Here is a 221,764-nt window from a genome sequence, read left to right on the forward strand (position 1 = left end):
ACCTGCCCGGCAAGCCGCTGCCCGACGGCACGCCGGGGCCGAGCCTGTATTGCTGCGTCATCATCAAGCGCGTGGACGAAAAGACCCGCGCCAAGACCGCGATCAACGACCTGCTGCGCGACTGATCGCGCGCGCGCCTTCCCCCCTCTCCGGTCTCGGGGAGGGGGTTTTGATCGTTGACCAGCCCCGATTTCGGACCATCCCGGACCCATCATGACCATCGACGCCGTCGCGCTTGCCCAAGACCTGATCCGCTGCCCCAGCGTCACGCCGCGCGACGATGGCGCGTTGGGGGTGCTGGAAGCCGCCTTGACGCCGCTGGGCTTCGTTTGCCATCGCCTGCGTTTCGAGCAGGAGGGAACGGCGCCGGTCGAGAATCTGTACGCCCGCCTGGGGACCGAAGGGCCGAATTTCTGCTTCGCCGGTCACACCGACGTGGTGCCGCCGGGCGAGTTGAAGGGCTGGTCCATCGACCCCTTCGCCGGGACCATCCACAACGACCGGCTCTATGGCCGGGGCGCGGTGGACATGAAGGGGGCTATCGCCGCCTTCGTCGCCGCCGTGTCGCGCCGTCTGGCGGCGGACGGCCCGCCCGCTGGCTCCATCAGCCTGCTCATCACCGGCGACGAGGAAGGCGTGGCGATCAACGGCACCAAGAAGGTTCTGGATTGGCTGGCCGCGCGCGGCGAGACGCTGGACGCCTGCCTGGTGGGGGAGCCGACCAACCCCAAGGCGCTGGGCGACATGATCAAGATCGGGCGGCGCGGCAGCCTGACCGGCCATCTGACCGTCTTTGGCGCGCAGGGCCACACCGCTTACCCGCATCTGGCCGACAACCCGCTGCCCCGTCTGGTCCGCATGCTGGCCGCCATCACCGAAAAGCCGATGGACGAGGGGACGGCGCATTTCCAGCCCTCCACCCTGGCCTTGACCACCATCGACGTCGGCAACCCGGCCACCAACGTCATTCCCGCCCAAGGCAAGGCGACCTTCAACATCCGCTTCAACGACGCCCACACCCCGGCCAGCATCGAATCCTGGCTGCGCGGCTGTTTCGACGCCGTCGGCGGCGCCTATGAGCTGGACATCCATTGCTCGGGCGAATCCTTCCTCACCGCCCCCGGCCCGCTGACCGAACTGGTCGCCGAGGCGGTGGAGACGGCGACCGGACGCCGCCCGGAATACTCGACGACCGGCGGCACGTCGGACGCGCGTTTCATCAAGAATTTCTGCCCGGTGGTGGAATTCGGGCTGGTCGGCCAGACCATGCACAAGCTGGACGAGCACACGCTGGTCAGCGATCTGACCGGCCTGTCGGCGATCTATGAGGTGATTTTGCAGCGCGTCTTCACCAACCTGCCCGTCCTGACCAGCCCCACCGCGTCCATCGCCGGATCCAACGGCTGAGCGGGGCAAGGCCGATGCCGCCCAACCCCACCGCGATCCTGACGGCGCTGACCGGCGCCTACCGGCTGGCCCGTTTCGATCCCAGCGGCTTTTCCTGCTTCGACCGCACGCCAGACGGGGCCTTGGCCTCTTTCTTCGCCGCCGTGCTGGTGCTGCCCGCCTACGCCCTGCTGCTGGCGATCCGGCTGTGGGGGCAGGTGGATGATTCGCCCGTCTTGCAGGTGCTGACCGTCGAATCCATCGCCTATGTCGTCAGTTGGACGGCCTTTCCGCTGGCCCTGCACCGCATCCTGACCCTGTTGGGCAAGGCGGAGCGGTTCCCCGGCGCCGTCACCGCGTACAACTGGTCGGCGGTCATCCAGATGGCGGTCTATTTGCCGGTGATGATCCTGTCGGCCAGCGACCTGCTTCCCGGCTTTCTGTCGGAAGGGCTGGTGTTGGGCGTGATGATGGCGATGCTGACCTACCAGTGGTTCGTCCTGCGGACGGCGCTGGATCTGTCGGGTCTGGCCGCCGCCGCGCTGGTCATGGTCGATCTGTTCCTGTCGGCGATGATCACCGATCTGGCCGACGGGCTGCTGTAACGCTGGGCCGCAGAGGCTCAACCACGCTTGCCCCCTCCCCGCCCCTCCCCCGCTTGTCAGCGGGAGAGGGAGTCTTGCGCCTTGTCAGCGTTCAGCGGAGTTCCCTCTCCCGCGTGAGCGGGGGAGGGTTAGGGAGGGGGCCAAGCGCGCCCGCCTTTTAGTCCTCGCGGGTGCTGACGCCCGCGTCGGCGAAGGTCGCCATGCCGGTGTGACAAGCGACCGCCGACTTGACGATGTTGATCGCCAGCGTCGCGCCCGAGCCTTCGCCCAACCGCATGCCGAGATCCAACAGCGGCTCCTTGCCGATGGCCTGCAACAGACGGGTGTGGCCCGGCTCGACCGAGCGGTGGGCGACGACGCAATGGTCGAGCGCCCGGCGGTCGGCCTTGAACAAAACCGCCGCCGCCGCCGTGCAGGCGAAACCGTCGAGCAGCACCGGAACCCGCGCCACCCGCGCCGCCAGGATCGCCCCGGCGATCGCCGCCAGCTCGTAACCGCCCAGGCAGCGCAGCGCCTCGAACGGGTCGTCCTTGGCCTGCGGGTTGGCGGCGACGCCCGCCTCGACCGCCGCGATCTTGCGCGCCAGCCCCTCGTCGTCCACCCCGGTGCCGCGCCCGGTCCAATCGGCGGCCTCGCCGCCGAACAGCGCCAGACAGAGCGCCGCCGCCGAGGTCGAGTTGCCGATCCCCATCTCGCCCAGCGCGATCAGTTGGATGCCCATCTCCACCGCCATCATGCCGTAGGCCATGGTGCGGCAGCATTCCTCTTCGCCCATCGCCGGACCCTGGGTGAAGTCGGCGGTCGGGTTTTCCAGATCGAGTTCATAAACGCGCAGGTCGGCGTCCGCCGCCTCGCACAATTGGTTTACGGCGGCGCCGCCGTTCTGGAAATTGGCGACCATCTGCGCCGTCACGTCCGACGGGTAGGCCGACACGCCGCGCGCGGCCACGCCGTGGTTTCCGGCGAAAACGGCGACGCGCGGGCGGCGGATGTCCGGCGGGTGCTGGCCCTGCCAGGTGGCGACCCACTGGGCCAGCTCTTCCAGCCGCCCCAGCGCGCCCGCCGGTTTGGTGAGCTGCCGTTCGCGCTGCAAGGCGGCGGTTCCGGCGTCGAGATCCGGTCCCGGCAAATTGCGGACGAGCGCGCGGATTTCCTCGAAAGTGACGGCGGGTTGCGGGTTGCTCATGGGGCGGATCCTGACGAAAAGCGCGGAAAAACGGCGCGACCTTGCACCGATCCGCCCCCCAAGTCAAAGCGCCTTCGTAGGGCAATCCGGCGATGGCCTGCCGAATCAGCGCGCCGACTGGCGGCAATCGGCCAGAATGTTGCCGACGGTGACGCGCTCGCGCTCATCCATGCTCAGCGACCAGCGGGCCTTCACGGCGATCCAGTCGGCGACGTAGAGGCAAATCCCGTCGCGTTTGGGCGGCAGCCACTCCTCCGGCCCCTTCGCCCCCTTGGCCCGGTTGGACGCTTGGCCGACCGCCAGCAGGGTCAGCGGGTCGGTCAGGTCGTTGGCGTAGGCAGCGCGGCGGTCGCGGCTCCAGGCGTGGCCGCCGCTGCCATAGGCTTCTTCCAGCGGCACGCGGTGGTCAATGTCGATCAAGCCGGGATCGGTGACGCGGTCGCCGGTGTAGGGGTCGATCCACTCGCCCGACACCACCGCGCAGCCGTTGGCCGACAAGCGCGCCGGGCGCTGCGAATCGCGGATCAGCACCTGTTCGCGGGCGTTCAGGCAACTGCGGTCGGTGGACAGCCAATGCGGCCAGTCGTCCCGCGCATAGCCGCGCCGCTTTTCCGGCTCCACCCGAATGCCGTCGAGGAGCTTTTGCGTGTGGACGAAGTCGATGCGGTCGGACGCCCGCGCCACAGCGGGGGGCGCGACCGCTACCGCCGTATTGGCGGGACGGGTGGAGCGGTGGCGCTTGGTTTCCTGCCCGAAAAGCCGTTCCAACGTGCCAACGGGAAGAACCCCGACCCGCTCGGCCAAGGCCGCCAGCGCCAGCATGGCCAGCACCAGCAGCAAGCCGCGCAGCAGGACGGAGCGTCGAGGCCGTGGCGCCCCCGTGGCCTTGCCCCACCCTCTCATCATGCCCATCCCCAGCGCGTCATCGGTTGCCCCGTCTTATGGCCGAAGCGTTGGAAAAGCTCAATCGCCCCCCCCCGCGAATCCGGTTCGCCGGGGTTTGTGACGGTTCTGGACAGGCGGCGCCGCAGGTTCAACAGGGTTACGCACACAATTATCCACAGGAATGTGGATAAGTCTGGTCAAGCGCTGGAATCTCCCCATCGCGATTCCGCCCGACCACGTGGTCCCGACGCCGCGCCGCGCTCTTTCCCCGTCAGGTTCCAGTTGCCCCCGCCCCCGGTTGGGCGTAGGTCCGTCCTGATGCTCCAAATCGACACAGCCCCCCCCGCGCCGCCGCCGCGTCATATCCAGGACGCCGCGCTCGCCCTTGTCTTCCTCACCCGCCTGCCCCTGCCCATCGCCGGGCCGCTGGCCGAGGGGGCGGCGGCGCGCGCCATGGGGTGGTTTCCCCTGGTCGGCGGGTTGGTCGGGCTGGTTGGCGGGCTGGTGACGGCGCTGGCCAGCCTCGCCCATCTGCCGCCGCTCGCCTGCGCTTTGCTGGGGCTGGCGGCGATGGTGTGGCTGACCGGCGGGCTGCACGAGGACGGCGGGGCCGACGTCGCCGACGGTTTCGGCGGCGGACGCGACGTGGCGCGCAAGCTGGAGATCATGCGCGACAGCCGGGTCGGCAGCTACGGCGTGCTGGCGCTGATCTTCTCGGTCGGGCTGCGGGCTGCGGCCATCGCCGCGCTGCTGGTGGCTGGCCCTGGCGCCGTCATCGCCGGGCTGGTCGCGGCGGGGGCGTTGTCGCGGGCCGGGTTGGCGGCTCTGGCCGACCGGCTGCCCCCTGCCCGCCGCGACGGGCTGGCCGCCGCGCAGGGCAAGCCGACCAAGACCACGGTGTGGCTGGCGGGCGCGTTGGGCGGCGGAATCGCCCTGCTGGCGCTGGCCTCGCTGGCGTTGGGATGGTTGGCCCTGCCCGCCGCGCTGGCCGCCGCCGGGGCCACGGGACTGATGGCGGCGTTGGCCCGGCGGCAGATCGGCGGCCACACCGGCGACGTGTTCGGCGCGGCGCAGCAGGTGGCGGAAATCGCCGCCCTGCTGACCCTGACGGCTTGGATGGCCGGATCATGAGCGTGACCCGCTGGTGGTTGATCCGCCACGCCCCCGTCCCCAACCCGACTGGAGCGATTTTCGGAGCCAGCGACCCCGTCGCCGACACCAGCGATTGGGCCGCCGCCTCGGCGCTCGCCGCGACGCTGCCCGACCCGGCGGTGTGGTTGACCAGCCCGCTGCGCCGCAGCCGCCAAACCGCCCGCGCCCTGCATCCGGGGGCCGATCCGCTGGTCGAGGCGGCGTTGGCCGAACAGAATTTCGGCGCGTGGGAAGGGCTGTCGCACGACATCGTCGCCGCCCGCCACCCCGACGCCGCCGCCCGCTTCTGGGAGGATCCGGCGGCGAACGCCCCGCCCGAGGGGGAAAGCTTCGCCGCCGTGATGGCGCGAACCGCCGAGGCGCTGATACGGCTGACCGCCACCCACGCCGAACAAAATCTGATCGCGGTGATCCATGGCGGCTCGATCCGCGCGGCGGCAGCGCTGGCGCTGGATTTGACGCCCACCGCCGCCCTGCGCCTGCGCGTCGATCACTGGTCTCTGACCCGGCTGGACCATCACGCGACGGCAGACGGTTCCGGCTCCTGGTCAGTCGGTTGCGTCAACCGCCTGCCGGGACGGGACGCGGCGGGACGTTGATCCAACGGAACCCTGGTGATTTGGCAAGGCTTTGCCCCCTCCCTAACCCTCCCCCGCTCGCGCGGGAGAGGGAACTCCGCCGCGCGCCGACAAGGATCACGGCTCCCTCTCCCGCATAAGCGGGGGAGGGCTGGGGAGGGGGCACGGGCGTTTGAACCTCGCCAAAGCGCCCAACCATCACACCGGCGCGGCGGCGCTCTTCATCAGGGTGAAGACGTAGCTGTCCACCAGCGCTTCCATCGACGCTTCGATGATGTTGGTGGAGACGCCGAGCGTGGACATCTCGTCGCCCCCGACCCCCGCCGAGCGGATCAGCACGCGCGGCATCGCCCCGGTGCCTTCCTTGGCGGCCAGGATGCGGACGCGGTAGTCGGACAGGCTGACGCCCTTCAGGGCCGGGTACACCGGCTCCAGCGCCTTGCGCATGGCGACGTCCAGCGCATGGACCGGGCCGTTGCCGTCGGCGACCTCCAAACGGACCTCGTTGCCGACGCGGACGCGGACCACCGCCTCGGACTCGACGACCAGCTTGCCCACCGCGTTGTAACGGCGCTCGTCGGTGACGTGGAAGCGCAGCAGCTCGAAGAAGCGCGGCACGCCGCCCAACTCGCGGCGGACCAGCAGCTCAAAACTCGCTTCGGCGGTGTCATAGGCGTAGCCGTCACTGTCGCGCTGCTTGACCAGATCCAGCAGACGGGCCAACCGCTCGTCCTTCGGGTCGATGTCCAGGCCGATGTCGCGCAGGCGGGCGATGATGTTGGACCGCCCGGCCTGATCGGACATGACGATCTGCCGCCGGTTGCCCACCGCCTCGGGTGGAACATGCTCGTAGGAGGCCGGATCCTTTTCCACCGCCGAGACGTGCAGCCCGCCTTTGTGGGCGAAGGCGCTGGCCCCGACATAGGCGGCGTGGCGGTTCGGCGCGCGGTTCAGCCGCTCGTCGAACGACCGGCTGAGCTGGGTCAGCAGCGGCAGATCCTCTCGCCGGACGCCGGTTTCAAAGCCCATCTTCAGCATCAGCGAGGGAATCAGCGAGACGAGGTTGGCGTTGCCGCAACGCTCGCCCAAACCGTTGATGGTCCCCTGCACCATGCGCGCCCCGGCCCGGACGGCGGCCAGCGAGTTCGCCACGGCGTTTTCGGTGTCGTTGTGGCAATGGATGCCCAGACGGTCGCCGGGAATCCCGTGTTCGGCGATCACGGCGCGGACGATGGCGTCGATCTCGTGCGGCAGCGTGCCGCCGTTGGTGTCGCACAGCACGATCCAGCGCGCGCCCGCCTCAAAGGCCGCCTTGACGCAGCTCGCGGCGTAGGCCGGGTTGCGCTTGTACCCGTCAAAGAAATGCTCGGCGTCGAACAGCGCCTCGCCCTTGGCGGCGTGCAGCGCGGCGATGCTGTCGCGGATCAGGTCGAGATTTTCCTCGCGCGGGATGCCCAACGCGACGTCGACGTGAAAGTCCCAGGTCTTGCCGACCATGCAGACGGCCTTCGAGCGCGATTGCGCCAGCGCCGTCAGTTGCGGATCGTTGGCGGCGCTGCGGCCCGGACGCCGGGTCATGCCGAACGCGGTGAAAATGGCGCGCTTCAACTCCGGCGCTTCGGCGAAAAACTGGTCGTCGGTCGGGTTGGCGCCGGGCCAACCGCCTTCGACGTAATCGACGCCGAGCCGGTCAAGCTCCAGGGCGATCGCGATCTTGTCCGCGACCGAGAAATCGACGTCCTGAGTCTGCGCCCCGTCGCGCAGGGTGGTGTCGTACAGATAGATGCGTTCGCCCGTCATCGCCGCCTGACCTGACCAAAAGATAGCCGGAGCCGCCGACGGCCCCCTGGAAAGGCCGGAGAATGGACGATGCGGCCCGGCGGCTCAACGATTTTGACAAGAAACTTGCGAAAAGCCAGCGGTCGCCGCAACGGAGCGCCGACGGCGCCGATCATTCGCGGCGCAAATCCTGCTTACGTCGATGGTGGATGAAGCCGTGTGTCGAGCGCAAAGCGTTCCTGCCCACACAACGCATAGCCGCCCGCCACGACGGAGGCGACGAAGATCAGGTTCCAACTGTGCGTCGACACCACGCTGGGAATGACGACGAAGCCGTGCCGTTTCAGCAACTCATCGCCATAAGCCTGTTGCCCGGCGCTGGGAATGCCGGGCCGCAGCCAGTTCGGGTTGGGAAGGGTCGCCGGATCAACCACATGAACCCGATCAAGCGCGGTGACGCGCAGCGAGGTCAGCCAATGCGGCGCGATGTCCAACGCCGTGAAGCCTTTGTGCACCGCAACCTCCAAAATGGCGGTCGCGGGATCGAGCGCGCAATAGACCGCGCGGACGCCCCGGCTGTTCCAACGCCCCCCGACAAGATACGCGCCCTCGCCGCTGTCCCAACCGGCGCGGAAACGCTCTTGATCCAGACGCCAACCCACCAGAGCGCCATCGCCGAACGGGGGCGGCAGCGGCGTCACGCATACACCCCGTACTCCAACCGGGTGAGGAAATCTTCGACCATCTCGACCCCGGCGGGGGTGGTCAACAGCTCGATCGGGCGGCGCTGGTCCAACCCCATGGCCGGACGGTCGAGCCAACGCTCCGCCTCGTCCTGCGAGCCGAAGACCTCGGTGGCCTTGGCGAGGATTTCGGCGAACTTCCAGGCCCGCCCGCCCTGCTCCTGGCTCAAGGGTTTGGTCGGCGTGTCCTTGCGCCGTTGGAAGGTGCGCAGGCTCATGCCCACCGCCTTTTCCAGCGACGGCGACCGCTGAAGAATCCCAAGATTGCCAAACAGACGGACCAGCGCGGCGCTGGGCATGCCGTCGGACAGCATGTCATGGGCGTCCAACGGGGTTTTGGGCGGGCGCCGAAACACCTGCGCGCCCCCCAACAGGGCCGTCACCCGCTCCACCCCCTCCGCTCCGCTGGCGACCATCGCGCCGCTCGTCCGGTTTGGCATGGCGTCCTCCGTCATCTGTCGCTTTTAAAATGACATGTGTCGTCAAGAGCCGCAAGGCGCGCCGCCGTCCCCTCACCCCTCCAACCGCGCCCGCTCGCGCTCGAACAGGCTGGTCAGATGGTCGATGACGGCGCGGACGCGCGGGACGTCCTTGCGGTCGCGGTGGACCAGCAGCCACGCCTCGCGGGTCAGCGGCGGGCCGGGCAGCGGCAGGCGGAGCAAGCCCGGCTCCCCCTCGGCCAGCATGCAGGGCAAGAGGGCGGCGCCGAATCCGGCGACCGCCGCCGCCATCTGCCCCAACACGCTGTTGGCGCGAAAGGCCACGCGCCGCCCGCCGCCATGCTGGGCCAACCACGCCGCCTCGGGCAGATCGGCCAGCGTCTCGTCATAGCCGACCAGGGCGTCGGGCGCGTCCGGGGCGGCGTAGAGGCCATAGCCGAGCGTGGCGAGACGCCGCCCGATCAGGTCGCCGTGCTGGGGGCGGGCCAGCCGGATCGCCAGATCGGCTTCGCGCCGGGCCAGACTGAGCGCGCGGTTGTCGGTGATGATTTCCAAATCCAGGTCGGGATGGGCCGCCCGCAACGGCCCCAGCCTGGGTATCAGGAAGCGGTCGGCCAACGCCTGCGTCATCGTCAGCCGCACCGTGCCGGACAGGCCGCCGCCGCTCCCCTCCCGCCGCCGGATCGCCTGGGCGCGGTCGTCCATCGCCTCGGCCAGCGCGCGCACCGCCTCCCCCTCGTCGGTCAGGCGGTAGCCGTCGGGGCGGCGCTCCACCAGCGTCCGGCCCAGCGCCGCCTCCAGCGCCGTCAGCCGCCGCCCGACCGTGGCGTGGCTGAGCCGCAAGGCGCGCGCCGCCGCCGATAGGCTGCCACGCCGCGCCAACTCCAAAAACACCCGCAGATCGTCCCAATCCACAGCCTGCTCCGCTCCGCTTTGTTCTGTTCATTTTTGAACAGACGCCGCGCAAGGATAGCGGCTGTGCGCGCAAAGATGAACCGATCAAGATCGCGGCATCCCACACGCCACAGCCTTGAAGGACGACGACGATGACCGCTCCCCAGACGCGTTTGCCCCAGACGATTTTGACGATGGCGGGCGCGCCGCTGACCCCCAGCGCGCTGGATTCCGCCGCCCTGGTGCTGATCGATCTTCAGCGCGAATACACCGACGGCGCGCTGCCGCTGGTCGGGGTCGAGGCGGCGACAGCGGAGGCCGCCGCCCTGCTGACGCTGGCGCGCGAGCATGGCGTGCCGGTCATCCATGTGGTCCATCACGGCAAGCCCGGCGGCCCGATCTTCAACCCCGATGGCCCGTTCGTGGCGATCCTCCCCGCCGTCGCCCCGCTGGACGGCGAAGCGATCATCGTCAAAGCCAAGGCCAACAGCTTCACCGGCACCACTCTGGAGGAGGTCGCGCGGGCGACCGGGCGGACGGACCTCATCATCGCCGGATTCATGACGCACAATTGCGTCAGCAGCACGGTGCGCGGGGCCAACGACCGGGGGTGGCGCGTCACCGTGGTTTCGGCGGCGACCGCGACCCGCGACCTGCCCGACGGCCAGGGCGGAATCGTTACGGCGGCGGAGCTTCAGCGCGGCGTGCTGACCGGCTTGAGCGACACGCTGGCCATTGTGGTGAAGGACGCCGGGGCCTGGGGATAAGGCGACCGCCCCACCCCCGCCCCCCGGCCTCCCCGGGCGGCGCTTACTTCTTCACGGCCTTCCAATAGACGTTGCTGTCGAAGCTCGGCCCCCAGACCATGCCGGTCAGGTTGGCGCGTTCGGCGACGACCTCGATCTGCTGGAACATGATGACGAAGGGCGAGTCGGCGAGGACCGAGCGCTGGAGATCCTGATAGATCGCCGCGCGCTTGGCCCCGTCGCTTTCCACGACGGCGGCGTTGGTCTTCTTGGTCAGCTCCGGGATGTCCCAAGCGTTGCGCCAGGTCAGCGGCTTGGATTTGGCCCCGTCGCTGTTGTCCGGGTTGGCGGCGAAGGTTTCGGCGTTGGTGTGCGGGTCCTGGTAATCCGCGCCCCACTGGTAAATAATCATGTCGTGGCTGCGGGCGCGGTACTTGGTCAGCACCTGCTTGCCGTCGCCGGGGATGATCTCGATCTTCACCCCACCGGCGGCGGCGCTGGCCTGGATGGCTTGGGCCATGTCCTGCGTCGGCGTGGTGTTGCGCATGTCCAGCGTCACCGTGAAGCCGTTGGGGTAGCCCGCCTTGGCCAACAACTCCTTCGCCTTGGCCGGGTCATAGCGGTAGGGGGTGTCGTTCAGCGCGCCCAGAAAGCCGTCCGGCAAGAAGGTCTGATGGATGGTGGCCTGACCGTTCATGATGGTCTTGGCCATGCCCTCGTAATCGACGAGGTGTTTCATCGCCTCCCGCACCTCCGGCTTGGCCAGGGCCGGGTTCTTCTGGTTGAGGCCGACGTACCACAGCGTGCCCTTGGGGGCCTGGACCAGCCGCACGGCGCTGTTGGCCTTCAACGGCTCGAACTGCTCCGGCTTCAGGTTGCGGGCGACGTCCACGTCCCCCTTTTCCAGCAACAGCCGTTGGGTGGCCGGTTCGGCGATGTGGCGGATCAACACCCGCTTCAGCCCCGGCGCGCCGCGCCAATAGTTGGGGTTGGCGTCGAGCGTCAGCAGCTCGCTCGCCTTCCACTGCTTCAACTGGAAGGGGCCGGACCCGGCGGAGTTCAGGCGCAGCCAAGCCGACCCGAAATCGCCGTCCTTCTCCTTGCTCTGCACCAGCTTGGAATCGACGACCGACGCCACACCGGCGGTCAGGCAGTTCAGCACGAAGGTGGGGGCGTAGACCTGCTCGGTGGTGAAAACCAGCGTGCGCGGGTCGGTGGCCTTGACCATCTGATCGACGTTTTCGGCCGTCAGACCGAACTGGCCGAGGATGAAGGCCGGCCCCTTGTTCAGCTTCACCGCACGGCGCAGCGAATAGGCGGCGTCCTCGGCGGTCAGCGGGTTGCCGGAATGGAATTTAATGCCGTCGCGGATTTTGAAGGTGAAGACCTTGCCATCGGGCGAAACGGTCCAGCTTTCGGCGACCTCGCCCCCGATCTTGCTGACGTCCTTGGGATCGATGTTGATGAGACGGTCATAGACCTGCGCGCCGTATTCAGCGCCGGAAAACTCGAAGATCTCAGCGGGGTCAAGGCCGACGATGTCGTCGAACTGCCACGCCATCACCAACGAATCCTTGGGCGTGTCGGCCAGAGCCGCGCCGGTCAGGATGGCGGGGGAGAGGGCGATGGCGGAAAGGGCGATGGCGGCGGCGCCGAACAGGCCGCTTTTGAAGCTGGTCATCCCTGTTGTCTCCCGAACGGGTCTTTGTTGGGCGCTCGATGTTTGCGCCATCGAAGCATCCCGCGCGTCTTCGCGCTTTGTCAAGCCGACCAGTGGGGATTTCTCAGGCCCTGTCGTCTCCCTCTTCCCAGGGGGGAAGAGGGAAACAAGAGGGGTCAAACCAGTTCGGCGTCCTTTTCGGCGATGACCTTGTCGATGGCCGCGCGCTCGGCGGCGGACAGGCGCAGGCTGTCGCTGCGCAACTGGCCGCAGGCGGCCATGATGTCCTCGCCGCGCGGGGTGCGCACCGGGCTGGCGTAACCGGCGTTGTTGACCAGATCGCCGAAGATCTGGATCGCCCGGTCGGTGGAGCGCTCATAGGGCGCGCCCGGCCAGGGGTTGAAGGGAATGAGGTTGATCTTGGCCGGAACCCCTTCCAACAGCTTGACCAGCGCGCGGGCGTCGGCGGGGCTGTCGTTGATCCCCTTCAGCATCACATACTCGAACGTGATGCGCCGGGCGTTGGACAGGCCGGGGTAATCCCGGCAGGCCGCGATCAAATCCCGCAGCGGGTATTTGCGGTTGATCGGCATGATGATGTCGCGCAGCTCGTCCGTCACCGCGTGCAGGCTGACCGCCAGATTGACGTTCAGCTCCTCGCCACAGCGCCGCATGGCGGGAACCACGCCGGAGGTGGACAGGGTGATGCGCCGCTTGGAGATCGAAATTCCGTCACCGTCCATCACGATCTTCAACGCCTTGGCGACGTTCTCGTAATTGAACAGCGGTTCGCCCATGCCCATCATGACGACGTTGGACAGCATCCGCCCATCCGGCGGGGCGGGCCATTCGTCCAGCATGTCGCGGGCCAGCATGACCTGGGCCACAATCTCCGACGAATCGAGGTTGCGCACCAGACGCTGAGTCCCGGTGTGGCAAAAGCGGCAGGTCAGCGTGCAGCCGACCTGCGAGGAGACGCACAGCGTGCCGCGATCCTCTTCGGGGATGTGGACGCTCTCCACTTCCTGCCCGTCGGGCATGCGCAGCAGCCATTTGCGGGTGCCGTCCGCCGATTTCAGATCCTTGACCACCGTCGGGCGGGCGATGAGATGGCTGTCGGCCAGCTTTTCGCGCACTGGCTTGGCCAGCGTGGTCATCACCGAAAAATCGGTGGCGCCGCGATGGTAAATCCAGTGCCAAAGCTGGCGCGCCCGGAATTTCTCCAGGCCAATGGACAGCATTTCGGCTTCCAGCTCGTCGCGGGACAGGCCGACAAGGTTTTTGCGCCCGTCCGCGTCAACGGCGGGCAGGGCAAAGGCGTTTGCGTGATTGGAGGCGCTCATGACCCCTTAAATAAGGCCATGAGCGCGAAGAGTCAAAAGACCAAGCGTCAACCTGCGTTTTCCAAGAACGGAAAAGCGCTCAGCGCTTCACGCCGCAGGCCTGGTTGATCGCGTCGTAAGCCTGGGTGACGCCGTCCAGGCTGTAGGTGTCGGTGGTCTTGGTGCCGCGCCCCGAGACGCCCTTGACGACCATCGGCTTGGCCTTGGTGTCGCGCAGGGCGGCGGTCACGGCCTTGTCTGTTTCCGCATCGCGCGCCCAGGCGGTTTCCCCGTCGGTGAACAGCTTGAACGGCTTGCCGCCGATCTCGACGGTCGTCTCGCTGTCCTTCTTGAAGGGGTAGCCCGCGATGAAGCTGACGACGTCCAGCGATTTTTCCGCCGGGCGGTGCGTGACCAGGACATAGACGTCGCCACGCTTGGCGGCCGTCGGTTCCTTTTTCTTGGGCTGGCTGGAGATGTAGCAGACCTTCTTGCCGTTCTCCTCGAAGGCGAAGGCGCTCCAATCCTTGAAGGTGCCGAGAAGACGCGGATCGGCGGCGCTGGCCGAGGTCACGGCAACCGCCGACAGCGACGCGGCGAGAACCAGGACGGCCCCAAGGGGGCGGCGGATGGCGCGGATGGGCAACATCGTGTGCGACTGCTCGTTGGTGTTCGGTGGGTCGGGCGGACACTACCGCAAATCATCCCGCTTTTCCAAGGGGAGTGGGCGCCGCAAAACGCGCCGACGCGCGATTCCGCCGCGCTGGCGATTTTTTGCGTCCGTCCCATTTGAAATGTGATCCACACGAGCGTACGCCGCGTACCAACGGTCAGACGGCGGAGACAGGGCGAGGGGCGAGGCTGAATCGAGAAAAGATCCGGTAAATTCCGCGCGAGGCGGCGGAGGATGGCGATCCCGATCTTGTGCGGGCGTTGTTGTTCGCCTTGAATGGGGGGATGCAAGACACGCGCACCCCCATGGCCGACGCGCCCCCCAGCCTGGAAGATCTGCTCGTCGCCGTTGGCCGCGATCAGGATCGTCTGGCGTTCGGGGCGCTGTTCGGTCACTTTGCCCCGCGTCTGAAGACCTATCTGCGCCGGTTGGGTTGCGACTCCGGCGCGGCGGAAGAGATTGTGCAGGAGGTCATGCTGTTGGTCTGGCGCCGCGCCGAAACCTATGACCCGGTTCAGGCGTCGGCCAGCACCTGGATGTTCACCATCGCCCGCAACAAGCGGGTCGATTCCCTGCGCCGCGAACAGCGGCCAGAGATCGACCCGAACGATCCGGCCCTGACCCCCGACCCGGTCGAGGCCGCCGATCACCGGGTGGAGGTGCGCGAAAGCAACGCCCGCCTGCGCGCCGCCTTGAAGGAGTTGCCGCCCGAACAGGCGGAGTTGCTGCGGATGGCCTATTTCGAGGACAAACCGCACAGCCTGATTTCCGCCGAGCATGGCATCCCGCTTGGCACGGTGAAATCGCGCCTGCGATTGGCGATGGATCGCCTGCGCCGGGCGCTGCACGAGGATGTTTGAGGGGACGCGTGAGGGGATGTTGCGTGAGGATCGTCGCATGAGGATTGTTGCATGAGTCTGCCCAGCCATCATCCGGGCGACACCCTGCTGATCGACTATTCCGGCGGCGCCCTGTGCGAAGGGGCGTCGCTGGTCGTCGCCACCCACCTCGCCTTCTGCCCCTGCTGCCGCCGTCTGGTTACGGAGATGGACGCGGTCGGCGGCGCCCTACTGGAGGATCTGGAGCCGGAACCGCTCGATCCCGGTTGCCTGGACGCTTTGCTCGCCCGCATCGACCGCGAAGAAAACACCCTTCCCCCTGCCGCCCCGCCGCCCGCCCGGCGCCGAAACCCACCGAAGCCACCGCGCGCGCCGCGTGTTTGCCCGAACCCTTGCGCGGCTATGTGCGCGGCCCGCTCGACCGGCAGCCCTGGCGTTTCCTGCAACCGGGCATGGCTTATGTCGATCTCGACGCCGGACGGTCGGCCACCACCCGGCTGATCCGCATGAAGGGCGGCGTCAGCGTGCCGCGCCACACCCACGGCGGCATCGAATTGACCGTGGTGCTGGACGGCGGCTTTTCCGACGAGTTCGGCGCGTTCCAGCCCGGCGACATCGCCGTGGGCGACCCGTCCATCGAACACAGCCCGGTGTCCGACCCGGAAGGCTGCCTGTGCGTGACCGCCACCATCGGCGGCCTGACCTTGACCGGCCCGTTTGGCCGCTTCCTCAACCGTTTCATCCGCTTCTGACCGTCGGACACAGCCGACCCGTCAGAATCGGAACCGGGTTGGAGAAAGGTCGGCGGCGTTGACGCCCGCCGCCGCCGCGTCAGCGGGAACGTTCCCGCCGGTGGCCAGCGCCGCCGCGATGCGAGCGAGCGTCGGCGCCATCATGATGCCGTAGCCGCCCTGTCCAATCAGCCAGAAGAATCCGGTCAGTTCGGGATCGAAACCAACGACCGGGTTGGCGTCGGCGACGAAGCTGCGAAGGCCCGCCCAGGTGCGCGGAGCCTTGCGAACGCTGGTCTTGGTGTGGGTCTCCAGCCACTCGACGAGCGTGGCGACGTCCAGATCGTCAGGCTGAATGTCCTGTGGCTCAACCGGGGTCTCGTCGGCGAGCGAGGCCATGACGCGACCGCCGTCGGGCTTCAGATAGGGGGCGTCGCCCGCGAATTCGACGAGCGGCATCCCGTGAAGATCAAGGTCGGCGGGGCCGTCGATGACGAGCGCGGTGCGGCGCTTGGGCACGAGGCCGACCGGGCGGGCGCCAGCCAGGCGGGCGACGGCGTCGCCCCAGGCCCCGGCGGCGTTCACCACGGTCGCCACCGAAATCTCCTCGCCGCCCGCCGTCACCCGCCAAGTCGCGCCGTCGCGCCGCAGCGCCGTGACGGGCTGGGCGCGCCGGATGTCGCCGCCGCGCCGCCGAAAGCCGCGCAGGAAGCCCTGGTGGATGGCCGCCACGTCCATATCGGTCACACCCGGCTCGAAGGCGGCGGCGGCGACCATCTCGGGACGGATCAGCGGGGCGAGGCGCAACGCCTCGGCCACGGGGATCGGGTGGATGGGGTCGCGCTCGGTCCCGTTGGTCAGGAAGGCGGCAAGCTCCCCCTCATTCCCGCTCTTGAACAGCGTGAGCGCGCCACGAGGCGACAGCAGCGGCGCCTCGGCAAAGCCGTCCGGCGGCGCCTCGAAGAACGCGCGGCCAACGGCGTTGACCCGCCGGACGATGGGCGGGCCGAAATTCGGCGTGTAAAGCGCCGCCGAACGGCCCGTCGAATGGTATCCGGGCTGGCTCTCGGCCTCGATCAGCACCACGCGCGCTTCGGCTTGAAGCTCAAAGGCCACCGAAGCCCCGGAAATGCCCGCGCCGATCACCGCAAAATCATATGTCGACATGCCGTCCCACCCGGATTGACGTCCCACGCGTCCGCGCTCCACCGGAGGCGGACGGCGCGGCTTCTCTGGGCAATTAAAACACCGCGTCGCTCAATTTTTGCAAGTTAATAAAAATCGTTTGACGATCTGAAAGAAAACTATCAGCCTTTCATCCGAAAGGAGGGCCGCTGATGGAAGGAACCTTACGGGACAGGCTGCGCGCCTGCCTGCCGACGGGATCGAAAGCCGATCAGGCCTTGGCGAGCTACATCCTTGCCCGGACCGGCAGCGTTCCCTTCGAGACGGCCGCGACGCTGGCCGCCAAGGTGGGGGTGAGCGAACCGACGGTCGGCCGCTTCTGCCGCTCGCTCGGCTACGCCAGCTTCAAGGACCTGAAAAGCCAACTGGAACAGGACATCGGCGACCGGCCCTGGTTGATCTCCGACCGGCTGAAGGCGTTCCAGGCGCGCTCGCTCGCCGGGGGGGACGCCCTGGCGCAATCGCTCCAGTTGGAGATGGCCGGTCTGGTGGCGGTCTATGAATTGGCCCAATCGGACCAGTGGCGGCAGGTGGTCAAGCGGCTGGCCACGGCGCGGCGGGTGTTCGCCGCAGGCTTCCAGACCGAACGCGGCATGGCGCACATGTTCACCCATCAGTTGCAGTATTTGCGCGACGGCGCGCAACTGCTGGACCTCGACGGCGGGCATTTCGCAGAGTTGCTGGAGACGGACACGCAGGACGTCGCCCTCGTTATTTTCGAGGCCCGACGCTATTCGCGGCTGGCGAAGCTGCTGGCCCGCACGGCGAGCGAGCGGGGCATTCCCGTCACCCTCGTCACAGACGCCTTCTGCGACTGGGGCGCGGCGCTGACGAGCGAGATGTTCGTCGTGCCGACCGAGTTCAACCTTTTCTGGGATTCCACCGCTCAGATGGCGAGCCTCATCAATCTGATGATGAACGCGATTTCCATCGAGATCGGTCCCGACGTGGAAGCCCGCATGACCCGGGTTTCTCAGCTTTACGCCCGCTTCACCGGCCATGTGGGCGATCCCCACGGAACCGAGACGTGATCCATCGTAGAAACCACGCGGCACATTGATTGGGGAAAGCTCCATGCAGACGCTTGCCAGAATCGCCTTGCTCACCGTTTCCGCGCTTGCCTGCTCCTGTTCGGCGCTGCTCGCGCAGGAGGCCACCTTCGCCGTCACGGCGCGCGAAGTTGGCGCCCCCTCTTACAACCCCATCACCGGCACCCGGCTCAACAGCGCCAATTCGCTGATTTACGACCGGCTCCTCTTGCAGGACGCCGACCAGAGCTTTCACGGCTCTCTGGCGACCGCCTGGGAACAGACGCCCGACGGCATGCAGTGGACCTTCACACTGAAAGCGGGCGTGAAATTCCACAACGGCGAACCCTTCAACGCCAAAACCATCGAATGGTGGATCCCCAAATTCGCCGGAACCGAAAACGCCTACATGGTCGCCAACATCGACAAGGTCGAGGTGGTCGATGACCTGACGGTGCGTTTTCTGATGAAAACGCCGGACCCGAATCTGCTGTTCAACCTCGCCTCCTCCTTCATGGGCGTTCCCGCGCCCAAGGCCTATGACCAACTCGGCGACAAGTTCGGCGTGACCGCCGCCGTCGGCACCGGCCCTTACAAGATGGAGACCTTCACCGTCGGCCAGAACACCGTTCTGACGCGCAACGATGATTTCACCTGGGGATCGGACCTGTCCGTCAATCGCGGTCCGGCCAAGATCAAAAAGATCACGGTGCGCGAGATCGCCGAGGATTCCACGGCGTTCCTCGAACTCCAGACCGGCGGCGTGGATCTCCTGTACACGGTGCCGACCGACTTCCTGCCCCGCCTGAAGGCCGAAAAGTCGGTCAAGGTGATGATGATTCCCGGAACCGAGATCGTCTACATGCCGATCAACGTCACGGTGGAGCCATTCACCGACATCAAGGTCCGGGCGGCGGCGGCCTACGCCATCAACCAGAAGGCCATTTGGCAGACGCTTTATGGCGGCGTCGGCGCCCCGGCGAACAGCTTCCTCATTTCGTCCCTTCAGGAATCCAAGGTTGATCCGAAACTCGCGATCTCCTACGCCCCGGACCGCTCGAAGACGCTCCTTGACGAGGCTGGATGGATTGTTGGACCGGACGGCGTCCGGGCGAAGAACGGCCAGACATTGCGGGTGAAGCTGTGGACCTCCAACGGCACCGAGTTCAAGCGCATCACCGAAGCCGTTCAGGCTCAGCTCAAAGACGTTGGCATCCAGGCGGACATCACCATTTTCGATCCCTCCTCGATCAACGCCCAGTACAAGAAAAAGACTGAGCATCAACTGGCGGTGCGTTCCTATTCCTGGACGAACGCCGACATCATCGACTGGTTCTTCTCAGGCAAGCGCCTTGCTATCCGAACGTGTCCATGCTGAACAGAGTCCCGAAGGCGGAAGAGCTGAAACATCTGCCCATGACCAAGGCAAAGACCTGGACGAGCCTTCGCGAATTTCAACGCGTATCACGCGTATATCCTTCAGCATATCGCCTTTTCCGCCGAGTCTACGAGCCAGCCAACATCTTCGCCTACTCCACCGGAAGCTGAAGTTGCCGGAGCGATCCGGGCACCGCCTGACCCAGCCAGACCATTTTGGACGCCGATCGTGCACCAAGATAAACGCCGCAAGGATAAACCAGGATGTTCGGCTATCTTTCATGAAGCGTCTTCTGCTCCTCTCCCGTCTTCCTCATCATGATCGGCGGTTGTCTTCGCCATCCAGAATGCATCTGGTGCCGGTCGACACCCGACGACAACATGCGTGTCAGATCGGCTCATCGCCCGCGCGAGTCGGGCCGAACTGACGGCGAAATTCGGTATGGATCAGCCAACTCGTCGTCAATACGGCGTTGGCTGAGCTCGGGTGTTCCCGCGATCTCGGGCGACGCCATCATCCCTCAACCAGCCGGTCCTCACCCTTCTCCTCGCCAATACTGCCCTACGTTGGCGCTGGGCGTCTGGCGCTGGCCTTCTCCACTCACCGTCGGCATCTCTCGATCGGCCCGACCATCCCGCCTTTCTTCCGCGAACAGTTGGTTGACCCACGGTTTTCCATGACCCTCATTCTGATGGGGGCCACATTCCCAATTCTGGCCTCGGCCTTCTCATGATCTCTGGTCTTCCGCGGTAGGAGCTTGGGTGGTTCCGGTGTCGGGGCGCGCAGCGGCCGACGCGCTCGTCCTGCCGGCTACCATCGGGCTGGGGGCGTCGCCCTCATCGCCCGCGTCACCGCGACGCCCATGCTAGGAGACCGCGCGGCAGGATTTTTCGTTTCTGCGCACGCCAAGGGGTGAGCAAGCGCCAGAGTCCATCTCTTGGCCATGTCGCTGCGTCATGCGCTCCTGACGGTTCGTCACCATCATCGGCCTTGAAATCGCTGGGTTTCGGCGGCGCGTTGACCAATCGAATCTGTCTTCGCCCGCCCGGCTCGGCTCCTCCTCATTTTCAGCCCTCAACCAGCGTGACTATCCGATCATCCAGGGCTGCCTTTTGATGCTGGGCATCGCCGTCATGCTCGGCACCCTGGTCGGCGATTTGGCTCAAGCGGCGCTTGACCCCCGCATGCGCGACGGGATGCGCTGACATGGCCGTCCTCACCGCCCTCCGCGCCGCCATCGCCAGCCCGCGCGGCGCGCCGTCCGCCGCGATCCTGGCGCTGGCCGTGACCGCCGCGATCGCCGCGCCTTGGCTGGCGCCCTACCCCTACGCAGAACAGAATCTCGCCGGCGCCATGATGGAGCCATCAGCCGCCCATCTCCTTGGCACCGACGAATTCGGCCGCGACCTGCTCTCGCGCATCATCTATGGCGCCCGTGTGTCGCTGGGCGTCGCCGTCACCGCCATTTCCCTGTCGGTCATGATCGGCCTCGTGCTCGGGGCGGTCGCCGGTTATCTCGGCGGCTGGGTCGACCGGGTGTTGATGGCCATCGCCGACGTGACCTGGTCCTTTCCGGAAATCCTCATCGCGCTCGTGCTCATCGCCATTCTCGGCCCCGGTCTTTCCAGCGCGGGCATCGCCATCACCATCGGCTATCTCGCCCAGTTCGCCCGGCTCACCCGCAGCCAGATCATCGCGCTGAAGCGGGAGACCTATGTCGAGGCGGCGATCAGCATCGGCTCCGGCCATGTCCATGTGCTCGCCCGCCATCTCATTCCCAACGCGCTGACGCCGGTCATCGTGGCCGGGATGCTGGCGGTCGGCGACGCCATCATTCTGGAAGCGACGCTCGGCTTCTTCGGCCTTGGCGCGCAACCGCCGCTGCCCAGTTGGGGCGCGCTGATGAGTTCCGGGGTCGCCCAGATCTATCTGGCGCCCTGGGTCATCCTCTTTCCGGGCCTCGTCATCGCCGTGACCGTCATCGCCATCAACCTGTTCGGCGACGCGCTCATCGACGCGCTCGCCATCCGCAACCGGCTGAAGGACCGCTGAGATGAGCCTTCTTACGGTCCAAGACCTGTCCGTCGCCATCGGCCTGCTGCCGCTCCTCGACCGCGTGAGCTTTTCGCTGGAGCGGGGCGAGGTGCTGGGGCTGGTGGGTGAATCGGGATCGGGCAAGTCGTTGACGGCCATGGCGCTGATGGGGCTGCTGCCGTTGATCGGTGGGCGGATCACCTCGGGGCGGGTGAGCTTCGACGGCATCGACCTCACCCGCCTGCCGGAGGCCGAGTATCGGACGCTGCGCGGCCAACGGATCGCGCTCATTTCCCAGAATCCCATGACGTCGCTCGATCCGATCCTGACGGTCGGCGCGCAGATCGATCAGGCCTCGCGCATCCACGCCGGGCTGTCGCCGAAGGCGGCGCGCGCCCGCAGCCTCGACCTCATGCGTCAATTGCGCATCCCGGAGGCCGCCGCCGTTCACGGCCATTACCCGCACCAGCTTTCCGGCGGCATGAAGCAGCGCATCGTCATCGCCATGGCGTTGGCGGGCGACCCCGACCTCATCATCGCCGACGAGCCGACCACCGCGCTCGACGTCACCATCCAGGCGCAAATCATCCAGATCCTGTGTGATCTCGTGGCGGAGCGCGGCCTCGCCCTCCTCCTCATCACCCACGACATGGGCGTGGTGGCGCAGGCCTGCCACCGGGTCAGCGTGCTCTACGCCGGACGGGGCGCGGAAACGGGTCCCGTCCGCGACATCTTCGCGCGACCGCGCCACCCCTACACGAAGGCGTTGATCGGCTGCATCCCGCAGGAGGGGCAGGCGCCCGGCTCCCTGGTTGGCATTCCCGGCATGGTGCCAGCCGCTTTGGCCTACCCGAAGGGCTGCCGTTACCATCCGCGCTGCGCCATCGCCGCGCCGGATTGCCGGACGGACGTGCCGACGGGGTCGATTGTGGACGCGAGCGGGGCCGTCGCCTTTTGTCATCATCCGCTGGAGGCTGGCCATGTCTGACACGATCCTGCGCTTTGACGGGGTCAGCCGCGACTTCAGTTCGCAAAAGGGCTTCTTTGGCGGAAAGCGAACCATGCGCGCCGTCGATTCCCTGACCCTCGACGTGCCGCGCGGCAAAGTCACCGGCGTGGTCGGGGAATCGGGCTGCGGCAAGTCCACGCTCGCCCGCCTCGCCCTGCATTTGCTGAAACCAACCGCTGGCCATGTGTGTTTCGAAGGCAATGACCTTGCCGGGCTGACGCCAGCGGCGCTGCGTCGCCAGCGGCGGCACATGCAGATGGTCTTCCAGGATCCCTATTCCTCGATCAACCCGCGCTTCACCATCCGCGACGCGGTGATGGAACCCTTCCAGGTCCACGGCGTCCGCCACACCCGCGCCGAAGCCAAGGACAAGGCCGCGCGTTTTCTGGAGATGGCCGGGCTGGACCCGCAGCTTGCCGAACGCTACCCGCAACAACTGTCCGGCGGCCAGAAGCAGCGCGTCGGCATCGCTCGGGCGCTCGCCCTTGAGCCTGATCTCATCGTGCTGGACGAGCCGACCGCCTCCCTCGACGTGTCGATTCAGGCGCAGATCATCGCGCTGCTGGCCGATCTCAAGACCCGGCTTGGCCTCACCTACCTCTTCATTTCCCATGATCTCGGTCTGGTGCGCTACTTCTGCGACCGGATCGTCGTCATGTATCTGGGGGCGGCGGTGGAGATCCTGCCATCCACCGACGCGCCGCATCGTCATCCCTACACGCGCACGCTGATGGACAGCGCCTTCCTGCCGGACCCGGAGCGGCGCAAGACCGTGACCGCGATGACCGGAGAGATTCCAAGCGCGTTCGAGCGTCCGCCGGGCTGCGCCTTCGCCCCCCGCTGTTCGCTCGCCAGCAGCCGCTGCTACGCGGAAAAGCCGGTCCTTCTGACCACAGAGCGGCATCCGGTCGCCTGCCACCATCCGCTCGACTGACCCATTCCCGGAGAGATCGCGATGCCCTTCACCGTGCTCACAGCCGAGTTCCAGCACGAAAGCAACACCTTCTCTTGCCGCAAGACCAACCTGAAGGCGTTTCGCGACCGCTATTATTACGACGCCAAGGAGGCCTTCGCCGAGCGTGGCGACGCCAACACCCCGCTTGGCGGTTTTCTTGACGTCGCCCGGCGACAGGGTTGGACCGTGATCCACCCCATCAGCACGGGGGCGACGCCCGCCGGTCCGGTCACGGTGGAGGCTTACGAGCATATTGCGGGCGTCATCCTCGCCGCCGTGGCGGAAAACCGGGACCGGATCGACGGCATCCTCCTGGGGTTGCACGGGGCCATGGTCGCCGAACATCTGGAGGATGGCGAGGGGGAGTTGCTCACGCGCATCCGTTCCATCGTTGGGCCGGACATCCCCATCGGCGTCACGCTGGACCCACACGCCAACGTCACCGAGGCGATGGTCGCCCAGGCGCAGATCGTCATCGGCTACAAGACCTATCCGCATGTGGACATGCGCGAACGCGGAGTCCAGGCGGCGTCCATCCTCGCCCGCGCCATGACGGGCGAAATCCGCCCGATCACGCTGCGCGAGCATCGCCCCATGCTGGAGGAGGCGACCGGCGGGCGCACCGACACAGGCCCCATGGTGGCGCGGCTCACCCGGGCCGTCGCCTATGAACAGGAACCCGACGTCTTCGCCGTATCGGTCAATGGCGGATTCGGCAACGCGGACATCGCGGAGGTCGGGCCGACGGCGCTCGTCACCTGCCAGGGCGACGTCGCCAAGCACCGCGCCGTCATCCAGGAGATCGCCGACGACATTTGGAACCGGCGCAACGAGGTGGTGAACCATTATCTCTCCGTGGACGAGGCCGCCGCGCGGGCGCGGAATTATCAGGCGACGAAGGGTCCGCTCGTCATCGCCGATTACGCGGACAATCCGGGCGGTGGAGCCTATGGCGATTCCACCCGCCTGCTGGCCGCGCTGATCGCGGCGGAGGTTGAGGACGCCTGCCTTGGCGGGCTGGTGGACCCCGAGGCCGTGGCGGAGCTTTCCAGCCATGAACCGGGCGAGACGGTCCGGCTCCGGCTTGGCGGCAAGACCGATCCACGCTTTGGCGGCGGCCCCCTTGACGTCACGGCGACGCTCCTCGGTCGCTTCACCGGCGATTATGTCGGGGAGGGACCGATGATGGCGGGCATGAAGGGCAGCTTCGGCCCCTCGGCGGTCATCCGCATCGGCGGCATCGACGTGCTCGTCATTTCAAACCCCGCGCAGATGCTTGATCTCGGCCAGTTCCACGCCTTCGGCATCACGCCGGAGCGCTGCCGGTCGGTTGTGGTCAAGTCCATGCAGCATTTCCGCGCGTCCTTCGAACCCATCGCGGGCGAGGTCATCGTCGCGGACAGCGGCGCGCTCTGCACGCCCGACCTGACCAAACTCCCCTTCCGCCGCGCCCGCCGCCCCATCTTCCCGCTCGACCAGGACATGGAGAACACAAGCCGGGACAATGCACATGGGTTGGCGGATGCGCCGGAGTCCAATGGGAGGCCATAGGAATTGGGCGCTTAAGCCAATCCCAGCCGTTTCCAGAACGCCGCCCCGCCTTGGCGCTTGGCGCTCGACAGAAGCGGCATCCTGAACGCGCTCGCCGACTTTGAACCACGCATCGCAGGAACTGAGCTGGTCCCCATCTGGCGGACAGTTGGCTAAGCTTGGTTCGCCCATGAGGAAGGACGAACCCGATGACAGGGAAACGGAAGCGGTATTCGGCGGATTTCAAGGCGAAGGTTGCGCTGGAGGCGATCCGGGGTGAACTGACGATTTCGCAGCTTGTCGCCAAGCACGGCGTGCACCAGACGGTGATCAACGCTTGGAAGAAGCAGGCGATGGACGGCTTGGCGAGCGTGTTCTCCGGCAAGGCGGAGGCGGTGGAAACCGGGCACGCGGGTGAGGTCGAGAAACTGCACGCGATGATCGGTCAACTGGTCGTGGAGCGGGATTTTTTGCGCAAGGCCTCCGGTCGATGAGCGTCGAACGGAGGCGGGAACTGATCGAGCCGGAGCATCCTCGGTTGTCGATCGTGCGGCAATGCGCGTTGGTGTCGATCAGCCGGTCCCGCTATTACGGTCCGAGGACAGGCGAGACGGCTGAAAACCTCGCTCGGATGCGGGTGATCGACGAGCAATTCCTGGAAACACCCTGGTACGGCAGCCGACAGATGATGCGCCATCTTCGTCGGCTGGGTTATGCGGTCAATCGCAAGCGGGTTCGCCGCTTGATGGGGCGGATGGGGCTGCAAGCCGTCTATCAGAAACCGAAGACGACGGCGCCGCATCCCGAGCACAAGATCTGGCCCTACCTGTTGCGTGACATGGTCATCGACCGCCCCAATCAGGTGTGGTGTACCGATATCACCTATATTCCGATGCGCCGGGGGTTCCTGTATTTGGTTGCCGTCATGGACTGGGCATCGCGCCGGGTGTTGGCTTGGCAGCTATCGAACACGATGGACGTCGAATTCTGCATCGAGGCGCTGGAGGAAGCCATGGCGCTTCATGGGCGCCCCGAGATCTTCAACACCGATCAGGGCAGCCAATTCACCAGCCCGCGCTTCACAACAGTCTTGACCGAGGCCGACATTCGGGTGTCGATGGACGGGCGCGGGCGGTGGATGGACAATCTTCGTCGGGCTTACGCCGCGCCACTGGCGCGACGGTCCCTCCGAAGTCATCGAACGGCTCTGGCGATCAATCAAATACGAGTGCGTCTACCTCAACGCCTTCGAGACCGGCAGCGAGGCCAGGGCCGGGATCGGCCGCTGGATCGACTATTACAACACCGACCGACCGCACTCGGCGTTCGGCGGCAGAACCCCCGCCGAGGTCCACCAGGGCCTCCCAGCCAGAACCCGTGTGGCGGCGTGAGACAGACATGAACCAAGCTTAGCGCCACTGAAAAACTGTCCGCCAGATGGGGACCAGCTCAAACCTCGGGCGGGGCGGGAGCCTTTCCCATATAGCCGCGCTTGTGCGCGTGGATGAGGATTTGCCGCAGGGTGGGGTATTCGCGGTTCAGGGTGTTGGCGTCGGGTTCGGCGTAGCTTTCCACCTGTTTGAGGCTGATCCGCGATGCCCGTTTCTGATCTCCGGGCGACATGCCCCTCAAACGCTCGGCCAGCACCAGCCAGTAGGAGCGACGCCACAGCCGGTAGTCGGCGATCATCAGGTCGGCGATCATCGCCATGCTGGTCACGGCGCGCTCGTCCTGGAAGTAGGGGACGAGGAACTTATCGATGACGTCACGCTTGTAGTCCTGGCCGACCTCCTGACGGGCCAGCCACTCCTCGGCCACGTCCTTGAAACTCATGTTGTTCTTGCGCACACCCTGATTGCCCAACCAATCGCCGGTCGGGTCCTCCTTGTAGGCCGACAGGGCGTCGAGCGCGCGTTTGAGCGCCTCCATCTTGTCCGTGGTGCGCAAGGATCTCTGAGGATGATGATCCCCGACCTTCAGAAGATAGCACGTTGGTTTCTTCTGCGAGCTGCGAATTCCGATGGAGATGTCAGGAAAGCTGCGGTCGATGTTGGTGTAGGAGGGAACATCGCTTCCCGATGGTCTTTGACGAGTCTTCATGGCGCTCCAATGAAATCAATGTATGCATCCACTGCATTTTACGGGAGCGCGCTTGTGGGCGTAAATATTTCAATGACGGATGGTTCAGATGCCGGGACGTTGTATGTTGGACGGTCCCGCACCGGGAATATGCAAAGTGAAATGCAAAACGGCGTCGTCTTGGCGTCGTCACCAATCCATTGATTTTATTTAATAAAATCAAGACGCTCTACGCTTTGGGGCAGCCGGACTGTAGGCAAACCAAAAGGGCCTAGCTGATTTGTCAACTAGTCCCTTGATATTCTTGCGGAATTTTGGTGGAGCCAATCAGGATCGAACCGATGACCTCTACAATGCCATGGTAAGGGTTTCCAGGCTAATACGTTGAAATTTCTCGATTTCATATGACGGGACGTGACGGAACCTAACATGAACTGACGGGGGTTTCGTTGAAGCTCGTTGAAGGACGTTGAAGCTTCCGAGCCTGGAAACACCCCCCTATCGAGACGTACTGCCCGGCGCTTGGCGGCATTCCATCGCTCCTCGAGGAGAAGCCTTCTTCCCTGCTTCACCAATGCGCATTACCATACACACGACACGGCGGAGGACGACATGAGTCACATCCAGCGGACTGCGGCGGGCTACGATGTCGGGGCTTCGAAGAGGCGTGTCAACGTCACGCTCAACGAAGACCTCGTTCGCGTCGCCCAGGCCTACACCGACAACCTCTCCGGGACCATCGAGACGCTTCTCGCCACCTGGGCGCAGACGGAACGGCGGAAACGTGAGGACGATCAGGAGCACCGCCGGAAGGTCGCCGCAGCGTGGAACGCCTTCGACGAGCGGCATGGCCGCTTCGCCGACGAGTGGAACCGGGACTTCATGCCGGACGACGAGACCCGCTGATGCCGCAGTTTGACGTCCACCGCAACCCGGGCCGCACCAGGGCCGCGATCCCGTTCGTACTGGTCGTGCAGGGCGACCGCTGGAAGGACCGTGCCGATCGCGTCGTCGCGCCGCTGGTCCTGGCGAGCGAGATTGCGTATCGCGACCCGACCCTGAACCCGGACTTCACGATCGACGGCACGACGGTCATCCTGAACCCGCTTCAGATGGCGACCATTCCCACCCGCGTGCTCGGTCCTGCGGTGGGGAATCTCGACGGCGAGCACATCCGGGTCATCGCCGCGTTCGATGCCATGATTGCCCAAGGGCAGTAACGCCCTCTAGTGAACTGAACCAGACGGATCGTGTCGTTTGTACGCCGGCAAACACGAGGCATTCTTCCGTTACCACCAATCTGCACGCGTAACGGCGCGTCTGATGTAAGCCACCAGTGGTGGGCGATTGATGGAATCACCCGCCGCACCGCTTAATAAAGGCCTCCGTAAAAGCAATTTTCGGCGCCTTTCCCTCGCGACCGACTAAATAGCGATGCACTTCAATCTGTGCTTTCGCCAGAGCAGCCGCCATTGACGGTCGGAGGTCTGGCTTGGCAGGCACGAGAATGATCTTTCGAAGATCATTTGGCAGGGTTATCAAAGAAGGATAAAGCATGAGCTGACCAACAGCTTCATATATGTTGTGTGCGGCCACGCCCGTCTTTATTTCAATTAGGAGTTTTGCGTCGAGGAGCACGGCATCAGCCTCGTATCCGGATTTCCCTGGTTTGATTAGCGCCGGCCCAAGTATCTTCTTCAACGCCTCCCAAACATAACCCTGCAACGCCTCGACCTCTTTGGTTACACCCTTCGTCGTGACCTTCTTGATCAGACCTTTCTCATCGAGACCAAGGCTATATGGCTCGTCATCACTCGGCTTCTTGTTCTGCCCACCGCCAGCCTTGGTACGAGCCTGGGTGCATCCAACTGCAAAGGCAACAGTCTGCTTGACAAGCGTTGCCGAGTCAGCGTCGATGTAAGCAACCACATACCATTGCCGCTTGGATACCTTACCCCCAGCTAATACCGGCACCGGCGTCAGGCCGCTCAACGCTTGGAATTCTTCGCGCACCTCTTCTGAGAGCGAATTGGGCTTAAGCCAACCTTCGCGAAGCAGGACGTAGCGTCCTGCGTCATCACGGCCAATCACCGTGAGTTTTCCTTTATCCTGCTTGGCGGTATCGGGCTTTACAAGCTTGACTACGCCGTTGTTGAGACTGGCATCGACCCCGAGCATGACTTGATCTTCAATGGTGTCAGGTTCCCCGTGGCCATAATTTGAGAAAACAACGCCGGTCCCTTCTATGACCCATCCGCTCTCGGCTTTTGTGCTTTCCTTGAGAAGAGCATTCACCCAGCGCCGGAACGCGTGGTCGCTTTGGTGCTGGTCGTTAAGAAGCTCAATCATGGGGCCTCGGAGTCCCTGTAAGGGTGGGCAGGATGGCAAGCCGACCGCAAGTGGGTCGAACCGGACGGATCATATCGTTTATGCGTCAGCAAGCACCAGGCGCTGTACGGACTGTGCCAAGCTACATACGTAATGGCCCGTCTGGCGCACACCACTAGTTGGCCAGCGCTGTGGTTTCTCGCTTCCCCAAAACTGGCCACTGGACCAAGCGCCGCGCCTGTCGCATCCTGCGCGTGCTATCGGGAGAGGTACTTCATGGTAATGGGTGCGCAGCGCTGGTTGACGATCACGGAGTCTCCGTTCCCCTGGGAGCGCGAGGCTCTGGAGTTTCTGCGCGATCGGCTGCCTGACCAGGACCCCTGGTACGCTTGGTCGAACGTCGAGTTCATCGACGATGACGGCAAGGTCAACGAGGTCGATGCGCTCATTCTGTCGCCCCACGGCCTGTTCCTGGTGGAGATCAAGAGCCGCCCCGGCCAACTCGACGGCGATCCGCACAGCTGGACCTGGAACACCGACGGCCGCCGCCGCACCGACGACAACCCGCTGATCCTCGCCAACCGCAAGGCCAAGCGCCTCTCCGGATTGCTCAAGCGTCAGAACGCGGTCACCCGGGCCAAATCGCGCCTGCCCTACGTGACGGCGGTGCTCTTTCTGTCCGCCCCGGAGCTGGTGTGGCGGGTCGATCCGGCCACGGCGCTGTCCACCTTCGGGCGCCGTCCGTCGAAGTGGGGTGGCGGCATCGTCAACACGCTGACCGCCGGCATGCCGGCGGCCCCACCCCGTCCGCCGGTGACCGCCGAGCAGGCGCGCATGGTTTGCCGCGCGATCTCGGAGGCCGGCATCCGGCCGGCCCTGCGCGACCGCCGCATCGCCGACTACGAGCTGACGCGCGTTCTCGCCGAAGGCGACGGCTGGCAGGATTGGGAGGGGCGTCACGTGTCGCTGGGCGTTCCCCGGCGCATCCGCGTCTACCCGTACGCGGCAGCGGCTGGCACCGAGGAACGCCGGTCGCTCGGCCGGCTGGCGGCGCGGGAGTTCCAGGTGCTGGAAGGCATCGACCATCCGGGCGTGCTTCGGGTGCGGGAGTACAAGGACACCGACCGTGGCCCGGCGCTGATCTTCGACCACGATCCCAAGTCGATCCGGCTCGATTTCCTGATGCGCGAGCATCTGGAGCGGATGGGGGCGGACCTCAGGCTGCACATCCTCCGCCAACTGGCCGAGACGCTGAAATACGCCCACGGCAAGCGGCTCTACCACCGTGCCTTGGCGCCTCAAAGCGTCCTCGTGCGCGATGTCGACCAGCCCCTCCCGCGTCTGCAGGTCATGAACTGGCAGACGGCGGCGCGCGAGGCCACCACCACCGGCACGGCTCATGTTGTGTCCGCCACCATCCATCTCGGCAGCTACGTCGAGGATCCGGCCAAGGTCTACATTGCCCCGGAAGCGTTGAGCGGCGGTCCCCAGTCTGGCCCGCATCACGATGTCTTCTCGCTGGCGGCGATCGCCTACCATCTGTTCACCGGGCAACCGCCGGCGGCCACGCCGCTCGAATTGGCGGCACGGCTGCGCGCCGGCGGCGGCCTGCGCGTGTCCGATGTGGTGGACGGCGCGATGCAGAGCCTCGTCGATCTGATCCGCACCGGCACCCACCCGGAGGTGCCGGCCCGCATCGCCTCGATGGACGAGTTCCTCGAGCGCTTGGCTGAGGTCGAGCGCGACCTGCAACGGGGCGCTCCGGAAGCCACCGTCGATCCGGCGGTGGCGAAACCGGGCGACCGGCTCGAGGGCGGCTTCACCGTGGTCCGGCGGCTCGGTCGGGGAGCCTCGGCCGACGCCCTGCTGGTGCGGAGCGACGGCGAGGAGGCGGAGGAACTGGTGCTGAAGGTGGCGCTGGACCCGGCCCACAGTGATCGCCTGGAGGCCGAGGCGGCGGCGCTCGCCAGGCTTCGCCATACCAACATCGTCTCGGCTCGGCACAGCCTGACCGTTTCCGGTCGTGCGGCCATCCTGATGGAGAGCGCTGGCGCCCAGACCCTGGCACAGGTTCTGCGCAGCCCCGACGGCCTGTCGCTGGACCTCAAGCGCCGTTTCGGCGAGGAGCTGCTGAACGCCGTCGATTATCTCGAGCAGAAGGGCGTTGCCCACCGCGACATAAAGCCCGACAACATCGGCATCACCGAGGGGCGGGAGCGCCGCCGTCTGGTGCTGTTCGACTTTTCCCTGGCCCGCACGTCGCCGGACAACATCCAGGCGGGAACCCGCCCCTACCTGGACCCCTTCCTGCCCCTGCGCCGCCCGCCGCGCTGGGATCTCAGCGCCGAGCGTTTCGCGGCGGCGGTGACTCTGCACGAGATGATGACCGGCGTCCTGCCCGTCTGGGGCGATGGGCAGAGCGATCCGGCCCTGCTCGACGACGAAGCCACCATCGAATCCGGTCGCTTCGACCCGAACCTGCGCGAAGGGCTGCTGGCCTTTTTCGACAAGGCCCTGCGGCGCGACCCGCGGGAACGCTTCGACAACGCCGAGGACATGCTGCGGGCGTGGCGCCGGGTGTTCGATGAGGCGGTTGCGAACCAGGGCGAGGGCGGCAGCTTCGACGCCGTTGCCCGCCGTCTGGCTGCCACCGCTCCGATCGCCGAGCTGGGCTATGGCGTCGAGGCCCAGGACGTGCTCGACCGCATGGGGGTCCTCACGGTCCGCGACCTGCTGGCCGTGCGGCGCGGCACGATCCGCTACCTGACCGGCGTCGGTGACCGCATCCGCAAGGAGATCCGGCTGAAGGCCAAGCGGCTGGCCCAGCTTCGCCCCGATCTGGTGCCGGGCGCCCCATCCCCCACCGATTCCGGCACCGAGGACACCGGCCGCGCCAGCATCGACCGTCTGGCCGACCTGCTGGTTCCGCGCCGCCCGCTGGGCGAGGAGACGGTGGAGGATCGCGCGCTCGCCGTCTTCCTCGGGCTTGAGGACACCGGCACGCCGTTGGCGTGGCCCACCGCCGGCGTCGTCGCCAGCCATTGCGGGGTCTCCCGCTCGGCCGTCGCCACGGCGCTGGCCAAGGCGCGGGAGCGATGGCTCAAGCAACCGGCGCTGACGGACGTGCGGAATGACGTGCGCACCCTGTTGCGGGCCAGCGGCGGCGTGATGACCGTGTCCGAACTGGTGCCGCAAATCCTGGCGATGCGCGGTTCTCTGCTGGACGACGATGGCCGCCGCCGCTTCGCCGGGGCGGTCCTGCGCGCCGCCACCGAGACGGAACTCGATCTGGCCAGCCCCCGTTTTCGGATGTTCGAGGGTGAGGCCGCCCCCCTGATCGCGGAGCGCGAGGATCTGGCGGAGCACGCCCGGACCCTTGCCCGCGCCGCCGACGCGCTGGCGGCGCTGGACACGCTGGCCCCGCCGCAGCGGGTGTTCGAGGAGCTGGACGCGTTGGGCTGGCCAGTCCTGGAGGAGGAGGACGCACCCCCCCGCCCGGCGCCGGTCCGGGTCCGCGCGCTGGCGGTGGCGGCCGCGCGCACCGCCGCCCTGTCGAGCAAGGGCGAGATCTACCCGCGCGGCATGCCGGCCGAGCGCACGTTGCGTCTGGCGGCCGGTTCCCTGCTCGGCCCGCGCGCGCTGACCGAGGCGCAGGTGCGCGAACGCGTCGAGGGCCGCTACGCCGAGGCCACCCCGCTGCCCGCCCGCCCGACGCTCGACACTCTGCTGGAGCAGGCCGGAACCAGCCGCGTCTGGCGTGAGGATGGCGAGGACGGGCCGGGCTACTACGCCGATCACGCCGGCTTCGGGAGGTCGTCGGGCCTCACCTCGCTTCATCGGTCGCTGACCGACGGGCCGCCGGTGGACCAGACGCCGGAGGTGGAGGCCGCCCGCCATCTGGAGGAAAGGATGGCCTACGCGCTGCGCAGCGGCGGCTTCCTGGCGCTGACGGTCGATCCGCGCCGCTACTTGGACGCCGAACAGGCGCTGCTCGACCGCTTCCCCCTGCGCCGGGTCAGCATCGACCGCCTGTTGCTCGACGCCATGCGGCGCGAGGCCGCCGGGCGCAAGGTGGATTGGTCGCTGGTGCTGCGCGCCGATTCGGCGGAGCGGGACAGCCGCGACGCGGCCAACCTGCGCCGCCTGATCGGCTTCGCCCTGCCGTCGGTCGAGCAGGCTCTGCGCGCGTCCGACAAGCCGCAATTGCTGGTGGATTGCGGGCTGTTCGCCCGGTACGAGCTGATGGACCGCGTCGCCGCCCTGCGCGACCTGTCCGGCACGGCGGGGGGGCCGCCCGGCCTCTGGCTGCTGCTGCCCCAGCCCGACGAGGGGCTGCCCACCATCGCCGGCAAGGCCGTTCCCGTCATCGGCACCGGCCAGTGGGCGCGCATCCCCCCCTCCTGGATCGCCAACCGGCACCGGGCCGGCGCGCGGGCGGCGGGGTGAGTCGGCCATGATGCTGGACACCGGGCAGCTCAACGCCATCGTGGTCGAGGATCTGCACGCCTTCGAGAGCGACTTCGACCTTCAGCCCGTCCCACGCCATCAGGAGATGCGGGCCGGAGCGATCGCCTGGATCGCGCGCTTCATCCCGGAAGCGATCCCCACGGACACCGGCATGGTCATCGCCGCCACGACCGGACGGCTGCACCGCTACCCCGACCATCGCACCCACGGCTGGTTCCGCACCCTGTACCTCGACGCCGCGCTGTTCGCGCTCTCCGGGGAGGAGCGTTACCTGACCGTTGTCCTGTCCAACATCGACCATGGGTCGAGCAGCCTGCGCGAGGCGGTGCTCGGCCCGCTGGGGTTGGTGGCCGACCGGCTGCCCTCCGACCATCCCGAATTGAACCGCCGCATCGCCAGCAGCCTGACCCGTGGCCACATGCACAACGACTCCTTGCTGGCCGTCTTTCTCGCCACCGGGGGAAGCGCTGGCTTCAAGACGCGACAGCTCGAGGCGTGGCGCCGCCTTCCCTCGCTGGTGCCGCAGGATCGCGACGTGATCGACCGGCTTCTGTCGAGGGCGTCTCTGCCCCTCAGCTTCTTCGGCGAAGAATATGCCCTGATTCAGCGTCACCTGCTGTTCCGGCTGGGCGCTCCCGACCCGGCGCGTCGAAAGCCGTCGCCGTCCTGGCCGGCCGCCCCGGTTCCGGTCGCGGACATCGAGGACCGGGTGGAGCGCCATCCGTTGATGGCGCCGCTGATCGTCCTGCCCTCAGCCGCAAACTGACCAGACCCTCATCGGACTCCCCCGACCTCCTGTGCGTGTGCTACTCCCTTCGGCCTCGCCACTTCCGCACCGGGTTGCCATGATCGACGCCAAAGCCCTGCTGACCGACCTGAAGCGCCTGCTGCGCACGCTGGAAACCGACATCCGCGAGCGGGTGGAGGGGTCGCCCCTGGAGGACGGCTTGCGGGCGGACTGGCAGGCGGCGCGCGACGCCAGGCGGACGGCGCAGACCTTCGCCTCGTGGCTGGACGAGGAGGTGACGCAGGCCGCCGTGCATTGGGTGCTGGCTTGCGTCTTCCTGCGCTTCGTCGAGGACAATGGGCTGGTCGAGCGTCCCTGGCTGTCGGGTCCGGGGGAGCGGCTGGAGCTGGCGCGCGACCGTCACGACTCCTGGATCCGCGCCAACCCGACGGGGGAGGAGCGCGACTTCCTGCTGGACGCCTTCGCCGAGGCGGCGGAACTGCCCGGCCTGGGCGCGCTGTTCGACCGGCGGCACAACCCGCTGTGGCGGCTGCCGGTGTCGGGCGACGGCGCCATCGCGCTGCGCGGCTTCTGGCAGAAGCGCGACCCCGACAGCGGCGCCCTGCTGCACGACTTCACCGACCCGGCGTTCGGCACCCGCTTCCTCGGCGATCTCTATCAGGATCTGTCGGAGGCGGCGCGCAAGCGCTTCGCCCTGCTCCAGACGCCGGACTTCGTCGAGGAGTTCATCCTCGACCGTACGCTGGACCCGGCGATCCGCGAGTTCGGCTTTCGCGCGGTGCGGCTGATCGACCCCACCTGCGGTTCCGGCCACTTCCTGCTGGGCGCCTTCCGCCGCCTGTTCGACCTGTGGACCCGCCAGGAGCCGGGCCGCAACGTGCGCGACTGCGCGCAACAGGCGCTGGACGCGGTGAGCGGGGTGGACGTCAACCCCTTCGCCGCCGCCATCGCCCGTTTCCGCCTGCTGGTGGCGGCGCTGACCGCCTGCGGCATCGCCAGCCTGCGCGGCGCGCCGGACTTCCACATCTCCGTGGCGGTCGGCGACAGCCTGCTGCACGGCAAGCGTTTCATGAAGGTCGAGGGCTGGCAGATGTCCTTCGGTCCAGACGGCGGCTTGGCCCATGTCACCTTCGAGGAGGACCGCGAGGCGCTGAACCACCTCCTGGGGCGGCAGTACCACGCCGTGGTGGGGAACCCGCCGTATATTACGGTGAAGGATAAGGCGCTGAACCAAGCCTATCGGGAGCGCTTTTCCACCTGCCACATGAAATATTCGCTCGGCGTGCCCTTCACCGAACGCTTCTTCGATCTGGCCCTGCCAAGTGGCGATGGGGCGTCGGCGGGCTTCGTTGGCATGATCACCGCCAACTCCTTTATGAAACGGGAATTCGGCAAGAAGCTGATTGAGGTGTTCCTGCCGCAGGTCGATCTGACCCATGTGATCGACACCGCTGGAGCGTACATTCCCGGCCACGGCACGCCGACCGTCATCCTGTTCGGGCGCAATCAACGGCCGGTAGGAACCGAGGTGCGTGCCGCCATGGGCATCAAGGGTGAACCGGGCGCGCCGGATGACCCCAGCCGTGGCCTTGTCTGGTCGTCTATCGTGAATGGGATCGACCGGCCGGGAAGCGAGAATATCTTTATGAGCTTCGCGGATCTTCCTCGTGCTGGACTTGCTAAACACCCATGGAGCATGGGAGGTGGAGGGCAATCTGATCTAAAAGAAGTAATTGAGTCAAAGGAGAAGGCGCTTGGAGTATTCGTTGATTCCATTGGATTTATGGCAATCACTGGAGAAGATGAAGCTTTTATATTGACGAAAAGCTCTGCGCGGAGGATGGATTCTCCGTGTCGGACGTTTGGCGCAGGTGATTCTGTTAGAGACTGGGAGATTTCTGATGAAGAGAAAATAATATTTCCCTATAGTGTTGGGTCAAGCTGCAATGTAATCCCGCTCTCATGCTTGGGCTTGTACAAAATTCGTTCTTGGATATTGCGAACAAATCTAAAAAATAGATTGATGTTTGGGAAGAAGCCTGAGGAATCTGGGATGGCGTGGTGGGAGTATAGATTCTTCTCGGCAGGAAGATCTGCATCAAAATTTTTGATTGCATTTGGTGAAGTTTCTACTCACAATCATTTCCTGCTTGACAAAAGCGGAAGTGTGTTCAAGCAAACAGCGCCTGTGATTAAACTTCCAGCTACGGCAACGGAAAATGATCATTTTGCCTTGTTGGGGTTGCTGAACAGTTCAACCGCTTGTTTTTGGCTAAAGCAAGTTTGCCATAACAAAGGAAGCACTGTGGATCAAATGGGCGCTCGCCAGCGCAGCGATCCTTTTGAGGATTTTTATCAGTATAACGGCACCAAGCTCCAATCCTTCCCCCTCGCCGAACCCTATCCCACCGACCTCGCCACGGCGCTGGACGGCCTCGCCCGCGACCTGACCGACACTCTGCCCAAGGCGGTTCTCGCCCGTGGTGTCCCCACCCGCGCCGACCTCGACGCGGCGAAGGCGCACGCCCTCTCGATCCGCCGCCGCATGATCGCCATGCAGGAGGAGTTGGATTTCCGCTGCTACCGGCTCTACGGCTTGCTGGACGAGGAGGCCGAGCATCCGGCCCCGCCCGAGGTCGATCTGGGTGAGCGCGCCTTCGAGATCGTCATGGCCCGCAAGATGGCGGACGGCGAGCTTGAGACGACGTGGTTCGCCCGCCACGGCTCCACCCCCGTCACCGACATCCCCGCCCGCTGGCCGGCGGACTACCGCGCGCTGGTGGAGCGGCGCATCGCCCTGATCGCGGAGAATCGCTGGATCGAGCTGGTCGAGCGGCCGGAATACAAGCGGCGCTGGCAGTGGGACGACCAGGGCTTCGACGCCGGATGGACCAAGCGGGAACAGGCGGCGCTGAAGGAGTGGCTGCTCGACCGGCTGGAGGATCCGCGCCACTGGCCCGGCGACCCGGCCCTGACCTCGGTGTCGCGGCTGGCCGACCGGGCGCGCGGCGACGCCGATTTCATGGCGGTGGCGGAGCTATACAGTGGCCGGCCCGACTTCGACGCGGTGGCGCTGGTGGCCGATCTGGTGGCGGCGGAATCCGTCCCCTTCCTGCCGGTGCTGCGCTACACCGACGAGGGCCTGCGCAAGCGCCGCGACTGGGAGGCGACCTGGGATCTCCAGCGCCGCGAGGACGTCCTCGACGCCCGCACCGCACTGCCCGACGGCCACCCCGACCGCCTGTCCGCCGAGGACGCCAAGGCGCTGAAACCCGAAATCCCGGTCCCGCCGAAATACAAGCGCACCGACTTCCGCGCCAACGATTTCTGGCGCCTGCGCGGCGGGCTGGACATGCCCAAGGAACGCTTCGTCAGCTACCCCGGCGCCGAGCGCGATTCCGACGGCAGCCTCGTCGTCGCCTGGGCCGGCTACGACCATCTGCAACAGGCCACCGCGCTCGCCTCCCACTACTACGACATGAAAGAGAACGAGGGGTGGGGGACGGAGCGGCTGATACCCCTGCTGGCTGGCGTGCGGGAGCTTGTGCCCTGGCTCGTGCAATGGCACAACGAGTACAACCCCGATTTCGGCGTCGGGCTGGGGGATTACTACCGCAGTTTCGTGGAGGACGAGGCCCGCGCCCTGGGCCTGACCGCCGACGAGTTGCGCGCCTGGACTCCCCCCGCCAAGCCCGGCGCCCGCCGGGGCCGACGGGCGTCCTGACGACGGCCGCAGGACGTGACAGCGCCGGGGCGCCCCCCTTAGGGTGCCCCCTCACCAGGACCAGAGCGGACCACGCATGACGACCCCGACCCCGACCCTGATCAAGGACCTGATCCACATCCCGGAGCGGGTGCACCAGGGCGACTTCGTGCTGAAGCTGGCCGACGGGCTGGAGCATGCCAAGGCGACGGTGCGCGACTATATCGTGACGCCGCAGCTCAAGACCTGCTTCGACGACGCGCTGGGCTTCATCGAGGGGGCGGTCACCGGACGGACCAGCAAGGCGGCCTACCTGCACGGCTCCTTCGGGTCGGGCAAGAGCCATTTCATGGCGGTGCTCAACCTGCTGCTGGCCGGCAACCTCGACGCCCGCTCCATCCCGGAGCTGGCCGACGTGGTGGACCGGCACAATGCCTGGATCCAGGGGCGGCGCTTCCTGATGGTGCCCTACCACATGACCGGGGCGCATGATCTGGAATCGGGGGTTCTGGGCCAGTACGCCGACCATGTGCGCGGGCTGCACCCCGAAGCGCCGCTGCCGGGCTTCTACCTGTCCGAATCGCTGTTCCGCGACGCCGAGGGGCTGCGCGCCCAATTGGGGGACGAGGTCTTCTTTCGCGGCCTGAAATCCAAGGTTCCCGCCGACAGCGGCTGGGGCGAGATGGACGGCGACAACGCCTGGAACGCCGCCAGTTTCGACGCCGCGATGCTGGAGCCGCCGACCAGCGACGAACGGGCGCGGCTGATCGCCGATCTGGTGCATTCCTATTTCGGCTCCTACGCCCGCGTGTCGTCCGGCAAGGGCCAGTCCTTCGTTCCGCTGGACGAAGGGTTGGCGATCATGAGCCGCCACGCCCAGGCGCTGGGCTATGACGCGGTCATCCTGTTCCTCGACGAGCTGATCCTGTGGCTGGCCACCCAGGCCGCCAACGTGGATTTCGTGTCGCGCGAGGGGTCCAAGCTGTCCAAGCTGGTCGAGGCGCTGCACGCCCGGCCGATTCCGCTGGTCAGCTTCATCGCCCGCCAGCGCGACCTGCGCGAGCTGGTCGGCCAGAATCTCGCCGGCGCCCTGCAACTCCAGTTCGCCGACGTGCTGAAGCACTGGGAGGCCCGCTTCCACCGCATCACGCTGGAGGACCGGAATTTGCCGGTCATCGCCCAGCGCCGGGTGCTGCGCCCGGTGTCGCCCTCGGCCGAGGTGACGCTGGGGGCCGCCTTCGAGGAGTTCCTGAAGGTCCGGCGCGAGGTGCTGGACACGCTGCTGGGATCCACCGGCGAACAGGCGATGTTCCGGCTGGTCTACCCCTTCAGCCCGGCCCTGGTGCAGACGCTGATCGCCGTGTCCTCGGTGCTCCAGCGCGAGCGCACCGCGCTGAAGCTGATGCTGCAACTTCTGGTCGATCGACGCAAGGAGCTGACGCTGGGGCAGATCATCCCGGTCGGCGACCTCTTTGACGCGATCGCCGACGGCGACGAGCCGTTCTCCGACGCCATGCGCATCCATTTCGAGAACGCCAAGAAGCTCTACCGCACCAAGCTGCTGCCGCTGCTGGAGCGCCAGCATGGCGTGGCGTGGGCGACAATCGGCGACGGCAATCGCGTCGTAGAGGTCGCCGATCCGGCCAAGGAACTGGCCCTGCGCAACGACGCCCGGCTGCTGAAGACGCTGCTGCTGGCAGCCCTGGTGCCGGAGGTGGAGGCGCTGAAGGCGCTGACCGCGCCCCGGCTGGCGGCGCTGAACCACGGCAGCGTGCGCGCGCCCATTCCGGGCCGCGAGAACGCCATGGTGCTGGCGAAGCTGCGCACCTGGGCCGGCGAGGTCGGCGAGATCAAGATCACCGAGGATTCCAACCCGGTCGTCTCGATCCAGATCACCGGCGTCGACACCGATCCCATCCTGGCGAGCGTGGCGAGCGAGGACAACCCCGGGAACCGCCGCCGGCTGGTCCGTGCCATGCTGTTCGAGATGCTGGGGCTGTCGCCGGAAGGCGACGGGCTGTTCCTGGAATACATACTGAACTGGCGCGGCACCCGTCGTCAGGTCAACATCGTGTACGACAACGTACGCGAGATGACCGATGCCAAGCTGCGCAACCAAGACGGGGCGTGGTCGATCATCTTCGACTTTCCCTTCGACGAGCCGGGTCAATACCCGTCGAATGACATCGCCCGGCTACAGGAGTTCAAAGCCTCCACCGACGGGCGTTCCGACACCCTGGTCTGGCTGCCCTCCTTCCTCAGCGAAAAGGCGATGCGCGACCTGGGCACCCTGGTCCGGCTGAACTTCCTGCTGACCGGGGAACGCTTCGCCGATCACGCCCGCCACCTGTCGGCGGTGGACCGCGACCAGGCGCGCGCGCTGCTCGCCAACCAGCGCAGCGTGCTCCAGCAACGCCTGCGCGCCTGCCTGGAAGTGACCTATGGGATCGCGTCGGAACCATCCGACGCGGTGGCGGTGGCGCTCGACCCCGCCGACCATCTTCACTCCCTGGCCGGTTTCCGCCCGTCGCTGCCGGTGGCCGCGACCTTCAAGGCGGCGCTGGAGAAGCTGCTCGACCAGCTCTTCGCCTATCTCTACCCGGCCCATCCGGCCTTCGACACCGAGCTGCGCCCGCGCGCCCTGCGCGTCGTGCAAGGTGAAATCACCCGCGCCCTGGCCGAGCCGGACGGTCGCGTCCACATCACAGACAAGCCAGTGCGCGAGGTCGTGAAGGCCATCGCCGTTCCGCTGAAGCTGGGGGACGCGAGCGAAACCCATTTCATTCTCGGCCACCACTGGAGCACCCACTTCACCAAGCGCCACGCCCAGCACGGCGGTGCGATGACCGTGCGGGCGCTGCGCGGCTGGATCGACGAACCGCAGCCCATGGGCCTGCCCAAGGAGGCGCAGAACCTCGTCATCCTGACCTTCGCCGAGCAGACCAACCGCAGCTTCTTCAAGGGTTCCGCCCTCCTGCGTCCGACGTTGGAGAGCCTCGACGACGATCTGGAACTGCGCGAACAGTCCCTGCCGCCGGAGAGCGACTGGAAGGAAGCGGTGCGCCGCGCCGGCCTGCTGTTCGGCTTGACGCCGCCGGAGGTGCGCAACGCCGGCAACGCCGCCCGGCTGGTCGCGCAGGTGACGGAGAAGGCCGCTCTCCTGCGCCCGGCCGCCGATGCGCTCGCCGTCGATCTGGAACGTCGCCTCGCCGCCTTCGGCATCGAGCTGGAGTCCAGCAACCGCCTGACCACCGCCAGGGCGGCGCGGGCGCTGCTGGCCGCCGTCGCCGGTGCGACGGCGGATCGGGTGGTCGCGTCCTTCGCCGGCGCTGCGCTGCGGACCTCCGACACCGCCATGGCGCGGGCGATGGCGACGGCGGCGGACACCGGCGCCGCCCTGCGTGACTCCTCGTGGGAGGTGTTCGAGACGTTGCGCCGCTTGACGGATCACCGCTCCACCGCCGCGCAGGCTCTTCTCGTCCGGGTCGGCGAGGCGCTCGCCGCGGACGAGCATGTGCTGCCGTTGCGGCCGGCGCTGGCCGACCTGCACCGCTCTGCGCTGACGCTGCTGACCGACGTGGCCCCGCCGCGGGATTCCGTGCCGCCGGATTTGCGGCCGCCGCCTTCGGTCGAACCTCCGCCGGTGGAGCCGGCACCCATCGAGCCTGACGACGTCATCATCAGCGTCGAAGACCGGCGCAATCTGTCCTCCGCCGAAGCTGGGGCGGTGCTCGACGGGTTGAAGCGGACGATGGCCGACCATCCCGACGACCGCATCAGCCTGTCCTGGAAGATCGTGCGGAAGGGCAAGCGCGCGTGACGCTCCTGGCACCGACAACGGCGCAGATCCGCGCTCAGGTCGAGGCGATCCTGCGGCATGACCCGCGCGCGTGCGCGCTGGGCATCCGGTCGCCGACGCGACAGCCCTGGCCAGAGCGCCTGGAATGCGCCGGCCGTGCCTTCGATGTGGTGTGGTGCGAATCCCCGCTGGCGGCGCGCGAGGCGCTTTGCGGTCGCGACGGCGAGGCCGGCTTGGTGCTGCTGACCGGCCTATCGCCCGACGCGCTGGGCGACGACGTCGTCGCCCGCCTGGCCAAGGCGCGGCTGCTGACGGTCGAATCCTGGGAAATGGTGCGCGAGGCCTTCCAGGCCCGCAACGTCGATCCCCGGATCGCCGGCAAGCCGTGGCTGGCCGAACTGCTGCTGGAGCATGCGCACCGCGGCCCCTATCCGCCGGTTCCCGGCGGGCTGCTCGACGCCGACACCGCCTGGGCGAATCTCCTCGACCGCGCCCTCGGCCTGACGGTCGCCCGGCCCGACGCCGAAACCCTGCTGCGCTGGTGCATCGGCGAGGGCGCGCTTGCCCGCTTCGCCGCCTTGTCTTCGGTGGCGCGGGGCGGTGTCGCTGCTTGGCTGTCGGACGTCGCCGGCCCCGCCGGCGGGTTGGTCACCGCCTGCCTTGAGAGCGGCCTCGGAGCCGACGCCCTGCCGCTGGGATTGGTCGCCGACGTCGTCTTCGGCACCGGCTGGCTCACCAGCGAGCTGACGGCCGCGTCCGTCCGGCTGGAACCCTTCGTCGGCGGCCGGCGCATCCCCGCCGAGCATGGCCGGGCCTGGGCCGCCGCCGCCGCCCGCGCCCTGCGTGCGCTCGACGAATCAACCCGACGCCGGCTGCTGGAGCGGGCCGATACCCTGCTGGGCCAGATCCACGCGGCTGCCTTCGCCGCCTCCAGCACGGTGCTGCTGGCCGGCTTCGAGGCCCGCCTCGCCAGCTTCGCCGAGGCGCTGGCGGCGGTGCTGGGGGCCAAGCCGCCGGCCGACCTGCGCGCCCTCGAGGCCGCGGCGGAGCGGGTCGCCGCCCACGATCAGGCTTCGGTTCAGAAGGGCCGGGCCGAGCGGGTGGCGATGGCGCTGCGTCTCGTGCGCTGGCTCTCGATGCCACCGGGGGGGCCACAGGGAGAGCCCGAATCCTTCGCCGCCGCCGTAGCCGCTTACGCCCGCGACGGTGCCTTCGTCGATCGGGCCCGCCTGTCTCTGGTGGGTGGCGACGACATGGCCGCGCTGTCGTCCGCCTACGCAAGGCTTGCCGCCGCTGTGCGGGAGCGCCGGGACGTGCAGAACGAACGCTTCGCCTCGCTGCTCCGCGGTTGGAACGCCGCTCCGGCGGCGGCGTGGCCGCTGGTGCCGGTGGAACGGATCCTGGAAGAGGTGGTGGCACCGCTGGCCGCCTCGGCGCCTGTGCTCCTCCTGGTGATGGACGGGCTGAGCCACGCCGTGTACCGCGAGCTGCTGCCGGACCTCGACGCTTCGGGTTGGCGGGAACTGTGGCCTTCGGTCGAGGCCGGGCCAGCCTCGGGCGTCGCCATGCTGCCCACCATGACCGTGGTGTCCCGCGCCAGCCTGCTGTGCGGGCGGCCGCTGCGAGGGGGGCAATCGACGGAGAAGACCGGCTTTGCCGAGCATCCGGCCCTGCGCGCGGTGAGCAAGGTCGGGCATCCGCCGGTGCTCTACCACAAGGGCGAACTCAGCGAGGGTGGCGCCCTGGCAGCGGCCGTCCGCGAGGCGGTGGGGACGCCGACGCGGCGTGTCGTCGCCATCGTCCACAACGCCATCGACGACCACCTCGACGGTCCGGAGCAGATCCGCCAGCGCTGGAGCCTCGACGATCTTCACCTCTTGCGCCCGATTCTCCACGAGGCACGCAACGCCGGGCGGATCGTGGTGCTGACGGCCGACCACGGCCACCTGATCGAGGACGAAACGCGCCAGATCGGGAAGAACGAGACTCACCGCTGGCGTCCGGCCGATGGAAACGCCGGCCCCGGTGAGCTGACCTTCGCCAAGGGACGCGTTCTCACCCCCGATGGTGACGCCATCGCCGTGCTGCCGTGGAGCGAGTCTATCCGCTACGCCGGTCGCAAGAATGGCTATCACGGCGGCGCCACCCCCCAGGAGGTGCTGGTTCCGCTGGACGTGTTGTGGTCGTCCGGTGACGATCCTCCAGCGTGGACGCTGGCGCCGCCGGTACAGCCGGACTGGTGGGAAGCGCTGCCTCCGGCTGCGATGGTTGCCGCTCCCCAACCGCGTCCGGCACCATCGGCAACGGCGGCGCGCAAGCCGTCCAGCGCACAACCCTCGCTGTTCGACGCTCCGGTACAGGCCCCCCCACAGCCATGGATTCCGACTGGATCGGGCGACTGCTGGCATCGCCGGTCTATGCCGCGCAGAAGCAACTCGCCGGGCGCGGCGCGGCCAAGGACGAGGACGTCCGTGCTATCCTGGACGCGTTGGCGCAGCGCGGTGGCAAGTTGAGCCGCACGGCGCTGGCCCAACGCATGGGCATCGCCCAGGTCCGTCTCGGGTCGGTGATCATGGCGGCACGCCGCGTGCTCAATGTCGATCAGGTGCAGGTGCTGGAGATCGAAGAGGCATCGGGGACCGTGGTCTTGAACCGCGCCCGGCTCGACACCCAGTTCGAGCTGAAAGGGTAAGGGGGGACGCGATGCTGAGTCCGCACCGGCGATCGGAAATCATCGACGCGCTGCGACGGGGCACCGTGCCCCGCTCCGGCCTCGACGTTCTGGCGGTCGGCATTGAGCGCTTCGCACCGGCGATCGACGAGGAGTTGAGCGGGGTGGTGTCCGGCCGCGGCGGCTTCAAGGCGGTGCGGGGCGAGTACGGCAGCGGCAAGACCTTCTTCGGGCGCTGGCTCCAGGAACGGGCGCGCAGCCGCGGCTTCGCCACCAGCGAGGTGCAGATCTCGGAAACCGAGACGCCGCTGCACCGGATGGAGACGGTGTACCGCCGTCTGACCGAGCGTCTGGCCACCCAGGAGGCCAGCGAGGGCGCGTTGCGCAACGTCGTCGATGGCTGGTTCTACACGCTTGAGGAGGATGTGCTGGCCGAGGGCGGCATCGACCCGGCCGACGCCGAGGCGCTGGTGGCGCGCACCGATGCGTTGCTGGAGCAGCGGTTGACGGCGGTAACCCGGCAGGCTCCGGCTTTCTCGGCCGTGCTGCGGGCCTACCGCCGCGCCCTGGTGCAGGAGGACCAAGCGCTCGCGGACGGGCTGCTCGGGTGGCTCGGCGGGCAGCCCAACATCGCCGCGTCGGTGAAGCGGGCGGCCGGTATCAAAGGAGAGATCGACCATTTCGGCGCCACCAATTTCCTGGCTGGCCTGCTGACGATCCTGCGCGATTCCGGCTACGCCGGCCTGCTGCTGGTGCTTGATGAAGTCGAGACGCTCCAGCGCATGCGTGCCGACACGCGCGAGAAGGGGCTGAACGCGCTGCGCCAGTTGATCGATGAAATCGACGCCGGCCGCTTCCCCGGCCTGTTCGTGGTGACCACCGGCACACCAGCCTTCTTCGATGGGCCGCAGGGCGTGCAGCGGCTGCCGCCCCTCGCCCAGCGCCTCCACGTCGACTTCGCCACCGACGCGCGCTTTGACAACCCGCGGGCGGTCCAGATTCGCCTGCCCGGCTTCGACCTCGACCTGCTGGGCCGTCTCGGCATCAAGGTGCGCGACATCTATGCCGAGGGTGCCGGTTCCGGGGAGCGGCTGCGCCACCTCGCCGACGATGCCTACGTCGCGGACTTGGCGCGGGCGGTGACCGGCCAGCTCGGCGGTCGGGTCGGCATCGCGCCGCGTCTGTTCCTGAAGAAGCTGGTTGGCGATGTGCTGGACCGCATCGATCAATTCACCGATTTCGATCCGCGTCGGCATTACGCGCTGACCGTGGCGCCCACGGAGATGACCGCGGCCGAACGGGCCGGCGCGGCGGCGGCTTCGGTCGATGACGTCGAGCTGGAATTGTGACGCCCTTCGACCGCCTGCACCCGGCCCTTCAGCATCACATCGTCAATTCGCTCGGCTGGGCCAGCCTGCGGCCAACGCAGCTCGCGGCGATCGATCCCATCCTGAACGGCCACCATGCTCTGCTGCTGGCGCCCACGGCCGGCGGCAAGACGGAAGCGGCGGCGTTTCCCGTGCTGTCGCGGATGCTGAGCGAGCGGTGGAATGGGCTGTCGGTGCTCTATGTGTGCCCATTGCGGGCATTGCTCAACAACCTGGAACCGCGGCTGCGCCACTACGCCGGGCTGGTGGGGCGGACGGTCGGGCTGTGGCACGGCGATGTGGCCGCCGGCGAGCGTCGCCGCATGCTGCGCCATCCGCCGGACCTCCTGCTTACCACCCCGGAGTCCTTGGAAGCGATCCTGATCTCGCGGCGGGTGAACCATCGTGTGCTGTTCGCGGGGCTGCGGACGCTGGTGGTGGACGAGTTGCACGCCTTCGCCGGGGACGATCGCGGTTGGCACCTTCTGGCGGTGGCCGAACGGCTCTCCCGCATCGCCGGGTGCCCGATCCAGCGCATCGGCCTGTCGGCCACCGTCGGCAACCCGGATGACCTTCTGGCGTGGTTGTCGTGCGGCGAGGGCGGCGACGTGGTCGGCCAGCCGGGACCGCCGGCCGGCGGCGACGTGATGCTCGACCATGTCGGCTCCCTGGAGAACGCGGCGACCGTGCTGTCGCGGGTCCATCGTGGGGAAAAGCGGCTCGTCTTCTGCGACAGCCGCAGCAAGGTCGAGCGGCTGGGGGCTCTGCTCCGAACCGCAGGCGTGCGGACCTTCGTCTCGCACAGCTCGCTCGGCATCGACGAGCGCCGCCGCTCCGAGGAGGCCTTCGCCACCGGCGAAGATTGCGTCATCGTCGCCACCAGCACGCTGGAACTGGGGATCGACGTCGGCGACCTCGATCGCGTCATCCAGATCGACGCGCCGTCGAGCGTGTCGTCGTTCCTGCAACGCATGGGGCGGACGGGGCGCCGCTCGGGTTCCGCGCGCAATTGCCTGTTCCTGGCGACGTCCGAAAGCGCGTTCCTTCAGGCCGCTGCTGTCATCCGCCTGTGGGGCGACGGCTGGGTCGAGCCGGTGGAGCCGCCGCCGGACCCGTTGCATCTCCTTGCCCAACAGGTGATGGCCCTGATTCTCCAGGAGCGGGGATTGGCGAGAGGAGATTGGCAGGGCTGGCTCGGCCTCGTGTTCGCCGGCATCGATGATCAGCGTGCCCGCTCCGTCGTCGATCATATGTTGGACACCGGCATCATCGCGGATGACGGTGGCATCCTTGGCATGGGACCGCGCGGTGAGCGCGAGATCGGCCGACGGAACTTCATGGACCTGATGGCCGCTTTCACCACGCCGCTGCTGCTGTCCGTGCGTTTCGGTGCCGCGGAGATCGGTCAGGTCGATCCCACCAGCCTGCAGCGGGGCGAGGGCGAAGCAGCCACGCTGCTGCTGGCCGGGCGAAGCTGGCGCGTCGTTGCGGTGGACTGGACGCGCCGCGTCGTGTCGGTTGAGCCGTCGGGCGAGGCTGGGCGATCGCGCTGGATGGGCGGCGCCCGCAGCCTGGATTTCGCCCTCTGTCAGGCCATGGAGCGGGTCGCGGTGGGCGACGCGATTCCGGCCAAGCTGTCCAAGCGGGGCGATTCTTGTCTGGAGTCGCTGCGCGAGGGATACGCGTTCTGCGACGGCGTCTCCCTGCCATTGGTGACCGGCAGCAACGGACGGATGCGGTGGTGGACGTTCGCCGGAGGGCGGGCCAACGCCATGCTGTCACAGGCGCTCAACGCCGCCGGTATGGTTCTCCGTGGCCACGACGACCTCTCGCTTCAAACCGATGCTGCCGATGCACCGATCGTCCGTAACGCGCTGTCCACCGTCAACATCGTGGGGTTCGAGGCTGCGGTCGAGACGAACCTCCTGCACGACCTGAAATTCGCCCAATGCCTGCCCGCCAATCTAGCGCTCGCGGTGCTTTCCCGACGGCTGTCCGACCAGGCCGGAGTTGCGGCCACGGTTGCGCGGCCACTGCGCTTCATCAGCGATGCGACAGCGCCGACCTCCTCCCCCTGGGAGCGCAGGGTCTCATAGAACAGGCCTGGGCTGAGCAGGATGCCCTTCAGGTCATGTCCCGTCAGCCGCCGAGCGATGGCGCACATAGCGCCGTGGAGTCGATCATCAGTTGATTCGGTGGGCCGCTGGCTGAGACCAAGGCATGGAGGATGTCTCCCCCAGGCGCCTTTGGCCGCCCAACGGACAATGAGGCTGCGCATCGTTTAATGGGGTCGTAGTGAGCATGTCGAAGGTTTTGCGCGCGGTGGGAGAAGGGAAAAATTCCATTGTGTTTCGCCCCTTGTCCCGAGCAGGCCCAAGTGATTGGAAAATCAGCGACAATCGACGACAATCCGCGACGGCGCGTCAGCGCGGCCGGCGCGGCGTGGTCCGGGGGCGGACGGGCTTTCCTTTCGCGTCTCCGCCAGTGCTCCCGGAGGTGTCCGCATCGTCGGGCGCGAGCGGGGACGGCAGCGTCACCGTCCGGTTCGCCTGCTCGAACGCCAGAAGCGACGCGGCGCTGATGCGGCGGGTGGTGCCGGCCAGCGTGGTGACGACAATGCGTCCGTCCTCCGCCCAGCGTTCCACCGTCCGCCGCGTCACGCCGTAGCGGTCGGCGGCCTCGTTGAGGCTGTACCAGGGCTGATCAAGCGACATCGCATCCTCCTCCTTCGTTGCGCCGGCCATATGGGGCCGTGGACGGAGGAGGCGGGCGCAGGACGCCGATTTCTTCGGCGTCCTGCGGTCACGTGACGACGGGGATGTCCGGCGTCAGCGAAGGACCGCCACCCGTGCCTTGCGCGGGCGGTCATGCACCGTGATGGTGATCTCGAGGTGCTGGTGGGGGGCAACGAGGCGGCCACTGACGACGGCATCCTCGGTCATCGCCTGAAGAAGGTCGAGAACCTGGGCCTCGACGGCGCGCTGTTCGGCCTGCCGGCGCAGGGCGGCGTCGAAGGCCGCTTCGTAGCGATCGTCGGGGTCGTCACCCTCGTCGTCGACGGTCCGGTCCTGCACCCGGTCGCAGAGGCCCGCCAGTTCCATGATCCGGGACCGGAGCGCCTCGGAGGGCGCCAGGCCGTCGAGCAGCGGATGGATCGCGCGCCCCAGGGCGGCGCTGCGGGTGATGAGCCGGGCGAGGGCCTCGAGCGAATGGGCGGTCGTCATGTTGCTCCTCCACGATGGCCGCCGTGCGGTACGGCGGGTCAAGCGAAGGGCGGACCGGCGGAGTGCATCGCGTCGCCGCCGGTCATATGGGGCCGTTCCGACGCAGCGGTTCAGAAAAAGTGAAGCCGCACCTTCTGACCGCGGTCGCCGGAATCATCGATGACTCTTCGATGATTGGTCTGCTTCTGCTGAATCAAGGGGTTGCGGACCGCTTTCGTCCGCCTTTGCCGGATTCTGTCCGCCGATGGCGACCCTGCTCAGGGATGCCCCCGAATGGATGCCGGGATGGCCCCGAACGAATGCCGGGATGGCCCCGAACGAATGCCGGAACCCTCCCGAACAGATGCCGGGATCCCTCCGAACGAATGCCGGGAACCCCCCGAACAGACGCCGGAATGGCGTTGACAACCGATTGATCGGGCGTGGCTTTTCGCTCTCCGAATCATTGAATCCGTCGAATTGGCAGAACAAGGGAGGAAAGGCGACGCCCCTCGGCGAGGGGCATCGCGAGGCCCGCCGCCCGCTCTGGGGTGAGGAAATGGAGGGACGGCGAGGGATGCCGGAAGCGGCCGAACCCATATTCCCGGCGCACCGATGAGCGGATGGGGAGGATGGCGATGGCGGCGAGTGCGGCGGACTGGAGCACGGCGGAGACGCTTTCCGAAAAAGGCGGACAACGCCGGTCCGCCGGCTGTCCAGCCCCGTCCGCCGGCGGACGGGAACCGCCCGCCTCAAGCCCGGCGACCGGAGGACCGCGATGATCCGCGAGCGGAGGGGCAAGCGTGGGGCCGGCTGCCTCCAGGTGATCAGCGTCCGCTACGACCCAGCGACCAACCGCAACCGACAGCGGGTCGTCGCCGCGCTGCCTCTGGACGCCGAGGGTCTGCCGCCCCGGGTGGCCGCCGAGCTGACTGAGACCGAACGGCGCAACGCAGAGGCCTTCTTCGTCGCCCGCAACCACCGCCTGCGCGAGAGGCGAATTTTCGAGAGCGTCGCCGCCCTGGTGGTGCAGGGCCATAGGGTCTGCACGGCGCTGGCCGATCCTGACGACCGCCCGGTGGTGATGCGGGCGGCGGAGTTGTACGGCCTCGGCACCAGCCTGGCGGAGCTGGTCAGTGCCGCTGCGACCGCCGGCCTGCGCGGGCGGATCAGGGTGCCGGCCCGGCGCCGGTAGAGCGTCCGATCAAAAAAATCGGCGATCCGAGGGACGCCAAAAAATGACGGACCGAAATTCCCGCTGGTGCCGTCCGGCGCCCTGGATGGGAACGGCGAGAGGGATCGATGAACAGGCTTTTTACCGAGCGCGAGGCCGCGGAGCAGCTCGGCATCCATCAGACGATGCTGGCCCGTACCCGCAAGGACAAGCTCATCGACTACGTCAGCGTCGGCAGGACCGGCCGATCCATCCGCTACACCCACGAACAGCTTCTGGCCTACATCGAGAGGAGCACCGTCGCCGCATGTCCCGCCAACCCGAACAGCGCTACGCCGAAATCGGTGACTTCTGGCTCGTCAAAGTCCCCGGCTCGAACCGCTTCCACATCGCCTGGTACGACGCCGAGCGGCAGCAGCGCCGCACTCGTAGCACTGGCACGGACGACCTTCGCGCCGCAGAGCTCATCCTCGCCGAGCACGCCCTGAAGCACAGCGCGCCGCCGACGAAGGCGGACCCCGCGGATGAGGCGCTCGCGGGTGTTCTGCTGCGCTTCTACCACGGTCGGGCTGAGCAGCAGGCGCAGGCGGAGCAGGTGCGTCGTGCCTTCGCCCTGTGGATGGCGTTCTGGGGAGACGCCACCGTCGCCGATCTCACCATCCAGCGGCAAGACGCGTTCGTCAGGTGGCTGCGTGTCGAGAAGGGCTGTAGCGACTCCTACATCGACCGAATCATGTCCAGCGGCAGGGCAGCCCTGGGCCGCACCAAGGATCTGCACGAACTCCGTGAGGTTCCCTCGATCCGAAACGCCCTGGGCATCGACCAGAAATGGATGTGCCGTCCCGACGCCAATCCGAAAGGACGCCAACTGACCCTCAAGGAGATCGGCGATCTCATCTCGCACATCCCCGAGGAGTCGCCCCATCTGCTCTCCTTCATGATGGTCATGCTGACCTGTGTCTGTCGTCCCGATGCCGCGGTGGACCTGACGGCGGACCGCATCGACCACAGGCATCGGCTGATCACACTGAATCCCGAAGGGAGAACGCAGACCAAGAAGTACCGTCCGATCGTGAAGCTGACGGAGACGCTCGAGCACCATGTTGGCGGCGTGACCGGTCCCGTGGTCGCGTTCGAGGGACGGCAGGTCAAGTCGATCCGAACCGCATGGCGGGCTCTGCGCGCCCGCGTCTGGCCGGCCACCGAGGAACAACTCGCCGCGTTGCCGGATGCGGCCGCGCTGGCGGCCATGACGCCGGCTGATCGCAAGATCGCGCTGCGCGAGCGCTTTCTGCTGTGTGGGCCTGACGGGCGGGATGTTCAGCCCTATTCGTTGCGCCATACGATGGGGCGGGAATTGCGGTTCCGTGGCGTGCCCAACGACCAGATCGAGCTCACCATGGGGCACAAGCGGCCGGAAGGACACTCCGCGACGACACAGGTTTACGCACCCTACCATCCCTCGTATTGCAGCGAGGCCGCCCTCGCGATCGACCAAATCCTGTGCGACATCCAGAAGCACACCCGGCGTCGGATCGTCCCGGAGCACATGGTTGCCGAGCCCGGTCGGGACGTGAAGGTTGAGGAGGGGACGCGGCCTCCCCGACGTCGCTGCGAGAAAGTCTAGGCCTCAGAGGTGATAGAGACCGGCGGGGTGGCCAGACCGGATGTGCCGCCTCGTCCATCTCCGATCGACGCTGGGAGTGATCGTCCTGCTGGTCACATGGCGAAAGATGTTCTGCGGCTGAAGGACGCCATTGCCGGGACGACCCAGCATGCCCGTCCGAGGCGGCGCAATCCCGTCTCCGTCCCCTCCATGCTTGGCTCCGGAACGCCGCCGTCGGCGGCGGTCGGCCACCAACCATGGAGAACAGCATGCCCGACACCGTGATGTTTCCGCCCGCCGTCATCGCCGACAAGGTCGAGGACCGCGTCCTCGCCGCCGCGCTGGTGCGGGAGGTTGCCGCCGGTCGCCATCCCCACGTCACGCTCGCCCAACCTCTGCCTCCAGCAGCGCGCTCCGCGGCGGAAACCCTCGCCGACAGTCTCGACGAGTTGGACCGCGACCTCGCGCGTCTGCGCCGCCGTCACAGCGCTCCGACCAGCGCGGGCGGCCGAATCCGGCTCGCCATCGCCGAGGCCGAACTGCTCGGTGGCTACGTCCGCGATGTGCTCCAGACACTGACTTCGCTGCGCCTCGTCGGCGCCGAGGTGGAGAAGGCCGGGGAGCGGAGCCAGCCGTCATGCGTGGACGGCGATCGCATCATCCTGCGCCTGCAGTGGTAGGCAACGGGCGGAGACGACAGATTCCGCGTCCTCGAGGCGACGGCATCCCATCCGGCCGGGCGCCTCTCCCCTCCGACATGAGAAACCGGAGGGCCAGAGGATGCCCAGGAATAGCCTCGATCAGCCTCCCCGCAGCCCCGTCCCTCGGAAGTGCTCGTTGAAGCCTCGTTGAAGTCGGCTGGAAACGGGAAAGATCAGGGCAAGAAAAAAGCCAGCAACCCGTTGGGATTGCTGGCTTTTATTTGGTGGAGCCAATCGGGATCGAACCGATGACCTCTACAATGCCATTGTAGCGCTCTCCCAGCTGAGCTATGGCCCCTTTAACTCTGGGCGCTGGTCGTTTTTGACCGGCGTTGGTGGAGCGGGATATTAGCCAGGAAGCGGGGCGATGCAAGCGAAAAATTCGGAGCATCGCGTTTTTTTCCTGACCACCCCCGCCGCCACCGGGGAAGCGGGGTTAGCGCTCCTCCTCGTCCTCGCCCTCGACGACGACTTCGTCCATGTCGTCTTCGCCCAGCTCGGACGTGTCTTCGATCAGGACGTCGTCCTCGTCCTCGACCGGGTCGGCGGCCTCTTCGATGTCGTCGACCGACACGTCGTCCTCGACGCCCTCAAGCTCGGCGGCCTCGGGATCCTCGACCTCGACCTCTTCGTCCTCGACGACGGCGACCTTCTTGGTGTCGTCAACCGGGGCCGGACGGGCCTTGCGGGACTTCAGCAAAGCCTCGGGGTCGAACTGCACGCCGCAGCTTGGGCAGACCGGCGGGTCCTTGCGCATGTCGTAATAGCGAGCGCCGCAGCTCGGGCAGATGCGCTTGACGCCCCATTCGGGTTTGGCCACGCCACGTCCTCCGTCACAAATCTTAGGGAATCTCAAGTTGCGCCCTTTGCCACGCCTGGGGGCGCTTGTCAAAAAAAACCTGCGATGGTCGCTTCGCCCGGCCCTTTTCCGCCCGGCCCAATGGAAAAGCGCCGCTCTCGCGTCGCGCGCGACGCTGTGCTAGGTACTGCGGCCAAACACTCACCCCATGCCCTGAGGGTTCCCCCATGTCGCAGGCAAAACCGCTGCGTTCCTCGTTCTCCGGCCCGCTGGTCGGCGCCATCCGGGCGCCCGGAGACAAGTCGATCTCGCATCGGTCGCTGATGCTGGGCGCCATCGCCGTCGGCGAAACCGTCATCCACGGCCTGCTGGAAGGCGAAGACGTGCTGCACACGGCGGCGGCCATGCGGCTGCTGGGCGCGCAGGCCGACCGCGACTCCGACGGGGTGTGGCGGGTGCGCGGCGTCGGGCTGGGCGCGTTGCAGGAACCGGCCCAGGTGCTGGACATGGGCAACAGCGGCACCGCCGCGCGGCTGCTGATGGGGCTGGTCGCCGCCCACCCGATCACCTGCGTCTTCACCGGCGACGCCTCGTTGAACAAGCGCCCGATGGCGCGCGTCACCACGCCACTGGAGCAGATGGGCGCGCGCTTCGTCGGGCGTTCCGGCGGACGGCTGCCGCTGACCGTCGTCGGCAGCGACCACCTGACCCCGATCACCTACCGCCTGCCGGTCGCCTCGGCGCAGGTGAAGTCGGCGATCATCCTGGCCGGTCTCAACACCCCCGGCGCCACCACGGTGATCGAGGCGGAGCCGACGCGCGACCACACCGAAACCATGCTGCGCCATTTCGGCGCGACCGTGACCACCGAACGGCAAGAGGATGGGGCGCTGGCCGTCACCGTCATCGGCCAGCCGGAGCTGACCGGGCGCGAGATCCATGTGCCGTCCGATCCCAGCTCCGCCGCCTTCCCGGTGGTGGCGGCCCTGCTGCGGCCCGGCTCCGACGTGGTGTTGAAGGACGTCGGGATGAACCCGCGCCGCACCGGCCTGTACGACACGCTGATCGAGATGGGCGCCGACATCACGTTCGAGAACCAGCGCGATCAAGCGGGGGAGCCGGTGGCCGATCTGCGGGTCAAGCACAGCCGCCTGCGCGGCGTGGTGGTGCCTGCCGACCGCGCGCCCAGCATGATCGACGAATACCCGGTGCTCGCCGCCGCCGCCGCCTGCGCCGATGGCGACACGGTGATGCTGGGGCTGAAAGAGCTGCGGGTGAAGGAAAGCGACCGGCTGGCCATGGTCGCCGACGGCCTGACCGCCTGCGGCGTCGCGCTGGAGGTTGGGGCCGACGACAGCCTGACCGTTCATGGAACGGGGGAGCCGCCCAAGGGCGGCGCGCTGATCGCCACGGCGATGGACCACCGCATCGCCATGAGCTTCCTGGTGTTGGGCGCGGCGACCGCCGAACCGATCAAAATCGATGACGGCGCCTTCATCGAAACCAGCTTCCCCGGCTTCGTGACTCTGATGAACGGGTTGGGCGCGAAGATCACAGAGGTCTGAACAGCATGACCGCCGCAAACCCCATCGTCATCGCCATCGACGGTCCCGCCGCCAGCGGCAAAGGGACGCTGTCCCAGCGCATCGCCGACGCCTTCGGCTTCGCCCATCTCGACACCGGCGTGCTGTACCGCGCCGTCGGCCTGTCGGTGCTGCGCGCGGGCGGCGATCCCGCCGACAACGCCGCCGCCGCGCGGGCCGCGCGGGCGCTCGACCCCGATCACCCGATCCTGCGCGAAGTGGCGCTGCGCACCGACGAGGCGGCGCAGGCGGCCAGCAAGGTCGCGGCGGTGCCGGAGGTGCGGGCGGCCCTGTTGGATTTCCAGCGCCGTTTCACCCAGCATCCGCCGGGCGGCGCGCCGGGGTCGGTGCTGGACGGGCGCGACATCGGCACCGTGGTCTGCCCCGACGCCAGCGCCAAGCTGTTCGTCACCGCGTCGCTGGAGGTCCGGGCCGAGCGCCGACTCAAGGAGTTGCGGAGCCGGGGGATTCCGGCTATACCGTCCGACGTCCTGGAGGACATGAAGACTCGTGATGCGCGTGACAGCCAGCGAGCGGTGGCCCCGCTCCGTCCGGCTGTTGACGCTTTTGTGCTTGATACTTCCGCTCTCGACGCCGACGAGGTGTTCGCGCGGGCGGTCGATCACATCGGCTCGAAAACCGGACTGCGGCCTTCGGCGTAACGCTGCGGGCGGGCGGATCGCGGGGCGGGCGGGTCGAACGCTCTCCATGGAAAACCATCAACCAAGTCGCCGGGCGTGGTGCCCGGCGCGGCGGTTTTGTCGAGACCACACCCATTTTGCCGTGGGCATGGTCGAAACGGGATCGCTTTTGCGCCACCTTTAGGAGTTTCAATGGCACAAGCACTGGCCCGGACGGTCGAAAAGGAAAGCTTCGCGGCTCTGTTGGAAGAGTCGCTCGGCTCCGCCGACTCGCTGGAAGGCACCGTCGTCAAGGGACGCGTCGTCGCCGTCGAGAACGACATGGTCACGATCGACGTCGGCCTGAAGTCGGAAGGCCGCGTCGCGCTGAAGGAATTCGCCGTCGCCGGGCAGGCTCCCGAGCTGAAGGCGGGTGACACGGTCGAGGTCTACCTCGAGCGCATGGAAGACAAAAACGGCGAAGCGATGCTGAGCCGTGAGAAGGCCAAGCGCGAAGAAGCCTGGGCGCTGTTGGAGAAGTCCTTCACCGACCAGAGCCGCGTCACCGGCGTCATCTTCGGGCGCGTCAAGGGCGGCTTCACGGTCGACCTGTCGGGCGCCGTCGCCTTCCTGCCGGGCAGCCAGGTCGACATCCGTCCGGTGCGCGACATTTCGCCGCTGCTGGGCACGCCGCAGCCCTTCCAGATCCTCAAGATGGACCGCTCGCGCGGCAACATCGTCGTGTCGCGTCGCGCCGTTCTCGAAGAGAGCCGCGCCGAGGCCCGTTCGGAGCTGGTGGCCAACCTCAAGGAAGGCCAGATTCTCCAGGGTGTGGTCAAGAACATCACCGACTACGGCGCGTTCGTGGATCTGGGTGGCGTCGATGGCCTGCTGCACGTCACCGACATCGCGTGGCGCCGCATCAACCACCCGTCGGAAGCCTTGCAGATCGGCCAGACCGTCACGGTCCAGGTCATCCGCTTCAACCCGGAAACCCAGCGCATCAGCCTCGGCATGAAGCAGCTGGAAGCCGATCCGTGGGAAGGCGTCGAAGCCAAGTACCCGGTCAGCGCCAAGTTCAAGGGCCGCGTCACCAACATCACCGACTACGGCGCCTTCGTGGAGCTGGAGCCGGGCATCGAGGGTCTGGTGCACGTCTCGGAAATGTCGTGGACCAAGAAGAACGTCCATCCGGGCAAGATCGTTTCGACCTCGCAAGAAGTCGAAGTCATGGTCCTGGACGTCGATCCGCAGAAGCGCCGCATCAGCCTCGGCCTCAAGCAGTGCCTGGACAACCCGTGGGAAACCTTCACGGACAAGTTCGGCCAGGGCACCGAGCTGGAAGGCGAAGTCAAGAACATCACCGAATTCGGTCTGTTCGTTGGCCTGCCGGGCGACATCGACGGCATGGTCCACATGTCGGATCTCGACTGGAACAAGTCGGGTGAAGAGGCGATCGCCGAGTACAAGAAGGGCGACCGCGTCAAGGTCAAGGTTCTCGACGTCGACGTCGAGAAGGAGCGCATCAGCCTCGGCATCAAGCAGCTCGCGAACGACCCGTTCGAAGCCGCCACCGCCGGTCTGAAGAAGAACGAAGTCGTCACCTGCACCGTGACCCAGGTCACGGACGGCGGCATCGAAGTGTCCGTGGGCGAGGGTTACACCGGCTTCATTCGCAAGTCGGACCTGTCCCGCGAGCGTTCGGAGCAGCGTCCGGAGCGTTTCGCCGTCGGCGAAAAGATCGACGCCAAGGTCACGCAGATCGACCGCAGCTCGCGCCGCATCTCGCTGTCCATCAAGGCGCGCGAGATGGAAGAAGAGAAGGCCGCGATGGCCGAATATGGTTCGTCGGACTCGGGCGCCTCGCTGGGCGACATCCTGGGCGCCGCGCTGAAGCGCAAGCAGCAGCACGACGAGTGATCGAACGGCTTTGACCGCTTCCCACCCCCGCTTCGGCGGGGTTGGGACAGCGCCAAAGCGTTGATGACCCGGTGATTTCATCGGAAAGGCCGCTTCCTCAATCGGGGAAGCGGCCTTTTTGTTGGGGATTCGGCGGCTGGAGAAATGTTTTATGGCCAAACCGATGATGGTTGAAGGTCCAACATTGCGCGGGTATTTTTTGACAAGCGGGTGACGCTGACGCGCAACCACCGGGATCGCCATGCCCAACGCCTCTGTTCCGCCAGACCAGACCGGCCCTGCCACGCCGCCCTTTTCCATTCTGGTGGTGGACGGGACGCCAGCGCTCCCGGATTTGGCGCGCGAGGCTTTGACCAACCTCTCGGTGGACGGCGTCGGCGTCCGCCTGATCGACGCGGCGTCCGCCGCCGAAGCCCGGCAAGCGCTGTACGATCACCCCGAAATCGCCGTCATCCTGCTGGAACTGGTTCTGGAGCATGACCGGGCCGGGCTTGATCTGATTTCCCACATCCGCAACGATCTGGGCAACCAGCGCACCCGGATTGTCGTCTGCACCGCCCACCCCGACGCCATCAGCGAGGAGGAGGTGATCGGCGGCGCCGACGTCAGCGACTATCGCGCCAAGGCGGAGTTGTCGCCGCGCGCCCTGCGCACCGCCGTGACCGGCCAATTGCGCGCCTTCGCCAGCCTTCAGGCGCTGGCGGCGGGACGCAAGGGCTTGGCGCGGATGCTGGTCGCGACCACCGGCCTGTTGGAACTGCGCACGCCTGAGACCTTGTTTCCCAACATCCTGCCGCGAGTCGTCGGTCTGCTGGGCATTGGGCGCCACGCCTTGCTGTGCGTCCAGGGCGACACCCAGCCGCGCGACCGCAAGATCCGCGTGCGCGCCTCCATCGGACGCTTCGCCCCCTGGAAGGACGTCGAGCTGTCCTCCTTGGGCGAGGCGCGGATCGAAGCCGCGCTGGAGCGTCTCTCCCCCAGCAGCGAAACCATCGTCGAGCCGGATTTCTGCGCGCTGCGCCTGCGCGCCAACGGCGGCGTGACCGGCATGATTTATGTCGAGGGCCGCAACGACGGCAGCGCCCGCGAATGGCAATTGCTGGAGCTGTTCCGCAACAAATGCGCCATCGCCTTTGAAAACGCCCTGCTGTTCGAGGAATTGACCATCGCGCAGAAGGCCACCGTTCTGGCGATGGGGTCGCTGGCCGAATACAAGGACAACGCCGCGCCCGGCCATCTGCAACGGATCGAACGGCTGGTCGGCGACATGGCCCGCGAATTGTTGGCGCGCGGCCAATTCAGCGACGAGTTGGACGCCGATTGCGTCGAAAAAATCGGTCTGGCCGCTCTGCTGCACGATGTCGGCATGTTGAGCGTGTCGGACGAAACCCTGGGCATGCCCGGCGAATTGGCCAGCAACGATTTGGTGGCGATCCGCCGTCACACGGAAATCGGCCATCGCATTCTCAGCGCGGTGGCCGCGCCGCTGCGCGAACGCTCGCTGCTGTCCATCGCGGCGGACATCGCGCGCTACCACCACGAACGCTACGACGGCTCCGGCTATGTCGAGGGCTTGGCGGGCGACGCCATTCCCATCACCGCCCGCATCACCGCCGTGGCCGACGTGTTCGACGCGTTGACAACCTCCCGGCCCTATCGTGGCGCTTGGCCGGTTGAACAGGCGATTGACTGGATCACCGAACGGTCAGGCCGGGATTTCGACCCGCGCGTGGTCGATGTCTTTCTCGTCGTGGTGCGCCGCCTGCAAAGCACGGAACCCGACTGGTTCCCCAAAAGCAACGCGGGGCACGGCGTGTTGGGCGGTTTGCTGGGCCGCAAGCTGCGCGACCTGTTCGGGCGGCGGGCCACCGCGCCGTAAGATCGCGCGCTTTTCATCCCTCAGCCGCCGCAGTTCCCCTTCAACCGGCAAAACGAATCTGCTAGGACAAGCGGCTTCGGGGCGCTCGCATTCACGCGGGTTTGCTCCGGTCATCCGCGCCCGTATTGCCACGGCTCGCCTCTTCCAAGGATCTTGGACATGATCTGGCTTTCCGCCTACATCGGCAGCATTCTCGCCATCAATTACGCGTTCAGCCTGTTCCCGCATCTGGACCTGGTCTGGTCCTGCTGGGTCGGCTTGGTGTTTGTCCTGCGCGACATGGTGCAGGTCCGTTTCGGTCATTGGGCGCTGGCCGCCATGCTCACCGGAACGGTGTTGTCCTATCTGCTGGCCGATCCCTTCGTCGCCACCGCCAGCGTCGCCGCCTTCGCCGTGTCGGAAATGATCGACTGGCTGGTCTTCACCATCACCAAGCGCCCGCTGCGCGATCGGCTGTGGCTGAGCGCCGCCCTGTCGGTGCCGGTCGACACCGCGCTGTTCTTTGGCATGCTGGGCGTGTGGGAACCCAACGTGTGGGCCGCCAGCCTCGCGTCGAAGCTGCTGGGCGTGTCGGTGGTCTGGGCGCTGATGCGCGCCCGCGATGGCCGGATGCCAGTGACGGCCTGACCCGTCGGGTTTTCCCCGTTCCACAGGAGCGGGGAGACGCCGTTTCTCGCTTACAGAACGCCCCTCCCCCGTAAGGGAGGGGGCTTTTCCGGTCGGGCTTGGCCCGCCGCCGATCAGCGATGCATGGGCGTCGGCTTCGTGGCGTACCACCAGTCGCCGATCAGCGCGCCCGCCGCCGCGCCGATGAGGGTGGAGAACGGCCCGTGCGCCAGCGCGCCGACGCCAACGCCGCCCGCCGCCATGCCGACGCCAATCGCCAACGCCTGCCCCGGCGGCAGACCAAACACCGTTGGGGCGGCAACCGGAGCCGGAGCCATCGCCGGGGCGGGCGCCGGAGCGGGCGCCAGAGTCGGAGCGGGAGTCGGCGCTGGGGCCGGAGCCGCCACGGGCGCGGCAGGAGCGGGGGCGACCGGCGCCGTCTGCGCCTGAACGCTCAAGGGGGCGATGGCCAGAACCGTGACCATCGCCAGCAGGCCGATTGTGCGCATGAGATGTCTCCACACGGGGATGATGAGGCGCGCATCATGACACCGGCGCGCCGCCGCCGCCAGACGCCTCAAACCGCCCCTCTCCTCAAGCCCCCGCCTCAACCGATGACGTGCGCCGCCAAAACCTCCGAGGCGAGAAGCGCCGGGTTGATCGGCTTGGCGATCACACGCGTCACGCCCAGCCGTTCAAACACGGCGGCGGTCATGTGCGCGGGAACCTTTTCATCCACCGCCGACAAAACAATGATCCGCGCGTCCGGGCGCAGGTTGCGGGCGGCCTGAATCAACTCGAACCCATCATGTTCGGGCATCATGATGTCAGTGACGACCACGTCGAAATCACGGAAAGACAGCGCCTCAATCGCCTGCAAGGCCCCCTCGCAAACGGTGATGTCATGCCCATCCTTCGCCAGAATCGCGCGAACGAGATTGCGCGACACCGGATCGTCATCGACCACCAGAACCTTCGCCATCCACCCTTACCCCTGCGACACAGCCAAACCGGGTGAGCTTAATATTAGGAACGGAAACAACCAATCCGGAATGACCGCATACCAGTTCGTTCCAAAAGATTCAGCGTTCGGCAAAGGCGAGCTTGACGCCCAACGCGGCGAAGGCTCCGGCGAAGGTCCGCCGCATCCAGGTCAACACCTGCGGACGCGCGACGACATGGGCGCGGACGGCGGCGGCGAACAGCCCATAACCGGCGAAGACGACAAAGGTCATCAGCATGAACACGCCGCTCAGCTCCAGCATCTGCGCCAGCGGGCTGGCCGCGTCGTCACGAACGAACTGCGGCAAAAAGGCCAGGAAGAAGATCGACAGTTTGGGGTTCAGGATGTTGATGAGAATCGCCGAGACGATCACCTGCGCCGCCGAACGCGGGCTGTGGTCCGGTTCGACCGTCAGCGCGCTGTGATCCTTCAGCGTCGTCCATGCCATATAGAGCAAATAGAGGACGCCCAGATATTTCAGAAGCTGGAAGGCCAGCGCGCTGGTGTGCAGCAGCGCCGCCAGCCCCAAAATCGCCGCCGCCATGTGCGGAACAATCCCAATGGCGCAGCCGAACGCGGCGATGAGGCTGGCCCGCGATCCGCGCGACAGGCCCGCCGCCAGGGTGAACAGAACCCCGGTGCCGGGCGACGCGGCGACGATCAGGGAGGTCAGCAGGAATTCAAGGCTCATGGGGCGCCCCTTTCACAACAGCGTCGCCAAAGACTGGATTGGAACCCGGCTCCCTGTCCAGTCCCAACCGAGGCCAGTCCCAACCGGCGATTGTCGGTCTTGACAGCGCTGTGGTCACAGCGTTTTGTGCGCTCATCATCGCCCTGCCCCGTCACCCCTGGATCATCCGCCATGACGAACGCCGCCGTGACCGCCGACACCAGCCTTGCCGCGCTCGACCGGCTGGATCCGTCCGCCCGCCACCGTTTGGCGATGCTGCATCCGGTGTTCAGCCCCGCCCAGGCCCTGCCGGGCGAAGCCAGCCTGGGCGCGGTGGCCGACGCCGTTGGTTTGCCGCTGGCCGCCGTGCTGGCGACGGCGGGCGGCGCCATCCGGGTGGAAGCCCCGGCGGGTGGTTGCGGTTGCTCCTGCGGAACCGGCCAGACGACGCACTGACCGGCCCACACGCTGACCGGCCCGCAAGCCTTCAGCGCGCGAAGCCCATCCCGCGCAGCGCTTCGACCACCTCCGCCGACTCGATCAGGGCGATGAAGCGCTGGACCGCCGGGCGATCACGCCGGGCGGCGGGTATCACGAAGTCGTAATGCTCCTCCCGCAGCGGCAGGAAGCCCAAACCATACAGCGTGGCCGCGCTGGAAATCGCCACGCCCCAATCCGCCCGGCTCTGCCCCACCGCCACGGCCACCGCGTTGTGGGATTTGGCTTGCGTCCAATAGCCGGTCGGGCGCAACCCACCCAGCAGGCGGTCGGTCAAAATGCGGGTGCCGCTGCCCGCGTTGCGGTTGATGAGAATGCAGTCGGCCAGCCCGGCCACATCGACCAACGCCGCTTCCGCCGTTTTCCCCTCAAAACGCGGATCGCCGGGGCGAAAGACGATTCCCTGCATGCGGCGGTAGCCGGTGACAAGCTCCAATCCCGGCGTCAGGAACGGCGTGTTGTAGGTCTCGGTCGCCGGATCCATCAAATGGATCGGCGCCACGTCGCACTCGCCACGCCGCGCCGCCGCCAGCCCGCCCATCGAACCGACGTTCAGCGCCTTCACCGTCAGCCCTTCGGCGATCAGGCGACCCAGCACAGCGTTCAGCCCAAGGCATTGGCTGCCGACGACGATCAATTCCGATGGCGCCACCGCGCGGCCCAGCAGTTGGACCGACACCGGGGTTCCGGCCTCCACCGCTTCGGCCTGGGCGTCGATGGCGAGGAAGCCGTCGGCGTGGCTGAAGGCCGTCACCGCCCCCGATCCCTTGGACAGCGGATAGGCGGCCAAATCGCCCTTCCCCGCCGGTCCCGCGCCATGCACCAGCGAGACCATGACATATTCGGTGCGCCCGCGCTCCGACCCCAGCCGGACGGGCAAGGTGGCGGACACCGCCTCCGCCGTGGCGGGCGGCAGACCGGCCAGCGCGCGCAAAACCGGCGCGACAAAGCTGTGAAAGGTGAACATGGCCGAGGTTGGGAAGCCCGGCAACACCACCACCGGCTTGCCCGCCGTCACCGCCAGACACAGCGGCTTGCCCGGTTTCAGCGCCACGCCATGGGCGACGATGCCGGGATCCTTGAGCTGCGCCACCACCTTGTGCGAACGGTCGCCCGCCCCTTTCGAGGTGCCGCCCGACAGCAGCAGCGCGTCGCAGGTCAACCCCTGCGCCACCCGTTGGTCGAGCGTGTCGTCGTCGTCCGCCGCAATGCCCAGCGGCACCGGCTCGCACCCCAATTCGGCGACGGCGGCGGCGAGGATGGCGGCGTTGGAATCATACACGGCGCCGGGCCGGATCGGCTGGCCGGGCGGCGTCAGCTCGTCGCCGGTGGACAGGATGGCGACGCGCGGGCGGCGGAACACCGCCACCTCAGCCAAGCCAATCGCCGCCAACACGCCAATCTCGCGCGAGGTCAGCGCCTGCCCACGCCGCAACACCACCTCGCCCCGCCCGATGTCGGATCCGGCGGCGGCGACGAAGGCGCCGGGCGTCGCCGGTTTCGACAGCGCGACCAACAGGCCGGTTTCACCCGCCGCTGATTCGCCGTCCACCGATTCGCCATCCACCGGCTCGCCCTGCACCGGCTCGGTATGCTCGACCATCACCACGGCGTCGGCCCCGCGCGGCATCATCCCGCCGGTCGCGATCACCGTGGCGGTTCCCGGCTCCACCGTCAGCGTCGGCGCGTGCCCGGCGGCGAGCACCTCGCCGTTCAACCGCAGCAAGACGGGCGCGTCCTCGGTCGCGCCGCCGGTGTCGGCGGCCCGCAACGCAAAGCCGTCCACCACCGAACGGTCAAAGCCTGGCACATCGACCCCAGCCGTCACATCCCCCGCCAGCACCCGGCCCAGCGCGTCGGCCAGCGACACCCGTTCCTCACCGCGCGGGGAAAGGTCCAGGTGGCGGTGGAAACGCGCGCGCGCCTCCTCGCCGCTGACCACGTCGAGAAACTGCTCCTGACGGGCGGCTTGGGCCACGAAACGGCGGATGTCCTCGGTCAGCACGCGCAAACCCTCGTCACTCGGATCTCAATCAACGGACGCGCATGGTAGCACAGCCGCTCCGCCGCGCAGCGGTCAGCCCGGCGACTCAACGCCATTCAGGGCGCAAAGCGGCGCATGGTCACGGTCGCGCCTTCTGGAACGCCCTCGCTGTCGGCGGCGATCACGACATATCCATCGGCGCGCGCCAGCGCCGCCAGACCGGGAATCGCCGGGGAGGCCACCGGCTCGATCCGGCCATCGGCGGTGACGCGGACACGGTAAAGATCGACGCAGCCAATCTCCGACACCAGCTTGCGCGCGGTGACAACCGTCACGGCGGCCAGCGGCGTCTCTTCCGTTCGACCCGCCATCCGGCGCACCGCCCGCCCGCCCAACATCTCATAGACGGTCCAGCAGGCCATGGGTTCGCCGGGCAACAAAATCACAGGAACGCCCTCCGCCTCTCCCATCCCGGCGCTGTCGCCCGGTCTCAGGGCCACGCCATGCGACGCCAGGGTTCCCGCCTGGGCCAACGCCAGCGGCGCGACGTCGTCGGCGCCGACTCCGGTGCGCCCGGCGGGCAGAATCAGATCGGCCCCCGCCCCGCACAACGCCGCCGCCACCAAAGCCGGATCGGCGGGCAGCGGCCCGACGACCTCCGGCGCTCCGCCATCGCGCTGGACCAGAGCCGCCAGCATCGCCCCCAAACATTCCGCCCCGCTGCGGGGGCCGCCAACCAACAGAACGCGCACGCGCGGGGGCGGCGACGCCATCACGCTCGCGACGCCAAAGGCGGCCAACAGCCCGATGTCCGACGGGCGCAACAACCGTCCGGTCGCCAGCAGCGGCGACGCCCCGGCCTGCGCCGCCGCGCCGCGCCGCTCAACGCCGGCGCCGGGGGCCACGGCCTCCACCGCTTCGACCCAACCCGGCTGGCGGAACGCCGCCTCGAACGGCAGGACGGCGTCGGCGCCAGGGGGGAGCGGATCGCCCGCCGACACAGCGCGCGCCAACGGCACGGGGATCGGGTTGTAGGATCCCGCCCCCAAACTGTCGGCGGCGGCCAACGCAAAGCCATCGCGCGCCGCCCGGTCGCAATCGGGCCAGTCATGGGGGGCAAAAAACGGCGCGGCCAACCGCAACCCGATGGCGTCAGCCAGCGGCGTCGCGACGGTCGGGCGCGGCGCGCAACGCTGATCGACCCAGTCTTGAGCGGTGGACAAGGACGTGCGGCGTCTGAAGCCGCGCCCGCGCACATCGAAAAAGGAACCGCTCATCGGCCAGCCCGTCCCTGTGGATCGCGCCCAGTCGGGACGCGGCGTCAAAGCGCCGGAATCAGAGCGCCTTGCACCCGGTTCCGACCGCCGCGCTTGGCCTGATACAGCAGTTGATCGGCCATCTGCGCCAGTTGATCCGATGATTGATCGGCGGACGGAATCATCGTGGCGACGCCCAGGCTTACGGTGACGTGCGACGCGACCGGCGAATAATCATGGGGAATCGCGCAATCCACCACAGCGCTGCGCAGCCGTTCCGCCACCTGAAGCGCGCCGTCGCTTTCGGTTTCCGGCAGCAGGCAGACGAACTCCTCCCCACCATAGCGGGCGACCAGATCGCCGGTGCGCTTCACCCGGTCGGCCAGCACCGCCGCCACCATGCGCAGGCATTCGTCGCCCGCTTGATGACCGTAATGGTCGTTGTAGGATTTGAAGTGATCGACGTCGAGAATGACCAGCGACAAGGGCTGATGCGACCGCGCGCAGCGCCGCCATTCCCGCGCCATGGTGTCGTCGAAACGGCGGCGGTTGGCGATGCCGGTCAAGCCGTCCAAGAAGGACAGGCTGCGCAGCAGATCCGCCTGCCGCTTCAACAGCAGGTGGTTGCGCACCCGCGCCTTGACGATGGGCGGACTGATCGGCTTGGTGATGAAGTCGATGGCCCCGACCTCCAACCCCCGCGTCTCATCCTCCACCTCGCTCTTGGCCGAGATGAAGATGACCGGAATGTCGTGGGTGGCCGGGTCGGCCTTGATGCGCGTGCACACCTCGTACCCGTCCATGCCCGGCATCATGATGTCGAGCAGGACAAGATCGGGCAGCCGGGCCTGCACCAGATCCAACGCCTTTTCGCCGTCGGTGGCGAAATAGATGTCGTAATCGTCTTTCAGAATCCGGCTGAGCACATGGACATTCGACGGAATGTCATCCACCACAAGAATCTTTGGGCGCGTGTCGGCCATGGGCGATGTCAGACCGTCGGTAGAGGGACGCTCAACTCCCGCGCAATCCGCTGCACGATGCCAAGCGCCTTTGGAAAGTCCAAGCTGTCGATGGCGGCGGTCAGCCCCTTCATTGCGGAAGAGTCGATCGCATGCAACAACAGCGGAGACACTATAGCGAACTCTTCAGCCGCTGCGAAGTTACTGTCTTGCAACAATCTAGCGAATCGCGGCAAGGCTGTTTCCAAAACAACACGGTCGACGGCCAAAGCCCCCGGTGTTTGCGGCAGGACGACAGCCGCAGGTTTTGCGGCCTCCAAGAGCTTCGCCGACTCAAGAACAGCGGCCAATTCACTGCGCAAAAGCGGGATCTGCGCCGCGATTCCCTCGGCGTCGTTCATATAGGCGGCGACCTGCACCGCGTCGGCGGCGGTGGACAAGCGGCGGGCGCCAATGTTGCCCGCCACGCTTTTCAACTCATGCCCCAGCGCCTTGGCGCGCGGCAGGTCGCCCACGTCCAACGCCGCCGCGACGCCATCCGCCACGCCGCTGTAATTCTGGGCGAAGCTCGCCACGAACCGGCGCAGCAAGCCAACGTCGCCGTCCAGGCGGGTGAGCGCGTCGTCCCGGTCAATCCCCGGCAAAGAGTCCGGCAAATCCGTCGCCGCGACGGCGGTCGAAGAGGCGGGAGAAAGCTCGGGGCCATCCCGATCCCCACCCGCCGCAGACACCAGCGGCGGGCCGATCCAGCGGGTCAGAACGTCGAACAGTTGATCGATGTCGAACGGCTTGGGCACATGATCGTTCATCCCCTGATCCAAGCATCGTTGCCGGTCGGCGGGCAACGCGCTGGCGGTCATGGCGATGATCGGCAAGGTCTTGGCCCCAGGCAGGGCGCGGATGGCCGCCGTCGCCTCAAACCCATCCATGTCCGGCATCTGCACGTCCATCAACACCGCGTCAAAACTCTGCGGGTTGCTCCGGATCGCCGCCAACGCTTGCCGTCCGTTTTCGGCGATGTCCACGCGGGCGCCCGCCCGTTCCAAAATCTCGCGCGCCACGTCCCGGCTGATGGCGTTGTCCTCAGCCAGCAACAGCCGCCGACCGCGCAGCGCCCGACGGGCGCTCCATCCCGGCCCGCACAGCGCCGATTGCGGCTTGGACTCGGAAACAGGCTCCGGCAAGGCCGCGCCGCCGCCGCTGTGGGCGTAGGCCACCGTCACCGCGTCCAGCAGGGTCGAGGCCGTGACCGGCTTGACCAGGAAGCCGGAGACGCCGATGTCCTCGAACTGCGAACCGACGCGCTCGCGCCCATAGCCGCTGATGACGATGATGATCGGCGCGCCTGCGGCGGCGCCCGCGCGGATGCGGCGGGCGACCTCCAGCCCATCCATCTCCGGCATCTTCCAATCCATCAGCACCACGTCATACGGATGTCCCTCGCGAACCGCCCGCTCCAGTTCGGTCAGCGCGGCGAGGCCGGTGGCGCACAGCGTCGCCGACCAGCCGAAGGTTTGGGCGATTTCGGCCAGCACCTCGCGCGCGGTGGGGTGATCGTCCACCACCAACACCGACAGATCGCGCGGGGCCAACCGACCGACCGACGATGACGGCGCCTCGCTGCGACACCCGAAGCCCGCCTCAAAATGGAAATCGCTGCCGACGCCGACCACGCTGTCGACATCCATCGTTCCACCCATCAGCCCAATCAACCGGGTGCAGATGGCCAGACCAAGGCCGGTGCCGCCAAACCGCCGGGTGGTGGAACTGTCGCCTTGGCTGAAGGCCTGAAACAGCCGCCCTTTCTGCTCCGGCGTGATGCCGATCCCCGTGTCGCGCACCGAAAAACCCAGAACCACCCGGTCGCTGGCGCGGGAACTGAGCTTGACCGACACCACCACTTCGCCCTTGTCGGTGAATTTTATGGCGTTGCCCGCGAGATTGATGAGCACCTGCTGAAGCCGCAACGGATCGCCGACAAGGTTGAGCGGCACGTCGTGCCCCACCGAAAACAGAACTTCGATGTCCTTTTCCTGGGCGGCCCCGCCGATGATGATCGACAAATTTTGCAGCAGGTCGTCCAGACGGAAATCGACCTGTTCCAACTCGATCCGCCCCGCCTCAACCTTCGAAAAATCCAGAATATCGTTGAGAATGCCCAACAGCGACTGCGCCGACACCCGCAACTTGCGCAGATAATCGGTTTGTCGCTCCGACAGCTCGGTCTGCTGCAACAGATGAACCAAACCAAGGATGGCGTTCATCGGCGTGCGGATTTCATGGCTCATGTTGGCCAGAAATTCGGTTTTGGCCCGGCTCGCCGTTTCAGCGGCCAGCCGGGCGTTGTTCATCACCTGCTCGGCCCGTTTGCGTTCGGCGATCTCGTGGAACACCACGACCGCCCCCTCGACCCGACCATCCTCCATCATCGGCGAGGCGGTGAACTCGACCAACACCGCGTTGCCGCCCTTGGTCCAATAGGTGTCTTCCAACCCCCGGCGGGTTTCGCCGCTGTGCAAAACCGCCGTCACCGGGCATTCGATCGACGGATAGGGCGTCCCATCGGATCGCGTGTGATGAATCAGGGTGTGCAGGTTTCGGCCCAACAGCTCGTCGTTGGAAAAACCCGTCAGCGCGGTGGCCGCCGGATTGGCGAAGGTGATCTGGCCGTTTCGGTTCACGCCGCAAATGCTGTCAGACGCCGAATGCAGAATCAGATTCATCCGCCGATTCGCCCCGGCAAAGGCCCGGTTGGCTTCCTCCAGACGGCGGGCGGCGACGTCGAGATGGGCGTTGGTTTCCGCCAGCCGCCGCTGTCCGGCGCTTTCCCGTTGCAGGCTGCGGGCGGCGGCGGCCACCAATCCAGCGCAACACAGCACGGCCAAAGCGACGAACAGCCCGCCGCGAATCGCTCGCCCCTCCCACTCGGCCAGTTCGGTGGCCTTGGACAGACCAACGATGGCGATCAGCGGAAGATTCGGGACACGCTGATAGGACACGATCCGCAAGCCGCCCGGCCCCGACGCCTCGAACGTCTCGGTCGCGGAGTAAACGGACCGGCGCAGCGCCTCGCGCGCGTCCTCCCCCTCCATCGATTCCTTTTCTGGAAAACGCAGCACCGCCCGGCCATCCGTGCGGTACAGCGCGATGGTGGAGCCAACCCCCAGATTGAGGCTTTCAAACAACTGTAGGTAATAATCAAGATCGACGTTGGCATGGACCACGCCCTGAAAGCGATCCTTCTCCATCATTCGCCGACTGATCGTGAACGAACGCTGGCCGGTCAGCCGACCGACGATGCGTTCGCCAACATGGAAATCCGCCCCCTCCGCGTGAACCTGAAAATAAGGACGGTCGAACACGTCGATTGGCGGGGTCGGGTATTGCCGACTGCTCAGCAAACTCTGGCCATCGGCGTCGTGAATCCAGACCGCCGAAATTTCCGGCAAACTCTCCACCATCTGGTGCATCGACTGCCACAGGGTCCGATTCGTCGACAGGCCGTCCATGCCAGAATGGCGGACTTGGTCGATGACGCGCGCCAACGCCAGATCGCCGGTCGCCACCGTCCGCCGCACATGCTCCTGAACGATCCGAACCGCGCCTTGCGCCCGCTCTTGGGAATGGCGCAGCGTTTCGTCTCGATCCGCCCATGTGTAGTGGGCGCGCAAGCTGACGCCAATCACAGCGACCAAGGCGAATGTGATGAGCAAAAGACGGCGCGATCGAGACGGCGAATGATCCGTCGGCTTTGTCTGTGTCACGCTGTCGTTCATGATCGCCGCAGTCCATCGGGCTTTGCGCCCCGAAATTCAGGCGAATTATGGGCGTTGGCGCTCGACAACCGCAAGCGGCTTGATCGCAAGGGCGCCGTGGCGAACAAACGCGCCCGCAAAACGCGTGACGGACAGGGGAGCGGGGACCGTCAGGCGATCAACAGCACTCATCCTCCAACCGGCTCAGCATCGCCAAACCATCCTCGTCGCCATGCTCCTCGAACAGATCGGCGATGTAATAGATGTTGGAGCAGAGCAGGCACAGCCCGTCCGCTTGGCGGGCCAGCGGGTCGTCGGCCACCGCAAGCTTTTCCCGGAACCGTTCCCAGAAGGCGTTTGTCTTGGCCGGGTCGTCGATGTGGGTGTAAAGCCGGGCGATGATCTGGCGGGCGTTGCCGTCGCAATCAATCCCCTTGAAGGAGACGTAACGGTCAGGAGGGGTGGGACGATCCATGAAGGCGGCCTCCGAGCGAGGGGTTGCGGGGCGGACGCGGCACTGTGGCGTCCGGGCCAACGTCCGCTCAACCCCGCTTGCGCCAACCGCCGCGCGCCCGCGTGAACGGCGGTGGGGACGCGTGAACGGTTGGGACGGTTGCCCGACCTGAGGACAGCCGCCTACAGAGCCAACCGCTTTTTCAACGCGTCGGCGCGGGCGCGGCTGACCGGAACGCGCGGCGCGCCGGGGGCCGCCATGACGAAGCAGGACCGCCCGTCCCGCCGCTCCACCGCTTGGGCGTGGCGCAAATTGACGATGTAGCCGCGATGGGTGCGCACGAAGTGGCGGGGGTCGAGGCGCTCTTCCAACGCCGACAGGGGCAAGCCGCAGAAAAACGCGCCCTCGGCGGTGTGGACCGTGGTGTAATGGCCGTCGGCCTGAAGATAAACCGCGTCGCTGGGATCGAGCAGCACCACCCCCTGCCCCTTTTCCACCGGCAGCTTGACCAGCGGCTCGACCGGAGCCGCCGGAGTCGGGACAGGAGCGGCGGCGACGGCGGCAGGTTTGGCCGCGTCCATCAAGATCAACGCGGTGACGGCCCCCCCGTCGCCCGGCCCGTCGCCCGGCGTCAGGGTTGACGCCTTCAGCACCAGCACCCGACCCGGCAAGGCCACCATCATCGAACAGGCGGACGCCGACGAGGTTGGATCCTGCGCGGCGGCCAGCAGCAACTCCACCTTGGCGCGGTGCGAAGGAGGATGCAGATCGTGCAGAGACGCGCCGACCAGCCCGACGGCGCGCGGACCCAGCAGACGCGCCGCCGCCGGATTCAACGCCAGCACCCGCCGCCCGGCGTCGAGCAACACCAACCCGACATCCATGTTTTGCAACGCGTATTCCATGGCCGCCGAGTATAGCCGGTGCGGCGGGGTTAGGGCGCGCCTTTCCGCTTGCCGGTCAGCGCGGCGATCACGCCATGGAAGGTGCGGACCTCCTGCTCCGTCATCTCCATCCGCTCCAGCGCGTTGCGCAGGGTGCGGATCATCGACGGGCGCTTGGCCGGGCTGGTGAAGAAGCCGGTGCGGTCGAGCGCGCCTTCCAGATGCTCGAAATAATTGACCAGCTCCGCCTTGGTCGCCGGACGGGTCGCGCCGTAATGCAGGAAGCGTTCGGGCGGCAGCTCTCCGGTCTGAAACCATTCATAACCAATCAGCAGAACCGCCTGCGCCAGATTGAGCGAGGCGAAGGACGGGTTCAGCGGCACGGTAATCAGAGTCTGGGCCAGGGTCAGATCGTCGTTGACCAGCCCGGTGCGCTCCGGCCCGAACAGCACGCCGACGCGATGACCGGCGGCGTAACGCGCCCGCATCTCCTCCGCCGCGCCGCGCGGGGTGACGAAGCGTTGGATCATGTCGCGGGTGCGCACGGTGGTGGCGAACACCACCTCAAGATCGGCGACCGCTTCGGCCGTGGTCTCGAACAGGCGGACATTGTCGATGACGAGATCGGCGCCGGACGCGTTGGCCGTGGCCTTCTCGTTCGGCCAGCCGTCGCGCGGTTTGACCAGACGCAGATCGGTCAGACCGCAATTCAGCATGGCCCGCGCGCAGGCGCCGATGTTCTCGCCCATCTGCGGCTGAACCAGGATGATGGACGGGCCGCCCAAAACGGACGGAAGGGTGGGATTCTGGCCGGAGGTCATCGGATCGGACGGTGAGGGTTGCGGGAAAGAACGCTGGCCCCCTCCCTAACCCTCCCCCGCTTCGCAGGAGAGGGAATCAGCCCCTCTCCTGCGAAGCGGGGGAGGGAGGGACCCACGCGCCAGCGTGGGAGGGTGGGGGCGACGGGACGGTGAAACTCAATCCTGCTCAGGCTCGGACGACGCGACGGGCGGCGCGGCCCCCACCCCGTCGACCGCGTGCAAGCGGGCCTTCAAGTCGGCGACCTCGGCGAACAGGCGTTTCAGCCGGGCCAGCCCCTTATACTGCTCGAACGCGCGGGCGCGGGGGACGGCGGGATAGCCCATATAGACGGATTTGGCTGGAATGTCAGTGCCGACGCCGGAATTGCCGGCGACCACCGCGTCGCTGCCGATCTTCACATGATCGGCGACCCCGACCTTGCCCGCCAGCACCACCCGGTCGCCGATGATCGCGCTGCCCGCGACGCCGACATGACCGCACAGCATGCAGTTCGTGCCGATCTGCACGTTGTGGCCAATCTGCACAAGGTTGTCGATCTTGGTGCCGTTGCCGATGCGGGTCGCGGTGACGGTGCCCCGGTCGATCGCCGACCCCGCGCCGATTTCCACATCGTCGCCCAGAATGACCGTGCCGATGGAATTGACCCGACGAATCAACACATTGGTGCCGACGACGCGGCCTGTGGTCTTGGCCGATTCGACACTGCCCGGCTCGGGCGTGACGAAGCTGAAGCCGTCGTTGCCGACCGCCGCGTTGGGATGGATGATGCAGCGCGCGCCCAGCACCACCCGCTCGCCGATGCGCGCGCCGGGATGCAGCAGGCTGCCCGCGCCGATCACCGCGTCGGCCCCGACGGTGACGTGCGGCAGAATGACGACCCCGGCCTCGATCCGGGCGCGCGGCCCGACATAGGCGAAGGGCGCGATGGACGCGTCGTCCGCCACCACCGCGTCGGGGGCGACAAAGGCCATCGGGTGGATCCCCGGTTCGGCGTGGACTGGCTTTTCAAACACGTCCAGCAGCCCGGCCATGGCGTAGCGCGGGCGCTTCACCACGATGCGGGCCTGGATGCCGTCGGGAACCTCCGCCCCTTCCGCGACCACGGCGGCCACCGCCTTGCTGCCCGGCAGCAGCGCCAGCAGATCCTTGTCCATGGCCAGCGCCAGATCCTCCGGCCCCTCGGCCTCGGACGGATGGACGGCGCGCCGGATCACAAGGGTCGAATCGCCCTCGACATGGGCGTCCAGAGCGGCGGCGATCTCGGCGAGAATCATGATGGAACCAAGCTCCACGGAAAATGGGCGAGCAAGCGCGGAAAAAGCGGCGCGGACCCTAGCACGGGCGCGCCACGCTGGCGAGGCGTTCAGGCGCGTTATTCGCCGGTCTGCAACAACGCGCCGCGCACCCGCGCCCGGTGGAAGCCATAGAGGAACACCCCGACCGCCAGCGCCATATAGACAATGTTCAGCCCAACCGCCCAAGCCAGATGGTCCCAGCGCATCGCCCCGTCATAGAGCACGCCGCGCATCCCCTCGAACACATGGGTCGAGGGCAGCGACCACGCGACCAGTTGCAGCCAGCCAGGCAGAACGGAGACCGGGTAATAGACGGCGCTGACCGGGGCCAGCATGAAGACGACGATCCAGGCCAACCCTTCCGCCCCCATGCCATAGCGCAGAATCAACGCGATGATGACCAGCCCCAGCGCCCAACCCAGAACAATGAGATTGAGGAAGAAGCCGAGCAGCGGCAGGCCAAGGCCGAACACCGAATAGCCGAAGAACGGAATCGCCAGCAGCACGGCGGGCAGAACCCCCATCAGGGTGCGCAACAGGCTCATCGTCATCAGCGCCGTGATCCATTCGGTCGGGCGCAGCGGGCTGACGAACAGATGTCCCAGATTGCGCGACCACATTTCCTCAAGAAACGAGATCGAGACGCCAAGCTGCCCCCGGAACAGCACGTCCCACAGCAGCACCGCGCTGACCAGCACGCCCGCCCCTTGCGCCACCCACCCGCTCGACGTCGCCATGAATTGGTTGATGTAGCCCCACAGGATCATCTGCATGGTCGGCCAATAGGCCAGCTCCAGCAGACGCGGCCAGGATCCGCGCAGCAAATACCAATAGCGCAACACCATCGCGCCGACCCGGCGGAAGGAAAAATCTGGGGCGGGAATGACCGCAACCTCACTCCGCCGCATCGACCGTCTCCCCCTGCGCCATTTCATTCTTGTCCGCCCCGCCGCCGTCCACCCGCGCGCGGGCGATGTCGAGGAAGACCTCCTCCAGCGTCGCGCGGCCATAGCGGGCCAGCAAGTCCAACGGCGCGCCGTGATCGACGATGCGGCCCTGGCGCATCACCAGCACGTCGTCGCACAGCCGTTCGACCTCCAGCATGTTGTGCGAGGCCAGCAGGATGGTCGCGCCGGTGCGGGCGCGGTACTCCTCCAGATAGCGGCGAATCCAATCCGCCGTGTCGGGATCCAGCGAGGCGGTGGGTTCGTCGAGCAACAAGACCTCCGGCTCGTTCAGCAACGCCTTGGCCAGGGCCACCCGCGTCTTCTGCCCAGCGGACAGCCCGCCCGACGGACGATTGAGAAACCGAGCCAGGTCAAGCTGCTCGGCCAGCTCTTGGACGCGCTTTTTGACGCAGGTCAAACCATAGAGGTGGCCATAGACGGTAAGGTTCTCTTGCACCGTCAAGCGATGGGGCAATTCGACGTAGGGAGAGGAGAAGTTCATGCGCGCAAGCACGGCATGCCGATGGCGCGCCATGTCGACGCCGAGAATCTCCACCCGGCCCGACGTCGGCAGCAGCACCCCCAACAGCATGGAGATGGTCGTCGTTTTCCCCGCCCCGTTGCCGCCCAACAGCCCGGTCACGCCGCCGCGCGCCACGCGGAAGGACACGGCGTCCACCGCCGTCACCGCGCCGCCGCCGGGCGTGGGAAAGCGTTTGGTCAGCGCGTCAACGCGGATGGCGTCGCTGTGCGGATCGGTCGGCGGAACCGGCTGGGCGATGGGGGGGCGATGGGTCATGGCGACAGAATATGGGCGCGCGCGGAAAAACCGCCAGAGCCGCGCGCGCAACCGAACAATGCCGAAACCGCGACTCACGCGGTCGATTGAGGAAACGCCCCTGTGACGACACTCGCCTCCACCTTGCCGGTCCCGCTGTCGGCGGCGCCGCACTGGTCCCACCCGGACGGGCGCATCACCCTGCGCACGCTGATCCTGATCCGCTGGGTCGCGATCCTCGGGCAGTTCGCCGCCGTGGGCTTTGTCCATGGCGTGCTGACCTTCCCGCTGCCGCTGGGTCCGGTGCTGGCGACCATCAGCGCGTCGGTTCTGTTGAATCTGGTCGCGATGGCCCAGCGCGGCGGGCGGCTGCGGCTGGCCGACCGCGACGCGGCGCTCTATCTCAGCTACGACATGCTGCAACTGTCGCTGCTGCTTTATCTGACCGGCGGCCTCAGCAACCCGTTCTGCATCCTGCTGCTGGCCCCGATGACGGTCGGCGCGGCGATCCTGTCGCGCTACAGCACGGTGCTGTTGACCGGGCTGAACCTGAATTGCCTGACCGCGCTGGCGCTGTGGCATTTCCCGCTGCCGTGGGAGGAGCCGATCCGTTCGATGGCCCCGCTCTACGCCTTTGGCGTGTGGCTGTCGCTGTCGGTGTCCGCCGTCTTCATCGCCGGTTACGTCTTCCGCGTCGCCGCCGAGGCGCGGCGCTTCGCCGACGCGCTGGCCGCCTCGCAAGTGGCGCTGGCGCGCGAACAGCGGCTGTCGTCGCTGGGCGCGCTGGCCGCCGCCGCCGCGCATGAGTTGGGTTCGCCGCTCGGCACCATCGCCGTGGTGGCGAAGGAGCTGGCGCGCGATCTGCCGCCTGACGGCCCCTATGGCGAGGACATCGACCTGCTGCAAAGCCAGGTGATGCGCTGCCGCGAAATCCTCGCCGATCTGGCCCGCAAGCCCGAGGCCGACGGCGGCGACCCGTTCGAGCGGCTGCCGCTGACCACGCTGATCGAGGCCGCCGCCGCGCCGCACCGGCTGGGCCATGTCGCCTTCACGGTCGAACCCCACCCGGTGGGCGAGGCCGAGGAGCCGGTGTTGCGCCGCAGCCCGGAGATCATCCACGGCATCGGCAACTTCATTCAGAACGCCCACCAATTCGCCCGCCGTCAAGTGACGGTGGCCGCCGCCTGGGACGGCAAGACCGTCACCGTCACCGTGATGGACGACGGCCCCGGCTTTCCCGCCCATCTGCTGGGCCGGATCGGCGAGCCGTATCTGTCGGTGCGCGGCGAACGGTCGGGGCAGTCCAGCCACATGGGGTTGGGCATCTTCATCGCCCAAACGCTGCTGGAAAAAACCGGCGCGACGGTGCGTTACGAAAACAACAAGGGCGGCGGCGCCCGAATTTCCGTAAGATGGAAAAAAACCAACATCAAGAAAGAGGACTAGCGGTGGACAACGCCAAGACAACCGACGACCTGCTGTCGGGGGAAACCGTCAAACTCACCTTCACCGGCGACGTGACCCGCAGCCTTTTGATCGTTGACGACGACGCGCCGTTTCGCTTGCGACTGGCGCGCGCCATGGAAAAGCGCGGCTTCAACGTGGTGGCCGTGGACAGCGTGCAGTTGGGGATCGAGGTGGCGCAGGAATCCGCCCCCGCCTTCGCCGTGGTCGATCTGCGGTTGGGCGACGGCAGCGGGTTGGACGTGGTCGCCGCCCTGCGCGACGCCCGGCCCGACGCCCGCATCGTCATGCTGACCGGCTATGGCAACATCGCCACGGCGGTGGCGGCGGTGAAGGCCGGGGCGGTCGATTACCTGCCCAAGCCCGCCGACGCCGACGCGGTGGAATCGGCGCTGCTGGCCGATGGCCGCACCCTGCCCCAGCCGCCCGACAACCCGATGTCGGCCGACCGCGTGCGGTGGGAGCACATCCAACGGGTGTTCGAGCAGTGCGAGCGCAACGTGTCGGAAACGGCCCGCCGCCTGAAGATGCACCGCCGCACCCTCCAGCGCATCCTGAACAAACACGCCCCGCGCGGCTGAGCGGGGTCGGAAACGCGACAGGCCCGCCCGATGACCGGGCGGGCCTGTTTGCGTGTCCGCACGCGAAACGGTCAGGCCGCGCGGTCTTCGACGCGGCAGGTCTTCACGCCCAAGATCGTGTAGGCGGGGCAGAATCCCAGAAAGGCCGTCAGCAACGGCACGATGCCGACCAGCCCCCACAGGGTTTGCGGACCGACGACGGTCAGCGAAATCAGCACAAGTCCAACGATGGCGCGCAACGCCCGGTCAACCGGGCCGATATTCCGGCAAAACATGATGGCACCTCTCTGGTGAAAAAAATCGCGGCGTCGCCCCCTGAACTACGCCGATCCTTATCCGCCGTCTGTGACGGAGTCACAGGCGGGGCTGGCCCAACGATCCAGACTTGTTTACCCCAGGTTGCCCATCTATCGTCTGCCGAGCGAAACGACTGGAACAAGACCGATCATGGCAACCCCACAGGGCAACGCGGTCGCCCGAAATCCCTCGCCTCAGATCGATGGAATCATCCAGGGCGGACGCTGGAGCGGCAACACGCTGACCTATTCCTTTTGGAACACGAACGGCGTTGTCTGGACCACCTTTGGCAAGAACGCGGTCCGTTCGGCCCTGTCGACCATTTCCGAGTCGGTCAACCTCCGCTTTCAGGAGGTCGCGCCCGGCGGAAGCGCGTACAACAACAGCTCCGACATGTCCTTCGGCATGATGGGATCCGGCGCGCGCTACAGCAACATCGCCGCGCTGGGTATGTTCCCCGATCCGGCTGCGATGGACCGCATGCTGGCCGAATCCACCTCCAACCGCGCCGAATACCCGACGGTGGAGGGCGACGTCTGGCTGAATCCGTATTCCAGCGTCTTCTCGACCGTCAACGCGCGTGAAGGGGGATCTGGGTACGAAATTTTGCTGCACGAGATTGGCCACGCTCTGGGATTGAAGCATCCGCACGATGACGGCGCCAATGGACGCCCGACCTACAACGCGCTGGGCGTTTCCGCCTACGACAACTCCCGTTACACGGTGATGAGCTACAACAGCGTCTCCACGTCCAAAAGTTGGGGCCATGCCGACACCCCATCTTATTACGACATTGCCGCCCTGCAATCGATCTACGGGGCCAACCCGACAGCCGCCGCCGGAAACAACGTCTATTCGATCGCCTTTTCCTCCGCTTCGCCGCAGGACACCATCTGGGACGTTGGTGGCGTTGATCGAATTGACGCGCAATCCCTGTCGGTCGGGGTCAACATCGACCTGCGCGATGGCGCGAAATCCTCCACCATCGTCAACCCCACCTTTTACGACAGCGTCGTCGTTGGGCCGGGCGTGGTGGTCGAAAACGCGACCGGCGGTTCCGGCAACGACCGCATCACCGGCAACGCCGTCGCCAACCAATTGGTCGGCGGCGCGGGCAACGACACGCTGACCGGGGACGCTGGCGACGACACGCTCGACGGCGGCGGCGGAACCGACCGGGCGGTGTTCGGGCAGGCCGCTTCGGCCTATCGCCTGTTGTCAACCGCCCAAGGAAGCGTCTTGGCCGGGCCGGACGGATCGGATTTGCTGATCGGAATCGAGACCCTGCAATTCGCCGACGGTTCCTCCGTCGCCCTGTCGTCGTGGAGCGCCGCAGCCTTCGACCCTTTACGCTATCTGGCCAGCAATCCCGATCTGATCGCCGCCTTCGGCGCGGACCTCAGCGCCGCCGAAAACCACTACACCCAACTCGGACGGATGGAGGGCCGCAGCGTCGCCGCCTTCGACGCGGCCAGCTATCTGGCGGCGAACCGCGACCTTCTGGCGGCGTTTCACGCCGACACGACGGCGGCCACCGTGCATTACGTGCAATCGGGGTGGGCGGAAAACCGTTCCCTCACCTTCGACTCGGCGGCCTATCTGGCGGCGAATCCCGACGTCGCCCGGGCGACTGGCGGCAACGCCGCGCAGGCCGTCGCCCATTACATAAATTATGGCTGGACCGAAGGGCGCCTGACCGCGCCCCGCACAGCCAGCAATGGCGCGCTCGGCCTTCCCGGTGGTGGCGCCAACAGCGCCTCGACCATGGAAACGCCCGCAGCCGACACGCTCCTGCCGTTCCAGGACGCTTTGGCAACCGAATGGGACGCTGCTTCGCCATCCGCGTTGTCGCCCGATCTTTTGAACGACGCGGACAGCAGCGGTCATTCGACTGCTTGCCTGTGCGCCCTGTGCCAGGGATTGCCGATTTCGTTGACCGACTGGACAACAGGCGATGTGACGACCAGCGGTCTGACCGGGTGGGTGATGGCGAGCGACCCTGCCCAAGCGCTGCTCAGCCCCGACGGTTCCGGCGATGTTCTGACCGCCGGTTTCTTTTCAGCCGGATAGGCCCATCGCCCCCTGATCGGCCAAACCGGCCAGCGCGGCGGCGTCCCGCAACTCGATCCGCCCGCGCGCCAAGGCGACCAGCCCGCGCCGCTCGAACTCCTTCAATTGGCGGCTGACCACCTCGCGCGCGGTGCCAAGCTCCACCGCCAAGACCTGATGGGTGGTCGTCAGGCCGCCGTCGGCGTCGCGGTGATCCAGCAGGAAGCGGGCGAGCCGCAAATCGATGCGGCCAAAGGCGACCTCCTCCACCAGCATCATCATGCCGGTCAGCCGCGTCCCGAAGGACGCGAAGACGAAATTGCGGAACACCGCCGACCGCGCGACCAGATCGTGAAACGGCCCGGCGGCCAGCGCCACCCCGTCCAGATCGCTTTCGGCCACCGCCTCGGCGCTGTAATCGGTCTGGCTCAGCAGGCAAGCGGTGGTGACGATGCAGGTTTCGCCGCGCGCCACCCGGTACAGCACGATCTCCCGCCCGGTTTCCGAGGTCATCTGCACCCGAACCGAGCCGTCCAACACCATCAGAAAGGTGTGGCAGCGGTCCCCCGCGCGAAACAGCACGGTGCCGCGCGGCACCGCCATCCGTTGACCCGACGCCGCCAACAGCGCCCGCCCGTCGGGTTCCAGCCCGCTCAGCGCCGGAAACACGCTCAGCCAGTCCGTCCGGTCGAGCATGCGGCTCCCCCCTTCGCCAAAACCATGTTTTCGTAAGGGAGACTATCGCCCGACCAACAGGCGACGTCCAGCCCGCCCCGTCACCCCAGGGCGTGGAACACGGCCCAGCCCAGCACGGTCAGGGTGGTGGACAGCGTCATCGCCATGCCGGGCGCGCGCCAGAAGGGGTGAACCAAATAGCCGCCCCAGAACAGCAGGCGGCCCAGCGCGAACAGGCCGACCGCCCGCGCCGCGCCCAAATCGGCGGACGGCGACAGCGCGACCAGCGCGGCCAAAGCGGGCAGGAAAATCAAGGTTTGCTCGACGCTGTTGCTCAACACGCGCTGGCTGACGCGCTGGAAGGGCGATTCGGCGTCGGTCAGCGGGTTGAAGGCCCGGCACAGGCCGCGCGCCAGGATGACCGCGCCGACCATGCCGAACAGAATCAGACTCGGCCACAGGGCCAAACCGGCCCACAGGACGAAACGGTCGGCGGACGTGGCGCTGTCCGGCGGCGGAACCCGCCCGGCCAGAACGACAAGGACGGCGAAGGTCAGCGCCGCCGACCCGCCATTCACCATGGCCGCCCGTTTCAACAAGATCGTGGAACGGTCGGCCATGATGGGAACCCTCTCGGTCAGCCCCTCTCGCTCAGCCCAGGCCCTTTTGGCCCATCTCCAGGAATTTTTCGCGGCGCTTGGCCCGCAGCGTCGCCGAATCCAGCCCGTCCATCTCGCGCAGGGACTGCTCGATGGCGTCGCCCAGCGCCTTGACCGTCCCGGCGGGGTCGCGTTGCGCGCCGCCGATGGGTTCCTGGATGATGCGGTCGATGACGCCCAATTCCTTCAGGTCATGGCTGATGAGACGCAGCGCGATCGCCGCCTCCCCCGCCATGTCGGGGCTGCGCCACAGGATCGACGCGCAGCCTTCCGGCGTAATCACCGAATAGATGGCGTGTTCCAGCATCAGCACGCGGTCGGCGGCGGCGATGGCGATGGCCCCGCCCGAACCGCCCTCGCCAATCACCGAGGCGACCATTGGCACGTTCAGCCGCAGGCAGCGGGCGATGCTCGACGCGATGGCCTCGGCCTGCCCGCGCTCTTCCGCCTGGACGCCGGGGAAGGCGCCCGCCGTGTCCACCAGCGAGAGGACCGGCAGCTTGAAGCGGTCGGCCAGATCCATCAGGCGCTGGGCCTTGCGGTAGCCTTCGGGCTTGGCCATGCCGAAATTGTGGCGGACCCGCGACTCGGTGTCGTGGCCCTTTTCCTGGCCGATGACGACGACCGACCGGCCCCGGAAACGCCCCAGCCCGCCGATGACCGCGCGGTCTTCGGCGAAAAAGCGGTCGCCCGCCAGCGGCGTGAAATCCTCGATCAGCCCCTGGACGTAATCCAGGCAATGCGGACGGTTGGGGTGGCGGGCCACCTGAACCTTTTGTCCGGGCGTGAGCTTGGCGTAGGTCTGCCGCAGGAGCTTGTCAACCTTGGTTTGCAGCTTGGCGACTTCGTCGGCGATGTTGATGTCGCCGGCGTTGGTCAGATGCCGCAATTCCTCGATCTTGCCTTCAAGCTCGGCGATCGGCTTTTCAAATTCCAGAAAGGTCTGCATGCCGGACACTGTGTTTTGGCGGGGCCAGGGTTTCGCACGGCGCGGTTTCGCAAGGCGCGGGCTTGGTTAGCACGCCACGAGCGCGCAAGCCACCGCATAACGACGCGGGCGCCGAAGAGGGTTCCGCGACGACCGCCCTTCCTTTATCGTGAACGCCCATGGGATTCCAGGATCATTTCTCGGCCCACGCGGTCGATTACCGGGCCTTCCGCCCAACCTACCCCGCCGCGTTGCCGGACTTTCTGGCCGCCGCCGCGCCCGCGCGCGGGCTGGCCTGGGACGTCGGCTGCGGCAACGGACAGCTCTCCACCGCGCTGGCCGACCGATTCGCGCGGGTTGTCGCCACCGACGCCAGCGCCGATCAAATCGCCAACGCCGCCCCCCGGCCCAACCTGCGCTACGCCGTCGCGCCCGCCGAAAAGAGCGGGCTGGCTGACGGATCCTGCGACCTCATCGTCGCCGCGCAGGCCGCCCACTGGTTCGATCTGGAGCGTTTTTACGCCGAGGTCCGGCGGGTCGCCAAACCCGGCGCCGCCGTGGCCCTGGTCAGCTATGGGCTGATGCTGGTCGATCCCATTCTCGATCCGGTGATTGAGCGTTTCCACAACGGGACGCTGGCCCCCTATTGGCCCGCCGACCGTTGGAAGGTGATCCGAGCCTACCGCGACCTGCCCTTTCCCTTCGCCGAACAGCCGGTCCCGCCGATGGCGATGCAAGCCGATTGGCCGCTGCCCCGCCTGCTGGACTACATGACCACCTGGAGCGGGGTGAAGGAAGCCACCAAAGCGTTGGGCGCTGCCCCGCTGGACGCCTTCGCCGCCGACATCGCCCCGCTGTGGGGCGATGGAACGCGGACAATCCGCTGGCCGTTGGGGCTGCGATTCGGGTTTGTGGTCTGAAAGGACCGCCCCCCGACGTTACGCCTCCGCCGCCATCAGCCGGTCATAGGCGGGCAAGGTCAGGAACTCGACGAAATCCGGGCGGGCGACCAGATCGCGGAACAGCGTGGCGGCGGCGGCGTATTGCCCGGCGTCGAAGGTGGCGGCGCCGACGCGCGTCTTCCAGGCCGCCAGTTCCTCGGCGATCACCAAATCCACCAGCTCCACCGTGACGGCCCGGCCATCGTCCAGCGCCGCGCCGTGATGGATCCATTGCCAAACCTGGCTTCGGCTGATTTCGGCGGTCGCCGCGTCTTCCATCAGGTTGAACAGCGGCACGCAGCCCGAGCCGCGCAACCACGCCTCGATGTAGCCGATACCGACGGCGACGTTGTTGCGCAGGCCCGCTTCGGTCTTCGCCCCTTGCGGCACGGTCAGCAGATCGGCGGCGGCGACGGTGAGATCCGCGCGTTTGCGGGCGATCTGGTTGGGAGTCGGCATGTAGGCGTCGAAGACCGCCATCGCCACCGGCACCAGACCCGGATGCGCCACCCAGGTTCCGTCATGGCCGTTCGACGCCTCGCGCTCCTTGTCGGCGCGGACGCGGGAGAAGGCGGTTTCGTTGGCGGCGGGGTCGTCCTTCACCGGGATGAAGGCGGCCATGCCGCCAATCGCGGGCGCGTTGCGGCGGTGGCAGGTCTTGACCGCCAATTGGCTGTAGGAGGACAGGAAATGCGTCGCCATCGTCACCTCCGCCCGGTCGGGCAGGACGGCGGCGGGGTCGTTGCGGAACTTCTTGATGAAGCTGAAGATGTAATCCCAACGCCCGCAATTCAGCCCGGCGGAATGGTCGCGCAGCTCATAAAGGATCTCGTCCATCTCGAAGGCGGCGAGGATGGTTTCGATCAGCACCGTGGCCTTGATGGTCCCGTGGGCGAGGCCGAGGAACTCCTCCGCCACCGTGAAGACCTCGCGCCACAGCCGCGCCTCGAAATGGCTTTCCAGCTTGGGCAGGTAGAGATACGGGCCGCTGCCGCGCGCCAGCAGTTCCTTGGCGTTGTGGAAGACGAACAGGCCAAAGTCGAACAGCGCGGCGGAGATCGGCTCGCCGTCCATCCACACATGGCGCTCGTCCAGGTGCCAGCCACGCGGGCGGATCTTCAGCACGGCGGGGCGGTCGGTCAGGCGGTATTTCTTGCCCGTGGCGGGATCGTCGTAGGAAATCACCCGCCGCACGGCGTCGCGGACGTTGATCTGCCCCTCGATCTGGTTGGCCCAAGTCGGACAGTTCGAGTCCTCGAAATCGGCCATGAACAGCTTCGCGCCGGAGTTCAGCGCGTTGATGACCATCTTGCGGTCCACCGGCCCGGTGATCTCCACCCGGCGGTCGAGCAGATCGGCGGGCAGCGGCGCGATGGTCCAATCCGCCTCGCGAATCGCGCGGGTTTCCGGCAGAAAATCCGGTTTCTGCCCCTGGTCGAGCAGCGCCTGACGCTTGACCCGGATGTCGAGCAGCCGCAGCCGTTCCGGCCCGAACCGCCCCTCCAGCTCCGCCAGGAAAGCCAACGCCTCGGGCGTCAAAACCGTCTCGTATCCGGGTTCCATCGGACCACGGATTTCAAGACCCGAGATGATGCTGGCCATGACGCTGCTCCCCATTCCTTATCGCGACGGACCGCTCTGCGACGGTTGAACACCTCCTATACCACGACGCGCGCCCAGGTTGGGGACGGCCTAACGTCGCAGTGCGGCGGGGTGGTTGAGGGCCGGATGGATGCGGTTCTGGGTAGGGGATGTTTTTTTGACACCGATGAACACAGATGGACACAGATGAATAAAATAAGATCGAGCGCAAACCTGCTCGACAGAAACAGCGCGTTGAAAAACTTAGATTAACGCTTGCATAAACATAATCTGGATCTTTATAGGCGGGCTCACTTCAATCAATTTGAGATTTTGCCAATAAATTAGGTTCATCCCCAAAATTCATCTGTGTTTATCTGTGTTCATCGGTGTCAAAAAAACCCTCACTCCGACGGCTCCACCATTTTCCGCCGGGCCAGCGGATGATGCTCCCGCATCACCGCCCGCAACCGTTCCGTCACGACATGCGTGTAAATCTGCGTCGTCGCGATGTCCGCGTGGCCCAGCATCTTCTGCACCGACCGCAGATCGGCGCCATGGTCCAGCAGATGGGTGGCGAAGGCGTGGCGCAGGACGTGCGGGCTGACCTTTTCCGGGTCGATGTTCGATTCGACCGCCAGTTCCTTCAGCAGTTGGGCGAAGCGCTGCCGGGTCAGATGGCCGTCGGTGGAGCTGCGCGACGGGAACAGGAAGGGGGTTTGCGCCGCCTCGCGCCCCGGCACGACGAAATGGCCGCGCAGAGGGAGGTAATCGGCCAGCGCCGCCACCGCCGGATCGGACAGCGGCACCATGCGCTCCTTGCCGCCCTTGCCGCGCACGACCAACCCGCGCCCGTCGCGCAGAATCGCCGTCATCGGCAGGCCGACCAGCTCCGACACGCGCAGCCCGGTGGCGTAGAGCACCTCCAGCAGCGCCACCAACCGCAGCCCCTCCGGCCCGCCGCGTGCTTCGGCGGTGGCGATCATGGCGTTGACCTCGGCCTCGGTCAGGATCTTGGGCAGCGAACGCCCCTGTTTGGGGCTGTCGAGGGCGGAGGCCGGATCGTCGGCCCGCAGCCCTTCCGACACCAGAAAGCGGTAAAACTGCCGCATCGCCGACAAACGCCGGGCGATGGTGCGGGGGGCGGGCGGTTCGGGCGCGTCGTCGCGGGTCTGAAAAGCCAGATAGCCGCGCAAATCCTCGGTGCCCGCCCGGTCCAACGGCGTGCCGATCTGGGCCAGCCAGCGACCCAGATCGGCCAGATCACGTTCGTAAGCCATCCGGGTGTTGGCCGCCGCGCCGCGTTCGGCGGTCAGCATGTCGAGAAAGGCGTCAATGTGGGGGGAAGCCGCCAGCGGACGGGGTTTGCACGGGCGTCCGCGACGTTTGGGCTGCGTCATCTCATGATCCTGTCGGGGTGGCCAAGGCCGCCATGGCTTCGCGGGCCAGGGCGCGGGCGTCCGGCTCCAGCCCCACCGCCCGCAGATTGGCGGCGACCCGCGCCACCAGCAGGGGCGACGCCCCGGCGGGACCGGCCTCGCCCAACAGCAGCAGCCCCACCGCCACCGTTTCGCCGATCCGTCCGCCGGTCGCCGCGTCGCCCAGCCGTTGCCACAGCGCCGGATCGGCGCCGCCCGCCACCCCGCCCGGCGGCCCGGCCCCGTCGGTCGCCGCCAGCCACGCCGAATCGGGAACCGCCACGCCAACGGCCTGGAGCAGCACCAGTTGACCGACCAGCCGCGTCCGCGCGGCGGCGTCCGCCCCGCGCAACGCCTCGTCCAGCCACGCCGCCACCCCCGCCGATTCAGCCCCGCGCGGCAGAATCCCGGAAACCGCCGCCAAGGGCCACAGCCACGCCACATCCGCCGTCCGCCCGCGCAGCGCCAAATCCAGCCAGCGCTTGGCCGCGTCCAACCGTCCAGCCGCGCAATAGAGCCGCACCGCCGCCGGGGCCAAGCCCGCCGCGTCGGCGGTCGGCAACACGGTGTCGAGCAGGCTCGCCGCCGCCCCGCCGACCGGCCCGGCGCGCCACAGCGGATCGACCAGATCGACGGCCAGCGCCGCCAGCCCAACCCTGCGCGTTCCCTCCATCGTTCCGGCCATCGCCTGTTGGACCAACGCGCGGCTGCGGGCGGAGCGGTCGCGGCTGGCGATCTCCTTCGCCCGCGACAGCTCGTCGCCGCGCACAGGAACCTGGGCGTACAGGTCGAGCAGTTGGCGGGAATCGAGGAACAGCGACGCCGCCGCCCGTTCCCCCGCCGACACCCGCGTCATCGGGTCGCTCGCCGGGTTGGTGGCGACCGCCGCCAGCAGGGCCGGATCGGTCAGCGACAACGCGTCCGGCGGAACCGGCAGGCGGGCGGCGCGCATCGAGGCCAACGCGATGGGGGTGGCGTCGAGCAGGCCGCGCGCGGGCGGCGGCCCACCGGCCAACGCCTCGGCCACCGGCAGGAAGGGATCGGCCCGCCCGGCGCGCTCGCGCAGCATCGCCAGCGCCAGATCGGCCCCGCCCCGGTCGCCCAAGCGCGCCCGGCAATAGAGATCCAGCTTGCGCCAATAGAGATCGTCGAAGCCCTGGCCGCGCGCCTGCGCCTTGGCGCATTCCATCGGGCCGACCAGAAGTTCGGCGTCGGTCAGGGCGCGGGCGGCGGCCTCGTCGGCGGCCAGCAGGCCGGGCAGCCGGTCGGCCAACTCCGACGCGGCGCGCGGATCGCCCAGCCGGGCCAGCGCCTCGACCCGCAAGGCGCCGAAACGGCGGGCGGCGGGCGCGGAAAGGGAAGATTCAGGCTGCGGTCCCGCTGGTTGAAGCCCGGCGGGGGCCAGCGCGGGCGACCCGGCGCTCAGCAACAGACGGCGTTGCAGGGCCTTGGCCGCTGGCGAGGGGGTGTTGACCGGCAGCGCGGCGATCAGCGGCAGCAGATCGGCTTGGGAAATCCCACGCCAGGGATCGCCGCCCAGCCCATCCGCGCCGCTCAACAGACCGGCGCCATCGGGATCGGGCGGCCCCAGCGCCTGAGTCGTCACCGGCGCGGGACGGGGAACCACCGGCACGACCGCCATCGAAGGCGGGTTGGGGGCAGAATTGGGAGGAGGCGCGGCCAGGACCGGCGCGGATGGAACGGGCGCGGCGACGCTGGGCGCGGGATTCGACTCGGACAGGGACGCGGGCGGCGTCAGACGAATCGGCGGGCCGACGACCTGCGCCGCAGCCCCGGACGCGACGCCGGACAGCGCGAGGGCAAGCGCCAGCGCCCGCCGGGCGACGCCCGACCGGGACGGCTCAGCGCGGGAACCGCACATCCGGCAAGACCTTCTCCACCGCCTTCGACGGAGCCGGCATGTCCCAGGACGCCAGGAAAATCATGCCGCCGCAGAAAATCAGCAGCAGCAAAACGACAAGAACGGAGACGAACCGGCTCATGGCACCAAGGGACGTGTTGTGGCGGGGATCCGACAGGGCGAACGACGCTATCACGCCTGCGACCGCGTGGCTTGGGACAAGAAACGGTCGTTCTGCCAAGCAGGCCGCGCCCCGTCCGGCCAGCGTCGGCCCGAAGGCCACCGTTCGCACAGCGCGCGCAGTGTAGCCGCAGGACGCGCCGCCGCGCAACAGACGGAACCGTGAAGAATGCGCGCGCCAAGCGTCGCGCCCCGCGTTCCGGGATGGCGCCCGGGGGGTTATGCTTGGTATGACGGTGGATCGTCACGGTTTGGTGATATGGGTAAGGCAAAATGGGACTGCGCAAGGCGATGACCGATCCGCTTCCGACACTGACGGAGGCCATGACGCCGCGTCTTCCCCGCACGGTGGTGCTGGTCGGGTTGATGGGCGCTGGGAAAAGCGCCATCGGTCGCCGATTGGCCGCGCGCCTGAACCTGCCCTTCCGCGACGCCGACATCGAAATCGAAGCGGCGGCGGGCTGCACCATCGCCGAAATCTTCGCCCGCGACGGCGAGCCGGTGTTCCGCGCGGTGGAGCGCAAAATCATCACCCGCCTGCTGACCGAAGAGCCGCCGCACATTCTGGCGACCGGCGGCGGCGCCTTCATGGACGCCGACACCCGCGCCACCGTCCACAGCCACGGCGTTTCGGTGTGGCTGCGCGCCGAGTTGGACGTTCTGATCGCCCGCACCGCCAAGCGCACCAACCGCCCGCTGCTCAACCAGGGCAACCCGCGCGATGTGCTGAGCCGCCTGATGGCGCTGCGTTACCCGACCTACGCCGAAGCCGACCTGACCGTCGTCAGCGACGAGCGCCCGCCCGACACCACGGTGGAGCTGGTGATCGAGGCGCTGGAGCGGCATTTCGGCATTCCCCTGCCCCACCGCGCCGGGCACGCCGCCCACCCCGCCACCAGCAAACCCGCCGGGACACCCTAAGACCATGACCGCTTCGCTCGACACCGTCCGCCTCGACCTCGGCGCCCGCAGCTATGACATTCTGGTTGGCGACGGCGTGCTGTCCGACGCGGGCGAGCGCATCGCCGCCGTCACCAAGGGCCGCGCGCCCATCGTCGTCACCGACGCCAACGTCGCGCCGCTGCATCTGGACAGCCTGAACGCCGCGATGATCGAGGCCGGAATCGCCCCCTCCCCCGCCATCATCCTGCCCGCTGGGGAGAAGACGAAGGATTTCGGCCATTTCCAGACGTTGCTGGACGACATTCTCGGGCGCGGGATCGAACGCTCCACCGTCCTGCTGGCGCTGGGCGGCGGGGTGATCGGCGACATCACCGGCTTCGCCGCCGCGTCGGCCCTGCGCGGCATCGACTTCATCCAGGTTCCGACCACCCTGCTGTCGCAGGTGGACAGCTCGGTCGGCGGCAAGACCGGCATCAACAGCCGCCACGGCAAAAATCTGATCGGCGCCTTCCACCAGCCCCGGCTGGTCATCGCCGACACCGCCACGCTCGACACCCTGCCCAAGCGCGAGGTGCTGGCCGGTTACGCCGAGGTGGTCAAATACGGCCTGATCCGCCTGCCCGATTTCTTCACCTGGCTGGAAGGCAACGGTCAGCGCGTGGTGGACGGCGACAGCGCCGCCCGCCGCCACGCCGTCACCACCAGTTGCCGGGCCAAGGCCGACATCGTCGGCGTGGACGAACGGGAAAGCGGCGACCGCGCCCTGCTCAACCTTGGCCACACCTTCGGCCACGCGCTGGAGGCGGCGACCGGCTTCGGCCAAACCCTGCTGCACGGCGAAGGGGTGTCCATCGGCATGGCGCTGGCCTTCGACCTGTCGGTTGCGCTCGGCCTGTGCCCGGCTGAGGACGCGCGGCGCGCCCGCGCCCATCTGGCCTCGGTCGGGCTGCCGGTGCGCCCGACCGACATTCCCGGCGTCGCCTGGAACGTCGATGAGTTGATCCGGTCGATGGCCAAGGACAAGAAGGTGTCGGATGGCCGCATCACCTTCATCCTCGCCAACGGCATCGGCCAAGCCTTCACCCGCCGCGACGTTGACGCCGACGCCGTGCGCGCCGTGCTGAGCGAATCGGTGACGGCGGCGTAAAGCCCGCCACCGGAATCCCTCACACCCACGGATCATCCGCCTATCGTCTCATTGCGCGGCGGGCGAACGCCTTCCCATACTCCCCCCGACGACGCGCGCGACACGGCGCGCGGTCGCGCACCGCATCGGGGGAGAACACGCGCATGAAGACCTATCTGGCCGCCGCCGCTCTGGCTCTGCTCGCGCAACCGGCCTTGGCCCTGGACGTGAAGGAATCCACGCGGATCGCCGCGCCCATCGACCAGGTTTGGGCGCAGATCGGCGATTTTTGCGGCATCGCCGCCTGGCACCCGGCGGTCGAAGGCTGCACGCTGCGCCAGCGCGACGGCGCGCAAGAGCGTGACATCGCCCTGAAGGGCGGCGGCTCCATCGTCGAACGCCGCCAAGCCGTCTCCGCCGCCAAGCATTGGCTGCGTTACAGCATCGTCAGCGGGCCGTTGCCGGTGGAAAACTACGTCTCCACCCTGCGCCTGACCGCCGTGGACGCCAAAACCACCCGAATCGTCTGGTCGTCCCGCTTCAAGGCCAAAGGCGCGCCCGATGCCGAGGCGAAAACCGTCATCGCCGGAATCTACACCGCCGGGTTTGATGGATTGCGCAAGACCCTGAGCGGAAAATGATCCCGCGCGCCGAAAGAATCTGAATCCTTGGCGAGCGGTCCTGAGAACTCGGCGGAATGGAATAGCCTATGAACAATTCGATTGATTGACTGCGACGGCGACAAACTGTCAAGCTCAACGCTTCGCAACGCATGAGTCGCGTTGAAGAGCATCGTTTGTCCACAAAATCCACCGCCGAGGGAGAGGGACACATGCCGACCCGCAAGTTGATGCCGGACGTCATCAAAAATCAGGAATTGTCGTGCCTGCCGCCGACCGCGACCGCGCGCGAAGCCGCCCTGCTGATGGCCGAACGCCGCATCGCCGCCGTTTTGGTGACGGAGGGGCGAACCCTGAAGGGGATCGTCACCGAACGCGACATGACCGTGCGGGTGGTGGCCGCCGGTCTGGATCCGGCGACGACGCCCCTGTCCACCGTGATGACCGCCGATCCCGACACCCTGCCGCCCTCCTCCCCGGCGATCGCCGCGATGGAGCTGATGGAACGGCACAATTACCGCCATCTGCCCGTCGCGGTCGATGGCGAGGCCGTTGGCATGGTGTCGATTCGCGACCTGTTCGCCGTGGTCCGCGCCCATCTGGAGGAGGAAATCCGCGACCGCGAGGCCTTCATGTTCGGGTCGGGCTATTCGGCGGAGGGATCCGCGTAAACGTCCTGCCATTGACGCAAAGGTAACGCTGCATTGCGGCGGGGTTGGCTTGACCAATGGGCCAACCCCGCCGATAGTTCGTAATGTCACAGGACATTCCGTCGCCAGACATGACGAACCGAGAGCACCGATGCCCCTCTCCACCCCCGCCGCGCGCGCGCCGATCCACACCCGCAAGGTGACGTGCGAGGGCTTCCGCCGAACGGACGGGATGTGGGACATCGAAGGCCACATCACCGACGTCAAAAGCTACCCTTTCCACACCGAAGAGCGCGGTCCCATGGAGCCGGGCGACCCGATCCACCAGATGTGGATGCGCTTGACCGTGGACGACCAGTTGACCGTTCACGCGGTGGAAGCGGTGACGGAACACAGCCCCTACCGCGCCTGCCCGTCGATCACCCCGCGCTTTCAGGCGCTGGTCGGTTTGCGCATCGGTCCGGGCTGGACCCGCGCGGTCAAGGATCGGCTGGGCGGCGCGCAGGGCTGCACCCATCTGGTCGAGCTTCTGGGGCCGATGGCGACCACCGCCTTTCAAACCGTCTTCCCCATCCTGACCCGCGAAAAGGCCGACAAGGCGAAGGCCGAAGGGCGCAACGTCCAGGACCGCAAGGAACGCCCGGTTCTGCTCAACATGTGCCACATCTTTTCCAGCGATGGCGAGGTCGTGCGCAAGCATTGGCCCGACCATTACACCGGCGACCGCGCGGCGGACGAAGCGGCGGAGTAAACCTCATCTTTGCGCGCCCCAAAAAAGAAACCCCCGTCCGAAGCGGACAGGGGTTTGGGGAGTTCAAAACACCACCAGCGCGACAAACGCCCTTACGGGCCGTCGTAGCGGACGACCTCCTGGTCGATGGCGCCGAAGACGCTGGCGCCGGATTCGTCGAACAGCTCGATGCGCACGCGGTCGCCAAAGCGCAGGAACGGGGTTTTCGGCGCGCCCGACGCGATGGTTTCGATGGTGCGCAGTTCAGCCAGACAGGAATAACCGACGCCGCCCTCCGACACCGGCTTGCCGGGGCCGCCGTCCAGCTTGTTGGACACGGTGCCGGAGCCGACGACGCTGCCCGCCGCCAGATGGCGGGTTTTGGCGGCGTGGGCCACCAGGGTCGGGAAGTCGAAGGTCATGTCCACGCCCGCGTCGGGCGTGCCGAACAGATCGCCGTTCAGCCGCGACACCAGCGGGCGGTGCAGCTTGGCCCCATCCCAGGCCGCGCCCAGCTCGTCCGGCGTCACCGCGACGGGGGAGAAGCTCGACGCCGGTTTGGACTGGAAAAAGCCGAAGCCCTTGCCCAGCTCCGCCGGGATCAGGTTGCGCAACGACACGTCGTTGACCAGCATCAGCAGCTTGATATGGCCGCGCGCGGCGTCCGCCGACACGCCCATCGGCACGTCGTCGGTGACGACGGCGATTTCCGCCTCGAAATCGACGCCCCAGGCTTCCGTCGCCGCCGGGATCGGGTCGGTCGGGGCGAGGAAGCCGTCCGAACAGCCCTGATACATCAGCGGGTCGGTCCAGAAGCTGGGCGGCATCTCCGCCCCGCGCGCCTTGCGGACCAACTCCACATGGTTGACGTAGGCCGAACCGTCGGCCCACTGATAGGCGCGCGGCAGCGGCGAGGCCGCCTGCGCCGGGTCGAAGGGAACCCCCGCCGCCGGATCGGCGTTCAGCGCGGCGTAGACCGCCTCCAGCTTCGGGGCCAGCGCCGCCCAATCGTCCAGCGCCGCTTGCAGCGTCCGGGCGATGGCGGGAACCTCCTGCGCGCGGGACAGGTCGCGCGCCACCACCACCAGGGTTCCGTCGCGCCCGCCCGCCTTCAAACTCGCCAGCTTCATCGTTGTCTCTTCCCTCGTGATCTTTGCGACCGCAACGCCTGTGCGGCCCTTATTTCGTCTTCCAACTGTCGGCGTAGCCGGACCATTCGGTGTCTTCCATCGCGGCGTAGACGTCCAGCGGGTCGCGGGTGTCGATCATCACGGCGACCTCGTCGGTTTCCTTGCGGTCGTATTTCTGCGCCGTCTCGTAGGCCTTCGGGTGCGGCCCGTGCGGGAAGCCCGAGGGGTGGTACGTCACCATGCCGGGGTGGATGTTGTCGCGCGAGAAGAACTGACCCTGGTGGTAGAACAGGACCTCGTCGTAATCCTCGTTGGAATGGTAATAGGGCAGCTTCAGCGCCTCCGGGTCCGATTCGATGGGGCGCGGCACGAAGGTGCAGACAATGAAACGGTTGGCCACCCAGGTGCTGTGCGCCGAGGGCGGCAGGTGGTAGCGGTGGCTCATCAACGGGCGGATGTCGCGCCAGTTCAGCCGCACCGGGGCCAGATCGCCGTGCCAGCCCACCGCGTCCAGCGGGTTGAACGGGTAGGTCATCGAACAGACCTGCCCGCGCTTGCGCACGCGGATCAGGGTTTCGCGCTCGTTCTTCTGGCTTTGGAACGCGTCGTCGAGCAGCGGAACGTCCAGCATGGCCGGGTCGAAGATGGCATGGGCGCCAACGATGCCCTTGGCGGGCAGCCGGTAGGCGTCGTTCGTCGCCTCCACCATCAGCACGGTCGCCCCGCCCTCGCTCTCCAGCCGCCAGGCCGTGTTGCGCGGCAGGACCACGTAATCGCCCTCCACCGCCTCCAAATGGCCGTAGTCGCAAAAGATGTGGCCGCCGCCCTGGTGGAAGAACAGCAGATCGTCGCCGTCGGCGTTGCGGACCAGATGCTCCATCTTGCCCTTGAACCGCCACAGCCGGACCTGCGTCGCGGCGTTGCCCATCAGGCTGGGGGCCGACAGCGGGCAATCCAGCGGCTGGTCGGCCTTGTTCAGATCAAAGGCGCGCGGGCGCAGCGGCCCATCGAAGCTGGTCCAGCCGGTGGGCGGGTGGGCGTGGTGGAATTGGGTGGCGGGACCAAAGAACCCCTCGCGCCCCACCTCCCGCTCATAGGTTCCGGCGGGAAGCCGGACATGAGCCTGACGGGTCGCGGTGCCTTCGACCTTCGGGAACGAGATCCAGTTCTTCAATGCGTCCTCCCACGGGGATCGGTGGCGGGCTTTTCCGCCCGGTTGTCGTAGGTTCTCAAGATAGTTTCGTTTGAAACTGTTGCAAGCACAAAATTCCGGGTCAGGATGGATTTTCAGCGCTGCAACGTTCCGGCAGCCGGTTCGCCTCTCCTCTTTGCTCAAGAAGCCCGCCCATGCCGCCCGTCCGTCGCCCCCGCTCCGCCAAAGCCGCCCCGGCCTCGTTGCACCTGACGCGCTTCCTGCCCTATCGGCTGTCGGTGCTGGCCAACACGGTCAGCCACACGGTGGCCAAGCTCTATGAAACGCGGTTCGGCATCACCATCCCGGAATGGCGGATCATCGCCGTGCTGGGTGGCGGCGAAACGCTGAGCGCCGGGGAAATCGCCCAGCGCACGGCGATGGACAAGGTCCAGGTCAGCCGCGCCATCAGCCGGATGCTGGACTCCGCCCTGATCCTGCGCGAATCGGGCGACGCCGACCGCCGCAAGGCCCTGCTGACCCTGACGCCCAAGGCGCTGACCATCTACGCGGAAATCGTGCCGATGGCGCTGGCCTATGAAGCCGATCTGACCACAGCCCTGTCGGACGAAGAACGCGCGACGCTCGACCAACTGCTGACCCGCTTGCAGGCCCGCGCCGACGGGTTGGCGGCGGCCCCCGCCCGCGACGACGCTGGGGACGAGGACGGCGGCGCCTGATTCAGCCGCCCTTGGTCCGGTGCAGCGGCTGCACCGTTCCGGCGTCCACGCGGGGACGGTTCGGCTCTTCGGCGGTCAGCGCCTCGCAGGCGACCATGGTGGCGAGCGAGCGTTCCGACAGCCGCTGATACTCGCGGGTCCCTTCCGCCTTCCAGGCGATTTCCTGCGCGCTCAGCTCCCGCATCACTTTGGCGGGCAGACCGGCGGCCAGCGCGCGCGGCGGCACGATGAAGCCCGCCTTGACGAAGGCCATGGCGGCGACGATGGCCTGTTCGCCGATCACCGCGCCGTCCATCACCACCACATTCATGCCGACCAGCGCGCCGCGCTTGACCACGCAGCCGTGCAGCACCGCGCCATGTCCGACATGGCCGTCCACCTCGATGATCGCGTCGTGGCCGGGAAAGGCGTGCATGGTGCAATTGTCCTGCACGTTGCTGCCCGCCTCCAGAATGATGCGCCCGAAATCGCCGCGCAGGCTGGCGCAAGGGCCGACGTAGCAGTTCGGCCCGATCACCACGTCGCCGATCAGCACCGCCGAGGGGTGGACGAAGGCGGTCGGGTCGATCACGGGAACGACGCCGTCAATCGCGTAAACGGCAGGGCGCGGCAGGCTCATCGGAACATCCTCGTCGGTCGCACGGGGCGTGGGCCGGGCCACGCTACACCGCCGCCGTGCTGTACGCGATACTGATTTTTCGTCATCATGAGAATGTCTGTATCGCGTGACGATCACGAGAACATCGACGCTTGATTGGTATCAAATGAAACTGTATCGTTCGCAACAATAACAATCCGCCCAAAGCCATCCCCAGGGGGAAACATCCATGCATGCGGCCTACAGCTATCCGAAATTTCCCTTCCAGCCGTCGGTGGAGCAGCGCACCGGCGCGCGGCCCCGTCATCCGGTGGTCGTCATCGGGGCCGGGCCGGTCGGTCTGACCGCCGCCATCGATCTGGCGCAAAAGGGCGTGCCGGTGGTGGTGATCGACGCCGAGGACACGGTCAGCGTCGGCAGCCGCGCCGTCTGCTACGCCAAGCGCGCGTTGGAGGTGTGGGACCGGCTGGGGGCCGGGCAACGGATGATCGACAAGGGCGTGGTGTGGAAGATCGGCAAGGTCTTCAACGGCGACGGTCTGGTCTATCAATTCGACCTGCTGCCGGAGCCGGACCACAAGATCCCGGCCTTCATCAACCTTCAGCAATATTACCTGGAGGATTATCTGGTCGCCGAGGCTCAGAAACAGGATCTCATCGACCTGCGTTGGCTGTCGCGCGTCCTGTCGGTGAAGCAAGAGGACGACCACGCCGTCTTGCAGGTGGAAACCCCCGACGGCGTCTACGCGCTGGAAGCCGATTGGGTGATCGCCTGCGACGGGGCGAAATCCTCGGTGCGCAAGATGTTGGGGCTGGAGTTCCAGGGGGAAGTGTTCAAGGACCGCTTCCTGATCGCCGACGTCGTCATGACGGCCGATTTCCCCGCCGAACGCTGGTTCTGGTTCGACCCGCCGTTTCACCGCAAGCAATCGGCCCTGCTGCACATGCAGCCCGACAATGTTTGGCGCATCGACTTCCAACTGGGGTGGGACGCCGACCCGGAGGAGGAAAAGAAGCCCGAGCGCGTCATCCCCCGCCTGAAGGCGATGCTGGGCGACGACACCCAGTTCGAGCTGGAATGGGTGTCGGTCTACACCTTCCAATGCCGCCGCCTGGACAATTTCCGGGCGGGCCGGGTGTTCTTCGCCGGCGATTCGGCGCACCAGGTGTCGCCGTTCGGCGCGCGCGGGGCCAACAGCGGCGTGCCCGACGCCGACAATCTGGCCTGGAAGCTGTCGCTGGTCATTGACGAGCTGGCCCCGGAAAGCCTGCTCGACAGCTATTCCGACGAGCGGGTGGCGGCGGCGAAGGAGAACATCCTCAACTCCACCCGCTCCACCGACTTCATCACCCCAAAAAGCGCGATGAGCCGCATGTTCCGCGACGCCGTGCTGGAATTGGCCGAGGAGTTCCCCTTCGCCCGCTCCCTGGTCAATTCCGGGCGTCTGTCCACCCCGACCACCTACCTCGACAGCCCGCTCAACACGCCCGACCGTGACGTTTTCGGCGGCAAGATGGTTCCGGGCGCCCCCGCCACCGACGCGCCGGTGGAACGCGACGGCCAAGCCGGTTGGCTGATGGACGCGCTGGATGGGCGCTTCGTCGTCCTCTACGCCGCCGGGGCGGAGCCGGTTCCGGCGGCGGTCGCCGCCGCGCTGGACGATCTGGCCCGTGGGCCGCTGCCGCTGGTCTGGCGCGCCGTCACCGACCGCCGCAGCGGACACGCCAACGATCTGGTGGACAGCGCCGGACGGATTCGCGAGCGCTACGACCTGACGCCCGGCTGCGTCTATCTGATCCGCCCGGACCAGCACGTCGCCGCCCGCTGGCGCGCCTTCGACGCCGCCGCCCTGTCCGCCGCGCTGAACCGCGCCGTCGGCCGCTGAAGCCCCCTTGTCTGTTTTCAGGAGTTCCGCCCCCATGGCCTCGCTTGTCACCGACACCCGATTCGCCGCCCCCGACGACGTCTATCAGGCCCTGATCGACAGCCACCGCGACCTGACGCCCGACCAAAGCGCCATGCTGAACGCCAAGCTGATCCTGCTGTTGGCCAACCACATCGGCGACGCCGAGGTGGTGGCGCAAGCCCTGGCCATCGCCCGCAAAGGCGTCATGTAAAAGCGCCGCAAGGGGCTTGTTCCCCGCCGGGAAAGGGTTCTACAACAAGGGGGAGGCTGATTGTCGCGGAAGCCCGGCGCCCCAAGCGCGCCTGACGCCCGCCGCGACATCGGCCACCCCCATCGGCCCTGTGCGCCGGTCCTGTCCGATGGGGCGACGAACAACGACCGGAGATAAGGACGCCCCCGCGATGTCGACCCAACACAAGCAAGCCATGGAGGCGGTTCTCCAAGCCGCCGCGCACGACATCGTCGCCACCCTGCAAGAGCGGGAGGTCACGGATCGCCACAGCGAAGAGGCCGACCTCGCCGTTCTTGACGTCGCGATTCTGCACGCCTACCGCGTCTTCATGCGCATCTGCGAAGAAAACGGCATGGAGGTGGACGCGGGCTATTTCGCCGACCTCGCCGCCGACCTCGCCGACGAGGTGGCGCAAGACGAAGAGGAATGATCGGGGCGGACGCTTGATCGCCCGCTCGCGCCTGCCCCCTCCCTCCCACGCTGACGCGCGGGTCCCTCCCTCCCCCGCTGCGCGGGAGAGGGCGTTTGCCACTTCGCCGCCTGTCCCCTCTCCCGCGACAGCGGGGGAGGGTTAGGGAGGGGGCAAAGCCGCCGCGCACGCTCACCCGAAAGCCCGCCATGCCCTCCCCCGACCCATCCCCCGACCTCGCGGTGATCGGCGCCGGTCCCGCCGGGCTGATGGCGGCGGAGATCGCGGCCAGCGCCGGGTTGCGCGTCGTTATTTACGACCAAACGCCCAGCCCGGCGCGCAAGCTGCTGCTGGCCGGGCGCGGCGGCCTGAACCTCACCCATTCCGAACCGCTCGACCGTTTTCTGCCGCGCTATGGCGCCGCCGAACCGCTGTTCCGCCGCCTGCTGACTAATTTTCCGCCCGACGCCTTGCGCGATTGGGCGGCGGGTCTGGGCGTCGAGACCTTCGTCGGCAGCAGCGGGCGGGTTTTTCCGGTGGGCATGAAGGCGTCCACCCTGGTGCGGGCGTGGCTGCGCCGGTTGGACGGGCTGGGCGTCGCCCTGCGCCGCCGCCACCGCTGGACCGGCTGGGACGCCGACGGGCGGCTGACGCTGGAAAACGCCGAGGGCGAAACCGTGACGCTCGCCCCGCGCGCCACCCTGCTGGCGCTGGGCGGGGCAAGCTGGCCGCGCACCGGCTCCGACGGGCGATGGAGCGGGATTTTGGCCGCGCGCGGGGTGGAGATCGCCCCGTTCCGCCCGTCCAACATGGGGTTTGAGGTTCCCTGGTCCGACCATCTGCGCGCCCGCTTCGCCGGGCAGCCGGTGAAAAGCGTCGGCCTGTCCGCCGCCGGGCGGCGGATCAAGGGCGAGTTCGTCATCACCGACAGCGGCATCGAAGGCGGCGCCGTCTACGCGCTGAGCGCCCCGCTGCGCGACGCCATCGCGGCGGGCGGCCACGCCATCCTGACGCTCGACCTGCTGCCCGATCTGACGGAAGCGGTGGTTCTCAAGCGGCTGCGCCAGCGCGGGGCCGAATCGCTGGCGACCTTCCTGAAAAAGGCGCTGGGTCTGACCGGCGTCCGCGCCGCCCTGCTGCGCGAATTCACCCCCGCCGCCGCCCTGTCCGACCCGGCGGCGCTGGCCCGCAGCCTGAAGGCGCTGCCCATGCCGCTGACCGGCGTCCGCCCGCTCGACCGCGCCATCTCCAGCGCGGGCGGCGTGCTCCTGTCGGAGCTGGACAACCAGTTCATGCTGAAACGCGCGCCCGGCGTCTTTCTGGCCGGTGAAATGCTGGATTGGGAGGCCCCGACCGGCGGCTATCTCCTGCAAGGCTGCTTCGCCATGGGCGTCGCCGTGGGCCGGGGAATCGTCGCGCGTCTGGAAACGCCCTATCGCTGAGTGTTTCCGTAATCATACTGAACCTTCGGCGCGCCGCCGCCGCCGGTCAATTTGCTGATGAGCGAACCGATGCCGCCGCTCTCCTCGCGCGGCGCCGCCGCCGGGGCTTGCGGCGGCGGGGCGACGGGGCCAGCGCCGGGCAAGCCGCCCGCCGAGGCCATCGGCGTGTTCCAGGCGGGCGCGCCGTCCAGGCCGGGCAGCGGGCGCGGCGGTTTGCCCGCGTGGGCGTCCATCATGAAGCCCTGCCACAGCTTGGCGGGCAGCGTGCCGCCGGTGACTTTCTTCATCGCTTCGTTGTTGTCGTTGCCCAGCCACACACCGGCGACCAGATCGGCGGTGAAGCCGACGAACCAGGCGTCGCGGTATTCCTGCGTCGTGCCGGATTTCGCCGCAGCCGGGCGGTCGAGCCTGGCGCTTTTGCCGGTGCCGAACTCGATCACCCCGCTCATCATCCGCCCCAGTTGCACGGCCAGCGCCGGATCGACGACGGCGGCGGACCCGCCCCCCTGGCGGCGGTAGAGCACCGCGCCGTCACGGCTCTTGATCTCGCTGATGGCGTAGGCCCAGACCGGCGCGCCCCGGTTGGCGATGCCCGCGTAGGCGCGGACCAGATCGAACAGCGTCACCTCGCTGGTGCCCAGCGCCAGCGACAGATCCTTAATCATCGGCGTGCCGATGCCCAGCGCGGCGGCGATGCGGCGCACCCGGTCGGCGCCGACCCTCTCGATCAACCGGACGGTGGCGGTGTTGGACGAATGGGCCAGCGCGCTCGCCAGCGTGATCGGACCCCGGAATTTGCCGTCGTAATTGCCGGGACTCCAGTTGCCGATCTGGATCGGCGCGTCGTCGATCAGGGTTTCCGGCGTCCATCCCGCCTCCAGCCCGGCCAGATAGACAAAGGGCTTGAAGGCCGATCCCGGTTGGCGCATCGCCTGGGTGGCGCGGTTGAACTCGCTGCCGTCATAATCGCGCCCGCCGACCAGGGCGCGCACCGCGCCGTCGGGGGCCATGGCGACCAAGGCCCCCTGCCGCACATTCGCGGCGGGGCCGGAGGAGGACAACAGCGTTTCCAGCCGCTGTTCGGCGGCCCGCTGCATCTTCAAATCCAGCGTGGTCCGCACGACGACGTCGCCATGGTCGGCCCCGACGAAGCTCGACACCAGATCCGTCACCCAATCGGCGAAGTAACGGCCATCGCCGCCCGGCTTGCGGCGCGGCGCCGGTGGGGTGGTGCGGGCGGTTTCCGCCTCTTGCGCGGTGATGTACCCGGCGTCGGCCATCGCCAGCAGAACGATGCGGGCGCGTTCGGCGGATTCATCCGGGTTGGCGGTGGGGGCGTAGCGCGAGGGGGCCTTCAACAACGCCGCCAGCACGGCGGATTCGCGCATGTCCACCTGGGTCGCCGGTTTGCCGAAATAGGTGCGCGAGGCCGCGTCCACCCCAAAGGTTCCCGCCCCCAGATAGACCCGGTTCAGATAGGCGGTGAGGATCTGGTCCTTGGTGAAGCGGCGCTCCAGCCACAGGGCGAGCATCGCCTCCTGTATCTTGCGCTTCAGCGACTTTTCCGCCGTCAGGAACAGATTCTTGGCGAGCTGCTGGGTGATGGTGGAGCCGCCCTGCGTCGCCCGGCCGGAGCGCCAATTGACGTAAACCGCGCGCGCCAGACCGATCGGATCGATGCCGAAATGAGAATAGAACCGCCGATCCTCGATCGCCAGAACGGCTTGAATCAGATGCGGCGGCAGATCCTTGACGCCCAGCGTCGTGCCGTGCAGATCGCCAAAGCGCGCGAACTCGGTCCCATCGGCGGCCAGCACGGTGACGGAGGCCCGCCGCTCAAACTGCGCCACCTTGGAGATGTCCGGCAAATCCATCGCGAAATAGGCCAACACCGCGCCCAGCCCAACGCCGCACCAGATGGCGACCACCAGCCCCCAGTGAATCAGAACGCCGACCCACAGCCCGGCCCGCTCGCTGCGGTTGGACGGCGCACGGTTGGGCGGTTGCGGCGGTTTGACGGCCTTGCGCGGCGGCTTGGGAGGGGGAGAAGGCGGAGGATAAGAGGGCGGCGGCGGCGCTTTCCCCGACCCGCGCTTGCCAAAAATCGGCAGCGTCGCCAGAGAGAAGCGCGCGGCCTTCCCGCCGCCGGGCCGCTTGGATCCGGCGGTCTTGCCCCCGGTCTTCGCGGTTTTGGCGGCGTGGCCGGGGCGCGGTCCCGCGAAAAGCTGATCCGGTCGGTCGGCGGTCACGGCGCGCTTCCAGCCCCCTGCGTTGGCACATTCGGCGCCGCGCGCCGCGTCCCCGCCATATAACCCCCGCCGCCACGCGGCGGAAAGGGCCGCTGCGGGCCGCCGATCATTTGCCCGGCGACCGTGGCGAAAGAATGACGCTTCGCACGCTCAAACCCCGTGAAACGGCTCAACCGATCAAGCCGTGTTTCTTCAGCATCCCGCGAAGCTGGTGATAGCCCAACCCCAGCGCGTCGGCGGTCTGGCGCTGGTTGAAGCGGTTGCGCTCCAGCGCCGCGCGCAGCTTCCCAGCCTCGAACGCCCGCAACTCCTCCAGCAAGCCGCCGGGCGCGTCGTCGTGACGGGGGTGAGGCGGTTCCGGCGGCGGCTCCACCGGCAACCGCGTCGGCTGCGGACGCCAGGGGGACGCGAAAGGATCCAGAATGATGGCGGCGACCGGCGCGTCCGGTTCGGCGGCGGCGACGGAGCGTTCCACCGCGTTGCGCAGTTCGCGCACGTTGCCCGGCCAGTCATGGCCCTGCAAAGCCGCAAGCGCCGCGTCGGTGAAGCCGGGAAACAGCGGTCGCCCCAACTCGCGCGCCATGCTCACCGCGAAGTGACCGGCCAGCAGAGCGACATCCTCGGGCCGGGCGCGCAGGGGCGGCAGCGTCACCACGTCGAAAGCCAGCCGGTCCAGCAGATCGGCGCGGAACTTCCCGGCCTCGGCCAGCGCCGGAAGGTCGCCGTTGGTCGCGCCGACCACCCGGACGTCGACCATCGCCGTGCGCCCGCCCACCCGCTCGATCTCGCCATACTCGACGGCGCGCAGCAGCTTTTCCTGCACGGCGGGCGAGGCGGTGGCGATTTCGTCGAGGAACAGGGTGCCGCCGTCGGCCTGCTCGATCCGCCCGATCTGGCGGCGGGTGGCCCCGGTGAAGGCCCCGGCCTCATGCCCGAACAGTTCGGAATCCAGCAGGCTTTCCGGCAAGGCCGCGCAATTGACCTTCACGAAGGGCCGGTCCCAGCGCCGCGACAGGTAATGCAGCCGGGCGGCGATCAGCTCCTTGCCGGTGCCACGCTCGCCGATCACCAGCACCGGGCGCTCCAACGGAGCCACCCGCGAGACATGGGCCAACGCCGCGTGAAAGGCGGGGGATTCCCCCAACAGGGGCGGCGGCGCGGCCATCATCGCGGATTTCACCACTTTATCGTCTGTTTAATAAAACTATCGTGAAACAGCCAACTCGGCAAGCCGCCCCATGCCCAGCCCGACCGGCGGAAAACCCAGCTTTTGCAAGGCGTCGCCCCCGCCGCGCGGCGTTGGCACGGTGGTTGCGATAGGAGACGCATGGAAGGAGATCACCCATGACCGACTTCAACGATCATCGCCGCCGTTACAGGGACGTCGGCCCGCTGCTTCAGCGCGCCCGCCTGTTTCTGGCCTCCCGCCCAGCGGAAAGCTGGCTGTTTTTCCTCGCCGGCATCGTCGTCGGCGCCATCCTCGGCTGAGCGACAGGACACCGATCATGAGCATTTTTTCCCGCCTGACCGACATCGTGCAATCGAACCTGAACTCCCTGCTGGACCGCGCCGAAGAGCCGGAAAAGCTGATCCGCCTGATCGTCCAGGAGATGGAGGACACGCTGGTCGAGGTCCGCACCTCCACCGTCAAGATCATCGCGGAGAAGAAGGAGATCGAACGCCGCGTCGCCGATCTGCGCCGTGAACGCGACGAGTGGGACCGCAAGGCCGAACTGGCCCTGACCCACGACCGCGAGGATCTGGCCAAGGGCTGCCTGCTCGCCAAATCCAAAATCGCCGAAGAGGCCGACGCCTTGACCGAGCAATTGATCCATGTCGAAACGGCCCTGTCCAAGGCGAACGAGGACATTGGGCGGCTTCAGGCCAAGCTGACCGACGCCAAGAACCGCGAAAAGGCGCTGACCGCCCGCGCACAGACCGCCGCCAACCGGGTGAAGCTGCGCAGCAGCCTGCACGACGACCGCATCAACGAGGCGCTGTCCCGTTTCGAGCAGGTCGAACGCAATCTGGACGAGATGGAAGGCCGCGTGGAATCCTACGACCTCGGTCGGACCAAGAGCCTGGTCGAGGAAATGGCCGAGCTTGAGGCGACCCAGAAGGTGGAAGGCGAGTTGGCCGCGCTGAAGGCCCGCATCGCCGCCCGCCGCGCCACCTGATCCTGACTCTCCGGCTGGAAAGGCCCATCGACCATGGGGTTCTTCGCGTTCGTCATCGGCGTTCTGTTCATGGTGGTGGTGGCGCCGGTTTGGATCGTCTTCCACTACATCACGCAATGGCGCGCCCAGCGCGGCTTGAGCGCGCAGGACGAGCAACTGCTCGCCGAATTGTGGGAGATCGCCAACCGGCTGGAAGGCCGCATCCACGCGCTGGAGCGGGTGCTCGACAGCGAAGCCCCCACTTGGCGCAACAAAACCTGACAGAAGGGCACGACCATCATGGACCGCTCGTCGCCTCCCCACGGCTCCCCCCACGGCTCCCCGTTCGAATCGCCCAACCCGCACCGGCTTTACCGCAACCCGCAACAGGGTGTGTTGGGCGGGGTGTGCGCCGGGATCGCCGATTATTTCGGGGTCAAGCCGCTCGCCATCCGCTTCGCGGTGGGGGTGGGGCTGTGTTTCTTCGCCTTCCCGCTGATGATCGGCTATGGAATCGCCATGATGGCCCTGCCGGTGCGCCCGCAACAGCTCTACCGCAACCCGGAAGAGGAAGCCTTCTGGCGCACCGTGTCCACCAAGCCCGACCGCAGCTTGGCCGGGTTGACCCAGCGCTTCCGCGATTTTGAAAAGCGCATCGCCGGGTGCGAGGCCTTCGTCGCCTCCAAAGAGTTCGAGTTGAACCGCGCGATCCGCAACCTGGATCGCTGACCCCCTCTTTCGTGTCTGGAGAAACCGCGTGATGGGATCAACCACCCCTTCCCGATGGCTCCCGCTTGCCTTGTTGGCGGCCATCCAGGCCGGTTCCGCCTGGGCCGCCGACGCTCCTGCGGTCGGCTTCCGCAAGATGGCCGTGCCGGAAACGGCGCAGAATCGCGCCCTGGAGGTCGCCGTCTGGTATCCGACCGACGATTCGAGCCGCAACGCCACGCTGATCGGCGACAATCCCGCCTTTGTCGGCGTGTCGGCGCGGGTGGACGCCGCCCCGCAGCCGGGCCGTCACCCGCTGGTCGTGCTGTCGCACGGCTATGGCGGCAACTGGACCAACGAGCAATGGTTGGCGGTGGATCTGGCGGCGCATGGCTACATCGTCGCCGCCGCCAACCATCCCGGCACGACCAGCCGCGACATGGCCCCGCCGGGCGCGGTCAAGCTGTGGCGGCGCCCGGGCGACGTCAGCCGCGTCATCGACGCGCTGAACGGCGATCCACAACTCAGCCCCAGCCTCGCGCCGCAACGCGCGGCGGTGATCGGCCATTCACTGGGCGGCTGGACCGCCGTGGCGCTGGCGGGTGGACGGTTCGACCCGGAACGCTTCGCCGCGTCTTGCAAGGCCCATCCCGAGATGGCCGCTTGCGGGCGCGAGATCGGCGCCGAGCAGCCCGGCCCCGAAGATGTGGCCGCGCTGTCGCGATCCTTGGCGGACGCGCGTGTGAAGGCCATCGTCACGTTGGATCTGGGCTTGTCACAGGGATTCGATCCGGCCAGCCTCGCCGCCGTGACCACACCGGCGTTGGTGATCGCCGCCGGTCCGGGCGACGCGCGGATGCCGGTGGAGCTGGAATCACGCGCGCTGGCCGACCGGCTGCCCGCCGCGACGACGCGCTATCTGGCCATCGACGACGCCAGCCATTTCAGTTTCCTGAACGTCTGCAAAGCCGACGCCATCCCGCTGCTGGAGGCCGACCGGCCCGGAGACGGGATGATCTGCCGCGACGGAAACGGACGGAACCGCGCGACCATCCACCGGCAGGTCGCCGATGTGGTCTTGCGCTTCCTCAACGAGGTCACGCCAACGCCCTAAGGCGTTGGGGGAAAATCTTACCGGCGCGACCGACGGTCGCGGCTGCGAACCGGAACCGGAACCGGCTTGAGCACCGGAAGAGTGGCGATCACCCCGGCCAGAACCACGGCCATCGCACCACCGAGCAGAATGACGTCCATCATTGGCCCTCCACCATCAACCCTGCCTACCGGACTATGGTGCGACAAGATGGTTTCAACATGGTAGCGAAAAAAGCGGCTGACAACCGCCCGTCCCATCGGGAGCAACCCGTATGCGACGTTTCAATGTCACACCGCCAGCCGCCGCCCGGTCCTTGATCCATGTCAGATGTGTCAAACGGGATTGCAAGGGCGCGCCGATCATTGCCGCTGCGGCCCGATCTCCATGATCGCGAAACCCTTTTGTTCGGGGTACTTGGAGTTGGCCTTTTCCCGCGCCTTTTTCTCGTCCTGCGCCCAGACCAGGAACCGCCGTCCGCGCTTCCAACTGTCCAACGCGACCGGGTCCAGGTCGGGATTGACCCGCTTGCTGTATTCGAGGTTGACGATTCGCAGGATCCAAGTCCCGTCCGTGTTGGTCCGGCGGTCATCCAACACATAGACCCGGCGGTCCGCCGCGCCCGCCGCCTTCAAGCGCTGCTCCAACTCCTCGCACCCCAGTTCCGCCATGCCTTTGCGACGGCGGGCGTCGCGCAGATCGCGGGCCTGCTGCAAGGTGACGCGGGCAACCCTCTTGATGCGGTCGACCTGCGTCTGCTTGCGGCTGACCGCGTTGGCGATGCGCTCCTCCGACGTCTTCAGGCGGCGCAACGCCAACAGCAGCGACACCGCCAGGGAGGCGAACCCAACCAGACCCGCGAACAGAAATGCCATGATGCGTCGTCCTCAGCCAGCCTTGGCGGTCGGGACGTCGGCGGCCCCGACATCCTGCATGCGCGTGATGGCGTAGCCGAAGGCGGGGGGAAAGCGCCGCTCGACCTCCGCCCGCGCGTCGGCCATGGATTTGGCCCACACCTCGACCATCTGCGGCTGGGACCAATGCGGGTCGATGTAGGCGTGCGGCTTTTGCTGGAAATTGGCGGTCCCGACATATTTGTTGACCACCATGGCGATGTAGCAGGGCATGCCCTTGACCTCTTCGCCAATCAAACGGACCAGCCGCTCGCCCGCCATCTGGGAATCTTTCATCTGCCGTTCCAGAATCTTGCGGCGACGCAGGATGTCCTCGACCGCGCCATCGGCCTCCCTCAACTCGGCCACACGGTCGCTGCGCCGGGCCTCAAGCTTGGTTTCCAGCTTGGCGCGCCGCACGATGGCGTCGCGCACCCCAGACGTGCCATGCCGTTTCTCGATGGCCCGTTCGCCGAACACCACCACGAGTTTGGCGATGGCGAAGCCAAGCCCGGCCAGCCCGAACGCGGTGATGAGTGCCTGCGTGTAATCATGCCACATGAATGTGCGCCCAAGCCGACCTGATTGCCAAAGCCATCACTAGCCTGCCCGGTCGATTTGTTCAACGGCGGCAACGCAACAATTTGCGGCAAATTTATGATTTTTTGCGACTGAATCGTCCCTCAGCCGCGCTCCACACGATCACGGCCCGCCTGCTTTGCGGCGTAAAGCGCGCTGTCGGCGCGGCGCAGGGTCTGCTCGATGGACGCCTCATCCGGCAGCCAGTTGGCGACGCCGATGCTTCCGGTGATCGGCACGGCCCGCCCTTCCGCCAGAACCGGAGTCTGGGCCAGCGACGCGCGCACCCGTTCGGCGACGATGGAGGTTCCCTCCTCGTCGGTTTCCGGCAGCAGAACGACGAACTCCTCGCCGCCAAAGCGCGCGATGTGGTCCGACGCCCGCAAGGCTTCGCGCGTGCGCTTGACCACCGTGCGCAACACCTCGTCCCCCGCCGCATGGCCGTAGGTGTCGTTGACCAGCTTGAAGCGGTCCAGGTCGAGCAGAAAGATCCCCAGATGGCGGCCATAGCGGCGCGCGCGGCCCAATTCCGCCCCAGCCAGCTCCAGAAAACGGCGGCGGTTCCACACCCCGGTCAGCGGATCGAGCGTCGCCAGCCGGTTCAGCCGGGCGTTCGCCTCCTCCAGCGCGCGGGTGCGTTCGGCAACCCGAAGCTCCAGCGTTTCGTTCGCCTCACGCAACCGCTCATACAGGCTGACGTTGGAAAAGCTGATGGCGATCTTGGACGCGAACACCTCGACCAGCGCCCGGTCCACCCCATCCAGCGGGCGGTCGGTGTGGATCCAGGCCGCCACCTCATGCCCGTCCGGCACGCGGATGTAAAGGGTGGAGCCATCAGGGCCATAAACCCCGCGCTTGCTGCGAAACGCCTCGCTGATCCCGGCGACGACGGTGGGGTTGAGCGCGGCGTCGGGGTTGTCCACCGCGTCGGCGTAGCGCCCGGCCCCGGCCAGCACGGTCAGCGCGCCGCTCTCCGGCTCACGCTGGGCGCACAGGATGGCGTCGGGCTTGACCCGCAGCACGCCGGACAGTTGCGTCAACACCCCCGCCGCGAATTGCTGCATGCTGCGCAGCTCGAACAGGCGGTCGGTGGATTGAATGATCTGTTGCAGGCCGCGCCGGTTGGTTTCCAGCGCCACGATGTCGGTGTAGGCGCGCAGGGCCGCGACCACGCTGGTGAACAGCTTTTGCGAGGTCAGCTCCGACTTGCCTTTGTAATCATTGATGTCATAGGCCAGGACCACATCCTCTTCCGGGGCCTGCCCCGGTTGGCCGGTGCGCAGGATGATGCGGATCGCCTGGTTGCCGATCTCCTCACGGATGGTGCGGACCAGCCGCAACCCGGCGTCCTCCGTCTCCATCACGACGTCGAGCAGGATGATGGCGATGTCCGGCGTCTCGCGCAAAACCCGTTCCGCGTCCGCCGCCGACAAACAATTCAGCAGCTTCAGCGGGCGCCCGCGATAGCGCAGCCGGGTCAAGACCAAACGGGTGACGGCGTGGACCTCCGGCTCGTCATCGACGACCAGCACGAGCCAAGGGTCGGCTTCGCTGGCCGCCATGACAGGTCGAGCGACGTCGTCTTGGACAAACAGATCTTCGTTGGACATGGCCCCCCGGCTCGGGAAACATCTTGGCACACGTTGGGATGGAAGCATTTAGCCAATGGCGATGCAACGGTTCCGAACCCTAATTGCGCCGGGAGCCACCCCAGCGCCCGATTGCGGGAAAGTCCTGGAAAGACGCTCAGGATTTGATTGTCGAATTCGGGAGCCATTCCACCAGACTCCGCGTTTCTCATTCGGCTCTTGCCTTGCGGCGCGTCGCCGCATTAGGGATCGAAGGCGCGATGCAAGGCCGCCCCCACAAACACCCCCCAAGGGGCGACAAGCGACAGGAACGCCGATGGAAGCCAGCATGACCGACCGCGAGCACACGACCAAGCTGCGCGCCATGACGCTGGGGGCGCTGGGCGTCGTCTATGGCGACATCGGCACCAGCCCGCTCTACACCCTGCGCGAATGCCTGACCCAGGGGGGCGGCTTCGATCTGTCGCCCGGCATCATTCTGGGCGTGCTGTCGCTGATTTTCTGGGCGCTCATCATCACGGTCACGGTCAAATACGTCGTCTTCGTCATGCGCGCCGACAACCAGGGCGAAGGCGGCATTCTGGCGCTGACCGCGCTGGCTCTGCGCGGCATGCGGCCCGGTCATCGGAAAACCCGCGCGGTGATGGCCATCGGCATCGTCGGAGCGGCGCTGTTCTACGGCGACAGCGTCATCACCCCCGCCATTTCGGTGTTGAGCGCGGTGGAAGGGTTGAAGGTGGTCGAGCCGGTGTTTGACGAATACGTCATCCCAATCACCGTCACCATCCTGATCGGCCTGTTCGTCCTGCAAAGCTTCGGGACGGAGCGGGTTGGCAAACTGTTCGGTCCGGTGATGCTGCTGTGGTTCGCCGTGCTGGCCGTTATGGGGGGCAGCCAGATCGTTCAATACCCGGCGGTTCTCGGCGCGGTGTGGCCGGGCCACGCGGTGGAGATGCTGCTCACCCATGGCTGGAAAGGCTTCCTGCTGCTGGGCGCGGTGGTTCTCGCGGTGACGGGCGGCGAGGCGCTCTACGCCGACATGGGGCATTTCGGGCGCAAGCCGATCCGGCTGGCGTGGTTCGCGCTGGTCCTGCCCTCCCTGCTGCTGTGTTACTTCGGCCAGGGGGCCTTGCTGCTGCGCGAGCCGGAAGCCATCGAAAACCCCTTCTTCCATCTGGCCCCGGATTGGGCGCAATTGCCGCTGGTGCTGCTGGCCACCGCCGCCACGGTGATCGCCGGTCAGGCGGTCATCACCGGGGCCTATTCGGTGACGTTGCAGGCGATGCATCTGCGCTATCTGCCGCGCATGGAGGTCCGCCACACGTCGGAGCATGAGAAGGGCCAGATCTACATGCCTCAGATCAACTGGGTGCTGCTGATCGGCGTGCTGGCCCTGGTGCTGACCTTCAAGACGTCGAGCAATCTGGCCGCCGCCTACGGCATCGCCGTGACCGGCACCATGGTCGCCACCACCCTGCTGGCCTACAAGGTCGCCCGCAGCCTGGGCCGCTGGCCACTGTGGCAGGCGATTTTGGCCGCCCTGGTCTTCCTGACGGTCGACGCCGCCTTTTTCCTGTCGAACCTCATCAAGGTGGAAGACGGCGGTTGGTTCCCGCTGGTCATCGGCGCGCTGGTCTTCCTGCTGATGGCGACGTGGCGGGCCGGGCGCGAGGTGGTGCGGCAACGGCTGGCTGAAGACGCGCTGCCGCTCGATTCCCTGCTGGAACGTCTGCGCGGCGGCTCGATCCAACGGGTTCCGGGAACGGCGGTGTTTCTGACCGGCAACCCGCGCGGCCTGCCGCCCGGACTGCTGCACAGCCTGAAGCATTACAAGGTGCTGCACCAGCGCGTCGTCCTGCTGACTGTGGACATCGAGGACGTGCCGCATGTGCCCGACGCCCAGCGGTTCGAGTTGAAACCCTATTCGGCGGGCTTCTACCGGCTCATCATCCATTTCGGCTTCAAGGACGAGCCGGACCTTCCCAACGCGCTGGAAAAGAAGAAGATCCCCGGCCTGCCCTTCGAGTCGATGGAGACCACCTATTTCGTCAGCCGCGAAACGCTGATCCGCTCGCGGCTGGCCATCGGTCTGCCGAAATGGCAGGAGCCAATCTTCGTCTTCCTGTCCAAGCTGTCGGCCAGCCCGTCGGAATATTTCTGCATTCCGCCCAACCGGGTGGTCGAATTGGGCATGCAGGTGGAAATCTGATCCACCCTGTCCAAAGGCGCGGGCCGGAGGGGGGCGGAACGCCGCATGGGTTCCGCCGCCTCAGGTGGAAACGCTGGCCTTACTTGGTTAAAACTGCCGGTCAAAACTGCCGATCAAGGCCGGATGGCGGCAGGAACTGCCGATCCGCTGAAAAACGACCGCCGCCGTTCCCGCTCACCAGACGATGGAAACGGGCGGCTTGTAGGGCGACGCCGCGAACATGTTGCGGATGGCGAACTCAATCTTGATCTGCGCCTCGGATTTTTTGACGAAGGACAGATCAATATCGCCCAAAGACTTCACCACGCAGCCAGACCGGCTGAGATTGCGCAGAGCCGCTTCGGACTGCTTTTGCTTTCCTTCGGATATGGCGGTGATGGTCGCCAACCCTTCCGGCGGTCGCACGACATAGAGGTCGAATTTCGGCATGAGCCTCTCCATTGGCGAAATGTCGCACCACTCCACGCAAAGGCCGGGCCAATTGTCGGCCTCGCCAACGCCGGATGGATGTCTTCACCGGGGCTTGCCTGCTATACCTCTGCTCGAGAGAGGTGGCCTGTGAACGGAAAGACCGGAGAGCATGGGTTTGGATGACCGTTTCGCCAACGGCGGGCCGTGGCTTGAATCCCGCCGGGACGGCGCGACGCCGGACGGAACGCGGCGGGAGCCGCGCGTCGCCCAACGACCCATGCCGAATTTTCTGACCGCCCGCCAATCCGATCCCGACGCGCCGCCGCCCGCGCCTTTGCCAGCACGGCTTGGCCCCCCGCCGCTTGAACCGCTCTCGGCCCCGCCGACGACGCCACCCGCCCCCGCCGCCTTTCTGCCCGAACCCCGGCTGCGCGACGCCTTGAACCCGCTGCTGAGCGCCGCCGCCCCGGTGTTGGCGCTGGCCGCCTCCCTGCGCGACCGCGCCACCCACGAGAATCCCGACGGCGTGCGCGACTTGGCTCTGGCCGCCCTGCGCCGCTTCGAGTCCGACGGCGCCGCCGCCGGATTGGTCCATGAGGAGTTGCGGGTCGCCCGCTTCGCGCTCTGCGCCACCTTGGACGATGTGGTCCGCGCCACGCCCTGGGGCGCCCGCTGCGCCTGGGCGCAGGAGGGGTTGACGGCGCAGGTCGATCCCGACGCGGGCGGCCCCGACCGGCTGTTCGAGCTGCTCGACACCATGCTGGGCGACCCCCGGCTGCACCGCCGCGAGCTGGAGCTGTTTTACGCCTGCCTGTCGCTGGGCTTTGAGGGCAAATACCGCGACAAGCCGCGCGGCGCCCATGATCTGGCCCATCTGCGCGACGAGCTGTACCGCATCCTGCGCCGGGCGCGCGGGGAGCGGGATCCCGCCCTCTCCCCCTCCTGGCGCGGCATGGTTGAACGTTTCCGCCCGCTGAGGGTGACGGTTCCATCCTGGATCGCTTGGGCGGCCATGGCGCTGGCGCTGGCCGTTCTTTATGGGCAATTGTCGGCCTCGCTGGCCCGGCGGGCGGAGCCGGTGGCGGCCCGCATCGCCGCCCTGCTGCCCGACGGCCCCATCGAAATCGCCCGCCTCGCCCCGCCGCCGCCGCCAACCGCCGGCCCGGCCCTGATCGCCCGCGTCACCGGCCTGCTGGCCCCGGAAATCCGCAGCAACGCGGTGGAGGTTCTGGCCGGGGAGGATGGCGCCCTGGTCATCCGCATTCCCGCCGCCGCCATGTTCGCCACCGGCAGCGAGGTGGTGAAGGCCCGCCACCGCGCCATCGTCGACCGCGTCGGCCAAGCGCTGGGGCCGGAATACGGCCATGTCATGGTGGTCGGCCACACCGACGACCAGACGCCGCGCACGGGCCGCTTCCCCAGCGCGCAAAGCCTGACCGACGCGCGGGCCGACGCGGTGCGCAAGCTGCTGGAGCGCAGCCTTGGCCCCAACCGCCTGTCGGCGGAGGGGCGGGCCGACAGCGAACCCATCGCGCTGAACAGCACGCCCGCCGGGCGCGACTCCAACCGGCGGATCGACATCCGCCTCTACCCGCAGTAAGGCGGTTGCGATGCGTCTGCCGACCCTGCCCCTTCCCGAACCGCTGCGCCGCCTCGCCAACCCGGCGGGCGGCTCCGCCTTCCCCATCGCCGGTATGCCCGCCGCGCTGCCGACCCGCGTGCGCTGGGGCGTGTCGCTGGGCGGGGCGGCGCTGCTTGGCCTGATCGGCTGGCTGGTGGTGCCGCATCTGGCCGACACCGATTGGACGGTGCGGCTTTTGCCCCTGCTGGCCGCCCTGGTCGGTTGGGTCGCCGCCAACCGTCACATCGACGCCCACGAGCGCGCCGCCAACGCCAAGCTGGTGGAGGCGTTGGCCGCCGCCCACGACCCCGAACTGCGCGCCTCGCTGGACGAAATCGGCGCCGTGCGCCAGCGGTTCGACGCGGTTCTCGCCCGGCTGAAGACGCAGCGCTTCGGCGCCGGGTGGACCGGGCGTTACCTCTATCAACTGCCCTGGTATCTGGTGATCGGCGCGCCCGGTTCGGGAAAATCCACCGCGCTCGCCAACGCCCGGTTGGGAACCCCGCTGGCCAGCGGCGACATCGCCGAGCCGATTTCCAATCTGGGCGGCACCCGCAATTGCGACTGGTGGTTCACCGACCAAGCCGTTCTGATCGACACCGCCGGGCGCTACACCACCCAGGACAGCCGCCGCGCCGTCGATGGCCGGGTGTGGTCCGGCCTGCTCGACCTGTTGAAGGAGCACCGCCCCCGCCAGCCCGCCAACGGCGTGCTGGTGACGCTCAGCCTGCCTGATCTGGCGCATTGGAGCACGACCGAGCGGCGCGGCCACGCCATCACCATCCGCCAGCGCTTGACGGAACTGCGGGCGCAGTTTGGTCTGCGCGCGCCGGTCTATGTCCTGCTGACCAAGGCCGATCTGGTCGAGGGCTTCGCCACCTTCTTCGACCCGCTCGACCGCGCGGGCCGCACCCAAATCTGGGGCATGACCTTCCCCGCCGAGGAATCGCTGGCCGGGCCGCTGCCCGCCTTTCACGGCCTGTTCGCCGGGCTGGTCCAGCGGCTGGACGAGCGGCTGCTCGAACGGTTGCATCAGGAGCCGGACATCCAGAGGCGTTCCGCCGCCTTCGCCTTTCCTCTGCGCGTCGCCGAACTGGAACCGGCCTTGGCCGATTTGATCGGCACCGCCTTTTCATCCGACGCGGCGGAGGGCGCGGCGCTGCTGCGCGGCGTCTATCTGACCAGCGCCACCCAGACGGTGCGCGGCCAGCCCGGCCCCGTGGTCGCGGCGGACGAGGACAGCGAAACCTATTTCCTCGACCGGCTGCTGCCCGAGGTGATTTTCCCGGAGGCGAATCTCGCCGGAGTCGACAGCGCGCTGGAGCAGGCCCGCCGCCGCGCCGCCACCCTGTCAGTGGGCGGGGCGCTGGCCGTCGGGCTGCTGCTGGGGGCCTTCTGGCTGTACAGCTACGGCGGCAACGCCGCGCTGCTGGCCCAGGCCGACGACGCCGCCGCCGGGGTGGAAGAGACGTTGCGCCCACTGAACACGCCGCCGCGTTCGCTGACGCGGGTGGACGACACCGACGCCGCCGCCATCCTGCCCGCGCTGGACGCGCTGCGCGCCCTGCCGCTGGGCTATGCGGAGCGCGACCGTTGGGCGGCGCCCGGTTTGGCCGGTGGGCTGTATCAGGGCGCCCACATCGCCCCGCCCGCCGATCACGCCTATCAACGCGCCCTGCGCACCCTGTTCCTCGCCCGGTTGGTCCTACGATTGGAAGAGCAGTTGCGCACCAACTGGGCGCGGCCCGACATTCTGCGGCTGGCCCTGCGCGCTTATCGGATGGTCGGGGGGGAGGAGCCGATGGACTCCGCCTATTTCGCCGAATGGCTGGCCATCGACTGGCAACGCACCCTGGCGGGACCGGCCAACGAGACCCGCCGCCGGGCGCTGGGCGACCATCTGGCCGCGCTGTTCGAGATCGGCTTCGCGCCGATCCCCATCGACGACGCGCTGGTCTCCCGCGTCAACGAGGTGCTGGCGCAAAACCAGCCGCCACGGTCGGCAGGCCCCTGATGGCCGCCGATCTGGCCCTGCGCACGTCCAGTAGTCGCCCAGCGGCGCCCGCCGCATGGCGTGGGGGCAGGGCCGGGGGCGGCTACGCGCGGGACCATTACCCGCGCGGCGGCTTCTACGGCGTTGGCTTCCACGGCAAGCTGCCCGCGCGGGGCGATTTCGTCGGCCATGGCCTGCCGCGCGAGGTGTTGGAGCCGTGGGACGATTGGCTGTCGCGCGCGCTGGGCGAGGCCGGGCGGCGGTTGGGCGGCGGCTGGGAGCGGGCCTTCGCCGCCGCGCCCGTCTGGCGCTTCGCTTTGTCGGCGGGACTGTGCGGCGACACCCCGTTGGTCGGGCTGCTGACGCCCAGCGCCGACCGGGTCGGGCGGCTCTACCCCTTCACGCTGGCCGCCACCCTGCCCGACACGGTCGATCTCGCCGCCGCCCCCGCCGCCTGCGCCGCCTGGTTCACCCGCGCTGAAGCGGTCGCCGACGACGCCTGCCGCGCCGGGGCCGACGTGGAAGGGCTGCCCGCACGCCTCGCCATCCTCGGACGCCCGGAACCGGAGCGCGTCCATCCCGCCTCCATCGCCATGGTCGAACGTCTGGCCGGGCCGCTGTCGGCGGGATCGAGCCTGTGGTGGACGCGCGGCGGCGGACGGGTCGCGCCGTCGTTGCTGTCCTGCCACGGCCTGCCCGGCGGCGCCCGCCTGACCGCCTTCCTGGACGGCGCATGGGAACGCTGGGGCTGGGAGGACGCGGGGGAGTGAGGGGGGCGTTGTGGTTGGGAACGGCTTGGCAAGGCGCGATTTGTGGGGTTTTTATTTTGACACCGATGGACACAGATAAACACAGATTAGAGCATCGAGCGCTTAATCTGGCGCATATCCAGCGTGCTTGAGGTAGTTCCAGCATTCCTCATGCGTATAGAGGTCACAGATGGAGCCGACGGCATTCCAGAGTTCCTCAATGGTGCGTGCGCCGATGCGTCGGAGATGTGCCTTGAGCTTGGCGAAGGCCATCTCGATGGGGTTGAGGTCGGGGCTGTAGGGGGGCAGAAAAAGGAACCAGGCTCCTTTTTCTTTGAGGATGGCTTTGGCCTTTTCGCTTTTGTGGCTGGACAGGTTGTCGAGGATGACGACGTCGCCCGGTCGCAGGGTGGGGGCAAGCTGGGTCTCGACATAGGTTTCGAAGAGAACCTTGTTCATCGCGCCCTTGATGATCCAGGGGGCGGTAAGGCCATCGCAACGCAAGGCGGCGATGAAGGTCTGGGCGCCCCAATGGCCGAATGGCGCTTTGGCCTTGAACCGCTGGCCGCGCTTGGCTCGCCCGCGCAGCCGGGTCATCTTGGTGGTGGTGGCGGTTTCGTCGAGGAACACCAACCGATCCGGTTCCTCGCGCATCCGGGGCTGGCGGTGGCTTCGCCACGTCCGACGGTCATCAGCGACATCAGCGCGACCGGCTTCGGTCGCCAGCACTGTTTTTTTTGACGGTGAAGCCGCTGGCGATCAGGAAGCGCGACAGCGAGGCGGGGTGAGCCGTGACCCCGCGCTCGGCTTTCAGCTTGGCCGCCAGTTCCGGCATGGTGATGTCGCCCTGCGCCTCCACCCAACCGATCAGAAGCGCGGCGTGGGGAGCCAGTTTGCCGCCTCCCGGCGGACGTCCTTGCCGCGCTGGTTCCAGCGATCCCGTCGTCGCCATCCGCTGGGCAAGGCGGATGCTCATGCTGGCGCTCACGTCAAACCGACGCGCCGCTGCCCGGCGTGACCCGCCTTGCTCGATCTCACCGTAAATCCGAACACGAAGATCCGACGAATAGCTCTGACCCATGTTTCACCTCCAACTACCGTGAATCATGGCGAAAAAACAAACGCAAGCCTTCGATTCAGATTTCACGCGCGATGCTCTAATATACGCAGATTTTATAGTGAGATAATATTCGCTTACCATCAATACAATTAAACAATGCAGCGGGTGAATTTATTTCTGATATTTATATTGATCTTCTGGGCAATCATCCAAAAGACAACCCACTCCAACATCCTATTTAATCTGTGTTTATCTGTGTTCATCGGTGTCAAAAAAATCCCCGCCCCTCACTCCCCCAGATTGACAATCTCCACCCGCCGATTCGCCGCCGCCGTTGGCTGATCGGGCAACAGCAATTCCCGCATTCCGCGCCCAGAGGCTTCCAGGCGGTTGGCGGCGATGTGGTGATGGCCGGTCAGATAGGCGACCACCGCCAAGGCCCGCCGTTCCGACAGAGCGAGATTCGCCGCGTCGCCGCCCACCGCGTCGGTGTGGCCGACGACGCGGAAGCGCGTCGATCCGGCGGCGGGCGCGGTCATGACCGCCGCAACCCGGTCCAGAATCACCCGCGATTCCGACCGGATGGCCGTCGCGTTGAAATCGAACTCCACCCGGAACGCCGCCTTCAGCTCCGGCGGAGCCGCCACGGGCGCGGCGGCTTGCGCGGGAATCGCGCCCGGCTTGGCGGCGGCCAGCGGCGGAACAACGGCGGGCGGAAGCACGGCGGGCGGCGGAGCGGCGGGGCGCTGCATCCGCAGGGGCGGGCAACCGGGACCGGCGACGCCCAACAGCGCCGCCTGAATCTCGCACTCGCTGGGGTTCGGCCCCAAGGGAACGGCGGTCATCGGGGACGCGTTCAGGGGCGACGTCTGCGCCAGGGCGGGAAGCGCCGCAGCGATCAACAGCCCGGCAAGGCCAGCAAGAGGGATCACGCGCATGGCCGCATTGTCGGGCCTGCCGACGCGCGCGTCAAATTCCGCGTGGAAGACTTGTGCGCGCCTCTGTACCATCCCGGTCCGTATCTTTCGCGCCAGGCGCTTGGGAGGAAATAAGAATGACATCGTTGAAGGCTTTGCTCACCGGCTTCGCGTTGGCCGCGCTGACCATTCCGGCGCTGCTGCCGGGCGTCGCCGCCGCCGCCGACTACAAGGCGGAGTACAAGCTCTCCACCGTTCTGGGCAAGCCCTTCCCCTGGGGCGTCGGCGGCGACCGCTGGGCCGAGCTGGTCAAGGAGAAGACCAACGGGCGCATCACCGTCAAGATGTACCCCGGCACCTCGCTGGTGAACGGCGACCAGACCAAGGAATTCACCGCGCTCCGCCAGGGCACCATCGACATGGCGGTCGGCTCGACCATCAACTGGTCGCCGCAGGTGAAGGAGCTGAACCTCTTCTCCCTGCCCTTCCTGATGCCCGACCACAAGGCCATCGACGCGCTGACCCAGGGTCCGGTCGGCAAGCAATTGTTCGACCTGCTGGCCACCAAGGATGTGGTTCCGGTGGCATGGGGCGAGAACGGCTTCCGCGAGATCTCCAACTCCAAGCGTTCGATCAAGACGCCGGAGGATCTGAAGGGTCTGAAGATCCGCGTCGTCGGCTCGCCGCTCTACCTCGACACCTTCACCGCGTTGGGGGCCAACCCGACGCAAATGAGCTGGGCCGACGCGCAGCCCGCCCTGTCCACCGGCGCCGTCGATGGTCAGGAAAACCCGCTGACCATCTTCACCGCCGCCAAGCTGCCGACGCTGGGGCAAAAGCATCTGACCCTGTGGGGCTACGTCGCCGATCCCTTGATCTTCGTCGTCAACAAAGAGGTTTGGGCGAGCTGGTCGAAGGAGGATCAAGACGCCGTGCGCGCCGCCGCCGTCCAGGCCGCGACCGAGGAAATCGCCCTGTCCCGCAAGGGCATTTCGGCGGGCGACGACAGCCTGTTGAAAGAGATCGCCGCCCAGGGCGTGGACGTCGTCCAGCTCACCGCCGATCAACAAAAGGCGTTCCAGAAGGCCACCCAGGCCGTCTACGACAAATGGGCCAAGCAGATCGGCGCCGATCTGGTGAAGGCGGCGGAAAGCTCCATCGCCGCCCGCAAGTGACGCAACCAACGGCGGCGCCCGGCCATCCGCCGGGCGGCGCCGTTTCTTTTGAACGCGACCATCCATGACCAACTCCGCCCCCGATCCGAACGCCGAAGCCCTGCCGCGCGCCGCGCGGCTGCCGCTGATCGGCGGGGCGCTGGCCTTTGATTTCGCCAACACCGCCTCGGGCCGGGGCGGGCCGGAGGCGCGCGATCATCTGACCGCGCCGGACCATGTCTTGCTGTGGGCCGAGCATGCCGGAATTCTCGACGCCAGCGCGGCGGCGGCCCTGCGCGCCCGCGCCATCGGGCCAACGCCGGAGATTCCCGACCTGCTCGACCGCGCGCTGGAGCTGCGGGAGTGCGTGCACGCCATCGCCAGCGCGGTGGCGGCCCACACGCCGCCCGACGCCGACGCTCTCACCCGGTTGAGCACCCTGACCGCCACCGCGCTGGCGGCGGCGACGCTGGCGGCGACGACGCTGGCGCCGCAGGATGGCGGGTTCCGCTGGTCCTGGCCAACCGATCCGCCGGGGCTGTGGACGGTTCTGGGGCCAATCGCCCTGTCCGCCGTCGGCCTGCTGCGCGACGGCGACCTGCACCGGCTGAAGCAATGCCACGGCGAGCATTGCGGCTGGATCTTCTTCGACACCAGCAAAAACAACTCCCGCCGCTGGTGCGAGATGAGCGTGTGCGGCAACCGGGCCAAGCAGAAGACATTCGCCAAAACGGCCAAGCGCCGCGCGTCGGACTGACCGCGCGGCGCTGGACCGTCGCGAGGGCCGTTACGGCTTGTCGGCGATCTGCGTGTAAGCGCCCTCATGCCAGCGATAGACGACATAGTCGGTGGATTTGCGGTCGCCCTTGGCGTTGAAGCCCAGCTCGCCGATCACGGTTTTGAAACTGCCCGCGCGCAGGGCGCCGGCCACCTTCGGCGCGCTGACCGACCCCGCCGTCTTGACCGCGTCGGCCCAGGCCTGGATCGCCGCGTAGGTGTACAGGGTGTAGCCCTCCGGGTCATAGCCGGTCTTGCGGAACGCCTCGACGACCGTCTGGGCTTCGGGCTTCAAACGCGGATCGGGGCCGAAGGTGAAGAGATAGCCCTCTCCCGCCGCGCCGGTGATGCTCCAAAACTCGTTGGAGTTCAGCGCGTCGCCCGACATCATCGGAATGGTCAGGCCCTGCTCGCGCATCTGGCGGACGATCAGCGCCGCTTCGGTGTGGTAGCCGCCATAATACAGCACATCGACGTTGAGGGATTTCAGCTTCGTCACCACCGAGGTGTAATCCCGCTCGCCCGGCGTGATGGTCTCATACAGGCTTTCCTGGACGCCCGCCTTGTTCAGGCTGGCCTTGACCGAATCCGCCAGCCCTTTGGAATAGGATTGCTTGTCGTGAATGATGGCGACGCGCGTTCCGGCGAAGCTCTTCATCAGGAAATCGGCGGCGTAGGGGCCTTGCTGGTCGTCGCGCCCGCAAACGCGGAACACGGTGGCGTATCCCCGGTCGGTCAGCGTCGGGTTGGTCGAGGCCGGTGAAATCTGAAGGATGTTTTCCTCGACATAGACCTGCGAGGCGGGGATGGAGGAGCCGGAGCAGAAATGCCCGGCGACCAGCACCACCTTTTTCCGCGCCAGATTGTTGGCCACCGCCACCGCCTGTTTGGGGTCGCACGCGTCGTCGCCAACCTCCAGAACCACCGTTTGACCGACCACGCCGCCAGCGGCGTTCAAATGCTTGACCGCCATCTCCGCGCCCTGCCGCATCTGGTCGCCGAACGCGGCGTATTGGCCGCTCATCGGCCCCGCCACCGCGATCACCACGTCGGCGCTCGCCGATCCGCCCGCCAGCAGGACGCTCGCAAACACGCCCCCGGCGATGGTCCACGTCTTAGCCATGCTTTTTTCTCCCTGTTTCGCGCGTTGTGGGTGTGTCGCGCCGTGACCGCCGGACACCGTGGCGGATCCGGAGATCACGGCGCTCGTCGGGCCATCCACCGTCCCCCCGCAGCGATGGCCTGATGAATGGCCCGGTCAAAGGTCAGCCCATCGCTGGCCCCACCGGGCAACGGCGCCGGATCGGCGGCGTCGTTGGAAAACGCGTCAAAAGACCAGCGGCTGCGCCACAGACCGGCGTCGGTCAGCTCCAGACGGCCCAGCAACAGCCGATCAACGCCGTAGCGCCGACAAAGCGCCGTGACGGCGGCGGGGCCAATCCCCCCATCGCCAGCGCGGATCACCGCCGCATCCTCGGGATCCATGATCGGCAGCGCGAGAGGCAGCGCCCGCCACGCCGCCGCCGCCATCAGCGCCTCGCGCTGGCCGATCCCCCGCGTTCCGGCGCGGGACAGCGTGAAAGTTCCGCCCGAGTCGCGAATCGTCAGTAAAACCAGAACGGTCGGACGTTCGCCCTGCCAAAGACGGAGTCCCGCGTCGGTCAAGGCGGCGTCGACCCGCGCCGCGTCGAAGGCGACGCGCAGGCGAAAGCTGCGCTCCCGCGTGCCTTGCTCGTCCATCACCTTTTTCCGGGCCAGACGGTCTTCGTAGGTCAGCGTCGTCACGAAATCGGCGGGGTGATCGCGCAGAAAGGCGGTTCGCGCGTCGTCCAGCAGCGCGTCATCGCCGGTCAGCCGAACGATCACCTGCGCCATCGCCTCGGCAAGGCCGCGCCGCCGCTCCGCCCCGTCGTCCTGCCCGGTGACGACAGCCTCACCCTCATGCAGCGGCCCAACCTCCGCCGCCTGGGCGAGAAGGGAGGCGGTCGACAGAACAAGGGCGGCGGTCAGAACATGGCGCAGGCGCATGGGTCGGCCCCGGATCGGGTGCGTGGCGGAATTGAACAACGCCCCGACCCTAGCACAGTCGGAAAACCATCAAAACACATTTAGATGGTTATTTTTTGACGGCACCGCTCCCACCCACCACCTGGGAACCGCGCGATGACGCGACGCAAACGCAGCGCAGATTGCTATTATTACATTTCGTCACAATATTCAGAATTTTGTTTCAACTGAGACATCTCAGTTCCAAAGCACAAGGCCGTCATCGCGGCAATCATCCCTGAAGAAGTCGCTGACAAACGCCGCCCAATCCTGCGCCCTTGATGACGCAACCATCATTTTTTACGAGCAAGGATGGACTTCCCGAACGATTCGGCGGTAAATTCTTGACCGATTACGATGTCTTCGCGGAACGACGATAAGGACGGAAGGGGCATGACCAACCGCAAGGTCAGCGCGGGCGTCCGATGACCTCCTCGTCGGCGCAGGGCTTGGGCGGCGACGATTACGTCGTCCTGCTGTCCTTGCTGTGCATGGCTGGAACCCTGCTGTTCCTGGTGATTCGCCGCGCCCTCATCACGCTGAAGGAGCGCGCGGTCAAACAGGTTGGCGCCAGATTGATGGCCGAGCGCGACGCGCTGGAGGTCCGGGCCAACGAATTGGAAGCGATGCAAACGGAGATCGAGGCGCAAAAGGCCGTCCTGGTCGATCTGGCGGCGGAAAAGCTGATTCTGACCCGGCGCGGCAAGAAACGCGCCTCCGGCTCCCGCCGTTTCATCCACGAGATTGGCCGGGAGGAGCCGGGGCGGCATCGGTTCCGCTTCACCCTGTCGATGAGTCCCGGCGCCATGCAGCGCCCCGACGCCAAGGCGGTGATCCATCCGGCGATCTGGCCCTTCCAGAACGAGGCGCAGGTCTGGGCCAGCGATTTGCTCGCCGCGCAAATGCTGACCCGCAGCATCTTCAACGAGGCCGTCGGCGTGGTGGTCGGCGTTGTTGGCGACGTTGTAGGCGGCGCCGACGACGCGCCCGCCCCATCCCCGGTGGAACAGGGAGCGACGGCGCCATGACCATGCTGTGGCTGTTGGCGACGATGCTGACCTTGGGGTTCGGCGCGATGGGGGAACGTTATCTCCGCGTCCGGGCCGACCGCCAAACCGCCAAACTGAAGGCGTTGATGGAGCGTCTGGACGTCTACGACAATTACAACAAGCTCGCCGCCGTCCGCCGGGCAGAGGTCGAAGAGGCGCTGTCCACCCTGAATCAAGAGGTGGCCGCCGCGCAAGCCGAGGTGCGCGGCCACCAATCCGCCCTGGAGGCGGCAGAGAGCCAAGCCCCGCTGGAGTTCCATTGCTTTGACCGGGTGGCGCGCGCCGACGGCCAACTCTGGTACGTCGCGGTGGAGGCGTTGGACGACAAGGCGCCCTGGACCGGCGTGAAGCATTACGCCCTGGTCGCCGAAAACGCCGAAGACGCCCGCCGCCGCATCCAGGAACGCCACCCAACCCCCAACAGCGTCGCCATCGGCCCACCAACCCCGCTGACGCTGCCGGAGCGTTGAGCAGGCGCTGCGCCCAGCATACAACCAAAGGACTTTGTTTTTGGTCTCTATGTGCCGAAAAATACTTATAAAAGCCGTTTTCTCATCTCCTTTCTTTTCCCCGATAAAAAACATCCTATAATGGAGGTCCTGTGACCAATAGGAGTCGCATGATGACAAAATTCACGTCCCCTCCTGCGACCAAGTTCGGCCCATCACCCGCCCAGCGCCAACAAGCCCCGGCGGCTCGACCAGCGCACGCTCCTCCGCCAACTCGCTTTGGGACGCCCCCCATCGTTCAGCCAAAGCCAGCGCACAATCAACCAGCGCCGGGGCCAAAACCAATTCAGGCAAAGATGTTTGAGCGCCCCGGCCAAACGCCTCCTCAGCCCCGACGTCAGCCAGGCGGGCAAGTCGTGCAACCTTTCAGCGCCGTCAGCAACGCTGTGGGCCGCATGTGGAATCGATTCTTAGGATTCGACGGACTCGACACAGCCATGTCGGAAGCCTTTGCCGAAGGGCTGGAATCGATCGATCATTTTCTGTACAGCCGGGATGGCTTCGCACTGAACTCGCACCGGGGTGAGCAGTTCCAGAGCGAATGGCAGCGCTTTCAAAATGCGCCGGGCGCAGGAGCTGGCATTTTCTGCCATCAGGACAATCCGGCGGGCTTCCGGCAGCGTGTGTTGTCTGGCGAAGGATTTATCTGGGCGCTCACGGAAGAAGAGCGATTGGTCGTCGGCACGTCGTCCGGCGTCGTCAACCATTCGATTCTGGCGCGCGGAAGCGCGGTCATCGGTGCAGGCGAGGGAACTCTCCGCCACACGCCTCAAGAGCGCCTGTGGCTTGAATGGAAGCATGAAGAGCGCTTGCAAAGCATAGGCGCCTACGACGGCTTTGGCGATGATATGAAGGAGCGTTACAACGAACTTCGCGACATGAATCTGACGCAACCCCCACAACGTCAGTCGGGAACCGTGGTGTTGGATTTTGGCAGCGGCCATTATCGGCCCAAAAGCGGCTGGCGGCGAGTTCTCACGGCTTGGCAGAACGCTGGATTCTTCGCCGTGGTCGATGAAACCTCACGCTTCAAGTAGGCCACAGCTTCAATCAACAGCGCGAGTTTGAAACAGGCTTTCCAAAAGCACATCACTTACGCGGTTTTTCGCCGCCAATCCGGTCTCAAGGGGATATTTGATGAATTCGATCCGATGAGCAAGTCGGAGGGAATCACCCTCGATCTCGATTGGGACACCATGACAGCCTGGGTAAATCGGGCTGGCGATCTCTACGGTGTACCGGGATTCGAGGCCGACGGTTGACAGCGCATAGGAACGAATGCGGCTCAGCGTCGGAACAAACAACTAACCAAACTCTGACAGCGCCCAAGGCCCGGACATGGAAAGGCCCCGAAACGCATTACGTTTCAGGGCCTTAGAGTGGTGCCGCAACAGGGAATTGAACCCCGGACCTACTGATTACGAATTCTTTGATTTTATTGGAGGATAAAGGTTTTTCCCAGAAACGCCCCTCAGCGCGCCTCCAGCAATTTCAGCGGGTTGGATGGCTGGTGGGAACGGCTGGCCATCAGTCCGACGTCCTCCGCCACGCCAAACGCCGCGCACCAGGAACAGCCGCCCGCATCGTTGGAGCCACCCACGCTGTCACTCAGCTTGGTCGTCGCGCCTGACGCCGTCGCTGGAACCGTTCACCGGAGAACGATTCGAGTTCGCGCGCCAGCCACAGAGCTTGGCGCCCGTGATGTTGTGGCTCAGCAACTGCTCAGCCGTCCCCTCGCTCAGCGTGTCGGCCCGGCTTGTGTAGACCGGGCGAAAGGCCGCGCAGGCGGCGTCAGTCCCGGCCCCACTCCCGGCGCAGCCGGTCAGCAGCACCACCAGAACGGCGCACATCGTCATCAATCGCATGGCGGGTCTCCACCGCTTTGAGGGTCTGTTCGGTCTGTTCGGCGGCGGCCTGCCGCCGCCCCGCCCGGCGCTGAAACGCGCCGAAGGTGGCGATCGCCAGCAGGAGCGCGCCGACGGCGGCGAGGGTCGGGCCGATCCGGCCCCACAGCCCCGCCAGGAACGGCAGCCCGATCACGCGGCTTGGCGCTGGTCGGCCCAGCGCTGGTACAGCAAGAACCCGACCGCGCCCGCCAGCAGGATGGCCACCGGCCAGCCCAGCCCGCCCGACGGCAGGCTGTCCAGCAGGCCGCGCGCGGCGTCCGACACCTCGCGCGCCTGGTCAATGGCCACCGCCACGCCCGCCAGCCCCAGCGCGCCGCCGCCACCGACGCCAGCCGCCGACTTGGACAGCGGCTTGGGCGCGGGCTGGGGTTCGGGCGCGCCGGTCGCGGGATGATCGACGCCTGACAGGAACAGCGCCGTTTCCGCCGCCCGCCGCTTGACCAGGCCGGGCATCACCTTGCCCGCGCCCCGCGTCCATTTGGAAAATTCGACGGCGGCGCCGGCCAGATCACCCGCGTTCAGCTTGGCCAGCAAGGTGGAGGGCTTGCCGATCTTGAGCGTGACAAAGCCGTCCTTGCCCGGATCCTGGCGGGTCGCCTTCCGGCCCGTCCCAACGTTGAAGACAAAGGAAGCAAGAACCCCACGCTGCGTGTCGGTCAGCGGCGTTTTGACCGCGCCGTCGACGATGGCGACGGCGGCATTGAGGTCGGCGAGCAGCCAAGCGTCGGCCTGCTCCTTGGTGATGACCAGGCCGGGACGCACCTCCGGCCCGGTGTGGCCATAGCCGATGGTCCAGGGCGCGCCGCCGCTGGCCGGATCGGGGTAGGCCGTCAAGCGAAGGCCTTCCGCGTCTTTGACCAGGTCGATGACGGGTTGAGGAACAGGGCGCATGGAAATCCTCCTTCTGCGCATGAAAAAAGCCGCCGGGCGGGTGCCGGGCGGCTGAGAAAACTGGAATGTTGTCGCGGTTGGGTTCAGCCGCCGGGCCAACCCAGATCAATCCCGGCGGCGTAAGCCGTCAGCGCGTCATCGACGGTCTCGGCGGCATCGATGGCGGCGCTCAACTCCTCCTCGCGGGCGAAGCAGGACTGCACGAAAACCCCGATGGCCAGCAAGGCGGTGGCCAGTGCGGCCTTGCCGACGCGGGCGAAGCCATCCGCCGTCTTCCAGACCGTCTCGAAGCCGCCACCGGCCAGCTCGACCTGACTGGCCAGGGTCAGATTGCTGGCCACGTCGTCGTAACTGGCCTTGTCGCTGCGCCAGCGTTGGCCGCCAATCAGGACGCCACGGTCGCGCTCGGTCTTGCGACGCGCGACCACAGCCGCGCGCAGTTGGGCGAGCAGATAGTCGAGCGTCGGCGGCTGGACGGCGCCGTCAACGCACACATAATCGTGCGTGGCCCAGGCCGACAACGCGTCAGGAACCCGCACCCACAGAATCGATGGGTGATACAGGCCGGTCGGATCGTCGGTTACAAACTCGGCGCAAACGCCGGCATCAATGCGTGCCCACATCATCCACCCCACTTGATACACACCGCCCCGACGCGACCGGGCGTTCCGGCCCCGCCGGTGAAGGCCAGAGATCCGCCGCTGCCGCCCCCGCCGTAACTGACCCCACCGAAGGTCGCGAATTGAGACCGATATTCGGGGTTGTAGTCACCGCCGATTCCTGTGCCGTCCGCGCCACGCTGGTTGAGATCGTTCGGTCCTGCCGCCCCGCCGGTCGCCGACAACAGCGTTCCGAAGGACGCGGACCCGCCGGGCTGCCCAAGTGATCCGCCCGCCGGAACGACGATGGTGAAAACCTGGCCTGGGGTCACAGGAAGATTGTACTTGATCGACACGCCGCCGTTTCCGGCGGGTCCGCCCTCGGATGAATCGTACTGGCTGGTGTCGTAACCGCCGCCACCGCCGCCGCCCACCACCGTCACCTGGGTCAGCAGCGTGACGCCCACCGGCACCGTGAAATTGGTTGCGCCAGGCGTGGAAAAGATCCATTCGCCCGCTCCAGCGCCTGCGGTGAAGGCCGTCGGCGCAGACCAATCGGACCAGCCCAGCGTGGCGCCTTGATGTTGACACTGGAAATAATAGACGGTCAGCGGCGTGAGGGCGGCGGTCGATGGCAATGTGACGGAGGTCAAGGCCCCGGCGCTGATCCCGCTGTCGTAGACGACCGTGTCGAAGCTGGGCACCGTCGAGACCCGCCAGCGTGACGCCGCGTGCGCGTCCGCTCCGGCGACAACCGAAAACGGCGAGCTGGTCAGGGTGGGCTGGAGCGCGGCCCCAGCCGACCCGTTGGCGGGCGTCAGGTTTGTCGGTCGGGAGACAAAGGAAAAGATCGCCGCGCAGGTGAAGGCCGTCGGCGTGCTGGGGGCCGACCAATGCCCCTCGACGTCGGCGTAAGCGACGCGCCACCAATAGACGCCGGTCGTCGTCAAAACCAAGTCGGGGACGGCGTAAGAGGCCACGGCCTCCACCGTGCCGCTGTGCAGGATGGGGACAAAGCTGGGACTTGTGGCGATCTCAAACCGCGCTTGCCCCTGAGCGACCCCGTAGAGCGAATAATAGGGCGATGCCGACAGCGTCGGCGTGCCGCTGACGCCGATCGCGCCCGCCGCCGGACCCAGGTTGATGGGTTGCCGCACCAGCGCCGTCGATGAAATCGTTCGGATGGCCTGGAGCAGCTGGGTATGGTCGCCGCCCGATGGCGCGAGGCCTGCGGTTTGGATCACCGTCAGCATCTCACCCTGGACGCCGTTGAGCCAGTCGGCGGTGATGACGGTGGCGGGAACGCCGGTGGCGGGGCTGCCCTCCGTAAAGAGCGACCGCCCCGAGGAGGTCGCGGCGGTCGGATGATCGATGGCGTCCATTCTCACACCTTGATTGTGGTTACGGTTTTGGCCAGCGGCAGATCGATCACGACGGTGACGGTCTCCATCACCGGGCTGCCGTCCACCACAAGAGGGTTCCCCTCGGAATCCGTCGCCTGCCGCGTCACCAGAATCGGTTGCGGCGTCGTCTGGCCGCCTCCCGCAGCAAAGCGATATCGGGGCGGGATGTTGGGCAGGTTGAACGTGGTCGCCCCGTCACCGGCGCCCCAGCGCGTTCCGACCACGCCGAAGAGGTCGACGTAGGTCTGGCGGGACACCGCGCGACCGTCGCAGACCAGGCGATCCGGCGGCGTCACATCCCCCGCAAAGACCTCCAACGTCCCGGTGGGCGTCACCGCGCTCCGGCTGAACAGGGCGTTCAACTCGGTGCGGATGATCTCCAGCGTCTGACGCAGAGCGCTCAGGCGGGGTGCGGTGCGGAAGAGGCTGGGGTCTACAGAGCTGGTCACGTCATGTCTCCCAAATGGTGAACCCATGATCCCAGCCGACCAGGCCGTCATCCCACGGCGCGGCGTCTGGCGAGGTGTAGGAAAAGCGCACCAGCGTGTGCGCCGCAGCAACCCGGCGCAGGGCTGCCTCGAAAGCCGCCTCGCCCCACGCGGCGAGCGATTCGCCCGCCGCCGATTGACCGGCGCGCGCGTGCGTGGATGTCCATTGGACCAGGCCGATGGACCAGACAAAGGACCAAGCGTCGCCACAGCAGGGACTCCCGGCTTGAGCGCCACCGGCGCGCGCCGGGCCGTATTGGGTGATCGTGACGTCGAAGCCCAGCGCCTTGGCGTAGGCGGTCAGGTAGGGGATGCTTTGGCCGCCCACGCCGATCAACTGCGCCACCACCGCCGCGCGGCGCTGCTGCAACGTGGTCTGGCCGCTGACCGCGAGCGTGGCCTCCCAATCCGGCAGCAGCTGGTGCGCGCCCGCCGGAAAGGCGTCGCTCAGCAGCGCCGCCGCGTCCGCGCTCTGCCGTTCATAGACCGCCGCCAGCCCGTCGAGCACCTGGGCTTGCGTCGTGCCTTCCTCGCGCGGCCAAATTCGCCCGGTCGGCAGCAGGGCTTGCAAGGCCGCGCGGAAGTCGGCGCGGCTGTAACGTGGCGGCATGGCGACCTCAAACGAAGGTGATGACGCCCAGCGTCAGCATGTGGCCGGGCGGCGCTGAGACGTCGTCCAGCGGCGCGTTGATGTCGAAGCTGGAATCGCCCAGCGCCACCTGCACCGCTTCCCACAGGCGGTTGATGTTCACCGTCCCGCCGGGCGTGGCGTCTTCGCGCAGGCGTTCGATCAGGGCGTCGCGCGCCGCCGCCTGCGAGGACAGGGGGATTCCAGCGATGGTCAGCGCCAGCGGCGACGGGATCGGCGCGACGACATAGACCAGCGCCGTCACCGGCTGGAGCGGCCAGAGCGCGTTGGCGACGGTCAGCTGGTCGCCGGTGGCCGGTTGCGCGCGGGTTTCGGCGCTCGCCACGCCGTCCGATCCTTGCGGAAAACCGCCATGCGCGGCCTGCGCGTCGTCGAGCATCACAAACAGCACGACGGTGCCCAGCCCCGCGCCGTTGCGGACGCACCAGGACCGCGTCACGCCGGGGACGGCGAGCGCCCAGCTGACGAAATCGTCATGCGCGCCGCCCATCGCCGTGATCTGGTAGGCGGTCAGCATGCGGGTGCGCAGCTCCTCGTCCGCCTCGACATCCGCCCCACCAATCAGCGCGCCGCTCGTGCCCGACGACGGCACGCCGGAAACCGCTTGCGACAAGGCGAAGGCCGCGCCCGCGTCGGTGTTGCCGCCCGCCCCCGGCTCGTCGGCGAGGACCGGGACGCTCGCCGTTCCAGCAACCCCAACGGCAACCGTCTGGGTGCTGGTGAACGCCCGGCCATCGGCGGCGCGGGCGATGACCGTCCCGCTCGGGATCACGGCGCCGACGGCCCCGGCGAAGGTCACGATTCCGGTCGCGGCGGCGGCGGGCTTGCGGGTGACGCCCTTCAGGGCCGCCCAGCCCTCCAGGGCCTCGTCGGTGCAGGTGAAGGGGACGGCCTGCTTGGCGATCCAGTCCAGATAGCCGTAATGCAGATGCGCCAGCCCGGCTTGAGCCGCCCCCAGCACCCCAAGCACCGACCGCCGCAACAGGTTGGCCCCACCATCGACCGCCGAGGCGACGTCCTGCGCCACCTGCTGGCGGATGTCGGTGAGGGTTGGACGCGAAAACGGCATCAGGCGACTCCTTGCCAAGCCCAATCAAAGTTAAAGCTGGTCGATTGGCCGTCGCTGCGGTGGGCGATCACCCAGACGCCCAAGGTCGAGCGGCGCGCCCATTCCACGCGGATCGTGAAGCGCGCGACCACGCCGTCGTCGATCAGCCATTGCAGCGCCTCGGCGACGTAATCGGCGGCGCGCCGCCGGGTCTCTTCCGTCTGCTTGGCGCGGTCGAGCAACCACAGCCGCGAGCCGATCTCGCGATCTCCCCACCAACCCCGCCGGTCGCCCGTGCCGTCCGGCAGGCTGTCGGAGGCGGTCGCCGGGCGGTCGGTGAACAGGCTGACCAGGATGGCGGTGGCCAAGTCGTCGCCCGTGTCCAGGTCGCCAGAGACCAGGGACCAATCGCCCCGCGCGTCGTTGGCGATCCAGGACACCAGGATGTCGGCCATGGCTATTCCTGTTGGTTGGGGATGGCCGTGCTGGCCCCGCCCGGCTGCACGCCGTTGTGCGTGTGCTCGTTATAAATGGCCCGCATGCTGGCCATGCTGCGCCCGCCGCCGCCGACCTGGTCAATGATGTCGCCCGTCACCTCCAGCAGCGGCGCCTCGATGCGGACTTTCGCGCTTGCCTTGATCGTCAGGCTGGGGGTGTCCTCAATCGTGATCGGCAGCCCCGCGCCCTTGACGACGATGCCGTTGCGGGTCAAATGGACCGATTGGCCGAGGTCGTCGTAGAGGCAGACCTCTCCACCGGCCAGCCCCTTCGGTCGAGCGCCCTGGTTGCCGCTGGCCACCACCACGCCCATTGAGCGGTCGCCGCCGACGAACAGCAGCACGACGTCGCTGCCGATCGGCGGGACCGACGAGAGGCCGTATTCGATGAGGCGCGGGGTGTTGTCGCGCAACTCATCGACGCCCAAGCGGACCTGCATCGTCTGCACCGCGCCGCCATCGGTGACGGCGGTGATCCGGCCCCGGCCAATCGCCAGCAGCGCGCGGGTGTAAAGGCGCTCGATCAGTCCCGGATCGCTCATGGCCGCGCCCCCGGCGTGACGTCCGACAGGACAGGGACCAGCACGGTCGGGGCCAGCTCGAAGGCGGATGGCGGCATCAGCACCAGGCTGGCCGAGGTGCCGGACGGGCCGCGCTGATACGTCACCTCGGCGATGATCCATGTTGCGTCCAGGTGCAGGCTGGGCAGCGTGACCCGCGCCAGCCGGTTCGGCGTCCACAGCGCGCCCGCCGCGTCGCGCCAGCTGTCCACGGTCAACCGCACCTGGAAGGAGCGCCCCGCGCGCCGGGCCATTTCCCAGCGGCCCCGCTGCTCCGACAGCCCCAGCGCCACGATCCCGGATTCGGCGATGATGAAGCGCTTGCGGTGGCGCGTCACCCCGGCGTCGCGCACGATGGCCTGGATGTCGCCGTCGGGACCAGCCTCGCCCAAGGGCGCCATGGAGAGGGAGCGCACGACGTATTCTGAAAAGCGCTGATCCATCGAGAACAGGGCGACGGCGCTCTCGACGTTCGCGCCCTGGGCGAAACCGCTGGCGTGCTCGACCGTTCCGACGCGCGACAGGACGAGGTTGCCGTCCGGCCCGTCGTAAGCCAGCAGAGCGCGAAACCGGGCGATCCGCTCGATCACCGCGAAGGGCGTCTCGCCCCACATCAGATTGATCTGCGGGATCGGCGGACCGACGTCGGTCAAGGCGCTGACCGTGACGCCATAGGGCTGGGCCAGCTTCGCGGCGATGCTCAACACGTCGGCGCTGCTGATCTGGTTGCTGGGCCATTCCGCCGAACAATCGACCAAATCCTGGCATTTCCCGCGCCCCGTCACCCGCAGGCTGTGCGACTGGCGGTCGATGGCTGGGATGAAGCGGTCCACATAGCCGGTCAGCACCAGATCGGAGCCGAGCAGCACCTGGCATTCATCGCCCTCCTTGACGACGACGCTGGCCACCTCGCCCGGAAAGCGCTCGGTGAAGGTGATGTCGAAGTCGGACGGCAAGCGTTCGACGCCGCGCGTCACCCGCAGCTGCTGCCAGCCGGAGAGCTTGCGCCCGGCGCCGCCGCCAATCACCAGGGTCAGGTCGTCGATCATGATTGCTTCCAATTCAAAAATGGTGATTATTTTATTAGAAATTCCACTAATGGGAGTGTCGGAGACATCATGAAAACCATCGGTAGATTTTTGATCTTTCTCGCAGCACTCGCCGCGTCAGAAGTGAAGGCTGCATGCCCACAGAACCCCAACAGCTTAACCCCAGGATGTCCATGGGATGCCAATCTCGTGAGTAAGCGTTTTGAATTGATCCCTTTGCCAACCGATGCTGAAACTGCACTGCTTGAACGCTACAACCACACCTATTACGGCTGCTTTCGTCCAGCAAATAAAATCATAGCCGCTTATAGTCGTTACGAAAATGGCCGATTAATAATGATTGGAAATGGGGATTATCTGGCAGACAACCCCATAGATCGCGTCCTGTTGAGCGATATTTTGACTAAAAAATCTTTATTTAATAACGAGGGAGTTAAGCTTCAACCTTGCAGCCCTCCCTCTTCCTATCTCCCGACACCACAGAATTACACAGCCCCAGAATTTAAACGCCCATGATGGCGCTAACCAATTTTACTTACTCCGCCAAGGCGTTGAAGAGGACCGGCAGAAAGGCCGGGTGGATCGCGCCGGATTGCTCGACCAGCTCGTCGCTGCGCGCAGGGTCCTGATAAAGCCGCTGCGCCAACACCAAAGCGGGTTGCGGGCGGGCTGTGGACACGACCACGCGGCGCGTGAGGCTGGCTCCGCGCTCGGTCAAATCAACCGAGACGGCGGTGCGCAGGGCGCGCAGCGCCTGATAGGTCTGGTCCTGCCCGGCGTCGCCCGCCCGCGTCATTTCGGCGTCGATCAGCTCCACCACCCGGCTGCGCGTCTCAACCGCCTGGTCGTGCGATGGCGGCTCATACCGCGCGGCGGCCCGCGCCACCTCCGCCAAGGCGGCGCGCCGCACCAGCGTGGCCGTGGCCGTGGCCGCCGGGGTCGGCGACGGCCCCGAAGGGGCGGCCCCTGAACCGACGGTCCCTGAACTGACGGGGGAGACCGGCGAAAAACTGGCCAGCGGCGTCAGCAGGCGCAGCGCGTCCGTCGCGTTGGGGGTGGCGCGGGCGGCGGCGGACACCAGCGCGGCGACGCTCGCGGCGGCGGTTGGCAGGCTCGCCGCCGTCAACGCTTTCGCCTGCGCCATCGCGTCCGCGCCAGCCTGCGCCACCGTCGCCCGCCGCGCCGCCGTGGCTGCCTTCAGGGCGGGGAGAGTGGCGGGAGAAGCCGTCGTCGCGCCGCGCCGCCGCCCCTGGACCTTTGTGCCGCCGATGAACCGACCGAACGCGCCGGGAAGGTCGCGCACCGCGTTGTAGAGGTTCGTCGCGTCGTCGATCAGGCGGAAGACCGCCCGGACAGAGACGCCGACCGCGCTGACGATCTGCCGCAGGATGGCCGATCCCTGCTTGAGCAACCCGCCCACCGTTTGGACGAAGTCCAGAACGGCGGCGGCTCCGACGGCGTCCGCCGCCGCCTCGATCTGGCCGACGCTGGTCGCGCCGCCCTCGGGAAACTGGAGCTTTCCCGCCTCGACGCAATCCAGCGTGATTTCGAACACCCGGCCTTCGCGGCGGCGCTCGACGACGTGAAAGCGCAGCAGAGCGACCGATTTCCGACCCAAGGTCGGATGGACCAGTTCGGCCTCGCCCGCCGTCTCGCACGCCCGCACCAGCCGGTCGCGCTGGGCCAGCACGTCGCCCCCGCCGTACTGGACCGACCCCTCGACCAGGAACCCGATCAGGCTGATGCGGCGCGGCCCGCGCCCCAAATCCTCCACCCACACCGAATCCCGGTAGGGGTATTCATGGACGGCGACACGGCGGCCAAACTCCGACGCCGATCCGATGACGCCGAAGGGCACGCCCCGAAACGACGCCGTTTGAAGCCGGGTGTGCCACGGCCCGGCGCCGCCGTCGAACCCGGCCAGATCGACGCCCAAGCGACCGGCGGCGTTGGTGACGCGGTCCAGCGCGCCGCCAAGCGCCTGATAGGCGTTGCGGTTGGGCATCACGGCCTCGCAAAGTCGGGGGTGGAGTAATTGACGCGGGTCGGCGCGAAGACGCTGTCCGGCTGGCCCTGCACCGACGCCGTCGTTCCCGGCGGCACGGCGCCGGAGAAGCGCACGTCAACCTGGATCGGTTGCCCCTGTTGCTGCCCCTGTTGGCCGGGTTGCCCCGGATTGGCCGCCGCCGCTCGCGCTTGCTCCGCCTGGGCCTTGGCGAGGTCCGACAGCAACACCGAATAATTCGGCACCGGCGTCGGCTTTTCGCCGAACACGCCGGGCTTGTAGAAGCTGTGGTCGCCGATTTCCGCCGATCGCAGATCATCCCGGCCCCGACCGAAATCAGTGCCGCGCCGCTCGGAAATGTCGCGGTTGAGGAAATAGGTGGCGCCGCCGGTCGGGTCGGTCCGCCGCCCGCTGGCGATCCCGTCCAGGATGCCTTGGACCGTCGCCCGTTGCGCGGTGGATCCCGATGGCAGGTTCCGCCAGTCGCCACCCGCCCGCATCACCGGCTCGAACTGACCGCGCTGGTTGACCACGTCGGGGATGGACCCGCCCCACGCCGGGTGGGCCGATCGGTTCAGGACCGTCCGCACCACACCTTCCAAGCCCACAGCCCCCTGGTTGCCGGCCTCGGCGATGGCGACGCGGGTCAACGCCTCCACCGCCGTCGGATCGAGGGTGATCGCCTTGGTGTCCGCGCCGACCGTCACGGGCGGGACAGCCGTCGGCAGAGCGGCGGCTGTGGATTGCGGCGCGGCGACGGCGGGCGCCGACGGCGCGGCGGCGGGAGGCACGGCGGCGTTGGCGGGGGTGACGAACAGGCTCCGCCACCAGGATTTCTCCGGTGGGCTGGCCTGGGGCGCGGCGATGGCTGGCTTTTCCTCCGGCGTGGCTGATTTCAGGCTGAAATGCGGCAGCCAGCTCGGCCAGCCGGAATCTTCCCGCTGCTTCTTTTCTTCGGTCGTTTGCTCGCGCACGCCGAACCGCAATGGGTCGGCTTTGCTGATCTTGTCCAGCTCGCCACGGACGAAATCACCGATCCCGTTCCAGTGTTCGTAGATCAGGGCCGCTCCCTGGACGATCCCCGCGATCAGGCCCAGCACAGGGTGAAACCGCGCCACACCGGCCACCACCCCCAAAGCGACGCCGACCTCGGCCAATCCGCCCGCCAACGGCTTGTTGGCCGCCGCCCAATCGGCGGTTTTGTTGATGATGCCGCCAAATCGGTCAGCGTAAGACGCCTCAATCGTGGCTCCAACGCCTTTGGCGGCGGCTTTCAGCCGATTGAGCGACGCCCCCAGCTCTTCGGACTTCGCCTGCGTGTCCTGCGACACCTCGGCGTATTTCTGGACATCGGCGAGGTATGTCTTCCAACCGTCGCGCCCCCGCCGCAGCATCGGCAGCAGCTGCTCGACCCCGAACATTTGGGCGACGCGGGCCTGGGTCTGCGGGTTGCTCTGCCGCCCGATCGCGTCGGCCAGATCGCCCATCGCCCGCTCGGCGTCCACCGCGCCAGACGCCGTTCGGCTCATGCGGATGTTCAGGATGTTCAGCATCGCGGCGGCTTCCGGCGCGCGGCCATAGGCGGCGTCCTGCAACGTCGCCCCCAGAGCGTGCAGGCTGCCGGTCATCGCGCCCGCCTCCAACCCGGCCAGCCCCGCCGCGCTGCCCAACGTCCGCAAGCGACCGGCGGCGATGCCGATCCCCCGGCGGCGTTCGCGGTGGCGACGCCAACCTGCCCCCATTGGTTGACCAGCGCCGCCACGCCCGCGACGGACCCCACGCCCGCGATGGCTCCCACGGACCCGCCCAGCAGGCCAAGCCCACCGGCGGCCTCGCGCGCCATTCCGCCAACGTTGGCGACGCCATGGCCCAGCGCGCTCAACCGGGTCGCGTCGCCCAACCCGGCGACCGCCGAGCCGATACCGGCTATCGGGCGGCGGATTTGACCGAGCGCCGACCCGACCTTGGCGACGACGGCGGACGCCTGATCCTTCGCCGTGATGACGATCTGGAATTGGTTGGTCATCGGGCTTCCGCCTTCATCATCCGCACGGCCTGGTCAAGCCACCAGGACAGCTCCGTCCAGGTGAGCGACCACGCGTCGCGCGGCCCCCAGCCATACCACCGTGTGACCTCGGCTAGGACGTCGCGCCAGTTGTCAGGCCACCGCCCGTAAAACCCATGAGGTAACGCACCGCCTTCTCGAAATCGCTGTAGGGAATCCGCTCGACGACAGGTTTCGGAAGGCCGGACACCAAGGACACCATCACGATGTCGCTCATCGTGGGGGACGCGTTCGGCCCGATCAGGGCCTTTTGCGCCTTCTCGACTTCGCCCGCCGTCGGCTCGCGCAGCCGGATCTCCATGTAGACTTCCAACCCGACCTCAATCGGCTTGCGCAGCTCGATCACGAGTTCGTCCGGCAAATGATCTGTGCTCATGGTTTACGCCTCCTCGACCAAAGCGGATTCGAACTTCACGTCGAAGGTCGAATCCGCGCCCTTGACCTCCTGGCTGTCGACCGTCCAGGCGTTGCGCGCCGTGACGATCTTGCCGTTGGCCAGCTCGATCATGACGGTGACGTTCGTCATGGCGTTGAAGGCCGCGACGGACAGGCTGCCCGCGTCGCGCAGGGTGGCGGAAATGAAACCGGGGATCGGCGTCTCCTTGTAGCCATGGACGCCGTCCATGCCGCTGATGGTCTCGCGTTTGACCTGCACCGGGCTGTAGCTGAAATCTCCGGCCAGCATGTAGCTGACGCCATCGACGGTGAAATAGGCGACTCCCGCGAGTCGGCGGCTGGTGTCGGCCATGGGCGAACCTCCTTATTGCAGGCGGAATTGGGCCAGCAGCGCGAAGATGCGCAGCTGGTTGATGAGGGCGCCGGGCCACAGCACATCGACGCGGTTCGGGTTGGTTTTGTTCTTTTCGACGATGATCTCGGCCTTGAAGACGTCGCCGTTCTGGACATAGCCCTCGGCCTCCAGCTCGCGGTACGCCGCGATCAGGTCCGCCCTGATGATGTTCGGCGTCACCACGTTGGCGCCGGGGCCAAAGCGCGTGCCGTTGGCCGCCAGCTTGACCCGCGCGTATTTGCTGGTGATGACGCTCTTCATCCGGCGCAGGATGAAGGCCAGCAGGAACAGCGTCTCCACCTCCAGATAGCTGTCGTCGGCGGCCCCGAAGCCGTTTTTCTGATAGGTCGTGATGACGTTTTCCAGCCGACAGGTCCCATCGTCGGCGGTGACGAAGGTGCTGACGCCGTCCCACAGCAGCACGTTCCGCTCGGCGATGGCGAAGCGGCTGGCGATGGGCGGGGCCAGCATGCTGGACAGCGCCAGGGTCTGGAGCGGCGTGCCAGGGTCGGCGCGCAGGCTGACGGCGGCGGTCCCGGCGAAGTCCGCCGCGACGACCCAGGCCGGGGTTGGGCTGTCGTAGAATCCCAGCACCGAAACATGCTGGTCGTTGCGCGTCGAGCCGAAGCTGGTCAAGGCCCCCAGCGTCCCGCGCTTGGCCGCGAAGGCGTGGCCATAGATTTGTTGGGACCAGCTCCAGCGGCCCGACACGTCGTTCAGCAGCGCCTTCACCGCGTCCAGGCTGGCCGCGTCGGTGTAGGGAAAGACGATGAAGTCGAAGGCCATGTCGCTGAGGCCCGCGAAGGCGGCGGACAGGTCCGGCGGGGTCGCGCCCGACGCCATGGGGGTTACGGCGACGCTGAGACCGACGGGCGAGGCCTCGCCGCCCGCCGCCCCTCGGTAATTGAGGCGGAGGTCAATCTCATTGCCCGCCGGTCCCTTGTTTTTGGCCGTCAGCGTGACGACCCCCGTGTCAGCGGAGGCCGTCACCGGCAAATCGATCATCGCGTTGACCGTCGCCGCCAGGGCCGTCGCCGCCGTCGCGGCGGATTGGCCGCTGGTGACGGCCTGGGACACCAGCGCGCCGCCGATGTAGAGCGACAGCACCCCCGTCGCCGTCGCGCCGCCCGTCAGGGTGACGCCGCCGGTGGCCGCCACGCCCGCCTCGGCGTCGGCCAGCGGCAGGAACCAAACCTCGCCGAAATTGTCCGCTTTGCGGTAGGCGGCGGTCATCAGCGCCAGCATCGAGCCAGGGCCGCCCTTGACCACCGCGTCGGCGGCGCCCTGGCAGATCGACGCCTGATTGGGCGCGGCGGTTCCGCTGGCGGTGGATCTTGGCCGACGATAGGTCCATCGGTTCGCGGCGCTGGTGCCTTGAGTTGCCACCTCGGCCGAAAACAGCGGCACGCGCAGATTTTGAGGGCCGTTCTTGAACGGGATCACGTGGCGGCTTGTCCTCCTCACGTCCACAGAAACGACAGCGTCACGTCCGCAAAGACTGCAAACAAGCCGGTTCCCACGGGGTTGTCCCGGCACCTCCGCCGTCTTGGCAAAAAGCCCTTCAAATCCGGTCGCGCACGCGAGCCCGGGAGCGGTTTCACGTCGCATGGCGGGGGCTCCTTAAAAAGTGATGAGAGCGCGGCTCATAACCGCCCCAATCCCGGCCCGGAACGTCGGGGGCGCACGCCGCCCGCCTCGGGAAGGGCGCGTCGCGGATAGACGCCGTGCAGTCGAAGGGGGCCGACAGGTCGGCCATGAACGTCGAGGCCAACGAGCCTGATCGGGATTGGACGGCTCGAAATCCTACGGTAACGGCATGGCGAATGCATCGCACTCGCGACATGCATTTGCCTCCGCCGAAATGCGGTATCGGGTGGGACGCCCACCACCTGCATTCAACGCTGGCGAGATGCTCCTCGGTCACGACACGCCACCTGAATGAACGGGCGCAGGGTGACAGGTCCGCCTTCGAACCGCCTCCGAACGGTCCTCCGCTCCAAACCCTTGGCCGCGCAAAAACAGATGGCCGGCGCAGGTAAGCGGAAAGCCGCGGTGCCCCTCGGCTTTCGTGTCCTCTGACCGATGAGTCATACGACCGCATTGATCGCGGGCACTCGCTGCTGGCGAGCGGCGTGTCGCGGGGGCGCAAACGGCCCCGGCGAGCCGTTGCCGCCTTGAGCGCAGGCGATCAACCAGTCGCGGACGTCCAGATAAAGAGCACGTTCATCCCGACACCCAAATTCAAAAAAGAGCTCGCCCAGCATGGCCATCCGGCCTCCAACCACCGAGACGACATAAACGCTCCCGCTGGCCAGAAATGGTACATGGTCCTTGATGTCCGCGAGTCGGGAATTGAGACGCTGGACCCAAAACCGGGCTGGCGAGGCCGACGGGCTGGTCGCCATTTCCTGCACCTCGGCGTAAGCTTCAACTAAGACGCCGGGATGGTGAAGGCGCGCCCGCCAGCGAAGGCCGAAGCGCCGCCTGGCCAAGGCTCGGCCACCGTCCTCGTGAACCAAACCGTACAACCACCGCCAAATGGATGCAAGCCTCCGCCGGATCGATGATCGCGACCGGGGCACCGGCCCGGCAGGGCAAAGCCCAGCCAAGCTCGCGCAAGCGCTTGGCCTCGGCAGGCTCGACGTCCAGAGTCTCGCCGGGGCCATGGGCGATCGAGGTCGGTTCCCCGTCTTCGCCCTTGCCCGCCCGATGGACGGCGCGGCGCGGCGCCACGGTGATCGCGACCAGCCCCGTGGGGCCGGGTTCTGTTTCTCAGCCATGTCAATTCACCTGCACGAACATCGCGCCGTTGGCGCGGGAGGGGATGATGACGGGGGCCGACTGCATCAGGATCAGCCGTTGGGCCGGGTCCTTTTCGACCCACGACTTCGGGGCGTAGGCCAGCGGGCCATAGCCGTGATCCGGATCCAGGATCATGCCGAACGCGCGGGTGCCCTGAAGGTCGGGGCCGGTCAGCACCACCCCGCCGTCGGGGATCATCGGCTTCTCGACATTGTCGTCCGGGTCGATGAACCAGTCGTTGTAGAGCCACAGCCGGTATTGGCCCCAGACGCCCTTGGACACCGCGCCGCGCTGCACCTGCGTGCCAAGCTGGATGCTGTTGGCCCCGCCCTGGCCGGGGTACCAGTTGGCCGTCTTCAGAACCGGGTCCTTGATGAAGGCTTGCCAGCTCTTGGTCGTGAACACGACGTCCGTCACCACCGCGCCCGACTTCTTCAGGACCAGCGTGGCCCAATTGTCGAGGTCGGTGGTCGGCGACGCCGTTTCGTTCTTGATGGCGTCGGCGGTCCAGCGGGCGACGCCCGACAGGGCCACGGTCAGGGCCGGATCGCGCTGGAAGTCGATCACCGTGGTCGGGAAGCCGTCGCCCTTGATGGTGACGGCGCCGGTGCACAGCGCCGACGACGCCATCCATTCCAGGCGGCGGTTCAGCATGTCGATCTGGTCGGCCATCTCCAGTTGGAGGTTGGCCATCTCGCGCTCGGCGCCGCTCAACTCGCCGCCGATCCGCTCGCCGATCTGGCGCCGCACCGGCCTGCGCAGATCGGGCGCGCGCTTGTCCTTGATGTAGGCGGGCTTGAACTCGTTGGTCTGCATCCGGCGGCTCTCAACGAGCTTGCCAGCGACCAGCGGCGAGACGAAGGGCGCCATGCGGCGCAGGCCGACGTCGACGTCGATGGCCACCGTCTCCTTGTCGCTGGTGACGATGTTCGGGAAGAAGCTGTCCAGCAGCCAGTTCTGCGCCGTTTTCAGGTTGGGAACCACGCCGACCAGGACGGCGGTGCTGTAAATGTCCATGGGAATGCCTCCAATCAGGCCGGGTCGGCGGCCGAGACGGCCGTCTTGAGGTAAATGCCCGCGTCGCGCAGCGTGTCCTTGACGCTGTTGGCGGTGTGGCCGGCGCCCAAAACCAGACGACCGGCGTTGAATTCACCGGCGAGGTAGACGCCGAGCTTGTCGCCGCCGCTGGCGTCGACCGCGTCGGCCAGGATGACGGACGGCGCCTGGCTGCCGTCGTTGGCGGCGGCGGCGCTGAGGGTGTATTTGCCCGACGCGGTGATCTTGCCGACACCGCGCCACGGGCCAGAACCTGGCCGCTGACCACGGTGACGGTGTCGGTCACGAGTTGCAGGCGACCAGCGATCGATTGGTCCGGCACGAACTCATTCGAGGCCGTGCCCGGCGCGAAGGGCGAGCTGGAGAGGGTGGTCATGGTCGGCTCCTCACTTCTTGGCCGCGCCGCTGGTGGCGCGGTTGTAGGCGTTGGTCATGCGCGCGACCGTTTCGGCGACGCTGCCCTTCTCCGGGCCGCCGCCGCCGTCGGGGCCGACGGCGGGGCTTTCGACATGGGCCATGCGCTCGCCCAGCCCGCGCTTGCCCTCTGGCTGGCCGGTGATGGCGACGCCCGCCATCACGGCGACGGCCTGCGCGGAACTGAGGTTGGTCGAGAAGGCGAGTTGAGCGGCGACGTGCGGCAGCCCGGCGGCCTGCGGGCTTGAGAAGATGGCGGCGCAACGCTTGCGCTCGTCGGACCGACCGGCGGCGTAGGTTTTTCCCTTCGCTCCCTTGGCCTTCTTCGCATCCTTCTTCTTCGTATCGTCCTCCGAATCGTCGTCCGATTCCTCAGCCTTGGCGTCAGGGTCTTCCTCCTCATCCCCGTCGCCCTCGCCGTCCCCGTCCTCCTCCGCCTCCTGCTCCTCGTCGTCCTCTTCGGCCCGCTTGGACTGTTCGTCCTCCTTGCGGTCCTCTTCGGCTCGCTTGCCCGAGGGGCGGCGGCCCAAGAGGTGGGCGAACGCGCCCGCCGCGCTCGCGAAAGGCGAGTGCTTCATGATCGGTCTCCAGTGTGGTTTGGTGGGTTAGCCCAGCTCGTCGGAGCAGGCTCAGGAAGGCGGCGTCCGGCGCCAGAACTGCGTCCGCCAGCCCCAGATCGACGCCCTTTTGACCAGGAACGTCGCGCCTCGGTGTCCCGGACCTGGGCAGCCGAGAGGTTGCGGTTGCGCGCGACCGTTGTGACGAACAGGTCGCCATCATGTCCACATCGGCCTGGAAGCGCTCCCGTGCCTCCTTGGACAACGGAATCTCGGCATGGCCATCGGCCTTGGCGCGCCGTAGGTGATGAAACTCACCGCCAGGCCGAAGTCGGACAGGGCTTTGGACCAATCGACGTGCATCCAGATCACGCCGATGGATCCGGTGCCGCCGGTTCGGGGTACAGACAGCCGACCGGGATCGGCAGAGGACGCCAGCGCGTAGGCCGCTGAATAGGCGCTTTCCGACAGGATGGAGGCGATCGGCTTGATGCCGCGCGACGCGTGGATCGTATCAGCCAGATCGAAGCATCCAGCCACCTCGCCGCCGGGACTGTCGATGTCCAACACAATGGCGCGAACCTCGGAATCAGACAGGGCGGCCAAGAAGCCCCGACGGATCCAGTCATAGCCGGTCGCCCAGGAACAGCCCCCGCGCCTTGAAACAGAACCCCACGAACAGGGATGATCGCCACTCCGTCAATCAGGCCATACTGCCGCTCCCGTTCGGCGGGCTGACCGAAGACCGCCTGCGGCGCCAGAGCCTCGCCGCGCAGCGCGGCGGCCAGCAGGTCCACCTCGGTTCGCACAAGCGCCAGCGGGCGGTTCGACAACCGCCGGGCAATGTCAAACATCTGGGTCATTGGGCGTCCGGTTTCTTCGGCGGCGCCGCCGCCTGGTTGGCGGGAATGTTCATCTTCGCCCAGCTGGGCGGTTCGAGACCCCGCTCCTTGAACCCCTGCATTTCGCGGGCGCGCTGGTCGAGCACCTCCTCCCAATCCTGGCCGGTGTTTTCCGCGCACTCCTCTTCCAAGGTGCTGAGCGCGGCGTCCATCCCGAGAACCGCGCCCTGCTTTTCGGCCACCGGATCGATCCAACCTCGGCCCGGCCCCATCCAGCGGCATCGGCTGTACGCGCCACGGGCGTCGAGGTAGTCGGGGACGACGCCGGACGGCATCGGCAGGTTATCGACCTCCATGGCTTCCTCCAGCCAGGCGGCGTAGACCTTCGAGGCGAATCCCACGGCAAAGTCGGTGCGACGCCGCGTCAGCGTCTTCCACGCTTCAAGGAGGGCGGCGCGGGCGCTGGAATAATTGACGTCCGACCAATCGTTGCTGAGCTGCTGCGCGCTGATGCCGATCCCAGCGGCGGCGTTGCGCAACACCGCCCCCTCGAACGCCGCGAAGTTGCTGGTGGGGCGGGCCGCCGCCACCGTGTTGATGGATTCGCCGGGGAACAGGATCGGCATCCGGACCCCGCCCAGCGCCGTGCGGCGTTCCTTGTGGTAGTCGGCGCGGGCGTCCTGGTAGGCCCCGACGCCATCCCCAGCGCCGAGGGCGTCCTGCACCACCGACGGGTCGTGCGGGCTGGTGATGTAGGCGCCGAAAATCGCGTTGACGATCGCGGCGTCCAGCTCGGTGCCATCATATTTGATGAGCATTTTGAGCCGCTGGATCACCGGGGTCAGCACCCCGGCGCCGCCGCGATGCTGCTCGCCCCGCTCCGCGTCAAAGTCATGGACGATGAGCGGGCGCCCCCAATCGGTTTCGCGTGGGATGCGCGACCAGGCGACGCTGTCGCTTCCCGAATACCAATCATTCTGATGGGCCTTGCGGACGTGGTAGGCGACCGCCGCCCCATGTTCGTCAATCTCGACGCCGCCGCGCAGATGGCGCTGGTCAAACTGCATCTGCGGGTTGGACAGCCGGTCCGGGTCGATCAGCTGCACCACGGTGCAATATTTCGCTCGACCGCGCCCAATCCGCTCCGGCATCCACGGCAGGCCGGCCAGGGCGTCGCCATCGACCAGCTTGTGTCGGAACGCCAGACGGAGCAGCTGCGCCATGCTGCGTTGCCGCTGCGCGTCGCAGTAATGACCAGGATCGTCCGCCCACGTGCGCCAGCCCGCTTCCACCGCGCGCCCAAACGCGTCGGCCCAGGCCGCGTCGAATCCCTTGTTGCCGGTCATCAGGGCGAGCGCCCGGTAATCGGGCTTGGCGATCGGTCGGAAGGTCGCGCCGACCGCGTTGTCCAGAATGCGGGTGACGGCTCCAGAGGCCCAGCCGTCGTTGCGCACCAGGTCCCGCACCCGCGACACGATGCGGTCGCGGTACGGGGTCAGGTCGCTGTCCGCAGAGCCAAGATAGGGCTGCCACGCGGCCAGATGCTCGCCCTGGGTGTCGGCGGCGTCGTAGGGGGTCGAACCGCCACCGGCCAGCATCGAGGCGCGCCGGGGCGGCGCGGACAGCGGCGTGACGCCGTCCGGCCCGTAGAGAATGACGTTGGTCATGGCGGCCTTACCGATAGAGGAAGCTGACGGCTCGACGACTGGAGCCGATGCCAAGCTGACGCTGGATCGCCTGGATCAGCGCCGTGATCTGCGGCAGATCGGTCGGCTGATAGGTGATCGAGCGGGAGCCGTTGCCCTGCGCGTAGGAGACGGAGACCACTTTCTGACCGATCTGGAGGTCGATGTAGGCCTTCTGCGCGGTGGCGAGCGCGGCGCGCAATTGCGCCTCGGTCATCCCGGCCAGGATGCCGCTGGACGTGTCGATCATGTCAGGTCCTTCAGGCCAGGCGGCTGGACAGGCTGCGCCGGGGCGACGGCGGTTGCGGAACGCCCGCAACGGCGGAAACGACGGTCGCCAGGGTCGAAAAGACCGAAGCGACCTCTGCGGCCTTCACCTGCTCGGGGGTGAAGACCAGGGAATTTTCATCCCATGGCGCGGCCCAGCTCGGCGGTCGCTCCCAATTGATGCGGTTCAGGCCGTGCAGGTGCGCGACGACATGGTTGCCGACCATGGTGTCCAAGGCCTCGTTGCGCGCTGACCGGCTGTGCTTCTCCCATCGGCCCGACGGCAGCCGGATCTCGGCGACCAGCTGCTCGAACCAGGGGTGCGGCGGCGCTTTCGCCCGCAACGCCGCCGGGAAATGGACCGACCAGGGGCCGTCATCCGCCTTTTGGAGCTGACCGTTCAGGTCATCCTTGAAGGTGTTTGGGTTGAACACCGCCACGGGCACCGTGCCGTTCGAGCCGAATTTCTTGTTCGCTTGGGCCGAGGTGTCCGGGTAGGTCACGCTCAACCGTGGCGCCATCAACGCGGAGCTGCCTTTGGTCGGGATGACCGAATAGACGTCACGCCCGGCGATCGTGCCGAACCGCTTCACCAGTTGGCGCTTCCGCCACCGCGTCCAGGCGTCATAGGCTTGCTGGCTCACGCCGGGCTGGCCGCCGGAGTCGTAGCCGACGGCGCGAAGCGCCATGTGGCGACCGGAGCCGTCAGCCAGCGGGTAGGTCTTCAGCACCACCGCCTCCACCAGCTGGTCCCAATCCTCCGGGCTGGTGGCCGGGTCGCCAGCGACCCGAAATCGGTCGATCACCCAGCTTTCCCCTTTCACGCCCCAACCCCGCACCAGGATGTCGAAATGCGCGATTTGGACGTCCCAGAAAGCGGTGATGAAGCGGACCCCTTCCGGCACGGCGCCAAGGCGCAGATCGGTCGAGCAACGGTCGGCGATGTCCGTCCCCAGCAGAAGCCCGACGCTGCGCGGCGGGGCGTAGGGGATGCCGAACTGCTTCACGATGACCTGGCGCAGCGTCTCGTCTTCGCCGGTCATCTCGAATTCGCGCTCCGCCTTGGCCTTGGCGCGGGCGAGCGCGCCGATGCCGCCCAAAACGAAAGGCGACATCGTGCCGGTGATCCAGAACCCGGCGGTGGCGCGCCGCGCCCGTTCGCCGGTGACGACGCCGTCCTCCGCGATGGTTTGGCCGTCCCCCACCCAGCGACCGCTGGCGAGCATGCCACGGCGTTCCGCGTCGCTGATCCGGCATTGGCTGACCGGGCACAGCAAGCGGGCTTCGGCCTCGATGTCGTCGAGCGTGCCCTCCTCCGGGTAGTCCAGCGCCATGACGCGGGCCGCGATCGGCGCCGGTGACGACCAGGCCCCGCAATGCGGACAGCGCCAGTACCAGACCCGCCGGTCGCTGTCGGCGTACATGGCCATGATTCCCTCCGACCAGTCGCGGGCGGGATTCATGCCCTTGGCCTTGTCGGGGTGGCTCACGGCCAGGATCATCGACTGCCGACCGAAGGTCTGGCGGCGGATGTCCAGCAGGGCCTTGACGTCGCCCATCTCGCCATAGGCGTCGATCTCGTCGGCGACGATGCGCGGCGCGGACTTGTTGATCAGGTTGCGCTTGGTCGCAGGCAGGAACTCCGCGCGCATGGTGCGGAAATTCTTGAAGTGCAGGCTGTCGTCGACCGACCGCGTCCCAAGGCGGGACGCCATGTCCTCATGCGCCTCGATCATCGGGTTGATGCGCGACTTGACGTAGGCCTCCACCGCCTGGTCGGTCTGCATGTACCAAAGCAGGTTGGCCGGGTCCGACGCGACGGCGTGCAGCAGCCAATTCTCCGCGATGGTGGTCTTCGCGCTCTGGCCCGGCCCGATCACGGCGACGGTCAGGTGATCCAGCGAGGTCAGGCACTCCATCGGCTCGACGACGTAGGGCACCTGGTCGTTGCGCCATTTGCCGACAAAGCCGCCGCCCTCGTTGGCCAGCACCCGCCGCATCTCGGCGAACTCCGCCACAGTCCGACGCTCTGGGGGCTTCAGGGCGGCCAGGGCCTCCTCGGCCAAGACCCAAGCCGACGCGAACTCAGGTTCGGTCATCCCGCAACGCCTTTTGAAGGTCGATCACCATTTGGCCGCGCAGATCGTCGACCAGTTCCCGCAACACCGGCAGGGCGTCCTCGTCCAGGCCGAGCCGCTTGACCATCAAGACGGGGATGCCGTCGATCCCCTTGGACAGGCGAGACAGCAGGGTGGCCAGCACCGTGCGCATCTCCTCCGCCTCCACCAACTCATCCCGAGAAAGGCGGAGCTTGTCCTCCAGCATCGCCGCCTGGGCGGCGTCCTTGCGCTGCTTGGCCGTGCTCTCACCGGCGTGCTGGGCGGGCGCTCGCCGACGCGCCGGGGGCGGGTCATCGTCGATCTCCTCCAGGTCGACATCGACATCGTCGCTCGGCGGAGGCGGCGCCGGGCGACGTGGCGGCGGTCGGGGCCGGGCGGATCGGGGAGGAGGAGCGGGTGGCTCCTCTGGATCCAGATAGGCCCGGACCGCCGCCAGATCGAACTCCCAACCACCGGCTTTCGTGCCGCGCGTCACCACCGGGAAGCGGGCGTCGGACTCCAGCCGCCGGTCCAGCTTGGGCCGGGTCCAGCCCAGCGCTTCCGCCAGGGCCGCTTTCCCGATCATCGCGGCGGGCGTGTAACGCGGCGGTGTAACGCCGGTCGATCCGGGCGTTACACGCTTCGCAGATGAGTGCATTGATTTCGCTCCGCTTTTTCCCTCCTGCGGGAGCGTGTAACGGACCGTGTAACACGTTTTTTTTGCTCAACGAGAGCCAGAGCCTGCGGTGTGCAATGCCCGCGTGTGCCAACCCCCTTGGGAAGGACCCATTGAGGGGGGCGCCCCCTCCGGCCCCATCACTTCCTTGCTGTCGCCAGAGCCGCGCCCATGGCCTTGTCGAACTCGGCCTTCAGCGAGGCCCGCACCACGTCCTTGGCCCGCTCGCTGTAGCCCAGGCGCTGCTTGACGGGCAGCGCGTCGCCGAACCGGACCAGCAGCTTCAGCCCGGTCAGCACGCCGTCCACCTTCCGCAGCTTGCCCTTGGTCCCGTAATCGCGCCAATAGCCGCGCTTGGGGTCCGCCCGCCGGTAGTCCCGCTTCGGTCGCCGCCAGACCCCGCTGACCGTCTGGCCAGAGCGGAAGTTGATGGTCCCGACGAAGGTGTCGGGCCGGGCGGCCAACCGGCGGAGCTTGCCCTTGGGCAGGTTGCCGTACTGGTTCAGATCGACCGCCTTCGGGTTGAACAGCGTGCCGCCTCGCTTGGAAGGCGGCAGGTGATGCTGACCGCCCGTCTCGAAGGGTTCCAGATACTGCGCCGCGATGTCCTTGACGAAGACCGTGGCCGTCAAGTCCGCCTTCTTCGCCGCCGTCACGCCGATCGAGCGCTGCGTGAACAGCGTCGGTCGGTCAAAGACTTCGCTGAGAGCATCCTTTTCGGCCCTTTGGACCCGCTTCGCCACGGCGGTCAAGGCGCGGGCGGTTGCAAAGGGAATTTGCTTCTTGGCCAGATCGCTCAGCGTTGTCTGAAGCGGCTTCAGGTCCGCTTTGACATCGATGTCAAACACAGCCCTTCACCGTTCACCCGTGAACGATTCCGCCAGCCGGTTCCGTCGGCGGCGGTCGCGAAAATCCAAGGCCAACAGAACCAACCGGCCAAGGACGAGAACCACCGTGCCCCAGAACGCCAGCTCCTGGGCTGGACCGCGCAGCGCGTCCAACCACAGCCCCATCGTCGAGAACAAAGCGACGATCACCCCGTCGACCGTAGCCCGACCGTTGAGACCGTGCACCAGGTCATCCAGTTGCATGGTCATGCCGCATTCTCCTTGACCAGCCCGGCCAGTCGCTTCCAACCCGCCTCGAAATAGCGCTCGTCCCGCTCGACGCCGATGAAGCGGCGGCCACTCGACAGCGCCGCCTCCCCAGTCGAGGCGCTACCCGCGAAGCAGTCCAGAACGGTCTCGCCAACCGGGCACAGCGTGCCGATCAGGTCGGTCAGCAGCCCCACCGGCTTCTCCGTCGGATGCAGCCCCTTCCGCACCGGCGGATGACGCAGGATGTTGGCCATGTCGCGGCGCAGCGGCGGGTCGCCCTTGCCCTTGCTGAAATGGTGGATCAGCTCGTGCTGAAGCCGGAAATGCGTCCCCATCCCGAAATAGGTTTTGTCCCACACCAGCAGCCCGACCCGACGCAGATCGGCGCTCTCCATCGCGTCCCCGGCGGCCCCGCGCAGCCACAGATCGTCCGGCGCGCCGGGATCCACCGCGTCGGCCAAATGGTCGCCCATCCGCCAATCGATGAAGCACAGGGCGTGGCCGCCGGGCTTCAGCACGCGCCGCCATTCCAGCGCGCAGCCCCGCAGCAGATGCAGGAAGCCCCGCGTGCTGAGACTGTCCGACCCGAACCACCGGGCCGGATCGCCTTTGGTCGAGCGAGTCATGGTCTTACCTAAAGCGGTGCGTCCGGCCTCGCTCGTCGCCCCGCTTGAATAAGGCACGTCGGTCAGAACCAGCGAGACGGAAGCGTCGTCCAGTTCCCGCATCCGTTCGATGCAGTCGCCCAACATCAGCGTCGCCGCGCCAACGGTCACAGTGTGAAGCATGGAGATAATCCCGGTTTGCGTGCCCGGCGATCCGCCGACGCGGATCAGGCGTTGGCCAGATCGAGCGTGATCGCTCGCCATGGCGATTCTTGGGAATCACGGCGGTAAAAGCGGACGTAGGTCTTGGTCCCCTCGACGCGGATGCTGTCGGAAATCGCGTCCATCGCCTGGCGCCACCGATCATCCGTGATGTCGACCCGACGCAACGCGAAGATTTTCTCCCGCGACACCTGCCCCTCTTTGTCGACGGAAAAGGCGTGATCCACCAGAACGCGGATGTTCGCGTTCACCCCCTGGCTCCAATCGCCGATGCATTCGTCAATCAAACCCTTGGCGATTTGCAGTTGCGGGCCGAACGTCATGTGATCCGCGACGGCAACCTGCACCTTGAGCTTTCCGTCCAGGCTCGTGAAGGTCATGTTTCCTTTTTTGCCGCCGCGCTTCGCTTTGTACTGATCCGTCAAAATCGCCAGGAAAGCGCCCACCTCGCTGAACACCGTCGATTTGAACGCGGCGATCAATCCCGACAGGGAATCCGCCTGATTCAGCAGATCGCGGACCAACTGGTCTTCCAGAAGATCCTGCGCTTTCACCAGCCGCGCCGGAATCATCCGGCCCCGCGCATCCTCGTAATAATCGGGGCGCGCCACCTCCGGCGTTACACCGACCTTGACGGTTTCCAATTGTGGAGCCGACTGAGACATCGTTGTAATCCTTGATGTTTTTCGTGATGCGCGGGCGGAGCGTGTAACGACGATTGGTCGACCGTGTAACGTTTCAGCTTGCGATAATCATCCTTTTCGCAAGCTCAGCTTTACGCTCTGAGGTGCTGAGCGGCTCCGTCAGTCTTCAGCGACCAAACAAGCGGTTTGACCGGCCAAATCGGCCCTGTTGTCGTCATAGCGCAGGGTCACGCGCGGGTCTCGATGACGTGCGAAACTCTGTACGGCCCGAATGTTGCCGTTTGTTGCATCCAATGCGCTGGTGATAGCGGCATGGCGCAAGCCGTGCGGTCTCGTCTGGATCCCGATATCCTCACCAAGCAGCCGCACAATCTGGTGGACAGCCGTGCCCGTCAGACGGCCATCGCCTGCACCGGCATTGTCCAACCGGAAGAAGATTGGGCCGGGCTGACGACCGCGCACATCGATCCAACTATCCAGCGCCGCTTTGGTGGCGGCCGGCAGCGTGATCGTTTCGCGCTGGTGACGCCCTTTACCCAGAATCGACAGCGTGGCAGTTGCCGGGTCATAGTGCTCCATATTGAGGGACACCACTTCACCACGCCGCAGCGCCGTATCGTGCAACAACCGAACAATGGCAGTATCTCGCACTCCCTTGGCGTCTGCCCGATCCTGCGCATGGTTGAGGATCGCGCGCACCCCATCCCGGCCTGGGCCGCGTGTGTCGCGGTATGAGGCACCATCGACGTTCTCCACTTCAAGATCCCAGCTGACCAGGCCAATCGTGGCGCCCAGCTTGACGAGTGAACGCAGAGCAGCGAGCCGACGATTGATGGTCGCAGGTGACAGCCCACGCGCCAGCAGCGCCGACCGATAGCCGAGTGCAAGAGCGTTGGCTTGACCAGCAGAGAGGCCCAGCAGCTCGCGGGCGACACGATCAACGGTATCGGCATACACCGCCATACCAGGTTGGCCTGCGACGAATGCTCGGAAATCCTCCAGATCGCGGCGGTAAGCCGCGATGGTATTGGCCTTTCGACCGGCCAAAAAGCTGTCGATCAACCGCTCTTGCAGAGCGCCGATGGGCAAGGCATCGCCAAGCCCGACCGGCACCCTGGCAGGCACTGTACCGTCGGAGCGCGCATCAATATCATTGTGCATGAGCGAATCCAGCCAGCCCAGACAGCAGAAGACCCGCGTGGCCGTAGCCAGCGGGTCTTCATTTGGGCGGAATTTGTCCGCCTCAGTATGTCAATGGATTAACTTCCTATCAAGGCATTTGTTCCCACGGTCGAGCGAGCGCGAGCAACCCTGAAATCCGGTGATCCTGCAATCGACCCGCGAGCAGTCCCATCAACCGCGTCAGCCCATCGTGCCACTCGGCATAGTCGCAGTTCGTTTCGATGATCTCCGCGTCGCTGTGCTCCGGTTCCACCGGGCACCAGCGCACCAACAGCTCTCGCCCGTCGTCCACCGCGCGAAAGCGGAATCCGTTTTCCTCTTCCACCAACCGCCGACGGCCTTGCGCGTCGAACAGAGACCGACCGCAGGCCAGATAACGCGCAGCGACCTCCGACCGCAGCGGCGTCGGCTGCCATTCCTCGGCCACTTCATGGCGGTAGCGGCCTGGCCGATCCGATGGCCGCATCGCCGCGACCAACGGCTGCTGAAGCGGCAACCAGTCCGGGCGCGTGCCGATGGAACCATGAGACCGGACCAACCGTCGTTCGCCGCTGGGCAACGCTTCAATGGCGGTTGCGACGGCCTCGGCGTCGGGGGCCAAACGTGGAGCAATCCCCCGCGTTGGCCCTTTCCCGTCCAGACGGGCGCCAATCGCCCCGATCGCTGCGACACGCACGCAGCTGTCCACGCCCCAACTGCCGGGATAGTCGGCGCCCGACAAGCGGCGGCGCTGGTTGCCGATGGCGAACTGTGCGGCGGCCTCAACCACATGCAGCGTCGCTCCATCACGCAGGGCCTTCTGGTCGCGGCACGCCCAGACCACAAGGTCTTCCAGGTCAATAGACCGCTTGGGGGAATGGCAGGCGACGGCCATGGTTTAAGCCGCCGTGCCCAAGGGAGCCGACTGGCTCAACGTCGGCCCCATCAACCGCAGGATGCCCGCCACCAGGGTGTCGATGGCCTCCATCGGGATCAGGCTGGGGTCGATCCGCCCGGTGTCCTGGATGTAGCGGGCCTTGGCGAACAGATCGTCGGGCGAAACGATCTCGCCTTGGGACAAAAGACGCTCCTCGTATCCCATGATCGCGTCGACCTCTTCGGCCTCGGCGAAGGGCGCGCGCCCTTGATAGGCCATAAAGACGGGAAGCAGCGGCACGGCGGTGGACATGGACAACCTCCCGAATTTCCCGCAGCGGGTTGGAAACAGCCAGAATCTAGGATTGTTTGCCCATAGATATTACCAATTCCTTTCGGATCATTACCATGATGGGAATTTATCTTTCTTCTGGTCTTTCAAGCCGCCGGAACCTCCTGTCAACCCACCAATGTTCTTGAGAAGTTCTTATTTTGAGTCATCCTGACGAACCCTGTCAGTCCACGGAGGACGCCGTGTGCGAACCGCAATCGCCACCGGCGCGGCCCGGCGCATCGGGCGCGGCCCGGCGCATCGGGCGCGACGGCTTCCCGTTCGCCAAGGCGGGGGTGATCCTGTCCGGCCTGCTGCCGGTGGCGAATCGGCAACCCGATCTGCTGAACGCCGCCGACCGGCAACGCGGCGCCCGGCTGATGGCGGCGCTCGACACCATCAACCAGCGGATGGGGCGGGACACGCTGGCGCCCGCCGCCACCATGGGCCGGGCGTGGCGCATGCGGCAGGAACAGCGGTCGCCCAGCTACACCACCAAACTGGACGATGTGCCGGTGGCGCGCGCCTGAGTCGCTCGGCGGCCAGCTTGCGGGTGATTTTTCATCGGCGGTCAAACCAAAGCTGCGATATTGTGCGTGAGCCTATCCTTTGGCGATAGCTCCTGTGTATTTAAGCAATCCATGCTTTTGAGTAAGCGGAAGACATTCTGGGTGATGCCGGCGGATCGGAAACGATCCATCTATTTTTCGAGGTGATGTCATGATGGGAAGTATTGTTGGTTCTGTCTGGCGTGAACTTCGGGACCACCGGCGCAAAAACAAAGATATTATGGCGCTTTCTAGTGGATTTGGCTATAATGTATGCCGCCTATTCACCAACAAAAATTGGGTAGTACTGCCAATTAATTTCATGCTTTATACTATTATTTCTTGCATTGCTTCAGTCTATATACCGCTTTCTCTGGAGGAGTCACAGGCTGGAACCGTCAAGGACATTGCCAGCTACATAATTTCCGCGCAGGTAACTTTGGTTGCACTTGCGATCCCAGTCATTATAGCCGGTGCTCAATTGCTGCTGAGCGCGCGGTCGGTCAAAGGGCGTGAATTCGATCTTGCTATTTTGCTTGATATTGGCAGGCCGCGTGAGATCACATCAAGCTCTCTTTTGCTCACTGCCGTGATGTTTTCTCTATTTTCATGGCCGCATGAAATCATCGCTGGTCCGATGCTAAGTGGTGCTCGTCCATATATTCTCGCTATTGCGGGGATCTGGTTTCTGGCTAACTTGGCTGGTTATGTGCATTTCATCCATACCGCCCTTGATCTGGTCTCAAACGAGGGCCGCATCCGGCTGCGCAAGAGGGCAATTGCTTGGTTCGGATTCGATGAGGAAATAGGCGACAATCGTCTTAGGGACCTCTGGTATGAGTTCCGCCAGGAACTTGAAGCGAGTGGTCTCGCCGGGACCTGGACCGTCGGGTGGGTGCCTCCCCTTAACGAGTCGTGGTTCGGATTTGCGCGCGCAGGTCGGATAAACGACGTCCGAACGACGGTTTTACGGATCGCGCTGCGCTGGCTTCGCTTCCGTAACGGTGACAAATCGACGGTGGTGGGGATTGCCTTTTATTTAGGGAGTGACTGCAAGTCTGGCCAACATTTCCTCGTAGACAAGCGCCCGGATTTAATTGGTAGAATCTTACTGCGTTCATCCTTGAAAATCGGCGGGAGGGCGTCGTTTGGAAAGTCACGCTTTCGCCCAAGCGCGTTGCTGGAGGCTCTTGGGTCAGACGTGGAACATCAAATTCTTACTGGGACCCCTGCGGACGCTGATGCGGCGTTCAGCGAATTATTGGATATGCTGCATGTACTGTTGCGGGCGTCGATGACCACGAATGGAAACTATGCAACGAAAAATCCGATGATGTCATTGCTGAGGAATTGGGTTGATCCGGTCCATTCCTTAAGTTGGGTCGCGGCAGGCGCTCTGCAAAAATCACCGGAATTTGCCTCTAACATCGCGGTGAAGCTGGCTCAAGCTTGTCGGCACGCGGTTACGGATAGATTCCCCCCTGAGATTGTTCGCGTCTTCGCGGAGGCGATAGGATTGCTGCTGTATCGCGTCTCTCGCCGCTCACATGAAGAAGGAAAAATTGAATCAATCGCACACCGCGAGTTCGTGAAACGGGGGGAGTGGGCGCTTGGATACCCACTGAACGCACTTTACCACGGGGCTGAATTTGACGATCCGTGGCGGGCTTTTCAACAGAGCGCCGAGACTCGGCTAATATTTGTTGGATTTCTGGCTTCCAACGTGAGCTATGTCGCATGGGTTAATGATTTGTACGCAGCAAGAAGCTATTTAACAGTATTTGCAAATTATTCTAAAGATATTGATGCATCACGAGCGCCAATCGAATGGCGACGCATGCCCGATGATTTGTGGAAAAAGGACAGGGCGGAGGCCCGCACTATTTTGAGTGAATATGGCTCTGAGGACACGGCCATGGCTAATTGGCGGCGACAGGTATTGATAGATCGCTTGTTGCTGGCGCAGTTGGTTTGGGCGCAATGGATCGCTGAAGGCGCGCGCACGGATGATGAGTGGATAAAGCTCGTAACACGTCTTTCCAAAATTATTCGAGGTGATAAATATAGTATTTTTCGATATTTTCTCTCATTCGGTCATATCTTTCGCCGCTTCGTCGCTATGTGTGAAACAACCGACCAAGACGATCACGAGACTATCAATGAATTTGTGAGCAGTATCGACCGTGTGCGTGATTCCGATAAAGAGGGATTTTTTTATAGTGATGCTGTTCATCGAATAAAGGACCTTGTGCCTGGGTTAATCATACATGCCCTTGTCACCTTCGACGCGCAAGGGATGCAAGGAGCTGTGAACGAAATCACGGAGGCCAAAAACTCTGGTATGATTGACGGCCAGAAAGCAAAAGAAATTTTCGATAGTCTTCATAGCATTTCTTGCGATCTGCCGAAGGGGATCGTGGAAACGCTCAGCCCACATTTCTCCGATTGGACGGAGCGACTCGCGGCGCTTCAAGTATCTCTTCTTGCATGTAGAAGGATTTTTGACAGTGATCGTTGATGGAGTCACAGGGAACGGCAACGTTGGGGCATAGACCGTCAATTTTGGGGTGATTCGGTCTGTCAGCCCCCTACAGGCAACAACTGTCCACCAAAACCGGATGGGTTCGTCCAATCGTCGGGACAAGAGTGCTTCAGCGGCCTCTACCGTGGGCTGGCGGTGGGATGGTCGCCGCGCCCACGGTTGGGGGTGGTGGGGTGGTTATTCGGTTTCTCGGTCGGGGCGGAAGGCCTTTTGCATCGCGATGGTGGCGTCGAGGATGCGCAGGCCGATGGTTCGGTCGATTTCTCTGGCGACCAGGGTGCGCATGGTCTTGATGACGCGCAGGTCGGAATTGGTCAGGGGGCTGGACAGCAGGGGGTTGGGGTCCAGGTCGGTGTCGATGCCGCGACGCCAGAAATCCGCCGCCTTGCACGCGGCGCAGAAAGGCGGGTTGCGGGTTTCGGGGATTGAGTTCGCGCCGATCGGCGGCGTCAGCAGCGCGCGCAGCCGGATCTGGTCGTCGCGTCCCAAGCTGCGGTAGGCCATGACCATCGATTCTTCCTCGGGCGCCAGCGTGCCGGGCAATCCGGTGGTTCTGGCGCCGGTCGCGGCGTCGAACACTTCGACCATCTGGATCGTCACCAACGCGGAGCGTTCGGTGTCCGACTTCGCCGTGATGTAGAGCGCTTGCTTTTTGGTGAGGTGGAAGGCGCCTTTGCTCGGGCGTCCACGTCGGCGGGGAAACTCCGCCGTGCGGCGGAGTTTCCGATCAGCGTCGGAAATAGGTTCATCTGGAGTGTGCGGCGCCTGCCGCGAACTGCGATTTTCCGGGACATCCCGGAAAACCTCTCCGAAGGTCATGAGCGCGGCCATGTGGCGTTCGATCAACCGACGAATATCATGAGGGTCCACCATCCCCAACGCTTCGGCAAGCCGGAGGTCGCGGATGCGCGGCTCGTGATTGATCGTGGTGTCGATGTCGGTCGGTGATAACGCGGGCAAGGCTTGCCCGTTGTCGCCCATGATGTTCATGGCGATGGCCTCCTGTGCGGCATTGCCGACGGAGGGCTGCTTTCTAGGACAACCCTGGCGCCGGGGGCTAGAAACCTGTCACAGGTCAGGCCGGACTATTCCCCTTGCGGGTCTTGTATTATCCGACCCCCGGCAAAGGGGTATGCACCGGACGGACTCCGGGCACGAAAATGGCCGCATCGCGAAAAACGCGCGGACGGCCTGCCGCCTGTAAGGAGGTTTCTAAGCTCCGGGGCGAAGAATGGCTCCGCTGGGCGGCAGGGTCAAGGGCGTCCCGTCAACGCGGCGTGGACTCGCGTGTATTTCTGTGAAAGAACGCAACCAATCTTTCCGGTCCTTGCACCTGGGCCAGTCGGACCGACGCGGCGAGTCAGCGCTGCGCCGGCTGGGCAACTGTCGCCCTCTGATACGGTCGCGCAACGCGGAGAAGGGGCCACCGGCGGCCGGAAAGACCATCGTTCGCGTGGCGATGGGGTGATCGCGACACCCCGCCGCGATTGCGCGCCCGGCTCATGCCCCCAGCGAGGCGTTGTGCAGGGCGATGACGTGACGAACGATGTCGGCGGCGGCGGGATCATGGGGCACCACCACCAGCAGCGTCAGCGCCGTGCCGGTTCCCCAATCGACCAGGATGGCCCCCGGATCGCTGGCGGCGTTGGACCAGGGGCGGTTGATCGCCGCCTGGACGCCAACCGGCTTGGGCGGCTCCACGCTGGGCGGCGGCGGCGACTCGGCGTCGATGAGCGGCGGCGGCAGGGCGGGACCGTCCGCGTTCGGCCAGATCGCGGCGCCGGTTGGCCGCTGGGGCGGCGGTTCGGCCCCGGAAAACAGATCGGCCGGACGCGGCCCGGCAGCCGGTTCAGGCTTGGGCGCCTTGAACGCCTCCACCTCCGCGCGGGTCACGTCGGGGCGGATCACGCCCTGCGCGACCGCCTCCTCGCGCACCTCCTCAGGCAGGGTGGCTATGACGTAGAGCGTGCTGTAGGCCTCCGGCAACTGGTCCAGCGGCACCTTCCCCGCATCGACGAATTCCGCCACCTCGCGCAGCTTGCGCGCGGTGGACGGGCCGAACGGCAGGTCGGCCTGCACCATCGCCTCATACTCGCCGTGGGGCAGAGCGGCTTTCGCCTCGTTCAGCCGTCGGCCCACCTGCACGGTGGATTCCAGGGCGTTGGTCCATTCGCGGCGGATGTCGGCCACGAACTCCGCGCGGCTGGTCAGCGCGCGCGGCGCGTTCAGCATCGAAAGCCGGGTGTTCCCCAAACGGCGGGCGTTGGTCATGTCAGATCCCCATCTCTTCGGCCAAATAGGCCCACAGGTCGCGGAACAAGGGGCCGGTGCGGGTTCCGGCGATCTCCGCCGTTCCCAGCCCGGCGGTGAAGCTGCGCGGCACCTCCTGAAGCTGGGGGATCATGACCGGGGCCAGAGTCCCCATCCTCCCCACGATCTCCCGCGCGTCCACGGTCTCGCGCAGGCGCGGCTGGATCTGGCTCAACAGCAACCGAATCGGGCGACGCCGGGCGCGCAGATAGGGGAGCATCGCGTCCATGCTGACCAGATCCTCCGGGCCGGGGCGCACGGGGGCCAGCACCAGATCGGCGGAGTCGAACAGGATCGCCGTCGGGCCGGGGAAGACCTCAATCGCCGTCGGCGTGTCGATCACCAGCAGATCCAGCCCGTCGGGCGTCGGGGCGCGGTCGATCGCCGACAACAATCGGTGTTCATGCGCGATCACCACCGCGTCGCCGGGCCGCTGGCCATGCCAGAAGGTCAGCGACCCTTGCGGATCCGTGTCCAGAGTTCCCACCCGCAGCCCTGCCACCGCCGCCGCCACCGCCAGATTCCGCGCCGTCGCCGTTTTCGGCCCGCCGCCCTTGCCCTGAACCACCAGGATGGTTTTCATCGCCGCGCCCCCCGCCGGAAACCGTTCACCGGGGAACGATTCCCCGCCCCCACCGGGCGCGCGCCGTCGCGCGTCCGGCCCATTGATCCATCGAATGGCATCTCTCGCGCTCCAAAGGCTGGAATCAGTGGGACGTGAAGTGCGGAGCGCCCGCGCGCCATTGCGTGGTCTTGACCGACAGGATTTCGCCGATCTGGTCGCGCACATCCGCCTTGCCGGTGACGTCCCACAATTCCGCCATCACCCGGTTGATCTCGACCATCAACTCCGTCGCCCGTTCCAACGCGATCTGGACGTCCACCGGCAGAGCCAGAAAGCCGGGCGCCCAGGTCGGCGGGGAGAGTCTCGACCGGATTTGCGGCCGCGCCGTCAGTTGGGGACGGCGCCGCCCCCCTTGGATGACGGGTTGGATCGGCTGGCCCCGCCGCAGCGCGTCGAGGGCGGCGCCGGTCAGCGTGTTGCGGACCCGCGTTTCCTCCAGCGCGGCGGCCATGCGGGCGCGCTCGTCGATCCGATCCAGGTCGGCCTTGGTCAGCGCCGGGACGGGCGGCGGCGACGCCCGACCGCTGGTCACGGTGTCGAACACCTCGACGATCTGGATCGTGATCTCGGTCGCCCGTTCCGTCTCGGCCTTGGTCGCGATGTAGATCGCCTGTTTCTTCGTCAGCCAGAATTCGGCGGCGGGGCGCCCGCGTCCGGGATTTTTCCGCACGGTGCGGAAAATTCCGCCAAGCCGCTCCAGCGCCTCTCGGTGGCGCTCAATCAGCGGGCGGATATCAGCGGAACGCTTGAAACCCAGCGCTTCGGCCAAGCGCAGATCCAGAATGCGCGGCTCGCCGTTGATGGTGGTGTCGATGTCGGACTGTGATAATCCGGGCAAAGCTTGCCCGTTGTCGCCCATGCTGTTCATGGCGATAGCCCCCTTGTCGGCATTGCCGGCGGAGGGCCGCTTGTCACGACGACCCTGGCGCCGGGGGCTGACAACCTGACAAGGACAGGCCGGACTATTTCCCTTGCGGGTGTTGCATTCATCCGTCCCCCGGCATAGGGGCATGCGCCGGACAGAATCCGGGCATGAAAATAGCCGCATCGCGAAAAAACGCGCGGGCGGCTTGCCGCCTTGTCATGGAGTTGTCAGGCTCCGGGGGGAAGAGTCGCTCCGTTGGGTGGGCCGCGTCAAGGGGCGCAGTGTTGCATTTTCCGCGAACGGTGCGCGGAAATTCCGGCAAACCGTTCCAAATCTCCTGCTGCAGTATTTACACGAGAAAAGCGCTTTCAAAGACGAACAGGAATATCAATAACCGGCGCAAGTTGCTCAAGTGTAGTTCTGTAACGGCGCACCACCTGATCGTAGATGTCTGGCACTCGTGGAGCTTTTACAGTTACGATAAGTGCATACCTCAGCTTTTCGGCGGGCCTAAAATCTTGTCCGCCTGCTCGAGCGTTATAGTGGATATCAAAAACAGGATCTTTCAAGCTCTTTCCTCGGAATGACTGGGTATGATGCAAACAGTTATCCCACTTGTGTGCGTCGCGACGTAGTTCATCCTCAGTGGCATAGAGCTTGCCCTGCTTAAAGAAGCTTGTTGTTTTAGGGTGTATGGATTCCCCATCAATCTTATCTTTATTTGGTCGGAATAATACCTCAAGTCCTGCTCTTGTATAGTTGCTTGGGTGATGTGGATCTACAGTGGATGCGTAGCAAATCGTTGCTGATATCTCAACCATTCCACTTAATTGATCGGCTGGGACAGGAATTTGAGCTCTGATGTATTTGGATGCGCTTATTTCACCCTGGTAAACAACCCGAACCACGCCGGGAGCGCACACAACAATTTCCTCAAGATCCCGAGCTACGCGTCCCCAGCCAACTTCCGTACGTGGATAGCCGCTCGGGGTGCTCGTATGAACAAGCAGTGCATTGATCGCCAACCCTCGGAGAGAATCGCCAAAGTGAGCCCTGATGCCCATCCCCATGCGCATTGTGTCTGGAGCGGCAAAGCTTGTCCCACCGGTCGGCATGAGTGTTGGGACTGAGCCAGGCCCCAGCACCAGATAGGGCTCGGCTATAGAACCACCGAAGCTGACGAGCGAGGGCTTGACTCGACCAGGGCTTCTTCCTGGACCTATTGAACTGTAGGGTGCCCTTTTCCATGCAGAACTGCGAGAATCAGCAGCGCCAATTGATAATGCATTGACACAATCAGCTGGAACTTGAATGCGGTTGTAACCGTTATCCGCGTCGCGCTCTCCTCCATTTCCTACCGCGATAGTCGCCAGGGTTTCACCATCTGATAGGTATTCATCAAGAACTGCTGTCCACGCGTGGATCTCATCATCCTCGACTGGCAACTCTGGGCCGATACTAAAGTTGATAAAATCATAACGCTTACTTGCGAGTGCATCTTGAATACGCTGCAATGTTTCATAAAGCTCCAACGGATTTTGGTTCAGATCTCCGTCAAGAACTCTGTAGTGATCAACTCGTGCATACGGAAGGGGTAAAGGAAGTCCAGGCGTAATATGGCCGAAAAGAGCTGCCGATGTCACATTAAGCCCGTGCTCAAGATAGTCGTCTTCAGCTGGACCAATGCCACTCGGTTCGATAGCTGTTGCCCAAGCAGAAACTGGATGATCATGAGGCAGTCCACCATCAAAGATGGCCGCCTTGATAGAAGGATCAATAGGCGGTCCTTTGGGCAATGCAATTGACGGCGTAGATGGGATTGACGACGAACGGAAAGGTGGTCGTAACAGCCGAAGCTTTGGCATTTCTCTAACCGCCCGAACAAAGCTATAGGCTGCTAGATATTCTGCTTGCTTGCGAGAAGCGCTGACAGGGACAAAGCTCACGCCCGACGATGTGATTCTATGATCAAGGTCTGGCTTAAATCCTAACCCGTGAACGTAATCAACAAAACCCTCTAGGACGAAAGAATCGACCATTGATCCGCCACCATGCAGGGCCACTTCAAAGACAATTTCTTCCGATTCCGATGTAATACTCTTCAGTTTTTCGGCAGGTTCTGGTGCCGACAACTGTTCGATGGCGGTTAGTTCGTCAGCTCCCGACGATCCAGCCCACCAATCCGGGATTGACGTCGACCAGTCACGAAACGCTCGTCGAGATCCCGCGACGAAGAGCTCCGTCGTAAGAGCTTCCTCCGGTTCCCGGCCCTTGCTGCGCGCTGCTGGGAGTATTCTACGAGGACGACTTCCAACGGCTCGAAGGCCGACCGCTGTCAAGAGCTTGCCGGGAAAATAAGATTTCGCAATGTATTCTGGATGCAAGGTCATCCGCATAACAGCATGATCATGCGGACAAGCTTTCTCTGGTAGCGCATCAAGGCTCCTAACCGCTGCCGATAACATTGGCGTAAGGCGCGACTGCGCTTGAAAGAACGTGTATGGGGCCTGTTTATCAGGATTTCCTGTGCGAACGATTACTGGCTCCGTTAATCGCTCACCCTTGCCCAGCAGAAAGTTTCTCTTGTTCGACATGTTTTAATCCTCAAATTTATCATGCGTTCTGCATGCGTTCCTGATGGTATCTCTGCTGATCCCCGTAAGCTCAGACACTTGCCGTTGTGATAAGATATCTCCAAGAACCATTTCTGAAGCAATTGCCAGTCTATTAGGTTTGTCGATTTCCATTATTCGTTCTCGGAGAATTTGTTGCAGATGAATTGATAGAGGTTGCTCACTTAGCGCTGCTGCCCTTCTGGCCGCATTTACCCGTCTCTCTACGTCACTGAAAGACAGCCCATGGAAAACTATAGACATCGCTCGCACCCAATGATTTGACTTTTCAACGTGCTCAGTTAATAGGGCGTCGAGAAGAGCCTGAAGACCAGATATATCTGGCATCGGAAAATCAACCACAATTTCAAATCGACGCCAAACGGCAGGATCTAGCAATCCAGCATGATTTGTTGCTGCAATTAGCAAACCTGTTGGCGGCCAGTCATCAATTTCTTGAAGAAGAACAGTTACAAGACGCTTTAGCTCTCCAATTTCACTTCCATCATCCCGTCTTTTTGCAATTGCATCCAGTTCATCCAAAAGAAGAACGCAATCTATTTTCTTTGCATAATCAAGAACGTTGCGGATGTTGTTCCCTGTGCGCCCCAGGTAACTACTCATTACAGCGGCCAGATCAAGAACAAGCAGCGGCCGCCCCATTTCATGAGCAAGCCAGCGGGCTGATAGCGTTTTTCCCACACCCGGAGGGCCTGTGAAAAGCACGGTACGTGTTGGGTTGAGCCCCACAGCGGCAAGGCGGTCGGAATTGAGACGCTCAAGCATTAATTGGCTCAATCGCTCCTTGATCTGAGGGGCAAGAACCGGCGGATGATCAATGCCTGTGACCGTCTCTACTCGGAGAAGCTCCAGTCGAGAGTCCACATCGACTGGGAGAGGTTGCTCTGCCTGCCGACGGAGAGGGGAGGACCTCGTCGGCGCCTCGCGCAACAGCGATGTTAAGCCATCCCCGAGTTCAGGAACCTGTTGCCCGTACTTCTTTGCAGCACGATGGATGAAGAGTTGCACATCCTGCTGGCGCCCTGAGAGCGCCAAGCGGGAAAGGCGGACGAAATCAGACGAAATTTCCTTTTGGAAGTCCACTTCACACCGGCATATGAGGAAAACAGGAACGAAATGAGTATGGCGGGATGGACTAAAATTCGCAACATGTTTTGGTATGTCGTCCATTTCACCGGGCGATGCCGCGCGGTGCGCGGCGGCACGTCCAGATCCAGCCCAAGCTGCGCCGCGCCCCTCACGGCCCGCCCTCATCGCGCCGGTCCACCGGCGTCGTCAACCGCATCTCGCCCAGCGCCTGGGCCGCGAATCGCTTCACCTCGCTGCTGAAGGTGTAGCCGGGGGTCTGGCCGACATGGCCCGGCGGCGCGCAGGACGGGCGCAGGAAATCCCACAGCACGAACACCCGGTCGCATCGCAAAACCCGGCGGATGCTGTCGGGGAAGCGATAGACGCCGTTTTCCCAAATATCATCAGGGCTTAGGGGCATCGGTCAGGCCCTCGTTTCGGGGTGGGACCACAGGGAGGCTTGGCCGGACAACCGGGTTTCGACTCGAACCTCGACGTTGCGGATCCGTGGCAGCTTGGCCAAATCGTCGGAAAACCGCTGGCGAATCTGATCGGCGACGAAGCGGCTGGGGGCGGCGATGAGCAGAAGCTGGTTGCCTGTGACCGACACCCGGCAATCACGGAACCACTGGCCGTGTCGGTGGCCGCCGATCCGCTGCGCGATCAGGCCGTGCAGATCGCGCTCGGTCTCGTCGGGCTGTCCGGCGCTCACGCGCTCACGCGCAAGGGCGCGCGTGGGTTCACGGGTTATATCACAGGGTTTGGGCGACTCCGGCGTCGGGCAAAAATCCCGCGTTTTGTCGCCCAAAGCCGAAGGGTCTGTCGCCAAATCCGGGCTTTCCCCGACTCCCCGGTCGGCGACGCCGGTGTCGGCGAAAGCATCGCCCGGACCAGCGTCCAGCGCCTCCTCCCGCTCCAGCCAATCCAGGCGAAAGCGCATCCGCGTCGCCTGCCCTCGTCCGCCCGGACGATCCCGCTCGATCACGCCGCTGGCCAGCAGGGCGGCGCGCGCCCGCTCCACGTCGCGGGTGGACAAGGCCGAGTCCTGAGCCACGGTTTCGACGCTGGCCCAGGTCAGCAGATCGCCCAGGCCGCGCCACATCTCGCGGTTCACACGGCCCAGCATGACCAGGGCGACCACCTTGTCGCGTGGCTTCAGCGCGGAACTGGAAAGCACGGCGTCACGGAAGCGGCCCACGATTTCCCGAAAGTCACAGAGTTTTGCGGTCATGGCGCACCTGTCCTGTCCCCGGCAGCCTTTGGCCAGCCGGTGGCAAGGCCGTTTCCTGCGGGCGCACGATTCCGTGGCTGCAAGAAAACAGCGGAATTAATTCCTTTTTGCGGTATCCTTCAGAGCGCGCGCAGGGCTGTCCCGTTGTCGATCAACGGGTCATGGACATCCTGGGGGCGTCTGGAAGGGGGGCGGCCTGTGCAGGGCCGTCCCAATCAGGGTGGGGCGCGCGGCATCACGGCAAAGCTCCAGGGTTCACCGCCGCGACGGGCGGCGTTGTTTCACAGACGCGCATCGCTCCCGACCGCTGTGGCGGTCGAAAGCGGCGTGGGCCTCGATGTCGATTGGGGCGGCTGAAGGCCCGGAAATAGGCGCGACGGCGGGCCGCGCGCCCACGGCGTTTGAAAATGTCGCGGCATCAGCAAGATAGATCTGGGATCTGGTTGGAAATGGTGGGGGATGGGGCGACGCCCCGTCATGCCCGGCCCTGGGTTGGCGTCGGCACAGCCCGCGCGATCACGCGCTGGTAGCCCGCCGCGCGCCGCAGGAACGCGGCGAACGCGTCCGCCTCATCGTCGGCCAACTCGGCCAGATCGGCGACGCCATAGAGCGTCTGGGTCAGCCGCTCGACCTTCGGAACGGTGGATGGCGCGGACGCGGCAAAGGTTTCCCAGGCGGCGAGCGCGGCCTGTTGCGCGCGGGTCAGCATCGCGTTGCCTTCCTTCGCGGAAACGTGAACAGGGGGGCCGTTTGTGCATGAGAAATCGGATGGTAAGACCACCACACCCGGATGCCGCAGCCTTCCGATGAATAACCTCTGGCATGCTTGACCAGATTGCGCCGAATCAGTTCAGCGGCGCCGCTCTTGACTGCCGGGGAACGCTCCTGATGGCGTCGGTCAGACATGAGGCCATCCCCAATTGACCGGCGAGCGGCGGTCATCTCTGATTCGCCGTCAGCAATCACCAGCTTTCTCCCTTTGCTTGGCTGTTGCTGCGTCACGCAAAGCGAGCGATTGTTCCCCGGTCAACAACCCTGGATGAGGGGCTGGCGTTGGAGCCACAAAATCATTTGGGACCAGGCGATCCATGGCCTCCAGCGTCTGGAGCTTTGGATTTCCAGACGGCGATAGGACTTCGTTGACGGCGTACCAGCTGATCCCAGCCGCCTTCGCTGCCTGATGGCGGTTTAGGCCAGAAGACAGGAAATAGGAGCGAATGCGGTGAACGGCTTGGTCGATCATGGTTCTAATTTGCGCTATAGCGCAAACTTGTCAAGCGCCATAATCACGCTACAGCGCAATCGCGTTCTAGCGCAAAATCCGCACAATGGAGATATGGCTACAATAGATGTCGAAAGAGAGCGTCGCCGTTCAGCCCTGATCCAATTTTGGGAAACGAACCGGCACGCCTTGAAGAGTATCCGCCAATGGGCTGAAGCCTCGAAGGTGGGATACAATACTCTCAATGAATTTATCCGACGCAAGAAGGATAAAAACATGCTTGCTGACACCTACGAGAAACTTGCTCGTGGGGCCAGCATTCTTTTAAGCCGCGATGTAACAATTCATGAGTTGTTGAATGAGGAAGCTTTTGACGAAAAAAGCGAGGCAACTCAACGCATAGAGCGTATCGCGCTCCTTATTTCTCATCTTCCCGATCATGAGCAAGAAGCTTTCGAGGTTGTCCTCCAGGGGCGAGTTCAAGCCCTCGGGAAGTCTTAGAAAAACGCCAAAAAGCAATTCTTTCAACTTTTTCAAGATCGGCATCAGTGAGACGTGACAGCAGCTCAATAATTTTCTTTCTTCGATTGGCCGCCCGGCTGGTCCCAGATGTCACTGCACTTACCTCTGCTTGCGAAATCAAATTCACCCGACCGATACGCGTCGGTCGGGTGAACAGCTTATGCGGCCAATGGCTCAACCCAGAGCCAGCAGCCTTCGGGCGTAAACGGCCCTGCGTCCTTGGCGCTCACAGCCTCATCATAGGTTGGCATCTCGATTCCAGCCGCAGCAAGCGCGGCCCGCGTGTTGTCCCAGGCCGTCACGCGCTGAGGCCCTTCCGGCGGAAAGGGGTCGTGCGCAATCAAATGATCGTCACCAAAAAGCTGCTCGCTGATGCGATGCACGAAAAGATTGTCGAGAAGAAGGACATGCATGGCCTGATCCGCCGCATAGGGCAGAGCATAATAGCGGCAAGGCTGGTGCTTCTGCGCATCGCTCAAGATTGCTTTAAGGTGACGGAAGCCGGTATCCCGTAATTCCTCTGGATGATTGAAGCGCTTCACCATGGCATTTTCATGCTTTGTGAAGTCAACATCGATGACATTCTTAGCCTTTTCCAATATGCTCTCCTATGATTTGCGCATCTTCGCGCGTGTTATCGCCGAAATTTTGAAGACCAACGCAGCCAAGCTGGTTAAATCTCCGGCAGCAAACTTGGTTCCTCGCAGCTTGTCTTTGATGTTCCTGATCTGCGTATAGACCGTCGCCTCGCTGGTTGACCGACGCCGGGCGATCTCACCTGGCCCAAGCCCGGAGCCAATGAGAGCTGCGACGCGGGCTTCAGCCGGGTGCAAGCCGAGCGCTCGCTCCAGCGCAGACGCGATCGCAGCATCGTCTTCTCCAAATCGAGAGATCACAATAATTGCTGTTCCAAGTGATTGTCCGCTGGAGATTGAAGCAAAATGAACGCCACCACTGTATGACAGTGGCAATACTTTATAGAAGTCCTGGAGAGTGGCTGCGCTCGATACGGCGCAGTCCAATTTGGCGCAGTCATCCGGGTCTGTGGCTCTAATTCTTCCAAAATCATCGAACATCATGGATGTTTCAGATGATATCAAATCGATGAAGCTATCATTTAAATGAAATCTATTCATATTGACATCAAAAATGCCCACAGCTAAATCCAATAAATTTAATGAACAATGCATATTATTCAAAAAATCATTGACGGTTAACATTTCCTCAAAAGAATTTCCACGAATCTTTGTATTGATGTAATTCTCAACACCAGATGTCTGAATACAGACTCGCGATTGGACGCACGTCCCATCTCCGTATAGACGATGAGAAACAGACATCCTTCCAGATGGATATTCACTGATCCAATCCAGTCCTGTGTTAAGTCTTCGCGCAATTCGGACGTTGGATATCCAATCGGCGGGATTGGCGACGGCAACCCTGTTTCCAATCAGGCCAGCTTCAAGGAGCTTCCAGAACAGCGATTCATGTGTCTCTGAGGTGTAGTCAGAGACAGGGGCAATTCGTCTTTGAGAACCGTTTGCCCAGATAATTTGGTCTGTCGGGCTATACACCAAAACCGCTCCTCCCAACGGCTGTGAGGCGCGGATAAAGAGAATTGCATCCAAATTCAAATCAGAAGGTAAGGGCAGATTGTCCATTTATCACAACCGGAACTAAGACAAATTTAATGTTACGCTACCACGTATGGAATGTGACCAGTACCAAAATTTTGGTATACGGTGTGAGAATGTCGTTTTCTGGGGCCTGGCTTTGGTTTTCCAGGCGTTATCAGGATAAAAATTGCGCTATAGCGCAAACATGAGCCTTGATAAATTTGCGCTGTAGCGCGAGCATGCCTCTTCTCCTGATGAAGGGCGAGCAAAATGGATAGGCGCGACGAGACGGATTGGCATCATTCCCCCAACGGCAGCACGCCGTCCCACCGACTCAGCCTCTTCAACCAGCGGCGTGCGTCCATTGAGGCGCAATTCGCCATGGGCGCGATCGGCATCGCCAAGCGGCGCGATCTTCTGATCGCCGCGCGCGACGACGCTGGGATCACGGGCATGCGGACCAACGCCAAACCGACGGTTCCGCTGGGGTTGGGAGCGAGCGAGGAGAGTGAGCGGCGGCGGCGGCGGCGGGCGGACCAACGTCGGTACGCCCGCAAGCAGGCCAGTGATGCCGTTGCGCCGATGGAGGTGGGCAACCATGGCTGAGACCGCTTCCGACCGTCAGCGCGCCGCAGCGCTGCTGCGCAAGCTGCGCGCCATCACCATAGAGGCCGGCGCCAGCGAGGCCGAGGCGATGACCGCCGCCGCCATGGCCCGTCGGCTGGTTGACCAGCATGGTCTGCCCGAGAGTGGCGAGCCAGTCATTGAGGCGCGGGTCTTCGTCGGTCGGGTGCGCACCCGTCCAATCGACAAGCTGTGGTCGGCGATTGGCCGCTTCTGTCATGTGTCGGCCATTTTTTGCCCTGAGGCGCGCGGCATAGAAATCGCCTACATCGGTCGCGCCGCCGATGTGATGCTGGCCGAGTGGCTGCACGCGGTCCTGAAGCGGCACATCGACAAAGCTCTGGCAGAATTCAAGACGCTGGCGGAATACCGCCGTCGGAAGCCAGCCCGCCGACGCGTCGCCGCGTCGGCCTTTGTCGAGGCCATGGCCCAATCCCTGCGCACCCGGCTCGACGCCATGGCCGATCAACGGATCGCCGAGCCGAAATTGGCGGAAGCCCGTCGGTGGATCGCCAACCGTTATGGCCAGTTGGCCGACATCAAGATCGCCTCGATCTCCGACGCGCAGGTTGACGGCGCCCGGCGTCGAGGGCGGCAGGCGGCTGCCGACGTGGCGATCAGCACGCCGGTCGCGGCACAGCCGGCGATTGCCGGCTTGATTGGAGGATCCAGAGGATGATCGCGATCAAATCCACACCTGCGACCGATTCGACGGCCATCTTCCTGGACCGGCCCCCAGAGCCTCCGGCGACGGCCTCGCCAGCGGGCGAGGAGTCCGGCCTCGCGCAATGGCACAAAGAGGACGCCGAGAAGGCCGAGCGCGCGGCCGCACAGACTCTGTTGCCCATGCTGCGTGTCCGTTTGCTCGAAACAGCCCGCATGCATCGCGACTGCGCCGAGCTGGCGCGCGAGGGGGCCTGACTGTGGCAGCTAAGGTTTCGGATCTCGTTGGGCTTCCAAACTGGCCACGCATGCTCAGCCGCGATCAGGCCGCACGCTATGTCGGCGTCTCGCCAGTGCAGTTCGACCGCGAGGTTTCGACGGGCCGCTGGCCAACGCCAGAGCGGCGCGGCAGCCGAGTCACATGGGATCGCCGACTGATCGACAGGGCGCAAGACAAGAACAGCGGCATCGTGGCAAGCTCGGAGTCGTCGGCGCACGAGCCGACGGTTGATCCGTGGGCGTGACCGTGGGCAAGATTGAGGTTGATCTACCGCGCTACGTCATAGCCAAGCGTCGCGGCGACCGCTTGGCCTTCTATTTCCAGGTCCCGAAGCGCCTTCAGCCCGAGGGCTGGCCATCGGGCGCCATGCGGCTGAAGGACAGCCAAGGCGTCGCCATCGAGGAGCCAGCCGAGGCCATCAGACGTGGACGCGAGCTGAACGAGATGCTGAACCGGGCGCGCGCGCAGGTGGCCGCAGGCCCGATCCAGGGCACTTTGCCGTGGCTGATTTCCGAATACCAGCACTCGGACAAGTACCGGAACCGCGCCGAACAGACGCGCTACCAGTACGACCTGATCGCGCGGATGATGATTGCGTGGTCAAAGGAGAAGAACCACCCGCAAGTCGGGCAGATGACGGTCCCGTCGGCTTTGAAGTTCCTCGACCAGTTCGAGGACCGACCGACCTACCGGATTCGTGCCGCCGCCTTCGGATCGGTCCTCTGGAATTTCGGTCGCCGACTGGGTGTGGTGTCCGTCAACGTGTGGAAGGACCTCGACCTGGAGGCGCCGGATCCGGATGTCCATATCTGGTCCGACGAGGAGATCGCCGCCGTCGTCGCCAAGGCCGACGAGATGGCCCGCGCCAGCGTCGGCACCGCCGTGATGCTGGCCTCCGAATCCGGCCAACGGCAAGCCGACGTCCTCGACATGCGCCGTGGCCGGGAATGGGACGGCGTCACCCTCCGCCGCGTCCAGAACAAGACCAAGGCGTATGTGACGGTGCCGGCAACCAAGCTCCTCCTTGATCGGCTCGCCAGCCTCTCGAAGGACAACCTCCTCCTCGTGGCCTCCGAAACGACCCGGCGGCAGTGGCGCCAGCAGACATTCAGCCGGACCTTCCGCGAGATCGCTGACGCCGCTGGCTTCCCCCAGATCGAATTCCGGTCCCTGCGGGCCACCTGCGTGTGCCGCCTCGCGTCGGCCGGGTGCTCGATTCCGGAAATAGCCAGCATCACCGGCCACACGCTGGTGTCCGTGCATCACATCCTGAAGCACTATTGGCGACCCGACAGCGACCAAGCCAGGAATGCGATTTCCAAGGTCGAAGCGTTCCGGCTGTACCCAGTCACTTGGACTTGGAGAGAGGTGGGATTGGGTGGGATCTGCGGGGATGTCGTGGGACGCGTTGAAAATCGGGCGTTTTCCTGAGGGGTGCCCACGAAGCGGCTGGAAATTTTGATTTTGGAGTAGGGCGCGAAATCGGGAGGGCGGACAGTTGAAATTGGAGCATGCGAAGGTGGCGGGCCGGGAGAGGCGCCGCCTTTTTTGTTGGGTCGAGACTGCGGCCTAGGGGGCGAGTTATGATGCGGTCGTTCAACCCATGAAAGGTGAGTGCGATGCGACCGTGGATGCTGATCCTTCCGTTGCTTCTGGCGGTTTCCGCCGAAGCCTCCGCAGAGCTGACCAAAATGCGCCAGTACCAGCACCAAGAGGGCCGATCCCTGAAGGACTACATCAACGATGGGTATGAGATAAAAGCCATCACAAACAGGGATAACGTATCAGATTTCAACTACTTCCTGCAAAAAGGGACAGATTTTGTTCGATGCAGTGAGATGACAACAGGTCTGGCCGTGTTCAGAGAGGTTTCTTGCGCGGTTCTCATCCAGCCATTGCCATATCAATAGATTTTCAAGCAAGACGGCAGCGACAACGGCTGTCATTCGGCTCGTTGTCGTTGTCAGGCTGCGGACTGCATACCCGATTATGCATCCAAAACGCGTATAGGGCTGATTCATTTCTCGTAAATACATTTGTACGATCATTGCGTAGGCTGGGGTTGTTTATGAGCCTCAAGCCCGGCGTTTGCTCGATGCGGGATCGGCGGCGGCGGCGCGGAGTTCCTGGCGAAGGGCGGCGGTGACTTCGCCGACCTCGGTCAAGCGGTCGTCGGGATCGGTCACTGTGGCGACGATCCGATCATGCTCCTTCGCCGCCCGCTCCGTTGCTTGATGGATGGCTATCGAGACGCCCATCTCCTTGTAGATCAACAAAATCTTCTCGGTTAGCCGCCCCATCAACCGGGCGTCAGTTGCGGGCGCAAACGTCTCGGCTGTGGCGGTCGGCGCAGTTGACGCAGCAGCGGCGTCGCCGGGCCGCATCGAGCCGTTTCCGGTCGCCAACCAGTCGAGTGAGATGCCGCAGACCTGAGCGGCAGCGACTATTCCGGACCAGCCAGGGTCGGACGCACCAGACAGCCACTTTTTTACACCAGACAGGGAGGCACCCGTCGCCTTCGCCAACTCCTCCTGCGTCAAACGCCCCTTCATAGCCAGTCGGAGGCGGTCGCCGAAAGCTTTCCGGTTCGAGCCAAGATCCGTAAAGCGATGATCGTTATCCATTGGTCACTTTACGGTTCTATAGAGACTTGATTTCACAGGGAAATTTACAAGGCGTGCCGTCTTCACGCCAAAAAGAACCGTAAAGTGATCTTTTGGCTTGCCATGGTTCCTTATAGTGCCCATAATTTCCCCGTTAGTCCAAAACGCACCACGAAATGACCGGCCTGGCGGGGCCGGTTTGACAGGGGGAGAGGCATGGCGCGCACCGCCGACATGGTTCCGGCTGAAATCCGGTTCCGACTGAACAGCAAGGGCCTGACCTTCGCCGACGTCGATCGGGCCTATGGCCTGAAGGACGGCACGGCGCGCAAGGCGGCACGGCAACCGCACATCGATGGCGAACTCGCCATCGCGGAGATGCTGTCGTGCTCGCCGCGCGAGCTTTGGCCCTCGCGGTTCGGCGTCGGCGGCAAACGCCTGAAGCCTCAACCCGTGAAAAACTATACGGACCCGCCGCGCCTTTCGCACCGTCAAAAGCAGAGAGCCGCGTGAACATGAAAACCTCTGGCATGAAATCCCTCGGGTTGCAGGACATCCCGATTTCCGACATCGACATCAGCTTCCGGCTGCGCCCCGTCGATGACGGCTACGCCACGCTGTTGGCGGAGAACATCCAGGAGGCCGGGCGCCTGCGGCAGCCGGTCGAGGTGCGGACGGTGAAGGGCGGCGGGTTCCGCCTGATCGCTGGCGCCCATCGGTTGGCCGCCTGCACCAAGCTGGATTGGCCCACCATCCCCGCCTTCGTGTTCGAGGCGACCGAGGACGAAGCCCGGTTGGCCGAAATCGACGAGAACCTTGTCCGGCATGAGTTGAACCCGCTGGACCGCGCGACCTTCCTGTTCGAGCGCAAGAGCATCTACGAGCGGCTGAACCCGGAGACGAAGAACGGCGCGCAAGGCGGCGTCGGCGGCAAGCGGAATGAGAACGAAACGATTTCGTTCTCAAAGGACACCGCCGCGCGCATCGGCCTGACCGACCGCACCATCCAGTTGGCGGTGAAGATCGCCACCGGCCTTGCCCCAGACGTCAAGGTGTCGGTCGCCGGAACCGCCATCGCCAAGACGCAGGCCGAACTGCTGGCGCTCGCCAAGCTGGGGCCAGCCGAACAGCGGGCGGTGTTGGGGATGTTGCTGGGGGACGAACCCAAGGCGAAGTCGGTGCGCGAGGCCATGGCGGCGCTGACGAACCGTCCGGCCAAGGTGGCGGACGGCTACGCCAAGTTGTTGACCGCGTGGCGCCACGCCGGGACGGGCGAGCGGCGGGCGTTCGTGGAGTTCCTGCGGAAGGACGGCGCGCTGGATCAGTTCGACGCCGATGATTCGGAGGTCGCAGCATGAGGTTCGCCTCCCTCATCAACGACAGGCATACCGAAGCCTTCACTGAGGCCAGATCGGCCCCGGATGGGTGGCTTCAGGAAGCTCGATCTGTCCTGGATCGCGCGGCTTCCACGGGAGCTTCATTTCAAGCCACCACTCCAGCACTGCGGCGGCTGTGCGGTCGCCTTCAGGCAGTTCTTGAGGAATGATCCAGATGGATTTCTCGCTGGCCGTCGCATTCGCGGTGCATACCGTCACCATCTGTAAGTGCCGCTCAAGCAACACTCGCCACGCTCCACTGCTGATGCTGTCCCACGTCGATGGCACCGGAGATCTGGAAAAGGCAATGACCGCCTCATCCGCCTCTGCTTCAAAGCGCGCGTGGTACCGAAGAGCCCTTATTCTTATCAGCTTAGGCCGGAAAACGTCGTTCATTGGCCACAAGGCTCCCAACAGATCCCATGCTGTCAATGCCATGGGGATCCATGAGTTTTCAGGCAAACCAGTCCTCTCTTCCAGAAACACCATTAAAGCCGAAAAGCCCTTTTTCACCCGATCCCCCATCGGTTGTGTTGCAGCTCCGATGGTAGGGGAGGATCGACCGACCGTCACTCGCCCCACGGGTGCGGTCGGTCGATTTTCAGCGACCTGGGGCGCGTGATGGCGCCCCGGCAGCGCGACAACGGCACGCTCGACCTTCTCTCCTGGCAGCCGCCGGAGCCGGTGCGGGCGTTTCCCGCCGAGAAGGTGCGGGCGGCGTCCTTGCGCGCCGCCTTCGCCAAGGCGATCTCGCTCGCCTTGAAGGAGTGCGAGCAGGACCGCGAGGAGATCGCCGTCGCCATCGGCGAGTATTTGGGCGAGCCGTGCTCGAAAGCCATGCTGGACGCCTACGCCAGCGAGGCGCGGGAGGAGCACGTCATCAACGTCGTGCGCTTTATCGCCCTGATGCACGCCACCGGCGACCGGCGGCTTTTGCAGATGCTGGCCGAACCGTTCGGGTTGGCGGTGATCGACGCCCGTTATCTGCCCGCCATCGAAGACGCCTTGCTCGACGACAAAATCGCCGAATTGACCCAGCGCCGCCAGTTTGCGCGGCGCAAGTGGAAGGGAGCTTGAGCTATGAAGGAATGGCGCTCCGCTGCTGAATGGGCCGACTTGAAGTTGCCCGCTATGCCGACGAGCAAAGCGGGAGTCATTCTTCGGGCCACGACTGGAAAATGGAGGTCTCGCCCCCGCGAAGAGCAAGGCGGCGGCCTGGAATACCACATGTCGTCCCTGCCCACGGCGGCGCAGGTCAAGCTGACGCTCCTGGAGAAGAAGTCCCGGCAATCCGCTGAGACCGCCGCGCCCCCCGCGAACCGGACCGAGCTGTGGCGCTGGTACGATGGCCTGCCCGACGCCAAGAAGGCCAAGGCCCGCATGCGTGCGGAAATCCTGGACGCCATCGTCGCCCTGCACCGCAACGGCGTCACCAAGGACGTCGCCGTCATGACGGTGGCGCAGCATCACAATGTCGGTCCCAGCACGATCTACAACTGGCTGAAGCTGGTCGCCGGGCATGACCGCGCCGATTGGCTGCCCTGCCTCGCCCCGCACCATGCCGGTCGGACGGCGACGGTCGAGTGCGATCCCGCCGCGTGGGACATGCTGAAATCCGACTATCTGCGCGCCGCCGCCCCGCCGTTCAGCGACTGCTACGAACGGATGGTCCGCGCGGCGAAGGAGCAGGGGTGGAGCGTCCCGTCCGAGCGGACCCTGTTGCGCCGCCTTACGGCCACGGTGCATCCGGCGGTGATCGTGATGGCGCGCGAGGGGGCGGAAAAGGTCAAGCAGATGTTCCCGGCCCAGGAGCGCGACCGTTCGCACTTCACGGCGCTGGAGGCGATCAACGGCGACGGCCACCGCTGGGATCTTTGGGTCGAATGGCCGGACGGCACGGTGGCCCGCCCCAACATGGTGGCGTTTCAGGATCTCTATTCCGGCATGATCCTGGCGTGGCGGGTCGATCAGACGGCGAACAGTTGGTCGGTGCGGCTGGCGATTGGCGACTTGATCGAAGACTACGGCATTCCGAAAAAGTGCTGGCTCGACAATGGTCGCGACTTTGCCAGCAAGTGGCTGACCGGCGGCATTCCGAACCGCTACCGCTTCAAGGTGAGGGAGGAGGAGCCGGTCGGCATCCTGACGCAGCTCGGCGTCGAAATCCATTGGACCACCCCCTATTCGGGACAGTCCAAACCAATTGAACGCGCCTTCCGGGACTTCGCCAGCGACATCTCCCGCCATCCGGCGTTCGAGGGCGCCTACACCGGCAACAGCCCGGTCAACAAGCCGGAGAATTACCGAAGCCGCGCCATCAAGTTGGAAGATTTCCTGAAGGTTCTGGCCTCGGAAATCAACCAGCACAACGACCGGATCGGGCGCATCGCTCGAAATTGTCGTGGCCGTTCCTTCCGCGACACCTTCCTCGACAGCCACAAGGACGCCGTCGTCACCCGCGCGACCGAGGAACAGCGTCGGCTGTGGTTGCTGGCCGCCGAGGGCGTCACCGTCAGCAACCGCGACGGGGCGCTCAAGCTGTTCGGCAACCGCTATTGGGCGGATTTCCTGCATCTGCACATGGGCGAAACGGTCGCCGCGCGCTTCGATCCGGAGTTCCTGCACGACGGCGTGCATGTCTACCGGCTGGACGGCGTCTATCTTGGCCATGCGCCGGTGCTTGAGGCCGCCGGTTTCGACAGCGCCGACGCCGCCCGCGAACACGCCCGTCAGCGCCGCCGCTGGCTGAACGCCAACAAGGCGATGCTCGACGCCGAACGCCGCATGTCGGCGGCGCAGGTGGCGTCTCTGGTGCCGCTCAATCTTGGCCCCGCCGCCCCGCCGGAGGCCAAGGTGGTGCAGTTGCCGCGCCCGGTGCTGGATCTGAAGCAGACCCCAAAGCCCGATCTGACCGTCGTGCAAGAGGAACGCCGCGAAGCGCTCGTCACTGAGTTCCGTCGGCCCGACGCAACGCCCGCGAAGGATGAAAAGACCCTGCGCTTGGAAAAGGCCGCCCGGATCGAGGCGGCGATCACCGCCGGGACGGCGGTCGAAGCCGAGGCGGCGTGGTTCACCCGCTACAGCCGCCAGCCGGAATGGAAGGCGTTCAAGCGGCTGGCCGAGGACTTCTCGACCGACGCACAAGCGACCGCCTGATCGGCCAGCAACGACGCGGCCCCGATCCTTTGCCGAGGACCGGGGCCGCAACCTGAAACACACACCAACAGGATGGACGATATGACCGTCGCCCCCTTCCCCGTCAAGTCCGACGCCACTGCCGCCGACGCGACGGAACAACCGCTCGTCACCGCGCCGCTCGCCAACGTGTCGCTATTCGCCGAGTTGGCGGAGCGCGTCACAGGCCGCCATCGCGGCCTGCCCGGCATGGCCGTGTGGTACGGCCCCAGCGGCTACGGCAAGACCCGCGCCGCCATCTACGGCGCCAACCGATTCCGCGCCACCTATGTCGAGGTTGGCGCGACCTGGACGCAGGCGAAGTTCTGCCGGGCGCTGCTGACCCAGCTCGGCCTGCCGCCGACCGGCACCGTCGCCGACATGGCGGAACGGATCATCGACGCCCTGCGCGGTTCCCGCCGTCCCGTAATCATCGACGAATTCGACCATGTCGTGACGCGCAAGTACGTTGATCTGGTGCGCGAGATCCACGACCAATCCGGCGCCGCCATCATCCTGATCGGCGAGGAGATGCTGCCGCACAAGCTGAAGCTGTTCGAGCGTTTCCACAATCGTGTGCTCGACTGGTGCCCGGCGCAGCCCTGCGATGGGCGCGATGCCGGCATCCTGGTCGGGGTGTTCGCGCCGGGCATCGCGGTGGCCGCCGATCTGCTGACCCGCATCGTCAAGGAAAGCGGGGGCCGACCACGCCGCATCGCGGTCAATCTGGACCGCGTGCGGGAGTATTGCGAACTGGAGGGGCTGGACGCCATCGACGTCGCCCGTTGGGGCAGCCGCCCGCTGTTCAGCGGCGAGCCTCCGGCGCGGAGGGCGTGAGATGCCGCGCAAGCCCGTCCACATCACAGCGAAGATCGCGGTGCGCACACCTTGCGGAGAGCAGGGATGCTGGTCGGTCATCCGCGAATTGCGCCGCTTCGACCGCCCCTTGCTGGTCTCGCGCGTCCAGGCCCACCCGACCACGGTCGCCGACTATCTGCGGCGCCTGACGCTGGCTGGCTATGTGACCCGCTCCGACAACGCCGTCTACGAGTTGGTGAATGACCAACCCGACGCGCCGCGTCTCCGGCGCGATGGGACACCGGCAGCCGAACCGGGCATTGGGCAGGAGCAGATGTGGCGCAGCATGAAGATGCTGGGGGAGTTCTCGCCCCGCGAACTCGCCGCAGCCGCCAGCACTGACGCGGCCCGCGTCACACCGACAACCGCCGCCAGCTACGTCAAGCATCTCTGGCGCGCCGGTTATCTGCTGTGTGTGGCCGAAGCCCGGTTCGGTGTCGGCAAGGCGGGAGCGCAGGCCCGCTATCGGCTGAAACCGTCGATGAACACCGGCCCGCTGGCGCCGCAGGTTCAGCGCACCGATTGGGTCTGGGACCCCAACACCCGCAAGGCTTTGGCGCCGGAGACGCGGGATCAGGGAGGGCTTCATGCTGAGCAGTGATCTGAAATCCCTTCGTGGCGCATTGGAATGCTACGCCGAACGGCTCGGAGGGCGCCTCTCCTTCAACGCGGCCAGCACGGCGGACCTGTTCCGGACGCTCGACGGCCTGATCGTCCAGGCCGAGGGGATGGAGGGCACGCCCTCCCCGCCCGCCGTTCGCATCGCCGGAGGCGCCTTGCCGAGCGGCGTCGCCGATTTGGCCGCCCGCCGCGCAGCCATGCGTCAGGACCGGCCAATCAAGATGGCGGATCGTATCCCGTGCTGGCCGCAACCGACCGATCCGACCGGAGGGTCAGCCGCATGAGCGCCCGCGTCCTGCCACAGCCCGACGCGTTGGTGGAGATCGACATCCCCACCAACGGACAGGCCGCTGGACACGTCGTCACGCGTCGCGTGGTGACGATCCGCAACCACTCCGACGGACGCTACACCTGCCTGTTGGCCGATCAGTCCACGGGCGATCTGTCCGCCGCCACCATCGCACCGGCGACGGATGGTCATTGGCTGTGCGTTGAACCGCCGGTGTCGGTTGACGCGGCGATCCACGTCGCCCGGATGGTGGCGGGTGGCGTCACCAGCCACGCCAGCGTCACCAGCCAAATGCGGCTGTTGGCCGACGCGGTGCTGTTCCTGACGGGGCATCACCGCCCCGCCGGGCCGCTGTCGCCAACCCGCATCGTCGGTGGCCCATGAGCGCCGACACCATCCAGGCCGCCCTGTTCGGCGCGTTCGGGCTGTCGCCGCCCAGCCGCCCGCCGGACCCGGCGCCCGCCGACCGCTTCCCGACCTTCACCCGTCCGGCGGCCCCGCCGGTCGCGCTCAACCCTTTGCGTCTCGCCGTCGGCGGGACCGTCACCCACTCCCCCAAGAGGTAAGCCATGCCCGATCAATCACCCGTTTTTCCGTTCCAGGCACCGCTCATCCCGCTGCCGTCGGGCGCGCCGACGCTGGCCAAGCACCTGCACGCGATGTTGAGCATCGTCCGCCGCCACGCCCCCCTTGCGGGCATGCTGTCCGAGCAGGAGATCGCCGCCACCGACGCCGCCTTTGCGGCGCTGGTCGGGTTGCCCGCCGCCAAGGCCAGCGTGGAGGTGTTGAATAGCAAGGTGTACTGGCGCGACGAAGACGAGAATTTGACGCTGGAGAGCATGGTCAAGCCCCATCGCTTTTTGGAGGATGACTTCGTCCGCACCGTCGCCACCGCCGCCCTGTCGACGTCCATGACCCTGGCGCGGCTCAAAGCGCTCTCGTTCGCCGAAGCGCAGGCGCTGATCGACACCCTGGCGTCGGCTCATGGCGTCAAAGCGGGCGGCAGGGCCGGAAACGTCTCCTTCGTCAGTTACGACCGAGCCTTCAAGGTCCAGATCGCCGTTCAGGAGCGTCTGGCCGTGAACGCCAACATCGTGACGGCCAAGACGGCGCTGAACGAATGGTTGGCCGCCGCCGACGCGGGGGACGAAGTCCGCGCCCTCATCAACGCGGCGTTCGGGTTGGGCGATCAGGACGGGGTCCGTGTCGCCGAGTTGGTGCGGCTCAAGCGTCTGGTCATCAACCATCCGCTGTGGAACGCGGCCATGGCCGCGATTGATGACGCGTTGGAGGTGGCGGGCAAGGCCCAATACCTGAGGGTCTACCAGCGCGCGCCGGACGGCAAATACGTCCAAATCCCGCTCGATCTGGCCAGCGTGTGAGGTGCGCCATGGATCACACCGAAGCCGTAACTGACGGCCTGACGATCCAGGTCGAGCTGGTTCAGTACCCCGAGGCGCTGAACGGCCCTGCGGGTCACGCGCTCGCCGCTCGCCTGTCGGAAGTGGCAAGCGCCGCGCTTTCCATCCGAGCGCCGGTCGCCGCTGCGGCCTTCACTTTGCTGGCCGACGCCGAACAGGAGGTCGATGACCTGCGGTCGCTGCTTTTCACTCAGCCGCCCAGTCCGGCGGCTCGCCGGTACGCGATCCGGCTGGCGGCTGCGGCCATCGCCCTGGTCGCCGCGCTCGACGCCAGCGAGGCCGAACGGAGCGCCTCGCCGTCGCTGGAAAGCGAGGTGACGCGTTGGTTGCGCCAGACCATTGGTGAACTGGTGGGCCGAACCGCAGCGGCAGCCATCCTTGCAGTCACGCCCCGGATGCTCGTCAGCGCCGTCCTGGTCGCCCCACAAATGGACGCCTTGGAAACCGGCATCCGGCTGCGCTGGGGCGTGTCTCTGGTCATCGCCAGCAACAACAGCGTCGCCGACGTGGCCAAGGCCATTGTCGCCGCCCAAAAGAGGAGCGCCGTCTGATGGCGAAGCCCAAACCTTCCATCGTCGTCGAGATCCAGCAATCCACAGGACTTCGGCTGAGTGACGCCGCTTGGGCGGCGCTGGAAAAGCTGCTGGCCGACGTCGGCGTCATTCTGGCATCCGAATACCACAACATCGACCGCGCGGGGCTGGCCCGGCGCACCGAAACCGCACAGGAAGGGCTGTTCCGCGCGTTCAATCGGTCGCTGGACACCGCTCATCAAATCCAGTCGGCCCGTTCGGAGTTCATCGCCGGTGCGGCCTGCATGTTGGCGCAGGCCGCTTCGATTGATGCCACCGCTCGTGAGGCTGTGGCGGCGGGGAAGCCCGCACCGAACTCAACCTCTGCTGACGCAAGGTTCGGTCAGCCCCCGGAGGGGTCCGCATGAGCAACCCTCATCCCGACATCCCGGCTTTGCTTGCCGAGGCCGACGAACTGCCCGACCCGCAAAAGTCGCTGCTGTCCCACAACGAACGAGTGCTGATCGAATTCTGTCAGCGGTTGGCGGCGGCCCTGCGGGCTTGCGCGGAAAAGGAGGTCTGACGCCATGACCCTGTACCCCATTCATGCCCAGATCGCCGCCGTGGAGGCGGCGGCCAAGGCCGATCCGACCAACCGCGCGTTGGCGCAGGCTGCTTTGACCTTGGGCGCGGTGTCCGTCGCTTGCGGCGGCCCTATCAAGGACGTCGATCAATGCCCGTGCTGCGGCTCTGTTTGGGAGGTCGATGCGTGGCCGGTCGATGACCGTCTCACCCGTGCCATGGAAGGGCTGATGCCATGACAGCCCCGCTGCCCCGCGATCTGATCTACGAGGCCATGAATGCGATCCAGGTCGGCGACCGCTGTGTCCAGGCCAGCTTGTTCCTCTTGGAGGCGGCATCGTCTCGCCGTCAGCAAGGTCACGCGCTGCTGCACGCACTCGCCCGTGAGATCGCCAAGGGCGCGACGGTCGAAGCTTTGGCGCTGGCCCTGGTCTACGAGCGTCAAATCTACGCCGCCCACAGCGACGACCTTGCCAAGATACAGGCGGACCTGGATAGCATTCGCGACCACCTCAAACCCGAAGTCGCGGCTTGGAGCGCCTTTGTCAAGGTCCGCAACTATCGCGCCCGGCTGGCTGATTGGAAGGGAAGGAAACCAAGGAAACCGAAAGTGGCGGGGAAAAGGACAGGCCGCGCAGTCTCTGGTCTGACGGTTTCCGAGGAAGCTCTTCTGGTGGAGATGCTGAAGGATGCGGATCGCGGCGATGTGACGTGGTTTTTCGACAAGTCAAGACCGGCGTTGAAGGGGCTTCTGCGCCGTGGCCTTGCCGCCATGTTCACCCCGGCCATCGGCATGTGCGAAGGCGTCCCCTATGCGCTGACCGCCAAGGGGCGCGGTGATGCTCTCGCCGTTCTTCATGAGATTGGAGAAGCGCCGTGACCATCACCCTGTCCATCGACCTGTACGACGATGGGGCGGTTCCTGTGTTGCTGGTGGCCGGGTTGCCCGGCTACGACGGACAGGTCGCCTTCCTGATCGACGGCCTTTCCGTTCGGACGCTCCGCCCGACGCGCGGGCTGCCCGCGCGCCTGCCCGAGCGCCCGATGGGCCGGGGCTTGCCGTCGCTGGCCGACATTCTGCGGCAAGCCGCCCAACCGGAGGGTCAGCGATGAGCGCCGCCAAGCTGGCGATTGCCGCAGGAGCCGCCCTGCGCCGCTTGCGCCGGGGCGACGCGGCGGTGGGAGCCTTCCGGGCCGAGCTGGTCGGCGTGCTGACGGGCGTCGTCACCAGCGCGAGCAACCGCCCGCAACCCCTGCGGCTCGACACGGATCCGTGCGAGATGATCGACTTGGCGGTGGAGCTGTGCCGCGACGCTGGCGTGTCTGGTCTCGACATGGCCGCGCGCTTCAACGACGCGGTCGAGCGGAGGCGGCGCTGATGGCCAAGCAACTCCACCTGTTCCGCAAGCCGCGCCGTCCAGCCAAGTCAAATCCGCGCACGCTGCATGTGAGCGACGCGGGAAGCGCCGGTGTCGCTGGCCGCTATGGCGTCGTGACGCTGTGTTGCGACCTGTGCGGCCACGAAACGGAGTGGCTGCCCGCCCGCAGCGTCACCGTCGAACTGAAAGGCCGCGTCTGCCCCAAATGCAAGGGCGACCCGGCCACCGTCAAACCATCCGGCGGAACCGCCGACAAGGAGCCGTCATGACCGCCGCAAGAACCGTCAAAAAGCCCCAAGCCCCTGACGCCCTCAAGCCGCTTGTCGCCAAGGTCCAGACCCTGCGCCGGATGGTTCCGGCCCTGTCGGACGAAGACACGTGGCGCGCCTTCTTGGCGGTCAACGCCAACGGCGTCACGTCCACCCGCGCCATGTCCGAAGGTCAGTTGTGCACCGTGGTCGAGGCCCTGCACCAAGCAGGCGCGCCGCGCAAAGCGCCCGGCGCGAAGGCTCCCGCTCGTTACGCCGACACGGCGCAAATGGCGATGATCCGGGCGCTGTGGTTGGAACTGGCCGAGCTTGGCGCCGTCAAGGATCGGTCGGAGGCGGCGCTGTCCGCCTTCATCAAGCGGCAGACCCGCCAGGATGTCGGTCGGCTGTTTCCGTCCAGCGCCGCCGCTGTGATCGAAGCGCTGAAGAGCTGGCGCGCCCGCGTCACCACCGCCAGCCCGCCGGAGGTTCCCGCGTTATGACCAACGACGTCCCGCCTGGCCTGACGCCCCACATCCTGCCCGGCATCCTGCGCGACATAGCCGAGATCGCGGGCTTGCAGGCCGCTGTCGATCTGTGTCTCGCCGCGCGCGGGCGTCGCTTCTACATCCCCGCACGCGCAACCTTGACCAAGGCGCACCCGCTGGTGCGCGCGGTCGGTTGGCAGTCGGCAAGGCTGATCGCCCAAGCCTACGGCCATGAAAGTCTGTCGATCCCCAACGCCCGCCCGGTCCTGCGCGCCTATCGCGCGCGGGTTCTGCGGACGGCGGGCTACTCGACGGCGCAGATCGCCATGTTGCTCGACATGGATCGCGGCCACGTCCAGCGCCTTGCGCCCGCCGCCGAGTACCCGCCCGGCCCGGTCGAAAAGAGGGCGGTGCGGGCGATCCTGGACGAAGCGCCCCGCCGCTTCAGCCGCATGAAGCCGGGCGAAGCGCCGTCGGCCCCGCCGCCGGTTCCGCCCCCTGGCCCATCGCCTCTGTTCCTTTGGGCGGGCGTGAAGCTGCCCGGCTGACGCCGCATCCACCACCATTACGAGCGAGGCGGCGGCGGGCGACACTCGCCCCATGACAACCACGCCCCCGACGCTCTCCGACGCCTTCCCCGCCGCCATCGCCTTTGTGCTGGGGCATGAGGGTGGATTTTCCGACGATCCCGCCGACAGCGGCGGCCCGACGCGCTGGGGCGTGTCGTTGGCTTGGCTGCGCAAGGCCGGTCTGCTCGACCTTGACCATGACGGACGCCCCGACGGCGACGTGAACGGCGACGGCGCGGTTGACGCCGAAGACGTCCGCGTCCTGCCGCGCGACCACGCCATCCGGCTGTACCGCCTGCATTGGTGGGACGCGCTGGGCTACGCCCGGATCACGGATCCGGCCATCGCCGCCAAAACCTTCGACCTTGCCGTGAACATGGGCGCCGCCGCCGCCCACCGCTGCCTTCAGCGCGCCTTGCGCGCGGCGTGGTTCCCGGTCGCGGACGATGGCCAGCTTGGACCGAAATCCCTTGCGGCCATCAACGCCGCCGATCCCCGCAGCCTGATGCCCGCCTTCAAATCCGAAGCGGCGGGCCATTACCGCGCCCTCATCGCCGCCCGCCCGGTTCTCGCCAAGTTCGAGAACGGCTGGCTCAACCGCGCCTACGCGCAACCCCTGTGACCGGAGACGCACCATTGCCCCCCTTGTCCATCACCATCCTCGCGTCGGTCGCCCTGGCTGTCGGTCTGCTGACCGCCGGGATCCTGTCGCCGCGCCACGCTGGCCGCCGTTTGTTCGCCGCCCTGCTCGTCGCGCTGGCGCCGCTTCCGGCTCTGGCCGACGCGGCGGGCGTCAACACGGCGGTCGATTTGTCCGCCCTTGCCAGCGGCGTCATCGCCGCTCTCGGCGCCGCCGCGCTGTGGGTCGGTCGCGCCGTCACCAGCGCGTTGATCGGCTATCTGGCGCAAAAGACCAAGCTGGAGCTGGACGACCACACCCGCGCCTATCTGGACCAAGCGCTGGAGCGCGCTGTCCAGTACGCGCAAAGCAGCGCGGAGCGTCTGGTCGGTCGCGCCGCGTCGGAGATCGACGTTCACAACGCCGTCGTGGCCCACGCGGTCAATTACGCGGTGGACCGCGTGCCGGGCGCCCTGGCCCATTTCGGCCTCACACCTGAAGCGCTGACCGGCATGGTTGAGGCGCGCATCCAGGCGAGCGCACCGACGCTGTTCGGGTCCGTCAGCCTTCGGAATGGATCGGTGGCGTTCCAGGACGGCCCGGCCCCCTTATCCGCCGGGGCGCAGGCGGGTGGCTGACGACGCCGACCGCGCCGGAGAGGCCGACCAATCCGAGGTCAGCCTCTCCGGCGCAGTCGCCCACATCCGCGACGTGCTGTCCGGGGCGGGCGCTGACTGTTGCGTCGATTGCGACGCGCCCATCCCACCCGCCCGCCGGGCCGCCTACCGGGCCGCCACCCGTTGCGTGGATTGTCAGGCCGAACATGAAGGACGCCGGTGATGCCCGATTGGTTGAAGGAATGGTGGCCATTTGTGGCGCTGGCGGTCGCGGTGGGATCCCCGTTGGTTCACGCCTGGGTGGGCTGGTCGGTGCGGGCGCGCTTCGCCAGCAAGGATGATCTGGCCGGTGAAGGCAAGGCGCGCGGGGAAGCGCTCGACATGGAGCGGAAGGCGCGGCACGAGCGCGAGGACGCGATGCGCGAAGCGGTCAACGCTTTGCTTGGTCGGGTTGATCGGCTTGAAAGCGCCATCGAGCATCTGCCGACGGCGGAAGCCGTCGCGACGCTCACCCTGCAATTGACCCGCGTCGAGGGGAAGCTCGCCGTGTTCGAGGAACGGGCCAACGGCGTCGTGGCTTTGTTTGAGCGCACGGATCGGCAGGTCCAGGTGATGGATGAATTCCTGCGGAAGGTGAAAGCATGAGCAACACCAATTTTCTGGCCCATTTGGCCGAAGACCGGCGTCTTGTCATCCTGCGGCTGTTGACCGAAGCGGGCGGGACGGCGAACGACAGCGTTCTTGAAGCCGGGCTGCAACAGCTCGGTCATCGGCGCGGCTTGACCCGCGACGTGGTGCGCGCCGACATCGACTGGTTGAAGGCGCGCCGTCTGGTGGCGGTGGAGATGGTCAAGGACACCGTCATGGTGGCCAGCATCACGGAACGCGGTCTGAACGTCGCCGAGGGTCATGAGACCGTTGACGGCGTCAAACGCCCGTCGCTCGTCTGATCGCCATGGCACGCCTTTCCGCCGCCGACAAATGGCCGACCGACATCCGCGCGCTGGTGGGCAAGCTGCGCGGGCAAGGGGCGACCATCGACCAAATCCGCGCCAAGCTGCAAGAGCTTGACGTCTCCGTTCCGCGCTCGACGCTGGGGCGCGAGATTAAGGAGTTGGATGAGGTCATCGCCGACATCCGACGGGCGCGCGAGATCGCCGAGGCCATCGGCACCCGGATCGACGAAGGGTCGGCGTCAAGCACCGCGCGCGCCAACGTCGAAATCCTGCAAGCCTTGACCCAACGGCTGCTGTTTGCGGCGCGCGGTGAAGGCGGCGAGATCGCCATTGAGGCGAAGGACGCCAAAGCCTATTCGGAAGTGCTGCGCAATCTGGCCTCCGCGTCCAAGGTCGATTTGGACCGGGAAATCAAATGGCGCGATGAGCTGCGCGCCAAGGTCGACGCCGCGCTGAAGGCCGCAGAGGCGGACGCGTCCAAAGGCGGCGGAAAGCCCGTCGATCTGAAGGAGGCGCTGGTGCGCGTTCGGCAGGAAGTCTACGGGATTTTCTCATGAGCGCCGCCGTCCCTCTCTACACCTATCAGAAGCGCTGGCTTCAGGATAAGGCGCGCTTCAAGGTCGGCATGTTCGCGCGCCAATGCGGCAAGACCTTCACAACGACGCTGGAGGTGGTGGACGACTGCTTTGCCGCTGCGGCGGAGGGGCGGCGCGAGCGTTGGGTCATCCTGTCGCGCGGCGAGCGGCAGGCCAAAGAGGCGATGGACGAAGGAATCAAGCGCCACGCCCAAGCCTACCAGATGAGCTTGGACGCGATGGAGTATGATTGGGTGGGGGGCAGCGCCAGTTACAAGGCGTTGGAGGTGACTTTGGAGGGCGGCAGCCGCATCACCGCCTTGCCCGCCAACCCCGACACCGCGCGCGGCTTTTCGGCCAATGTGTTTCTGGATGAGTTCGCCTTCCACGCCGACAGCCGCGCGATCTGGAAGGCGCTGTTTCCGGTCATTTCCAACGGCTGGAAACTGCGCGTCGTCTCGACGCCGAACGGCAAGGGCAACAAATTCTATGATCTTGTCACAGGGGCCGACGACGGCTGGTCGCGCCACCATGTCGATATTTATCAGGCGGTCGCTGACGGTCTGCCGCGCGACATTGACGAGCTGCGCGAGGCCATTGGGGATCCCGACGCCTGGGCGCAGGAGTTCGAGTTGCAATGGCTGGACGAAGCGTCCAGTTGGCTGAGCTATGAGGAGATCGCCGCCGTCGAGGATCCCGACGCGGGGCGTCCGGAGCTGTATCGCGGCGGTCCCGTCTATGTTGGCAACGACATCGCGCGCCGCAACGATCTGTTCGTTGTGTGGGCGTGGGAGCTGGTTGGCGACGTCTTGTGGACTCGGGAAATCATCGAGCGCCGCCGCATCACCTTTTCCGAACAGGACGCCATCATTGACGACGTGATGCGCCGCTATCGCCCCGTCCGCTTGGCGATGGACCAGACCGGCATGGGCGAAAAGCCGGTCGAAGACACCCAGCGCCGGTGGGGAACGCATGCGGTGGAGGGCGTGCTGCTCACCGGGTCGCGCCGCCTCGACATCGCCACCTCGGCCAAACAGGCGTTCGAGGATCGCAAGGTCCGCATCCCCGCCGGTCGCCCGGAGCTGCGCGCCGATCTGCACAAGCTCAAGAAGACGGTCGGGGCCACCGGCGCGCCGCGCTTGGTGGCGGATCGCGACGGCGACGGTCACGCTGACCGGACGTGGGCCGCCTTTCTTGGGATCGCCGCCAGGGACACCGCGCCGATGGAATACGACTATCAACCAGCCTACGGCGCGCCCACGCCCGCTGACCGCTTTCGCCGCCCGCGTCATGACGACGATGACGGGTCGCCGTTCCATCACCAGCGCTGCCGTTTTGGCCGGGGAAGCTATTGATGCCGCCGAAATCCTTCCTGGACGTCAACGGCCAGCCCATGCGGCGGGCGGCGCTTGCGACGCCCCAGGCCACGCCAACCGTCGTCGGCCTGCGGTCGATCCTGTCAGACCATCCGGCGGGCGGCTTGACGCCGGATCGGCTGGCGCGGCTGTTGCGGGCGTCCGAGCATGGCGACGCCACCGCCTATCTGGAATTGGCCGAGGATATGGAGGAGCGGGACTTGCATTATCGGGGCGTCCTGTCCACCCGCAAGCTGTCGGTGGCGCAGCTTGAGGTGACGGTCGAGGCCGCGTCGGACGCCGCCGACGATCAAAAAGCCGCCGCTCTGGTGCGCGACGCCATCGCCGCCTTCGACATCGAGGAGATGCTGTTCGACCTTCTGGACGGTCTGGGCAAAGGGTACAGCGTCGTCGAGATGATTTGGGACACCACCGCCGCCGATGGCTGGCGAGTGGTCGGCTTTGAGTATCGCGACCCACGTTGGTTCCAATATGACCGCGTTGATGGGCGCACCCTGCGTCTGGTGGACGGCAGCGCCAACGGCGAGGATCTCCAACCCAACCGCTTCATCATCCACAGACCCAAAACGAAGAGCGGCGTGCCGATCCGGGGTGGCCTAGCGCGGGTTTCCGCCTGGGCCTATCTGTTCAAGACCTTCACCATCAAGGATTGGGTGGTGTTCGCCGAGGTCTATGGCCACCCCTTGCGGCTGGGGAAATATGGCCTCGGGGCCAGCGAGCGCGACAAGGACGTGCTGCTCGCCGCCGTCCGCGATCTGGGCAGCGACGCCGCCGCCATCATCCCGGAAAGCATGCAGATCGAATTTCAGCAGGCGTCCACCGGCAGCGTGGAATTGTGGGAGAAGCTCGCCGACTGGTTGGATCGGCAAGTGTCCAAGGCCGTCCTGGGGCAAACCACCACCACCGACGCGATCTCGGGCGGCCACGCCGTCGGCAAAGAGCATCGCCAGGTGCAAGGGGACATCGAACGGGCCGATGGCCGCCAGCTTGCCGCCACCTTGAACCGTGATTTCGTTCCGGTGCTGGTGTCGGTCAATCTTGGGCCGCGCGACCGTTATCCCAAGATCCGCATTGGCCGCCCGGACGAAGAGGACATCGGCGCGCTGGTCGAGCGCGTGGTCAAGCTGGTGCCGTTGGGCCTGAAGGTCGGCATGTCCACCATCCGAGACCGGATCGGCATTCCCGACCCGGCCCCGGATGAGGAATTGCTGACGCCCCCGTCGGCTCCACCCCCGCCGCAGAGCGTCCCAACGCCCGCCACGCAATCGGTCCAGGCGGACGCGGTTCCGTCCTTCGATCTTGACGCGGCCATCGCCGAACAGCTCGCCGCTGAAGGCTGGAACATGGCCGCCATCGTCGATCCGATCCGCGCCCTGTTGAGCGAGGCGAAAAGCCTGGAGGACGTCCAGGCGCGCCTGACGGCTCCCGAGATGGTGGCCCGCCTGTTGGGGGCGATGGACAGTTCCGGGATTGAGGAGGCACTGAGCCGGGCTGGCATCGGCGCTTGGTTGGCCGGGCGCGCGGAGGGTGGCGATGCGCCGTGATGTTTGTGAATTCCCCGCCGATGGGCTGGCGGGGGCCAGGGTGTTGAAGCACCCCAGCCGCGAGGTGGAGCCTCGCACGACCGAAATCGTCCCGCCTCACCAGCGCTGGTGGACGGACACCATAGGCAGTCACACGTATGGAGGAAATCCGTTGCGGCTCCTGCGCCAAACTTTTGGCGCGGGGAACCGCAGAAATGCTCGAAATCAAGTGCTCGCGTTGCGGCACGATCAACCATGTGAGGGTCAAGAACCCCCCATCAGAGCGCCCAAGAGCGTCCGACTCGGCACAGGACACTCATGGGCAGGATCGACGGGGAGCATCCCCGCCTTAGCGCGGTTGGCGCGCGTGGTTACAGTCATGACGAGGCGGGTCGCGTCGTCGGTTTTGGCGATGCCGAATTCCGCATCGCTGAAATTCCACGGGCAGTGGCGGCGGAGATCATCATCCGCCACCACTATTCCGGGCGCATCGTCCAGAACAGCTACATTCACCTTGGCGTGTTTCTGCGCGGCGAGCTGGTTGGCGCGCTGCAATTTGGCTACGCCATGAACCCGGCGTCGGGCAAGAGCGTGGTGGCCGGAACCGGAAACCGCGACTATCTGGAACTCAACCGGATGTGGTTGAGCGACGTCGTCCCCCGCAACGGGGAGAGCATGGCGATCAGCTACGCGACCAAATACATCAAAGCCCGCTTTCCTGCCGTGCAATGGATCCAGTCTTTTGCCGATGAGCGGTGCGGGTGTTGGGGCGTGGTTTATCAAGCCTGCAACTTTGTCTATTGCGGCTTCCACTTCACCGACTTCTATCAATTGGACGGTGAATGGTTTCACGAGATGCTTTTGACAGCCCACAAAAAGATGGGGACGCGAGGCGCGCGGCTGCGGGAAAATCTGCACCGCGCGACCAAGCATCGGTTTCGGCAATTCCGTTACGTGCTGTTTCTGAAACAATCCGCGCGGAAGCGGCTGCTGCGGAAAACCGCCGCTTACCCAAAGCCGGGTTTGGGGGCTCCTCATGGCTAAAGTTTCGCCCCTGTCGCTGCCGCCCGACCAAGCCCTTCGTTTTTTCCGCGACAAAATCACGGAAGGCTCGTTCGATCATCGGGACATCTTTGGTGGTCTGCACGCAACCTATTTCACGGTGGCCAAGGCGATGGAGTTGGATGTGCTGGAGGCCATCCGAACCGCCACCGACGCCGCCATGGCCGAGGGTCAAACCAAGGAGCGCTTCGCCGCCGATCTGACGCCCACCCTGCAAAAGCTTGGCTGGTGGGGCGCGCAGGTTCGCGTCGATCCCTTGGACGGGCAAGAAAAGCTGGTCCAGCTCGGCAGCGCGCGGCGGCTGGCCACCATCTATGACACCAACCTGCGCACCGCCTACTCCGCCGGGCGCTGGGAGCGCATCCAGTCCCGCAAGGACAGCCGCCCCTGGCTGCGCTATGTCTGCGTCCTGGATGGCCGCGAACGCCCGCAACACCGGGCATGGCACGGCACGGTGTTGCGGGTGGATGATCCGTGGTGGCGCACCCACTACCCGCCCTGCGGTTGGTTCTGCCGCTGCTCGGTGCAGCAGCTCTCCGACGATGATCTGACCCGATTGGGGCTTGAGCCGTCCGCGCGGGCGCCCGATCTGAAAAACCAGCCCTGGACCAACCCGCGCACGGGGGCCACCGTCCAACTGCCCGACGGGATTGATCCGGGCTTCGGTCACAATGTCGGGCTTGCAGCCGATCAGGCCGCGCGCGTGCGGCTGATCGAAAAGCTCGACGCAACCGATCCGCCCTTGGCGGCGGGCGTCGTCGGCGACGGGATGAAAAGCGTGGCCTTCGTCGACTTCTTGCGTGAAGGCGCCAACCGGCTGGGTGATTGGCCGGTTGGCGTCCTGGCGCCCGGCCTCGCCGCTGACGCCATGGCGCTGAAGGTGCGGGTGGTGCGGTTGTCCCGCGACAGCGCCGACAAGCAGGCGCGCAACCACAAAGACATTGGGGCCGCCGACTATCAAGGGCTGGCCGCCGTCTTGCGGTCGGACAAGACGCCGCTCCCCGCCAACAAACCTCGGCACTGGGCGCTGACGGGCGAGCACAACGGCAAAATTTACAAGACGATCATCAAGACGGCGCGGTTTGGACGCGAGGCTTTCCTGCAATCCTTCCACGTCATTGACGCGGCGGAGCTTGCCCGCATCGAATTGCGCGGTTGGGCCGCCGTCGATCCCGGCCCGGAGGGTATGGTGATGTGATTGGGCGGTCGGGAAGGCTCCCCCCGGAAATGGATACCGGCCTCTTCCACGCGCCCTGTCGGCTACGGCTGGGAGTTTCACCGTGTTTCGACCGCCCAAACCCACTGTAGCGCCGGAGCGGCCCGTCGGCAAGATCAGCGGGCCTTCTGGAAAGGCCGCCAAGCACGATCTTGGGCGCTTGGGCTACCCGCGTGCCGGAAAAATCCTTTAACGCGTTTTTTAACGCCTTTCCGGCCCGTTTCAGGGGCGCCCGACCGCCGCATCCACCACCATTATGGCGGCGGTTCCCTGGACGCATGATGCGTCCATGAATTCCCCCCGCCCCATCCAGCCGCATCCGGCGCTCCGTCTGTCGATGGCCTCCAGTTCGGGGGCCGCCGACGTCGTCGCCTTTTCCGTCCTGGTGTCGAGCCTGCCCGAACTCGCGTCGGCGACGTCGGGTTGGATCAAGCTGGCGCCGCTTGGCGTGGTGTGTGGCCGGGATGGCCGGGGGCCTTACAATTTCGGAAACCAAACGCAGGCCGCCGCCATCGTCGCGGCGTCCAAGGCCTACGCTGGGCCGACCGATCCGTTGATCGACTACGACCACGCCTTCGATTTGTCCGCCAGCCGTGGGCTTGGCAACGCCCCCGCCGCCGGGTGGATCAAGGATCTCGATGTGCGCGCCGACGGGATTTACGCGCGGGTCGAATGGACGAAGGCCGCCGCCGTCAAGATGAAGCGCGGAGAATACCGCTACGTCAGCCCGACCTTCAATCACGCCGCCGACGGCACAGTGGTCCGCATTCTTCGCGCGGGCCTGACGAACCACCCGAATTTCAACCTTCCCGCCCTTGCTGCCGCAACCCCACACCAGGAGCCTGTGATGGACCCCACCCTTGCGGCGCTGTGCGCCGCGCTGGGAATGCCGGTCGGGACGGACGTGAACGCGGCGATCAGCCGTGTTCACGCCCTGACCGCCGCTTCCGCCGCCGCCCGCGCCGATTTCGACCGCATCGCCACCGCCGCCGGGCTGTCCGTCGGCGCCGAACCCACGGCCATCGCCGCCGCCGTCTCCGCCGATCCCGACCCCAAGGCGTGGGTGCCGATGGCGACCTACACCGCCGCCGCCGCCACCCTGGCCGAGTTGCAAGGCCAGACGCTGGAGCGGGAAGCGACCGCCGCCGTCGATAAGGCGGTGACGGAGGGTAAGGTCGCGCCCGCCACCCGTGAGCATTTCCTCAAGGTGTACCGCGCCGACCCGTCGGGCTGGACCGCCTTCGCGGCGGCTTTGCCGGTGGTGGTGCCACCGGGCAAGACGGCGGGGGGCGGCGTTTCCGGCCAGCCGTCCGGCGGTTCCGTGACGGGCGCGCTGGATGACGGGCAGAAATCCGTCCTGGCCATGATGGGCGTGGACCCGGCCAAGGCGGCCAAGGTCATGGAAGAGATGGGGTGGGCGTCATGACGGCCTTGACCGCCCCGCGCGGGACGTTGGCGCGTTCGGGCGCGCTCCTGTCGGTCGCGCTCGCCGCCGCGACCAAAATCCAGGCGGGCGCGCTGGTCTGCGCCAACGCCTCCGGCTACGCCGTGAACGGCACGGCCATCGCCGGGCTGACGGCGCTGGGCCGGGCGGAGCAGACCATCGACAACAGCGCCGGAGCCGCTGGCGATGAACGGATCGACGTGTGTCCCGGCATTTTCCGCTGGAACAACGCGTCCAGCGGCGACGCCGTGACCTTGGCGGATCTCGGTCGGCACGCCTGGATCGTGGACAACCAAACGGTCGGACGGACGCCGTCGGCCAGCCGCAGCCCCGCCGGTGTGGTGGTCGATGTGGATGGCGATGGGGTGTGGGTGCGCAGCGGCCCGGCGGTTCCGCGCCCGCAGCGCTATGTCCTCCCGCTGGTCATCGCCAGCCTCACCGGCGCGGGCGTCTATCGGATCGTGGCCCCGGTCGCCGGAACCATCGTGGCGATCCGCTCGGTTCTGGCGGGCGCGCTCGCCACCGGCGACGCCACGGTGACGGCGTCCATCGGCGGCGTCGCCGTGACGGGCGGCGTCCTCACGATCACGCAGGCCGGGTCCGCCGCCGGTGACGTTGACGCCGCCCTGCCCACCGCCGCCAACGCCGTGTCTGTGGGCGACGTCATCGCCCTGACGGTGGGCGGCGCCAATTCGGCCAACGTCGGCGCGTCCGCGCTGATCGACATCGTTTGACCGGAGAGACAGCATGGAAATCAATCGCGGCAATCTCCGCATGATCTATGTCGGGTTTCGCACCGACTTCCAGGGCGCTTTTACGGCGGTTGTCCCAACATGGCCCGCCATCGCCATGTCGGTCCCCAGCGCGACGCGGGAAAACCAGTATGGCTGGCTCGGCAAATTCCCGCGCATCCGCGAATGGATCGGCGACCGGGTGGTCAACAGCATCGCGGCGTCGGATTACACGATCCGCAACAAGGATTTTGAAGGCACGATTTCGCTCGACCGGAACGACATCGCCGACGACCTGCTTGGCGTCTACAAGCCGATTGTCCAGGAGTTCGGTCGTTCGACCGCCACGCACCCCGACGAGCTGGCCTGGGGGCTTCTGACGCGGGGCTGGGACGCCGCCTGTTACGATGGCCAGCCCTTCTTCGACACCGATCATCCGGTTCTCGACGCGGCGGGCAAGGAAACCTTCTACAGCAACAGCGGCGGCGGCAACGGCGCGCCGTGGTTCTTGATCGACGACCGCCGGGTCATCAAGCCGGTGATCTATCAGGAACGTCAGACGTTCAACTTTGTGGCGCTCGACAATCCCGACGACGCCAACGTCTTCTTCAAGAAGCAATACATCTACGGCGTGGATGGCCGTTCCAACGTTGGGTTCAGCTTTCCTCAGCTTGCCTACGGCTCCAAGCAACCGCTGACCCTGACCAGCTTCGAGACCGGCTACGTCAACATGTCGTCGCTGAAGGCGGACTATGAGCGTCCGCTCGGCATCAAGCCGACCAAGCTTGTGGTTGGGGCGTCCAACATCAAGGCCGCCAACCTGATCGCCAACAGCGAGAAGCTTGACGGCGACGTCGTCAACCCCTGGAAAGGGTTGGTCACGGTCGTGTTGTCGGAGTGGCTGCCATGACCCCGGCCATCCGCATCCGGGCGCGGTCGCCGCGCGGCCATTGCCGTTGCGGCGTCCGGCACCCGCCAACCCCGACGTTGCATCCGCCCGGCGCCTTCAGCCCCGAACAGGTCGATGTCCTGCTCGACGACCCCGCTTTGGTGGTTGAAGTGGTTGGCGAGCTGGCGATGGGCGCGCTCACGGGGTCGGAGATCGCCACGGTGATGGCGGACGTCCTTTTCCCGGATGGCGGCGTCTTGACCGGCTGGGAAGCGCACGCGCCCAACCCGCCGCCCACCGGCGCGCCCGAGGATGGGGCGGACGGTGGGGCAGACCAACCCGACGAAGCCGCCCCGCCAAGCGTCGATGAACCCGCGCCCGCCCCGGCGGTTGAGGACGCCCCGGCCCGCGCCCCGGTCCGCAAGGCGAAGGGAACCTGACATGCCCTATGCGAGCCTGTCCGATCTGATCGACCGCTACGGCGAGCCGCTGCTGCTGCAACACGCCGACCGGAACCGCGACGGCGTCGCCGACGAGGCGGTGATCGCGCGCGCCTTGGCCGACGCCGACGCGGAGATCGACGGCTGGCTGGCCAAGCGCTGCCCGGTCCCGGTCGATCCCCCGTCGCCCCGGCTGCGGGCGTTGGCGACGGAAATCGCGTGGTATCGGCTGCACCAGGACGGGGTTGATGAAAAGACCCCGGCCCGGCTGGCTTACACCGACGCCATCGCGTATTTGCGGCGGGTGTCCGAGGGGCAGGCCGACCTGCCCGGCGCGGTCGGTCTTGTCGGCTCCGCCCCGCCGTCCAGCGCGTCGCCCGGCGGCGCGCGCGTGGCCGGAGCCGAGCGCGTGTTCAGCCGCGACCGTTTGCGGGGGTTGTGATGACCGGCGCCCGCATCACCCTCACCGTCGAGGACAGCGGCCTGAACGCGCTGTTCGCGCGCCTGATCGCCGCCGGGGCCGACCTTGGTCCGGTCATGGCGGAAACCGCCGGAGACATGGAGGAAACCACCCGTCGCCGCTTTGACACGGGAAGCGGACCGGGCGGCGTCGCTTGGCCGCCCTCGGCGCGCGCCAAAAAGACGGGCGGCAAGACCCTGGTGGACAGCGGCCAATTGGAGGCGTCCATCACGTCGCGTTCCTCGGCGATGGAGGCCGAGGTGGGCACCAACAAGGAATACGCCGCGCTTCATCAATTTGGCGGCGCCATCGACCGTCCGGCGCGCACCGTCGTCACCTATCGCACGGTCAAAGGAGCCATGAATCGCTTCCAAGACTGGCGGTTCGTGAAGAAGAGCCGCGCCAACTTCGCGGAAGAGCACGCCGTCGCCGGTCACAAGGCGGTCTACCCGGCCCGCCCGTTTCTGGGGATTGACGGCGCAGACGAGGGGCGGATCGCCCGGTTGATCGAACGCCACCTTGCGCGCGCCATCGCCGGGGGTGTGGCGTGATCCGCCGCGCGTCCGTCGTCGCCCGCCTGAAGGCGCAAGCCCCGTCCTTGCGGCTGGTCGAGGGCCTCGCCCAGTTGGCGGCGCTGAAACAGAACCCGCCCACCAACGTCCAGCCCGCCGCCTATGTGGTGCCGGTGTCGGAGACAGCCAGCGACAACCGGCTGGCCAACGGCGTGGCCCAACGCAACGCCGTCACCTTCGGCGTGGTGTTGTGCGTCACCGATCTGTCCGATCCGCGCGGGGTGGACGCGGGGGACGCGCTGGATCGTGCGCGGGGCGAAATCCGGGCGGCGCTGGTGGGGTGGACGCCCGAGGGCGCGGACGGCCCGGCGTTGTTTCTTGGCGGTGAAACCGTCGATTTGGACAGGTTCGGCGCGCTCTGGTGGATGGACCGCTTCCGCGCGACCGAGAGCATCAGGAGGATTGGATGAAGGACAACCCTACGCCGGGGCGCGGCGGCTGCTACGCGCTGGACGAGGCGACCAATCAGGTCGTTGACGCCTCCGCCCCCACCGCCGCCCCGGACAGCACCGCCGAAACGGCCAACGACGGCGCGACCACCGCCGAACCAACCATCGCCTCGACGCCGGAACCCGCGCGCCGTCGCCGTCCGCAGGAGCCTTGAGCCATGGCTGACGAGCAGTATTACGACAAGCTGGCTTTGATGGTGAAGGCGGAAACGGCGTATGGCGAAGACGCTGGCCCAAGCTCCACGGCCAACGCCATCCTGGCCCAAAATGTCCGCATCAAGCCGATGGCGGCGGAACAGATCGAACGGAAATTCTACCGCAATTTCTGGGGCGCGCGCCCCAAGCTGCGCACCGGCAGGCACGTCACCTTCGACTATGAAATCGAAGCGGCGGGTTCCGGGACACCGGGCGTCGCTCCGGCCTACGCGCCGATCCTGCGCATGGGCGCGTTGGCGCAAACGGCGGTGGTTGGCTTGGCGACCATCGCCGCCACGGCGGTTCCGGCCAACGGGGCGTTGGGGCGCTTCACCTATGCCAAAACGACGAAATTCGACGGGGCGTACAAGCGCGCCGTCACCCTGACCTGCACGACGGCGGGCGGCAGCGGCGTGGCCGCCTTCACCGTGTCCGCGCCGCAGACGCCCGGCGACGCCGCCTACAGCGTCACCGGCGTGGTGATGACCACCGCGTCCCCGTTCACGCTTCCCGGCGGCGCGGTCATCACGCCGAGCGCCATTTCCGTCAATTTCGCGCTCGGCGACGCACTGACCATCGCCCTGACGCCGGAGCGCGTGCTGTACACCCCGGTCAGCGGCGGCGTGGAAAGCTGCACCACCTACGCCAACCTGGACGGCACGCTGCATGTCGGTTTGGGCTGTCACGCTGAAATCGGCCTGAAAATCAGCAAAAAGGGCTTCCCGATTTGGAACGTGCAGTCGTGGGGCCTGTTCGTGCCGATCACGGCAAGCGGTCTGCCCACCGACTGCGATTATTCCGGCTTCAAGGATCCCGATGAAAGCGCGCCGGAGACGGTGCCGGTCTTCCGCCTGGACGGCTACGCCCCAGCCCTGTCGGAATTGACGATCCAGCTCGGCAACAAGGTCGGTTTGCGCCAGGTGGTGAACAGGCGGGGCATCCGCGTGTCGGGCCGCGACGCCACCGCCAGCCTGACCATCGACGCGCCGCCGTTGGCCGAGAAGGATTATTACGCGCTGGTGGACAGCAGCGCGACGGTTCCGCTGTGGGTGCGTCACGGCACGGTCGCGGGCAACCGGATCGACGTCGAGGCGACGGCGCAGTTGCAGGAAGTCGATCTGGCCGACGACGAAAACATCAAAACGCTTCAGATCAAGGCCGGGCTGCAACCGACGCTGGGCAACGACGAAGTCGTCTTCTCCATCCTTTGATCCTTCTTAAAACGGGGTTTTCACCATGTTCATCGTCTCGAAAAAGGCCGATCCCACCACCTTCTGGGCCACCGTCACCGGCTACGCCCCCGCCACAAAGCCCGGCGCCGCCCGCGTCAAATTCGATTTCGACATCCATTTCAAGCTGATCGACACCAAGCAGGACGACAATCAAGTCACCGATTGGGAGTGGTTTGAGGAGCATGTGATCGACTGGAAACGGGTCGAGGATGGCGAGGGGGGGCCGCTGGAGTTCTGCGAAGAGAATTTGCGCGCCGCCCACGCGATGGAATGGGCGCGGCTGCCGATCATCCAAGCCTATTACCAGGAAGTCTCCGGCACGGCGCAACGCAAAAAAAACTGATGGCCGCCGCGCGCTGGTGGGCGCGCGGCGGCAAACCGGCGACGGCCCCGCCGTCCGTCGGCGCGGCGAAGGTGGCAAGCGATCTTGCCGCCTTCGGCGCTCCACCGGAGTTGGTGGCGCGCTGGAACAAGGCGGCGGCGGGCGCGGGCCAGGACGGGGAAACGTCAAACTTTCTCGTCCGCCCGGATTGCTGGCGCGCCGTTCGGTTGTTTTGCGCCCTGGAAACCCAATGGCATTGGGTCGGGTTGGGCCTCGTCGGGGCAAGCCGCACCGGCTTGCGCTATGAGGCCGTCGAGATCACGGCGAGGCTGTCGAAAATGACCTTGAACCCCGCGCTGTTCACCGATCTTCGCGTCATGGAACATGCCGCGCTGGACGAACTGGCGATGGCGGCCCGCGAAGACGCGCGTCGGGAGCGCGCCCAACCGGGCAAGGCTGGCAAGAAGAGGGGCAAGCGGTCGTGACGCTTCAGCTCGCCATCAAGGTCCGCGCCGACAGCAGCGTCCCGTCCGACCTCGCGCCGTCCAGCGCGGCGCTGGATCAATTCGGCGCGCGCGCCAAGGCGTCGGCGGGCGGAAGCAGCCTGTGGGCGGCGGAGGCGCAACGCTCGGCCAACGCCGCCCAAGCGCTCCGGCAAAGCCATGAGGGCGTCGCCGCCAGCATGGCCACCGGGGCGCGTGCGGCGGTCCTGTTCGCAGCCAGCTTGGCGGCGGGCAAGCTGCTCGAATACGCCGACACCTGGACGCAGATCGGCAACCGCCTGCGTCTGGCCGCCCAAGACACCAGCCAGATGAAGGCGGTGCAGGAGCAGCTTTTCCAAGCGGCTCAGAAGGCCGGGGTTGGCATGACCTCGGTGGTCGACGTCTACAGCCGCGCGTCCCAGTCAGCCCGCGAACTCGGCGCAAGCCAGGAGCAACTGACCCGCTTTTCCGGCGGCGCCGCCCAAGCGGTGGCCTTGGGCGGGGCGAGCGCCGAAGCGGCGGCGGGCGCGCTTCAGCAGTTGGGGCAGGCGTTGGGGTCGGGAACGGTCCATGCCGAAGAGTTCAATTCGGTGTTGGATGGCGCGCCGCGCATCGCCCAAGCGGTGGCCGCCGGTCTGACCGCCACGGGCGGGTCTGTGGCCCGTCTGAAGGAAATGATTAACGACGGCAAGGTGTCGAGCAAAGAGTTCTTCGACGCCTTCCTGTCGCAAATCCCACGGATTGAGAGCGAGTTTGGGACGGCGGCGCCCACCATGGCGCAGGCGATGACGACGCTTCAAAACGCCATGACCAAGTTGGTTGGCGAGAGCAACAACGCGCTGGGCGTCACCGCCACCTTGGCGCAGGTCATCCAGGCGCTGGGAAAGAACCTTGACGGCGCTGCGGGCGTCGCTGGACAGATGGCGCTGGGGCTGGCCGCCATCGGCGCGGCGCGGGTTGTCCCGACCGGCATCCAGGCGTTGACCACCGCCATCGACGATCAACGGGTGGCGCTCTACGCCAAAGCCGTCGCGACAGTGGAAGCGGCGAACGCGGAGAAGCTTGCCGCCGCCCAATCGCTGATTACCGCCCAACGGGCGCAGGCGGCCACCGCCGCCACGCTGGCCGGGGCCGAGGCGGAATTCGCCGCGAAGGCCGCCGCCGCGTCCAGCGCCGCCGCTGGCGTGACGGCGGCGGAGGTGGCGCTGACGCAGGCGCGCGCCAAGACGTCGTTGACCACCAACGTCTATGTGGCCAACAAGGCGCTCGCGGCGGAACGGGAGGCTCAAGCCGCCGCAACGGCGGCGCGCGAGGCGTCGATTGCCGCTGACGCGCAAAAGGTCGCCTCGTTGACGCGGTTGCGCGCGGTTCAGGCCGAGGCCGCCGTCGCTGGCGGCGCTGTGGCCGCCGCCAACACTCACCTCACCATCGCCGCCGAGGGCGCGGCGGCGGCGTCCGGCGCGCTCGCCCAACGGGCGTCCCTGTTGAGCGCGGCATGGGGTGGAGTGAAGAGCGCCGGTACGGCGTTGGTGGGGATGTTGGGCGGACCTTGGGGGGCTGCTTTTCTCGCCGCGTCTGGGGCCGTCTATTATCTTTCGACCCGCACCACCGCCGCTGACCAAGCCCAAGACGTCTACAACAGAACCTTGGCTGAGGGGCGGAAGCGTATTGATGACCTTGCAGGCGCAACCCGTAATCAATCAGCCGCCCTTCTTGAAAAGCAACGAGGCGATGTGGCAAGCGCTCAGGCTGAGAATGCGAAAGCTCAGGCGGCGGTTGCCGCAGCCGCCGCAATGGAGCGGCGGCCTAGCGCGCGTGGTCTCGGTGGCGCAGCCGCCTCCGCCGCCATGCTGCAAGCTTCGGAAATTGCGACGATAACGAAAAAGACCGCCGAGGCGGCGGCGGCGGCGCTTGATGGCATGATGTCCGTCAGCCAAAAGACCGGCGACGCCGTTGGTCTGGAACTGGCCAGCAAGCTGGCGCGCGGCACCGGAGCCTTTTCCGCGTTGGACAAGGCGACCAGCGACGTCATGAAGTCGCTCGGCCTGACGATCCAGTCCGGTCGTCTGATGTCCAACGAGCAGGCCGACGTCGAGAAATCGACGCAGGTTCTGAACCGGGCGCTTGCCGCCGGTCCAGGCTTCTTGCGCAGTTGGGGGGCAAGCGCCGCTCAGATCAACCTTGTGCTCGACACGATGAGGCAGAAGATTGATCCGGTCGCCTCGGCGGTCGCCGACCTGAACCGGCAGATCGCCCAAATGCAAGTGCCGGACGGCGCGGCGCGGGCGGCGTTGACCACCCTGCAACAGATCAACCAGGAGCGCGCCAAGGCCGGACAGCAGCCGCTGACCACGGTCAGCCCGGAATATCTGACGCTGTTGGACAAGGCGAAGGAGCTGGAAACCCAGCGCGCGCAAGCGCAGGCGAACGCCCGTGCGAAGCTCATCCCTCTTGAGGAGAAGATCGCCCGCGCGCAGGCGGCGGGCAATGACGTGCTCGCCGCCAAGCTCACCCGCGAAAAAGCCATCACGGAGATGGAGGCGAAGGGCGTTGAAACGGCGGTGGCGGCGGGGCTGGCGCAGCAAGATTTCGACGTTTCCGTTACGGCGGCGGGCGCGGCGGCGGGTGAGGCCGGAAAGGGCTTTTTGCGGGCCGCCGATGGGCAGATGCGCTTGGCGCAGGCCGCTGGTCTGGGCGAAGCAGCGGCGCGTCAAGCCGCCTACGCGAACAAGCTCGCCGAAGAAGCAGCCAAGGGCAACGGCAACGTCGCCGCCCAAACCGCCGCGAACCAACGTGAAGAAGCCGCCGCCATTCTGACAATCCGCAACGAGACGGTGCGCGGGTTGGTGTTGGAAACTGCCAACACCAACGCCCTGACCACCGCCATGGCGGCGGGCGGCGAAGCGGTGCGGGTGGCGCAGGAGAACGAATACAAGCTCGGCCTGATCCGCAAGCTTGGCACCGACGCGACGGTGGCCGGAACGGCGGCGCAAAAGGCGCTGAACGACGCGCTGGACGCCTATCGCGCCAACCGCGCGGCCAACGACAACAACAAGCTTGAGCAAGAGCGCCGCGCGGCCAACGACAATCTGGCGCTCGCTCAGCGCGAGTTGGCGTTGATGGGCGAGGCCGAGGGCGTGCGGTCACGCGCGCTCGAAACCATGCGCAACCAGCAAGAGGCCGCGCGCAAGGTCGCCGAATTGGGCGAAGAGGGCGCGCGGCAGTGGTTGGCGTGGCAAGAGCAGATCGCCGACACCCGCGCCTTGATCGATTTCCAGAAGGAGGTGAAGCAGACATCCAAGAGCATCGCCGACGATCTGGCCGCCAAGATGTTCGACAAGGGCGGGTCGATCCTGGATTGGTGGCGGAACCTTCTGAAGCGGATGGCGATTGAGATCGCCAGCACGCAGTTCATCATGCCCATCGTCCAACAGGTGGTCGGCGCGGTCCCGCAGCTTTTCGGCATCCAGGCGCCGGCCAGCGTCGGCGGCGGGCAGACGGCGACGGGCGGCGGTCTGACGAACACGCTGACCAACACGGCGCTGTCGAAGGCGGGCGGCTGGGCGCTGGACAAGCTGGCGCCCGGCGGCCTGATGAACGGGCTGGACGCCTGGGGCTATTCGACGTTGGGCGTCGGTTCGGCAAGCTACGGCGCGCCGATGGTTGCCAGCAACGGCCTGTTGACCGGCGGCGGGGCGACCAGCCTCGCGACGCCGACGGGCATCACGGGCGGGTTGTCGGGCTATTTCGGCGCGGCGAGCGCGGGCGCGTTCGGCGGGGCGTTGGGGGGGCTGATCGGGACGGCGACCAACAGCAAAGCCATCGGCGGGTTGTCCGGCGCGGCGCTGGGGGCTGGCTCCGCCTATCTCGCGTCGGCTTTGGGTTTCGGCGCGCTGGGCGGTCCGGTCGGCCTTGCCGTCGGGGCCATCGTCGGCGGCATCATGGGGCTGCTTGGCACCGCCAAGAAGAGCGTAGGCCCCAACTCCGCCGCGAACGTCAAGTTTACGGCGGGCGTCGCCGGGTTGGGCGACGCGGCGGCTGACAACGGCGGCGACGTGACCAAGAGCAGCAGCGCCGCGACCGCCGCCGCCGCCCTGGTCAACGGCATCGTCACCGCCGCCGGGACGTCGCTGCCCAAGTCGGTCAGCGGCGCCGTTGGCGGCATTGAGTTTTTTGAGCAGGGCAACAAGTGGATCTCGCTGGTCAGCAACGTCCGCAAGGAGTTTGGCTCTGCCGAAGAGGCCGTCACCGATTTCGGCAAGCGGTTGATCGGCGTTTTCCAAGCCGACGGCACCTTGACCGGCGTCAACGCCGACGTCGTCACCGCGTTGAGAAACAGCAAGGCGACCAGCCCTGATAAATTGTTGGAAGACGTCAACTTCGCCAGCGCCTTCCGCTCGACTTTCGATCAGATGCGCGGGGCGCTCAACCCGCTGGACAACGACATCAAGAGTTGGACCGACAGCAGCAAGGCGCTGGGCGAGCAGATCAAGACCAACATCCTGGATTGGCGCGACAAGGCGGCGGGGTTGGGGCTGGCGACCGACAGCGAGCTGAAGCCCGCGTTGACGTCGGCGCTGAACGCGATGATGGGGCTTGGCCCGGCGGTGGAGCCTTTGCGTGGCCTGGCCGCCGTCACCAAACAGGCCGAGATCAATTTCGAGGCGTTCCGACCGGCGCTGCTGTCGCTGGGGCTGTCCGCCGATGAAGTCGCGGCCAAGCTCACGGCCTATGTCGGCGCGCAGAAGGCCGCCGCCGACGCCCAGATCGCCGAGGTGGAGCGCGTCGGCGGGCTGAGCCTGCGCGGCGCGCTGGACCCGTCGGCCCGGCTGTCGGTGACTGACGCGCTGAAAAACCTGTCGTTGGACCCGGCCAGCTTGACGCCGTTGCGGGTGGCGTTGGAGGCGTTGGACGCATCGGCCCGGCAGGGCGCGGCGGCGACTGGGCAAGTGACGACGGCGCAGGCGGCGCTGGGCGCGGCGCTTCGCGCGGGCCTGGTGCTGGGCGACCAGTATCAACAGGTCGTTACGGCCATCGCGTCCAGTTGGACCAGCTCCGCCGAGACGGCCAAGGCGCTGCTGTCCGGGCGGTCGGCCATTGAGACGGCCATCAACCCGTCCTGGCAGGCCAACCCCGACGACGCCCTGCGTCTGGCCGGGCTGGACCCGGCGCGGGTGGGTGGATTTGCGGCGAGCTGGGGGGCGCTGTCGGCGGCGCTGACCGCTGGGGCGGCCTCTGTGGACAGCTTGCGGGCGTCGCACAGCGATTTGGTCGCGGCCTACCGGGCCGGGACGATCACTCTGGCCGAGTATCAGGCGGGCGTCGGTCTGCTGACCAACGGTTGGGACCGCCAGCGGCAATTGCTGGCCGAACAGGACGCGGCGGCCAAGACTGCGGCTGACGAGCGAGCCGCTGCGGCCAAGGCCGCCAACGACGCGCAAGCCACCGCCAACGACGCCCAGATCAGCGCGCAGCGGTCGATTTCTGACGGCTGGTCCCGCATCCGCGAGCAGGCGCTCGCCGCTGTCACATCGCTGCGGCTTGACGCCAACTTGTCCACGCTTGGCGCTAAAGCCCGCCTTGATCTGGCCGAAAGCGAAATGTCGTCGGCTTACAGCCGCATCTTTACGGCATCCAACGACAACGACCGCGACAAAGCGGCCAGCGATTTCAATTCGCTCTGGCGGCCTTACTTGGAGCAATCCCGCGCCTATTACGCCGACCAGCCCGAATATCAGGCGCGACAGGACCGCGTGCTGGCGATGCAGGCGACGCTGGCCGGTCGCGCGGGCGAGCAGGTGGATGCGGCCAGCCGCGCGCTGTCGGTGGCTGAAGCTCAACGCGACTATCTGGCGAGCATCGACGCGCGGCTGGCCAACGGCTCGACCGGCGGCGGGGCGGGGGCGACGACCACCAGCGCCGCCGGGAGCTTCGCGACCAGCGCGCCCGGCAATTGGAAACTGGTCCAGCACGCGGACGGCAATTGGAGCGCCGAGCGCTATGCGACCGGCGCGGCGGCGCTGGGCCAGGGCGTCTACCAGCGCCCGACCAAATTCCGTGAACTCGGCGAGGCGGGGCCGGAGGCCATCATGCCGCTGGCCAACATCGGCGGGCGGCTGGGCATCCACGCGGTGGTTTCGTCCGGCGGCAGCGCCGCGCCGGTTGATATGACGCCGGTGGTGATGGCCGTCGGAGGCACGTCGGGCGCGGTGCTGGAAATCGGCGGGCTGATCGCCGCGCGGCTCGACACGATGATCGGCCAAAACGCCGCGATCCTGCGGGAGTTGACCGAAAGCCGCCGGATCAATCGCGACCTCGTCACGGTCCTGGAACGGAGGGCGGCGTGACCGATGAAATCGCCTGGATCGCGGAGCTGGATTACCGGCGACCGTCCGGGGTGGCCGAGACGCTGTATTTGTCCCACGGCGCGGTGCGTCCTATGCCGTCGTCATGTCCAGACCGACCCAATCAAAAGTACGCCAACCGGATGGTTGAGGTGCCGTCCTATCAGACCCGCGCGCTGGGCGATCCGTCGCGCTTGGGCGGGTCGATTGGCGTCGGCAACCTGACCGTCTCCAACGGCGACGGATCGCTGTCCTATTTGCGCGACTGTCGGCCTGTGGCGGTGCGACTGTGGCGTGGGCGGTCGGGCCGACCTTTGGCCGATTGGACGCCGGTCGCGACCTGCGGCGCGCGCGACCTGCGCTGGGACATTGGCGGCGAGCAAGCCGGGCGGCTGACCGCGCCGATGCTCGATGCGCGCGCCGATTTGGAGGACATGATCCAGGAGGCGACCTATGGCGGATCGAACAGCGGCGCGACGGGCTATGAAGGCGAGCCGGGCGGCATCAAAGGGCAAACCAAACCGCTGGCGCTGGGCGATCTGACCGACGCGCAAGTTCAGGGCGTGTGGGTCAATCAGGTGGCGCGGGTCGCGCAACTGCACGATGGGGTGGGCGCGGGCACCCTTGCCGCCGTCACGACGATTTGGGATCGGGGCGGCGCGGCTGGGTTGACGCTGTCGGCGGACAGCACGGGCACGGTTTTTGACGCCGCAACCCCCTCGTCAACGCAATACGCCACGGATTTGACGCGCGGCTATGTGCGCATCGGCGGGACGCTGGGGGCGCTGCCGACGTTCGGTCTGCGCGGCGCGGCAGCGGCGGGCGACACCGCGCCGTCAATCTTGCGCTGGCTGCTGACCCGGCGCGGCCATGGCGCGCGGATCGGGGCCAGCCTCGCGGCTTGGAATACGACGGCCAAGGTCGGGGTGTGGTTGGGTCAGCCCAACACCTACCGCGAGGCGTGGGACGTGGTGGCCGCGTCGGCGGCGGTCTGGGTGTTGCCCGATGCCGCTGGTCTGTGGCAGGTCGGCGCGCTCGCCGCTCCGGTTGGCGCGCCCGTTTTGGCGCTGTCTGAACGGAAGATCAAAGAGATTTCGGTGGCCGACGCCACCATCGCCCGGCCCGTTTGGAAAGTCACCGTTCGGTGGGGTCGCATCTACAAGACGTATGCGCGTAGCGATCTGGCGGGCGCGCTGGTTGGCACGGCAACGGAAGCGCGCTTGGCCGAAGAGTGGCGCTCCGCCGTGGCTTTGGCCTCGGCGGTCAAGGCGATCTGGGGCGACCAAGCGCGTGAGATCACCATCGACACCGCGCTTCGGGCTGAGGCCGACGCGGCGGCGTTGGCCGCCCAACTGCTGACGCTGTTTGGGCCGCGCCCCGATGGCTCGCCCCGCCAATTGCTGCGGGTCGCCGTCGAAATGACCGACGCGGTGCTGGCGCTGGCCCACGGCCAAGAGGTCGCGCTGTCCTATCCGCTGGAAGGTCTGACCGGCTCTTGGGTGGTCTGGGGCAAGCGCCCCGCCGCGCCAGCGGAACACCTGATCGAATTGGAGCTGTTCGGATGAGCGTGGATCGTAGCGCGCTCTGTCGCATCCTGGACCGCAATCTGGCGCTGGAAGGCTATCTGCGCGGCGATGGCTGGATCCACCTGGACGACGTCCTGCTGCCGACGGTCATCGAGGACGTGGCGCGCTGGACCGCCAGCGGCGTCGCCACGCTGGACATCGTGACGCCCGCGCGCGACCCGGTGACGGCGCTGATGGTGTCCGGCACCACTCTACGCCGCGACGCCGAGGTGCGGATCACCTACGCCGCAAACGACGCCTGCACGGTTCTGGCGCCCGGCGCGCCAACGCCGGAATGGCGGCGGATTTTGGGCCGGAGCTGGCGGACGAGCGGCCTGCGTTGGACGGCCCGCAACCTGTGGTCTGGCCGACCGACGGCGCGCGATCTGGCGGGCTACGCGATCCCGGTGCTCGACCTGCCGACGCGCTGCCGCCCGCTGGTGACGCGGGTCGAGATCGACAACAAAGGCGCGCCGTTCGACCTTGGCCACCTGTTTCTCGCCGAGGCCACGGTCCCGGAATGGGGCTTCGATTGGGGCCGCGAAATCGTGCCGGAAATCCAGTCCAAGCTGGATCGAACGCCGGGCGGTGGCCGGATCGTCGCCTACCGTCGGCCCATGCGCGTTCAGACGCTCGCCTTTGAAGATCTGACCGAAGACGAAGCGGCCCAGTTTCAGGATTTGTCGGCGCGGCTTGATCTGGTCGGGCCGGTCGCGGTGATCCCGGAGCCGACAAAGACGCGGCACCTGTGGCGCGAGGCGTTCGTGGGGTTTCTGCGCGAGGCGGTCGCCCGGCGGCAGGTGCAACCGAGCATGTGGCGGGCGTCGCTCAAAATTGAGGAGATGGTGGGATGACGATCACATGGACCGACGCGGTGGCCAAACTGGCCGCGCGCTACTGGAACAGCGAGCCGGTCAGCGCCGCAAATCCGGGCGGCTTTGATGAGGCCGTGGACGGGTCGCAGGCCGGTCACGAGGTCAATTTTCCGGCGGCGCTGGAGGCCGTGGGCGTCGCCGCCCAACACGTCGGCGACACCGCGCAGGCGGTCGATGCGGCAGCCGCCACCGCCATCGCTCAGATGGCCATCATCCAGGCCAGCGTCGCGGGCGCGCTTGCCGCGAACGTGCCTGTCTCGGAGACGGGCGCGCGACTGGTCGCGGCGGTCGATGCGGTAGGCGCGCGGGCGGAGATCGGCGCGGCCTCCGTCGCTGACGTCCAGGCTGCGCTGCCCGCCGGTCTCACCTACCGCATCGACCAACTCAACCGGCTGGCCGCGCTTGGCGCGGTCGGCGTCAAACTGTAAGTGTGAGGCTGCATGTCAAATCTGCTGAATACCCCCGCTGCATTTCCACTGTTCACCGAGAACTTGATCGCCGCAAACGGCACCAATGCAAAGATCTTTGTTGACTGCCTGCCGCCATCCATAGTCGCCGCCATCACTGGCGAGACCGCTCTGCCCGGCGAAGGCGCGGTGCGGCAGTGCATCCTGCGTGGCGGCGGTCGGGTGATTGATGGCAGCGTCTCCAGCACGGATGGCTCGGCAAAGTCGTTGTTGATCTACAATGGAGAGCGGCTGACTGACCAGAGCAACGCGGGCGTCATGTCGCTCACGACCAGCGGCGTCGCCCGCACAGCCGGGTCGTTTATCTCGGACGGCTGGACGGTGGGCAACGCTCTCATGCTGTTCGGGCCGCCCCTGGCCCGCAATATCGGTTCGGCGACCCAAGCCAACACGGGGTTGCTCGCCATCGTCACGGCGGTCTCAGCCCTGGCGCTGAGCGTCAGCGGCACGCCGTTCACGGTCGATGCCGCGCTCCCGCCCGGCGCCCGGCTGTTTCGAGTGTCCCAGCACACGCGCCGTGCGATACCTGCCTCGGCTGGCAATGCCGATGGTACGCCTCCGGTGCCGCTCATTGGTGGTACGCAGGATCCATCGGCCCCCTCGCAGCCCGACGCCGGGTGGGAGATGGGCCAGAGCAATGCGGTGATCGTGGCGCTGGTGGCCGCCGTGTCGGCGCTGCCAGCCAGGATCGACCTGCGCGCATCCGTGGCGATCCGCTGATGACCCGCGATTTTCTAACGGGGCTACCGCGCGCGCCGCAGCTTATCGGCCAGCCAGCGGCGAGCATGCAAAACGGTGGCTGGAAGCCCGTCGCGGTCGAGCGCATCTACTTGTCCTCCTCCGAAATATACGCGCCGCTCTACCCGTGCGAGGTGGAAATCATCGTCATTTCTCCCGGCGGTCGGGGTTTTCTAAGCGGCGGCGGGGGCGGCGGCTGCGCCTACAAGCGCCGCCGCGTGCTACCGAACGAAAAGCTCATACTCACAATCGACCCGGGCACAACCGCCACGAACTATTACGATACGCGCGGCAGCATCTCGATTGACGGCGTGACCGTGACCGGCGGTCAAAATGGTTCGTCGTCGCAGGCCGCTGGCGACCCATTCGGCGGGATCGGTGGCGTCGCGACCGGCGGACAAATCAACAACAACGGTGGTCAAGGCGGTCGGTGGTCCGGCGGAGGCGAGCGCGGTGGGTCCGCCGCCAGCTTGACGGGGCCTGGCCTGATGGCCTCCACCGCCAGCACCGGCCCCTATAGTGGTGGCGGTGGATCCGCAGGCGGCGGGCCAAGCTCGGGCGGCGGCGGGCAGAACTACGGTGGCGGTGGCGGCGGTGGCGGTGAGGGTGGCGGCCAAGGCGGAGCGCATCTGTGCCTCCTCCGGTTTATCCCAGTTTGAAGTGAGGCACGATGAACGCTATCTATCTCGAAGTCTCGCTACCGACCCGCGAACCGCGAGCCGGTACTCCGGTCGTCTTGCCGGGTTGGCTGGCAGCTCTCAACCTGTCGCCCGGCGAACTGACCGATCTGACAGATCGCGGCTACCCCGAAACAGGCTATGTGCACGTCGTTGAGGGGCCGCCTCCCGAGCCGCCGCCGGGCCACGTCGTCGAGCGCGACGGCTGGACGGTCGGCGCGACGACGGCCAGCCCGCATTGGAGCGCGCGGCCCATCACCGACGCCGAGAGATCGGTGATGGTGGCCGAGCGGATCGCACTGGTCAAAGCTGAGGCCGAGCGGCGCATCCTGAAAATCGCGCCATTGTGGCGGCAGGCAAATCTAACCGCCCGCGCTGCCGAGCTGATGCTGCTTTACGGGGTGCGTGGCGATGATCTGCCTGAGCCGCTGCGGAGTGAATATCGCGAAGGCCAAGCCGTGTGGGACCGGATAAAGGCCGTCCGCGCGGCGTCTGGTGTGATTGAGGAGGCGGTGGCGATGGCGGCTGATCCGACTACCGTCGATCTGTCGGTGGGCTGGCCGTGAGCGGCGTGAAACCGTCAAACCATGTGGCGCGCTACAGGCTGCCGCGAGAAATCACGTTGCTCCAATTTGAAGTGGCGCGTCCTCCAAAAACAAATGGCGCGCTTCACCGGCTGAAGCAAGGAAAAGGCCCACCCGGGGAAAGGTGAGTTTGACATGCGGTCTGACGGGAGTTTGACACCTCCACCGACACGACCGCTAAGTCCTTGATATTATGGTGATCCGGGTGGGATTCGAACCCACGGCCACATGATTAAAAGTCACGTGCTCTACCAACTGAGCTACCGGATCGAAACTCTGCTGAACAGGAGGGGCGCTGAAAAGGCCGCGTCCCGTTCAAGGTGGGCGCACCATAGGGAGACGCGTCGCGAAGGTCAAGCGTGGGTTTGAGGGGGGCGTGCAAGAAAATGCCGCCCTCCCCCACGCCGACCCAAAATCGTTACGACAGCGTTTGCACCGGCTTGCTGCCGCCCTCGCTGACCGCTTCCAAGGCGAAACGTTCGGCCAGACGTTCGGCCACGCGCGGCGAGACGAAATGGCGGATGTCGCCGCCCAGTCGCCCGATCTCTTTCACGAAGCGCGAGGAGATGAACTGGTGGCGTTCCGACGACATCAGGAAAATCGTTTCGACTTTCGGATTCAACCGAGCGTTCATGCCCGCCATCTGGAACTCATACTCAAAGTCCGAGACGGCGCGCAGGCCACGGATGATGACGCCAGCGTTCATTTCGATGGCGAAATGCATCAACAGCGTGTCGAAGGCGCGCACCTCGATGCTGGCGGCGGTGGTCAGACCGGCCACATCCTCGCGCACCATCGCCACCCGTTCGTCGGTGGAATAGAGCGGCCCTTTGCCGGCGTTGCGGGCAACGCCGACGATGAGATGATCCACCTGCCGCGAGGCGCGCTGGATGATGTCCAGATGGCCGTTGGTGATCGGGTCGAAGGTGCCGGGATAGACACCGATCCGGCCCTTGGCGCTGGTTTCGGACACGCTCGTCACCATGGAAGCACCTTTCTTCGCCCTTCCGTTACTCGGACGCGTCACCGGGAGTCCCGGCGCTGTCGCCCTGCCCGTCCGTCGGGCCAACACCCGTCGCATCGCCATCGACGACGTCCACAACGCCATCCACAGCGTCGACATCGCCGTTTTCACCCTCGTCCTCGGCGATCGAGGCGACCGACACCACCCGCTCCTCCGCGCCGACGCGGAACAGCGTGACGCCCAGCGTCTTGCGGCCCGCCGCCCGCACATCGTGCAGCGGCATACGGATCACCTGCCCGCCATTCGTCACCATCATCACCTGATGGCTGGCCTCGACCGGGAAGGTGGCGACGATGGAGCCGTTGCGCTCGCCCATCTCCATGTTCCAGATGCCCTGGCCGCCACGGCCCGTCACCCGGTATTCGTACGACGAGGTGCGCTTGCCATAGCCGCGATCCGACACGGTCAGGATGTATTGCTCCAGCCGCTTGAGGTCTTCGTAGCGCTCCGGCGTCAGCGTCACCGAATCGGCGGCGACCTCGTCGGCCTCAGGGGCGGCTTCGCCCTCCATCTCGACGCCTTCGTCGCGGCGCATCTTGAAGAAGACGGCGCGTTCTTCCGCCGAGGCTTCGACATGGCGGAGCATCGACATCGAGACCACCTCGTCGCCGTCGCCCAGCTTGATGCCGCGCACGCCGGTGGAAGTGCGCCCGGCGAAGACGCGGACGTCGTCAACCTGGAAGCGGATGCATTTGCCGCCGCTGGTCGCCAACAACACATCGTCGCTTTCCTGGCAGGTGCGGACGGCGATCAGACGCTCGTCCTCCTCCTCCAGCTTCATGGCGATCAGGCCATTCGAGCGGATGTTGGCGAAATCCGACATGCGGTTGCGGCGGACGTTGCCCTTCGACGTCGCGAAGACGACGTGCAGATCCGACCACGCGGCCTCGTCCTCGGGCAAGGGCAGCACGGTGGTGATGGTTTCGCCGTCGATCAGCGGCAGCAGATTGACGAAGGCCTTGCCGCGCGCCTGCGGGTTGCCCAGCGGCAGACGGTAAACCTTCAGCTTGTAGACCATGCCGCGAGTCGAGAAGAGCAGCAGCGGCGTGTGGGTGTTGGCGACGAACAGGTCGCTGACCGCGTCCTCCGCCTTCATCGACATGCCCGACCGGCCCTTGCCGCCGCGCTTCTGCGCCCGGTAGGTGGAGAGCGGAACGCGCTTCACATAGCCCGACTGGCTGACGGTGACGACCATCTCCTCGCGCTGGATCAGGTCTTCGATGTCGGCCTCGAACTCCAGCTCCTGGATTTCGGTGCGGCGCGGCGTGCCGAAGCGTTCCTTCATCTCGACGAGTTCGTCGCGCAGGATGCCAAGCAGCTTCGGGCGGTTGGCCAGCGTTTCCAGGAAATCGGCGATCTGGTCGGTGACGTCCTTCAACTCCGCCCCGATCTTGTCGCGCTCCAGCCCGGTCAGGCGGTGCAGACGCAGATCCAGGATGGCGCGGGCCTGCTGGTCGGAAATGCGGTAGGTGCCTTGCGGGCTGACGCCCCGGCCCGGCTCGTCGATCAACTCGATCAGCGGGCCGACGTCGTGCACCGGCCATTCGCGGACGGCGATCTCCTCGCGCGCCCACACCGGATCGGGGGCGCTGCGGATCAACTGGATCATCGCGTCGAGGTTGGCGACGGCGACGGCCAAGCCGACCAAGGTGTGCGCCCGCTCGCGCGCCTTGCCCAACAGGAATTCGGTGCGGCGGGTGATGACCTGCTCGCGGAACTGGACGAAGGCCTCGACGATCTGCCGGAGATTCATCAGTTCCGGGCGACCGCCGCGCAGCGCCAGCATGTTGACGCCGAAGGACGTCTGAAGCTGGGTGTGGCGGAACAGTTGGGCCAGGACGACTTCCGGCACCGCGTCGCGCTTCAGCTCGACCACCACGCGGACGCCGTCGCGGTCGGATTCGTCACGCAGATCGGAAATGCCCTCGATGATCTTGTCGTTGACCACCTCGCCGATGCGTTCCATCAGCTTGGACTTGTTGACCTGGAACGGAATCTCGGTGGCGACGATGGCGAAGCGGTCCTTGCGGATCTCTTCAATGTTGGTCTTGGCGCGCAGGATGACCGAGCCGCGCCCGAAGCTCAAACCCGCCCGGCTGCCCGAGCGGCCCAAAATCAGCCCGCCGGTCGGGAAATCGGGACCGGGGACGATCTCCAACAACTCTTCGTCGGTGACGTCGTTGTTGTCGATGTAGGCGCAACAGGCGTCGATCACCTCGCCCAGATTGTGGGGCGGGATGTTGGTCGCCATGCCGACGGCGATGCCGCTGGCCCCATTGACCAGGATGTTGGGGAAGCGCGCCGGGACGACGGTCGGCTCGCGCCCGGAATCGTCGTAGCTCGCCTGAAAATCAATGGTGTCCTTGTCGATGTCGTCGAGCAGCGCCTCCGCCGACTTGGCCAGACGCGCCTCGGTGTAGCGCATCGCCGCCGCCGGATCGCCGTCCATCGAGCCGAAATTGCCCTGCCCGTCGATCAACGGCAGGCGCATGGAGAAATCCTGCGCCATGCGGACCATGGCGTCGTAAATCGCGCTGTCGCCGTGCGGGTGGTATTTACCCATCACGTCGCCGACGATGCGGGCGGATTTCTTATAGGGCTTGGTCGAGTCGTACCCGCCCTCTTTCATCGCGTAGAGGATTCGCCGGTGCACCGGCTTCAGCCCGTCGCGAACGTCGGGCAGAGCGCGGCTCACAATCACGCTCATCGCGTAATCGAGATACGATTTGCGCATCTCGTCTTCGATGTTGATCGGAGCGATGTCGGAGGCGGGAGAAAGGGGCGCGTTGCTCAAGCAGGACACTCATTCTTCGGTCGGCGTGCCGCCGCGACGCGGTCACGCTGGCCCTGCGGGCCGAAGGTTGCACCAGAAACATAGCATCTTTCGCACATGCACACAACGCGGGCCGCCGCCCGCCCCGTCGCGGACGGGTCAGCGGTGGCTGAGATGCGCGAAGCGCAGCGAAAGGACGCTGACCGATACCACACTGGCGATGAGAATTCCCTCGAAAAGACCACGCGCCCCCCGCTCCAGCCCGAAGACCAGCAGGGCCGACACCGGGATCATCACCACGGCGTAGGAAATGAAATGCAGCGCCGTCGGCATCCAGGCGTCGTGCCGCCCGCGCAGGGCGTTCGACATCACCGTCTGGCCGCCGTCGGCCACCAGAATCCAGGCGCCAAAGGCGATCAGCGGGGCGACGCTGGCCAGCAACTCCGGGTCGGTGGTGTAGATGGCGCCGATCTGCTCCGGCAGCGCGTAATAGAGAACGCCGACCGCCGCCAGAATGGCGCTGGTCACGCCCAACCCGGTCCAGCCCGCCATCGCCATGTCGCGCTTGTCGCCCTGACCATAGGCGACGCCGACCCGCACCGCCGTGGCCGACCCCAACCCGACCGCCGCCATGAAGGGCAGCGCGATCAGGTTCAGCCCAACGGTGTAGGAGCCGAGCGCCAACGGCGACACCATCCCGGCGAACAGGCCGAGCGCGGCGAAGGCCCCGCTTTCCACCCCGATGCTGAGACCGGCGGCGTAGCCCAGATGGCGTTGCCGCCCGGCCCCCGACCACCAATCGGCCACCGGAACGCGGACCTGCCAACGGGCGTGGTCGCTCATCCACCAGGCGTAAGCGACGAGGCTCAGCCCCATCGCCCAGCGCACGATGGTCGTCGCCCAGGCCGAGCCGACGGCGCCCATGGCCGGAAAACCGCCATGGCCCCAGACCAGCGCCCAGGCCAGCAACCCGTTCGCCAGATTGCCCAGGATCATCACGACCATGCCCGGCAGCGGGCGTTTGATGCCCTCCAGGAAAAAGCCGGTGGTGATGAACAGCATCATCCCCGGCGCGCCCAGACCCAGAACCGCCAGAACCGCCGCGCCACCCTGCGCCATCTCCTCCGTCTGGCCACCCAGCCGGAACAGCGGCACGCCCAGCAAGGAAATCAAGGCGAAGATCACCCCCAGCAGCAGGGCGTAGGGCATGGACCGCCGCCAGGAGCGCCCGCATTCGGCCTCGTTCCCCGCGCCCAGCGCGTGGGCGGCGATCATCACCGTGCCCATCAGCAGGCCGACTCCGGTGCCCACCATGATGTTGCCCGGCAGATGGGCCAACCCGTAAAAGGCCAGCTCCTGCGCGGAATAGCGGGCGACGATGGCGGTGTCGACCGCCATCATCACCATCAACCCGGCGCGCGAGACGATGACCGGCGCGGCCAGCCGCAACAGCTCCCCCACATGCGCGCGCAGGCGTTCGGCGGTGGACAGAAGGGGGGCGGTCATGATCGGTCACGCAGGGTTATGGTTCAAAAATGGGCAAAATGCCGCAAGGCTGGCCATTCTGAACGGCCTGACCAACAGGTCAAGGATTGTACACAAAACCACGGGGACGGTTGCGCCGGACGCATGGCGCGGGCTTGCGCCGAACCCAGGGCGCGCCGATAGTCAGGCGACCACAGCCTTGCCGCGAAAGACGCCGCAGACGATGACCGACGACGCGCTCGACCTACCCGGCGGATTCGCCCGCATCCGCCCCTGCCGCCATGGGCGGATGATGTACAACCCGAACGACGCCTATGTCGGGCGCTCGCTGGACGTCTATGGCGAATATTCAGAGGCTGAAGCGTCGTTCCTGCGCTTTCTCGTCCGCCCCGGCGACATCGTGGTGGAGGCCGGGGCCAACATCGGCTCGCTGACCGTCGTTCTGGCCAAGGCGGTCGGGCCGGACGGCTGGGTGGTGGCCTATGAGCCGCAGCGCATTCCCTTTCAAATGCTGTGCAGCAACGCCCTGCTGGGCGGCTTCGCCAACATCGAGGCGCGCCCGACGGCGGCGGGCGCCGCGCCGGGCAGCATCGCCGTGCCGCAGCTCGACCCCACCCGGCCCAACAATTTCGGCGGGTTGAGCCTTCAGGGGAACGAGGGCGCGCAAGGCTTGACGGTGGCGGTGGAAACCATCGACAGCCTCGCTTTGCCCCGCTGCCGTCTCATCAAGGCCGACGTCGAGGGGATGGAGGCCGACGTGCTGGACGGCGCGCGCGCGACCATCGCCCGCCACCGCCCCATGCTGTATCTGGAAAACGACCGGCGCGACCGCGCCCCGCTGCTGATCCGCCATGTGCGGGCGCTGGGCTATCGCCTGTGGTGGCACACGCCGGTCTATTTCAATCCGGGCAATTTTCGCGGCGCGACCGAAAACATCTTTCCCGGCGAGGGGGCGTTCAACATGTTCTGCGCCCCTCAAGAGTTGGCGATCACCATCTCCGTCCCGGAAATCCTGTCGGACGACTCGTGGCCGACGCCCTGACGGTCACGGCGCTGAGAAGTCGGCACCTGGAAACGCGCCATCGTCAGGCGTCCATCGCCTCGTCCAGCGCTTGCCCCGGCCAACAGACCTCGCAATTCGCCGCCAGGACCGCCGCCGCCCGATCCAGATCCCCGGCGCGCACCAGCACATAGTGCGACGCGGCGGTGGACATGGCGAAAATGGCGATCTGCGCCTGGGCCAAGGGCGCGGCGATGGCCGCCAACACCCCGAACAGGACGGAATCGCCCGCCCCGTCCACGCTCGCGGCCTCGACCCGGAAGGCCCGCCACCCTCGATCCGCCGCGACCGTCGCCGGAATCCGCGCCTCAGGACACAAAATCGACAGGGCTTCGCCGGTCCGGGTGGCCCCGACCAGCGGATCGCTCCAGTCCAGCCACGCGGGCAGACCCGCGCCCGGCGACAGTTGCGCCACCGCCAGACGATCCTCCAGCACGGTCAAGCTCAGCCCCGTCGGTTCGCGGACCAGCGCCGCCGTCAAAATCGCCTCGTCCACCTCGAAGGGTTTCAGGATGCGTCGGGCGCGGGCGGCCAGCGAGGGCACGCCCGACCGCATGGCGCGGCCCAGCATGTCCGCCGCCGTCGCCCGCAAATCGGCGTCGCGTTCGGCCAGATCGACCACGGCCTGAAGCGCGCTGCTGCGCACGATGCGGCTCGGGCTGGTCTCGAACCAGTCGGACAGCCAGCGCAGGGCGCGGCGGCGTTGGTCGTCGCTCAAGGTCAGGCGCGGCAGGATCTGAACGAGACGCCAGCGCAACTCCACTTGGTCGATGGCCGCCGCCTCGGTCAACAGCCGCTCGCCATAGGGATCGAGCCACGCGCCATGGCCGCGCGACAGACGTTCCAGGGCGTCCGCCGCGCGCATCCGCACGGTGGCGTTGCGGCTGAACAGGCAGGCGACCAGATCGGGCAGCGCGCCGGGGTTGGCGGCGATCTCGGCGGCGACCGACGCCGCGTCGCCCTCCCCCCGGTGATCGCCCCGCGCCAGCCGCCCCGCCAGATCGCCGACCCTGGACTCACCGGGTCTGGACTCACCGGCGCGGGACAGCGCGTCCATCATCGCCGCCCCGGAATGTGGCGGCCAAAGCGCGACCCCGCCTTCAACGCGGTTGGGCGCGGCGGCGGCGGGGGTGGTGGCGGCGGCGGAACGTCGGCGCGCGGAACCCCGCCGCCCGCCGCCATCTCCGCCATGTCCTTCACCAGCTTTTGCACGCTGCGCACGCGGGATTGGGCGTCGGGCCATTCGCGGCTGTAGACCAGCTTGTGGTCGGGCCGCAGCTTCATCAGCGTCAAATGCTGGGCGATGTAGGTCAACAGCTTGGCCGGTTCGGCGTAGCTGTTGCCATGGAAGGTCAGCACCAGCCCCTTCGGCCCGGCGTCCACCCGTTCGACGTTCGCCTGTTTGCAGAAACGCTTGATGGTGACGACGTCGAGCAGATTGTCCACCTCCTCCGGCAGCTTGCCGAAGCGGTCGATCAGTTCGGCGGCGAAGCCGTCCACCTCCGCCCGATCCACCAGATCGGCGATGCGGCGGTAGAGCGACAGACGCACCGTCAAATCCGGGACGTAGCTTTCCGGGATCAACACCGGGGTGCCGAGGTTGATTTGCGGCACCCATTCCATCGCGGCGGCGGCGGCGACCGCCCCCTCCTGCATCGCGGCGCGGGCGTGGGCGACGGCCTCCTCCAGCATCTGCTGGTACAGCTCGACGCCGACCTCGCGGACTTGGCCCGATTGCTCCTCGCCCAACAGATTGCCGGCGCCGCGAATGTCCATGTCGTGGCTGGCCAGTTGGAAACCGGCGCCCAGGCTGTCGAGAGTCTCGATCACATGCAGGCGCTGCTGCGCCGTGGAATTCAGCGGCTTGTTCGACGCGTAGGTCAGATAGGCGTAGCCGCGCTTCTTCGACCGACCGACGCGGCCCCGGATCTGGTAAAGCTGGGCCAGCCCGAACAGATCGGCGCGGTGGACGATCAGCGTGTTGGCGTTGGGGATGTCCAGGCCGCTTTCGATGATGTTGGTGGCGAGCAGCACCTCGAACTTGCCCTCGTCGAAGGCGGTCATCACGTCTTCCAGCTCGGTCGCCGCCATCTGGCCGTGGGCGGTGACGATCTTGACCTCCGGCACCAGCGCCCGCACCCGTTCGGCCACCACCGCCAAATCCTCGATGCGTGGGCAGACGTAGAAGGATTGGCCGCCTCGGTAATGCTCGCGCAAAATCGCCTCGCGGATCACCACCGGATCGTAAGGCAGCACGAAGGTGCGCACGGCCAAGCGGTCCACCGGCGGCGTGGCGATCAACGACAGCTCGCGCACCCCCGACAGCGCCATTTGCAGGGTGCGCGGAATCGGCGTGGCGGTGAGCGTCAACACATGGACGTCGGCGCGCAGCTCCTTCAACCGCTCCTTCTGCTTGACGCCGAAATGCTGCTCCTCATCGACGATGACCATGCCCAGCCGCTTGAACTCCAGCCCCTTGGCGAGCAGGGCGTGGGTGCCGACGACGATGTCGGCCACGCCGTCGGCCAACTCCTTTTTCGCCAAGGTCTGCTCGCGGGCCGTGACCATGCGCGACAGTTGCACGATGCGCACCGGCAGACCGGCGAAGCGGGCGGCGAAGGTCTTGAAATGCTGGCGGGCCAACAAAGTCGTCGGCACCACGACGGCCACCTGCTGGCCGCTCATCGCCACCATGAAGGCGGCGCGCAAGGCCACTTCGGTCTTGCCGAAACCGACGTCGCCGCAGACCAGCCGGTCCATCGGACGACCGCTGGCCAGATCGCTGAAGATGTCCTCGATGGCCTTCAACTGGTCGTCGGTTTCGGGATAGGGGAAGCGGGCGGCGAACTCCTGATAGACGCCCTCCGGGGTCAGCACCGGCTCGGCCTTTTTCAGCATCCGTTCGGCGGCGATCTTCAACAGGGCCTCGGCCATGTCCTTCAGCCGCTTCTTGACCCGCGCCTTGCGGCCCTGCCACCCGGCCCCGCCCAGCTTGTCGAGTTGGACGTTGGCGTCTTCGGAGCCGTAGCGCGAGAGAACCTCGATGTTCTCGACCGGCACATAGAGCTTGTCGCCGCCCTCATAGATCAGGCGCAGGCAGTCGTGCGGCGCGCCCGTGACCTCCAGCGTCTCCAACCCGTCGTAGCGCCCGATGCCGTGGTCCATATGGACGACGATGTCGCCCTCATGCAGCGCCGAATGTTCGGCGATGAAGTTGGCGGCCTTGCGCTTTTTCTTGACCGGACGCACCAGACGGTCGCCCAGAATGTCCTGTTCGGTGATGACCGCCAGATCGGGGGAGACGAAGCCATGCTCCATCCCCAGCACGATCACGCCGATGACGCCGCGATCAAAGGCGCGGACGTCGGCCATGCTGTTGGCCGGCTCCAAACCGGGGATGCCATGGTCGGCCAGCACGCCGGACAGACGGTCGCTCGACCCCGCCGAATAACCGGCGATCAGCACCCGTCGCCCGTCGGCGCGCAATGCCCCGATGTGGTCCTTCACCGCGTCGAAGACGTTGACGTCGGGTCGGTTGCGCTCCTCGGCGAAATCATGACCGCGCTTGCCGCCCGCGTCGGAGGTTCCCTTGACGCCCGGCGGCACGGCGAAGGGCTGCAACTGCGCCACCGCCCGTTCGCCCAACAGCGCGTCCCAGCCCAGCGCGTCGAGAAACAGCGCCGCGACGGGAATCGGCTTGTAGACCGGCGCCCCCGCCCGCTTTTCAATCGACATCATGCCGTCGCGGGAGTTGTGGAAATCGACGATCTGGGCGATGCGCTCGTCGCGCGATTCCACCGCCTGATGGTCGAGCGAGACGATGCCGCGCGGCAGATAATCGAACAAAGTGTCCAGGCTGTGATGGAACAGCGGCAGCCAATGCTCCATCCCGCCATAGGAACGGCCCGCCGAAATCGCTTCATACAGCGGATCGTCGCCGGTGACGGCCCCGAACAGTTCGCGGTAGCCGGACCGGAAGCGGGCGATCCCCGCCTCGTCGAGGAAGACCTCCGACATCGGTTTCAGCTCGACCCGGTCGCGCTTTTCGGTGGTGCGCTGGCTCATCGGGTCGAAGGCGCGCACCCCCTCCAGCTCGTCGCCGAACAAATCAAGGCGCAGCGGCTCGTCGGAGCCGGGCGGGAACAGGTCGATGATGCCGCCGCGAACGGCGAACTCGCCCGCCTCCCGCACCGTCTGGGCGCGGGTGTAGCCGTTGCCGGTCAGATAGCGTTGCAGCTTTTCCAGGTCGATCCGGTCACGCAGCTTGGCCGTGAACACCGCGTCCTTGAAGGCCGAACGCGGCGGCAGCTTTTGCAGAACGGCGTTGACCGTGGTCAGCACCACCAGCGGCTTCCAGCCTTCCTTGGGCGGCGTTCCCTGACGGGCCAGCAGACGGGTCAGCGTGTCGATGCGCTTGGCGACGATGCCGCCGTTGGGCGACACCCGGTCATAGGGCAGGCAATCCCAGGCGGGGAAGGTCAGCACCTCCAGCCCCGGCGCGAAGAAGGCCAGCGCCTCCGTCAGCAAGGCGGCGCGCGTGTCGTCAAGCGCCACATGGAGCAGCCCGTAAGACCCCGCCTTCTTGGCGAGTTCGGCGAGGATGCGGGCGTCCTGCCCTTCCGGCGCGCCGCCAATCAGAAGACGGGCGGCGCGACCGGGCTGGAGATCGAAACTGACCAAGGGAGAAGCCTCAACAAACGCGAATAAGGACCGGACCGGCGCGTTTGCGCGCGTCAGGAGCCTTGACGCGGGGTGTAGCGGAAGGCGACCAGCAACTTCATGATGTCGTTGTCATGCTCGACCGGCACCGGCTCGCGCCCCGACATCCAGTTGTAGAGATCAGGGTCGCTCAGTTCCAACAGCGCCTCGTAACGGTCGAGCATCGGGGTGTCGAACCCGCCGACATGGGTGTCGGCGAAGCTGCCGATCAGCAAATCCATCTCCCGCATCCCGCGATGCCAGGACCGGAAGCGCAGCCGCTTGCGGCGGTCTTCAACAGCGTTCTCGGCGGCGTCCGCCATGGCGTGGGCTTGATCGGTCATTCTGTCTCAACATCGAAAGCCCTGCCGCCGCCCACAGCGTTGGCCGGAGGCGCGAAAGGGGGAACCATTCAGGAACCCCATCCTGCACGGGCCGCGTCGGCGATGCAACCGCTTGCGCGCGGCGGGCTGGGGATCGCTTGAACAAAGAGATCGGGGATGTCTGACAAGATTTGACACGGATTTCACGGACTGACGCACGGATTTCACGGCTGTCTGTCAATGAGCGAAGCTTTCGACGCCGTGGGCCTTGGTCCAAATAAGACGTCCGTGAAATCCGTGTGAGAATTCGTGAAATCCGTGTCAAAATTTGCCTCGGGATCGCCAACAGCGTGTTCGAGCGATTGCCTTGGCGTCGCTTACCCAGCCGCTTGACCCGGCGGGCGGCGCGCCCCACATGCAACGGTCAGCCCGGCGGGGACGACCCCGCGCGCCAAACGGGATCGCCAAAACGCGCGGGGACGGCCCTGCCTTCCAAGACAGACGGAGGCGCCGTCATGGCGTGG

The 221,764-nt window shown here is 66.4% G+C and carries 226 protein-coding genes, 2 tRNA genes and 2 pseudogenes (2 of these 230 running past the window's edge); 126 read left to right on the forward strand and 104 right to left on the reverse strand.

Annotated elements, in window-relative coordinates; genetic code table 11:
- The 3 genes from dapD to D3877_RS09365 all read left to right on the forward strand — a co-directional run.
- A protein-coding gene (gene dapD, locus D3877_RS09355) for a 2,3,4,5-tetrahydropyridine-2,6-dicarboxylate N-succinyltransferase (RefSeq protein WP_119830334.1) crosses the window boundary here: on the forward strand, positions 1-125 show its end. 718 nt of this gene lie to the left of the window's left edge; 125 of the gene's 843 nt are visible here — the last part of the coding sequence; its start codon lies beyond the left edge, outside the window; the stop codon is at positions 123-125.
- A gap of 88 nt (positions 126-213) precedes the next feature.
- Positions 214-1,407: a succinyl-diaminopimelate desuccinylase gene (gene dapE, locus D3877_RS09360; protein WP_119830335.1), complete on the forward strand. Its 1,194-nt coding sequence runs from the start codon at positions 214-216 to the stop codon at positions 1,405-1,407.
- Between the two features lie 14 nt (positions 1,408-1,421).
- Positions 1,422-1,991: a hypothetical protein gene (locus tag D3877_RS09365; protein ID WP_119830336.1), complete on the forward strand. Its 570-nt coding sequence runs from the start codon at positions 1,422-1,424 to the stop codon at positions 1,989-1,991.
- A gap of 157 nt (positions 1,992-2,148) precedes the next feature.
- Here the strand turns inward: D3877_RS09365 and cobT are convergent, their stop codons facing one another.
- Complete coding sequence (cobT, locus tag D3877_RS09370) at positions 2,149-3,177, reverse strand: nicotinate-nucleotide--dimethylbenzimidazole phosphoribosyltransferase (protein ID WP_119830337.1); 1,029 nt, start codon at positions 3,175-3,177, stop codon at positions 2,149-2,151.
- A 105-nt stretch (positions 3,178-3,282) separates the two neighbouring features.
- Complete coding sequence (locus D3877_RS09375; RefSeq protein WP_119830898.1) at positions 3,283-4,083, reverse strand: HNH endonuclease family protein; 801 nt, start codon at positions 4,081-4,083, stop codon at positions 3,283-3,285.
- Positions 4,084-4,380: 297 nt separating this feature from the next.
- Here D3877_RS09375 and cobS point away from each other — a divergent pair, with 297 nt between their 5' ends.
- Both cobS and D3877_RS09385 read left to right on the forward strand, forming a co-directional pair.
- Complete coding sequence (gene cobS, locus D3877_RS09380; protein ID WP_119830338.1) at positions 4,381-5,193, forward strand: adenosylcobinamide-GDP ribazoletransferase; 813 nt, start codon at positions 4,381-4,383, stop codon at positions 5,191-5,193.
- A complete protein-coding gene (locus D3877_RS09385) occupies positions 5,190-5,813 on the forward strand; it encodes a histidine phosphatase family protein (RefSeq protein ID WP_119830339.1) in 624 nt (207 codons plus the stop codon). Before cobS ends, D3877_RS09385 begins: the two co-directional genes overlap by 4 nt.
- A 177-nt stretch (positions 5,814-5,990) precedes the next feature.
- On the opposite strand, the gene cimA is transcribed toward D3877_RS09385, so the two are convergent.
- The 4 genes from cimA to D3877_RS09405 all read right to left on the reverse strand — a co-directional run bounded on the left by cimA (position 5,991) and on the right by D3877_RS09405 (position 9,669).
- The gene (gene cimA / locus D3877_RS09390) at positions 5,991-7,592 is read right to left on the reverse strand and encodes a citramalate synthase (protein WP_119830340.1); all 1,602 of its coding nucleotides are present in this window, start codon (positions 7,590-7,592) and stop codon (positions 5,991-5,993) included.
- Between the two features lie 173 nt (positions 7,593-7,765).
- On the reverse strand, positions 7,766-8,272 hold the full coding sequence (locus tag D3877_RS09395; protein WP_119830341.1) for an RES family NAD+ phosphorylase: 507 nt from the start codon (positions 8,270-8,272) through the stop codon (positions 7,766-7,768).
- Positions 8,269-8,754 (reverse strand): type II RES/Xre toxin-antitoxin system antitoxin, encoded by a 486-nt coding sequence (gene parS / locus D3877_RS09400; protein ID WP_119830899.1) that lies wholly within the window; start codon positions 8,752-8,754, stop codon positions 8,269-8,271. The genes D3877_RS09395 and parS overlap by 4 nt, the downstream gene beginning before the upstream one ends.
- A 72-nt stretch (positions 8,755-8,826) precedes the next feature.
- Complete coding sequence (locus tag D3877_RS09405) at positions 8,827-9,669, reverse strand: LysR family transcriptional regulator (protein ID WP_119830342.1); 843 nt, start codon at positions 9,667-9,669, stop codon at positions 8,827-8,829.
- A 131-nt stretch (positions 9,670-9,800) separates the two neighbouring features.
- On the opposite strand from D3877_RS09405, the gene D3877_RS09410 reads away from it, so the two are divergent.
- Positions 9,801-10,415, forward strand: coding sequence for a cysteine hydrolase family protein (locus D3877_RS09410; RefSeq protein ID WP_119830343.1), 615 nt, complete (start codon positions 9,801-9,803; stop codon positions 10,413-10,415).
- Positions 10,416-10,458: 43 nt separating this feature from the next.
- Here D3877_RS09410 and D3877_RS09415 read toward each other — a convergent pair whose 3' ends face one another.
- The 3 genes from D3877_RS09415 to D3877_RS09425 all read right to left on the reverse strand — a co-directional run bounded on the left by D3877_RS09415 (position 10,459) and on the right by D3877_RS09425 (position 14,025).
- A complete protein-coding gene (locus tag D3877_RS09415; protein ID WP_119830344.1) occupies positions 10,459-12,075 on the reverse strand; it encodes an ABC transporter substrate-binding protein in 1,617 nt (538 codons plus the stop codon).
- Positions 12,076-12,230: 155 nt separating this feature from the next.
- Positions 12,231-13,397, reverse strand: a complete 1,167-nt coding sequence (gene rlmN, locus D3877_RS09420) for a dual-specificity RNA methyltransferase RlmN (protein ID WP_119830345.1) — start codon at positions 13,395-13,397, stop codon at positions 12,231-12,233.
- A gap of 79 nt (positions 13,398-13,476) precedes the next feature.
- The gene (locus tag D3877_RS09425; protein WP_119830346.1) at positions 13,477-14,025 is read right to left on the reverse strand and encodes an invasion associated locus B family protein; all 549 of its coding nucleotides are present in this window, start codon (positions 14,023-14,025) and stop codon (positions 13,477-13,479) included.
- Between the two features lie 308 nt (positions 14,026-14,333).
- Between D3877_RS09425 and D3877_RS09430 the strand changes: the two genes are divergently transcribed.
- The 3 genes from D3877_RS09430 to D3877_RS30510 are packed head-to-tail and all read left to right on the forward strand — an operon-like array spanning position 14,334 to position 15,640.
- The gene (locus D3877_RS09430) at positions 14,334-14,909 is read left to right on the forward strand and encodes a sigma-70 family RNA polymerase sigma factor (protein WP_119830900.1); all 576 of its coding nucleotides are present in this window, start codon (positions 14,334-14,336) and stop codon (positions 14,907-14,909) included.
- Between the two features lie 51 nt (positions 14,910-14,960).
- Positions 14,961-15,389 (forward strand): cupin domain-containing protein, encoded by a 429-nt coding sequence (locus D3877_RS30505; protein ID WP_238474803.1) that lies wholly within the window; start codon positions 14,961-14,963, stop codon positions 15,387-15,389.
- Positions 15,341-15,640, forward strand: a complete 300-nt coding sequence (locus D3877_RS30510; RefSeq protein ID WP_238474804.1) for a cupin domain-containing protein — start codon at positions 15,341-15,343, stop codon at positions 15,638-15,640. Before D3877_RS30505 ends, D3877_RS30510 begins: the two co-directional genes overlap by 49 nt.
- A 21-nt stretch (positions 15,641-15,661) precedes the next feature.
- On the opposite strand, the gene D3877_RS09440 is transcribed toward D3877_RS30510, so the two are convergent.
- Entirely contained in the window at positions 15,662-16,786 is a 1,125-nt protein-coding gene (locus tag D3877_RS09440) for an NAD(P)/FAD-dependent oxidoreductase (protein WP_119830347.1), read from the reverse strand.
- Between the two features lie 170 nt (positions 16,787-16,956).
- Between D3877_RS09440 and D3877_RS09445 the strand changes: the two genes are divergently transcribed.
- From D3877_RS09445 to D3877_RS09480, 8 genes and pseudogenes are all read left to right on the forward strand, one after another.
- A complete protein-coding gene (locus D3877_RS09445; protein WP_119830348.1) occupies positions 16,957-17,835 on the forward strand; it encodes a MurR/RpiR family transcriptional regulator in 879 nt (292 codons plus the stop codon).
- Positions 17,836-17,878: 43 nt separating this feature from the next.
- On the forward strand, positions 17,879-19,210 hold the full coding sequence (locus tag D3877_RS09450; RefSeq protein WP_119830349.1) for an ABC transporter substrate-binding protein: 1,332 nt from the start codon (positions 17,879-17,881) through the stop codon (positions 19,208-19,210).
- Between the two features lie 1,031 nt (positions 19,211-20,241).
- On the forward strand, positions 20,242-20,415 hold the full coding sequence (locus tag D3877_RS30815) for an ABC transporter permease subunit (RefSeq protein ID WP_274379625.1): 174 nt from the start codon (positions 20,242-20,244) through the stop codon (positions 20,413-20,415).
- Position 20,416: 1 nt separating this feature from the next.
- A complete protein-coding gene (locus tag D3877_RS09460) occupies positions 20,417-21,262 on the forward strand; it encodes an ABC transporter permease (protein WP_119830351.1) in 846 nt (281 codons plus the stop codon).
- A 1-nt stretch (position 21,263) separates the two neighbouring features.
- Complete coding sequence (locus D3877_RS09465) at positions 21,264-22,232, forward strand: ABC transporter ATP-binding protein (protein ID WP_119830352.1); 969 nt, start codon at positions 21,264-21,266, stop codon at positions 22,230-22,232.
- Positions 22,225-23,187 (forward strand): ABC transporter ATP-binding protein, encoded by a 963-nt coding sequence (locus D3877_RS09470; RefSeq protein WP_119830353.1) that lies wholly within the window; start codon positions 22,225-22,227, stop codon positions 23,185-23,187. The genes D3877_RS09465 and D3877_RS09470 overlap by 8 nt, the downstream gene beginning before the upstream one ends.
- 21 nt (positions 23,188-23,208) lie before the next feature.
- Positions 23,209-24,759, forward strand: coding sequence for a M81 family metallopeptidase (locus tag D3877_RS09475; RefSeq protein ID WP_119830354.1), 1,551 nt, complete (start codon positions 23,209-23,211; stop codon positions 24,757-24,759).
- Positions 24,760-24,947: 188 nt separating this feature from the next.
- Positions 24,948-26,129 (forward strand): annotated as a pseudogene (locus tag D3877_RS09480) (IS3 family transposase).
- 58 nt (positions 26,130-26,187) lie between these two features.
- Here D3877_RS09480 and D3877_RS09485 read toward each other — a convergent pair.
- Positions 26,188-26,838 carry a hypothetical protein gene (locus D3877_RS09485; RefSeq protein WP_119830355.1) on the reverse strand — a complete coding sequence of 217 codons (651 nt, stop codon included), beginning with the start codon at positions 26,836-26,838 and terminating at the stop codon, positions 26,188-26,190.
- Between the two features lie 591 nt (positions 26,839-27,429).
- On the opposite strand from D3877_RS09485, the gene D3877_RS09490 reads away from it, so the two are divergent.
- Together D3877_RS09490 and D3877_RS09495 are read left to right on the forward strand one after the other, a co-directional pair.
- Positions 27,430-27,723, forward strand: a complete 294-nt coding sequence (locus D3877_RS09490; protein ID WP_147395122.1) for a type II toxin-antitoxin system CcdA family antitoxin — start codon at positions 27,430-27,432, stop codon at positions 27,721-27,723.
- On the forward strand, positions 27,723-28,037 hold the full coding sequence (locus D3877_RS09495) for a CcdB family protein (RefSeq protein ID WP_119830357.1): 315 nt from the start codon (positions 27,723-27,725) through the stop codon (positions 28,035-28,037). Before D3877_RS09490 ends, D3877_RS09495 begins: the two co-directional genes overlap by 1 nt.
- A gap of 136 nt (positions 28,038-28,173) precedes the next feature.
- Here the strand turns inward: D3877_RS09495 and D3877_RS09500 are convergent, their stop codons facing one another.
- Positions 28,174-29,166 (reverse strand): hypothetical protein, encoded by a 993-nt coding sequence (locus tag D3877_RS09500; protein ID WP_119830358.1) that lies wholly within the window; start codon positions 29,164-29,166, stop codon positions 28,174-28,176.
- Between the two features lie 255 nt (positions 29,167-29,421).
- Between D3877_RS09500 and pglW the strand changes: the two genes are divergently transcribed.
- The 8 genes from pglW (at position 29,422) to D3877_RS09540 (ending at position 47,996) form a co-directional block, all read left to right on the forward strand.
- On the forward strand, positions 29,422-33,591 hold the full coding sequence (gene pglW, locus D3877_RS09505) for a BREX system serine/threonine kinase PglW (RefSeq protein ID WP_119830359.1): 4,170 nt from the start codon (positions 29,422-29,424) through the stop codon (positions 33,589-33,591).
- Positions 33,592-33,598: 7 nt separating this feature from the next.
- Positions 33,599-34,378 (forward strand): hypothetical protein, encoded by a 780-nt coding sequence (locus tag D3877_RS09510; protein WP_119830360.1) that lies wholly within the window; start codon positions 33,599-33,601, stop codon positions 34,376-34,378.
- 79 nt (positions 34,379-34,457) lie between these two features.
- Complete coding sequence (gene pglX, locus D3877_RS09515) at positions 34,458-38,084, forward strand: BREX-2 system adenine-specific DNA-methyltransferase PglX (RefSeq protein ID WP_119830361.1); 3,627 nt, start codon at positions 34,458-34,460, stop codon at positions 38,082-38,084.
- A gap of 76 nt (positions 38,085-38,160) precedes the next feature.
- Positions 38,161-41,883: a BREX-2 system ATPase PglY family protein gene (locus D3877_RS09520; protein WP_119830362.1), complete on the forward strand. Its 3,723-nt coding sequence runs from the start codon at positions 38,161-38,163 to the stop codon at positions 41,881-41,883.
- Positions 41,880-44,375, forward strand: a complete 2,496-nt coding sequence (gene pglZ / locus D3877_RS09525) for a BREX-2 system phosphatase PglZ (protein ID WP_158599833.1) — start codon at positions 41,880-41,882, stop codon at positions 44,373-44,375. Before D3877_RS09520 ends, pglZ begins: the two co-directional genes overlap by 4 nt.
- Positions 44,264-44,554, forward strand: coding sequence for a hypothetical protein (locus D3877_RS31135; protein ID WP_476561132.1), 291 nt, complete (start codon positions 44,264-44,266; stop codon positions 44,552-44,554). The genes pglZ and D3877_RS31135 overlap by 112 nt, the downstream gene beginning before the upstream one ends.
- Before the next feature lie 11 nt (positions 44,555-44,565).
- Positions 44,566-45,882: a BREX system ATP-binding protein BrxD gene (gene brxD, locus D3877_RS09535; protein WP_119830365.1), complete on the forward strand. Its 1,317-nt coding sequence runs from the start codon at positions 44,566-44,568 to the stop codon at positions 45,880-45,882.
- Positions 45,879-47,996 carry a DEAD/DEAH box helicase gene (locus D3877_RS09540; RefSeq protein ID WP_119830366.1) on the forward strand — a complete coding sequence of 706 codons (2,118 nt, stop codon included), beginning with the start codon at positions 45,879-45,881 and terminating at the stop codon, positions 47,994-47,996. The genes brxD and D3877_RS09540 overlap by 4 nt, the downstream gene beginning before the upstream one ends.
- Before the next feature lie 327 nt (positions 47,997-48,323).
- Here the strand turns inward: D3877_RS09540 and D3877_RS09545 are convergent, their stop codons facing one another.
- On the reverse strand, positions 48,324-48,614 hold the full coding sequence (locus D3877_RS09545) for a helix-turn-helix domain-containing protein (RefSeq protein ID WP_158599835.1): 291 nt from the start codon (positions 48,612-48,614) through the stop codon (positions 48,324-48,326).
- 114 nt (positions 48,615-48,728) lie between these two features.
- Positions 48,729-49,124, reverse strand: a complete 396-nt coding sequence (locus tag D3877_RS09550) for a hypothetical protein (RefSeq protein WP_119830368.1) — start codon at positions 49,122-49,124, stop codon at positions 48,729-48,731.
- A gap of 757 nt (positions 49,125-49,881) precedes the next feature.
- Between D3877_RS09550 and D3877_RS09555 the strand changes: the two genes are divergently transcribed.
- From D3877_RS09555 to D3877_RS09570, 4 genes and pseudogenes are all read left to right on the forward strand, one after another.
- Positions 49,882-50,298 carry a hypothetical protein gene (locus D3877_RS09555; protein ID WP_119830369.1) on the forward strand — a complete coding sequence of 139 codons (417 nt, stop codon included), beginning with the start codon at positions 49,882-49,884 and terminating at the stop codon, positions 50,296-50,298.
- A gap of 107 nt (positions 50,299-50,405) precedes the next feature.
- A pseudogene (locus tag D3877_RS31020) lies at positions 50,406-50,558 on the forward strand (hypothetical protein); the annotation flags it as partial.
- A 26-nt stretch (positions 50,559-50,584) separates the two neighbouring features.
- Positions 50,585-51,904 carry a site-specific integrase gene (locus tag D3877_RS09565; RefSeq protein ID WP_119830371.1) on the forward strand — a complete coding sequence of 440 codons (1,320 nt, stop codon included), beginning with the start codon at positions 50,585-50,587 and terminating at the stop codon, positions 51,902-51,904.
- 248 nt (positions 51,905-52,152) lie between these two features.
- Entirely contained in the window at positions 52,153-52,563 is a 411-nt protein-coding gene (locus D3877_RS09570; protein WP_147395124.1) for a hypothetical protein, read from the forward strand.
- A gap of 243 nt (positions 52,564-52,806) precedes the next feature.
- Here the strand turns inward: D3877_RS09570 and D3877_RS09575 are convergent.
- Together D3877_RS09575 and D3877_RS09580 are read right to left on the reverse strand one after the other, a co-directional pair.
- A tRNA-Ala gene (locus D3877_RS09575) sits at positions 52,807-52,882 on the reverse strand.
- A 138-nt stretch (positions 52,883-53,020) separates the two neighbouring features.
- Positions 53,021-53,404: a TIGR02300 family protein gene (locus D3877_RS09580; protein ID WP_119830373.1), complete on the reverse strand. Its 384-nt coding sequence runs from the start codon at positions 53,402-53,404 to the stop codon at positions 53,021-53,023.
- Between the two features lie 206 nt (positions 53,405-53,610).
- Between D3877_RS09580 and aroA the strand changes: the two genes are divergently transcribed.
- The 5 genes from aroA to D3877_RS09605 all read left to right on the forward strand — a co-directional run bounded on the left by aroA (position 53,611) and on the right by D3877_RS09605 (position 60,012).
- Positions 53,611-54,948 carry a 3-phosphoshikimate 1-carboxyvinyltransferase gene (gene aroA, locus D3877_RS09585; RefSeq protein WP_119830374.1) on the forward strand — a complete coding sequence of 446 codons (1,338 nt, stop codon included), beginning with the start codon at positions 53,611-53,613 and terminating at the stop codon, positions 54,946-54,948.
- A gap of 23 nt (positions 54,949-54,971) precedes the next feature.
- Entirely contained in the window at positions 54,972-55,628 is a 657-nt protein-coding gene (gene cmk, locus D3877_RS09590) for a (d)CMP kinase (protein WP_199720771.1), read from the forward strand.
- A gap of 171 nt (positions 55,629-55,799) precedes the next feature.
- Entirely contained in the window at positions 55,800-57,506 is a 1,707-nt protein-coding gene (rpsA, locus tag D3877_RS09595) for a 30S ribosomal protein S1 (RefSeq protein WP_119830376.1), read from the forward strand.
- A 241-nt stretch (positions 57,507-57,747) separates the two neighbouring features.
- Complete coding sequence (locus D3877_RS09600; protein ID WP_119830377.1) at positions 57,748-59,385, forward strand: HD domain-containing phosphohydrolase; 1,638 nt, start codon at positions 57,748-57,750, stop codon at positions 59,383-59,385.
- A gap of 159 nt (positions 59,386-59,544) precedes the next feature.
- Positions 59,545-60,012, forward strand: a complete 468-nt coding sequence (locus D3877_RS09605) for a preQ0 transporter (RefSeq protein WP_119830378.1) — start codon at positions 59,545-59,547, stop codon at positions 60,010-60,012.
- Positions 60,013-60,125: 113 nt separating this feature from the next.
- On the opposite strand, the gene D3877_RS29795 is transcribed toward D3877_RS09605, so the two are convergent.
- From D3877_RS29795 to D3877_RS09620, 3 genes are all read right to left on the reverse strand, one after another.
- Positions 60,126-60,500: a hypothetical protein gene (locus D3877_RS29795; protein ID WP_158599837.1), complete on the reverse strand. Its 375-nt coding sequence runs from the start codon at positions 60,498-60,500 to the stop codon at positions 60,126-60,128.
- A 98-nt stretch (positions 60,501-60,598) separates the two neighbouring features.
- A complete protein-coding gene (locus D3877_RS09615) occupies positions 60,599-60,973 on the reverse strand; it encodes a response regulator (RefSeq protein WP_119830379.1) in 375 nt (124 codons plus the stop codon).
- A gap of 100 nt (positions 60,974-61,073) precedes the next feature.
- A complete protein-coding gene (locus tag D3877_RS09620; RefSeq protein ID WP_119830380.1) occupies positions 61,074-61,685 on the reverse strand; it encodes a LysE family translocator in 612 nt (203 codons plus the stop codon).
- 171 nt (positions 61,686-61,856) lie between these two features.
- On the opposite strand from D3877_RS09620, the gene D3877_RS09625 reads away from it, so the two are divergent.
- Entirely contained in the window at positions 61,857-62,120 is a 264-nt protein-coding gene (locus D3877_RS09625; RefSeq protein ID WP_119830381.1) for a hypothetical protein, read from the forward strand.
- Positions 62,121-62,151: 31 nt separating this feature from the next.
- Here D3877_RS09625 and D3877_RS09630 read toward each other — a convergent pair whose 3' ends face one another.
- From D3877_RS09630 to D3877_RS09675, 10 genes are all read right to left on the reverse strand, one after another.
- On the reverse strand, positions 62,152-64,167 hold the full coding sequence (locus tag D3877_RS09630; RefSeq protein ID WP_119830901.1) for a molybdopterin biosynthesis protein: 2,016 nt from the start codon (positions 64,165-64,167) through the stop codon (positions 62,152-62,154).
- A gap of 95 nt (positions 64,168-64,262) precedes the next feature.
- Positions 64,263-65,423, reverse strand: coding sequence for a molybdopterin-binding protein (locus D3877_RS09635; protein ID WP_119830382.1), 1,161 nt, complete (start codon positions 65,421-65,423; stop codon positions 64,263-64,265).
- Positions 65,424-65,467: 44 nt separating this feature from the next.
- On the reverse strand, positions 65,468-66,355 hold the full coding sequence (locus D3877_RS09640; RefSeq protein ID WP_238474805.1) for a diguanylate cyclase: 888 nt from the start codon (positions 66,353-66,355) through the stop codon (positions 65,468-65,470).
- A gap of 38 nt (positions 66,356-66,393) precedes the next feature.
- A complete protein-coding gene (locus D3877_RS09645) occupies positions 66,394-70,077 on the reverse strand; it encodes a response regulator (RefSeq protein WP_238474806.1) in 3,684 nt (1,227 codons plus the stop codon).
- A gap of 220 nt (positions 70,078-70,297) precedes the next feature.
- Positions 70,298-70,594, reverse strand: coding sequence for a N(2)-fixation sustaining protein CowN (gene cowN / locus D3877_RS09650; protein ID WP_119830385.1), 297 nt, complete (start codon positions 70,592-70,594; stop codon positions 70,298-70,300).
- Positions 70,595-70,755: 161 nt separating this feature from the next.
- A complete protein-coding gene (locus D3877_RS09655; RefSeq protein WP_274379614.1) occupies positions 70,756-71,466 on the reverse strand; it encodes a LytTR family DNA-binding domain-containing protein in 711 nt (236 codons plus the stop codon).
- 41 nt (positions 71,467-71,507) lie between these two features.
- Positions 71,508-72,278 carry an RNA methyltransferase gene (locus D3877_RS09660; protein WP_119830387.1) on the reverse strand — a complete coding sequence of 257 codons (771 nt, stop codon included), beginning with the start codon at positions 72,276-72,278 and terminating at the stop codon, positions 71,508-71,510.
- A 156-nt stretch (positions 72,279-72,434) separates the two neighbouring features.
- Positions 72,435-73,553 (reverse strand): UDP-3-O-(3-hydroxymyristoyl)glucosamine N-acyltransferase, encoded by a 1,119-nt coding sequence (gene lpxD, locus D3877_RS09665; protein ID WP_119830388.1) that lies wholly within the window; start codon positions 73,551-73,553, stop codon positions 72,435-72,437.
- A gap of 98 nt (positions 73,554-73,651) precedes the next feature.
- Positions 73,652-74,482: an ABC transporter permease gene (locus tag D3877_RS09670; protein ID WP_119830389.1), complete on the reverse strand. Its 831-nt coding sequence runs from the start codon at positions 74,480-74,482 to the stop codon at positions 73,652-73,654.
- Positions 74,469-75,320: an ABC transporter ATP-binding protein gene (locus D3877_RS09675; protein WP_119830902.1), complete on the reverse strand. Its 852-nt coding sequence runs from the start codon at positions 75,318-75,320 to the stop codon at positions 74,469-74,471. Before D3877_RS09675 ends, D3877_RS09670 begins: the two co-directional genes overlap by 14 nt.
- A 102-nt stretch (positions 75,321-75,422) precedes the next feature.
- On the opposite strand from D3877_RS09675, the gene D3877_RS09680 reads away from it, so the two are divergent.
- A complete protein-coding gene (locus D3877_RS09680; protein WP_119830390.1) occupies positions 75,423-76,745 on the forward strand; it encodes an ActS/PrrB/RegB family redox-sensitive histidine kinase in 1,323 nt (440 codons plus the stop codon).
- A gap of 2 nt (positions 76,746-76,747) precedes the next feature.
- On the forward strand, positions 76,748-77,344 hold the full coding sequence (locus D3877_RS09685) for an ActR/PrrA/RegA family redox response regulator transcription factor (protein ID WP_476561130.1): 597 nt from the start codon (positions 76,748-76,750) through the stop codon (positions 77,342-77,344).
- A gap of 71 nt (positions 77,345-77,415) precedes the next feature.
- Here D3877_RS09685 and D3877_RS09690 read toward each other — a convergent pair whose 3' ends face one another.
- On the reverse strand, positions 77,416-77,619 hold the full coding sequence (locus D3877_RS09690; RefSeq protein ID WP_119830391.1) for a YgaP family membrane protein: 204 nt from the start codon (positions 77,617-77,619) through the stop codon (positions 77,416-77,418).
- Between the two features lie 172 nt (positions 77,620-77,791).
- On the opposite strand from D3877_RS09690, the gene D3877_RS30820 reads away from it, so the two are divergent.
- The gene (locus D3877_RS30820; protein WP_119830392.1) at positions 77,792-79,711 is read left to right on the forward strand and encodes a matrixin family metalloprotease; all 1,920 of its coding nucleotides are present in this window, start codon (positions 77,792-77,794) and stop codon (positions 79,709-79,711) included.
- Here D3877_RS30820 and D3877_RS09700 read toward each other — a convergent pair.
- The 3 genes from D3877_RS09700 to D3877_RS09710 form a co-directional block, all read right to left on the reverse strand.
- A complete protein-coding gene (locus D3877_RS09700) occupies positions 79,700-80,386 on the reverse strand; it encodes a Crp/Fnr family transcriptional regulator (RefSeq protein ID WP_119830393.1) in 687 nt (228 codons plus the stop codon). The two genes, D3877_RS30820 and D3877_RS09700, sit on opposite strands and share 12 nt — an antisense overlap.
- A gap of 80 nt (positions 80,387-80,466) precedes the next feature.
- Positions 80,467-80,985, reverse strand: a complete 519-nt coding sequence (locus tag D3877_RS09705; protein ID WP_119830394.1) for an MAPEG family protein — start codon at positions 80,983-80,985, stop codon at positions 80,467-80,469.
- 31 nt (positions 80,986-81,016) lie between these two features.
- A complete protein-coding gene (locus D3877_RS09710) occupies positions 81,017-81,973 on the reverse strand; it encodes an acetyl-CoA carboxylase carboxyltransferase subunit alpha (protein WP_119830395.1) in 957 nt (318 codons plus the stop codon).
- Between the two features lie 158 nt (positions 81,974-82,131).
- Between D3877_RS09710 and D3877_RS09715 the strand changes: the two genes are divergently transcribed.
- Positions 82,132-82,872: a class I SAM-dependent methyltransferase gene (locus D3877_RS09715; protein WP_119830396.1), complete on the forward strand. Its 741-nt coding sequence runs from the start codon at positions 82,132-82,134 to the stop codon at positions 82,870-82,872.
- Between the two features lie 18 nt (positions 82,873-82,890).
- On the opposite strand, the gene aceB is transcribed toward D3877_RS09715, so the two are convergent.
- From aceB to D3877_RS30530, 4 genes are all read right to left on the reverse strand, one after another.
- A complete protein-coding gene (gene aceB / locus D3877_RS09720) occupies positions 82,891-84,495 on the reverse strand; it encodes a malate synthase A (RefSeq protein ID WP_119830904.1) in 1,605 nt (534 codons plus the stop codon).
- Positions 84,496-84,878: 383 nt separating this feature from the next.
- Positions 84,879-85,874, reverse strand: coding sequence for a site-specific tyrosine recombinase XerD (gene xerD / locus D3877_RS09725; protein WP_119830397.1), 996 nt, complete (start codon positions 85,872-85,874; stop codon positions 84,879-84,881).
- A gap of 1 nt (position 85,875) precedes the next feature.
- Positions 85,876-87,774: a hypothetical protein gene (locus tag D3877_RS09730; protein WP_119830398.1), complete on the reverse strand. Its 1,899-nt coding sequence runs from the start codon at positions 87,772-87,774 to the stop codon at positions 85,876-85,878.
- Positions 87,755-88,084, reverse strand: coding sequence for a hypothetical protein (locus D3877_RS30530; RefSeq protein ID WP_238474807.1), 330 nt, complete (start codon positions 88,082-88,084; stop codon positions 87,755-87,757). The genes D3877_RS09730 and D3877_RS30530 overlap by 20 nt, the downstream gene beginning before the upstream one ends.
- Before the next feature lie 122 nt (positions 88,085-88,206).
- On the opposite strand from D3877_RS30530, the gene D3877_RS09740 reads away from it, so the two are divergent.
- The 5 genes from D3877_RS09740 (at position 88,207) to D3877_RS09760 (ending at position 91,983) form a co-directional block, all read left to right on the forward strand.
- Positions 88,207-88,854: a shikimate kinase gene (locus D3877_RS09740; protein ID WP_420796887.1), complete on the forward strand. Its 648-nt coding sequence runs from the start codon at positions 88,207-88,209 to the stop codon at positions 88,852-88,854.
- A 4-nt stretch (positions 88,855-88,858) separates the two neighbouring features.
- Positions 88,859-89,983: a 3-dehydroquinate synthase gene (gene aroB, locus D3877_RS09745; protein WP_119830400.1), complete on the forward strand. Its 1,125-nt coding sequence runs from the start codon at positions 88,859-88,861 to the stop codon at positions 89,981-89,983.
- Between the two features lie 143 nt (positions 89,984-90,126).
- The gene (locus D3877_RS09750; protein ID WP_119830401.1) at positions 90,127-90,603 is read left to right on the forward strand and encodes an SRPBCC family protein; all 477 of its coding nucleotides are present in this window, start codon (positions 90,127-90,129) and stop codon (positions 90,601-90,603) included.
- A gap of 191 nt (positions 90,604-90,794) precedes the next feature.
- Complete coding sequence (locus D3877_RS09755) at positions 90,795-91,253, forward strand: CBS domain-containing protein (RefSeq protein ID WP_119830402.1); 459 nt, start codon at positions 90,795-90,797, stop codon at positions 91,251-91,253.
- A gap of 130 nt (positions 91,254-91,383) precedes the next feature.
- On the forward strand, positions 91,384-91,983 hold the full coding sequence (locus D3877_RS09760; protein WP_119830403.1) for a DUF2889 domain-containing protein: 600 nt from the start codon (positions 91,384-91,386) through the stop codon (positions 91,981-91,983).
- 92 nt (positions 91,984-92,075) lie between these two features.
- Here D3877_RS09760 and D3877_RS09765 read toward each other — a convergent pair whose 3' ends face one another.
- Positions 92,076-93,092 carry a fumarylacetoacetate hydrolase family protein gene (locus D3877_RS09765; RefSeq protein WP_119830404.1) on the reverse strand — a complete coding sequence of 339 codons (1,017 nt, stop codon included), beginning with the start codon at positions 93,090-93,092 and terminating at the stop codon, positions 92,076-92,078.
- 49 nt (positions 93,093-93,141) lie between these two features.
- A complete protein-coding gene (locus D3877_RS09770; RefSeq protein WP_119830405.1) occupies positions 93,142-94,266 on the reverse strand; it encodes a homogentisate 1,2-dioxygenase in 1,125 nt (374 codons plus the stop codon).
- A gap of 173 nt (positions 94,267-94,439) precedes the next feature.
- On the opposite strand from D3877_RS09770, the gene D3877_RS09775 reads away from it, so the two are divergent.
- Positions 94,440-94,964 (forward strand): MarR family winged helix-turn-helix transcriptional regulator, encoded by a 525-nt coding sequence (locus D3877_RS09775; protein WP_119830406.1) that lies wholly within the window; start codon positions 94,440-94,442, stop codon positions 94,962-94,964.
- Between the two features lies 1 nt (position 94,965).
- Here D3877_RS09775 and D3877_RS09780 read toward each other — a convergent pair whose 3' ends face one another.
- Positions 94,966-95,583 (reverse strand): transferase hexapeptide repeat family protein, encoded by a 618-nt coding sequence (locus D3877_RS09780; RefSeq protein WP_119830407.1) that lies wholly within the window; start codon positions 95,581-95,583, stop codon positions 94,966-94,968.
- Positions 95,584-95,791: 208 nt separating this feature from the next.
- Here D3877_RS09780 and D3877_RS09785 point away from each other — a divergent pair, with 208 nt between their 5' ends.
- The 4 genes from D3877_RS09785 to D3877_RS09800 all read left to right on the forward strand — a co-directional run bounded on the left by D3877_RS09785 (position 95,792) and on the right by D3877_RS09800 (position 99,551).
- On the forward strand, positions 95,792-97,447 hold the full coding sequence (locus D3877_RS09785) for an FAD-dependent oxidoreductase (protein ID WP_119830408.1): 1,656 nt from the start codon (positions 95,792-95,794) through the stop codon (positions 97,445-97,447).
- A 34-nt stretch (positions 97,448-97,481) separates the two neighbouring features.
- Entirely contained in the window at positions 97,482-97,679 is a 198-nt protein-coding gene (locus D3877_RS09790) for a DUF2783 domain-containing protein (RefSeq protein WP_119830409.1), read from the forward strand.
- 190 nt (positions 97,680-97,869) lie between these two features.
- Positions 97,870-98,130 carry a hypothetical protein gene (locus D3877_RS09795; RefSeq protein ID WP_119830410.1) on the forward strand — a complete coding sequence of 87 codons (261 nt, stop codon included), beginning with the start codon at positions 97,870-97,872 and terminating at the stop codon, positions 98,128-98,130.
- Between the two features lie 188 nt (positions 98,131-98,318).
- The gene (locus D3877_RS09800) at positions 98,319-99,551 is read left to right on the forward strand and encodes a BaiN/RdsA family NAD(P)/FAD-dependent oxidoreductase (protein ID WP_119830411.1); all 1,233 of its coding nucleotides are present in this window, start codon (positions 98,319-98,321) and stop codon (positions 99,549-99,551) included.
- On the opposite strand, the gene D3877_RS09805 is transcribed toward D3877_RS09800, so the two are convergent.
- Both D3877_RS09805 and pspF read right to left on the reverse strand, forming a co-directional pair.
- Positions 99,542-101,800, reverse strand: coding sequence for a transglycosylase domain-containing protein (locus D3877_RS09805; protein WP_238474808.1), 2,259 nt, complete (start codon positions 101,798-101,800; stop codon positions 99,542-99,544). The two genes, D3877_RS09800 and D3877_RS09805, sit on opposite strands and share 10 nt — an antisense overlap.
- A 169-nt stretch (positions 101,801-101,969) precedes the next feature.
- On the reverse strand, positions 101,970-102,968 hold the full coding sequence (pspF, locus tag D3877_RS09810) for a phage shock protein operon transcriptional activator (protein WP_119830412.1): 999 nt from the start codon (positions 102,966-102,968) through the stop codon (positions 101,970-101,972).
- Between the two features lie 176 nt (positions 102,969-103,144).
- Here pspF and D3877_RS30190 point away from each other — a divergent pair, with 176 nt between their 5' ends.
- The 5 genes from D3877_RS30190 to D3877_RS09830 all read left to right on the forward strand — a co-directional run bounded on the left by D3877_RS30190 (position 103,145) and on the right by D3877_RS09830 (position 105,778).
- Positions 103,145-103,288, forward strand: a complete 144-nt coding sequence (locus D3877_RS30190) for a hypothetical protein (RefSeq protein WP_199720732.1) — start codon at positions 103,145-103,147, stop codon at positions 103,286-103,288.
- A gap of 17 nt (positions 103,289-103,305) precedes the next feature.
- A complete protein-coding gene (gene pspA, locus D3877_RS09815) occupies positions 103,306-103,977 on the forward strand; it encodes a phage shock protein PspA (RefSeq protein WP_119830413.1) in 672 nt (223 codons plus the stop codon).
- Between the two features lie 33 nt (positions 103,978-104,010).
- Positions 104,011-104,238 (forward strand): envelope stress response membrane protein PspB, encoded by a 228-nt coding sequence (pspB, locus tag D3877_RS09820; protein WP_119830414.1) that lies wholly within the window; start codon positions 104,011-104,013, stop codon positions 104,236-104,238.
- Positions 104,239-104,256: 18 nt separating this feature from the next.
- Complete coding sequence (locus D3877_RS09825; RefSeq protein WP_119830415.1) at positions 104,257-104,685, forward strand: PspC domain-containing protein; 429 nt, start codon at positions 104,257-104,259, stop codon at positions 104,683-104,685.
- Between the two features lie 70 nt (positions 104,686-104,755).
- Positions 104,756-105,778 (forward strand): alpha/beta hydrolase family protein, encoded by a 1,023-nt coding sequence (locus tag D3877_RS09830; RefSeq protein WP_238474809.1) that lies wholly within the window; start codon positions 104,756-104,758, stop codon positions 105,776-105,778.
- Positions 105,779-105,795: 17 nt separating this feature from the next.
- Here D3877_RS09830 and D3877_RS30825 read toward each other — a convergent pair whose 3' ends face one another.
- The 4 genes from D3877_RS30825 to D3877_RS09845 all read right to left on the reverse strand — a co-directional run bounded on the left by D3877_RS30825 (position 105,796) and on the right by D3877_RS09845 (position 108,839).
- The gene (locus tag D3877_RS30825) at positions 105,796-105,921 is read right to left on the reverse strand and encodes a hypothetical protein (RefSeq protein WP_274379616.1); all 126 of its coding nucleotides are present in this window, start codon (positions 105,919-105,921) and stop codon (positions 105,796-105,798) included.
- A 198-nt stretch (positions 105,922-106,119) separates the two neighbouring features.
- Complete coding sequence (locus D3877_RS09835; protein WP_119830417.1) at positions 106,120-106,632, reverse strand: hypothetical protein; 513 nt, start codon at positions 106,630-106,632, stop codon at positions 106,120-106,122.
- A gap of 12 nt (positions 106,633-106,644) precedes the next feature.
- Positions 106,645-107,211, reverse strand: a complete 567-nt coding sequence (locus D3877_RS09840) for a hypothetical protein (RefSeq protein ID WP_119830418.1) — start codon at positions 107,209-107,211, stop codon at positions 106,645-106,647.
- A gap of 122 nt (positions 107,212-107,333) precedes the next feature.
- A complete protein-coding gene (locus D3877_RS09845) occupies positions 107,334-108,839 on the reverse strand; it encodes a diguanylate cyclase (RefSeq protein WP_238474810.1) in 1,506 nt (501 codons plus the stop codon).
- Positions 108,840-109,146: 307 nt separating this feature from the next.
- On the opposite strand from D3877_RS09845, the gene D3877_RS09850 reads away from it, so the two are divergent.
- The gene (locus tag D3877_RS09850; RefSeq protein WP_119830908.1) at positions 109,147-111,027 is read left to right on the forward strand and encodes a potassium transporter Kup; all 1,881 of its coding nucleotides are present in this window, start codon (positions 109,147-109,149) and stop codon (positions 111,025-111,027) included.
- 174 nt (positions 111,028-111,201) lie between these two features.
- Here D3877_RS09850 and D3877_RS09855 read toward each other — a convergent pair whose 3' ends face one another.
- On the reverse strand, positions 111,202-111,456 hold the full coding sequence (locus tag D3877_RS09855; protein WP_119830419.1) for a hypothetical protein: 255 nt from the start codon (positions 111,454-111,456) through the stop codon (positions 111,202-111,204).
- Between the two features lie 151 nt (positions 111,457-111,607).
- Between D3877_RS09855 and icmH the strand changes: the two genes are divergently transcribed.
- Genes icmH through tagF form a run of 3 tightly spaced genes read left to right on the forward strand, consistent with a single transcriptional unit; the run spans position 111,608 to position 115,822 of the window.
- Complete coding sequence (gene icmH, locus D3877_RS09860; RefSeq protein ID WP_238474811.1) at positions 111,608-113,038, forward strand: type IVB secretion system protein IcmH/DotU; 1,431 nt, start codon at positions 111,608-111,610, stop codon at positions 113,036-113,038.
- 10 nt (positions 113,039-113,048) lie between these two features.
- Positions 113,049-115,073 carry a type VI secretion system membrane subunit TssM gene (gene tssM, locus D3877_RS09865; protein ID WP_119830420.1) on the forward strand — a complete coding sequence of 675 codons (2,025 nt, stop codon included), beginning with the start codon at positions 113,049-113,051 and terminating at the stop codon, positions 115,071-115,073.
- Positions 115,073-115,822, forward strand: coding sequence for a type VI secretion system-associated protein TagF (tagF, locus tag D3877_RS09870; RefSeq protein WP_119830421.1), 750 nt, complete (start codon positions 115,073-115,075; stop codon positions 115,820-115,822). Before tssM ends, tagF begins: the two co-directional genes overlap by 1 nt.
- A gap of 102 nt (positions 115,823-115,924) precedes the next feature.
- Here tagF and D3877_RS09875 read toward each other — a convergent pair.
- A protein-coding gene (locus D3877_RS09875) for an IS630 family transposase (RefSeq protein WP_119830422.1) occupies positions 115,925-116,882 on the reverse strand; the annotation gives its coding sequence in 2 pieces (ribosomal slippage) (positions 115,925-116,539 and positions 116,541-116,882; 957 coding nt in all).
- A 266-nt stretch (positions 116,883-117,148) separates the two neighbouring features.
- The gene (locus D3877_RS09880) at positions 117,149-117,799 is read right to left on the reverse strand and encodes an OmpA family protein (protein ID WP_238474812.1); all 651 of its coding nucleotides are present in this window, start codon (positions 117,797-117,799) and stop codon (positions 117,149-117,151) included.
- A gap of 116 nt (positions 117,800-117,915) precedes the next feature.
- Between D3877_RS09880 and D3877_RS09885 the strand changes: the two genes are divergently transcribed.
- Both D3877_RS09885 and D3877_RS09890 read left to right on the forward strand, forming a co-directional pair.
- A complete protein-coding gene (locus D3877_RS09885) occupies positions 117,916-118,953 on the forward strand; it encodes a DctP family TRAP transporter solute-binding subunit (RefSeq protein WP_119830424.1) in 1,038 nt (345 codons plus the stop codon).
- Between the two features lie 64 nt (positions 118,954-119,017).
- Complete coding sequence (locus tag D3877_RS09890) at positions 119,018-119,689, forward strand: CGNR zinc finger domain-containing protein (RefSeq protein ID WP_119830425.1); 672 nt, start codon at positions 119,018-119,020, stop codon at positions 119,687-119,689.
- A gap of 30 nt (positions 119,690-119,719) precedes the next feature.
- On the opposite strand, the gene D3877_RS09895 is transcribed toward D3877_RS09890, so the two are convergent.
- Positions 119,720-120,832 (reverse strand): branched-chain amino acid ABC transporter substrate-binding protein, encoded by a 1,113-nt coding sequence (locus D3877_RS09895; protein WP_119830426.1) that lies wholly within the window; start codon positions 120,830-120,832, stop codon positions 119,720-119,722.
- A 74-nt stretch (positions 120,833-120,906) separates the two neighbouring features.
- Positions 120,907-121,737, reverse strand: a complete 831-nt coding sequence (locus D3877_RS09900) for a DUF2066 domain-containing protein (RefSeq protein ID WP_119830427.1) — start codon at positions 121,735-121,737, stop codon at positions 120,907-120,909.
- 443 nt (positions 121,738-122,180) lie between these two features.
- Here D3877_RS09900 and D3877_RS09905 point away from each other — a divergent pair, with 443 nt between their 5' ends.
- The 4 genes from D3877_RS09905 (at position 122,181) to D3877_RS09920 (ending at position 124,575) form a co-directional block, all read left to right on the forward strand.
- The gene (locus tag D3877_RS09905; RefSeq protein ID WP_119830428.1) at positions 122,181-122,783 is read left to right on the forward strand and encodes a hypothetical protein; all 603 of its coding nucleotides are present in this window, start codon (positions 122,181-122,183) and stop codon (positions 122,781-122,783) included.
- Complete coding sequence (locus D3877_RS09910) at positions 122,780-123,274, forward strand: hypothetical protein (RefSeq protein WP_119830429.1); 495 nt, start codon at positions 122,780-122,782, stop codon at positions 123,272-123,274. Before D3877_RS09905 ends, D3877_RS09910 begins: the two co-directional genes overlap by 4 nt.
- Positions 123,275-123,669: 395 nt before the next feature.
- Entirely contained in the window at positions 123,670-124,350 is a 681-nt protein-coding gene (locus D3877_RS09915) for a hypothetical protein (protein ID WP_147395127.1), read from the forward strand.
- Between the two features lie 27 nt (positions 124,351-124,377).
- Positions 124,378-124,575, forward strand: a complete 198-nt coding sequence (locus D3877_RS09920; protein WP_119830431.1) for a hypothetical protein — start codon at positions 124,378-124,380, stop codon at positions 124,573-124,575.
- 342 nt (positions 124,576-124,917) lie between these two features.
- Here the strand turns inward: D3877_RS09920 and D3877_RS09925 are convergent, their stop codons facing one another.
- The 11 genes from D3877_RS09925 to D3877_RS09975 form a co-directional block, all read right to left on the reverse strand.
- Entirely contained in the window at positions 124,918-125,178 is a 261-nt protein-coding gene (locus tag D3877_RS09925; RefSeq protein ID WP_158599839.1) for a hypothetical protein, read from the reverse strand.
- Positions 125,105-125,353 (reverse strand): hypothetical protein, encoded by a 249-nt coding sequence (locus D3877_RS09930; RefSeq protein ID WP_119830433.1) that lies wholly within the window; start codon positions 125,351-125,353, stop codon positions 125,105-125,107. Before D3877_RS09930 ends, D3877_RS09925 begins: the two co-directional genes overlap by 74 nt.
- Positions 125,350-126,111, reverse strand: coding sequence for a lysozyme (locus tag D3877_RS09935; protein WP_119830434.1), 762 nt, complete (start codon positions 126,109-126,111; stop codon positions 125,350-125,352). The genes D3877_RS09930 and D3877_RS09935 overlap by 4 nt, the downstream gene beginning before the upstream one ends.
- Positions 126,112-126,194: 83 nt before the next feature.
- Entirely contained in the window at positions 126,195-126,737 is a 543-nt protein-coding gene (locus D3877_RS09940; protein WP_147395131.1) for a DUF4376 domain-containing protein, read from the reverse strand.
- Complete coding sequence (locus tag D3877_RS09945) at positions 126,734-128,092, reverse strand: glycine-rich domain-containing protein (protein ID WP_119830436.1); 1,359 nt, start codon at positions 128,090-128,092, stop codon at positions 126,734-126,736. The genes D3877_RS09940 and D3877_RS09945 overlap by 4 nt, the downstream gene beginning before the upstream one ends.
- Before the next feature lie 2 nt (positions 128,093-128,094).
- Positions 128,095-128,562: a phage tail protein gene (locus D3877_RS09950; RefSeq protein WP_238474684.1), complete on the reverse strand. Its 468-nt coding sequence runs from the start codon at positions 128,560-128,562 to the stop codon at positions 128,095-128,097.
- 1 nt (position 128,563) lies between these two features.
- On the reverse strand, positions 128,564-129,211 hold the full coding sequence (locus tag D3877_RS09955) for a YmfQ family protein (protein ID WP_119829106.1): 648 nt from the start codon (positions 129,209-129,211) through the stop codon (positions 128,564-128,566).
- Positions 129,212-129,218: 7 nt separating this feature from the next.
- Entirely contained in the window at positions 129,219-130,319 is a 1,101-nt protein-coding gene (locus D3877_RS09960) for a baseplate J/gp47 family protein (RefSeq protein WP_119830437.1), read from the reverse strand.
- A complete protein-coding gene (locus D3877_RS09965) occupies positions 130,319-130,753 on the reverse strand; it encodes a phage GP46 family protein (RefSeq protein WP_119830438.1) in 435 nt (144 codons plus the stop codon). Before D3877_RS09965 ends, D3877_RS09960 begins: the two co-directional genes overlap by 1 nt.
- A gap of 2 nt (positions 130,754-130,755) precedes the next feature.
- Entirely contained in the window at positions 130,756-131,337 is a 582-nt protein-coding gene (locus D3877_RS09970) for a phage baseplate assembly protein V (protein ID WP_119830439.1), read from the reverse strand.
- Positions 131,334-132,404, reverse strand: coding sequence for a phage baseplate assembly protein (locus tag D3877_RS09975; RefSeq protein ID WP_119830440.1), 1,071 nt, complete (start codon positions 132,402-132,404; stop codon positions 131,334-131,336). The genes D3877_RS09970 and D3877_RS09975 overlap by 4 nt, the downstream gene beginning before the upstream one ends.
- 69 nt (positions 132,405-132,473) lie before the next feature.
- Here D3877_RS09975 and D3877_RS29350 point away from each other — a divergent pair, with 69 nt between their 5' ends.
- Complete coding sequence (locus D3877_RS29350; RefSeq protein WP_147395132.1) at positions 132,474-132,920, forward strand: hypothetical protein; 447 nt, start codon at positions 132,474-132,476, stop codon at positions 132,918-132,920.
- A gap of 19 nt (positions 132,921-132,939) precedes the next feature.
- On the opposite strand, the gene D3877_RS09980 is transcribed toward D3877_RS29350, so the two are convergent.
- The 22 genes from D3877_RS09980 to D3877_RS10085 form a co-directional block, all read right to left on the reverse strand.
- A complete protein-coding gene (locus D3877_RS09980) occupies positions 132,940-134,409 on the reverse strand; it encodes a DNA circularization protein (RefSeq protein ID WP_119830441.1) in 1,470 nt (489 codons plus the stop codon).
- A complete protein-coding gene (locus tag D3877_RS09985; RefSeq protein ID WP_158599841.1) occupies positions 134,409-136,151 on the reverse strand; it encodes a cell wall hydrolase in 1,743 nt (580 codons plus the stop codon). The genes D3877_RS09980 and D3877_RS09985 overlap by 1 nt, the downstream gene beginning before the upstream one ends.
- Positions 136,034-136,435: a hypothetical protein gene (locus D3877_RS09990; RefSeq protein ID WP_119830443.1), complete on the reverse strand. Its 402-nt coding sequence runs from the start codon at positions 136,433-136,435 to the stop codon at positions 136,034-136,036. Before D3877_RS09990 ends, D3877_RS09985 begins: the two co-directional genes overlap by 118 nt.
- A gap of 112 nt (positions 136,436-136,547) precedes the next feature.
- The gene (locus D3877_RS09995; protein WP_119830444.1) at positions 136,548-136,850 is read right to left on the reverse strand and encodes a phage tail assembly protein; all 303 of its coding nucleotides are present in this window, start codon (positions 136,848-136,850) and stop codon (positions 136,548-136,550) included.
- A 3-nt stretch (positions 136,851-136,853) separates the two neighbouring features.
- Positions 136,854-137,222 carry a phage tail tube protein gene (locus tag D3877_RS10000; protein WP_119829099.1) on the reverse strand — a complete coding sequence of 123 codons (369 nt, stop codon included), beginning with the start codon at positions 137,220-137,222 and terminating at the stop codon, positions 136,854-136,856.
- A 12-nt stretch (positions 137,223-137,234) separates the two neighbouring features.
- Positions 137,235-138,707 (reverse strand): phage tail sheath subtilisin-like domain-containing protein, encoded by a 1,473-nt coding sequence (locus tag D3877_RS10005; protein ID WP_238474813.1) that lies wholly within the window; start codon positions 138,705-138,707, stop codon positions 137,235-137,237.
- A gap of 644 nt (positions 138,708-139,351) precedes the next feature.
- Positions 139,352-139,669 carry a hypothetical protein gene (locus tag D3877_RS10010; protein WP_147395134.1) on the reverse strand — a complete coding sequence of 106 codons (318 nt, stop codon included), beginning with the start codon at positions 139,667-139,669 and terminating at the stop codon, positions 139,352-139,354.
- Positions 139,670-140,045: 376 nt separating this feature from the next.
- A complete protein-coding gene (locus D3877_RS10015; protein WP_119829094.1) occupies positions 140,046-141,083 on the reverse strand; it encodes a major capsid protein in 1,038 nt (345 codons plus the stop codon).
- Between the two features lie 14 nt (positions 141,084-141,097).
- Positions 141,098-141,433, reverse strand: coding sequence for a head decoration protein (locus D3877_RS31025; protein WP_199720772.1), 336 nt, complete (start codon positions 141,431-141,433; stop codon positions 141,098-141,100).
- A gap of 75 nt (positions 141,434-141,508) precedes the next feature.
- Positions 141,509-142,114 carry a hypothetical protein gene (locus D3877_RS30535; protein WP_158599760.1) on the reverse strand — a complete coding sequence of 202 codons (606 nt, stop codon included), beginning with the start codon at positions 142,112-142,114 and terminating at the stop codon, positions 141,509-141,511.
- Positions 142,115-142,312: 198 nt separating this feature from the next.
- The gene (locus tag D3877_RS30540; RefSeq protein WP_238474814.1) at positions 142,313-142,699 is read right to left on the reverse strand and encodes a S49 family peptidase; all 387 of its coding nucleotides are present in this window, start codon (positions 142,697-142,699) and stop codon (positions 142,313-142,315) included.
- 253 nt (positions 142,700-142,952) lie between these two features.
- The gene (locus D3877_RS10035; RefSeq protein ID WP_119829090.1) at positions 142,953-144,602 is read right to left on the reverse strand and encodes a phage portal protein; all 1,650 of its coding nucleotides are present in this window, start codon (positions 144,600-144,602) and stop codon (positions 142,953-142,955) included.
- Between the two features lie 7 nt (positions 144,603-144,609).
- A complete protein-coding gene (gpW, locus tag D3877_RS10040) occupies positions 144,610-144,870 on the reverse strand; it encodes a gpW family head-tail joining protein (protein WP_119829089.1) in 261 nt (86 codons plus the stop codon).
- A gap of 10 nt (positions 144,871-144,880) precedes the next feature.
- Positions 144,881-146,986 carry a terminase gpA endonuclease subunit gene (locus D3877_RS10045; protein ID WP_119830447.1) on the reverse strand — a complete coding sequence of 702 codons (2,106 nt, stop codon included), beginning with the start codon at positions 146,984-146,986 and terminating at the stop codon, positions 144,881-144,883.
- Positions 146,973-147,644: a hypothetical protein gene (locus D3877_RS10050; RefSeq protein ID WP_147395135.1), complete on the reverse strand. Its 672-nt coding sequence runs from the start codon at positions 147,642-147,644 to the stop codon at positions 146,973-146,975. The genes D3877_RS10045 and D3877_RS10050 overlap by 14 nt, the downstream gene beginning before the upstream one ends.
- Positions 147,645-147,802: 158 nt before the next feature.
- Entirely contained in the window at positions 147,803-148,510 is a 708-nt protein-coding gene (locus D3877_RS10055) for a hypothetical protein (RefSeq protein ID WP_199720734.1), read from the reverse strand.
- 6 nt (positions 148,511-148,516) lie between these two features.
- Positions 148,517-148,759 (reverse strand): hypothetical protein, encoded by a 243-nt coding sequence (locus D3877_RS10060; protein ID WP_119830449.1) that lies wholly within the window; start codon positions 148,757-148,759, stop codon positions 148,517-148,519.
- Entirely contained in the window at positions 148,756-149,547 is a 792-nt protein-coding gene (locus D3877_RS10065) for a DNA-methyltransferase (protein ID WP_119830911.1), read from the reverse strand. Before D3877_RS10065 ends, D3877_RS10060 begins: the two co-directional genes overlap by 4 nt.
- A gap of 44 nt (positions 149,548-149,591) precedes the next feature.
- Positions 149,592-150,251 carry a DUF3164 family protein gene (locus D3877_RS10070; protein ID WP_119829083.1) on the reverse strand — a complete coding sequence of 220 codons (660 nt, stop codon included), beginning with the start codon at positions 150,249-150,251 and terminating at the stop codon, positions 149,592-149,594.
- Positions 150,252-150,389: 138 nt separating this feature from the next.
- Complete coding sequence (locus D3877_RS10075; RefSeq protein ID WP_119830450.1) at positions 150,390-151,391, reverse strand: tyrosine-type recombinase/integrase; 1,002 nt, start codon at positions 151,389-151,391, stop codon at positions 150,390-150,392.
- Between the two features lie 109 nt (positions 151,392-151,500).
- Positions 151,501-152,286, reverse strand: a complete 786-nt coding sequence (locus D3877_RS10080; RefSeq protein WP_119830451.1) for a hypothetical protein — start codon at positions 152,284-152,286, stop codon at positions 151,501-151,503.
- Positions 152,287-152,289: 3 nt separating this feature from the next.
- Complete coding sequence (locus D3877_RS10085) at positions 152,290-152,580, reverse strand: hypothetical protein (protein WP_119830452.1); 291 nt, start codon at positions 152,578-152,580, stop codon at positions 152,290-152,292.
- 221 nt (positions 152,581-152,801) lie between these two features.
- Between D3877_RS10085 and D3877_RS10090 the strand changes: the two genes are divergently transcribed.
- Together D3877_RS10090 and D3877_RS29355 are read left to right on the forward strand one after the other, a co-directional pair.
- Positions 152,802-153,128 (forward strand): DUF4113 domain-containing protein, encoded by a 327-nt coding sequence (locus D3877_RS10090; RefSeq protein ID WP_119830453.1) that lies wholly within the window; start codon positions 152,802-152,804, stop codon positions 153,126-153,128.
- A gap of 190 nt (positions 153,129-153,318) precedes the next feature.
- Positions 153,319-155,664: a hypothetical protein gene (locus tag D3877_RS29355; protein WP_147395136.1), complete on the forward strand. Its 2,346-nt coding sequence runs from the start codon at positions 153,319-153,321 to the stop codon at positions 155,662-155,664.
- Positions 155,665-155,865: 201 nt separating this feature from the next.
- Here the strand turns inward: D3877_RS29355 and D3877_RS10095 are convergent, their stop codons facing one another.
- From D3877_RS10095 to D3877_RS10135, 9 genes are all read right to left on the reverse strand, one after another.
- Positions 155,866-156,678 carry a hypothetical protein gene (locus tag D3877_RS10095; RefSeq protein ID WP_119830454.1) on the reverse strand — a complete coding sequence of 271 codons (813 nt, stop codon included), beginning with the start codon at positions 156,676-156,678 and terminating at the stop codon, positions 155,866-155,868.
- 510 nt (positions 156,679-157,188) lie between these two features.
- Positions 157,189-157,959: a DUF3102 domain-containing protein gene (locus D3877_RS10100; protein ID WP_119830455.1), complete on the reverse strand. Its 771-nt coding sequence runs from the start codon at positions 157,957-157,959 to the stop codon at positions 157,189-157,191.
- 1 nt (position 157,960) lies between these two features.
- The gene (locus D3877_RS10105) at positions 157,961-158,581 is read right to left on the reverse strand and encodes a ParA family protein (RefSeq protein WP_119830456.1); all 621 of its coding nucleotides are present in this window, start codon (positions 158,579-158,581) and stop codon (positions 157,961-157,963) included.
- A 124-nt stretch (positions 158,582-158,705) separates the two neighbouring features.
- Positions 158,706-159,491 carry a hypothetical protein gene (locus tag D3877_RS10110; protein WP_119830457.1) on the reverse strand — a complete coding sequence of 262 codons (786 nt, stop codon included), beginning with the start codon at positions 159,489-159,491 and terminating at the stop codon, positions 158,706-158,708.
- Between the two features lie 365 nt (positions 159,492-159,856).
- Positions 159,857-162,082, reverse strand: coding sequence for a S8 family peptidase (locus tag D3877_RS10115; protein ID WP_119830912.1), 2,226 nt, complete (start codon positions 162,080-162,082; stop codon positions 159,857-159,859).
- Positions 162,083-162,085: 3 nt separating this feature from the next.
- Complete coding sequence (locus D3877_RS10120) at positions 162,086-163,375, reverse strand: AAA family ATPase (RefSeq protein ID WP_199720735.1); 1,290 nt, start codon at positions 163,373-163,375, stop codon at positions 162,086-162,088.
- The gene (locus D3877_RS10125; RefSeq protein ID WP_119830459.1) at positions 163,359-163,610 is read right to left on the reverse strand and encodes a hypothetical protein; all 252 of its coding nucleotides are present in this window, start codon (positions 163,608-163,610) and stop codon (positions 163,359-163,361) included. The genes D3877_RS10120 and D3877_RS10125 overlap by 17 nt, the downstream gene beginning before the upstream one ends.
- A 3-nt stretch (positions 163,611-163,613) precedes the next feature.
- Positions 163,614-164,420 carry a hypothetical protein gene (locus D3877_RS10130; RefSeq protein WP_119830460.1) on the reverse strand — a complete coding sequence of 269 codons (807 nt, stop codon included), beginning with the start codon at positions 164,418-164,420 and terminating at the stop codon, positions 163,614-163,616.
- A 475-nt stretch (positions 164,421-164,895) separates the two neighbouring features.
- A complete protein-coding gene (locus D3877_RS10135) occupies positions 164,896-165,129 on the reverse strand; it encodes a hypothetical protein (RefSeq protein WP_119830461.1) in 234 nt (77 codons plus the stop codon).
- Between the two features lie 513 nt (positions 165,130-165,642).
- Between D3877_RS10135 and D3877_RS29360 the strand changes: the two genes are divergently transcribed.
- A complete protein-coding gene (locus D3877_RS29360) occupies positions 165,643-166,143 on the forward strand; it encodes a hypothetical protein (RefSeq protein ID WP_147395137.1) in 501 nt (166 codons plus the stop codon).
- A 179-nt stretch (positions 166,144-166,322) separates the two neighbouring features.
- Here the strand turns inward: D3877_RS29360 and D3877_RS29365 are convergent, their stop codons facing one another.
- Together D3877_RS29365 and D3877_RS29370 are read right to left on the reverse strand one after the other, a co-directional pair.
- Positions 166,323-166,763: a hypothetical protein gene (locus tag D3877_RS29365; RefSeq protein WP_147395138.1), complete on the reverse strand. Its 441-nt coding sequence runs from the start codon at positions 166,761-166,763 to the stop codon at positions 166,323-166,325.
- 9 nt (positions 166,764-166,772) lie between these two features.
- Positions 166,773-167,825 (reverse strand): helix-turn-helix transcriptional regulator, encoded by a 1,053-nt coding sequence (locus D3877_RS29370; RefSeq protein WP_147395139.1) that lies wholly within the window; start codon positions 167,823-167,825, stop codon positions 166,773-166,775.
- 225 nt (positions 167,826-168,050) lie between these two features.
- Between D3877_RS29370 and D3877_RS10150 the strand changes: the two genes are divergently transcribed.
- The 5 genes from D3877_RS10150 to D3877_RS10175 all read left to right on the forward strand — a co-directional run bounded on the left by D3877_RS10150 (position 168,051) and on the right by D3877_RS10175 (position 171,257).
- Positions 168,051-168,386, forward strand: coding sequence for a hypothetical protein (locus D3877_RS10150; protein ID WP_147395140.1), 336 nt, complete (start codon positions 168,051-168,053; stop codon positions 168,384-168,386).
- The gene (locus D3877_RS10155) at positions 168,379-169,083 is read left to right on the forward strand and encodes a DUF7168 domain-containing protein (protein WP_119830465.1); all 705 of its coding nucleotides are present in this window, start codon (positions 168,379-168,381) and stop codon (positions 169,081-169,083) included. The genes D3877_RS10150 and D3877_RS10155 overlap by 8 nt, the downstream gene beginning before the upstream one ends.
- Positions 169,080-169,325 carry a hypothetical protein gene (locus D3877_RS10160; RefSeq protein WP_119830466.1) on the forward strand — a complete coding sequence of 82 codons (246 nt, stop codon included), beginning with the start codon at positions 169,080-169,082 and terminating at the stop codon, positions 169,323-169,325. The genes D3877_RS10155 and D3877_RS10160 overlap by 4 nt, the downstream gene beginning before the upstream one ends.
- Before the next feature lie 262 nt (positions 169,326-169,587).
- Positions 169,588-170,778 carry a tyrosine-type recombinase/integrase gene (locus tag D3877_RS10170; protein ID WP_147395142.1) on the forward strand — a complete coding sequence of 397 codons (1,191 nt, stop codon included), beginning with the start codon at positions 169,588-169,590 and terminating at the stop codon, positions 170,776-170,778.
- A gap of 200 nt (positions 170,779-170,978) precedes the next feature.
- The gene (locus D3877_RS10175) at positions 170,979-171,257 is read left to right on the forward strand and encodes a hypothetical protein (RefSeq protein ID WP_147395144.1); all 279 of its coding nucleotides are present in this window, start codon (positions 170,979-170,981) and stop codon (positions 171,255-171,257) included.
- A gap of 165 nt (positions 171,258-171,422) precedes the next feature.
- Here D3877_RS10175 and D3877_RS10180 read toward each other — a convergent pair whose 3' ends face one another.
- Entirely contained in the window at positions 171,423-171,971 is a 549-nt protein-coding gene (locus tag D3877_RS10180) for a helix-turn-helix domain-containing protein (protein WP_119830470.1), read from the reverse strand.
- Positions 171,972-172,166: 195 nt separating this feature from the next.
- Between D3877_RS10180 and D3877_RS10185 the strand changes: the two genes are divergently transcribed.
- Both D3877_RS10185 and D3877_RS10190 read left to right on the forward strand, forming a co-directional pair.
- Complete coding sequence (locus D3877_RS10185) at positions 172,167-172,463, forward strand: helix-turn-helix domain-containing protein (protein ID WP_119830471.1); 297 nt, start codon at positions 172,167-172,169, stop codon at positions 172,461-172,463.
- A gap of 17 nt (positions 172,464-172,480) precedes the next feature.
- Positions 172,481-173,308, forward strand: coding sequence for a ParB/RepB/Spo0J family partition protein (locus D3877_RS10190; RefSeq protein ID WP_158599843.1), 828 nt, complete (start codon positions 172,481-172,483; stop codon positions 173,306-173,308).
- A 39-nt stretch (positions 173,309-173,347) separates the two neighbouring features.
- Here D3877_RS10190 and D3877_RS10195 read toward each other — a convergent pair whose 3' ends face one another.
- Entirely contained in the window at positions 173,348-173,839 is a 492-nt protein-coding gene (locus tag D3877_RS10195) for a hypothetical protein (protein WP_147395146.1), read from the reverse strand.
- A 108-nt stretch (positions 173,840-173,947) separates the two neighbouring features.
- On the opposite strand from D3877_RS10195, the gene D3877_RS10200 reads away from it, so the two are divergent.
- The 47 genes from D3877_RS10200 (at position 173,948) to D3877_RS10420 (ending at position 209,859) form a co-directional block, all read left to right on the forward strand.
- Complete coding sequence (locus D3877_RS10200) at positions 173,948-174,403, forward strand: DNA transposition protein (protein ID WP_119830474.1); 456 nt, start codon at positions 173,948-173,950, stop codon at positions 174,401-174,403.
- Between the two features lie 54 nt (positions 174,404-174,457).
- Positions 174,458-176,482 (forward strand): transposase domain-containing protein, encoded by a 2,025-nt coding sequence (locus D3877_RS10205; RefSeq protein ID WP_158599845.1) that lies wholly within the window; start codon positions 174,458-174,460, stop codon positions 176,480-176,482.
- An 81-nt stretch (positions 176,483-176,563) separates the two neighbouring features.
- Positions 176,564-177,337: an AAA family ATPase gene (locus D3877_RS10210; RefSeq protein WP_119830476.1), complete on the forward strand. Its 774-nt coding sequence runs from the start codon at positions 176,564-176,566 to the stop codon at positions 177,335-177,337.
- Position 177,338: 1 nt separating this feature from the next.
- Positions 177,339-177,959 (forward strand): hypothetical protein, encoded by a 621-nt coding sequence (locus D3877_RS10215; RefSeq protein ID WP_119830477.1) that lies wholly within the window; start codon positions 177,339-177,341, stop codon positions 177,957-177,959.
- Complete coding sequence (locus tag D3877_RS10220) at positions 177,946-178,263, forward strand: hypothetical protein (protein WP_147395147.1); 318 nt, start codon at positions 177,946-177,948, stop codon at positions 178,261-178,263. The genes D3877_RS10215 and D3877_RS10220 overlap by 14 nt, the downstream gene beginning before the upstream one ends.
- A complete protein-coding gene (locus tag D3877_RS10225) occupies positions 178,260-178,652 on the forward strand; it encodes a hypothetical protein (RefSeq protein WP_119830479.1) in 393 nt (130 codons plus the stop codon). Before D3877_RS10220 ends, D3877_RS10225 begins: the two co-directional genes overlap by 4 nt.
- Complete coding sequence (locus D3877_RS10230; protein WP_119830480.1) at positions 178,649-178,834, forward strand: hypothetical protein; 186 nt, start codon at positions 178,649-178,651, stop codon at positions 178,832-178,834. Before D3877_RS10225 ends, D3877_RS10230 begins: the two co-directional genes overlap by 4 nt.
- A 3-nt stretch (positions 178,835-178,837) precedes the next feature.
- Positions 178,838-179,650, forward strand: coding sequence for a DUF3164 family protein (locus tag D3877_RS10235; RefSeq protein ID WP_119830481.1), 813 nt, complete (start codon positions 178,838-178,840; stop codon positions 179,648-179,650).
- An 8-nt stretch (positions 179,651-179,658) separates the two neighbouring features.
- Positions 179,659-180,240: a hypothetical protein gene (locus D3877_RS10240; protein ID WP_119830482.1), complete on the forward strand. Its 582-nt coding sequence runs from the start codon at positions 179,659-179,661 to the stop codon at positions 180,238-180,240.
- Positions 180,240-180,629, forward strand: a complete 390-nt coding sequence (locus tag D3877_RS10245; protein WP_119830483.1) for a hypothetical protein — start codon at positions 180,240-180,242, stop codon at positions 180,627-180,629. Before D3877_RS10240 ends, D3877_RS10245 begins: the two co-directional genes overlap by 1 nt.
- Complete coding sequence (locus D3877_RS29800; RefSeq protein ID WP_158599847.1) at positions 180,626-180,784, forward strand: hypothetical protein; 159 nt, start codon at positions 180,626-180,628, stop codon at positions 180,782-180,784. The genes D3877_RS10245 and D3877_RS29800 overlap by 4 nt, the downstream gene beginning before the upstream one ends.
- A gap of 4 nt (positions 180,785-180,788) precedes the next feature.
- Positions 180,789-181,022, forward strand: a complete 234-nt coding sequence (locus D3877_RS10250; protein WP_119830484.1) for a hypothetical protein — start codon at positions 180,789-180,791, stop codon at positions 181,020-181,022.
- Positions 181,019-181,663: a hypothetical protein gene (locus D3877_RS10255; RefSeq protein ID WP_119830485.1), complete on the forward strand. Its 645-nt coding sequence runs from the start codon at positions 181,019-181,021 to the stop codon at positions 181,661-181,663. The genes D3877_RS10250 and D3877_RS10255 overlap by 4 nt, the downstream gene beginning before the upstream one ends.
- Positions 181,660-181,896: a hypothetical protein gene (locus D3877_RS10260; RefSeq protein WP_119830486.1), complete on the forward strand. Its 237-nt coding sequence runs from the start codon at positions 181,660-181,662 to the stop codon at positions 181,894-181,896. The genes D3877_RS10255 and D3877_RS10260 overlap by 4 nt, the downstream gene beginning before the upstream one ends.
- Entirely contained in the window at positions 181,893-182,162 is a 270-nt protein-coding gene (locus D3877_RS10265; protein ID WP_119830487.1) for a hypothetical protein, read from the forward strand. Before D3877_RS10260 ends, D3877_RS10265 begins: the two co-directional genes overlap by 4 nt.
- Complete coding sequence (locus D3877_RS10270) at positions 182,162-182,431, forward strand: hypothetical protein (RefSeq protein WP_119830488.1); 270 nt, start codon at positions 182,162-182,164, stop codon at positions 182,429-182,431. The genes D3877_RS10265 and D3877_RS10270 overlap by 1 nt, the downstream gene beginning before the upstream one ends.
- Positions 182,428-182,913: a regulatory protein GemA gene (locus tag D3877_RS10275; RefSeq protein ID WP_158599849.1), complete on the forward strand. Its 486-nt coding sequence runs from the start codon at positions 182,428-182,430 to the stop codon at positions 182,911-182,913. The genes D3877_RS10270 and D3877_RS10275 overlap by 4 nt, the downstream gene beginning before the upstream one ends.
- Positions 182,910-183,446, forward strand: coding sequence for a hypothetical protein (locus tag D3877_RS10280; RefSeq protein ID WP_119830490.1), 537 nt, complete (start codon positions 182,910-182,912; stop codon positions 183,444-183,446). The genes D3877_RS10275 and D3877_RS10280 overlap by 4 nt, the downstream gene beginning before the upstream one ends.
- Positions 183,447-183,498: 52 nt before the next feature.
- A complete protein-coding gene (locus D3877_RS10285; RefSeq protein WP_119830491.1) occupies positions 183,499-184,089 on the forward strand; it encodes a glycoside hydrolase family 108 protein in 591 nt (196 codons plus the stop codon).
- Positions 184,090-184,103: 14 nt separating this feature from the next.
- A complete protein-coding gene (locus tag D3877_RS10290) occupies positions 184,104-184,724 on the forward strand; it encodes a hypothetical protein (RefSeq protein ID WP_147395148.1) in 621 nt (206 codons plus the stop codon).
- Positions 184,717-184,926, forward strand: coding sequence for a TraR/DksA C4-type zinc finger protein (locus D3877_RS10295; protein WP_199720736.1), 210 nt, complete (start codon positions 184,717-184,719; stop codon positions 184,924-184,926). Before D3877_RS10290 ends, D3877_RS10295 begins: the two co-directional genes overlap by 8 nt.
- Complete coding sequence (locus D3877_RS10300) at positions 184,926-185,348, forward strand: DUF2730 family protein (RefSeq protein ID WP_119830494.1); 423 nt, start codon at positions 184,926-184,928, stop codon at positions 185,346-185,348. The genes D3877_RS10295 and D3877_RS10300 overlap by 1 nt, the downstream gene beginning before the upstream one ends.
- A complete protein-coding gene (locus D3877_RS10305) occupies positions 185,345-185,653 on the forward strand; it encodes a VpaChn25_0724 family phage protein (protein ID WP_119830495.1) in 309 nt (102 codons plus the stop codon). Before D3877_RS10300 ends, D3877_RS10305 begins: the two co-directional genes overlap by 4 nt.
- A 5-nt stretch (positions 185,654-185,658) precedes the next feature.
- The gene (locus D3877_RS10310) at positions 185,659-186,216 is read left to right on the forward strand and encodes a phage protein Gp27 family protein (protein WP_119830496.1); all 558 of its coding nucleotides are present in this window, start codon (positions 185,659-185,661) and stop codon (positions 186,214-186,216) included.
- A complete protein-coding gene (locus D3877_RS10315) occupies positions 186,213-187,589 on the forward strand; it encodes a terminase large subunit domain-containing protein (RefSeq protein ID WP_119830497.1) in 1,377 nt (458 codons plus the stop codon). The genes D3877_RS10310 and D3877_RS10315 overlap by 4 nt, the downstream gene beginning before the upstream one ends.
- Positions 187,589-189,154 (forward strand): DUF935 domain-containing protein, encoded by a 1,566-nt coding sequence (locus tag D3877_RS10320; RefSeq protein ID WP_119830498.1) that lies wholly within the window; start codon positions 187,589-187,591, stop codon positions 189,152-189,154. Before D3877_RS10315 ends, D3877_RS10320 begins: the two co-directional genes overlap by 1 nt.
- Before the next feature lie 137 nt (positions 189,155-189,291).
- A complete protein-coding gene (locus D3877_RS31030) occupies positions 189,292-189,486 on the forward strand; it encodes a zinc finger domain-containing protein (RefSeq protein WP_119830499.1) in 195 nt (64 codons plus the stop codon).
- Positions 189,452-190,177 (forward strand): Mom family adenine methylcarbamoylation protein, encoded by a 726-nt coding sequence (locus D3877_RS10330; protein ID WP_199720737.1) that lies wholly within the window; start codon positions 189,452-189,454, stop codon positions 190,175-190,177. Before D3877_RS31030 ends, D3877_RS10330 begins: the two co-directional genes overlap by 35 nt.
- Positions 190,170-191,393, forward strand: a complete 1,224-nt coding sequence (locus D3877_RS10335) for a phage head morphogenesis protein (RefSeq protein ID WP_119830500.1) — start codon at positions 190,170-190,172, stop codon at positions 191,391-191,393. The genes D3877_RS10330 and D3877_RS10335 overlap by 8 nt, the downstream gene beginning before the upstream one ends.
- Positions 191,394-191,700: 307 nt before the next feature.
- A complete protein-coding gene (locus D3877_RS10340) occupies positions 191,701-192,837 on the forward strand; it encodes a phage protease (protein WP_158599851.1) in 1,137 nt (378 codons plus the stop codon).
- On the forward strand, positions 192,834-193,589 hold the full coding sequence (locus D3877_RS30195; RefSeq protein ID WP_199720738.1) for a hypothetical protein: 756 nt from the start codon (positions 192,834-192,836) through the stop codon (positions 193,587-193,589). The genes D3877_RS10340 and D3877_RS30195 overlap by 4 nt, the downstream gene beginning before the upstream one ends.
- Before the next feature lie 13 nt (positions 193,590-193,602).
- A complete protein-coding gene (locus D3877_RS10350) occupies positions 193,603-194,496 on the forward strand; it encodes a Mu-like prophage major head subunit gpT family protein (protein ID WP_119830502.1) in 894 nt (297 codons plus the stop codon).
- The gene (locus D3877_RS29805; protein WP_158599853.1) at positions 194,493-194,915 is read left to right on the forward strand and encodes an HI1506-related protein; all 423 of its coding nucleotides are present in this window, start codon (positions 194,493-194,495) and stop codon (positions 194,913-194,915) included. Before D3877_RS10350 ends, D3877_RS29805 begins: the two co-directional genes overlap by 4 nt.
- Position 194,916: 1 nt before the next feature.
- On the forward strand, positions 194,917-195,357 hold the full coding sequence (locus D3877_RS10355; RefSeq protein WP_158599855.1) for a gp436 family protein: 441 nt from the start codon (positions 194,917-194,919) through the stop codon (positions 195,355-195,357).
- On the forward strand, positions 195,357-195,926 hold the full coding sequence (locus D3877_RS10360; protein ID WP_119830504.1) for a phage virion morphogenesis protein: 570 nt from the start codon (positions 195,357-195,359) through the stop codon (positions 195,924-195,926). The genes D3877_RS10355 and D3877_RS10360 overlap by 1 nt, the downstream gene beginning before the upstream one ends.
- On the forward strand, positions 195,923-196,357 hold the full coding sequence (locus D3877_RS10365; protein ID WP_119830505.1) for a phage tail terminator protein: 435 nt from the start codon (positions 195,923-195,925) through the stop codon (positions 196,355-196,357). Before D3877_RS10360 ends, D3877_RS10365 begins: the two co-directional genes overlap by 4 nt.
- Positions 196,354-196,551, forward strand: coding sequence for a hypothetical protein (locus D3877_RS10370; protein ID WP_119830506.1), 198 nt, complete (start codon positions 196,354-196,356; stop codon positions 196,549-196,551). Before D3877_RS10365 ends, D3877_RS10370 begins: the two co-directional genes overlap by 4 nt.
- Positions 196,552-196,554: 3 nt before the next feature.
- Positions 196,555-197,802 carry a hypothetical protein gene (locus tag D3877_RS10375; RefSeq protein ID WP_119830507.1) on the forward strand — a complete coding sequence of 416 codons (1,248 nt, stop codon included), beginning with the start codon at positions 196,555-196,557 and terminating at the stop codon, positions 197,800-197,802.
- Between the two features lie 25 nt (positions 197,803-197,827).
- Positions 197,828-198,166: a hypothetical protein gene (locus D3877_RS10380; RefSeq protein WP_119830508.1), complete on the forward strand. Its 339-nt coding sequence runs from the start codon at positions 197,828-197,830 to the stop codon at positions 198,164-198,166.
- On the forward strand, positions 198,166-198,630 hold the full coding sequence (locus D3877_RS10385; RefSeq protein ID WP_119830509.1) for a DUF1799 domain-containing protein: 465 nt from the start codon (positions 198,166-198,168) through the stop codon (positions 198,628-198,630). Before D3877_RS10380 ends, D3877_RS10385 begins: the two co-directional genes overlap by 1 nt.
- Positions 198,627-204,974: a tape measure protein gene (locus D3877_RS10390; RefSeq protein ID WP_119830510.1), complete on the forward strand. Its 6,348-nt coding sequence runs from the start codon at positions 198,627-198,629 to the stop codon at positions 204,972-204,974. The genes D3877_RS10385 and D3877_RS10390 overlap by 4 nt, the downstream gene beginning before the upstream one ends.
- Complete coding sequence (locus D3877_RS10395) at positions 204,971-206,536, forward strand: hypothetical protein (protein WP_119830511.1); 1,566 nt, start codon at positions 204,971-204,973, stop codon at positions 206,534-206,536. Before D3877_RS10390 ends, D3877_RS10395 begins: the two co-directional genes overlap by 4 nt.
- Positions 206,533-207,390, forward strand: a complete 858-nt coding sequence (locus tag D3877_RS10400; protein ID WP_119830512.1) for a hypothetical protein — start codon at positions 206,533-206,535, stop codon at positions 207,388-207,390. Before D3877_RS10395 ends, D3877_RS10400 begins: the two co-directional genes overlap by 4 nt.
- On the forward strand, positions 207,387-207,839 hold the full coding sequence (locus D3877_RS10405) for a hypothetical protein (RefSeq protein WP_119830513.1): 453 nt from the start codon (positions 207,387-207,389) through the stop codon (positions 207,837-207,839). Before D3877_RS10400 ends, D3877_RS10405 begins: the two co-directional genes overlap by 4 nt.
- Before the next feature lie 12 nt (positions 207,840-207,851).
- Positions 207,852-208,598, forward strand: a complete 747-nt coding sequence (locus D3877_RS10410; RefSeq protein WP_119830514.1) for a hypothetical protein — start codon at positions 207,852-207,854, stop codon at positions 208,596-208,598.
- Entirely contained in the window at positions 208,598-209,275 is a 678-nt protein-coding gene (locus D3877_RS29810) for a hypothetical protein (protein WP_158599857.1), read from the forward strand. The genes D3877_RS10410 and D3877_RS29810 overlap by 1 nt, the downstream gene beginning before the upstream one ends.
- Before the next feature lie 11 nt (positions 209,276-209,286).
- On the forward strand, positions 209,287-209,859 hold the full coding sequence (locus D3877_RS10420; RefSeq protein ID WP_147395149.1) for a hypothetical protein: 573 nt from the start codon (positions 209,287-209,289) through the stop codon (positions 209,857-209,859).
- Positions 209,860-210,071: 212 nt separating this feature from the next.
- Here the strand turns inward: D3877_RS10420 and D3877_RS10425 are convergent.
- From D3877_RS10425 to D3877_RS10440, 4 genes are all read right to left on the reverse strand, one after another.
- Positions 210,072-210,147 (reverse strand) — tRNA-Lys (locus tag D3877_RS10425).
- Positions 210,148-210,295: 148 nt separating this feature from the next.
- A complete protein-coding gene (gene coaD / locus D3877_RS10430; RefSeq protein WP_119830516.1) occupies positions 210,296-210,862 on the reverse strand; it encodes a pantetheine-phosphate adenylyltransferase in 567 nt (188 codons plus the stop codon).
- Positions 210,863-210,887: 25 nt separating this feature from the next.
- On the reverse strand, positions 210,888-213,695 hold the full coding sequence (gene gyrA / locus D3877_RS10435) for a DNA gyrase subunit A (protein ID WP_119830517.1): 2,808 nt from the start codon (positions 213,693-213,695) through the stop codon (positions 210,888-210,890).
- A 138-nt stretch (positions 213,696-213,833) separates the two neighbouring features.
- Complete coding sequence (locus D3877_RS10440) at positions 213,834-215,180, reverse strand: MATE family efflux transporter (protein ID WP_119830518.1); 1,347 nt, start codon at positions 215,178-215,180, stop codon at positions 213,834-213,836.
- Positions 215,181-215,358: 178 nt separating this feature from the next.
- On the opposite strand from D3877_RS10440, the gene D3877_RS10445 reads away from it, so the two are divergent.
- Positions 215,359-216,201, forward strand: a complete 843-nt coding sequence (locus D3877_RS10445; RefSeq protein ID WP_158599859.1) for an FkbM family methyltransferase — start codon at positions 215,359-215,361, stop codon at positions 216,199-216,201.
- A 43-nt stretch (positions 216,202-216,244) separates the two neighbouring features.
- Here the strand turns inward: D3877_RS10445 and D3877_RS10450 are convergent, their stop codons facing one another.
- From D3877_RS10450 to D3877_RS10460, 3 genes are read right to left on the reverse strand one after another with little or no spacing between them, the layout of a single operon-like run.
- On the reverse strand, positions 216,245-217,279 hold the full coding sequence (locus tag D3877_RS10450) for an ACT domain-containing protein (protein ID WP_238474816.1): 1,035 nt from the start codon (positions 217,277-217,279) through the stop codon (positions 216,245-216,247).
- The gene (gene mfd, locus D3877_RS10455; RefSeq protein ID WP_119830520.1) at positions 217,276-220,899 is read right to left on the reverse strand and encodes a transcription-repair coupling factor; all 3,624 of its coding nucleotides are present in this window, start codon (positions 220,897-220,899) and stop codon (positions 217,276-217,278) included. Before mfd ends, D3877_RS10450 begins: the two co-directional genes overlap by 4 nt.
- Positions 220,900-220,952: 53 nt before the next feature.
- A complete protein-coding gene (locus D3877_RS10460; protein WP_119830521.1) occupies positions 220,953-221,261 on the reverse strand; it encodes an FAD assembly factor SdhE in 309 nt (102 codons plus the stop codon).
- 494 nt (positions 221,262-221,755) lie between these two features.
- Between D3877_RS10460 and sugE the strand changes: the two genes are divergently transcribed.
- Positions 221,756-221,764 carry the 5' portion of a quaternary ammonium compound efflux SMR transporter SugE gene (sugE, locus tag D3877_RS10465; protein WP_119830522.1) on the forward strand. Its footprint extends 309 nt past the window's final position, so the window shows 9 of its 318 coding nt (coding positions 1-9); its start codon is at positions 221,756-221,758; its stop codon lies beyond the right edge, outside the window.

The organism is Azospirillum cavernae (assembly GCF_003590795.1).
GTDB classification, from domain to species: domain Bacteria; phylum Pseudomonadota; class Alphaproteobacteria; order Azospirillales; family Azospirillaceae; genus Azospirillum; species Azospirillum cavernae.

Excerpts from the sequence above, each read along its gene's own strand:
- dapE (WP_119830335.1), top strand. The coding sequence starts at position 214 with ATGACCATCGACGCCGTCGCGCTTGCCCAAGACCTGATCCGCTGCCCC.
- D3877_RS09365 (WP_119830336.1), top strand. The coding sequence starts at position 1,422 with ATGCCGCCCAACCCCACCGCGATCCTGACGGCGCTGACCGGCGCCTAC.
- cobT (WP_119830337.1), bottom strand. The coding sequence starts at position 3,177 with ATGAGCAACCCGCAACCCGCCGTCACTTTCGAGGAAATCCGCGCGCTC.
- D3877_RS09375 (WP_119830898.1), bottom strand. The coding sequence starts at position 4,083 with ATGATGAGAGGGTGGGGCAAGGCCACGGGGGCGCCACGGCCTCGACGC.
- cobS (WP_119830338.1), top strand. The coding sequence starts at position 4,381 with ATGCTCCAAATCGACACAGCCCCCCCCGCGCCGCCGCCGCGTCATATC.
- D3877_RS09385 (WP_119830339.1), top strand. The coding sequence starts at position 5,190 with ATGAGCGTGACCCGCTGGTGGTTGATCCGCCACGCCCCCGTCCCCAAC.
- cimA (WP_119830340.1), bottom strand. The coding sequence starts at position 7,592 with ATGACGGGCGAACGCATCTATCTGTACGACACCACCCTGCGCGACGGG.
- parS (WP_119830899.1), bottom strand. The coding sequence starts at position 8,754 with ATGCCAAACCGGACGAGCGGCGCGATGGTCGCCAGCGGAGCGGAGGGG.
- D3877_RS09410 (WP_119830343.1), top strand. The coding sequence starts at position 9,801 with ATGACCGCTCCCCAGACGCGTTTGCCCCAGACGATTTTGACGATGGCG.
- D3877_RS09415 (WP_119830344.1), bottom strand. The coding sequence starts at position 12,075 with ATGACCAGCTTCAAAAGCGGCCTGTTCGGCGCCGCCGCCATCGCCCTT.
- rlmN (WP_119830345.1), bottom strand. The coding sequence starts at position 13,397 with ATGAGCGCCTCCAATCACGCAAACGCCTTTGCCCTGCCCGCCGTTGAC.
- D3877_RS09425 (WP_119830346.1), bottom strand. The coding sequence starts at position 14,025 with ATGTTGCCCATCCGCGCCATCCGCCGCCCCCTTGGGGCCGTCCTGGTT.
- D3877_RS09430 (WP_119830900.1), top strand. The coding sequence starts at position 14,334 with ATGCAAGACACGCGCACCCCCATGGCCGACGCGCCCCCCAGCCTGGAA.
- D3877_RS30505 (WP_238474803.1), top strand. The coding sequence starts at position 14,961 with ATGAGTCTGCCCAGCCATCATCCGGGCGACACCCTGCTGATCGACTAT.
- D3877_RS30510 (WP_238474804.1), top strand. The coding sequence starts at position 15,341 with ATGGCTTATGTCGATCTCGACGCCGGACGGTCGGCCACCACCCGGCTG.
- D3877_RS09440 (WP_119830347.1), bottom strand. The coding sequence starts at position 16,786 with ATGTCGACATATGATTTTGCGGTGATCGGCGCGGGCATTTCCGGGGCT.
- D3877_RS09445 (WP_119830348.1), top strand. The coding sequence starts at position 16,957 with ATGGAAGGAACCTTACGGGACAGGCTGCGCGCCTGCCTGCCGACGGGA.
- D3877_RS09450 (WP_119830349.1), top strand. The coding sequence starts at position 17,879 with ATGCAGACGCTTGCCAGAATCGCCTTGCTCACCGTTTCCGCGCTTGCC.
- D3877_RS09460 (WP_119830351.1), top strand. The coding sequence starts at position 20,417 with ATGGCCGTCCTCACCGCCCTCCGCGCCGCCATCGCCAGCCCGCGCGGC.
- D3877_RS09465 (WP_119830352.1), top strand. The coding sequence starts at position 21,264 with ATGAGCCTTCTTACGGTCCAAGACCTGTCCGTCGCCATCGGCCTGCTG.
- D3877_RS09470 (WP_119830353.1), top strand. The coding sequence starts at position 22,225 with ATGTCTGACACGATCCTGCGCTTTGACGGGGTCAGCCGCGACTTCAGT.
- D3877_RS09475 (WP_119830354.1), top strand. The coding sequence starts at position 23,209 with ATGCCCTTCACCGTGCTCACAGCCGAGTTCCAGCACGAAAGCAACACC.
- D3877_RS09485 (WP_119830355.1), bottom strand. The coding sequence starts at position 26,838 with ATGAAGACTCGTCAAAGACCATCGGGAAGCGATGTTCCCTCCTACACC.
- D3877_RS09490 (WP_147395122.1), top strand. The coding sequence starts at position 27,430 with ATGAGTCACATCCAGCGGACTGCGGCGGGCTACGATGTCGGGGCTTCG.
- D3877_RS09495 (WP_119830357.1), top strand. The coding sequence starts at position 27,723 with ATGCCGCAGTTTGACGTCCACCGCAACCCGGGCCGCACCAGGGCCGCG.
- D3877_RS09500 (WP_119830358.1), bottom strand. The coding sequence starts at position 29,166 with ATGATTGAGCTTCTTAACGACCAGCACCAAAGCGACCACGCGTTCCGG.
- pglW (WP_119830359.1), top strand. The coding sequence starts at position 29,422 with ATGGTAATGGGTGCGCAGCGCTGGTTGACGATCACGGAGTCTCCGTTC.
- D3877_RS09510 (WP_119830360.1), top strand. The coding sequence starts at position 33,599 with ATGATGCTGGACACCGGGCAGCTCAACGCCATCGTGGTCGAGGATCTG.
- pglX (WP_119830361.1), top strand. The coding sequence starts at position 34,458 with ATGATCGACGCCAAAGCCCTGCTGACCGACCTGAAGCGCCTGCTGCGC.
- D3877_RS09520 (WP_119830362.1), top strand. The coding sequence starts at position 38,161 with ATGACGACCCCGACCCCGACCCTGATCAAGGACCTGATCCACATCCCG.
- brxD (WP_119830365.1), top strand. The coding sequence starts at position 44,566 with ATGCTGAGTCCGCACCGGCGATCGGAAATCATCGACGCGCTGCGACGG.
- D3877_RS09545 (WP_158599835.1), bottom strand. The coding sequence starts at position 48,614 with ATGTCGCTTGATCAGCCCTGGTACAGCCTCAACGAGGCCGCCGACCGC.
- D3877_RS09550 (WP_119830368.1), bottom strand. The coding sequence starts at position 49,124 with ATGACGACCGCCCATTCGCTCGAGGCCCTCGCCCGGCTCATCACCCGC.
- D3877_RS09555 (WP_119830369.1), top strand. The coding sequence starts at position 49,882 with ATGATCCGCGAGCGGAGGGGCAAGCGTGGGGCCGGCTGCCTCCAGGTG.
- D3877_RS09565 (WP_119830371.1), top strand. The coding sequence starts at position 50,585 with ATGTCCCGCCAACCCGAACAGCGCTACGCCGAAATCGGTGACTTCTGG.
- D3877_RS09570 (WP_147395124.1), top strand. The coding sequence starts at position 52,153 with ATGCCCGACACCGTGATGTTTCCGCCCGCCGTCATCGCCGACAAGGTC.
- aroA (WP_119830374.1), top strand. The coding sequence starts at position 53,611 with ATGTCGCAGGCAAAACCGCTGCGTTCCTCGTTCTCCGGCCCGCTGGTC.
- rpsA (WP_119830376.1), top strand. The coding sequence starts at position 55,800 with ATGGCACAAGCACTGGCCCGGACGGTCGAAAAGGAAAGCTTCGCGGCT.
- D3877_RS09600 (WP_119830377.1), top strand. The coding sequence starts at position 57,748 with ATGCCCAACGCCTCTGTTCCGCCAGACCAGACCGGCCCTGCCACGCCG.
- D3877_RS09605 (WP_119830378.1), top strand. The coding sequence starts at position 59,545 with ATGATCTGGCTTTCCGCCTACATCGGCAGCATTCTCGCCATCAATTAC.
- D3877_RS29795 (WP_158599837.1), bottom strand. The coding sequence starts at position 60,500 with ATGCGCACAATCGGCCTGCTGGCGATGGTCACGGTTCTGGCCATCGCC.
- D3877_RS09615 (WP_119830379.1), bottom strand. The coding sequence starts at position 60,973 with ATGGCGAAGGTTCTGGTGGTCGATGACGATCCGGTGTCGCGCAATCTC.
- D3877_RS09620 (WP_119830380.1), bottom strand. The coding sequence starts at position 61,685 with ATGAGCCTTGAATTCCTGCTGACCTCCCTGATCGTCGCCGCGTCGCCC.
- D3877_RS09625 (WP_119830381.1), top strand. The coding sequence starts at position 61,857 with ATGACGAACGCCGCCGTGACCGCCGACACCAGCCTTGCCGCGCTCGAC.
- D3877_RS09635 (WP_119830382.1), bottom strand. The coding sequence starts at position 65,423 with ATGAGCGGTTCCTTTTTCGATGTGCGCGGGCGCGGCTTCAGACGCCGC.
- cowN (WP_119830385.1), bottom strand. The coding sequence starts at position 70,594 with ATGGATCGTCCCACCCCTCCTGACCGTTACGTCTCCTTCAAGGGGATT.
- D3877_RS09660 (WP_119830387.1), bottom strand. The coding sequence starts at position 72,278 with ATGACCTCCGGCCAGAATCCCACCCTTCCGTCCGTTTTGGGCGGCCCG.
- lpxD (WP_119830388.1), bottom strand. The coding sequence starts at position 73,553 with ATGATTCTCGCCGAGATCGCCGCCGCTCTGGACGCCCATGTCGAGGGC.
- D3877_RS09670 (WP_119830389.1), bottom strand. The coding sequence starts at position 74,482 with ATGCGGCGGAGTGAGGTTGCGGTCATTCCCGCCCCAGATTTTTCCTTC.
- D3877_RS09675 (WP_119830902.1), bottom strand. The coding sequence starts at position 75,320 with ATGACCCATCGCCCCCCCATCGCCCAGCCGGTTCCGCCGACCGATCCG.
- D3877_RS09690 (WP_119830391.1), bottom strand. The coding sequence starts at position 77,619 with ATGTTTTGCCGGAATATCGGCCCGGTTGACCGGGCGTTGCGCGCCATC.
- D3877_RS30820 (WP_119830392.1), top strand. The coding sequence starts at position 77,792 with ATGGCAACCCCACAGGGCAACGCGGTCGCCCGAAATCCCTCGCCTCAG.
- D3877_RS09700 (WP_119830393.1), bottom strand. The coding sequence starts at position 80,386 with ATGCTCGACCGGACGGACTGGCTGAGCGTGTTTCCGGCGCTGAGCGGG.
- D3877_RS09705 (WP_119830394.1), bottom strand. The coding sequence starts at position 80,985 with ATGGCCGACCGTTCCACGATCTTGTTGAAACGGGCGGCCATGGTGAAT.
- D3877_RS09710 (WP_119830395.1), bottom strand. The coding sequence starts at position 81,973 with ATGCAGACCTTTCTGGAATTTGAAAAGCCGATCGCCGAGCTTGAAGGC.
- D3877_RS09715 (WP_119830396.1), top strand. The coding sequence starts at position 82,132 with ATGGGATTCCAGGATCATTTCTCGGCCCACGCGGTCGATTACCGGGCC.
- aceB (WP_119830904.1), bottom strand. The coding sequence starts at position 84,495 with ATGGCCAGCATCATCTCGGGTCTTGAAATCCGTGGTCCGATGGAACCC.
- xerD (WP_119830397.1), bottom strand. The coding sequence starts at position 85,874 with ATGACGCAGCCCAAACGTCGCGGACGCCCGTGCAAACCCCGTCCGCTG.
- D3877_RS09730 (WP_119830398.1), bottom strand. The coding sequence starts at position 87,774 with ATGTGCGGTTCCCGCGCTGAGCCGTCCCGGTCGGGCGTCGCCCGGCGG.
- D3877_RS09740 (WP_420796887.1), top strand. The coding sequence starts at position 88,207 with ATGGGACTGCGCAAGGCGATGACCGATCCGCTTCCGACACTGACGGAG.
- aroB (WP_119830400.1), top strand. The coding sequence starts at position 88,859 with ATGACCGCTTCGCTCGACACCGTCCGCCTCGACCTCGGCGCCCGCAGC.
- D3877_RS09750 (WP_119830401.1), top strand. The coding sequence starts at position 90,127 with ATGAAGACCTATCTGGCCGCCGCCGCTCTGGCTCTGCTCGCGCAACCG.
- D3877_RS09755 (WP_119830402.1), top strand. The coding sequence starts at position 90,795 with ATGCCGACCCGCAAGTTGATGCCGGACGTCATCAAAAATCAGGAATTG.
- D3877_RS09760 (WP_119830403.1), top strand. The coding sequence starts at position 91,384 with ATGCCCCTCTCCACCCCCGCCGCGCGCGCGCCGATCCACACCCGCAAG.
- D3877_RS09765 (WP_119830404.1), bottom strand. The coding sequence starts at position 93,092 with ATGAAGCTGGCGAGTTTGAAGGCGGGCGGGCGCGACGGAACCCTGGTG.
- D3877_RS09775 (WP_119830406.1), top strand. The coding sequence starts at position 94,440 with ATGCCGCCCGTCCGTCGCCCCCGCTCCGCCAAAGCCGCCCCGGCCTCG.
- D3877_RS09780 (WP_119830407.1), bottom strand. The coding sequence starts at position 95,583 with ATGAGCCTGCCGCGCCCTGCCGTTTACGCGATTGACGGCGTCGTTCCC.
- D3877_RS09785 (WP_119830408.1), top strand. The coding sequence starts at position 95,792 with ATGCATGCGGCCTACAGCTATCCGAAATTTCCCTTCCAGCCGTCGGTG.
- D3877_RS09790 (WP_119830409.1), top strand. The coding sequence starts at position 97,482 with ATGGCCTCGCTTGTCACCGACACCCGATTCGCCGCCCCCGACGACGTC.
- D3877_RS09795 (WP_119830410.1), top strand. The coding sequence starts at position 97,870 with ATGTCGACCCAACACAAGCAAGCCATGGAGGCGGTTCTCCAAGCCGCC.
- D3877_RS09800 (WP_119830411.1), top strand. The coding sequence starts at position 98,319 with ATGCCCTCCCCCGACCCATCCCCCGACCTCGCGGTGATCGGCGCCGGT.
- pspF (WP_119830412.1), bottom strand. The coding sequence starts at position 102,968 with ATGATGGCCGCGCCGCCGCCCCTGTTGGGGGAATCCCCCGCCTTTCAC.
- D3877_RS30190 (WP_199720732.1), top strand. The coding sequence starts at position 103,145 with ATGACCGACTTCAACGATCATCGCCGCCGTTACAGGGACGTCGGCCCG.
- pspA (WP_119830413.1), top strand. The coding sequence starts at position 103,306 with ATGAGCATTTTTTCCCGCCTGACCGACATCGTGCAATCGAACCTGAAC.
- pspB (WP_119830414.1), top strand. The coding sequence starts at position 104,011 with ATGGGGTTCTTCGCGTTCGTCATCGGCGTTCTGTTCATGGTGGTGGTG.
- D3877_RS09825 (WP_119830415.1), top strand. The coding sequence starts at position 104,257 with ATGGACCGCTCGTCGCCTCCCCACGGCTCCCCCCACGGCTCCCCGTTC.
- D3877_RS30825 (WP_274379616.1), bottom strand. The coding sequence starts at position 105,921 with ATGATGGACGTCATTCTGCTCGGTGGTGCGATGGCCGTGGTTCTGGCC.
- D3877_RS09835 (WP_119830417.1), bottom strand. The coding sequence starts at position 106,632 with ATGGCATTTCTGTTCGCGGGTCTGGTTGGGTTCGCCTCCCTGGCGGTG.
- D3877_RS09840 (WP_119830418.1), bottom strand. The coding sequence starts at position 107,211 with ATGTGGCATGATTACACGCAGGCACTCATCACCGCGTTCGGGCTGGCC.
- D3877_RS09845 (WP_238474810.1), bottom strand. The coding sequence starts at position 108,839 with ATGTCCAACGAAGATCTGTTTGTCCAAGACGACGTCGCTCGACCTGTC.
- D3877_RS09850 (WP_119830908.1), top strand. The coding sequence starts at position 109,147 with ATGACCGACCGCGAGCACACGACCAAGCTGCGCGCCATGACGCTGGGG.
- D3877_RS09855 (WP_119830419.1), bottom strand. The coding sequence starts at position 111,456 with ATGCCGAAATTCGACCTCTATGTCGTGCGACCGCCGGAAGGGTTGGCG.
- icmH (WP_238474811.1), top strand. The coding sequence starts at position 111,608 with ATGGGTTTGGATGACCGTTTCGCCAACGGCGGGCCGTGGCTTGAATCC.
- tssM (WP_119830420.1), top strand. The coding sequence starts at position 113,049 with ATGCGTCTGCCGACCCTGCCCCTTCCCGAACCGCTGCGCCGCCTCGCC.
- tagF (WP_119830421.1), top strand. The coding sequence starts at position 115,073 with ATGGCCGCCGATCTGGCCCTGCGCACGTCCAGTAGTCGCCCAGCGGCG.
- D3877_RS09880 (WP_238474812.1), bottom strand. The coding sequence starts at position 117,799 with ATGCGCGTGATCCCTCTTGCTGGCCTTGCCGGGCTGTTGATCGCTGCG.
- D3877_RS09885 (WP_119830424.1), top strand. The coding sequence starts at position 117,916 with ATGACATCGTTGAAGGCTTTGCTCACCGGCTTCGCGTTGGCCGCGCTG.
- D3877_RS09890 (WP_119830425.1), top strand. The coding sequence starts at position 119,018 with ATGACCAACTCCGCCCCCGATCCGAACGCCGAAGCCCTGCCGCGCGCC.
- D3877_RS09895 (WP_119830426.1), bottom strand. The coding sequence starts at position 120,832 with ATGGCTAAGACGTGGACCATCGCCGGGGGCGTGTTTGCGAGCGTCCTG.
- D3877_RS09900 (WP_119830427.1), bottom strand. The coding sequence starts at position 121,737 with ATGCGCCTGCGCCATGTTCTGACCGCCGCCCTTGTTCTGTCGACCGCC.
- D3877_RS09905 (WP_119830428.1), top strand. The coding sequence starts at position 122,181 with ATGACCTCCTCGTCGGCGCAGGGCTTGGGCGGCGACGATTACGTCGTC.
- D3877_RS09910 (WP_119830429.1), top strand. The coding sequence starts at position 122,780 with ATGACCATGCTGTGGCTGTTGGCGACGATGCTGACCTTGGGGTTCGGC.
- D3877_RS09925 (WP_158599839.1), bottom strand. The coding sequence starts at position 125,178 with ATGCGATTGATGACGATGTGCGCCGTTCTGGTGGTGCTGCTGACCGGC.
- D3877_RS09935 (WP_119830434.1), bottom strand. The coding sequence starts at position 126,111 with ATGCGCCCTGTTCCTCAACCCGTCATCGACCTGGTCAAAGACGCGGAA.
- D3877_RS09940 (WP_147395131.1), bottom strand. The coding sequence starts at position 126,737 with ATGATGTGGGCACGCATTGATGCCGGCGTTTGCGCCGAGTTTGTAACC.
- D3877_RS09945 (WP_119830436.1), bottom strand. The coding sequence starts at position 128,092 with ATGGACGCCATCGATCATCCGACCGCCGCGACCTCCTCGGGGCGGTCG.
- D3877_RS09955 (WP_119829106.1), bottom strand. The coding sequence starts at position 129,211 with ATGCCGCCACGTTACAGCCGCGCCGACTTCCGCGCGGCCTTGCAAGCC.
- D3877_RS09960 (WP_119830437.1), bottom strand. The coding sequence starts at position 130,319 with ATGCCGTTTTCGCGTCCAACCCTCACCGACATCCGCCAGCAGGTGGCG.
- D3877_RS09965 (WP_119830438.1), bottom strand. The coding sequence starts at position 130,753 with ATGGCCGACATCCTGGTGTCCTGGATCGCCAACGACGCGCGGGGCGAT.
- D3877_RS09970 (WP_119830439.1), bottom strand. The coding sequence starts at position 131,337 with ATGAGCGATCCGGGACTGATCGAGCGCCTTTACACCCGCGCGCTGCTG.
- D3877_RS09975 (WP_119830440.1), bottom strand. The coding sequence starts at position 132,404 with ATGATCGACGACCTGACCCTGGTGATTGGCGGCGGCGCCGGGCGCAAG.
- D3877_RS29350 (WP_147395132.1), top strand. The coding sequence starts at position 132,474 with ATGAAAACCATCGGTAGATTTTTGATCTTTCTCGCAGCACTCGCCGCG.
- D3877_RS09980 (WP_119830441.1), bottom strand. The coding sequence starts at position 134,409 with ATGCCCAACCGCAACGCCTATCAGGCGCTTGGCGGCGCGCTGGACCGC.
- D3877_RS09985 (WP_158599841.1), bottom strand. The coding sequence starts at position 136,151 with ATGGGGGCAGGTTGGCGTCGCCACCGCGAACGCCGCCGGGGGATCGGC.
- D3877_RS09990 (WP_119830443.1), bottom strand. The coding sequence starts at position 136,435 with ATGACCAACCAATTCCAGATCGTCATCACGGCGAAGGATCAGGCGTCC.
- D3877_RS09995 (WP_119830444.1), bottom strand. The coding sequence starts at position 136,850 with ATGAGCACAGATCATTTGCCGGACGAACTCGTGATCGAGCTGCGCAAG.
- D3877_RS10000 (WP_119829099.1), bottom strand. The coding sequence starts at position 137,222 with ATGGCCGACACCAGCCGCCGACTCGCGGGAGTCGCCTATTTCACCGTC.
- D3877_RS10010 (WP_147395134.1), bottom strand. The coding sequence starts at position 139,669 with ATGGCGACCAGCCCGTCGGCCTCGCCAGCCCGGTTTTGGGTCCAGCGT.
- D3877_RS10015 (WP_119829094.1), bottom strand. The coding sequence starts at position 141,083 with ATGGACATTTACAGCACCGCCGTCCTGGTCGGCGTGGTTCCCAACCTG.
- D3877_RS30535 (WP_158599760.1), bottom strand. The coding sequence starts at position 142,114 with ATGAAGCACTCGCCTTTCGCGAGCGCGGCGGGCGCGTTCGCCCACCTC.
- D3877_RS10035 (WP_119829090.1), bottom strand. The coding sequence starts at position 144,602 with ATGACCAACGTCATTCTCTACGGGCCGGACGGCGTCACGCCGCTGTCC.
- gpW (WP_119829089.1), bottom strand. The coding sequence starts at position 144,870 with ATGATCGACACGTCCAGCGGCATCCTGGCCGGGATGACCGAGGCGCAA.
- D3877_RS10045 (WP_119830447.1), bottom strand. The coding sequence starts at position 146,986 with ATGACCGAACCTGAGTTCGCGTCGGCTTGGGTCTTGGCCGAGGAGGCC.
- D3877_RS10050 (WP_147395135.1), bottom strand. The coding sequence starts at position 147,644 with ATGCACTCATCTGCGAAGCGTGTAACGCCCGGATCGACCGGCGTTACA.
- D3877_RS10060 (WP_119830449.1), bottom strand. The coding sequence starts at position 148,759 with ATGACCATGCAACTGGATGACCTGGTGCACGGTCTCAACGGTCGGGCT.
- D3877_RS10065 (WP_119830911.1), bottom strand. The coding sequence starts at position 149,547 with ATGCTTCACACTGTGACCGTTGGCGCGGCGACGCTGATGTTGGGCGAC.
- D3877_RS10070 (WP_119829083.1), bottom strand. The coding sequence starts at position 150,251 with ATGTCTCAGTCGGCTCCACAATTGGAAACCGTCAAGGTCGGTGTAACG.
- D3877_RS10075 (WP_119830450.1), bottom strand. The coding sequence starts at position 151,391 with ATGCACAATGATATTGATGCGCGCTCCGACGGTACAGTGCCTGCCAGG.
- D3877_RS10080 (WP_119830451.1), bottom strand. The coding sequence starts at position 152,286 with ATGGCCGTCGCCTGCCATTCCCCCAAGCGGTCTATTGACCTGGAAGAC.
- D3877_RS10085 (WP_119830452.1), bottom strand. The coding sequence starts at position 152,580 with ATGTCCACCGCCGTGCCGCTGCTTCCCGTCTTTATGGCCTATCAAGGG.
- D3877_RS29355 (WP_147395136.1), top strand. The coding sequence starts at position 153,319 with ATGATGGGAAGTATTGTTGGTTCTGTCTGGCGTGAACTTCGGGACCAC.
- D3877_RS10095 (WP_119830454.1), bottom strand. The coding sequence starts at position 156,678 with ATGAACATCATGGGCGACAACGGGCAAGCCTTGCCCGCGTTATCACCG.
- D3877_RS10100 (WP_119830455.1), bottom strand. The coding sequence starts at position 157,959 with ATGACCAACGCCCGCCGTTTGGGGAACACCCGGCTTTCGATGCTGAAC.
- D3877_RS10105 (WP_119830456.1), bottom strand. The coding sequence starts at position 158,581 with ATGAAAACCATCCTGGTGGTTCAGGGCAAGGGCGGCGGGCCGAAAACG.
- D3877_RS10110 (WP_119830457.1), bottom strand. The coding sequence starts at position 159,491 with ATGAACAGCATGGGCGACAACGGGCAAGCTTTGCCCGGATTATCACAG.
- D3877_RS10115 (WP_119830912.1), bottom strand. The coding sequence starts at position 162,082 with ATGTCGAACAAGAGAAACTTTCTGCTGGGCAAGGGTGAGCGATTAACG.
- D3877_RS10120 (WP_199720735.1), bottom strand. The coding sequence starts at position 163,375 with ATGAGGGCGGGCCGTGAGGGGCGCGGCGCAGCTTGGGCTGGATCTGGA.
- D3877_RS10125 (WP_119830459.1), bottom strand. The coding sequence starts at position 163,610 with ATGCCCCTAAGCCCTGATGATATTTGGGAAAACGGCGTCTATCGCTTC.
- D3877_RS10130 (WP_119830460.1), bottom strand. The coding sequence starts at position 164,420 with ATGACCGCAAAACTCTGTGACTTTCGGGAAATCGTGGGCCGCTTCCGT.
- D3877_RS10135 (WP_119830461.1), bottom strand. The coding sequence starts at position 165,129 with ATGCTGACCCGCGCGCAACAGGCCGCGCTCGCCGCCTGGGAAACCTTT.
- D3877_RS29370 (WP_147395139.1), bottom strand. The coding sequence starts at position 167,825 with ATGGACAATCTGCCCTTACCTTCTGATTTGAATTTGGATGCAATTCTC.
- D3877_RS10150 (WP_147395140.1), top strand. The coding sequence starts at position 168,051 with ATGGATAGGCGCGACGAGACGGATTGGCATCATTCCCCCAACGGCAGC.
- D3877_RS10155 (WP_119830465.1), top strand. The coding sequence starts at position 168,379 with ATGGCTGAGACCGCTTCCGACCGTCAGCGCGCCGCAGCGCTGCTGCGC.
- D3877_RS10160 (WP_119830466.1), top strand. The coding sequence starts at position 169,080 with ATGATCGCGATCAAATCCACACCTGCGACCGATTCGACGGCCATCTTC.
- D3877_RS10175 (WP_147395144.1), top strand. The coding sequence starts at position 170,979 with ATGCTGATCCTTCCGTTGCTTCTGGCGGTTTCCGCCGAAGCCTCCGCA.
- D3877_RS10180 (WP_119830470.1), bottom strand. The coding sequence starts at position 171,971 with ATGGATAACGATCATCGCTTTACGGATCTTGGCTCGAACCGGAAAGCT.
- D3877_RS10185 (WP_119830471.1), top strand. The coding sequence starts at position 172,167 with ATGGCGCGCACCGCCGACATGGTTCCGGCTGAAATCCGGTTCCGACTG.
- D3877_RS10190 (WP_158599843.1), top strand. The coding sequence starts at position 172,481 with ATGAAATCCCTCGGGTTGCAGGACATCCCGATTTCCGACATCGACATC.
- D3877_RS10200 (WP_119830474.1), top strand. The coding sequence starts at position 173,948 with ATGGCGCCCCGGCAGCGCGACAACGGCACGCTCGACCTTCTCTCCTGG.
- D3877_RS10205 (WP_158599845.1), top strand. The coding sequence starts at position 174,458 with ATGCCGACGAGCAAAGCGGGAGTCATTCTTCGGGCCACGACTGGAAAA.
- D3877_RS10210 (WP_119830476.1), top strand. The coding sequence starts at position 176,564 with ATGACCGTCGCCCCCTTCCCCGTCAAGTCCGACGCCACTGCCGCCGAC.
- D3877_RS10215 (WP_119830477.1), top strand. The coding sequence starts at position 177,339 with ATGCCGCGCAAGCCCGTCCACATCACAGCGAAGATCGCGGTGCGCACA.
- D3877_RS10220 (WP_147395147.1), top strand. The coding sequence starts at position 177,946 with ATGCTGAGCAGTGATCTGAAATCCCTTCGTGGCGCATTGGAATGCTAC.
- D3877_RS10225 (WP_119830479.1), top strand. The coding sequence starts at position 178,260 with ATGAGCGCCCGCGTCCTGCCACAGCCCGACGCGTTGGTGGAGATCGAC.
- D3877_RS10230 (WP_119830480.1), top strand. The coding sequence starts at position 178,649 with ATGAGCGCCGACACCATCCAGGCCGCCCTGTTCGGCGCGTTCGGGCTG.
- D3877_RS10235 (WP_119830481.1), top strand. The coding sequence starts at position 178,838 with ATGCCCGATCAATCACCCGTTTTTCCGTTCCAGGCACCGCTCATCCCG.
- D3877_RS10240 (WP_119830482.1), top strand. The coding sequence starts at position 179,659 with ATGGATCACACCGAAGCCGTAACTGACGGCCTGACGATCCAGGTCGAG.
- D3877_RS10245 (WP_119830483.1), top strand. The coding sequence starts at position 180,240 with ATGGCGAAGCCCAAACCTTCCATCGTCGTCGAGATCCAGCAATCCACA.
- D3877_RS29800 (WP_158599847.1), top strand. The coding sequence starts at position 180,626 with ATGAGCAACCCTCATCCCGACATCCCGGCTTTGCTTGCCGAGGCCGAC.
- D3877_RS10250 (WP_119830484.1), top strand. The coding sequence starts at position 180,789 with ATGACCCTGTACCCCATTCATGCCCAGATCGCCGCCGTGGAGGCGGCG.
- D3877_RS10255 (WP_119830485.1), top strand. The coding sequence starts at position 181,019 with ATGACAGCCCCGCTGCCCCGCGATCTGATCTACGAGGCCATGAATGCG.
- D3877_RS10265 (WP_119830487.1), top strand. The coding sequence starts at position 181,893 with ATGAGCGCCGCCAAGCTGGCGATTGCCGCAGGAGCCGCCCTGCGCCGC.
- D3877_RS10270 (WP_119830488.1), top strand. The coding sequence starts at position 182,162 with ATGGCCAAGCAACTCCACCTGTTCCGCAAGCCGCGCCGTCCAGCCAAG.
- D3877_RS10275 (WP_158599849.1), top strand. The coding sequence starts at position 182,428 with ATGACCGCCGCAAGAACCGTCAAAAAGCCCCAAGCCCCTGACGCCCTC.
- D3877_RS10280 (WP_119830490.1), top strand. The coding sequence starts at position 182,910 with ATGACCAACGACGTCCCGCCTGGCCTGACGCCCCACATCCTGCCCGGC.
- D3877_RS10285 (WP_119830491.1), top strand. The coding sequence starts at position 183,499 with ATGACAACCACGCCCCCGACGCTCTCCGACGCCTTCCCCGCCGCCATC.
- D3877_RS10300 (WP_119830494.1), top strand. The coding sequence starts at position 184,926 with ATGCCCGATTGGTTGAAGGAATGGTGGCCATTTGTGGCGCTGGCGGTC.
- D3877_RS10305 (WP_119830495.1), top strand. The coding sequence starts at position 185,345 with ATGAGCAACACCAATTTTCTGGCCCATTTGGCCGAAGACCGGCGTCTT.
- D3877_RS10310 (WP_119830496.1), top strand. The coding sequence starts at position 185,659 with ATGGCACGCCTTTCCGCCGCCGACAAATGGCCGACCGACATCCGCGCG.
- D3877_RS10315 (WP_119830497.1), top strand. The coding sequence starts at position 186,213 with ATGAGCGCCGCCGTCCCTCTCTACACCTATCAGAAGCGCTGGCTTCAG.
- D3877_RS10320 (WP_119830498.1), top strand. The coding sequence starts at position 187,589 with ATGCCGCCGAAATCCTTCCTGGACGTCAACGGCCAGCCCATGCGGCGG.
- D3877_RS31030 (WP_119830499.1), top strand. The coding sequence starts at position 189,292 with ATGGAGGAAATCCGTTGCGGCTCCTGCGCCAAACTTTTGGCGCGGGGA.
- D3877_RS10330 (WP_199720737.1), top strand. The coding sequence starts at position 189,452 with ATGGGCAGGATCGACGGGGAGCATCCCCGCCTTAGCGCGGTTGGCGCG.
- D3877_RS10335 (WP_119830500.1), top strand. The coding sequence starts at position 190,170 with ATGGCTAAAGTTTCGCCCCTGTCGCTGCCGCCCGACCAAGCCCTTCGT.
- D3877_RS10340 (WP_158599851.1), top strand. The coding sequence starts at position 191,701 with ATGAATTCCCCCCGCCCCATCCAGCCGCATCCGGCGCTCCGTCTGTCG.
- D3877_RS30195 (WP_199720738.1), top strand. The coding sequence starts at position 192,834 with ATGACGGCCTTGACCGCCCCGCGCGGGACGTTGGCGCGTTCGGGCGCG.
- D3877_RS10350 (WP_119830502.1), top strand. The coding sequence starts at position 193,603 with ATGGAAATCAATCGCGGCAATCTCCGCATGATCTATGTCGGGTTTCGC.
- D3877_RS29805 (WP_158599853.1), top strand. The coding sequence starts at position 194,493 with ATGACCCCGGCCATCCGCATCCGGGCGCGGTCGCCGCGCGGCCATTGC.
- D3877_RS10355 (WP_158599855.1), top strand. The coding sequence starts at position 194,917 with ATGCCCTATGCGAGCCTGTCCGATCTGATCGACCGCTACGGCGAGCCG.
- D3877_RS10360 (WP_119830504.1), top strand. The coding sequence starts at position 195,357 with ATGACCGGCGCCCGCATCACCCTCACCGTCGAGGACAGCGGCCTGAAC.
- D3877_RS10370 (WP_119830506.1), top strand. The coding sequence starts at position 196,354 with ATGAAGGACAACCCTACGCCGGGGCGCGGCGGCTGCTACGCGCTGGAC.
- D3877_RS10375 (WP_119830507.1), top strand. The coding sequence starts at position 196,555 with ATGGCTGACGAGCAGTATTACGACAAGCTGGCTTTGATGGTGAAGGCG.
- D3877_RS10380 (WP_119830508.1), top strand. The coding sequence starts at position 197,828 with ATGTTCATCGTCTCGAAAAAGGCCGATCCCACCACCTTCTGGGCCACC.
- D3877_RS10385 (WP_119830509.1), top strand. The coding sequence starts at position 198,166 with ATGGCCGCCGCGCGCTGGTGGGCGCGCGGCGGCAAACCGGCGACGGCC.
- D3877_RS10400 (WP_119830512.1), top strand. The coding sequence starts at position 206,533 with ATGAGCGTGGATCGTAGCGCGCTCTGTCGCATCCTGGACCGCAATCTG.
- D3877_RS10405 (WP_119830513.1), top strand. The coding sequence starts at position 207,387 with ATGACGATCACATGGACCGACGCGGTGGCCAAACTGGCCGCGCGCTAC.
- D3877_RS10410 (WP_119830514.1), top strand. The coding sequence starts at position 207,852 with ATGTCAAATCTGCTGAATACCCCCGCTGCATTTCCACTGTTCACCGAG.
- D3877_RS29810 (WP_158599857.1), top strand. The coding sequence starts at position 208,598 with ATGACCCGCGATTTTCTAACGGGGCTACCGCGCGCGCCGCAGCTTATC.
- D3877_RS10420 (WP_147395149.1), top strand. The coding sequence starts at position 209,287 with ATGAACGCTATCTATCTCGAAGTCTCGCTACCGACCCGCGAACCGCGA.
- coaD (WP_119830516.1), bottom strand. The coding sequence starts at position 210,862 with ATGGTGACGAGCGTGTCCGAAACCAGCGCCAAGGGCCGGATCGGTGTC.
- D3877_RS10440 (WP_119830518.1), bottom strand. The coding sequence starts at position 215,180 with ATGACCGCCCCCCTTCTGTCCACCGCCGAACGCCTGCGCGCGCATGTG.
- D3877_RS10450 (WP_238474816.1), bottom strand. The coding sequence starts at position 217,279 with ATGATGGACGCGCTGTCCCGCGCCGGTGAGTCCAGACCCGGTGAGTCC.
- D3877_RS10460 (WP_119830521.1), bottom strand. The coding sequence starts at position 221,261 with ATGACCGATCAAGCCCACGCCATGGCGGACGCCGCCGAGAACGCTGTT.